The sequence below is a fragment of the Tepiditoga spiralis genome (genome assembly GCF_014701195.1).
Lineage (GTDB): Bacteria > Thermotogota > Thermotogae > Petrotogales > Petrotogaceae > Tepiditoga > Tepiditoga spiralis.
In genome coordinates this window covers 1,259,899-1,490,584 of record NZ_AP018712.1, presented here as the reverse complement: position 1 = coordinate 1,490,584, position 230,686 = coordinate 1,259,899, and the positions used below count along the sequence as shown (strand labels likewise).

Annotated in this window: 188 protein-coding genes, 2 tRNA genes, 3 rRNA genes, 4 pseudogenes and 2 riboswitches (2 of these 199 running past the window's edge); of the genes and pseudogenes, 93 read left to right on the top strand and 104 right to left on the bottom strand. The window is 26.1% G+C overall.

Features of this window, described 5'->3' with window-relative positions; all coding sequences use genetic code 11:
- On the top strand, positions 1–1,003 hold the 3' portion of the coding sequence (locus tag IGS63_RS06895; protein ID WP_190613612.1) for a metallophosphoesterase family protein. The gene continues 2 nt to the left of window position 1, outside the view; only the last 1,003 of its 1,005 coding nucleotides appear in the window; only part of the start codon is in view: it crosses the left edge, with 1 base visible at position 1; the stop codon is at positions 1,001–1,003.
- A gap of 122 nt (positions 1,004–1,125) precedes the next feature.
- Here the strand turns inward: IGS63_RS06895 and rrf are convergent.
- The 4 genes from rrf to IGS63_RS06875 form a co-directional block, all read right to left on the bottom strand.
- A 5S ribosomal RNA gene (gene rrf / locus IGS63_RS06890) occupies positions 1,126–1,240 on the bottom strand.
- Between the two features lie 30 nt (positions 1,241–1,270).
- A 23S ribosomal RNA gene (locus IGS63_RS06885) occupies positions 1,271–4,188 on the bottom strand.
- 46 nt (positions 4,189–4,234) lie between these two features.
- Positions 4,235–4,310, bottom strand: a tRNA-Ala gene (locus IGS63_RS06880).
- 47 nt (positions 4,311–4,357) lie between these two features.
- Positions 4,358–5,883: ribosomal RNA gene (locus tag IGS63_RS06875) — 16S ribosomal RNA — on the bottom strand.
- Together the 16S, 23S and 5S rRNA genes with 1 tRNA gene alongside form the textbook arrangement of a ribosomal RNA operon.
- A 374-nt stretch (positions 5,884–6,257) precedes the next feature.
- On the opposite strand from IGS63_RS06875, the gene IGS63_RS06870 reads away from it, so the two are divergent.
- Positions 6,258–6,746: a hypothetical protein gene (locus tag IGS63_RS06870; RefSeq protein ID WP_190613611.1), complete on the top strand. Its 489-nt coding sequence runs from the start codon at positions 6,258–6,260 to the stop codon at positions 6,744–6,746.
- On the top strand, positions 6,743–7,267 hold the full coding sequence (locus IGS63_RS06865) for a hypothetical protein (protein ID WP_190613610.1): 525 nt from the start codon (positions 6,743–6,745) through the stop codon (positions 7,265–7,267). Before IGS63_RS06870 ends, IGS63_RS06865 begins: the two co-directional genes overlap by 4 nt.
- Positions 7,268–7,280: 13 nt before the next feature.
- Here the strand turns inward: IGS63_RS06865 and IGS63_RS06860 are convergent, their stop codons facing one another.
- The 11 genes from IGS63_RS06860 to IGS63_RS11690 form a co-directional block, all read right to left on the bottom strand.
- On the bottom strand, positions 7,281–9,449 hold the full coding sequence (locus IGS63_RS06860; protein ID WP_190613608.1) for a TIM-barrel domain-containing protein: 2,169 nt from the start codon (positions 9,447–9,449) through the stop codon (positions 7,281–7,283).
- 81 nt (positions 9,450–9,530) lie between these two features.
- Positions 9,531–10,328, bottom strand: coding sequence for a hypothetical protein (locus tag IGS63_RS06855; RefSeq protein ID WP_190613606.1), 798 nt, complete (start codon positions 10,326–10,328; stop codon positions 9,531–9,533).
- A 119-nt stretch (positions 10,329–10,447) separates the two neighbouring features.
- Positions 10,448–11,881, bottom strand: a complete 1,434-nt coding sequence (gene gatB, locus IGS63_RS06850) for an Asp-tRNA(Asn)/Glu-tRNA(Gln) amidotransferase subunit GatB (RefSeq protein WP_190613604.1) — start codon at positions 11,879–11,881, stop codon at positions 10,448–10,450.
- Positions 11,881–13,209 (bottom strand): Asp-tRNA(Asn)/Glu-tRNA(Gln) amidotransferase subunit GatA, encoded by a 1,329-nt coding sequence (gatA, locus tag IGS63_RS06845; protein WP_190613602.1) that lies wholly within the window; start codon positions 13,207–13,209, stop codon positions 11,881–11,883. Before gatA ends, gatB begins: the two co-directional genes overlap by 1 nt.
- A 1-nt stretch (position 13,210) precedes the next feature.
- Complete coding sequence (gene hslO / locus IGS63_RS06840; protein WP_190613601.1) at positions 13,211–14,077, bottom strand: Hsp33 family molecular chaperone HslO; 867 nt, start codon at positions 14,075–14,077, stop codon at positions 13,211–13,213.
- A gap of 2 nt (positions 14,078–14,079) precedes the next feature.
- Positions 14,080–15,576 carry an HD domain-containing protein gene (locus IGS63_RS06835; RefSeq protein WP_190613599.1) on the bottom strand — a complete coding sequence of 499 codons (1,497 nt, stop codon included), beginning with the start codon at positions 15,574–15,576 and terminating at the stop codon, positions 14,080–14,082.
- Positions 15,577–15,594: 18 nt separating this feature from the next.
- Complete coding sequence (locus IGS63_RS06830; RefSeq protein WP_232521159.1) at positions 15,595–16,275, bottom strand: rhomboid family intramembrane serine protease; 681 nt, start codon at positions 16,273–16,275, stop codon at positions 15,595–15,597.
- Positions 16,276–16,279: 4 nt separating this feature from the next.
- Positions 16,280–17,215 carry an ROK family protein gene (locus IGS63_RS06825; RefSeq protein ID WP_190613597.1) on the bottom strand — a complete coding sequence of 312 codons (936 nt, stop codon included), beginning with the start codon at positions 17,213–17,215 and terminating at the stop codon, positions 16,280–16,282.
- 88 nt (positions 17,216–17,303) lie between these two features.
- Positions 17,304–18,305 carry a DUF3369 domain-containing protein gene (locus tag IGS63_RS06820; RefSeq protein WP_190613596.1) on the bottom strand — a complete coding sequence of 334 codons (1,002 nt, stop codon included), beginning with the start codon at positions 18,303–18,305 and terminating at the stop codon, positions 17,304–17,306.
- 11 nt (positions 18,306–18,316) lie between these two features.
- A complete protein-coding gene (locus tag IGS63_RS06815; protein ID WP_190613594.1) occupies positions 18,317–19,843 on the bottom strand; it encodes an HD domain-containing phosphohydrolase in 1,527 nt (508 codons plus the stop codon).
- Positions 19,836–21,143, bottom strand: coding sequence for a sensor histidine kinase (locus tag IGS63_RS11690; RefSeq protein ID WP_198423029.1), 1,308 nt, complete (start codon positions 21,141–21,143; stop codon positions 19,836–19,838). Before IGS63_RS11690 ends, IGS63_RS06815 begins: the two co-directional genes overlap by 8 nt.
- Positions 21,144–21,255: 112 nt before the next feature.
- Here IGS63_RS11690 and ispD point away from each other — a divergent pair, with 112 nt between their 5' ends.
- From ispD to IGS63_RS06790, 4 genes are all read left to right on the top strand, one after another.
- Positions 21,256–21,933, top strand: coding sequence for a 2-C-methyl-D-erythritol 4-phosphate cytidylyltransferase (ispD, locus tag IGS63_RS06805; RefSeq protein ID WP_190613593.1), 678 nt, complete (start codon positions 21,256–21,258; stop codon positions 21,931–21,933).
- Positions 21,934–22,073: 140 nt separating this feature from the next.
- Positions 22,074–24,443, top strand: a complete 2,370-nt coding sequence (locus IGS63_RS06800) for a Lon protease family protein (RefSeq protein WP_190613591.1) — start codon at positions 22,074–22,076, stop codon at positions 24,441–24,443.
- Positions 24,444–24,930: 487 nt separating this feature from the next.
- Entirely contained in the window at positions 24,931–25,770 is an 840-nt protein-coding gene (locus IGS63_RS06795; protein WP_190613589.1) for a hypothetical protein, read from the top strand.
- Positions 25,767–26,729: a hypothetical protein gene (locus tag IGS63_RS06790; protein WP_190613587.1), complete on the top strand. Its 963-nt coding sequence runs from the start codon at positions 25,767–25,769 to the stop codon at positions 26,727–26,729. Before IGS63_RS06795 ends, IGS63_RS06790 begins: the two co-directional genes overlap by 4 nt.
- 161 nt (positions 26,730–26,890) lie before the next feature.
- Here the strand turns inward: IGS63_RS06790 and IGS63_RS06785 are convergent, their stop codons facing one another.
- From IGS63_RS06785 to IGS63_RS06745, 9 genes are all read right to left on the bottom strand, one after another.
- A complete protein-coding gene (locus tag IGS63_RS06785; protein WP_190613585.1) occupies positions 26,891–28,600 on the bottom strand; it encodes an AAA family ATPase in 1,710 nt (569 codons plus the stop codon).
- A gap of 93 nt (positions 28,601–28,693) precedes the next feature.
- On the bottom strand, positions 28,694–29,602 hold the full coding sequence (locus IGS63_RS06780; RefSeq protein ID WP_190613583.1) for a radical SAM protein: 909 nt from the start codon (positions 29,600–29,602) through the stop codon (positions 28,694–28,696).
- Between the two features lie 45 nt (positions 29,603–29,647).
- Positions 29,648–30,994: an FAD-dependent oxidoreductase gene (locus tag IGS63_RS06775; protein ID WP_190613581.1), complete on the bottom strand. Its 1,347-nt coding sequence runs from the start codon at positions 30,992–30,994 to the stop codon at positions 29,648–29,650.
- A 135-nt stretch (positions 30,995–31,129) separates the two neighbouring features.
- Positions 31,130–31,387 carry a DUF362 domain-containing protein gene (locus IGS63_RS06770; RefSeq protein WP_190613579.1) on the bottom strand — a complete coding sequence of 86 codons (258 nt, stop codon included), beginning with the start codon at positions 31,385–31,387 and terminating at the stop codon, positions 31,130–31,132.
- On the bottom strand, positions 31,387–31,704 hold the full coding sequence (locus IGS63_RS06765) for a NifB/NifX family molybdenum-iron cluster-binding protein (protein WP_190613577.1): 318 nt from the start codon (positions 31,702–31,704) through the stop codon (positions 31,387–31,389). Before IGS63_RS06765 ends, IGS63_RS06770 begins: the two co-directional genes overlap by 1 nt.
- A 5-nt stretch (positions 31,705–31,709) precedes the next feature.
- Positions 31,710–32,051: a NifB/NifX family molybdenum-iron cluster-binding protein gene (locus IGS63_RS06760; protein WP_190613575.1), complete on the bottom strand. Its 342-nt coding sequence runs from the start codon at positions 32,049–32,051 to the stop codon at positions 31,710–31,712.
- Positions 32,052–32,062: 11 nt separating this feature from the next.
- Positions 32,063–32,929, bottom strand: a complete 867-nt coding sequence (locus IGS63_RS06755; protein ID WP_232521157.1) for an ATP-binding protein — start codon at positions 32,927–32,929, stop codon at positions 32,063–32,065.
- On the bottom strand, positions 32,926–33,765 hold the full coding sequence (locus tag IGS63_RS06750) for an ATP-binding protein (protein ID WP_190613574.1): 840 nt from the start codon (positions 33,763–33,765) through the stop codon (positions 32,926–32,928). Before IGS63_RS06750 ends, IGS63_RS06755 begins: the two co-directional genes overlap by 4 nt.
- Before the next feature lie 34 nt (positions 33,766–33,799).
- Positions 33,800–34,087 (bottom strand): DUF5320 family protein, encoded by a 288-nt coding sequence (locus IGS63_RS06745; protein ID WP_190613572.1) that lies wholly within the window; start codon positions 34,085–34,087, stop codon positions 33,800–33,802.
- 216 nt (positions 34,088–34,303) lie between these two features.
- On the opposite strand from IGS63_RS06745, the gene IGS63_RS06740 reads away from it, so the two are divergent.
- Positions 34,304–34,669, top strand: a complete 366-nt coding sequence (locus IGS63_RS06740) for a NifB/NifX family molybdenum-iron cluster-binding protein (protein ID WP_190613570.1) — start codon at positions 34,304–34,306, stop codon at positions 34,667–34,669.
- Between the two features lie 27 nt (positions 34,670–34,696).
- Here IGS63_RS06740 and IGS63_RS06735 read toward each other — a convergent pair whose 3' ends face one another.
- Positions 34,697–36,352, bottom strand: a complete 1,656-nt coding sequence (locus IGS63_RS06735; RefSeq protein ID WP_190613569.1) for an LVIVD repeat-containing protein — start codon at positions 36,350–36,352, stop codon at positions 34,697–34,699.
- Between the two features lie 88 nt (positions 36,353–36,440).
- Positions 36,441–37,193, bottom strand: a complete 753-nt coding sequence (locus IGS63_RS06730; RefSeq protein WP_190613567.1) for a transposase — start codon at positions 37,191–37,193, stop codon at positions 36,441–36,443.
- Between the two features lie 174 nt (positions 37,194–37,367).
- Here IGS63_RS06730 and IGS63_RS06725 point away from each other — a divergent pair, with 174 nt between their 5' ends.
- The 8 genes from IGS63_RS06725 (at position 37,368) to IGS63_RS06690 (ending at position 50,030) form a co-directional block, all read left to right on the top strand.
- Positions 37,368–40,079, top strand: coding sequence for an efflux RND transporter permease subunit (locus tag IGS63_RS06725; protein ID WP_190613564.1), 2,712 nt, complete (start codon positions 37,368–37,370; stop codon positions 40,077–40,079).
- A 12-nt stretch (positions 40,080–40,091) separates the two neighbouring features.
- A complete protein-coding gene (locus IGS63_RS06720) occupies positions 40,092–40,853 on the top strand; it encodes an outer membrane lipoprotein-sorting protein (RefSeq protein WP_190613563.1) in 762 nt (253 codons plus the stop codon).
- 13 nt (positions 40,854–40,866) lie between these two features.
- Positions 40,867–42,477, top strand: coding sequence for a hypothetical protein (locus tag IGS63_RS06715; protein WP_190613561.1), 1,611 nt, complete (start codon positions 40,867–40,869; stop codon positions 42,475–42,477).
- Between the two features lie 270 nt (positions 42,478–42,747).
- Positions 42,748–44,283, top strand: a complete 1,536-nt coding sequence (locus IGS63_RS06710) for an ATP-binding protein (protein WP_190613558.1) — start codon at positions 42,748–42,750, stop codon at positions 44,281–44,283.
- Positions 44,284–44,860: 577 nt separating this feature from the next.
- A complete protein-coding gene (locus IGS63_RS06705; protein ID WP_190613556.1) occupies positions 44,861–45,145 on the top strand; it encodes a PqqD family peptide modification chaperone in 285 nt (94 codons plus the stop codon).
- Positions 45,145–46,185, top strand: coding sequence for a radical SAM/SPASM domain-containing protein (locus IGS63_RS06700; RefSeq protein WP_190613555.1), 1,041 nt, complete (start codon positions 45,145–45,147; stop codon positions 46,183–46,185). Before IGS63_RS06705 ends, IGS63_RS06700 begins: the two co-directional genes overlap by 1 nt.
- 289 nt (positions 46,186–46,474) lie before the next feature.
- Positions 46,475–48,253, top strand: a complete 1,779-nt coding sequence (locus tag IGS63_RS06695) for an ABC transporter ATP-binding protein (RefSeq protein WP_190613553.1) — start codon at positions 46,475–46,477, stop codon at positions 48,251–48,253.
- Positions 48,222–50,030, top strand: coding sequence for an ABC transporter ATP-binding protein (locus IGS63_RS06690; RefSeq protein WP_190613551.1), 1,809 nt, complete (start codon positions 48,222–48,224; stop codon positions 50,028–50,030). Before IGS63_RS06695 ends, IGS63_RS06690 begins: the two co-directional genes overlap by 32 nt.
- 206 nt (positions 50,031–50,236) lie before the next feature.
- On the opposite strand, the gene IGS63_RS06685 is transcribed toward IGS63_RS06690, so the two are convergent.
- Complete coding sequence (locus IGS63_RS06685) at positions 50,237–50,710, bottom strand: YkvA family protein (protein ID WP_190613548.1); 474 nt, start codon at positions 50,708–50,710, stop codon at positions 50,237–50,239.
- Between the two features lie 167 nt (positions 50,711–50,877).
- On the opposite strand from IGS63_RS06685, the gene mnmG reads away from it, so the two are divergent.
- Positions 50,878–52,734 carry a tRNA uridine-5-carboxymethylaminomethyl(34) synthesis enzyme MnmG gene (gene mnmG, locus IGS63_RS06680; RefSeq protein ID WP_190613546.1) on the top strand — a complete coding sequence of 619 codons (1,857 nt, stop codon included), beginning with the start codon at positions 50,878–50,880 and terminating at the stop codon, positions 52,732–52,734.
- A gap of 21 nt (positions 52,735–52,755) precedes the next feature.
- Here mnmG and IGS63_RS06675 read toward each other — a convergent pair whose 3' ends face one another.
- The 4 genes from IGS63_RS06675 to rbr form a co-directional block, all read right to left on the bottom strand.
- The gene (locus tag IGS63_RS06675) at positions 52,756–53,880 is read right to left on the bottom strand and encodes a hypothetical protein (RefSeq protein WP_190613544.1); all 1,125 of its coding nucleotides are present in this window, start codon (positions 53,878–53,880) and stop codon (positions 52,756–52,758) included.
- A gap of 81 nt (positions 53,881–53,961) precedes the next feature.
- A complete protein-coding gene (locus IGS63_RS06670) occupies positions 53,962–54,750 on the bottom strand; it encodes a hypothetical protein (protein WP_190613542.1) in 789 nt (262 codons plus the stop codon).
- A 139-nt stretch (positions 54,751–54,889) separates the two neighbouring features.
- On the bottom strand, positions 54,890–56,716 hold the full coding sequence (gene dnaK, locus IGS63_RS06665) for a molecular chaperone DnaK (protein WP_190613540.1): 1,827 nt from the start codon (positions 56,714–56,716) through the stop codon (positions 54,890–54,892).
- 319 nt (positions 56,717–57,035) lie between these two features.
- A complete protein-coding gene (gene rbr, locus IGS63_RS06660) occupies positions 57,036–57,611 on the bottom strand; it encodes a rubrerythrin (protein ID WP_190613539.1) in 576 nt (191 codons plus the stop codon).
- Between the two features lie 176 nt (positions 57,612–57,787).
- Here rbr and nadX point away from each other — a divergent pair, with 176 nt between their 5' ends.
- From nadX to IGS63_RS06620, 8 genes are all read left to right on the top strand, one after another.
- Complete coding sequence (gene nadX, locus IGS63_RS06655) at positions 57,788–58,546, top strand: aspartate dehydrogenase (RefSeq protein WP_190613537.1); 759 nt, start codon at positions 57,788–57,790, stop codon at positions 58,544–58,546.
- 1 nt (position 58,547) lies between these two features.
- Positions 58,548–59,468: a quinolinate synthase NadA gene (gene nadA / locus IGS63_RS06650; RefSeq protein WP_198423028.1), complete on the top strand. Its 921-nt coding sequence runs from the start codon at positions 58,548–58,550 to the stop codon at positions 59,466–59,468.
- Between the two features lie 5 nt (positions 59,469–59,473).
- On the top strand, positions 59,474–60,316 hold the full coding sequence (gene nadC / locus IGS63_RS06645) for a carboxylating nicotinate-nucleotide diphosphorylase (protein ID WP_190613536.1): 843 nt from the start codon (positions 59,474–59,476) through the stop codon (positions 60,314–60,316).
- 275 nt (positions 60,317–60,591) lie between these two features.
- Positions 60,592–61,698 (top strand): ABC transporter substrate-binding protein, encoded by a 1,107-nt coding sequence (locus tag IGS63_RS06640; RefSeq protein ID WP_190613534.1) that lies wholly within the window; start codon positions 60,592–60,594, stop codon positions 61,696–61,698.
- A 48-nt stretch (positions 61,699–61,746) separates the two neighbouring features.
- A complete protein-coding gene (locus IGS63_RS06635; protein WP_190613532.1) occupies positions 61,747–62,655 on the top strand; it encodes a branched-chain amino acid ABC transporter permease in 909 nt (302 codons plus the stop codon).
- Between the two features lie 5 nt (positions 62,656–62,660).
- Positions 62,661–63,752 (top strand): branched-chain amino acid ABC transporter permease, encoded by a 1,092-nt coding sequence (locus tag IGS63_RS06630; RefSeq protein WP_190613530.1) that lies wholly within the window; start codon positions 62,661–62,663, stop codon positions 63,750–63,752.
- A complete protein-coding gene (locus tag IGS63_RS06625) occupies positions 63,752–64,633 on the top strand; it encodes an ABC transporter ATP-binding protein (protein ID WP_190613528.1) in 882 nt (293 codons plus the stop codon). Before IGS63_RS06630 ends, IGS63_RS06625 begins: the two co-directional genes overlap by 1 nt.
- A complete protein-coding gene (locus IGS63_RS06620) occupies positions 64,630–65,352 on the top strand; it encodes an ABC transporter ATP-binding protein (RefSeq protein ID WP_190613526.1) in 723 nt (240 codons plus the stop codon). Before IGS63_RS06625 ends, IGS63_RS06620 begins: the two co-directional genes overlap by 4 nt.
- Before the next feature lie 64 nt (positions 65,353–65,416).
- Here IGS63_RS06620 and IGS63_RS06615 read toward each other — a convergent pair whose 3' ends face one another.
- A complete protein-coding gene (locus IGS63_RS06615; RefSeq protein WP_190613524.1) occupies positions 65,417–66,484 on the bottom strand; it encodes an MFS transporter in 1,068 nt (355 codons plus the stop codon).
- Between the two features lie 424 nt (positions 66,485–66,908).
- Between IGS63_RS06615 and IGS63_RS06610 the strand changes: the two genes are divergently transcribed.
- Positions 66,909–67,721 (top strand): hypothetical protein, encoded by an 813-nt coding sequence (locus tag IGS63_RS06610; RefSeq protein ID WP_198423027.1) that lies wholly within the window; start codon positions 66,909–66,911, stop codon positions 67,719–67,721.
- 53 nt (positions 67,722–67,774) lie between these two features.
- On the opposite strand, the gene IGS63_RS06605 is transcribed toward IGS63_RS06610, so the two are convergent.
- Genes IGS63_RS06605 through IGS63_RS06590 form a run of 4 tightly spaced genes read right to left on the bottom strand, consistent with a single transcriptional unit; the run spans position 67,775 to position 71,451 of the window.
- Positions 67,775–68,779, bottom strand: coding sequence for a M42 family metallopeptidase (locus IGS63_RS06605; protein WP_190613523.1), 1,005 nt, complete (start codon positions 68,777–68,779; stop codon positions 67,775–67,777).
- Complete coding sequence (locus IGS63_RS06600) at positions 68,776–69,807, bottom strand: M42 family metallopeptidase (RefSeq protein WP_190613521.1); 1,032 nt, start codon at positions 69,805–69,807, stop codon at positions 68,776–68,778. The genes IGS63_RS06605 and IGS63_RS06600 overlap by 4 nt, the downstream gene beginning before the upstream one ends.
- Positions 69,804–70,826: a M28 family peptidase gene (locus IGS63_RS06595; RefSeq protein ID WP_190613519.1), complete on the bottom strand. Its 1,023-nt coding sequence runs from the start codon at positions 70,824–70,826 to the stop codon at positions 69,804–69,806. The genes IGS63_RS06600 and IGS63_RS06595 overlap by 4 nt, the downstream gene beginning before the upstream one ends.
- 16 nt (positions 70,827–70,842) lie before the next feature.
- Positions 70,843–71,451: a septum site-determining protein MinC gene (locus IGS63_RS06590; protein WP_190613518.1), complete on the bottom strand. Its 609-nt coding sequence runs from the start codon at positions 71,449–71,451 to the stop codon at positions 70,843–70,845.
- 205 nt (positions 71,452–71,656) lie between these two features.
- Between IGS63_RS06590 and IGS63_RS06585 the strand changes: the two genes are divergently transcribed.
- The 8 genes from IGS63_RS06585 (at position 71,657) to IGS63_RS06550 (ending at position 79,904) form a co-directional block, all read left to right on the top strand.
- Complete coding sequence (locus IGS63_RS06585) at positions 71,657–73,336, top strand: acyl-CoA mutase large subunit family protein (protein WP_190613515.1); 1,680 nt, start codon at positions 71,657–71,659, stop codon at positions 73,334–73,336.
- 13 nt (positions 73,337–73,349) lie between these two features.
- Positions 73,350–73,745: a cobalamin B12-binding domain-containing protein gene (locus IGS63_RS06580; RefSeq protein ID WP_190613513.1), complete on the top strand. Its 396-nt coding sequence runs from the start codon at positions 73,350–73,352 to the stop codon at positions 73,743–73,745.
- Complete coding sequence (gene meaB, locus IGS63_RS06575; RefSeq protein WP_190613512.1) at positions 73,729–74,661, top strand: methylmalonyl Co-A mutase-associated GTPase MeaB; 933 nt, start codon at positions 73,729–73,731, stop codon at positions 74,659–74,661. Before IGS63_RS06580 ends, meaB begins: the two co-directional genes overlap by 17 nt.
- On the top strand, positions 74,651–75,052 hold the full coding sequence (gene mce, locus IGS63_RS06570; protein ID WP_190613510.1) for a methylmalonyl-CoA epimerase: 402 nt from the start codon (positions 74,651–74,653) through the stop codon (positions 75,050–75,052). Before meaB ends, mce begins: the two co-directional genes overlap by 11 nt.
- 12 nt (positions 75,053–75,064) lie before the next feature.
- Positions 75,065–76,621, top strand: a complete 1,557-nt coding sequence (locus IGS63_RS06565) for an acyl-CoA carboxylase subunit beta (protein WP_190613508.1) — start codon at positions 75,065–75,067, stop codon at positions 76,619–76,621.
- A 14-nt stretch (positions 76,622–76,635) separates the two neighbouring features.
- Positions 76,636–76,983 (top strand): OadG family protein, encoded by a 348-nt coding sequence (locus IGS63_RS06560; RefSeq protein ID WP_190613506.1) that lies wholly within the window; start codon positions 76,636–76,638, stop codon positions 76,981–76,983.
- A gap of 18 nt (positions 76,984–77,001) precedes the next feature.
- Positions 77,002–77,406: a biotin/lipoyl-containing protein gene (locus IGS63_RS06555; protein ID WP_190613504.1), complete on the top strand. Its 405-nt coding sequence runs from the start codon at positions 77,002–77,004 to the stop codon at positions 77,404–77,406.
- A 713-nt stretch (positions 77,407–78,119) separates the two neighbouring features.
- Entirely contained in the window at positions 78,120–79,904 is a 1,785-nt protein-coding gene (locus IGS63_RS06550; RefSeq protein WP_232521155.1) for an AAA family ATPase, read from the top strand.
- Positions 79,905–79,957: 53 nt separating this feature from the next.
- Here the strand turns inward: IGS63_RS06550 and IGS63_RS06545 are convergent, their stop codons facing one another.
- Genes IGS63_RS06545 through IGS63_RS06530 form a run of 4 tightly spaced genes read right to left on the bottom strand, consistent with a single transcriptional unit; the run spans position 79,958 to position 83,334 of the window.
- On the bottom strand, positions 79,958–80,446 hold the full coding sequence (locus tag IGS63_RS06545; RefSeq protein ID WP_190613501.1) for a peptidylprolyl isomerase: 489 nt from the start codon (positions 80,444–80,446) through the stop codon (positions 79,958–79,960).
- A gap of 12 nt (positions 80,447–80,458) precedes the next feature.
- Positions 80,459–81,763, bottom strand: coding sequence for a hypothetical protein (locus IGS63_RS06540; protein ID WP_190613499.1), 1,305 nt, complete (start codon positions 81,761–81,763; stop codon positions 80,459–80,461).
- Complete coding sequence (locus IGS63_RS06535; RefSeq protein WP_190613497.1) at positions 81,763–82,272, bottom strand: hypothetical protein; 510 nt, start codon at positions 82,270–82,272, stop codon at positions 81,763–81,765. Before IGS63_RS06535 ends, IGS63_RS06540 begins: the two co-directional genes overlap by 1 nt.
- Before the next feature lie 27 nt (positions 82,273–82,299).
- Positions 82,300–83,334 (bottom strand): potassium channel family protein, encoded by a 1,035-nt coding sequence (locus IGS63_RS06530; protein WP_190613495.1) that lies wholly within the window; start codon positions 83,332–83,334, stop codon positions 82,300–82,302.
- 170 nt (positions 83,335–83,504) lie between these two features.
- Between IGS63_RS06530 and rpsF the strand changes: the two genes are divergently transcribed.
- The 3 genes from rpsF to rpsR are packed head-to-tail and all read left to right on the top strand — an operon-like array spanning position 83,505 to position 84,611.
- Complete coding sequence (gene rpsF / locus IGS63_RS06525) at positions 83,505–83,885, top strand: 30S ribosomal protein S6 (protein ID WP_190613493.1); 381 nt, start codon at positions 83,505–83,507, stop codon at positions 83,883–83,885.
- A 6-nt stretch (positions 83,886–83,891) separates the two neighbouring features.
- Positions 83,892–84,362: a single-stranded DNA-binding protein gene (locus IGS63_RS06520; protein WP_190613492.1), complete on the top strand. Its 471-nt coding sequence runs from the start codon at positions 83,892–83,894 to the stop codon at positions 84,360–84,362.
- Positions 84,363–84,380: 18 nt separating this feature from the next.
- Entirely contained in the window at positions 84,381–84,611 is a 231-nt protein-coding gene (gene rpsR / locus IGS63_RS06515) for a 30S ribosomal protein S18 (protein ID WP_190613490.1), read from the top strand.
- Between the two features lie 30 nt (positions 84,612–84,641).
- On the opposite strand, the gene cobO is transcribed toward rpsR, so the two are convergent.
- Entirely contained in the window at positions 84,642–85,151 is a 510-nt protein-coding gene (gene cobO, locus IGS63_RS06510; RefSeq protein ID WP_190613488.1) for a cob(I)yrinic acid a,c-diamide adenosyltransferase, read from the bottom strand.
- Between the two features lie 10 nt (positions 85,152–85,161).
- Positions 85,162–85,968 carry a carbon-nitrogen hydrolase family protein gene (locus IGS63_RS06505; protein WP_190613486.1) on the bottom strand — a complete coding sequence of 269 codons (807 nt, stop codon included), beginning with the start codon at positions 85,966–85,968 and terminating at the stop codon, positions 85,162–85,164.
- A gap of 687 nt (positions 85,969–86,655) precedes the next feature.
- On the opposite strand from IGS63_RS06505, the gene IGS63_RS06500 reads away from it, so the two are divergent.
- The 3 genes from IGS63_RS06500 to IGS63_RS06490 all read left to right on the top strand — a co-directional run bounded on the left by IGS63_RS06500 (position 86,656) and on the right by IGS63_RS06490 (position 89,051).
- Complete coding sequence (locus IGS63_RS06500) at positions 86,656–87,366, top strand: hypothetical protein (protein ID WP_190613484.1); 711 nt, start codon at positions 86,656–86,658, stop codon at positions 87,364–87,366.
- A 330-nt stretch (positions 87,367–87,696) separates the two neighbouring features.
- On the top strand, positions 87,697–88,407 hold the full coding sequence (locus IGS63_RS06495; RefSeq protein WP_190613482.1) for a CPBP family intramembrane glutamic endopeptidase: 711 nt from the start codon (positions 87,697–87,699) through the stop codon (positions 88,405–88,407).
- Positions 88,404–89,051, top strand: coding sequence for a CPBP family intramembrane glutamic endopeptidase (locus IGS63_RS06490; protein ID WP_190613481.1), 648 nt, complete (start codon positions 88,404–88,406; stop codon positions 89,049–89,051). The genes IGS63_RS06495 and IGS63_RS06490 overlap by 4 nt, the downstream gene beginning before the upstream one ends.
- Before the next feature lie 78 nt (positions 89,052–89,129).
- Here IGS63_RS06490 and IGS63_RS06485 read toward each other — a convergent pair whose 3' ends face one another.
- The 7 genes from IGS63_RS06485 to IGS63_RS06455 all read right to left on the bottom strand — a co-directional run bounded on the left by IGS63_RS06485 (position 89,130) and on the right by IGS63_RS06455 (position 104,645).
- Complete coding sequence (locus IGS63_RS06485) at positions 89,130–90,614, bottom strand: carboxypeptidase M32 (RefSeq protein ID WP_198423026.1); 1,485 nt, start codon at positions 90,612–90,614, stop codon at positions 89,130–89,132.
- 56 nt (positions 90,615–90,670) lie between these two features.
- Positions 90,671–93,160 carry an adenosylcobalamin-dependent ribonucleoside-diphosphate reductase gene (locus tag IGS63_RS06480; protein WP_190613479.1) on the bottom strand — a complete coding sequence of 830 codons (2,490 nt, stop codon included), beginning with the start codon at positions 93,158–93,160 and terminating at the stop codon, positions 90,671–90,673.
- 265 nt (positions 93,161–93,425) lie between these two features.
- Positions 93,426–101,762: a carboxypeptidase regulatory-like domain-containing protein gene (locus IGS63_RS06475; protein WP_190613477.1), complete on the bottom strand. Its 8,337-nt coding sequence runs from the start codon at positions 101,760–101,762 to the stop codon at positions 93,426–93,428.
- A gap of 19 nt (positions 101,763–101,781) precedes the next feature.
- A complete protein-coding gene (locus tag IGS63_RS06470) occupies positions 101,782–102,573 on the bottom strand; it encodes a DUF5683 domain-containing protein (RefSeq protein ID WP_190613475.1) in 792 nt (263 codons plus the stop codon).
- A gap of 224 nt (positions 102,574–102,797) precedes the next feature.
- Complete coding sequence (locus IGS63_RS06465; RefSeq protein WP_190613474.1) at positions 102,798–103,475, bottom strand: permease; 678 nt, start codon at positions 103,473–103,475, stop codon at positions 102,798–102,800.
- Positions 103,472–103,948: a permease gene (locus IGS63_RS06460; protein ID WP_190613472.1), complete on the bottom strand. Its 477-nt coding sequence runs from the start codon at positions 103,946–103,948 to the stop codon at positions 103,472–103,474. Before IGS63_RS06460 ends, IGS63_RS06465 begins: the two co-directional genes overlap by 4 nt.
- A 67-nt stretch (positions 103,949–104,015) precedes the next feature.
- Complete coding sequence (locus IGS63_RS06455) at positions 104,016–104,645, bottom strand: Crp/Fnr family transcriptional regulator (RefSeq protein WP_190613470.1); 630 nt, start codon at positions 104,643–104,645, stop codon at positions 104,016–104,018.
- 155 nt (positions 104,646–104,800) lie between these two features.
- Here IGS63_RS06455 and ruvC point away from each other — a divergent pair, with 155 nt between their 5' ends.
- From ruvC to IGS63_RS06435, 4 genes are read left to right on the top strand one after another with little or no spacing between them, the layout of a single operon-like run.
- A complete protein-coding gene (ruvC, locus tag IGS63_RS06450; protein WP_190613468.1) occupies positions 104,801–105,277 on the top strand; it encodes a crossover junction endodeoxyribonuclease RuvC in 477 nt (158 codons plus the stop codon).
- Entirely contained in the window at positions 105,277–109,479 is a 4,203-nt protein-coding gene (locus IGS63_RS06445; protein WP_190613467.1) for a PolC-type DNA polymerase III, read from the top strand. The genes ruvC and IGS63_RS06445 overlap by 1 nt, the downstream gene beginning before the upstream one ends.
- Position 109,480: 1 nt before the next feature.
- On the top strand, positions 109,481–110,530 hold the full coding sequence (locus IGS63_RS06440; RefSeq protein WP_190613465.1) for a hypothetical protein: 1,050 nt from the start codon (positions 109,481–109,483) through the stop codon (positions 110,528–110,530).
- Between the two features lie 9 nt (positions 110,531–110,539).
- Positions 110,540–111,427 carry a DMT family transporter gene (locus IGS63_RS06435; RefSeq protein ID WP_190613463.1) on the top strand — a complete coding sequence of 296 codons (888 nt, stop codon included), beginning with the start codon at positions 110,540–110,542 and terminating at the stop codon, positions 111,425–111,427.
- Between the two features lie 64 nt (positions 111,428–111,491).
- Here the strand turns inward: IGS63_RS06435 and IGS63_RS06430 are convergent, their stop codons facing one another.
- From IGS63_RS06430 to IGS63_RS06385, 10 genes are all read right to left on the bottom strand, one after another.
- Entirely contained in the window at positions 111,492–113,024 is a 1,533-nt protein-coding gene (locus IGS63_RS06430; RefSeq protein ID WP_190613461.1) for an AAA-like domain-containing protein, read from the bottom strand.
- A 149-nt stretch (positions 113,025–113,173) separates the two neighbouring features.
- Positions 113,174–115,243 (bottom strand): elongation factor G, encoded by a 2,070-nt coding sequence (locus IGS63_RS06425; protein WP_190613459.1) that lies wholly within the window; start codon positions 115,241–115,243, stop codon positions 113,174–113,176.
- 21 nt (positions 115,244–115,264) lie between these two features.
- On the bottom strand, positions 115,265–116,932 hold the full coding sequence (locus IGS63_RS06420) for a phosphodiester glycosidase family protein (RefSeq protein WP_190613458.1): 1,668 nt from the start codon (positions 116,930–116,932) through the stop codon (positions 115,265–115,267).
- A 15-nt stretch (positions 116,933–116,947) separates the two neighbouring features.
- A complete protein-coding gene (locus tag IGS63_RS06415; RefSeq protein WP_190613456.1) occupies positions 116,948–118,258 on the bottom strand; it encodes a thymidine phosphorylase in 1,311 nt (436 codons plus the stop codon).
- 28 nt (positions 118,259–118,286) lie between these two features.
- A complete protein-coding gene (locus tag IGS63_RS06410) occupies positions 118,287–119,573 on the bottom strand; it encodes a sensor histidine kinase (protein WP_190613454.1) in 1,287 nt (428 codons plus the stop codon).
- 50 nt (positions 119,574–119,623) lie between these two features.
- On the bottom strand, positions 119,624–120,352 hold the full coding sequence (locus IGS63_RS06405) for a response regulator transcription factor (protein ID WP_190613453.1): 729 nt from the start codon (positions 120,350–120,352) through the stop codon (positions 119,624–119,626).
- 23 nt (positions 120,353–120,375) lie between these two features.
- Positions 120,376–120,810 carry a thioesterase family protein gene (locus IGS63_RS06400; protein ID WP_190613450.1) on the bottom strand — a complete coding sequence of 145 codons (435 nt, stop codon included), beginning with the start codon at positions 120,808–120,810 and terminating at the stop codon, positions 120,376–120,378.
- A 15-nt stretch (positions 120,811–120,825) separates the two neighbouring features.
- Positions 120,826–122,790 carry an ATP-dependent zinc metalloprotease FtsH gene (gene ftsH, locus IGS63_RS06395; protein WP_190613449.1) on the bottom strand — a complete coding sequence of 655 codons (1,965 nt, stop codon included), beginning with the start codon at positions 122,788–122,790 and terminating at the stop codon, positions 120,826–120,828.
- A 3-nt stretch (positions 122,791–122,793) separates the two neighbouring features.
- Positions 122,794–123,744 (bottom strand): tRNA lysidine(34) synthetase TilS, encoded by a 951-nt coding sequence (tilS, locus tag IGS63_RS06390; protein WP_232521153.1) that lies wholly within the window; start codon positions 123,742–123,744, stop codon positions 122,794–122,796.
- A 51-nt stretch (positions 123,745–123,795) separates the two neighbouring features.
- A tRNA-Thr gene (locus tag IGS63_RS06385) sits at positions 123,796–123,870 on the bottom strand.
- A gap of 123 nt (positions 123,871–123,993) precedes the next feature.
- Here IGS63_RS06385 and IGS63_RS06380 point away from each other — a divergent pair.
- The 15 genes from IGS63_RS06380 to IGS63_RS06310 all read left to right on the top strand — a co-directional run bounded on the left by IGS63_RS06380 (position 123,994) and on the right by IGS63_RS06310 (position 142,288).
- Positions 123,994–124,911, top strand: coding sequence for an HD-GYP domain-containing protein (locus tag IGS63_RS06380; protein ID WP_190613447.1), 918 nt, complete (start codon positions 123,994–123,996; stop codon positions 124,909–124,911).
- Positions 124,912–125,001: 90 nt separating this feature from the next.
- A complete protein-coding gene (asnS, locus tag IGS63_RS06375) occupies positions 125,002–126,303 on the top strand; it encodes an asparagine--tRNA ligase (protein WP_190613445.1) in 1,302 nt (433 codons plus the stop codon).
- A 14-nt stretch (positions 126,304–126,317) separates the two neighbouring features.
- Positions 126,318–127,373 (top strand): Holliday junction branch migration DNA helicase RuvB, encoded by a 1,056-nt coding sequence (gene ruvB, locus IGS63_RS06370; protein ID WP_190613444.1) that lies wholly within the window; start codon positions 126,318–126,320, stop codon positions 127,371–127,373.
- Complete coding sequence (locus IGS63_RS06365) at positions 127,345–128,040, top strand: YggS family pyridoxal phosphate-dependent enzyme (protein WP_190613442.1); 696 nt, start codon at positions 127,345–127,347, stop codon at positions 128,038–128,040. The genes ruvB and IGS63_RS06365 overlap by 29 nt, the downstream gene beginning before the upstream one ends.
- A gap of 2 nt (positions 128,041–128,042) precedes the next feature.
- Entirely contained in the window at positions 128,043–128,339 is a 297-nt protein-coding gene (locus IGS63_RS06360) for a YggT family protein (protein ID WP_190613441.1), read from the top strand.
- 4 nt (positions 128,340–128,343) lie between these two features.
- Positions 128,344–129,168, top strand: coding sequence for an NAD(+)/NADH kinase (locus IGS63_RS06355; protein ID WP_190613439.1), 825 nt, complete (start codon positions 128,344–128,346; stop codon positions 129,166–129,168).
- Between the two features lies 1 nt (position 129,169).
- The gene (locus IGS63_RS06350; protein WP_190613438.1) at positions 129,170–129,910 is read left to right on the top strand and encodes a phosphate signaling complex PhoU family protein; all 741 of its coding nucleotides are present in this window, start codon (positions 129,170–129,172) and stop codon (positions 129,908–129,910) included.
- Entirely contained in the window at positions 129,907–133,392 is a 3,486-nt protein-coding gene (locus tag IGS63_RS06345) for a YjgP/YjgQ family permease (protein ID WP_190613436.1), read from the top strand. The genes IGS63_RS06350 and IGS63_RS06345 overlap by 4 nt, the downstream gene beginning before the upstream one ends.
- Before the next feature lie 11 nt (positions 133,393–133,403).
- Complete coding sequence (locus IGS63_RS06340) at positions 133,404–134,054, top strand: uracil-DNA glycosylase (protein ID WP_232521149.1); 651 nt, start codon at positions 133,404–133,406, stop codon at positions 134,052–134,054.
- Positions 134,055–137,585: a chromosome segregation protein SMC gene (smc, locus tag IGS63_RS06335; RefSeq protein ID WP_190613432.1), complete on the top strand. Its 3,531-nt coding sequence runs from the start codon at positions 134,055–134,057 to the stop codon at positions 137,583–137,585.
- Positions 137,582–138,868 carry a nicotinate phosphoribosyltransferase gene (locus IGS63_RS06330; RefSeq protein ID WP_190613431.1) on the top strand — a complete coding sequence of 429 codons (1,287 nt, stop codon included), beginning with the start codon at positions 137,582–137,584 and terminating at the stop codon, positions 138,866–138,868. Before smc ends, IGS63_RS06330 begins: the two co-directional genes overlap by 4 nt.
- A gap of 19 nt (positions 138,869–138,887) precedes the next feature.
- Positions 138,888–139,637 (top strand): diguanylate cyclase domain-containing protein, encoded by a 750-nt coding sequence (locus IGS63_RS06325; RefSeq protein WP_190613429.1) that lies wholly within the window; start codon positions 138,888–138,890, stop codon positions 139,635–139,637.
- A gap of 13 nt (positions 139,638–139,650) precedes the next feature.
- Positions 139,651–140,265 (top strand): hypothetical protein, encoded by a 615-nt coding sequence (locus IGS63_RS06320; protein ID WP_190613427.1) that lies wholly within the window; start codon positions 139,651–139,653, stop codon positions 140,263–140,265.
- The gene (locus IGS63_RS06315) at positions 140,262–141,191 is read left to right on the top strand and encodes an enolase C-terminal domain-like protein (RefSeq protein ID WP_190613426.1); all 930 of its coding nucleotides are present in this window, start codon (positions 140,262–140,264) and stop codon (positions 141,189–141,191) included. Before IGS63_RS06320 ends, IGS63_RS06315 begins: the two co-directional genes overlap by 4 nt.
- A gap of 17 nt (positions 141,192–141,208) precedes the next feature.
- Positions 141,209–142,288 carry an alanyl-tRNA editing protein gene (locus tag IGS63_RS06310; protein ID WP_190613425.1) on the top strand — a complete coding sequence of 360 codons (1,080 nt, stop codon included), beginning with the start codon at positions 141,209–141,211 and terminating at the stop codon, positions 142,286–142,288.
- 11 nt (positions 142,289–142,299) lie between these two features.
- Here the strand turns inward: IGS63_RS06310 and IGS63_RS06305 are convergent, their stop codons facing one another.
- The 13 genes from IGS63_RS06305 to IGS63_RS11730 all read right to left on the bottom strand — a co-directional run bounded on the left by IGS63_RS06305 (position 142,300) and on the right by IGS63_RS11730 (position 154,026).
- Complete coding sequence (locus IGS63_RS06305) at positions 142,300–142,704, bottom strand: hypothetical protein (RefSeq protein ID WP_190613424.1); 405 nt, start codon at positions 142,702–142,704, stop codon at positions 142,300–142,302.
- A gap of 110 nt (positions 142,705–142,814) precedes the next feature.
- Positions 142,815–144,020, bottom strand: a complete 1,206-nt coding sequence (locus IGS63_RS06300; protein ID WP_190613423.1) for an ammonium transporter — start codon at positions 144,018–144,020, stop codon at positions 142,815–142,817.
- A 183-nt stretch (positions 144,021–144,203) separates the two neighbouring features.
- Entirely contained in the window at positions 144,204–144,782 is a 579-nt protein-coding gene (gene rdgB, locus IGS63_RS06295; RefSeq protein ID WP_190613422.1) for an RdgB/HAM1 family non-canonical purine NTP pyrophosphatase, read from the bottom strand.
- Positions 144,779–145,411, bottom strand: a complete 633-nt coding sequence (gene rpe, locus IGS63_RS06290) for a ribulose-phosphate 3-epimerase (protein WP_190613421.1) — start codon at positions 145,409–145,411, stop codon at positions 144,779–144,781. The genes rdgB and rpe overlap by 4 nt, the downstream gene beginning before the upstream one ends.
- Positions 145,405–146,307 (bottom strand): ribosome small subunit-dependent GTPase A, encoded by a 903-nt coding sequence (gene rsgA, locus IGS63_RS06285; RefSeq protein ID WP_190613420.1) that lies wholly within the window; start codon positions 146,305–146,307, stop codon positions 145,405–145,407. The genes rpe and rsgA overlap by 7 nt, the downstream gene beginning before the upstream one ends.
- A complete protein-coding gene (locus IGS63_RS06280) occupies positions 146,304–146,807 on the bottom strand; it encodes a PASTA domain-containing protein (protein ID WP_190613419.1) in 504 nt (167 codons plus the stop codon). Before IGS63_RS06280 ends, rsgA begins: the two co-directional genes overlap by 4 nt.
- Positions 146,808–146,819: 12 nt before the next feature.
- Positions 146,820–147,851: a dual-specificity RNA methyltransferase RlmN gene (gene rlmN / locus IGS63_RS06275; protein ID WP_190613417.1), complete on the bottom strand. Its 1,032-nt coding sequence runs from the start codon at positions 147,849–147,851 to the stop codon at positions 146,820–146,822.
- An 18-nt stretch (positions 147,852–147,869) separates the two neighbouring features.
- Positions 147,870–149,141 (bottom strand): transcription antitermination factor NusB, encoded by a 1,272-nt coding sequence (locus IGS63_RS06270; protein ID WP_190613415.1) that lies wholly within the window; start codon positions 149,139–149,141, stop codon positions 147,870–147,872.
- A 1-nt stretch (position 149,142) separates the two neighbouring features.
- Complete coding sequence (locus IGS63_RS06265) at positions 149,143–149,817, bottom strand: zinc metallopeptidase (protein ID WP_190613413.1); 675 nt, start codon at positions 149,815–149,817, stop codon at positions 149,143–149,145.
- A 14-nt stretch (positions 149,818–149,831) separates the two neighbouring features.
- Positions 149,832–151,013 (bottom strand): class I SAM-dependent rRNA methyltransferase, encoded by a 1,182-nt coding sequence (locus IGS63_RS06260; RefSeq protein ID WP_190613412.1) that lies wholly within the window; start codon positions 151,011–151,013, stop codon positions 149,832–149,834.
- Positions 151,010–152,104, bottom strand: a complete 1,095-nt coding sequence (locus IGS63_RS06255) for an iron-containing alcohol dehydrogenase family protein (RefSeq protein WP_190613410.1) — start codon at positions 152,102–152,104, stop codon at positions 151,010–151,012. The genes IGS63_RS06260 and IGS63_RS06255 overlap by 4 nt, the downstream gene beginning before the upstream one ends.
- Positions 152,105–152,713: 609 nt before the next feature.
- Positions 152,714–153,175: a ferritin gene (locus IGS63_RS06250; protein ID WP_269777955.1), complete on the bottom strand. Its 462-nt coding sequence runs from the start codon at positions 153,173–153,175 to the stop codon at positions 152,714–152,716.
- A 371-nt stretch (positions 153,176–153,546) separates the two neighbouring features.
- Entirely contained in the window at positions 153,547–154,026 is a 480-nt protein-coding gene (locus IGS63_RS11730; RefSeq protein ID WP_232521147.1) for an alpha/beta hydrolase, read from the bottom strand.
- An 830-nt stretch (positions 154,027–154,856) separates the two neighbouring features.
- Between IGS63_RS11730 and IGS63_RS06240 the strand changes: the two genes are divergently transcribed.
- The 3 genes from IGS63_RS06240 (at position 154,857) to IGS63_RS06230 (ending at position 155,915) form a co-directional block, all read left to right on the top strand.
- Positions 154,857–155,063, top strand: a complete 207-nt coding sequence (locus IGS63_RS06240; protein WP_190613407.1) for a hypothetical protein — start codon at positions 154,857–154,859, stop codon at positions 155,061–155,063.
- Positions 155,064–155,126: 63 nt separating this feature from the next.
- On the top strand, positions 155,127–155,321 hold the full coding sequence (locus IGS63_RS06235; protein ID WP_190613405.1) for a hypothetical protein: 195 nt from the start codon (positions 155,127–155,129) through the stop codon (positions 155,319–155,321).
- Between the two features lie 102 nt (positions 155,322–155,423).
- Positions 155,424–155,915: a hypothetical protein gene (locus tag IGS63_RS06230; RefSeq protein WP_190613403.1), complete on the top strand. Its 492-nt coding sequence runs from the start codon at positions 155,424–155,426 to the stop codon at positions 155,913–155,915.
- Positions 155,916–156,002: 87 nt separating this feature from the next.
- Here the strand turns inward: IGS63_RS06230 and IGS63_RS11845 are convergent, their stop codons facing one another.
- Positions 156,003–156,134: an ATP-binding protein gene (locus IGS63_RS11845; RefSeq protein WP_190616123.1), complete on the bottom strand. Its 132-nt coding sequence runs from the start codon at positions 156,132–156,134 to the stop codon at positions 156,003–156,005.
- An 819-nt stretch (positions 156,135–156,953) separates the two neighbouring features.
- Between IGS63_RS11845 and IGS63_RS06220 the strand changes: the two are divergent.
- Positions 156,954–157,169: pseudogene (locus tag IGS63_RS06220) on the top strand (ATP-binding protein); the annotation flags it as partial.
- Between the two features lie 67 nt (positions 157,170–157,236).
- Here IGS63_RS06220 and IGS63_RS06215 read toward each other — a convergent pair.
- From IGS63_RS06215 to IGS63_RS06205, 3 genes and pseudogenes are all read right to left on the bottom strand, one after another.
- A pseudogene (locus IGS63_RS06215) lies at positions 157,237–157,452 on the bottom strand (IS256 family transposase); the annotation flags it as partial.
- A gap of 221 nt (positions 157,453–157,673) precedes the next feature.
- Positions 157,674–159,206, bottom strand: coding sequence for an ATP-binding protein (locus IGS63_RS06210; RefSeq protein WP_190613400.1), 1,533 nt, complete (start codon positions 159,204–159,206; stop codon positions 157,674–157,676).
- A 103-nt stretch (positions 159,207–159,309) separates the two neighbouring features.
- Complete coding sequence (locus IGS63_RS06205; protein WP_190613399.1) at positions 159,310–160,551, bottom strand: competence/damage-inducible protein A; 1,242 nt, start codon at positions 160,549–160,551, stop codon at positions 159,310–159,312.
- 251 nt (positions 160,552–160,802) lie between these two features.
- On the opposite strand from IGS63_RS06205, the gene IGS63_RS06200 reads away from it, so the two are divergent.
- Positions 160,803–161,564, top strand: coding sequence for a substrate-binding periplasmic protein (locus IGS63_RS06200; RefSeq protein WP_190613397.1), 762 nt, complete (start codon positions 160,803–160,805; stop codon positions 161,562–161,564).
- Positions 161,565–161,651: 87 nt separating this feature from the next.
- Here the strand turns inward: IGS63_RS06200 and IGS63_RS06195 are convergent, their stop codons facing one another.
- The 6 genes from IGS63_RS06195 to trpS all read right to left on the bottom strand — a co-directional run bounded on the left by IGS63_RS06195 (position 161,652) and on the right by trpS (position 167,295).
- Positions 161,652–162,956 (bottom strand): NCS2 family permease, encoded by a 1,305-nt coding sequence (locus IGS63_RS06195; protein WP_190613395.1) that lies wholly within the window; start codon positions 162,954–162,956, stop codon positions 161,652–161,654.
- A gap of 82 nt (positions 162,957–163,038) precedes the next feature.
- A riboswitch (purine riboswitch) is annotated at positions 163,039–163,140 on the bottom strand.
- Positions 163,141–163,225: 85 nt separating this feature from the next.
- Positions 163,226–164,299, bottom strand: coding sequence for a glucose-1-phosphate thymidylyltransferase (locus IGS63_RS06190; protein WP_190613393.1), 1,074 nt, complete (start codon positions 164,297–164,299; stop codon positions 163,226–163,228).
- Positions 164,300–164,451: 152 nt separating this feature from the next.
- Positions 164,452–165,186, bottom strand: a complete 735-nt coding sequence (locus tag IGS63_RS06185; protein WP_190613392.1) for a pseudouridine synthase — start codon at positions 165,184–165,186, stop codon at positions 164,452–164,454.
- Positions 165,116–165,664 (bottom strand): SMC-Scp complex subunit ScpB, encoded by a 549-nt coding sequence (locus IGS63_RS06180; protein ID WP_190613391.1) that lies wholly within the window; start codon positions 165,662–165,664, stop codon positions 165,116–165,118. The genes IGS63_RS06185 and IGS63_RS06180 overlap by 71 nt, the downstream gene beginning before the upstream one ends.
- Complete coding sequence (locus IGS63_RS06175) at positions 165,645–166,316, bottom strand: segregation/condensation protein A (protein WP_190613389.1); 672 nt, start codon at positions 166,314–166,316, stop codon at positions 165,645–165,647. The genes IGS63_RS06180 and IGS63_RS06175 overlap by 20 nt, the downstream gene beginning before the upstream one ends.
- A 1-nt stretch (position 166,317) precedes the next feature.
- Positions 166,318–167,295, bottom strand: a complete 978-nt coding sequence (gene trpS, locus IGS63_RS06170; RefSeq protein ID WP_190613387.1) for a tryptophan--tRNA ligase — start codon at positions 167,293–167,295, stop codon at positions 166,318–166,320.
- A 97-nt stretch (positions 167,296–167,392) separates the two neighbouring features.
- Here trpS and IGS63_RS06165 point away from each other — a divergent pair, with 97 nt between their 5' ends.
- Both IGS63_RS06165 and IGS63_RS06160 read left to right on the top strand, forming a co-directional pair.
- Positions 167,393–167,989 carry a DUF4897 domain-containing protein gene (locus IGS63_RS06165; protein ID WP_190613385.1) on the top strand — a complete coding sequence of 199 codons (597 nt, stop codon included), beginning with the start codon at positions 167,393–167,395 and terminating at the stop codon, positions 167,987–167,989.
- Positions 167,990–167,998: 9 nt separating this feature from the next.
- Entirely contained in the window at positions 167,999–168,607 is a 609-nt protein-coding gene (locus IGS63_RS06160; protein WP_190613384.1) for a DUF6115 domain-containing protein, read from the top strand.
- A gap of 31 nt (positions 168,608–168,638) precedes the next feature.
- Here IGS63_RS06160 and IGS63_RS06155 read toward each other — a convergent pair whose 3' ends face one another.
- Genes IGS63_RS06155 through IGS63_RS06145 form a run of 3 tightly spaced genes read right to left on the bottom strand, consistent with a single transcriptional unit; the run spans position 168,639 to position 171,431 of the window.
- A complete protein-coding gene (locus IGS63_RS06155) occupies positions 168,639–169,406 on the bottom strand; it encodes an ABC transporter ATP-binding protein (protein WP_190613382.1) in 768 nt (255 codons plus the stop codon).
- Positions 169,399–170,385 (bottom strand): FecCD family ABC transporter permease, encoded by a 987-nt coding sequence (locus tag IGS63_RS06150; protein ID WP_232521145.1) that lies wholly within the window; start codon positions 170,383–170,385, stop codon positions 169,399–169,401. The genes IGS63_RS06155 and IGS63_RS06150 overlap by 8 nt, the downstream gene beginning before the upstream one ends.
- A gap of 20 nt (positions 170,386–170,405) precedes the next feature.
- Positions 170,406–171,431, bottom strand: coding sequence for an ABC transporter substrate-binding protein (locus IGS63_RS06145; protein WP_232521144.1), 1,026 nt, complete (start codon positions 171,429–171,431; stop codon positions 170,406–170,408).
- Positions 171,432–171,509: 78 nt separating this feature from the next.
- Positions 171,510–171,580: riboswitch (adenosylcobalamin-variant (AdoCbl-variant) riboswitch) on the bottom strand.
- 155 nt (positions 171,581–171,735) lie between these two features.
- Between IGS63_RS06145 and abc-f the strand changes: the two genes are divergently transcribed.
- The 3 genes from abc-f (at position 171,736) to IGS63_RS06130 (ending at position 175,867) form a co-directional block, all read left to right on the top strand.
- A complete protein-coding gene (gene abc-f / locus IGS63_RS06140; protein ID WP_190613380.1) occupies positions 171,736–173,526 on the top strand; it encodes a ribosomal protection-like ABC-F family protein in 1,791 nt (596 codons plus the stop codon).
- Entirely contained in the window at positions 173,523–175,490 is a 1,968-nt protein-coding gene (locus IGS63_RS06135) for a glycoside hydrolase family 13 protein (RefSeq protein WP_190613379.1), read from the top strand. Before abc-f ends, IGS63_RS06135 begins: the two co-directional genes overlap by 4 nt.
- A 77-nt stretch (positions 175,491–175,567) precedes the next feature.
- On the top strand, positions 175,568–175,867 hold the full coding sequence (locus IGS63_RS06130) for an STAS domain-containing protein (RefSeq protein ID WP_190613377.1): 300 nt from the start codon (positions 175,568–175,570) through the stop codon (positions 175,865–175,867).
- A gap of 22 nt (positions 175,868–175,889) precedes the next feature.
- Here the strand turns inward: IGS63_RS06130 and IGS63_RS06125 are convergent, their stop codons facing one another.
- Positions 175,890–176,825 carry a PD-(D/E)XK nuclease family protein gene (locus IGS63_RS06125; RefSeq protein ID WP_190613375.1) on the bottom strand — a complete coding sequence of 312 codons (936 nt, stop codon included), beginning with the start codon at positions 176,823–176,825 and terminating at the stop codon, positions 175,890–175,892.
- 88 nt (positions 176,826–176,913) lie between these two features.
- Between IGS63_RS06125 and IGS63_RS06120 the strand changes: the two genes are divergently transcribed.
- Positions 176,914–178,260 (top strand): MATE family efflux transporter, encoded by a 1,347-nt coding sequence (locus tag IGS63_RS06120; RefSeq protein WP_232521143.1) that lies wholly within the window; start codon positions 176,914–176,916, stop codon positions 178,258–178,260.
- Here IGS63_RS06120 and IGS63_RS06115 read toward each other — a convergent pair.
- On the bottom strand, positions 178,257–178,565 hold the full coding sequence (locus tag IGS63_RS06115; RefSeq protein WP_198423024.1) for a late competence development ComFB family protein: 309 nt from the start codon (positions 178,563–178,565) through the stop codon (positions 178,257–178,259). The genes IGS63_RS06120 and IGS63_RS06115 overlap by 4 nt on opposite strands.
- 57 nt (positions 178,566–178,622) lie before the next feature.
- On the bottom strand, positions 178,623–179,147 hold the full coding sequence (locus IGS63_RS06110) for a phosphatase PAP2 family protein (protein WP_190613374.1): 525 nt from the start codon (positions 179,145–179,147) through the stop codon (positions 178,623–178,625).
- A gap of 115 nt (positions 179,148–179,262) precedes the next feature.
- On the opposite strand from IGS63_RS06110, the gene IGS63_RS06105 reads away from it, so the two are divergent.
- Positions 179,263–180,012, top strand: coding sequence for an undecaprenyl-diphosphate phosphatase (locus tag IGS63_RS06105; RefSeq protein WP_190613372.1), 750 nt, complete (start codon positions 179,263–179,265; stop codon positions 180,010–180,012).
- A gap of 21 nt (positions 180,013–180,033) precedes the next feature.
- Positions 180,034–180,807, top strand: coding sequence for a DUF368 domain-containing protein (locus tag IGS63_RS06100; RefSeq protein ID WP_198423023.1), 774 nt, complete (start codon positions 180,034–180,036; stop codon positions 180,805–180,807).
- A gap of 128 nt (positions 180,808–180,935) precedes the next feature.
- Here IGS63_RS06100 and IGS63_RS06095 read toward each other — a convergent pair whose 3' ends face one another.
- The 3 genes from IGS63_RS06095 to IGS63_RS06085 form a co-directional block, all read right to left on the bottom strand.
- On the bottom strand, positions 180,936–182,303 hold the full coding sequence (locus IGS63_RS06095) for an ATP-binding protein (protein ID WP_190613370.1): 1,368 nt from the start codon (positions 182,301–182,303) through the stop codon (positions 180,936–180,938).
- A 205-nt stretch (positions 182,304–182,508) separates the two neighbouring features.
- Positions 182,509–183,750, bottom strand: a complete 1,242-nt coding sequence (lysA, locus tag IGS63_RS06090; protein WP_190613368.1) for a diaminopimelate decarboxylase — start codon at positions 183,748–183,750, stop codon at positions 182,509–182,511.
- Positions 183,737–184,366 (bottom strand): histidine phosphatase family protein, encoded by a 630-nt coding sequence (locus IGS63_RS06085; protein ID WP_190613366.1) that lies wholly within the window; start codon positions 184,364–184,366, stop codon positions 183,737–183,739. Before IGS63_RS06085 ends, lysA begins: the two co-directional genes overlap by 14 nt.
- A 43-nt stretch (positions 184,367–184,409) precedes the next feature.
- On the opposite strand from IGS63_RS06085, the gene IGS63_RS06080 reads away from it, so the two are divergent.
- Positions 184,410–184,811 (top strand): hypothetical protein, encoded by a 402-nt coding sequence (locus IGS63_RS06080; RefSeq protein WP_190613364.1) that lies wholly within the window; start codon positions 184,410–184,412, stop codon positions 184,809–184,811.
- Here the strand turns inward: IGS63_RS06080 and IGS63_RS06075 are convergent.
- The gene (locus tag IGS63_RS06075) at positions 184,808–186,157 is read right to left on the bottom strand and encodes a sensor domain-containing diguanylate cyclase (protein ID WP_190613363.1); all 1,350 of its coding nucleotides are present in this window, start codon (positions 186,155–186,157) and stop codon (positions 184,808–184,810) included. The genes IGS63_RS06080 and IGS63_RS06075 overlap by 4 nt on opposite strands.
- Positions 186,158–186,343: 186 nt before the next feature.
- Here IGS63_RS06075 and IGS63_RS06070 point away from each other — a divergent pair, with 186 nt between their 5' ends.
- Positions 186,344–188,179 (top strand): diguanylate cyclase, encoded by a 1,836-nt coding sequence (locus tag IGS63_RS06070; RefSeq protein WP_190613361.1) that lies wholly within the window; start codon positions 186,344–186,346, stop codon positions 188,177–188,179.
- 115 nt (positions 188,180–188,294) lie between these two features.
- Here the strand turns inward: IGS63_RS06070 and IGS63_RS06065 are convergent, their stop codons facing one another.
- The 5 genes from IGS63_RS06065 to IGS63_RS06045 are packed head-to-tail and all read right to left on the bottom strand — an operon-like array spanning position 188,295 to position 193,496.
- Positions 188,295–189,983 (bottom strand): ABC transporter ATP-binding protein, encoded by a 1,689-nt coding sequence (locus IGS63_RS06065; RefSeq protein WP_190613359.1) that lies wholly within the window; start codon positions 189,981–189,983, stop codon positions 188,295–188,297.
- Positions 189,976–191,685 carry an ABC transporter ATP-binding protein gene (locus tag IGS63_RS06060; protein WP_190613357.1) on the bottom strand — a complete coding sequence of 570 codons (1,710 nt, stop codon included), beginning with the start codon at positions 191,683–191,685 and terminating at the stop codon, positions 189,976–189,978. The genes IGS63_RS06065 and IGS63_RS06060 overlap by 8 nt, the downstream gene beginning before the upstream one ends.
- Positions 191,686–191,718: 33 nt before the next feature.
- Complete coding sequence (locus IGS63_RS06055) at positions 191,719–192,147, bottom strand: hypothetical protein (protein WP_190613355.1); 429 nt, start codon at positions 192,145–192,147, stop codon at positions 191,719–191,721.
- A 27-nt stretch (positions 192,148–192,174) separates the two neighbouring features.
- On the bottom strand, positions 192,175–192,798 hold the full coding sequence (locus IGS63_RS06050; RefSeq protein WP_190613354.1) for a CPBP family intramembrane glutamic endopeptidase: 624 nt from the start codon (positions 192,796–192,798) through the stop codon (positions 192,175–192,177).
- A complete protein-coding gene (locus IGS63_RS06045; RefSeq protein ID WP_190613352.1) occupies positions 192,798–193,496 on the bottom strand; it encodes an ABC transporter permease subunit in 699 nt (232 codons plus the stop codon). Before IGS63_RS06045 ends, IGS63_RS06050 begins: the two co-directional genes overlap by 1 nt.
- Before the next feature lie 135 nt (positions 193,497–193,631).
- Here IGS63_RS06045 and IGS63_RS06040 point away from each other — a divergent pair.
- Both IGS63_RS06040 and IGS63_RS06035 read left to right on the top strand, forming a co-directional pair.
- Positions 193,632–194,741, top strand: a pseudogene (locus IGS63_RS06040) (IS256 family transposase); the annotation flags it as partial.
- An 83-nt stretch (positions 194,742–194,824) separates the two neighbouring features.
- A pseudogene (locus IGS63_RS06035) lies at positions 194,825–196,040 on the top strand (IS256 family transposase).
- An 877-nt stretch (positions 196,041–196,917) separates the two neighbouring features.
- On the opposite strand, the gene IGS63_RS06030 reads toward IGS63_RS06035, so the two are convergent.
- Positions 196,918–198,135 carry an IS256 family transposase gene (locus IGS63_RS06030; protein ID WP_190613348.1) on the bottom strand — a complete coding sequence of 406 codons (1,218 nt, stop codon included), beginning with the start codon at positions 198,133–198,135 and terminating at the stop codon, positions 196,918–196,920.
- Between the two features lie 447 nt (positions 198,136–198,582).
- The gene (locus IGS63_RS06025) at positions 198,583–200,127 is read right to left on the bottom strand and encodes an ATP-binding protein (protein WP_190613346.1); all 1,545 of its coding nucleotides are present in this window, start codon (positions 200,125–200,127) and stop codon (positions 198,583–198,585) included.
- Positions 200,128–200,612: 485 nt separating this feature from the next.
- Between IGS63_RS06025 and IGS63_RS06020 the strand changes: the two genes are divergently transcribed.
- The 4 genes from IGS63_RS06020 to IGS63_RS06010 are packed head-to-tail and all read left to right on the top strand — an operon-like array spanning position 200,613 to position 207,411.
- Positions 200,613–202,403 carry a GmrSD restriction endonuclease domain-containing protein gene (locus IGS63_RS06020; protein WP_190613344.1) on the top strand — a complete coding sequence of 597 codons (1,791 nt, stop codon included), beginning with the start codon at positions 200,613–200,615 and terminating at the stop codon, positions 202,401–202,403.
- A gap of 37 nt (positions 202,404–202,440) precedes the next feature.
- Positions 202,441–202,920 (top strand): hypothetical protein, encoded by a 480-nt coding sequence (locus tag IGS63_RS11685; protein ID WP_198423022.1) that lies wholly within the window; start codon positions 202,441–202,443, stop codon positions 202,918–202,920.
- 47 nt (positions 202,921–202,967) lie between these two features.
- Positions 202,968–204,521 carry a site-specific DNA-methyltransferase gene (locus IGS63_RS06015; protein WP_198423021.1) on the top strand — a complete coding sequence of 518 codons (1,554 nt, stop codon included), beginning with the start codon at positions 202,968–202,970 and terminating at the stop codon, positions 204,519–204,521.
- Between the two features lies 1 nt (position 204,522).
- Positions 204,523–207,411: a type III restriction-modification system endonuclease gene (locus tag IGS63_RS06010; RefSeq protein WP_190613342.1), complete on the top strand. Its 2,889-nt coding sequence runs from the start codon at positions 204,523–204,525 to the stop codon at positions 207,409–207,411.
- 414 nt (positions 207,412–207,825) lie between these two features.
- On the opposite strand, the gene IGS63_RS06005 is transcribed toward IGS63_RS06010, so the two are convergent.
- Both IGS63_RS06005 and IGS63_RS06000 read right to left on the bottom strand, forming a co-directional pair.
- Complete coding sequence (locus IGS63_RS06005; RefSeq protein ID WP_190613340.1) at positions 207,826–209,136, bottom strand: TldD/PmbA family protein; 1,311 nt, start codon at positions 209,134–209,136, stop codon at positions 207,826–207,828.
- Positions 209,133–210,521 carry a TldD/PmbA family protein gene (locus tag IGS63_RS06000; RefSeq protein WP_190613339.1) on the bottom strand — a complete coding sequence of 463 codons (1,389 nt, stop codon included), beginning with the start codon at positions 210,519–210,521 and terminating at the stop codon, positions 209,133–209,135. Before IGS63_RS06000 ends, IGS63_RS06005 begins: the two co-directional genes overlap by 4 nt.
- A gap of 171 nt (positions 210,522–210,692) precedes the next feature.
- On the opposite strand from IGS63_RS06000, the gene IGS63_RS05995 reads away from it, so the two are divergent.
- From IGS63_RS05995 to IGS63_RS05940, 12 genes are read left to right on the top strand one after another with little or no spacing between them, the layout of a single operon-like run.
- Positions 210,693–211,091, top strand: coding sequence for a hypothetical protein (locus IGS63_RS05995; protein WP_190613337.1), 399 nt, complete (start codon positions 210,693–210,695; stop codon positions 211,089–211,091).
- Complete coding sequence (gene alr, locus IGS63_RS05990) at positions 211,081–212,202, top strand: alanine racemase (RefSeq protein WP_190613335.1); 1,122 nt, start codon at positions 211,081–211,083, stop codon at positions 212,200–212,202. Before IGS63_RS05995 ends, alr begins: the two co-directional genes overlap by 11 nt.
- Positions 212,195–213,229, top strand: coding sequence for a 3'-5' exoribonuclease YhaM family protein (locus IGS63_RS05985; protein ID WP_232521142.1), 1,035 nt, complete (start codon positions 212,195–212,197; stop codon positions 213,227–213,229). Before alr ends, IGS63_RS05985 begins: the two co-directional genes overlap by 8 nt.
- A gap of 1 nt (position 213,230) precedes the next feature.
- Positions 213,231–215,477 carry a type I DNA topoisomerase gene (gene topA / locus IGS63_RS05980; RefSeq protein WP_190613334.1) on the top strand — a complete coding sequence of 749 codons (2,247 nt, stop codon included), beginning with the start codon at positions 213,231–213,233 and terminating at the stop codon, positions 215,475–215,477.
- Entirely contained in the window at positions 215,474–216,358 is an 885-nt protein-coding gene (locus IGS63_RS05975; protein ID WP_190613332.1) for a D-alanine--D-alanine ligase family protein, read from the top strand. Before topA ends, IGS63_RS05975 begins: the two co-directional genes overlap by 4 nt.
- A gap of 1 nt (position 216,359) precedes the next feature.
- Entirely contained in the window at positions 216,360–216,890 is a 531-nt protein-coding gene (hslV, locus tag IGS63_RS05970) for an ATP-dependent protease subunit HslV (protein ID WP_190613330.1), read from the top strand.
- Entirely contained in the window at positions 216,890–217,486 is a 597-nt protein-coding gene (locus IGS63_RS05965; RefSeq protein ID WP_190613329.1) for an NUDIX domain-containing protein, read from the top strand. The genes hslV and IGS63_RS05965 overlap by 1 nt, the downstream gene beginning before the upstream one ends.
- Complete coding sequence (gene ispE, locus IGS63_RS05960) at positions 217,486–218,250, top strand: 4-(cytidine 5'-diphospho)-2-C-methyl-D-erythritol kinase (RefSeq protein WP_190613327.1); 765 nt, start codon at positions 217,486–217,488, stop codon at positions 218,248–218,250. The genes IGS63_RS05965 and ispE overlap by 1 nt, the downstream gene beginning before the upstream one ends.
- Positions 218,251–218,255: 5 nt before the next feature.
- The gene (locus IGS63_RS05955) at positions 218,256–218,951 is read left to right on the top strand and encodes an SRPBCC domain-containing protein (RefSeq protein ID WP_198423020.1); all 696 of its coding nucleotides are present in this window, start codon (positions 218,256–218,258) and stop codon (positions 218,949–218,951) included.
- A gap of 30 nt (positions 218,952–218,981) precedes the next feature.
- A complete protein-coding gene (locus tag IGS63_RS05950; protein WP_190613326.1) occupies positions 218,982–222,401 on the top strand; it encodes a DEAD/DEAH box helicase in 3,420 nt (1,139 codons plus the stop codon).
- Positions 222,402–222,417: 16 nt separating this feature from the next.
- Positions 222,418–222,912 (top strand): YbaK/EbsC family protein, encoded by a 495-nt coding sequence (locus tag IGS63_RS05945; RefSeq protein ID WP_190613324.1) that lies wholly within the window; start codon positions 222,418–222,420, stop codon positions 222,910–222,912.
- Positions 222,913–222,944: 32 nt separating this feature from the next.
- Positions 222,945–225,035, top strand: coding sequence for a hypothetical protein (locus IGS63_RS05940; protein ID WP_190613322.1), 2,091 nt, complete (start codon positions 222,945–222,947; stop codon positions 225,033–225,035).
- A 64-nt stretch (positions 225,036–225,099) separates the two neighbouring features.
- Here the strand turns inward: IGS63_RS05940 and glgP are convergent, their stop codons facing one another.
- Positions 225,100–227,664 carry an alpha-glucan family phosphorylase gene (gene glgP / locus IGS63_RS05935; RefSeq protein WP_190613321.1) on the bottom strand — a complete coding sequence of 855 codons (2,565 nt, stop codon included), beginning with the start codon at positions 227,662–227,664 and terminating at the stop codon, positions 225,100–225,102.
- Between the two features lie 402 nt (positions 227,665–228,066).
- Between glgP and IGS63_RS05930 the strand changes: the two genes are divergently transcribed.
- Positions 228,067–228,969 carry a 3-hydroxyacyl-CoA dehydrogenase gene (locus IGS63_RS05930; RefSeq protein WP_190613319.1) on the top strand — a complete coding sequence of 301 codons (903 nt, stop codon included), beginning with the start codon at positions 228,067–228,069 and terminating at the stop codon, positions 228,967–228,969.
- A gap of 25 nt (positions 228,970–228,994) precedes the next feature.
- Here IGS63_RS05930 and trpA read toward each other — a convergent pair whose 3' ends face one another.
- Both trpA and trpB read right to left on the bottom strand, forming a co-directional pair.
- Entirely contained in the window at positions 228,995–229,747 is a 753-nt protein-coding gene (gene trpA, locus IGS63_RS05925; protein WP_190613318.1) for a tryptophan synthase subunit alpha, read from the bottom strand.
- Positions 229,740–230,686, bottom strand: partial view of a tryptophan synthase subunit beta gene (gene trpB / locus IGS63_RS05920; RefSeq protein WP_190613316.1) — the 3' portion only. 277 nt of this gene lie beyond the right edge of the window; 947 of the gene's 1,224 nt are visible here — the last part of the coding sequence; its start codon lies off the right edge, out of view; its stop codon occupies positions 229,740–229,742. Before trpB ends, trpA begins: the two co-directional genes overlap by 8 nt.

Sequence of the window (230,686 nt, the reverse complement as noted above, 5' to 3'; positions counted from 1 at the left end):
GAAAAAATTTACTGAAAAATTATTAATAATTTTTGTATTAATAATCTCATTAGTTTCATTAATTAAAATTATATATCCATTTATAAATGATCAAGATGAAAATATAATTTATAACAGTGTACAAAAAATAAACAATTCGACAACAACAGATGATTTTTCTTTTGTTGTTATGGGAGACAATAAAAATTCAATCTCTACATTCAGTAAAATAATAAAAGATGTAAATAATGATGATTCAATAAAATTTATAATAAATACGGGAGATATGGTTTTTGATGGAAATCCAATAAAATATAGTTTTTTTATAAAACAAATAAAAACTTTAAACAAACCTTTTTTACCAGTATGTGGAAATCATGATGTAGCCGATGGTGGTACTGATAAATATAACATGTTGTTTGGACCATTATATTATTCATTTAATACAAAAAATTCATATTTTATTGTTTTAAATAATTCAAATGAAGAAAATATTGATTTGTGGCAAATGAAGTGGTTAATAAAAAAATTAAATGAATCAAAAAAATTTGATCATACTTTTATATTTATGCACGTACCAATATTTGATCCAAGAGTAAAAATGGAAAACCAACCTGGTCATTCAATGAAAAATCTAAACAATGCAAAAAAATTAATGAGTATATTAAAATCATATAAAATAGATAAAATATTTTTTGGACATATTCATGGATATTATAAAGGTAATTTTGAAGGAATACCTTATATAGTTACAGGTGGTGGTGGTGCAGAACTTGTTGGCAGTAACAAAAATCATGATTTTTACCATTATATAAAGGTTACAGTAAAAAACAATGATGTAACTTATGATGTACACAAATTAAATTCACCTGATTTTAATTTTATAGATAGAGTTGGTGCATTTTTATGGTTATATCTTTATGCATTTATAGCAATAAACTATTGGGCAATAATTTTTGCACTTTCAACACTTTTGATTTTAATAATATATTTGAAAAATATTAAGTCAAAAAATAATAAATAATATACAAAACTTTATAAAATAGAAGCGGCTTAGCCGCTTCTTTATTTTTTGTTAAATATATAATAATTTCTTTTTTTAAAAAAGAAAAGAGTCAACCGAAAAGGTTGACTCAAAGAAAAGTGGCGGGACAAAAACCTACTCTTGCACACACGAAGTGTACTACCATCGGCAGATAAAGGCTTAACGGCCAGGTTCGGAATGGATCTGGGTGGTTCCCCTTACCTTATCCTCGTCCCAAATTATTCACTCACTAGTGCATAAGAAAGTTTGTCCAAAGCCTCGGGTTATTAGTACCACTCGACTCAATACATCACTGCACTTACATCTGTGGCCTATCTATGTTCTAGTCTCGAACTACCCTTACCTCATAAATGAGCGGGAAGCCTTATCTTGGAGCCCGTTTCCCGCTTAGATGCTTTCAGCGGTTATCGGTCATGTACTTAGCTACTCAGCTCCTGCCATTTGCCTGACAGCTGATTCACCAGCGGTACACTCACTCCGGTCCTCTCGTACTAAGAGCAACCCTCCTCAAGCTTCCTACGCCCGCAGCAGATAGGGACCGAACTGTCTTACGACGTTCTGAACCCAGCTCACGTACCGCTTTAATGGGCGAACAGCCCAACCCTTGGGACCGACTTCAGCCCCAGGATGCGATGAGCCGACATCGAGGTGCCAAACAACGCCGTCGATATGAACTCTCGAGCGTCATTAGCCTGTTATCCCCAGGGTAACTTTTATCCGTTGATCGACCGCGCTTCCACTCGCCTCGGCCGGGTCACTAGGACCATGTTTCCATTCTGCTCGACCTGTCAGTCTCGCAGTCAAGCCGGCTTTTGCCCTTGCACTCACCGGTGGATTTCCAACCCACCTGAGCCGACCTTCGTACGCCTCCGTTACTCTTTAGGAGGCAACCGCCCCAGTCAAACTGCCCACCTAACGCTGTCCGGCTCATGCTCTTCACATTCCACCGTTAGTAAATCATTATAATGAGGGTGGTATCCCAACGTCGGCTCTAGAAAACCTTGCGATCTCCCTTCTTCGCCTCCCACCTATCCTGTACACATTATAACCATTTACAACGTCAGGCTACAGTAAAACTCCATGGGGTCTTTCCGTCTAACTGCGGGTTGTGGGCATCTTCACCCACTCTGTAATTTCGCCGGATCCTCTGTTGAGACAGCTCCCAGATCGTTACGCCATTCATGCAGGTCGGAACTTACCCGACAAGGAATTTCGCTACCTTAGGACCGTTATAGTTACGGCCGCCGTTTACCGGGGCTTCGTTTCGTAGCTCTCACCACTCCACTTAACCTTCCGGCACTGGGCAGGCGTCAGTCCATATACTTCCACTTTTTGTGTTCGCATAGACCTGTGTTTTTGGTAAACAGTCGCCTGGGACTTTCCACTTCGACTCTCAATCGCATTTTGCAACACCATCAAGAGCACCCCTTCTCCCGAAGTTACGGGGCTATTTTGCCTAGTTCCTTAACAGAGGTTATTCCGCTCCCCTTAGTTTTCTCAACCCGTCTACCTGTGTCGGTTTACGGAACGGTCAGTATTTCTCTCAAGCGATATACGAGGCTTTTCTTGGCAGTGTGACTCCTCCCCGTTAGACTTACGTCCTTCCCTTCACAGCTTTTCCTCCACAAGCGGTTTTCCCTACTCGTTTCTTCGGCTTTACTGCTTAGAAGACCTTGCAACTTGGTCTCGGCGATTCACCTCCTGCGTCCCCCCTTATATCTCGTTCATACTGGTACAGGACTCTTTACCTGTTTCCCATCGATTACCCCTTTCGGGTTCACCTTAGGCTCCGACTTACCCTGGGTGGACGACCCTTCCCCAGGTACCCTTAGACTTTCGGGGTGAATGATTCTCACATTCATTTCGCTACTCATGCCCGCATCCGCTCTTGTGTCTCGTCCAGCAAACCTTCCAGTTTACCTTCTCCCTACTACACAATGCTCTCCTACCAATTGGATTACTCCAATTCCGCAGCTTCGGTGTATGGCTTTAGCTCCGTTACATTTTCGGCGCATTGTTCTTCAACCAGTGAGCTGTTACGCACTCTTTAAAGGGTGGCTGCTTCTAAGCCAACCTCCTGGCTGTCTTCAGAACTTCACTACCTTTCACACTTAGCCATTTCTTCGGAACCTTAGCTGGCGGTCTGGGCTGTTTCCCTTTCGACCACGGAGCTTATCCCCCGTAGTCTGTCTCCCGACTATTCAGTATTGGTATTCGGAGTTTGACTGATTTCTGAGGTCGCCCCCATACGTCAATCAGTGCTCTACCCCCAATACTTTCTTTGTCGAGGCCGTGCCTACACACGTTTCGGAGAGAACCAGCTATCACCCAGTTCGATTAGCTTTTCACTGCTATCCACATGTCATCCGAAGATTTTTCACTACCTACCGGTTCGGTCCTCCACTTAGTTTTACCTAACTTTCAACCTGCACATGGATAGATCACTGGGCTTCGGGTCTATCGCATTTGACTTTCGCTCTTTTAAAACTCGGTTTCCCTTCGGCTTCGTCTCTTTCGACTTAACCTCGCCATATACGATAACTCGCGGGCACATTAATCAAAAGGCACACGGTCACTTCCGCTCCCGTTTCCTGTAGGCATACAGTTTCAGGTTCTCTTTCACTCCCCTCACGGGGTCCTTTTCACCTTTCCCTCACGGTACTATTCGCTATCGGTCGACCAGGAGTATTTAGCCTTGGAGAGTGGTCTCCCCTGATTCACGCAGGATTCCTCGTGTCCCACGCTACTTGGGATCAGCTTCGATTAGTTTACGAGTTTTCGTCTACAGGACTTTCACCTTCTTTGGTTTATCTTCCCATATACTTCGACTTCCTCTTTACCTATTCCCTCTATTTACAGTTCGAGTTAAGCTGTCCCTCTACCCCAAATTGACAACGGCTGTACCCTTTTACATCAATTTGGTTTGGGCTCTTCCCTTTTCGCTCGCCACTACTCAGGGAATCTCTTTGATTTCTTTTCCTCCAGCTACTATGATGTTTCACTTCGCTGGGTTCGCCTCCCTTTCGGGCTCTTCCGGGTTTCCCCATTCGGATATCTACGGTTCTTCGATTGCTTGCTTCTCCCCGTAGCTTTTCGCAGCTTGCCACGTCCTTCTTCGCCTCTGGTCGCCTAGGCATCCCCTGTATGCCCTTTTTACTTTGGACTTTCTTTCTTATGCACTTGTCAATGAACTTTTCTGAATGATTTCTTTGGTGGAGTGAAGGGGGCTCGAACCCCTGGCCTTCTGCTTGCAAAGCAGATGCTCTCCCAACTGAGCTACCACCCCGTTCTTTTGCTCACTCAATAATGGATAGAGGTAGTTGTTCTCCTTAGAAAGGAGGTGATCCAGGCGCACCTTCCGGTACACCTACCTTGTTACGACTTCGCCCCCCTCACTAGCTCCACCCTCGATGCATCCGTTCCTTGCGGTTACAGCATCCATCTTCGGGCGTTTCCAACTCGGGTGGCGTGACGGGCGGTGTGTACAAGACCCGAGAACGTATTCACCGCAGTTTGGCTGACCTGCGATTACTAGCGATTCCGGTTTCATGCAGGCGGGTTTCAGCCTGCAATCCGAATTGAGGTACAGTTTGTGAGATTTGCTCCACTTCTCAGCTTCGCTTCCCTCTGTCCGTACCATTGTAGCACGTGTGTCGCCCAGAACATAAGGGGCACGCTTACCTGACGTCATCCCCTCCTTCCTCCGTCTCGTCGACGGCTGTCCCATTAGAGTAGCCCATCTTCACATGCTGGCAACTAATGGCAGGGGTTGCGCTCGTTGCGGGACTTAACCCAACACCTCACGGCACGAGCTGACGACGGCCGTGCACCACCTGTGTGAGACTCCTTTCTTGCGAAAGTTAGTAGTATCTCTACTACCTTATCTCCATGTCAATTCCTGGTAAGGTTCTTCGGTTAGCTTCGAATTAAACCACATGCTCCACCGCTTGTGCGGGTCCCCGTCAATTCCTTTGAGTTTCATCCTTGCGGACGTACTCCCCAGGCGGTTCACTTATCGCGTTTGCTTCAGCACGGAACTTTGACATCCCACACCTAGTGAACATCGTTTACGGCTAGGACTACCCGGGTATCTAATCCGGTTCGCTCCCCTAGCTTTCGAACCTCAGCGTCAGGATTACTCCAGAAAACCGACTTCTCCACTGGCCTTCTTACCAATATCTACGGATTTCACCCCTACTCTGGTAATTCCGTCTTCCTCTAGTATCCTCAAGTTATACAGTTTCAAGCGCTGTTCCACCGTTGAGCAGTGACATTTCACACCTGACTTACATAACCGCCTACGTTCCCTTTACGCCCAGTGATTCCGGGCAACGCTCGCCCCCTACGTCTTACCGCGGCTGCTGGCACGTAGTTAGCCGGGGCTTTTCTTTACATACCTTCCTTGTACTGTCCCCAGTACTTTATATTCTGTAAATTCAGAAGTTTACATCCCGAAGGACTTCTTCCTTCACGCGGCATCGCTGGATCAGACTTCCGTCCATTGTCCAAAATTCCCCACTGCTGCCTCCCGTAGGAGTAGGGTCCGTCTCTCAGTTCCCTTGTGGCCGTTCGTGCTCTCACACCGGCTACCCGTCGTCGGCTTGGTGATCTTTTACTTCACCAACTACCTGATGGGACGCAGGCTCGTCCTTTGGCGCTTCTCTTCCTTTCCTCTCTCGAGCTTATCCGGTTTTACCTACAGTTTCCCATAGCTATCCCAGTCCAAAGGGTTGATTCCTACGCGTTACTCACCCGTTCGCCACTAATACTCTCCACCGAAGTGGATTTCTTCGTTCGACTTGCATGTGTTAGGCGTGCCGCCAGCGTTCACCCTGAGCCAGGATCAAACCCTCCATTCGAATGGTTTGATTCTCACTCTAGTTTTTTCTTACTAGCGTCTTTTCTTTCGAAAAGTTTTATTTACTACCTCTATCCATTTTTCAATGAGCTTGTTTCTCCTTCGCTTGCTTTTCCCTCAGCGACTTAATCATTCTATCACTTTCTCTTCTTTTTGTCAATTACATTTCTTTTAACCTTTTTTCAACGTCGTGTTAATCCATTATTTTTCTATTTATTTATTCGCTTTATATCCTTTTTTTCTTTGTTTTTTTTTAATTATTGTATATAATATAAATAAATTCATATCTATAAAAACTTATTTTAAATTATTATATATATAATTTTATGATATAATATGTTATAGTATTTTAAATTTTTTATAAGGAGGATTTTTATGCAAAATTTTGTTATTGGATTAATATTTTTTGCCTTAGTTTTAATTCTGTACCTTATTTTTTTTAAAAAAGATCCTATAAAAATTAAAAAAGCTGCAAAAAAAGGATCTAAAAATTTAATTCAAAATTCTATTCGTATCTTTTCAGTTTTTTTAATTTTGGGAATTTTACAAAGTTTTCTTTCTAAAGAATCTGTTGGAAATTTTCTACTTAATTTTTCTAACATAAAGGGAATTTTTTCTGGTATAATAACTGGTGCACTTATGATGGGTCCACCCGCTACTGGTTATCCAATTGGACAGTACTTATTAGAAAATAATGCTACAATTTCTTTAGTTTCAGCATTTTTATTATCTTGGGTAATGCTTGGAATAATTTCTTTATCTTTAGAATTTAAGTATTTAGGTAAAAAATTTACTCTTTTAAGAAATTTTTTTGCTTTGATTGCAATATTTTTCATTGCTCTTGTAATGGAGGGATTACTATGAAAGAAAATTCAAATAAATCTAATAATATAATAAAAAATTTTTTTATAGAATTTATAATTTTAATTATTGCAATTATTTTAATGATACTAAATCCAAATAAGGCTTTATCTGGAATAATGTATGCATTAAAAATGTTTTTCACTCTTTTTCCAATAATAATTTCTGTTGCTTTTCTTACAGGATTTATTTCTGAAATAATTCCTAAAAAAACTATTGCCAAAATAATTGGAAAAGAAAGTGGTATAAAAGGTAAATCTTTAGGCGCATTTTTTGGAATGTTTATGGTAGGTCCAACTTATGCTTTTTATCCATTTTTTAAAGAATTAATTGATAAAGGAGCTAGTGTTGGAGTTATAGCAACAACTATTGGATCTTGGGCTATAAAAATTCAATGGCTACCTTTTGCTTTAGGTATTTTAGGAGCTAAATTTGTTTTATTATTAAATTTTTTTATCTTAATTTATTCTTTTATAATTGGATTTATAATGGATTTTTTCTTTAACTTAAAAAAACACAGATAAATATCTGTGTTTTTTATATCTCCATTTTTTTAGTAAAAACATTTCCAATCTTATCGTATATTTCAAAGTTTAATTCTTTTATTTTTAACTTATAATCTTCACTTTCATCTTTCTCAATTACTATTTTATACTCAGTATTATCTTTTGCTATTTCAATTTTTAATTTTGCATAATCTCCATCTTTATAATTATATGTTTCACCATCATCTTCATAATATGTATATTCTGATTTTTCGGTAACAAAAGCTATTACATTTAATTTTTCAATTTCTTTTTCTCCAATATAATTTTGTGGTTTGGTTAAAACAATAATCGAATTTTCTTTTATAAATAAAGGTATTTCAAAAAGATCTGCTTTTACATAGTAATCACCAGGATTATAAACTTTTAACTTTCTTTCATTATATTTTGAAGCATTCCAAAAGAGCCATTTGTTTTCAGGTAAATGTACATATCTTCCAGTAGCATTTTGAGTAATGATTGGAGCAATCATTAAAGATTCTCCATACATATATTGATCTTCTATTTCTTTTATTCTTTCTTCTTCATACTTTAAAAACATCGGAGAAATAAAAGGTTTTAATTTTTCTATTGACATCATATATTCAGAATATGAATATGGAATAAAAGCATATCTCAATTCAATTATATCTTTCATAATATTTCTAGCTTTCTCACTAAATTCCCATGGTTCTTGATGTCTTGTTCCAAAAGCAGAATGATTTCTAAAAAGTGGTGTAAAAGCTCCCAATTGCATCCATCTTATAACCAAATCTTCTGAAGTGTTTCCACCAAAACCACCTATATCTGCACCTGTATAAAAAAAGCCGGTAATGTTTAAATTCAACATCATTCTAATATGATATAGCATATGTTCCCACCAAGACATGTTATCTCCCATCCAAATTGCAGAAAATCTTTGCTGACCTGAATAACTACTTCTTGATAGTAAAAAATATCTTTTATTATTATCTAATCTTTTTAATCCTTCGGCAGTTGCTCTTGCCATATTAAATCCATACAAATTATGAACTTCATCATGAAGAATATTTTCACCATCAACATTATGATAAAAACTCTTATAATCTTTTATATTATTTGGCATATTTACAAATGAATCTTTTGCTTTGAATACATCTATTCCCAAATTATCATTATTTTTTACATTTTTAACAACTTCAAATGCTTCTTTTAATCTTTCTGGTGTATAAAAAATAGCAGGTTCATTCATATCATTCCAATATGCTCTTATTCCCATATCATTAAAATTTTTATATAAATCTCCCCACCATTTTCTAACCTTTTCATTTAAAAAATCTGGAAAATGAGTAAGTCCTGGCCAAACAGCTGCAGTAAAATCATTTCCTTTTTCATCTTTACAAAAATAATTGTTTTTTATTCCTTCTTCATAAACTTCATAATTTTTTTCTATTTTAACTCCAGGATCAATTATTGGAACTAATTTAAAACCTTCATTTTTCATTTCATTCACAAATTTTTCAAAATTTGTGAATTTTTCTTTGTCTATTGTAAAGATTTTATAATCTTTCATATAGTCTATATCCATGTATATTGCATCACATGGAATTTTATATTCTCTAAATTTTTTTGCAATTTCTTTTATAGATTTTTTATCAGGATAACTCCATCTACTTTGTTGATATCCAAATGCCCATTTTGGTAAACTCATAGGACTTCCCGTTAACTTTAAATATTCTTTTATAATTTCATCTTTTTTGCCTTCAAAAATATAAATATCAAAGTTATTTTTTAATTTTATTTCTAAAGTATCATACTTTTCAAATCCTATATCAAATTCTATTTTCCCAGGAAAATCTATAAAAAAACCAAAAGTTTCTACTCCATCTACTATTAAAAAAGGATGATTTCCATACAAATTCTCTAAATCTGGTGTATGAATTGGAACATCATTTGAATAAGTTTTATACTTTTTTCCTCTTTTATTTAATCCTCCCATCATTTCACCAAGACCATAAATTTTATCTTTATTATTCATTTTATAAGTTAATTTTATGGTATCGTTTTCATTTTTAACTTCAAAAAAAGGCATATTTTTTTTTATCTTTTTTAAATTTAAGTAATTATTTATTACAGCATTAGTATTAAATGGATTCCCAAAAGAAAATTTATTTGTGATTTTTGTAATTTTATAACTTGTCATTTTTTCCTCCCTTTATTTAAAAAATTTTTTAATAATTATATTTTACCATAAAAATAAAGTATTTTGCATTTGCAAAATACTTTATTTAAATATCATTACTAATGCTGTTATTCCAACTAATGCTGTTATTCCTAATACGGCTACTGTTCTTTTAGTTAATTCCTTTTCTTTTTCTAATTCTATTTCTTGCCTTTTTAAATTATAGCTATAATAATCATTTTTAAATTTTTTAAATGGATATATTTTAAAAGATATATTGTAGTTGCTAAATTCGTTAATATAAAAATCATACTTTGCAGCTCCAGAAATAGTTAATTGATTAAAATCTAAAGAAATTCCAAAGTTTATTTCTTTTTTTAAATTAAATGGTAAATCTGTTTTTTCTTTTAAATTTATATTAGATTGACCAACCATTAATTCTAAAAATCCTATTTTTAAAGATGTACCTAAGTTTAATGTTTGTATTTGTTGTTCATAATAATTTCCTTGAAATAATAATTTAAGTTTCATATTTCTGTATAAATCTATATTATAACTACTTCCAAAACCATAAAAATACTTCCAATCTTTAAATAAAAAATTCATATAAAAATTATAATTTTTAAAACCTATATATTCCAAATTTAAAGTTTGCGTTCCAGAGTATCTAGAAAAAATACCCATTATTAACCCATTATTTCCTAAGTTTACTCCATAACCATAATTAAAGTTTTCTATATTTAAATTTTTATCTAAACTAATATTTCCAACCAAAGTTATAGCTTCTAATGGCTGTTCAAATAACATTTCACCTTTTGCATATTCTTCAGCTGTTAAAAAATTACTGAAAGATAAAACATTTAAAATTACAATTATAAGTATCACAATATTTTTTTTCATTCCAACACCTCCTGAGTTTTTTCATTATGATTATAAAACTTTTTTATAAAAAATAATTTTTTTCTGATAAAATGTTTCTTTTTATTGATAAAAAAAACAAGTTCCGGAATTTCCGGAACTTATTGTTTATCTAAAAGTTCTTTTACTATATTATTTAATTTTGCAGGATTTGCCTTTCCTTTAGTTTGTTTCATTACTTGGCCAACAAAAAATCCAGCTATATTTGTTTTACCACTTTTATATTTTTCTACATTTTTAGGATTTTCACTTATCAATTTTTCCACAAGATCATAAAGCATTGAATCATCATCAATTTGTTCTAATCCTTTTTCTTTTACTATTTCTGATGGCATCTTTCCCGTATCATACATTTCAGGAAAAATTTCTTTTGCAATTTTTGTAGATATTTTCCCTGATTCTATTAATGTTTTTAATTCAAGATAATGATCTGGTTTTAATTTTAAATTAAATATATTATCATTTTTTTCTTTCATAATTCTTAAAACTTCTGTCATTATCCAATTTGATACGAATTTTCCATCTTTTACTTTTCTTGCACATTCTTCATAATAATTCGAAAGTTCTTTATTTGAAGATAATAATTCTGCATCATACTCCGGTATTTTATATTCTTTTACAAATCTTTTTGATTTTTCATCTGGAAGCTCTGGTAGTGTTTTTTTTACATTTTCTATAAACTCTTTAGTTATTATTAAAGGTGGTAAATCTGCTTCTGGAAAATATCTATAATCTGCTTCTCCTTCTTTTTTTCTCATTGAAAAAGTAGCATTTTTTACTGAATCCCATCTTCTTGTTTCTTGAATAATTTCATTTCCATTTTTCATTTCTTCAGTAATTCTTTCAATTTCATATTTAATTGCTTTCTCCACAAATTTAAAAGAATTTATATTTTTAACTTCTACTTTATTACTCCATTCACCTGTTTCAAGATTTTTTACTGAAACATTTGCATCACATCTCAATGCCCCTTTTTCCATATCTCCTGTTGATATTTCAGCATATCTTAAAATATCTCTTAATTTTTCCATAAAGGCTCTTGCCTGTTCTGCTGATTCTATATCTGGTTCTGTAACTATTTCTATTAAAGGAACACCTGCTCTATTATAATCTATCAAACTTTCTTTAGAAGAATGGATTTCTTCTCCCAAATGTACCATCTTTCCTGTATCTTCTTCCATATGAATTCTATTTATTCTTACATCTTTTCCCATAACATTTAATTTTCCATTTGTAATTATTGGTTTAAAGTATTGAGTTATTTGATAACCTTTTGTTAAATCAGGATAAAAATAATTTTTTCTATCAAATTTTGAATATAAATTAATTTCTCCATTTATTGCAAGTCCTGCTCTAACAGCAAGTTCAATTGCTTTTTCATTTAATACTGGTAACGCTCCAGGGTGTCCTGTACATACTGGACATATATTTTTATTTGGTTCAGTTTCAAAATGATCAGCGCTACAACTACAAAACGCTTTTGTTTTTGTCATTAATTGCGCATGAATTTCAAGGCCTATTACTGGTTTAAACATTAATGAACACCTACCTTTTTTTCAAATGCATCTGCAACTGCAAGCATTTCTTCATCCTTTAATCGTTTTCCAATAAATTGTATTCCAATCTTATTAAACGGAACACTTATTGCTGGTAATCCTACTAAGTTTGCTGGTATTGTAAAAATATCCATTAAATAATATTCTAATGGAGTTAACTCTTCTCCAATTTTTGGCGGAAGTGTTGGAGAGGTTGGAGTAAGTATTAAATCATAATTTTCTAATACATTATTTATTTTATCTGACATTAATTTTCTAACTTTAGATGCCTTCGAAAAATATGCATCATAATATGCTGAAGAAAGTGTATATGTTCCCATTAATATTCTTCTTTTTACTTCTATTCCAAAACCTTCATCTCTTGTTTTATTGTAAAGATCAGATAAACCTTTTTCATTTTTTCTCAATCCATATCTAACTCCATCAAATCTTGATAAATTTGAAGAAGCTTCTGATGGAGCTATTATATAATAAATACTAACTGCATATTTTAATTCTGGAATATCTATTTCTTCTACTATTGCTCCATTTTCTTTTAAAAGATTTACTGCATTTTCAAACTCTTCAAGAATTTTTTTATCTACTCCTTCTGAATAGATAATTTTTGGTACTGCAATTTTTTTACCTTTAATATCTTCACCAAAAAAAGAAGTTAAGTTTGTACTATGTTCAACTGTTGTTGAATCTTTTTCATCTTTTCCTTTCATTATTTCAACAACAGTTGCAGCATCTTCTACTGTTGTTGAAAGAACACCAATTTGATCCAATGAAGATCCAAAAGCTACAACACCATATCTTGAAATCATTCCATATGATGGCTTATATCCAACAATTTCACAAAAAGATGCTGGTTGTCTAACAGATCCCCCTGTATCAGTACCTATAGCAAATGGAGCCATTCCAGCTGCAACTGCTGCTGCTGATCCTCCTGAACTTCCTCCTGGAATTTTTTCTGTATCAAGTGGATTTTTTACTGGACCATATGCTGAGTTTTCGTTTGAACTTCCCATTGCAAATTCATCCATATTTGTTTTTCCTATAACAGAAAATCCAGCATCAAGTAATTTTTTCATAGCAGTTGCTGTATAAACGCTATTATAATTTTTTAATATTTTAGATCCACAAGTTAACTTTGTTCCTTCAATTTGTATATTATCTTTTACTAAAAATGGAATTCCATAATACTTTCCATCTTTGTTTCCAGTAACTTTTTCTATTCTTAAAACTGCATTTAATTCTTTGTTTTTTTCTTCTATTTTTCCAACATACTCTTGAATAGTATTTTTCCCTATTAAACTTTTTAACATTTTATCCCTCCAATTTTTCCGAGATTATTTTTTGAATTTCTTCCTTATTAAAGATATATCTTTTTGAACACCAATTACAAGTAACCTCTGCTTGTCCTTTTTCTTTTAATTCTTCTAATTCTTCTACATTCAAATGTAATAAAGCTTTAGAAGTTATTTCTTTATTACATGAACATTCAAATTTTGATTCATATACATTTAAATAATCTTTTTCACCAAAAGCATCTAATAAATACTCTAATTTATTATTTTCAGCTATATAAGTTGAAATTGATGGTAAAGATAAGAAAATATTTTCTATTTTTTTAATTTTTTCTTCTTCTAATGTTTGATCAAGTATTTGTAACATAAAACCACCCGCTGACTTTATTCCATCTTTATCCGTTAAAACTCCCAAAGATACTGCAGATGGAACTTGTTCTGAATGATTTAAATACATTGCTATATCTTCGGCAATTTCACCACTTATAATTTCAATATTTGAAGTTACTGGTTCACGTAACCTTAAATCTCTAGTTACATATAACATTCCTTTACCTATAGCTTTTGCTACATCAAATTTTCCTTTTTCATTAATAAAAGTATTTAAATGTTTATTATCAATATAAGCTCTTACCTTAAAATCAGAACCAGATTCAGCCGCAACACTTCCTGCTGGCCCATCACCATTAAAAACAACTGTTACTTTTTCATTTTCACTCATATAACTTCCTAAAAGTAATGAAGCAGTTGCTACTCTTCCTAAAACCACAGAGGATAATGGTGAAAGATCATGAATTTTTTGTAGATATTTAACAATATCTGTTGTATCAAGTGCAACTAATCTAACTCTTCCATTGTAAACCGAAGTTTGATATACTTTTCCCATATTTACCACCTTGTTGTTGTTTTAGTATTAGAAAATTGAGGTACTATATTGTATTTTTTTAATAACTCTCTTTTATCTTCTTTTATATATATTCTTACTATTTGTATTAAATTACTTTCAAGAAGTTTTAATGCTGGATATCTTTCATAAACTTCATCAAATCCAAGTATATCTCCATTTGTATCTTTAATAAATACATCACTTGCTAAAAATTCACTTGGATGTACTACTGAAAGTTTATAAGGTGTATCTATTTTAAACAAATAATCAAAATTATTTAAAATATATGTAATTTCTTCTTTGTCTTCTTTTTTTATATCTTCTTTCATTTTATTTTGTAAATTCTCTTTTATTTTATTTAAAATATTTTGAGCTACAGAAACGCTCACAACCGAAGGATCAACACCTGTCATTGAGAATGGAATTTCTACAATAATCTTCCATAAATCTCTCTTTTTTAATCTATTGATAAGATTGTGTGCATTTGCAATTTTTTCACTATTTTCAACCCATTCTGGAGATACTGGTAAAGACATCAAATTTTCTCCATACAATATATCATAAATTAATTCTATTTCATTAATTATTTTTTCATCTGTAAGCGTAATAAAAGTATCTAAATTTTCCACTCTTTCTTTTAAATGTAATATATCATAAGCATATTTTAATATTTCTTGAAGCATTTGATCTGCTGCTCTTGAAGTTTTATGAAAATAAACATTTTTATACATCATAAATCTTGCAAATAATGAAGAATATATATCATCTATTACCTTTATTGAATAACATATTTTTCCATCTTCAAAAATTTCTGTGTTTCTTATTAATCTATCTACTGCACCCGTTCCAAAATGTCTTGTTCCCGCATAATAAGAATCTCTCAAAACAAAATCAAGTCTATCAGCACCTAAAGGTCCTTGAACTATATTAAAATCTATACTTCCTGTGTATTCTCCTTCATATACTTCAAGTACCATGTTTATTAATTGTTCAATAGATTCTTTAAGATTTTCTTCATTAACTTCTTTGTTTATAGTTAAAGCTAAATCTTTAAAGAAATCATTTTTTGTTCTTGGATCATTTAAATTTTTATACTCTTCTATTATTTCTTCAATTAATTTTGTTTTTAATATCTTTTCTCTATATTCGTCATGACCATCTTTATAACCCATTTTTTTATAAACTGCATCATCAAATTGATGTGAGTATGGGCCATGACCTATATCATGAAGTAATCCTGCCAATCTTAGAATTCTAAATTTTGAATGATTTTCTGGATATATATGTTGAGAATATACTCCAGATAAATGCATAACTCCCAAAGAATGCGAAAATCTCGTATGAGTAGCACTTGGATAAACATACTCTGCACCAGCAAGCTGACTCAAATACCTTAATCTTTGCATTGCTTGAGTATCAGATATCACAATTTCTAAAGGATATAAAAATATTTCTGATTGTATCGGATCACGAGAAACCTTATAATAAAGTTTTTCCATAAATATCTTCTCCTTTTCTTATATTAACATAATTATGGTAAAAAATATCAAGAGAGAATATGCAGCCACTATTAATCCCAAAGCAGCATAATATGCATATTTCCATATTTTTATCGAAGTTTTTGTAAAAGTAACAGGAGTAAGCCAACCAAATGTAAATCCTGCAGCAAGACCTCCTATATGCGCTAAATTATTTATACTTGATACTGTAAAACCTAAAAAAATATTTATTATAATTATTGGTAAAAGAGCTGTACCTACCATTGGTTTTAACATTCTTGGAGTATCATGTCTAAATCCAGAACCAAAAAGCAGTCCAATTAAACCAAAAATCGCACCAGAAGCTCCAACTGATACAGCATTAGGCATCATTAATTGTGTCAATAAATTTCCCATAACACCTGATAAAATATATACTGCAAAATATTTATGTTTTCCATAAACACTTTCAACTATATTACCAAAATAAAAAAGAGCATACATATTAAAAAATATATGTAATAATCCACCATGAACAAACATTGAAGTTATTGTTCTAAACCATTGGCCATTACTAACTAATGGCCCATACTGTGCACCAAATAATAGTAAAGCTCTACTACTTGTTCCCCATAATGCACTAAATCCTCCAAAAATAATCATCAATATAAAAACTACTATATTCATTGTTATCATATAATTTGTAAGTGTTTTTTTCAACTTATTATTCCTCCATTCCATATATTGCACAAGAAGCTGCTCCTAATATTCCTGCATCTTCAACTAAATTAGAAAGTTCTATTTTATATGTATTTTTAAAACTTTTCATAACATACATATCAGTTTTTTCAATAATTGGATTTAATAATTCATTACCAGCTTTACTCATACCTCCACCTAATATTATTTTTTCAGGATTAAAAATATGTATATATCCAGAAATAGCTTTTGCAATTAAGTCTGTTATTTTCTCCACAACATATTTTGAAATAAAGTCTCCATTTTTTGCTTCTTCAAAAACGTGTTTTGATTCTATTTCGTTTATATCTTTTACTCTATTTAGTAAAGAAGAATTATTATGTTTAAGTACAAGTTCTTTTGCCATTCTTGCAACTGATTTAGCAGAAGCATATGATTCTAAACATCCTCTATTTCCACAACCACACATTGGCCCATCAGATGAAACTATTATATGACCAAGCTCTGCTCCTATACCATCCTTTCCAAATAACATTTTTTTATTAATTACAACACCACTTCCAACACCTGTTCCAAAAGTTAAACAAATAAAATCATTACACCCTTTTGCATTTCCATAATACCATTCCCCTAAAGTAAATGCATTAGCATCATTTTCAATAAAAACTTTTTTACCAGTTAATTCATATACTTTTTTACCCAGTTCAAAATCATGCCACTGTGGAAAATTTGGTGAATATCTTACAATTCCATTTTTTCTGTCTATTGAACCCGGAGAACCTATACCTATTGCTTCTACTTTTTCACCCAACATTTTTATAGTTTTAACTATATTTTCAACTATTTTTTCTGATCCTTTTTCAACTTCCGTTGAAGTACTTACTTTCTTTAATATTCCACTTTCATTAACAAGTCCCGCCTTTATTTCTGTACCTCCTAAGTCTATTCCTGCAATTCTCATTATAAAAAACACCTCCAAAAACTATATAAACATATATTCATAATCCTATTATACCTTAAATTTATCATATTTAAAAGTAAAAAGAGCTTTATAAGCTCTTTTTTATATTTTTTTCTATATATTCATTTAATTTATTTATTTTTTCTTTTTGTTCTTTAATAATTTTTTGATTATAATAAATATTGTCATATCCAACTGCAACGCTTCTAGAAAATATTTCTATTGCCTTTTTATCTAATTCAGAAAATTCTGATTCACTATTTAAATAAACTAAATTAATTTTACCCGTTTCTGTTTTAAAATATCCAATATATTCGTTATCATAAAAATAACTTTTATTATTTTTTAATGCCATTTTTATTTTTTCTTTTACTTCATCTTCTAATTTTTTAATTTCTAACACATTATTTTTTTCATATTCTCCACTACAAGCCAAAATTTCATAATTATCTTCATTGTTTTCAAAAACCATACCAGACGTATTTATTATAATACCTTTATTTATTTCTAAAAGATATGATAATTCTTTTAAAAGTTCTGATGCAAAATTTTTTATTGATTTTGATTCAAAAAGTCTAATTGAAGCTTCTATAACTCCACATAAAGCTTTTTTACTATTTTCTATTATTTCAAGTTCTTTATAAGCTCTTAATGCAGCTATTATAGTAGTATACATTTTTTGAACAGTTAACTCTGTTTTTGTTTTATAATCATTTATATCATACTTTGAAACAACCATTTTTTCTGGTGCTTGACCTGGTTGTCCAGTTCTTAAAATAATTCTTACTTTTTTATTTTTTAAATTTTCTCTAATTTGTTTTACTACTTTTAATCCTGTATCTTCTTCTTCCATAATAACATCAAGAAGAACAAGGGCTATATCTTCATTATTATTTAAAATATCTAAAGTTTCTTTTCCACTATAAGCACTAAAACATTGTATTTTTTTATTTTCAAAAATGATATCATTAACCACTAATTTAGTCATTGCATGAATTGAGTGATCATCATCTGCTATTAAAATTTTCCATGGTTTTTCTTCAAGTTTTGGAAAATCATCTTCATCAGAAAAAATTAAATTATCATTCATTTAACCCCCCCTTAGTCTTTAAAACTCCCCTTTATTTTTAATATTTTATCAAAATTATTAAAAAATATTTCAACTAACTTAGGATCAAAATTTTTCCCACTTCCATCTCTTATTATTTTTTTTGCTGTTTCTAAATCCATTGCCTTTCTATACACTCTATCTGAAATCAAAGCATCAAAAACATCTACTATTGAAACAATTCTTCCATATATACTAATCTCTTCTCCTTTTAAACCTAAAGGATAACCACTTCCATCCCACCTTTCATGATGTTCATGTGCTATTGTTGCTGAAATTTGCAAAATATTCCTTTTACTTTTTTTCAATAATTCATAACCAAGTTGAGCATGTGTTTTCATAATTTTAAACTCTTCTTCATTTAATTTCCCCGGTTTTAAAAGGATTTTATCTGGAATCGCAACCTTTCCTACATCATGCATAGGTGCTGCCATTTTTATTTTATTTGCCTCTTCTTCACTTAATCCACACCCTAAAGCTAAAATTTTTGAATATTCTGCAACTCTTCTAACGTGATACCCCGTTTCATTTGATCTTCCTTCAACAACTTCACCCAGAGTATATATTATTTCTTTTTGTGTTTCTTCAATTTCAAGAACAAGATTTAAATTATTAAATAAAGCTACTACTTCAGAATAATACATTTCAATAAATTTTTTATCAATTTCTTTAAGTGGAAAACAATATTCTATATAAAAAACAAAACTATCTCTATATTCATAGTTTAATTTAAAAAATATTTTATTTTCATAAATATATAAATTCTTTTTCATATTTTCAAAAACTTCTATAACTTTTTTATCTTCAATAAAAGTATATGGTTTCCCTAAATAACTTTTAAATTCTCCTATAACTTCAATTAATATATAATTATTGTCTAATCTTATTGCTGAAAAACCATTATTATCTTTAAAACAATTTTTATCTTTTATACAAAGTATTTTATTCATTTCTTTAAAAACAACTTTTATAAAATCATTTATTTTATTCTCTTCAAATATTAATTTTGTAGAATTTATAATATTTTCAAATCCTATTTTATTATAATTTATATCCATAATATCTTTATAAGCTCTTATAGAAGCAATCATAGTAGTATATAGTTTTTTTGAAGTTAATTCTGTTTTTTCTTTATAATCATTTATATCATATTCTTGTATAATACGTTCTTCAGGAGCTTCACCAGGTTGCCCCGTTCTAATTAATAATCTAATATATTTATTTTTCAAAGTTTCTCTAATAAACTTTATTAATTCTAATCCTGAATTTTCTTTTTCCATAACAACATCTATTAATGCTACAGCTATATCATCATTATCTAAAAGAATTTTTCTTGCTTCTGCATTAGAGTAAGCATCTAAAAATTTTAGTTTCTTGTTTTCAAATTTCAAATCTTTTAAAACCATTTTAGTTATAGTATGTACATCTTCATCATCATCTATTATTAAAACTTTCCAATACTTATTTGTATTTACAACCTCGTTTTTTATATCATCTTCAATTTTTAAAAAATCAGTCATTTTTTTCAGCTCCCAACGGTATAAAAATTATAAACTTTGTTCCATTATTACTTTCACAAGTAATATTACCATTAAATTTTTGAGTAACAATATTATAGACAATATTCAAACCTAATCCACTTCCACCTTTTCCTCTTTTAGTAGTATAAAATGGTTCAAATATTTTCTTCATATTCTCTTTTTTTATTCCAATTCCATTATCTTCATAAATAAGCTTTAATTTATTGCCTTTTCTTTCCGCAAAGATATTAATAACTCCACTATTTCTTTTTTCAAATCCATGTAATATTGAATTAATAACAAAATTAGTTATAATTTGAGAAAACAATCCTGGATAACTATTAATAAAAATTTTATCATCAATATCAATATTAATTTTTATATTTTTATGTTTATACTTTGTATGTAAACTTAAAAGAACATCTTCAATATAAGATTTTAAATTGAATCTTCTCTTTTCTTCACTCATCCTATCAACGGCAACATTTTTAAAACTTTTTACTAATTTAGCTGCCTTATTTAAATTAGATTCTGCTATTAAAGAAGATTCTGCTATTATGTTCAAAAATTCTTCAAACTCAGATTTTTTTATTTTATTACTAGCATATTCACTTTTTATTTCTTTACTCTTTTCTTTTATTAAACTAACTGCAGTAAGTGAAATTCCAACTGGTGTATTTATTTCATGGGCTACTCCAGCAACAAGATTACCTAAAGCTGCCATTTTTTCAGTTTCAATTAATTGTGACTGGGCTACTTTTAAATTATTATAAGCTATATTTAAATCTTTATATGTTTTTTGAAGTTCATTTTCAATTTTTATTCTTTTTTTTATTTCAAATTTAAGTTTCAAGTTATTTTGGAAAAATTTAAAGTTTAAGTGTATAATAAAATAAAACAATAACAATAATAAAAAAACATATAAATAAATTAAATTATTTGTATTAATGTAGGTTACTTCTATTTTTCCTAAAAAAACATCATTGTGGTTTATTGAGGTTATAAAATTTTTTTCTCTTGTTATAAATGGAATTTTATTTACTTTTTTTTGTTTTTTATAAATTATATTAGTTGATTCATCATATATTTTAATGTAAGAAACTTTTTTTGAACTTATTATTGTATCAACTATTTTTTTTATGCTTTCATCATCAATAGCCCATAATGAAAGTTCTAAAGTATTTGCATATTGTTTTACCATTTTATTATTTTCATCTATTGAATTTTTTTCATATAAATAAACAAATAAAACATAAAAAAAAATCATAAAAATTAAAACGAATATAATCCATTTTTTCATAAAAAATCGCCTCTAATTTTTTTATTTATTATATTAAAATATATATTTAAATTATAACATTCATTAATTTAATTGTCAATTTAATTCAACTATTATTAAGGAGCGTGCCATAATGATAAGTACTATTATTGTAGCTGCAGGATCTGGTTCAAGAATGAATAAAAGTATACCTAAACAATTTTTAAAAATTAAAAACAAAAGTATTTTAGAAATAACAACAAGTATATTTGAAAATTCAGAATTAATAGACAACATAATAATAGTAGCCAATAAAAAATTTTTTAAAAAAACTGAATTAGAAGTTATTAAATTTAAAAAAGTATTTAAAATCATTCCTGGAGGAAAAACACGTCAAGAAAGTGTTTTTAAAGGCCTAAAAATTTTAAAACAATTAAATCCTTCAATTGTTTTAATTCACGATGTTGCAAGACCATTTATTTCAAATATATTAATCAAAAAATTAATAACAAAAGCCAAAGAAAAAAATAGTGCTATTCCTATTCTAAAAGAAAATTCAACTATTTCTCTTAGTACTAAAAATAAAATAGAAAAGTTTTTGGATAGGAATCAAGTATATCAACATCAAACACCTCAAGCTTTTGACTTCAAAAAACTTTTTGAAGCTTATACAAAATTTGAAAAAAATTTAAGTGATTTTACAGATGATGCTTCCATTTTTTTTGCAAATAAAAATGAGGTATACACTATTGAAGGAGAAAAAAATAATATAAAAATAACAACTAATGAAGATCTTTTATTTGCTAAGTTTTTATATGATTTAAAAAAATAACTTACTTTAAGTAAAAAATATACTCATTTAAACTATTTTCTTTATATATTTTGAAATATATTAATTTATAAAATAAAACATTTTATGTTATAATTAAATTAAGAATATTTTACAAATAAAAACTAAAAGGAGGTGTTTTTATGAGATTAAGTATTGAAGATATAGAAATAAAAATTCCAGATGTTTCTTTTGATAACACATCAGAAATAGACATAAATTCATATGAAGATTGTGTTATACAAGAAAACGCTTATGATATTGTGAATATGGCACTTAAAATCAAAGAAAAAAATAGTAATATATTTGTTGTTGGACCAGTTGGAACAGGAAGACGTGATATGATAAAAAATCTTTTAACTAAAATATCTTTAAAAGAAAAAATCCCTCCAGATATTGCTTATTCCTATAACTTTGAAAACCCCAAAAAGCCTAAAATGCTAAAATTTCCTCATGGAAAAGCAAAAGAATTTAAAAAAAAGTTAGAATTTTTAGTAGAATCTTCTTTTCAAGCTTTAAAAAATGGTATGCAAAGCAATGAATATCTTGAAAAAATGACAGAATTAGAAAAAGAATATATGGATAAAAGAAAACAATTATGGACAGAATTAAAAGAAAAAGCAAAAGAATTAAATTATGTTATTGAATTTACAAATGGTGGAATAGTATCCCTTCCAATTATTGATGGGAAAAAAATAAGTTCAGAAGAATATGAAAAACTTTCCAAAGAAAAGCAAAAAGAGTTTGAAGAAAATTCACCCAAATTAAGAATATTAATAGAAAATGTAATGAACAAAATTGCAACTTTAGATAAAAAATACAGAGAACAATTAAAAAATATGCAAAAATATTGGGCTTCATTTAGTATAAATAAAATTTTTGAAAATATAGAAAAAGAATATGAAAAATATTCAGATATAATAGATTATTTAAAATCTTTAAAAAATGATATATCTATAAATTTTGTAGAAATAACTTCAGATAATGATGATGTAATCAAATACTTCAAAAAAAAATATAGTATAAATATAGTTATTGATAACTATTATCTTCAAGGTTCTCCTGTTGTAGAAGAACTTAGTCCTACATACTCAAGCTTAATTGGAAGAGTTGAATATTATTCAAATATGGGAGCACTTCAAACTGATTTTAGTATGATTAAATCCGGAAGTTTTTACAAAGCAAATGGTGGTTATTTAATTCTAGATGCAGAAAAAGTTTTAAGAAAGCCATTTGTATGGGATGCAATAAAAAGAACTCTTTTACTCGAACAAATAAAAATTGAAAATGTTGAAAGTGCCGAAGGTTATTCTAATATTCAAACACTTGAACCAGAACCACTTTCATTTAATTCTAAAATAATATTAATTGGTGAAGAATGGATATATGATATGTTGAGTGTATATGATAATGATTTTAAAAAATTTTTTACAATAAAAGCTCAATTTGAATATGAAAATAAAATTGATGAATTTTCAATAAATAAATTTTCAACTTTTGTTGCAAAAGTTGTAAAAGAAAAAAACATACAACATTTGACAAAAAAAGCTGTAATAGAACTATTAAAATATTCATGTAGAATAAATTCTAATAATAAAAAGTTTTCATTAAAATATGGAGATATTAAAAATTTAATAATAGAAGCAACTTACTTTGCAGAAAAATATGATCATAGACCTTATACTAATTCAGAAGATATAAAAGAAGCTATAAAGCATCGAGAAAAAATGTTTTCATTTCATAAAAAACATTTTTTTGAAATGATAAAAGATAATATATACAAACTCGATGTTCAAGGAGAAAAAATAGGACAATTAAATGGATTAACTGTAATCCAAACGGTAGATTATACCTTTGGTCATCCAGTAAAAATAACTGCAAAATTTTATAAATCTGATGGTGAAAGAATAATTGATATCCATAGAGCAACTGAAATGAGTGGAAAAATTCATAAAAAATCAACATTCATTTTTGAAAACTTTTTTAAATCAAAATTTAGCAACTTCTTAGAAAATGGATTTACAGCATCATTAAATTTTGAACAAGTATATTCCATGATAGATGGAGATAGTGCTACGCTTGCTGAAACAATAGCTTTAATGTCTGCAATTGGTAATATTCCAATAAAACAAAATATCGCAATAACTGGATCTATGAATCAAAATGGTGAAGTCCAACCAGTTGGAGGATTAATTCAAAAAATAGAAGGATTTTATGATATTTGTAAAATATTAGGTTTTAATGGAAACCAAGGAGTAATTATTCCTTATCAAAACATAAATGATTTAGTATTGAAAGAAGAACTTATGAAAGACTTAGAAGATGAAAAATTTAAAATTTGGACAATAAAACATATTGATGAAGCAGTTGAAATTCTTTCAGGACTTAAACCTGGAAAAGAAACTAAAACCAAAAAATTTACTAAAAATTCTTTTTATTATAATGTAACTGAAGGACTTAAACAACTTTCCTCCAAATCAACAAATAAAAACAAATCTCAAAAAAAGAAATAAAGTATCATTATTACTTTTTTATATATAATAATTAAAAAAACTCAGCTATGCTGAGTTTTTTTATGCGTATATATAATTAAAATGAAATTTATCTAAATTTTTTAATATTTTATCAATAATAAAAAATTAAATCATAATATTTATAAAAAATAAATATTTAATAGAATTTCACAAACTCTTATAATGAAAATGATTAATAATAACATTATAAAAAATATAAAATTTAAATTCACAAATATTATTAGTTAATATGAAATTAATAACATAAAAAAACAAAATAAACGATATAAATTAATCAAAAAAACATTATATTTAGGTAAAAATATTAATTAGTACACTAAAAATAGTTGATTTTCTTTTTTTTTTTGCTATAATATTTATGTAATTAAAGAGAATTGATTAATTAATTTATATAATTAAAATAAAAATTATAATATTAAAATGTTTGTGTGCACAAATATAAATATAAATTAGAGGAGAAATAAAAGTGAAAAAGAGTTTTATAGTACTTATGTTAATTTTAATTATTTTTTTAATTAGTTCATGTACTAAAAGTAATATAAAAAAAGAGATTAAAGAATCTAACATTAAAGAAAAATATTTTACCGAAGAAATTTTTTATACTTTAAATTTCAAACCAATAAAAAGCGATATTTATGATGAAACAGGTAAAATTATTAAAATTAAATATTTTGACAATAATTTTAAATTGATGAATTATAATAAAGTTGGAATTCTTTTATTTTTTTCAAAGAGTAATGAGGCAAAAGGTTATATATCAATAACTATTAAACGAAAGTATGGCGGAAAAATTTCTGACAAACATAAAACAGGAAAATTTAAATTTTTTAATGCTATTTTAGAAAATGCTAAAAATGCCGCCGCTCTTTCTTTGAAAAATAATTTATTAAGTTATGGAATAAGTTTAACAATAGATGAAATATTGAATAGTTTGCATATAAAAAATTTAGGAAAATCTTGGGCTGATAATTATATTATAAGAAAAAAAGATATCGCTGTTTTTTACGCAAAAATAATATGGGCAAATAATTATGGAATCATAAAAACAAGTAATCCTTATACTGATACAATTGAAACAAGATACTGGAAAGAAATATTTAAAACAAATTATAGAGAGTACACTTTTTCTATAAATAAAAATAATATAGAATATGATACAGAAAAAACTGGAAAGTATTCAGAACCAGTAAAGGAAATTGAAGAAAACTCAGGGATTTTTTGGGATTCAACAAAACTTAGAGAAAAAGCTGAATTAAATTATAAAATATATTTAGCAAAAATAGGTTTTATAGGTGAATTACAATGAAAAAATATTTACTTATAATGCTTTTATTTATATCCATAAATAGTTTATCAAATGAAGTATTAAAACCAGAAATTATTTATAATTCAGAAGTTATAACAGAAATTGTATCAATTAATAATAATAAATGTCTATTATCAACGCCAAATGGTTTAAAGATATTTGATTTAAAAACAAAAAAAATATCTGATTTTTTAAAAAATTTAAAGTCTAATATAGCCTTTAATTATTTATCTAATATAAGTTTTGATGGTAAATATTATTATATTAGAGAATATAGTAGTAAAAATTTAACAAGAATATATTTATATTCAATAGATAAAAAGTTATTAAAAACTTTTGAATATAAAACTGGAAATTATTTAATAATGTCTAAAACTGGAAAATATTTATTAAAAAGAGAATTAAATAATTATTCAATAATAAATACTTTGACACAAAAAAAAGTACAAACATTTAAAAATTTAAATATAATACCAAGATTTATAGTTTCTCCAGATAAAAATTTTATAATTTTTTCCGATTATTCATCGAATCCATCAAAAACCTTTTTGTATATATACAACTTAAAAAATGGAAATTTTATAAAGAAAATAACTATAAATGATTTTGTATATTCATTAAATATATTTCCTTACATAAATTTTTATAAAGATGAATTTTATATTTTAGCTAAAGATAATTTATATATATTTAATTTAAAAACATACACCTTAAAAACAAAACTTTTAAAATCAAAAAATAATTTTTGTGCATCTTACTTTGTAAGTAATAATAACATTTATATTCAAAATAATTATGATATTTTAGTTTTTGATAAAAAAAATAAAAAATTAATTAAAAAGTTACGAATAAATAATTATGAAAGTTTATATGATCAAATAATTATTTCTAAAGATGAAAATTATTTAATTGGGATAAAATTCCAAGAAAGTAGAGTTAAATTATATAAATTAAAGTGAATAATAAAAAAATTATCTACTGTATTAAAATATGCTTTAAAAGTAAATTTTGGAAATTTTTATTATACTTTCTATATACATCTCTCTAATTAATCCAATAACAATAAAAAATGGTGATTTAAAATCACCATTTTTATTGTTATAGTTTTAAATTTTATATTTTAATCAACTTCATCAAGATACTTTAACTCTCTGCCAACAAAAACCATCACTACTTTTTTTAATGGTCCATTGAACTCTTTGTTTATAGTTTTTTCATATCTTTTTATTTGATTTACTGCTTCTTTTATCTTTTCTTGATATACTTTTTCTGTATAGTCTTTCTTTTTTATGTATTTTAATTCTATTATTGCATTGTAGGGTACTTCTTCATATCTTTTAAACATTGCTAAGTCTATGTATCCTCCTTCTACTGGATACTCACTTTTAACGTATGCCCAGGGGGTTAAGATTAAATAACTAAACAGTAGCATCTTTATGTGCTTTTCACTAAAGCTTTGAAAGTCTCTGTCTGATAGTTTTTTTAATACATTTTCTATTTCACTTGCCAACGAATTTATATTTCCATCTACTAACAACTTTCTTATTGCTATCTTTATCTTTCCTGTATCTATATAGTTTTTTGCTCTTGTTTCTATCATTTCTAAGAAGTATTCTGAGTATATCTTTTTTATTGAATAGTTTGGTATTTTTAAGTTCATTACAAATCCTTTTGATTCTATTGTTAAAAAGCCTAAATAAAAGAGTAAGGTTTTAACATCGTCTACTTTCATTTTTCTTTCAAGGTTAAAGGCTCTTGTCAACTCTTCTATTTCTGTTTTATCTGTCATCAATATTTCATTTAAAAGGTTTCCTATTGCTTCTTTTTCATTGTCTATATTATTTATTCCAACGATTTCACCAAGTTTAAATAAATTTTGAATCTTTTTATAATCACTTGCTATGTTCATATCTATTACATCTTTTGGTTTTCTCTTCTCTCTGTTGTATTCAGAAATGAAGTATAAGACCATATCGCTGTTGTAAACCTTTTCACTTGCACGTTCATTGAACATGTATCCATTGTAGCTAAACTTCATATCTTGTAAAATATCATCATTTATTTGATACTCTTTGAGAATATCTTTGACTTCACTTTCAGTGAATCCCATCATTTCATTTAATTCTAAGGTTGTTGACATATTTTTTGAGATGTTGAATCCACTAGTTAAACTATCTAAGGTTATTGGTGCTACTCCCGTTATGAATAGTTTATCTATTACGCTTTCTGTTCCTTCTTTTATTACTTCATAAAATTTTCTAACAAAACCTGTTTTACTGACGATATTTTTGAATTCATCGAGTTTAAAACTCAAAAGTTCATTTGCAAAGTGATCGTATTCGTCTATTAATAAGTAGATTTTTGTTTTTAAATTTAGTTCTTTGTATTGATTTATAAAATTATTCAATAAATCAGCAGGTTCTTTTAAATCTATATTTAATTTTATTTTTAAATTATAATGTTTAATAAAAAAATTCAAACTATTAAAAATCTTATTTTTAAATCCATATTTCAACTCTTCTTTACTATCTGTATTCAATCCAGAAAAATTAAATTTTAAAATATGATAACTACTCTTTTTAGGTGTTGGATGTTTTTGTATGTACATGTTTTTAAAGATAGTATCAAACTTGTCTGAATACTTAACATCATAGTATTTACTCATAGTGTCAAGCCACAAACTCTTACCAAACTTTCTTGGTCTTAAAAATGATATATATTTTTCCGGCATATTTTCAAGTACTTCTATATACTTAGTTTTATCTACATAATAATAATTTTCTAATATTAAATCTTCAAAATTTTGAAGTCCATATGGTACTTTCTTCATTTAAATCACCTCTATAAATTATACCTTAAGAAAAAAATATTTCAAAATTTATTTAATTTAAAAATGTATATATACAGTAAAAAACAAATTGATTTATTTTATTCTAAAAGTTGTATACCCTTTATAAAATATTGATTCTATTTTTTCATCATTAAATAATTTTGATAATATTTCATCAATTTTTTTACAGTTTCTTGTTTTTAAGAAAGTAAGAATTTCATGTTGATTCATAGGGTGTCTTTTAATTATACTCAGTATGGCCTCATAATCATCTTTTATCTCACTAAAAAAATTATTTGAAATTAATTGATCTATAGAAATTCCATTTAAAAGTTCAACAGCCATCTTTATATTTTTTTCATCTGGAATTTTAACCCATTCTTCTGCAGGTGGCCTAACTGGTACATTTATATATAATTTATCATATTTAATATCTTTTAATAATTCTTTCATTTTTAATAACTGTTCTTTTGAATCATTTAAACCTTTTACAAGCATTAATTCTATCCATAATTCACCAGTATAATTTTTTGAAAAATTTTTTAAAGTTTCATACATTTCATTGAATTTGATTTTTTGAAAAGGTCTATTTATTTTTTTAAAGCTTTCTTCATCAAAAGCATCAAAAGAAGGTAAAATAATATCAGCATTTTTCATATAATCTGAAAGTAAAGACCCATTTGTAATTAACGCCACAGGTTTTTTAGTAAGTTGTTTTATACTATTTATTAGTTCTCCTAATTTTGAATATAGTGTAGGTTCTCCTTCACCAACTATTGTTATAACATCAAAACTTATATCTTCTTTTAAGTAATTTTTTAATTCATTTACTATATCATTTACTTTGAAAAATTCTTGTTTTTCAATAGTCATATGTTTTGTTCTTCCAAGTTGGCAATAAATACAAGAATAACTACAATATCCTTTAGGAATTGGACTAATTCCTAAAGAAATGCCCATTCTTCTTGAAGGTACAGGGCCATATACATATTTATATATCATAGGAAATTCCTCCAAAAAAATCCCCTTCTATGGAAGGGGATTAATTTATTTTTTCATTTTAATTAAAGCTAATTCTGCAGCAGCAGGTATCGGATAAGTTGTTGGAGCAGCTGTTAATAATGGATGAGTTCCTATTTGCATATTGAATAAATCATTTACAGTTGCATTCATTTGAATTGCAAGACTGATAACGTTGATCATTTCACCAACACCTTTACCACCAGCCATTTGAGCACCAAGTACAATTCCACTATCTTTACTAAAGATTAATTTTACCTTTGTTTTAGTAGCATCTGCAAATTTACCAGGATGTCTATCAAAAGTTTCAACAGTAACTGAATCAACAACAAATCCTTCTTGATTAGCTATTTTTTCATTTACTCCAGCAGCACCAAAAGCAATGCTGCCTATTAAAGTTGAATAAACGCTTAATGATCCTTTATTTCTTCTAATAGCTCTTAAACAGCAAAGATTTGAAGCTGCAATTCTTGCATCATAAACAGCAGCTGAAGCAAGCATTAATTTACTTGATTTTCCTGTAAACATATCTGTATGCTGTGCACAATCTCCAACAGCAAAAATATCAGGTTCTGTTGTTCTCATATAAGCATCTGTTTTTATAAATCCATATTTTGTTAATTGAAGATTGAATTTTTCTGCAAGAGATACATTTGGTCTATATCCTGTTGAAAATACGACAGCATCTGCTTTTATTTCTTCTCCATTTTCAAGAATTACTTTTTCTACTTTTCCGTTTCCTACAATTTCTTTTGCTTTCATTGAGGTTAAAACTTTAATACCATCTTTTTTAAGTTCTTCTTTTGCTATTGTTCCAAATTCTGTATCAAAAGATAAGTATAATAAATCAGGTAAAGCTTCAATTAAGGTAACATTTTTTCCAGATTTTTTGATTTCATCAGCTACTTCAACACCAATGAATCCACCACCAAGGATAACAACATCTTTTAATCCTTCTAATTTCTTTTTCATTTCTTTTAAGTATTCAGCATTTTTAGGTACATTGAATGTGTTTTCTAAATCATGTCCTGGAATAGGCGGAACAAATGGTGTAGAACCTGTTGCTATTATTAATTTATCATATTCAAATTCTTTTCCACCTTTTGTTATAACTTTTTTTACTTTTGAATCTCCATCTATTACTTCATCGATTAATAGATCAACATTTTGTGCTTTAAACTTTGCTTCTATTCCCATTGCATCATTCTCAACAGTTCCAAGTGTACTAAATGTATAAGGAATTCCACAAGGTACTAATTCCATTTCAGTTTTTTTAATTACTAAGATCTTTTTATCTTTGTATAATTTTCTTGAAGACATAGCTGCTATTAATCCTGCGGCACTTCCACCAATCACTACTATATCGTACTTCATAAAAACACCTCCAAATGTGAAATTAATAACTTTATTGTTTACAACCCACCATATAGATTATACCATACATATGGCAGGTTTAGTTTCAATATCTTTCATTATATTTTATTTTTTTATTTCTTTTTTATGTATTTTTTAAAAATTATTTTTTCCAAAACCTTTTGCATTACGACCCATTCCTCTACCTCTTCCAGATCCAGATCTTAAAGATGGATTTTCAGAGTTTGGTCTTATAACTTCTTTAGGACATGCATCAAAACATTTTCCACATTTTATACAGATATTTTGATCAATATAAGGGAATCCATTGTCTTTTATTTTTATAGCATTTTCAGGACAACTTTTAACACAAGCTAAACATTTTGAACATTCTATTTCATTTATCCAAGGCATTATAACATCTCCTTAATTTTATTTAAGGCTTTTTCTATGATATCGGTATCAACAAGTATAGGTTTGTAGTTTTTTTCTTTTAATTTTAACATAGACATCTTTCCCATATTTTTAGCAACCCACACTTCACAATCACCAACTATTTCTAATATTTCTTCAACTTTTGCATGTTTGTGTTCTTTTACTAAAGGATTTATTCTTCTTTCTATTTCAGTAAAATTTCCATTTTCATATTCAAAAATTATATATTCATTTGAATGACCAAAATGACCTTTATTTATAAATCCATTTTCATTTAATCCAATTACAATTTTCAATCTTATCATCCTTTTGGTGTAGTTATCTTTTCTAAAGTTCCATTAAGATAAGCATTTATATTTTCTTCAACTGTTCCATTTTTTTGTGTATAAGTTTCAATTTGTGCAACTTGAGCTGCACCATAAGCATTTTGACCAAGTGCAGGAGCTACAATAACCTTTACTCCTTTTTCTGCAAATAATTGAATAGCTTTTGGACCAGCACCATGAGCTCCAAGTTCTTCTGGAGTTATAAATTCATATTGTTTTGTTTCAGTATCATAGATTACATAAACTGCACCTCTTGCAAATCTATCGTCAACCATAGCATTTGCAGAAGATGATTTTGCTGAAAGTCCTATTTTCATAGTTATCACTCCTATACTTTTAAAATTTTTTTATATATTTCTTTTATTGCATCTGTTGCAGGACAATCATATTTTACAACTGGTTCTCCATTTACAACAGCATTTACAACAGTTTTATCAAAAGGTATCTTCCCAAATATTTCTATATTTTCACTTTTTGAAAATTTTTCGATTTCATTACTTATTTTATTGTTTATATCATATTTATTTATTACTATTGAAAAATTTCTTTTGAAATGTTTTACCGTATCTACAATCCTTTTTAAATCGTGTACACCAGATTGTGTTGGTTCAGTTACTATTATTACATAATTTACTCCAGCAATAGAAGATGTTGCTGGGCATCCTATACCTGGTGCACCATCTATTAAAATATAATTATTATCTTCTTTTTCTGCTATTTCAATTGCTTTTTTTCTAACTTCTGCAACGAGTCCACCTGAGGTTTCTTCACCCGGTTCTAAGTTTGCATGTATAACTGCTATATCTGAATGTGAAACATAATATTCTCCACTTCTATTATCTAATAGTTCTATTGCATTTTCAGGACAGTTTATAACACATCTATTACACCCTTCACAAGCAAAAGGATCTACGGAGTATAAATTTTTATCTTTTTCTTTATATATAGCTTCAAATCTACAAACATTTTTACATATTCCACAACCAGAACACTTTTCATGATTGATAAAAGCTTTTTTTCCACCATAATAATCATAAACTTTTTCTGTTTTTGGATTTAATATTAACGATAAATTTGAAGCATCAACATCACAATCAGCAGCAACATGATTTTTAAATAGAACACTTAATGAACCAGTAAGTGTTGTTTTACCAGTTCCACCTTTTCCACTTACAACAGCTATTTGTTTAATCATTTTGCCACCTTCTTTACTATATCTTCAAATAAACTATGATACTTTGGAAACTTATCAGTTATTAAAGTTCCATTTGAATATTCAACAGCTATTTGCCTATCAAAAGGAATTTTAGCAAGTATATCTATATTATTTTTTAAAGCAAATTCTTCTATATCTTTAAATTTTTCATCATATCTATTTATAACTATTCCACATTTAATTTTCATTTCATTTACAACTTCATGGGCTATTTTTAAGTCATGCAATCCAAATGGTGTAGATTCAGTAACTAAGATAGCATAATCCATATCTCTTAATGTTTCTACAACTGGGCAAGAAGCGCCAGGCGGAGAATCTAAAATTATAAAATCACTTTTTTCAAAGTTTAACTTTAGCTCTCTTATAACTCTTACACCAGACGGTTCCCCTATATTTAAAATTCCTTCACCAAAAGAAATATCTTTATTTTTATCTTTTCCAAATCTTATTATTCCCATGCTCTTTTCTTTTTCTGTTATAGCATTTACCGGACAAACATCTTTACAAGTACCACAGCCATGACAAAGTGATTCAAAAACAACAGTTCCTGTTGGGAATGCAGAAATCGCGCCAAATTGGCAGCTTTGAGCACACTTTCCACAATGAATACAAACATCATTGTTTACAACTGGTATTAAAGTTTTTACTTCTCTCTCTTTGGTATAATTTATATCAAAAAATATATGAGAATTTGGTTCTTCAACATCACAATCAAAAAGTTGTACAGTATTACTTTTGGAAATAACGTTAGAAAAATTTGTGGAAACTAATGTTTTTCCAGTTCCACCTTTTCCACTTAATACAGCAATTTTCATTTTTTCCTCCTAAAAAAGGCGTTCTAAGAACGCCTTATTTTTCTAATCTTTCATTGATTCTTTTTAATTCTTCTTCAAGATATTTTTTTTCTTCTTCAAGATATTCTTTTTCTGTTTCAAATCTATATCCAAAACCTCTTCCATATCCAGATGCATTGTTATAATTTCTAAAACCTCTTCCAAAACCTCTGCCTCTACCATATCCAGTTCCAGCATTTCTACCAAAACCTCTACCGTATCCAGAACCAAAACCTCTCCTTTCAAATCTTGTACTACAGTTTACTCCTGTTCCATTTGGTCCAGTTCCATCTCTAAATGGCATAACATTTCACCTCCCATAAAATTTTAGTCTACACTTAAATTATATATAAAAAAAATATATATGTCAATTTTTAAAAAATAAAGATAATGCTAAATTTATTATTTTAATCAAATATAATTACTTATAATTATATTTATATAAAGTTTTTTGCTATATAAAAAAAATATATAGTTATGGTATAATAAGGTATAAATTCTTTTAGTGAGGTGAAATATTGTGAAAAAATTAGGAATACCTTTAATAACTAACGAAGGTGAAAACTCAGTAATAAGTGAACATTTTGGACATGCTCCATACTTTGGATTTGTGAAAATTGATGGTTCTAATTATGAAGTTGAAGTTATTAAAAATCCAATGGAAGAACATGGACCTGGAGATATACCAAATTATATGAAAGAAAACGATGTAAATGTTATGATTGTAAGAGGAATTGGTGGAAGAGCAATAGACTTCTTTAATAGTTTAGGTATTGAAGTTTATAGAGGTGCTGCTGGAACTATAAAAGATTTAGTAAATGCTTATTTAAAAGATGAAATTGAAGATAAAGAATATGAAGTAAAAGAAAAACATCATCATCATTAAAAAAAACGACGCTAAGCGTCGTTTTTTTTAATCTACTTTTGAAATTATTAATTTTATGGATTTTATACCTTCACTTGAATCAAGTTTAAACATTTCATTTAAAGCATTCATCAATCTATTTTTTATAAGAGGAATTTTTTCTTTGTTTGTAAAATCATTTGTCTTATACATTGAAAAAATAAATCTTAAATTTTCAAAAACTTCTGTATAATTATTATTTATAATTGATTTAGCTTTCTCACTTCCAACAACTAGTGTATAATTTTTTACATAAACTTTATTTTTTAAACCTATTCTTATAGGATATTCAGAAGAAATTATTGGAACATTTATATTCATGTCTCTTTTTATATAAGTTATTTTTGGATTTAATGTTCCATAATACTTTTCTTCGGTAAAACCTAAAAATTCTGGTTTATAAGGATTTTTTAATGAGTAAACTGATATCCTACCATCTTTAAACTTTGTAAATAAAAACTTTGTATTTACTTTTAATGATTCTATATCCATTAATTCTAAGTTCTTTTTTAGAGTAGCATTAATAGGTGAATGAAAATCAATTATTGATATTCCAGATTTTTCCCTCAATATATAAAGATAATTATTATTTTCAGATATTGTTCTAACTTTTCCAGATAAATTTATAGTTTTTATTAATTTTGGATTTTTAGTATCCAAAACAGAATATATTAATAATTTATTATCTTTTGACATATAAGTATATTTTTTTTGAGATAAAAGAGTTCTAAAATTTATTGATGAAAAATTAGTTAAATTACCATCACTGGCAATTATTTTTAATGTATAATCAGTTCCAGGCTTTAAATTACTATATTGAAAGTTTATACTTGAAATATCTTTTGCAATTTGTATTTCTTTTCCATTAGTAGTTAAAAATAAATCATATTTTAATTTATCTCCATTTGGATCTTTGCAACTCCATACAAAGAAAAAATTTGATGAAGCTTTTATGGCTTCTCCATTTTCAGGAGATAAAATAATTGGTTTATTTGGTTTTGTATTTACATTAACTTTTAACTCATCAGAGTATTTATATAAATAATTATTTTTTATTACAGAAAATTTTAAAGAAGTATTTTTATCCAAATTTCTAAACCAAACAACGTTTTTTGTACTTTCGTTTATTTTTTTATAAATTCCATTTTTCAATTCATAAACTAAATATTTATCAAAATTTTCAGGTAAAGTTATTTTTAAATCTTTATTCAACCATTCTTCTTTTATATCATATTTTATAGTACTTTTAATAGGGTTTAATTCAATTGATTTATTTTCATTTAAATTTACTTCTTTTTCCGTATAATAATACTTTATATTATTATCATCTGTAATAAAAAATTTTACTTTATATGTACCTTCAGGTATATTTAATAATTTAATATCTTCATTCAATTTAAATTCTGTAGATATTTTATTTTTTCCTTCAAGATTTATAAAAACTCTATTAAAACTTTCTTCTACATTTATTTTCGAAAGGTTGTACTTTACTGTAAGTGTATACTTTTTAACACTAAATATATTAATTAAGATTAATATTAGAGTTATTCCTATTAAAATTCCAGCTGCAGAAAAAATCAATATTTTTTTATTCTTTTGAGCTGTTTCTTCGTTTAGTGTTTTATTATTTTCTAATAACTCATTAAATTCGTTTTTTTCTTCCATAGGGCACACCTCCACATTTTAAAAATCCCATATCATTATACCATATATTTATAGAATATAGAGGTTAATTATTTAAATATAATTTAATTTACTTTTTTATATTTTGAAAAGCACTAAATATTATTTCATGCAAAGTATTTTTGTCATTTATATATAAGGATAAAAAAATAGAGTACAATATAGTTTTGTTATTTACAAGTTTTCTACTGGAAATTTTATTGGTAAAATCATCAACAAATACTCTCAATTCTTTTTTTAACTTTGATAATATTAATTCACGAGATTTTTCATCTAATTCTGGTATAGTATTTTCTGATATTACTATTAAAAGTTCATAATTTTTATAATCATGAATAAAATAAATTCTTCCTAATTTTCCAACTTTATTATCTTTAATTAAAGAGAAATCTATTGTTTTTAAGTAGTCTAATTTTATTTTATGATTTACATGATTTACTCCAATAAAAATATTTTCTTCAAGTTCATCTACATTTAGTATATTTTTTAGCACATGTTCTCGTATTAAATTTCTTACCTTTAAGACTGTATTATATGAAACATTTAAATCCTTAGATATTTTTTTTAATACAGTCCCTTCTGATAATGCCTCTAAAATTTTTAAAAATTTTAGAGGTTTTATTCTAAAATTTTCAAATATACTCCCTTTATATTTACTCCATTCTCTTCTACAACTTTTGCACTTATAGTGATTTCTTCTAATTACATAATATTCAGTACTTCCACAATAAGGACATTTTTCTTTTGTTTTTAATAAACCTACATTTTTTAAAAACAATTCAGCATCTTCATCATTTTTTAAATGTTTTATTAATAATCCCATAACTCTCACCTCAATTATATTGTATCATATTAATTATGTATTAAAAAACTGCCACTAAAAATTATTTTTTTTGAAACACAAATGAAAAAATAAAGGTTTATATTATATATGAAATAAAAAAGTATTTATCATTTGCCACCAACGAATGATAAAAAGTTTAAGGAGGTAGTTGAGTTGAGATTAAACAAAAAAACATCTTATTTAATCATTACTCTTTTTGCAGTTTTAACAGTTTTTTTTGGATATCAAGCTTCTAAAATAGAAGTTTCAGATGACATAAAAACTTATGTTCCTAAAAATGATCCCGAGAAGTTAATTTATGATGATGTTTCAGAAAAATTTGGTTTGAATACGTTGATACTTGCTGGAGTTAGTTTTGATGATGTATCAAAACATATGAATTTGATTGATAAAGTAACTGAAGAATTAAAAAATACAGAAGGTGTAGATAATGTTATTTCTGTTGTAAATGCGCCAAGAATAAATGCAACGGACGATGGAGATATTTCTGTAGGTAATTTAAAATCTTCTTTTAACTTTTCAAATTATGATGTAAAAAAGATGAAAGAAATACTTTTAAATGACAGCATGTTAAAAGGAAAATTTGTTTCGAGTGATGGAAAAGCATCTTTGATTATAATTGGTTTAAAAAACAATGCAGATACAAGACTCGCAGCTAAAAATATAAGAAAGATTTTTGATAATAATAAATTAAATTATCATCTTTTAGGAACACCAACTGCTGATATTGAAATTGAAAACTTAGTAAAGAAAAATATTGAAAAATTAGTTCCAATAGTTACTTTACTTGTTGCATTTGTTTTATTCTTAAGTTTTAGAACTTTAACAGGAGTTATACTTCCAATAATGTCTGTTTTACTTGCTGATATTTGGACAGTTGGAGTTATGGTTTTATTTAATGTTATGTTTAATACAACAACTGCAGCTGTACCAATTGCAATTGTTGGAATAGGAACAGCTTATGCAATACACGTAATAAACAAATATTATGAAGAAGCGCAAAAAGGAATTTCAAAGGCTGATGCTGTAAATGAAACTTTAAAACACGTTGGTGGTGCTGTTGTTTTAAGTGCATTGACAACAATTGCTGGGTTCTTATCCCTCTTAACTGCAGATTTAAGACCTGTTTGGCAATTAGGAATATTTACATCAACAGGTATAGCAATATCTTTATTAAGTGCAACACTTTTAGTTCCTGCAATTTTAATGATTATACAGCCTTCTCCTAAAAACAATTCGAATGAAGAAGGAGAAAGCAAATGGCTTAGAAAAACAACTGAATTTTTAGTACACAATAGAGTATTATCATTTTCAATAGTTGGAGTAATAATTTTTATTATGATTTTATTTATTCCAAATATTAAAACAGATGTACAAATGGAAAATTATTTGAATCCAAATACTGAGTTCGTTCAAAGTTCAAACTTTTTAAGAGATAACTTTGGTGGAAATGATTATTTATTTTTAGACTTTAAAGCAAAAGGCAAAAATACATTTAGAGATTTTTATTTTAATAGATCAATAAGAGATTTTGAAAACTATGCAAAAACCTTTGATATTGCTACACAATCTACAAGCGTTGGAGACGTTGTGGCAAAATTAACCGAAGGATTTACTGGAGTTGAATATATACCAGGTTCTAATGATGCTTTGGAACAAAATTATATGTTAATTGAAGGAAGTGAAGGAATAGATAAAGTTTTAAAAGCTGATGAAAATGAATCTATTTCTCAAATAATGGTTAATACAAAGAGTTTTAGTAAAGTAAAAGAATCCGAATTGAAGATTAAAGATTTCATAAACTCTCAAATAATAAAAAGTTATAAAATAGAAGATTTTGATACAAACAATGATGAACATTTAAAAGCTTATAATCATGAAATAAGACAATTTATAGAATCAAGAAGAGGAACTTATAATGAAAAAGTATTAAATGATTTTGTAAATATAAAAAATATGAGTGATGAAGAACTACTAAAAAGTACAGACAATAAAACTTTATTCAATATGTTCAATACTTATTTGAAAATCAATGAATTAGATGAAATTGATTATCAAACCTTTGAAAATGTTTATAATAAAAAAAGTTCTAATGAAGATTTAAATGAATACTTTGAATATTTTGTTATGGATAATGTTGATCAAATGAGAGCAAAACTTGCTATAAAAAAATTAGAAAAAGATAATTTAAAATTGAATTCAAAATATTTAATTGAATTAGCACAATATGTGAATGATACACAAGTACCAGTAATTGGCGGAGATAGAAAAATAGTATTCAACATTACAGGTATACCTGTAATAGCAAATAAAGTAAATGATATGATCTTTGACAATCAAATGAAAAGTATGATTCTTGCTTATATCTTAGTATTTGTATTATTTATTTTACAGATGAAGTCTGTTACTCTTGGATTATTCTCATTGATTCCTATTACTTTAACAATAATTGCAAACTTTGGATTTATGGGAATAACAGGAATTGCATTGAATGCAGCAACGGTAACAATAGCTTCTATTACAATAGGTGCTGGTATAGATTATACAATTCATTACATAACAAGATTTAAAAAAGAATATAAATTGAGTAGTAATAAGTTTGAATCTGCAGTAAAAACATCAGCAACAGCTGGTAGAGCAATAATAATAAATTCATTGGCAGTAGTTTTAGGATTTATGGCATTTGGTTTTTCTAGTATAGGAATTTTAAAAGATTTTGGAATACTAACAGCAGTAGCAATGATAATAGCACCAATTTTAACCTTAACAATATTCCCAATGGCTATGACAATGCTTAGCGACAAGGTTTTAGGAAAATTAACAAAAAAGAGTATTTTAAACAAAAAAGCAAAAGAAAACGCATAAGGAGGAATTTAAATGAAAAAAGTAGTTTTAACTCTATCATTATTATTAGTTTTGGCAGTATCTATGTTTTCAATTACAGGAAAAGAAGTATTAGACAAGGTAAAAGATGTACACGATAACTTTAAAAATGAAAAATCATTAGTTTCAATGAACTTAGTTGATGCAAATGGAAACTCAAGAGAAAGAATTTTTGATATGTACTTAATGAAAAAAGGTGAAGATACATTAGCAATGGTAAGATTTAATAAACCATCAGAAGTTAAAAGAATAACTCTTTTAACTTTATCAGATGATGAAATTTATCTTTATATGCCAGCATACAGAAAAACAAAAAGAATATCTGGTGGAGCAAAAAATGGTAATTTCGTTGGTTCTGATTTGAAGTTCAGTGATATATCTCTTCTTTATAATGAACAATCTGGATCTTATAAAGCAAATTTGTTAGAAGAAAAAGATAAAATGTATAAAGTTGAAATACTTCCTGAAGATAAAGATTCTGATTATGGAAGAATAGTTGCAGAAATTCAAAAAGAAAATATGTTAATAACGAAAGTAGAATTTTATAATTTAAAAAACGAACATATAAAAACAATGGTATTTTCAAATATAAAAAACTTTGATGGACATGTACTTGCAACTCATATAGAATTAAAAGATTTAAAAGCAAAACATTCAACAATACTCGATATAAAAACAGTAGATTTTGATCTACCATTTACAGCAAAATTCTTTAACAAAATGAGTATTTCAAAACCAGTATTAAAATATAGATGAGGAGGAAAAGAATATGAAAAAAATAGTATCTTTAATATTAGTATTGACTTCAGTTCTTGTTATGTTTGGTTTTAATGGTGACTTAGAATATCTTTATGGCTATGATATTTCAAAAGATGCTTCAACATCATTTCAAGGAATTAAATCTAATATAGTATTAGAAAATGATACAGGAAACATTTATTATAAACTTTCAATGGATTTCTTTTCATTGAATGCAGGTAAAATTCCATCGGATTTAAATGTAACTTCAAATATTCCAGAAGAATTAAAACCATTTGCATCTTTAACTAACTATGGTGTTCCAGCAGTACCATACTTTTTATACAATATAAATGAAGCATTTGCAGATATATATACAGATAATTTTACAATAAGAGCAGGAAGATTCGTACCTCAAAGTGGAAGTTCAACTTTTTATAGTCCATCTGTATTGATTGCTGAAAAAGATATGATAAATCCATTTGAAACAATGAAAACTATGGCAATAGATGGTGCTATGATCAGTGGAGATATTGGAGATATAAATGCAAACTTAATTATTGCCCCAAAAACATACGATGATATTCCATCATTATACTATCCAGTAATTACAGAAAAAACAGTAACAGAATTCAATACAACTGTTTCTGAAGAATTTTCAAAAGAAATAGCAAGTACAGTGAAAGAAAGTATTTTATATACATTAAATGCAAATAATGCAACAAAACCATTAGCTTCATTACCAATAAACGTAAATATAGATGCAAAATATAATATGAACAATGAAGAATATTCAAATGAAGATGTAGATAAACTTGCTTTTGAAAATATGAATGCAGGTTCTGTTCTATCAACAAACATAATGGGATTCGATGTAAGAGCAGGTTTTGTTCATGATCATTATCATTTCATAGTTCCTGAAACTGTTAACTTTGGAAAAATTTATTTTGATTCAAATGCATTGAATACAACTGTTGGAGCAACAGTAAATTATCAAGCTGGTTTAATAAGTCAAGGAAAAGCAAATTCATTCAATATAAATGAAGATGTATCATTAATAAATGCCGATTCTGCAACAGTAACAAATTATAGACCATATAGAAACTCATTTACATTTGATTTACAAGGTGTTTCAAACTTTATAGATTCTATAAGTTATCATGCAGAAGGTGCCGTTGTAGTACCAGAAAAAACAACAATAAAATTAAATTATGAAACACCAGATAAAGATGGAAAATTTGTAAAAAATACAGCTGACGCTACTATTTTCAATGATGTTTATGTAAAAACAGTAGCAGGATTAGAATATACACAAGGAGAAGACTTAACAATTGGAGCAGAATTTTTCAATGGCCTTCCAAATGAAGAATTTAAAGATAAATTATCAATTGGTGGAGATATGTATATAAAAGCAAAAATATCAAACATTTCATTTGAAGGTTTAGGTTTAGTTGCATTTTCAAAAATAAATGATAAGTATGAACCAGGTTATAATGGAATTGCAAAAATTTCTTATAAAGGAATAGATAACTTTGAACCAACACTTTCAATAAACTATGCATATGCAGAAAATTCAGATCACACATTAAAAGCTATGGAAAAATTAAATAATGTAGGCTTTATGTTAAAAGTTTTCTTTTAAACTCTAACCCAATCCTCACTTTATATAAAGTGAGGATTTTTTTGTTTTTTTAAACCAGAAATCATTGGTGAATATAAATGCAAATAAAATTTTAAACTTATAAAAAAGATGAAAAAATTGGTATAGTATATGCACTTTTTTAAGTTCATTTGATAAAATTTCATAAAATAACAATAAGTATTATTGTCTTTGTTTTGAATATTCTATTCAAAAATAAAAAATGAATTTAATAAAAAGCATATGGTATAATAAAAGTTAGAGGTGATAAAAATGAAAAAACTACCAATAGGAATACAAGACTATAAAAAAATAAAAGAAGGTAATTATACATATATAGATAAAACAAAGTATATATTAGATTTAATAAGTTCAGAAGCGCCAATCTTTTTATCCAGGCCGAGAAGATTTGGAAAGAGTTTAACGATATCAACACTGTACTATCTATTTAAAGGAGAAAAAGACTTATTTAAAGGAACATACATATACGACAAATGGGAGTTCAAAGAGTATCCAGTAATAAGGATAAGTTTATTGGATACAACAAATGATACAGAAGAAGAATTAAAAGATGGATTATTGAGAATAATAAAAAGAGAAGCAAGAAAGTATGGAATAAAAATAGAAAGTGACCATTATAAATATGCTTTTGATGAATTAATATTTGAACTATCAAGAAAAGAAAGAGTAGTAATATTAGTAGATGAATATGAAAAACCAATATTAGACAATATAAACAATAAAGAAAAAGCAGAAAAGTATAGAGAAATATTGAGAAATTTTTATGTTAGTATAAAATCAAATGATGAATACATAAAGTTTGTATTCATGACAGGAATAACAAAGTTCACAAAAACAGGAGTATTTTCTGCATTGAACAACTTAAATGATATATCATTGAATAAAAAATACGCGCAGATATTGGGATACACACAAGAAGAGTTAGAAAGAAACTTTAAAGAACACATAAAAGAAACAGCACTTGAAATGAATATGAAAGAAAAAGAGTTATTAAAAAACTTAAAGATGTACTACAATGGATTTTCATTTGATGGAGAAAGTAGTGTATACAATCCATTTTCAATATTAAGATTTTTTAATGAAAGAAAGTTTCAAAACTATTGGTTTGAAAGTGGATCGCCATCATTTTTATATGAATACATAAAAGGGAAGAAGATAAGATATGAAGACTTAGTGAAGTATCCAGTGAGCGAACTCGATTTTTCAACACGAGAAATAGAAGAAGCAAATGCAAGTATATTCTTTACACAATCAGGATACTTAACCTTTAAAGGGAAAGAACAATATGGAATGGAATATGAATATTTATTAGATTATCCAAATATAGAAGTAAAGAATAGCTTTTCAAAGATAATATTAGAAGCGAACTATGAACTTGAAAGAGGAAAAATAAAAGAAATAAATAAAACGATATGGAAAGCAATAAGAGAAAAAGACATGGAAGGAATAATAAAAGAAATAAAAAGAATAATAAGTGCAATCCCATACAACTTGCATAAAAAAGAAGAAAGTTACTATCATTCATTGATATACACAATACTAGCATCAGCAGGACTGAACGTAACAGCAGAAGAGTTAACGAACTTAGGAAGAAGCGATATAGTAATAGAGGAAGACGTCATATACATAATGGAAATAAAGATAGACAAGAGTGCAGAAAAAGCCTTAAATCAAATAAAAGAAATGAAGTACTATGAAAAATACAAAGGAAAAGAAATTTATATAATAGGAATAAACATAAACTCAGAAAAAAGAAACATAGACGAATACAAAATAGAAAAAATATAATCCCAGCGGGTGCTGGGATTATATTTTTATAAAAACTCATAAAAAGCGTGAAAATAATGATGGGAAATAGTGAAAAAATAAAACACCGAAATTTTTGATATTAATATTTCATCAATAATAAAAAATTAAATCAGAATATTTATAAAAAATAAATATTTAACAGAATTTCACAAACTTTTATAATAAAAATGATTAATAATAACATTATAAAAAATATAAAATTCAAATTCACAAATACTAATAGTTAATATAAAATTAATAACACAAAAAAATAAAATAAACGATATAAATTAATCAAAAAAACATTATATTTAGGTAAAAATATTAATTAGTACACTAAAAATAGTTGATTTTTTTGATATAATGTTTATGTAAGCAAAGGAAAAACGATTAATTAATTTATCGAATTAAAATAAAAATTATAATATTAAAATATTTGTGTGCACAAATAAAAATACAAATTAGAGTGAGAAACAGAATCACTATAGTTTAATAATAACTCAAAGTTAGAATGTTTTTTTAAACTTTCATCAATTTTATTAACTATATGAAAACATTATACACGAGGAGGAAATATATGGATAAGGATTTATTAAAAAAAGAAATAAAAATTTCTAAATGGATTTCATGGCAAAATTATGATGATTTTGTTTATATAATTGACGAAAGGACAAAATTTAATATTTTATTAGAAGGCGTTGCGGTTTATTTTTGGAAATATTTAGTAATTTTAAAAAGCGTTCCTAAATTATTAGAAACATTAAAAAATAAATTTTATTCTACTTCATCTGATACTATTAGCAAAGATTTAAAAAAATTTATTAATGATCTTGTTATTCAAGAAGTTATTGAGGTAATATGATGATAATTGATAATACTTTTTCTTTTCAGACGATTGTAAAAAACGCTTATAAAAGGAGAATTCCATTAATTGCAACTATTGAACTTTTGACATTGTGTAATTTAAAATGTTTACATTGTTATATTCCAAAACATGATAATAAAGGTCTAGAATATTCATTTATTCTTGATTTATTTGAAGAATTAAAAAAATTAGGTACATTAGAAACAATATTAACAGGTGGAGAAATCTTTTTACATCCTGATATTATGGAAATTATAAAAAAAGCGAGAGAAATGGGTTTTCGTGTAACATTATTAAGTAATGCAACACTTATTAATGATTCTCAAATTGAACAGCTTTCAAAATTATATATTACTGAATTTTCCACAACAATATTTTCATTAAATGAAGAAATTAATGACAAAATTACAGGAGTAAAAGGATCATTAAAAAAAATATTATCAAATATTATGAAAATGAAAAATAAAGGAATAAGTTTAGAAATAAAAACTCCTATAATGCAACAAAATAAATATTCATATAAATATTTACAAGAATTTTGTAATATAAATGATTTTTTATATTCCCCAAATCCAACAATAATGTCAAAAATAAATGGAGATTCTTCTCCTAAAGATAATTCTTTAGATTTTAATGATTTAATAGAATTTAATAAAAATTTTAACTTGAATATAAATGTTAACAGAAAAAACTTAAAAGATAAAAAAAATTTAGATGATGTTTGTCCAAATACAAGATATAGCTTATATATAGATTCAAATAAAAATGTTTATCCTTGTAATTCATTTTTATATAAAGTTGGTGATTTGAAAAAGCAATCTTTAAAGGATATTTGGTATAATTCTTCAGATCTTAAATTTATATATAATTTAACAAATAAAGAATTAGAAGAATGTAAGAATTGTGATCTTGAAAATATTTGTAATAGATGTCCTGGTTTGGCTTATTCAGAAGATAATGATTTATTTGGTTGTTCATCAATAAATAAACAAAATGCTAAAGCATTAAAATATATTATTGATTCTGAAAGGAGATAGAAAAATGGATTATAAAGAACCTATTGTAAAAGTATCAAAAGTAGTTATAGAAATTGATGGCTGTGGAAAAGGAACATGTAACGGAAAGAGTCGTAGTGTTTTTTGTAATTAGTACATTATAACCTACAGGTGTTACCTGTAGGTTACAGTAATTTAATGAAATTAATTCCTAAGCATAGAAATAAAAAAGTCTATTTATCAGATTCTTAATGAATATTATATAAAAATTTTTTTATTTCTATGTATTTTTAAGTATTCATTTAGCATATTTTTAGAAGGAGAAAAAATAATGAATAAAATAAAATTAATTATAAAATATATATTGTATTCTTTAAAAAATGCGCCTCTGATATTTAGTGTATATAGTATTATTGAAGTAATTAATTATATGACGCCAGCCATAAAAATACTTGTGGTAGCTTATTTTATTGATGCTGCACAAGTTATTATAAAAACTAAAACTATAAACTCTAACTTTATTTATATTTCAATATTATTTTTTGTGTTATTTTTTATAAATTATTTAATAAATTTAATATCAAAAGAACTTTATGTAAGATTGTCTAAAAGGGTAGATTTTAAATTTGAAGGAGACATTATAAAAAAAAGTTCAAAATTAAAGTATGAAGTTCTTGAAAATCATGAAAATTATGAATTAATTGAAAGAATTTATGAAAATTCTGAAAATGCTATAACTTCTGCTTTAGAAGAAATAAGTTCTTTTTTTAAAATAATAGTTGAAATATTTTCTATATCAATAATAATATTAGAGAGTAGTATATTAATTAGTTCAATAGTGTTTATATTGCTAATATTTATGGCAGTAGTAGCATATTATAGTGGAGAAAAAGAATATGATTCATACACAAAATCAATGAAGTTTTTTAGAAGAGCAAAAGTATATGATACAATGTTGAATTCCGAAGAAATGGTTGATGAAAGAGTATTATTTAATTATGGAAATGAAATAGCAAATGAATTTGAAAATTTATATGAAAAAGGAAGAAAAATTGATATAAAAATTACTTTAAAAAATATTGCAAAAATAAAAGGGTTAAGTTTTTTAATGTCATTGTTAGCATTTGGTATCTCAGCAAGTTTACTTTATATTCTAACTTTTGGAAAAATAACTTCAGGTATGTTTATAAGTATTACTGGTGCAGTATTTAATTTAATTCATCCAATGTCATGGACATTTTCTAATATAGTAAAAGATATAATAAAAAGAATAAATTATATGAAAGATTTTGAGAATTTTATGAAATTTCCTGAAGTGAGAAGAAAAAATAGTATCAAAAAAATAAACAAAAAAGATGTAGAAAAAATAGAGTTTAAAAATGTATCTTTTAAGTATCCAAATTCAAATAAATGGATTTTAAAAAATTTAAATTTTGTATTAGAAAAAGGAAAAACATATGCTTTTGTCGGAGAAAATGGAGCAGGAAAAACAACAATTATAAAGTTAATGCTTGGATTGTATGAAGATTATGAAGGTGAGATACTAATAAATGGAAAAAATCAAAAAAATCTATCATTAGAAGAATGGTATGAATATTTTTCTGTTGTTTATCAGGATTATGTAAGGTATTCCATTTCATTTGAAGAAAATATAAAAATGAAAGATATAAAAAAATGTGATGATAAATTGTTTGACGAAGTAATAAAAATAAGTGAAGTTAAAGAAGTTATAGAAAAATTACCTGAAAAAGAAAAAACAGTATTAGGTTATATAGAAAGTAAAGGGAACAATCTTTCAGAAGGACAATGGCAAAAAGTTGCTATAGCAAGGGCTTTGTATAGAAACGCTCCAATACAAATATTTGATGAACCAACAGCAGCACTTGATCCTATTTCTGAAAGAAGTATATTTGAAAAATTTTTTTCAGTACCTTTTAAATCAATGAAAATTTTAATTACACACAGATTGGGAGGAGTAAAATATACAGATATAGTGCTTGTTTTTTCAAATGGTGAAGTTATTGAAAGAGGAACTCATAATGAACTATTAGATAAAAGAGGAGTTTATTATAAAATGTATGAAAAACAAAGAAGATGGTATGGTGAATAAAAAAAAAATAAATATCTTTCATGTTTTTGTAGATATTATTAAAATATCACCAATAAAATTTTTTTCACAGTATTTTTTTTCAGTATTAGATGCAATATTCTTAGGGCTTACAACATATCAGATGCAAAAAGTTTTTGATAGTGTTATTGGAATAAACAATAAAAATTTGAAAAATATTATCGTAGAACTCATATATTTAACGGTTTTTATTATTATATCAGAAGTATCAAGTGGAATATCTGAATACTTTGGGGAATATTATCACGATATGACCTTAAAAACACTTTTAAAAAATTTAAACTTAAAAATTGCAAAAATATCACCAAATTTTTTTAACAACTCTGAAAATAGAGATTTTGTAAATTCTGCCATTGTAGGAGCAAAATCTGTACGTAGGGTTTTAAATGTAATTATGGATTTGTTGTTTTTATACTTACCATACTATTTATTTATAGAAATTTATTTGGTTTCTTTAAATCCTATTTTAGGAATAAGTATGTTGTTTATATTTTTTCCAGTATTATTTTCACAAATAATAAAAAAAAGTTATTATGAAAAACTTGAAGAAAATCATGCTCCATTAAGAAGGAAAAAAAATATATATTCTTCATACATAAAAAATAAAAATTACTTAAAAGAAACAAGAACACTAAATGCAATTAATTATATATTCAAACTTTTTAATAAAACATCCAATGAGTACCATAATTTGAGATTAATTTATCAAAAAAAAGTAAATAAAATAGATTCAATATCAAAATTAATGACTATTATTGGTTATATTGGAGTTCTTGGATTAACTATATATTTAATTATGAAAAATGAAATTACAATAGGTACTTTTGCAGCAGTATATATCTCTCTTTCAAATCTTTTTGGACTAATGGAAGAAATATTTGAATATAGATTGGGAGATAGTATTGCAGTATATGGAAAAGTAAAAAAATATATAAATTTTTTAAATTTAATTGAGAATTCTAAAAAAAATAAAAGATTAAAAAATATTGTTGAAGAAATAAAAAGTATTGAATTAAAGAATGTATCTTTTACATATCCAACGGGAAAAGAAGCAATTAAAAATATTAATTTAAAAATAAAAAAAGGAGATAGAATAGCAGTTATTGGAAAAAATGGGGCAGGAAAAACAACTCTTTCAAAATTAATATTAGGATTGTACAAACCAACAAGTGGTGAAATATGTTATAATGAAGTTCCTTCATCATTGTTATCATTAAAATCAATAAGGAATAAAGGAACTGCTGTATTTCAAAAATTTAATAGATATAAAATAACTTTAAAAGAAAATATTGCTATTAGTAATATTAAAAATAAAAATGAAGAAGATAAAATAGAAGATATTTTGAATTCTGTTGGTATAAATTCTTTAGATAAAAAGTTTATTAAAGGATTAAATACAGTATTATCAAAGGAATTTGAAGGTACAGAACTTTCTGGAGGGCAGTGGCAAAAAGTTGCTATAGCAAGAGGAATCTTTAAAAATTATGATATCATAGTTCTTGATGAACCAACAGCAGCACTTGATCCCATTTCTGAAAATGAATTATATGAAAAATTTGAAGAAATAAGCAAAAATAAAATAGCGATAATAATAACACATAGATTAGCTTCTATAAAGTATTGTAATAAAATAATAATTATGGATAATAAAAAAATAGTTGATGTGGGAGAGCACAGTGAATTATTAAAAAATTCGGTATATTACAAAAAATTATGGTATTCACAATCAGAGTTATATGAAAAATGTGATAGAATATAATACTTTATGTAAAAACTCTTCTTTAAATGGTTAAAAAATAAAAAAGACATAGTCCCAGTAATACTGGGATTTTTTTTATAAAAAATAATTATAATAATTTTAATTTTAGAAATAAAATTCAATATTTATTTGAAATAAATTTAAATAACAATACTAAGCCAAAAAAAACAATTAAAAAAATAAATATATTCATAAAATACCTCCCACTATTTAAATATTTTTTTTAATAAATCAAAAATTCCTGAACCTATTAACTCATTGGCAGACTTTAAAATTTTTTGAATTGTTGGGAGAATTTTTTCTTCGCCAAGCCAATATTTTTCAATTAATTCTTGAGGAACATCATTTAATAAGCTATTTAAAATTAAAACGGTAGCAACAATATCATCTAAATATCCAATAGGACCAAGTAAACTTTCTGGCATAAAGTCTACTGGAAGTATAAAATAGGTTAAACCTAAAATTGCTTTAGCTTTTTGTTTTATTGGAACATTATTGTCTAAAGATAGCTTCCAAAGCACATAAAACAAATCTGGCGCTAACATAATTGTATTTAATAATTTATTTTTTTTACCATCCCTTTTAGCCCATTTAAAAATTTGCTCTCTTATTTTTTCATAAAAATCTTTTTTTGAAACATGTTCATATTTTTTTATTTCTTTATCAAAATCAAATTTCATAAAATTTCCCCTTCTTCAAAAAATTTTATTCATATTAAAATTATACTATAATAAAATAAATAATTTTCATGATATCAATTAATTTCACTGATAATTAATTGTAATATCAATGAATTTTTTTAATTATATAATATAGGGAATAAAAAAAGTATAGTTGGGAGGAAAAAATGAACTTTAATGAAATTTATGACATTATAGTGGTAGGAGCAGGTCATGCTGGTATAGAAGCAGGTCATGCTGCTGCAAAACTTGGAATGAAAACACTTCTTTTAAATATAAATTTAGATACAGTTGGATGGGCACCTTGTAATCCAGCAATAGGAGGGCCAGCTAAAGGTGTTGTTACAAGAGAAATTGATGTACTTGGAGGAGTTCAAGCAAAGGTTACAGATAAAGCAGCAATAAATATAAGAATGCTAAATACAAGTAAGGGAATTGCGGTTAGAGCTTTAAGGGCACAAATTGATAAATACAAATATTCAAGAGAAATGAAAAAAATACTTGAAAACACGAAAAATCTTACGCTTAGATATGGAATTGCATCTAAAGTAATAGTTGATAAAAATAAAGTAATTGGTATTGAAACTGAATTAGGAATAAAATATGGAGCAAAAGCAGTTATATTAACAACTGGAACTTATTTAAAAGGTAAAATTTTTGTTGGTAGAAATACATTTGAAGCAGGAAGAATGGGTGATTTACCAAGTAATTCTTTAAGTAATTCTTTAAGAGAATTAGGACTTGAAATTGGAAGATTTAAAACGGGAACTCCTGCACGAGTTAGAAAAAATAGTATAGATTTTTCAAAATTTGAAATTCAAAATACATCAACTGATCCCATGGCTTTTTCCTATTTTACAGAACCAAAGATATTGAGTAATGATTATCCTTGTTACTTATCAAGAACAAATTTAAATACACATGATACTATAAGAAATTATATAGAATTTTCACCACTTTATGGAGATGTAAAATTAATTGAGAGTAAGGGTCCAAGATATTGCCCATCAATTGAGGATAAGGTTATGAAGTTTGGAAAAAACTCTCATCAAATATTTATTGAACCAGAGTCAAAAGATTCAGATGAATATTATATAAATGGTTTAAGTACAAGTTTACCCTATGAAGCACAAATAAAAATGATAAGAAGTATTCCTGGATTAGAAAATGCCGTAATAGAAAGACCCGCATATGCAGTTGAATATGATTATGTAAATCCTTTAGAATTAAAAGCAACTCTTGAAACAAGAAAAATAGAAGGATTATATCTTGCTGGACAAATAAATGGAACAAGTGGTTATGAAGAAGCAGCTGGGCAAGGATTGATTGCTGGTATTAATTCAGTATTAAAATTAAAAAATAAAGATCCATTTATTTTGAGTAGAAATGAATCATATATAGGAATTTTAATAGATGATTTAATTACTAAAGGAGTAGATGAACCTTATAGACTATTAACTTCAAGAGCAGAATATAGATTATTATTAAGACATGATAACGCACATTTAAGACTTGCAAAATATGGATATAAACTTGGATTAATCTCAGAAGAATTTTATAATAAAGTATTGAACTTAGAAAATAAAATAAAATACAATGTTGATAGATTAAAAAAATTAAATTTAAAAGAAGAAGAAATAAATCCAATATTAAAACAAAAAAATTCTTCTTTAATAAAAGCAACTACAAAATTTGGAGATATTTTAAAAAGACCAGAAATAAGGTATGAAGATTTAAAAGAATTGGATAATGAAGTAATTGAGGATAAAGAATTGGTAGAACAAGTTGAAATAGAGTTAAAGTATGAAGGATATTTTAAAAAAATGATCGATGAAATAAACAAGATTAAAAAATTAGAAAATGAAAAAATTCCAGAAAATATAAATTATGATGAAATAAATAATTTAGCATTTGAAGCAAGAGAAAAATTAAAAAAGGTAAGACCAATATCTTTAGGTCAAGCAAGTAGAATACCTGGTATAAATCCATCTGATATAATAAATTTATCTGTATATATAAAATAAAAATGCGGTATAACCGCATTTTTATTTTATTTCATATTTTAAAATTAATATATCTCTATCTTTTTTATCAGAAGTAGTATAACCAGAAATATACAAGAAATTATCTTTTATATCCATTGAATAAGCAACATCATTATTTTTTCCACCAAATAAATAATGATTTAATTCATTTCCATCGGAATCATATTCTAGTAATAATACATCTTTATTTTTTATTGTTTTTGATTCATAACCAACAACATATATATTTCCATTTTTAGCAATTTTTACAGAATAAGCATGTGTTGAAAGTCCATTTCCAAAATTCTTTTCCCATATTATTTGTCCATCTTTTGATAATTTTACAAGATATGTATCTGACCAACCCTTATCCCATGATCCATTATAACCAACTGCAATATATCCATCATTTGTTTCCTTAACTTCAAAACCTCTTGCATAATCTTTACCTGTAAATATTTTATTCCAAATTACTTCGCCATTCATATTAACCTTAGCTAAATAGAACTTTGTTCTTCCTTCAAAAAAGTCAACAACAACTCCTGATATTATAAAGTTATTATCTGATGTTTTTTCAATACTTAAAGGTTTTACATCTGCTCCATTTTTATAAAATGGAAGCCATTTTTTCCAAATAACTTTATTAGTTAATTTATCTATTTTTACTAAATTACCTTTCATATTCAAAGTTTTAGGTTCTTGTGAATATCCTAATATGTATATTGCATCTTTAGTATCAATTCCTGCAGTTGCTTTGTCATTTCCCATACTTTTTATAGATAATTCTGAACCATTTAAATTTTTTAAATAATAGTCATAATCATTACCAAATGATTTTGAAGATCCAACAACGTATATATTTTTTTCTAAGCTTTCAAATCCCCACAATGACCAATCAGAAAATGAACCACCTAAAGTGTTTTTTGTAATGTTATCATTTGAATCTAATTTTAAAACTACGATATTTTCATCATAACCTGTTTCATCAGAAGATCCAAATAAATAAACTCCGGAATCAGTAGATTTTACATAATAAATTTGTTGATTTCCTGCTTCGTTTAAAACTTTTTCCCAAACTAAATTAGCATTTGAAAAAGAAAAAGTAGCAAGTATTAGACTCAAAATTATTAAAACCTTTACTTTCATATAGATTTCCCCTCCTTATATTTTTCATTTAAATTATATCACATTTTTTTCTTACTGCAAACTTCTATATTAATAAAATTTTTATTTAATTTTTTTTATATAAAACATAATTATAAAAATAATTAGTAGTAATCCCAAAAAAATAATACTTAATGTATTATCAGATTTTATATATTCAATTAAATAAAAATCTTTATTTTCTTTTTTTAAATTTTTTATGAAAAAAATCAAATTATCTTTTTTATAAATTTTATTACTTAAATCATTTATGTTTAAAAGAGAATAAACTTCATTTATATTATCAAAAAATTTTATATTGGGTTTTAATTTATATGAACTTTTTAAAATAATATATCCTTTGCATTTTTCATGGTTGATTAATTTTTTTCCAACATAAAAAAATAAAGTATCATTATAAATTTTTTCAGAAATATAAGTATCATAATTATTTTTTGTAAGTTCTAATAATGTTTTTGTCAATGTAGTATCTTTTTCTATTGTATCATCAAAAAATGGATATATTAAATTTTTATTTGAACTAAATGCGTATAATAATTCAGTTTTTTTTAAATAAAATTTTGACTTTACATTTTCATCATATATGTTATAAGTTTTAATAAACTTATTTACATTTTCTGAATTAGAATCTAAATGTGATTTTAAAGCTATTAATTCAGTTTTAGATAATTTGTTCAAATAAAAATCCAACGTAGTTATTGCTGAAAAATTATACAATGAACTAGATAAAACATTAGAAATTCTTATCTCTGAATCTAAATAACTTTCAAAATTTTTAAAATCATTTTGAACTACTTCACTTTTAAAAGAACTCAATTTTTCATTATTAAAAACTAATAAAAAAAGAAACAAAAAAGACGTTAAACTAATAATTAAAGTTAGGATACATAGTTTTTTAATGGTAATTCCCTCCAATCAAAATATAATATATAAATATTATAACAAAAAAGACGTGAAAAATCACGTCTTTTATTGTTAATAAGTTTATTTTTTATTCAGCGTCTTCAACTTTTATGTCTTGACTTGGTTCTTGATCATTATTAGATGTATTTTCAGAATCATTATTTCCTTGACCTTGATACATTTGTTGACCTATTTTCATTGATTCTTGTTTTAATTCTTCCATTAAAATCTTTATTTTACCAATATTATCTTCTGAAATTGCTTGTCTTAGATCTTTTACTTTATCTTCTAAAGATGATTTTGTATCAGCTGGAACTTTATCTCCATTTTCATTTAATAACTTCTCTATTTGATAGCAAAGATCGTCAGCTTGGTTTTTAATTTCTATTTCTTCTCTCTTTCTCTTATCTTGTTCTTCAAATTGTTGAGCATCTTTTACCATTCTATCAATATCATCTTTTCCAAGTTTATGTCTACCTGTTACAACAGTTGATTGTTGTTTTCCAGTACCTAAGTCTTTTGCAGATACATTAACAATACCATTAGAGTCTATATCAAATGTAACTTCAATTTGAGGAACTCCTCTTGGTGCAGGTGGTAAACCAGTTAATTTAAAGCTACCAAGGAAGAAATTGTCTTTAGCAATTGATCTTTCACCTTGGAAAACTCCTATTTCAACTTCTGGTTGAAAATCAACAGCTGTAGTAAATGTTTTTGATTTTTTAATAGGTATCTTACTATTTCTTGGAATTATTGGTTCCATTAATCCACCTTTAACTTCAATACCAAGAGAAAGTGGAGTAACATCAACAAGAACTATGTCTTTATCAGTTTTTCCTGTCATTATAGCCCCTTGAACAGCTGCACCAACTGAAACTGCTTCATCTGGGTTAACTCCTTTGTTTGGTTCTTTTCCAAAATATCCTGTAACTAATTTTTGAACAGCAGGAACTCTTGTTGAACCACCAACGAATAAAATTTCATCTATATCGTTTGGAGTCAATCCTGCATCTTTCATAGCATTTTCAATAGGTCCTCTCGTTGATTCAATTAAGTCTCTAACTAATTCTTCAAATTTTGCTCTTGTTAATTTCTTTTCAATATGTACAGGGTTTCCATTTACGATTGTTATAAAAGGAAGATTTATTTCTGCTTCCATTTTAGAAGAAAGTTCTATTTTTGCAGTTTCTGCTGCTTCTTTTAATCTTTGAAGTGCTTGTTTATCATTCTTTAAGTCAACACCATTTTCTTTTTTAAATTCGTCCATTAACCAATCCATAATTCTCTTATCAAAATCATCTCCACCAAGATGATTATTACCATTTGTAGAAATAACTTCGATTATATCATCACCTATTTCAAGTATTGAAACATCAAAAGTACCTCCACCAAGATCGTAAACAACTATTTTTTGATCTCCTGCTTTTTTATCCATTCCAAAAGCTATAGAAGCTGCTGTTGGTTCATTTATAATTCTTAAAACTTCAAGGCCAGCAATTTCTCCTGCTTCTTTTGTTGCTTGCCTTTGAGCATCGTTAAAGTATGCAGGACATGTAATTACAGCCTTTTTTATTTTACCGTCTAAATAAGCTTCAGCATCTCTAACTAATTTTTTTAAGATAAATGCACTTATTTGTTGTGGTGTATAGTCTTTCCCATCAATAGTTACTTTATGATCTGACCCCATATATCTTTTAATAGATCTTATAGTTTTTTCAGAGTTTAAAACAGCTTGTCTTTTTGCTGGTTCTCCTACTATTATATCTCCTTCTTTTGAAAAAGCTACTATTGAAGGTGTTGTTCTTTTACCTTCTGCATTTGGTATAACTTCAACATTTCCATCAGGTTTCATCCAAGATATTGCTGAATAAGTTGTTCCTAAATCGATACCAACTACGTATTCTTTATTTCCCATATCGAAAACCTCCTTGTATTAAATTTATTTTTGATTTCACTAATATTATACTTTATTTTTTTTAGAAATTCAAGCCTAAAATTTATTTTAAGAAAATAAATAAAAACATTTATATAAAACAATTTTAAATATACATAATTTTTTATTAAATAAAAGTTATATCACTTGTAATAAGTGAGTGAAAACAAAAATTAATTTAAATATCTTTTTTAATAATATCTGTTAATTTATATAAAAACTTAAAACCATGGTATTTACTAATAAAAAAATAATAAAAGCTATGAAAAATTTCATAGCTTTTATTATTTTTTTAAACACTTTAATAATTATATTCTTTTAATTCAAAATATCCTTGAGGATGTCCACAAGCAGGGCAAACTACAGGAGCTGAAGTACCTTCATGTATATATCCACATTTTCTACATTTCCATATACAAACAGCATCTTTTTCAAAAACTTTATTTTCTTCTATATTCTTTAATAATTTTAAATATCTTTTTTCATGAGCTTCTTCAACTTTAGCAATTGCTCTATATTTAGAAGCAATTTCTTTAAATCCTTCTTTTTCTGCAATTTCTGCAAACATTGGATAAAGTTCTGTAAATTCTTCATGTTCTCCAGCAGCAGCAGCTTTTAAATTTTCAACTGTCGTTCCAATTTTTCCAGCAGGATAAGTCGCTGTAATTTCTACATCTCCTCCTTCTAAAAATTTAAAAAAGGTTTTTGCATGCTGTTCTTCATTCAATGCAGTTTCTTGAAAGATTGCTGATATTTGTTCATACCCTTCTTTTTTTGCAGTTTTCGCAAAAAAAGTATACCTATTTTTAGCTTGAGATTCACCAGCAAAAGATTTTAATAAATTTTTTTCAGTTTCTGTGCCTTTTAAACCTTTCATTAAATCACCTCCTTGTTAAATTATAACATATTATTATTCAAAAATTAACCATAAGCATTTGTTATATATTTTTTACATTCAATGATTATATTAGAAATATAAAAAAGAGTATAATGTTCCTGTATATACTGTATATACAGAATTTATTTAATTCAATAATATAGGAGGAACAAAAAATGAAGTTATTTTTTATTGGTGGAGGAAATTCCACAGAAATAATTTTAGAAAAACTTGGATCTTTAGTTTCAAAAGCTTATATTTTTGATACAAATAATGAAAGAATGTTAGAACTTTCAAATAAATTTAACAACATAGAATCATCTGATATAAATAAATTGAAAAATTTGGATGTTAATTATGTTGTTGAATGTGCTTCTGTTGAAGCTGTAAAAAGCTATGCTTTTGATGTTTTGAATTTAAAAAAAGATTTTATTATATTGAGTACAGGCGCATTTGCCGATGATGAATTTAGAAACAAAATAATGGAAAAATTAGAAAATTCAGAAAATAATATTTATATTCCTTCAGGAGCAGTCGGAGCAGTAGATATAATAAACGCAACAGGAGAAATGATCAACAAAATAACCTTAACAACAAGAAAACCTCCAAAAAGCTTAGGAGTTGAAACAGATACCGAGCAAATTATATTTGAAGGAACATCAAAAGAAGCAATAAAAAAATTTCCTAAAAATATAAATGTTGCAGTTACATTATCCGTTGCAAGTGGTGATTTTGATAAAGTTTTTGTTAGAATAATTGCAGATCCTAAAGTAAATAGAAATATACACACTGTTGAAATTGATTCTGAAGCAGGAAATTATAAATTGATACTCGAAAATTATCCATCTAAAAATCCAAAAACAAGTTATCTTGCACCATTATCAGTAGCAGGACTTTTAAAAAAATTAACTAAAAAATTAAAGGTTGGTGTTTAAAATGACAAATGAAGAATTGATGAATGAAATTATAAAATTAAAAGAAGAAAAAGGATATAAAATTTTAGGTCATAATTATTTAATAGGAGATATATTAGATATTTCTGATGAAACAGGCGATTCTTTAGCACTTGCAAGAAAAGCTATGGAAATGGATGCGGATAAGATAATGTTTATTGGTGTTGATTTTATGGCTGAAACATTAAAAATTTTAAATCCAGAAAAAAGAATCTTTGTTCCAACAAGAGCTTCAGAATGTACAATGGCTAATTCTTTAGATAGAGAAACATTAATAAAATTTAAAGAAAAATATCCAAATGCTTCAGTAGTACTTTATGTAAATAGTACAGCAGAATGTAAAATGGAAGCAGACTGTGTTTGCACATCAGCAAATGCAATAGAAATAGTGAATAACATAGACAACGATACGATATTATTTGGACCTGATAAGAACTTAGCATCTTATGTAGCTGAAAAAACTGGAAAAACTATAATACCAGTTCCAGGAGATGATGGTTTTTGTTATGTTCATGATGAATTTAAAAAAGAAGAAGTTTTAGTGGCAAAAGAAAAATATCCAAATGCAAAATTAATAACACATCCAGAATCACCAAAAGAAGTTAGAGATCTTTCGGAATACATAGGTGGAACTGGTAAAATGATTAAAATTCCATTGACTGATGATACAAAAGATTACATAATAGGAACTGAAGCTGGAATGATCCATCAATTGAAGAAAAATCATCCAGATAGAAATTTTTATCCATTAAAAAACAGTGCAATCTGTATAGGAATGAAGAAAAACACATTAAAAAACTTATACGAAGCATTAAAAGAAGATAAGCATGAAATAATTTTATCTGATGAAATTATGGAAAAAGCAGTATATTCAATCGAAAACATGTTTAAAGTTATGGGGTGAGCTTCGTGTATTTTAAAGAAGTTGAACTTTTAATAAATTGGATAAAAAGAGATGCAGAATACATCGATTTAGCTTCATATGGATTAAAAAATCAAAAAGCAAGCTTTGAAATATTGTTTAAATCAAAAAACACAATAATTTCTGGTATAAAATTAATAAAAGAAGTTTTAAAAGAATTTGATATTAAGAGTGAATTTTATTTTAAAGATGGACAAGAAATAAATACAGATAAAAATATAAGAATTGCAACTTTAACAGGTGATGCTTATAATTTATTGATATGTGAAAGAACTGTTTTAAATACATTTTCTATAATGAGCGGAATTGCAACTAAAACTTATGAATTTTCAAAAAAGTTAAAAGAAACAGGATACAATACAAAAATAGCTGCTACACGTAAAACAATACCAGGAATTGGATTTTTACAAAAAATAGCTGTTTTAGATGGCGGCGGAGATACACATAGATGGAGTTTATCTGAAAGCATAATGCTTAAAGATAATCATTTAAATCTTTATGGCGGAATAGAAAGCGCTATAAATGAAGTTAAAAAATATAAATCCTTTACAAAAAAAATAGAAGTTGAAGTAGAAACTCAAGAACAAGCAATGAAGGCTATTGAATTTGATGCAGATATAATAATGCTTGATAACTTTTCTTCAGAAGAAGCAAAAAAAGTTGCAAAAAAGATAAAAGATAAAAATAATAAAATAATTGTAGAAGTATCAGGTGGAATAAGAAAAAATACTTTTTTAAAGTATGCTGATAACAATATCGACATAATATCTACAGGAATATTAACAACTGAAATAGAATATAAAGATTTTTCTATGGAAGTCATAAAATAAACAAATTAAATTTAAATAACCTAATAAAATAAAAAAAGATGAATTTTTATTCATCTTTTTTTATTTTTATTGAAAAAAATTTCATCAAAAATGAAAAAAATAAGTTAATAAATTTACGCTTATGTAAATTTTTATTACAATTTACATAAAGGAATATTTTTATGATATAATAACTTTAAGTTAATATATTAATAACATACGTACATATAAACGAAGTAATTATTTCACAATTCAAAAATATTTTAAATGAAATAACTTTATTGGGAGGTGAGGGAATGAAAAAGTTTTTAGTTATTAGTTTTGTAATACTTATGTTTGTTGTAGCTTTTACAGAAGATGTTATTAAAATTGGTGCTTATTTTCCGATGACTGGTGGAATAGCTGCTTTTGGTCAAATGACCTGGCAAGGTATTCAATTAGCTAATGAAGAGAGACCTACTGTTTTAGGTAAAAAGATACAATTAATATTAGTAGATAATAAAGGTGATAAAGTTGAATCTGCAAATGCTGTTTCAAGATTAATTGATCAAGAACATGTAGTTGCTATACTTGGAGCAGTTGCAAGCTCAGATTCTTTAGCTGGTGGAGCAGTTGCTGAAGCTAAAAGAATCCCTATGGTTACTAGTTCTTCTACAAATCCTTTAGTTACAATGAATAAAGATTGGATTTTTAGATCTTGTTTTATAGATCCATTTCAAGGTTTAGTTGGTGCAAAATTTGCATTTAATGATTTAAAAGCTAAAAAAGTTGTTATATTCATGGATATAGCTCAAGATTACTGTGTTGGACTTGCTAATTACTTTGAAAAAACATTTAAAGGATATAAAGGAACTTCAGTTGTTAGAGAATATTACAATACAGGAGATCAAGACTTTTCAGCACAAATAATAAATGCAATGGATCAAAATCCTGATTTAATATATATACCAGGTTACTATTCAGAGATCGCTATAATTGCAAGACAACTTCAAGATATGGGATATACAGGAAAAATTCTTGCTGGTGATGGAGCAGAAGCACCTGAATTAATTAAAATAGGAGGAGATGCAGTTGAAGGATTATATTTTACAACTCATTATAATGCAGAAGGTCCAGCAACACCAAAAGCAAGAGAATATGTAAAAGCTTATAAAACAAAATATAATAAAATTCCAGATTCTTTAGGAGCTTTAGGATACGATGCATACAATATGGTTATCGATGCAATAGAAAAAGCTGGTTCAGCAACACCAAGAAATATAAGAAATGCACTTGCAACTTTAAAATCATTTGAGGGAGTTACAGGTTATATAACTATAAAAGATGGTAATGCTATAAAATCAGCTGTTATAGACCAAGTAAAAGATGGAGACTTTAAATTCATTAAAATAATAAATCCATAAATAAAAGGTCCCCAAGGGGACTTTTTATTTTAAAAAGGGAGGCTAAAGATGAGTATTCAAAACTTTCTACAATACTTAATGAATGGAGTATCTTTAGGTAGTCTTTATGCTCTAATTGCTATTGGATATACTCTTGTTTATGGAATATTAAGACTTATAAATTTTGCACATGGCGATATATTTATGCTGGGAACATATACAGCATTTTATATGATAACATTATTATCTATACCTTGGTGGATATCATTTCCACTCGCAATAATAGTAACTGCTTTAATAGGTTTTTCAGTAGATAAAATAGCTTATAAACCTTTAAGAAATGCTCCAAGAGTTTCTGCTCTTATTACAGCAATTGGTGTCTCAATATTTTTAGAAAGTTTGGGAGTCGTTGTTTTTGGTGGAAGACCTAAAGCATTTTCTTTTAGAGCATTACATTATCCAAAAGAATTATATAAAATGGTTGTAATTGGTGGTATAAGAATTCAAATGCTAACATTTGTAATAATAATAGTAACTGCTTTACTTTTATTATTCCTTGTTTGGCTCATTTATAGAACAAAAGTAGGTATGGCTATGAGAGCTTTATCTAAAGATATTCCCACTACTAAATTAATGGGAATAAATGCAGATAAAATAATTGGATTGACATTTGCATTAGGATCAGCATTAGCTGCTGCTGCTGGAATAATGTGGGCAATGAAATACCCTCAAATATTTCCATATATGGGAATAATTCCTGGGCTAAAAGCATTTATTGCAGCTGTTTTTGGTGGGATTGGAAATGTTAAAGGAGCTATGATAGGTGGATTTTTATTAGGAATGATGGAAATATTAATAGTTGGATTTTTTCCACAACTTGCAGGTTTAAGAGATGCTTTTGCATTTATACTTTTAATAGTAGTTTTATTAGTTAAACCTACAGGTATAATGGGTGAAAAAATCCAAGTAAAGGTGTGATTGATATGAATACATATAAATTAGAGAAAAAAACTAAAGTAATATTAAATTCAACTGCTATATTTATTGCAATTATTCTTATGATGTGGGCACAAAATAGTATGAGTAGTTATGGATTGAGAATATTAAATTTGATAGCTATAAATGCAATACTTGCAGTTAGTTTAAATTTAATCAATGGTATAACTGGAATATTTTCATTGGGTCATATAGGTTTTATGGCAGTTGGTGCTTATACTGCATCTTTATTAACATTATCGGTTCAACAAAAACAACAAGTTTTTTTCTTAGAACCCTTAATTTGGCCATTTAATTCTATTCAATTAGACTTTTTTTCAGCTACAATAATTGGAGGATTGGTTGCAGCTTTTTTTGGATTATTAATAGCAGTTCCGGCTTTAAGATTAAGAGATGATTATTTGGCAATAGCCACACTTGGATTTAGTGAAATAATAAGAATATTTGCTAATTATTCCGTATCTCTTACAAATGGAGCATTAGGATTAAAAGGTTTGCCAAATTATACAAACATTTGGTGGAGTTTTAGTTTTTTAGCTTTAACAACATGGTTTATAGTAAAACTTACAAATAGTACATACGGAAAACAATTAAAAGCCATAAGAGATGATGAGATAGCAGCAAGAGCAATGGGAATAAATGTAAAAAAACTTAGAGTTATTGCCTTTGTTGTTGGATCATTTTTTGCAGGTATAGCAGGTTCATTAATGGCTCATTTACTCACTACAATAGATCCAAAGATGTTTATGTTTGTACAACCAACATCAGTAAATATTTTAGTTATGATAGTTTTAGGTGGTCTTGGAAGTACATCTGGAGCTATAATAGGAGCTATAATAATAACATTTTTATCTGAATGGCTTCGTTTTATTGAAGGAGATATGAATATTTTTGGTCATGTTTTCCATGGAATACCTGGAATGAGAATGTTGATATTTTCAGCATTGATGGTTATTCTCATGATATTCTATAGAAAAGGAATAATGGGAGAAAAAGAAATTACATGGGATTATTTATACAACTTAATTATGAAATTTAAGAAAAAAGCACCAGTAGAAGCAAAGGTAGGTGAAGAATAATGGCAGCAATACTACCTTTTATAAGTTCTGGACAAGAATCAGTAATAAATATAAATCATATAACAATGAAATTTGGAGGACTTACAGCTGTAGATAACTTTTATTTAGATATTAAAAAAGGTGAATTAGTTGGATTAATAGGACCTAATGGTGCAGGTAAGACAACTATATTCAATATGATTACTGGAGTTTATACTCCAACTATTGGTGAAATATACTTTGAAGATGTTAATATAACTGGATTACCAGCAAATACAATAACAAAACTTGGTATAGCAAGAACATTTCAAAATATAAGATTATTCCATTCTATGACTGTTTTTGAAAATGTTCTTATTGCAGAAACAACTAAATTTTTAGATTATAAAACAAAAACATTGATGGCAACAACAAATTCTTTAAAAGGGAAAGATTTATTTGTTAAAATTCAAAGACAAAATTGGTTTTGGCCAGCAGTTTTGGGAACATCAAAATATAAAAAAGAATTAAAAAAGATGAAAGAAGATACAATGCTTCTTTTAGAAAGAGTTGGATTAGCAGAATATGCAAATTATCCTGCAACATCTTTACCCTATGGAAAACAAAGAAAGTTGGAAATTGCAAGAGCATTGGCAACCGCTCCAAAACTACTACTCTTAGATGAACCAGCAGCCGGTATGAATCCACAAGAAAGTATAGAACTTATGGACTTCATAAATCAAATACTTAATGATTTTGATTTGAGTATTTTATTAATAGAACATGATATGAAAGTCGTTATGGGAGTTTGTCAAAGATTAACTGTTTTAGACTATGGAAAGATAATAGCACAAGGATTACCAGACGAAATAAAGCACAACCCTGAGGTTATAAAAGCTTATCTTGGAGATGATGCCGTATGAAGACTAAAAATAAAATATTAGAAATAAAAGATTTATATGTAAATTATGGTGCAATAAAAGCAATAAAAGGAATAGACATAAATGTTAATAAGGGAGAAATTGTTACACTAATAGGAGCCAATGGAGCAGGTAAAACAACAACATTAGATACAATAGTTAGTTTAGTAAAAGCAAAATCAGGAGTAATAAAATTAGGAGAAGAAGAGATCACAAATGTACCTTCAGATAAAATTATTCAAAAAGGAATAGCACTTTCACCAGAAGGAAGAAGAATTTTTTCAAACTTAACTGTTTATGAAAATCTTTTAATGGGAGCATATACAAGAACAGATCAAGAAGAAATAAAAAAAGATTTTGAATGGGTATATTCTCTATTTCCAAGATTAAAAGAAAGAAGGAAACAAAAAGGAGGAACCTTATCTGGTGGAGAACAACAAATGCTTGCTATAGCAAGAGCCTTAATGAGTAGACCAAAAATACTAATGCTCGATGAACCATCACTTGGGCTTGCTCCATTACTCGTAAAAGAAGTTTTTGAAATAATAAAAAAGATAAATAGTGAAGGAACAACAGTTTTATTAGTAGAACAAAATGCAAAAGCAGCGCTCGATGTTGCTGATTATGCTTATGTTCTTGAAACAGGGATAATAACAATGGAAGGACCCGCAAATGAAATTGCAAACAATCCAGATGTTCGTGCAGCATATCTTGGAGGATAAAAAATTAATATTTAAAAACTTTAAAACAAACAGGATAGTTAAACTATCCTGTTTGTTTTTTAAATTACATTTTTTTATAGTGAAACAAAGTTACATTTAAAATTATTACTAAAAATATTAATACTGTAGTATAAATAAAATAGAAATTTAATGAAAATTTTTCTAAAATTATTCCAGAAATTATTTGTGATGTTGGAACAACGATGACATAAATAGTTGATCTAACCGCATATATTGAGGATAATTCTTCTTTTTTTGCTGAACTTTGTAGATATGTACCTGTTGAATTCATTATAAACATTACAAAGATACTATTTGAAAATATTAATAAAATTGTATAATAATAATTTTGATAAAGTACTAAAAAAATATTTATTATAAGCAGTACATAAAATGAAAAACTTATATATTTTTTATAATATTTTTTTACATCGAGTTTGTATACTAAAAAAATTCCTACAAATGACCCAAAAGATAAGATAGTTCTAAATAATGATTGCCCAAAAACTTCATTGCTGTTTAATTCTCCTATTTTTAATAATACAGTGCTTGGTATTGGTGCAAAAATTAAATTTATAATAACCCCTATAAATATACACATAAAAATTTCTTTTTCTTTATATATGTATTTAAAAGTGTTATACCATTCTTTTATAATTTTTTCTTTTTTTAATTCAGGTTTCTTATGTACATATTTAACTCTTTTTAAATTAAGTGATGCAAACAAATTAATTAAACCATAAGCTAATATCATATATTTTAAATTAAGAATATTGTATACTACAAAACTTAAAAGTGGAGATACTATACCATTTATGTTTGAGAACATAGCACTTAAACTATTTGCTTTATATAAATAATTTTTTTCCACTAAATCTGGTATCAAACTATACTGAAATGTATTGTCCAAGCTCTCTAATATTGAAATTAAAATAGCTAAAATGAAATAATAATAAATATAAGTTGAAAAATAGTTATATACAAAAAAACCTATTATACCAACAACAAACAAAAGGAAGTTTGTATATATTGAAATAAAAAGAGGATTGCTTCTTTTTAATAAAGGTACAAAATAAAATATTGTTATCCTAGAAAAAATTATTTTTAAAGCTGTTAAAATCGATGAATACACTAATGAATCTGTTATTTGATAAAAAATCAAAAAAAATCAAAAATTGTATATACTGGTAATAAAAGTTTGAATCTGTGTAGTTATTAAAAATATTAAAAAATTTTTATTCATTCTTCACCTATTTTTTTATGAATTTTATAATTATTTTAAAGTTAAAACATATTAAATTTCATTAGATTATATCATATATTTTATGGTATAATTTGATAAAAGAAAATTAAATTCATAAATATTTGAATGAAAATATAATAGAGTATTCAGAAATAAAAGATATTTTAGAGAGTATAAATAAAAAAGATTAGATAAATTACTAAAAAATTAATTTAATAAAAAAGTGAAATAAAATACAAATTTTATTAATATAGGAAAATAATGTAATAAATTTAATCATAAATAGGGAGGGATTAATATACAAAGTAAAGGAGTGCAACAACCAGAAAATAAAATTATTTTATATTTCACAATTCCAATAACTATTTTGATATTAATTGTTAGTTCAATTGGAATATGGCATCAAAATTTATATTTTCGAGAAACAGCTGATTGGATAGCTCAATGTATTGGGCAGGATATAGCTAATGTTTTTTTTATGATTCCAATTTTATTGTTTTCATCTATATTCATTTTTAAAGGAAATAATTTATCTAAAATTATATGGTTGGGAGCAATGCTTACAAATATTTATGCTTTTTTTATTTATTGTTTTGGTTTACATTTTAATTATCTCTTTCTTTTTTATTGTGCAATATTAGGTCTTTCTATTTATTCTGTAATTTATTTTGTAAAAATTCATCTTCAAGAAAATTTTAAAAAATGGTATATTGAAAAAGTTCCTGAAAAAAGCGTAGGAATATTTCTTGTCATTATTGCCAGTATGTTTTTTTTACTTTGGTTTTCTTCTGATCTTCCAGATTCTATAAATAATACACCTTCAATTGAACTTCAAAAACTTGGACTATTAGTAAATGTTGTTCATGTTTTAGATTATACTTTTTATCTTCCTTTGATATTTATCTCTGGTATATTAATTTTTAGAAAGAAAAATCTTGGGTATCTTCTTGCTCCAACTATGCTTGTTTTTGCTATTCTTACAAACATAAATATAATATCTTTAACTCTTGTTGGGTATTATAGGAATATAGTACAAGATTTAAGTTTATTGTTTATAATTTCTTTTATTACTATGATTTGCCTTGTTTTTTTTATTTTAATGTCAAAAAAACTAAAATCTATTTAAAAATTAATAAAGACCAATCAAATGATTGGTCTTTTGTGTTATAAGAAATTTTATTATATTTTTGTATTTGCCATTGCTATTAAGAGTTTTACAGAATTTTCAACGTCCTTTTTTGATACTAATTCATTTGGTGAGTGAATATATCTTGTTGCTATTGATAGTGTTGATGATGGTATTCCTGATTTTGTTTTTTGATATGACGCTGCATTTGTTCCACCAAATATTAACACTTCAAACTGATATGGAATCTTGTTGTTTTCTGCTGCTTTTTTCATAAAATCAACAACGTTTATATCACTTATTGATGCTGCATCTTTTATTTTTATACAAGGGCCTGCACCAAGTTTCATTTCCATTCTTTTAAATGCTTTTGGTGTATCGAGAGCTAATGTTACGTCTACTGCTATTGCCATATCAACATCATATTCATATGCTGCTACTGATGATCCAACTAAACCTACTTCTTCTTGTACTGTAAATGCAAAGATTACTGTATTTTTATTTTCTTTCATTTCTTTTGCCGATTGTATTAATGCTGCACAAGCAATTCTATCATCCATTGCTTTTGACAACCATTTATCACCAATTTCTTCAAAATGAGCTATGTAGGTTCCAAAGGTTCCTATTGGTGCTAATTTTTCTGCTTCTTCTCTTTTGTTTACTCCCATATCTACATATAAATTATCAAGGGATAAACTTTTAGAGTTTTCCATTCTCTCTTTTGCTGTTTCTCCTTCAAGTCCTATTATTCCTGTGTTTCCATTGAATTGTACTCTTGCCCCTATTAGTGTTGCAGGGTTCACTCCTCCAACTGCATCTACTTTTAAAAATCCAGTATCTGTTATGTGAGTTACTACGAGTCCTATTTCATCCATGTGAGCATCAAATAATAATGTTTTTCCTGATGTTCCTTTTTTTATTGCTATCAAGTTTCCGAGTTTATCAGTTTTTATTTCATCTACATAGTCTTTTATTTCGTTTATTATAAATTCTCTTACAGCATGTTCTCTTCCACTTGGAGAATAAATTTCAGTTATTTTTTTTACGAGTTCTTTCATAATTCAGCAATCCTCCCATTCATTATTAGTTTATTGCTTAATTTGTATACTCTTTCATAATCTTTTAAGTTAATAATTGAATTTGCAGAGTGTATGTATCTGCATGGTACAGAGATGACTCCAGAAGGTATTCCATACATTGTTCTTGCAAATCTTGCTGCATCTGTTCCTCCTGCTGTTCTCATTTTATATTGATATTTTATGTTTAAGTCTTTTGCTGTTTTTATAATTTCTTCATAAACTTCTTTTTTTAAGACAACACCACTGTGCATAAAGGTTATTACTGGACCATCATTTAAATGTGTTGCCCACTTTTCTGGTTCAAGTTCGGGGTTATCTCCTGCTGTTGTACCTTCTAATACTAATGCAACATCTGGTTTTACGTATTCTGCAGCTACTCCACTTCCTCTTAATCCTGCTTCTTCTTGAGTTACAAAGCAAAAATAAGTATCATATTGTGGGTTTTCATTTGTTTCTTTTATATTGTCAATTATATCCATCATTATTGAACATCCAACTCTATCATCAAAAGCTTTACATAATGCAAAATCTTCATTTTCATAGTATTTAACATCAAATGTTACCATATCGCCTAATTTAACTTTATTCTTAGCTTCTTCTTTTTTTGTAAATCCTGCAAATACTTTTATTGAATCGTATCCTTGTACTTTTTGTATATCATGGTCTAAATGTATTGGTGTTTGATTTACTATTGCAGGTAGTTCTCCATTTATTAAGAGTCTTTGAGCTCTTACTACTCTTGGATCAACTCCACCTGATGGAGATATATTGAATGTTCCATCTTCATTTATTTTTGTAATTAAAAATCCAACTTCATCCATATGTGCTGAAATCATCAATTTTTTTTCTGAGCTTTTTCCTTTTATTTTTGTAATTAAGTTTCCCATAACATCTTCATATATTTCATCAACTTTATCTTTTATTTCATTTTTTATAAATTCTCTAACTTTTTCTTCATTTCCAGGTGCTCCATGTAATTCAGTTAAGTTTTTTAAATATTTTTTCATTTGCATCTACCTTCCTTTGCTGCAAATATTGCCATTAATTTTGCTGTTGCTTCTATATCATTTATAGAAACAACCTCAACAGGTGAGTGCATATTCAATATTGGTACAGATAATAATGCTGTTGCTACTCCACCATTAGTTATTTGTACTATGTCTGTTTCTGTGCCGCTTCTTGATGGTGCTACTTCTATTTGATATTTTATATTATTTTCATCTGCTATATCTACTAATTTTTGATATGTTTTTTTATGAACTGCAGCACCTATTAATATTGCTGGTCCTTCATTTATTTTCATCGTTTCATATCCTGGAATAGTATCATTACCAAAGGTTACATCTACTATTATTGCAACATCTGGTTTTATATAATGAGCAGCTCCCTTTGCTCCTACTAATCCTACTTCTTCTCCTTTATTGAATGATAGGTATAGCTCACCATCGAAGTTATAGTACTGTAGATATTCTAATGCTTTTATTATGGTTGTAACTCCAGCTCTATTATCTATTGCTTTTCCAGTTATATATTTTTCGTTTAATTCCATTGCTTCAACTTCTATTGAACCAACATCACCAACTGATATATTTTTTGTTCCACCTGATATAGAAAAATCTATAAATAATTCATCAAATGATGGAGATATTTTTTTTGTTTTAGCATTTTGTAAGTGTGGAGCCAACATTCCAACTACGCCTATTGTTTCTTTCCCATTTTTAAAAAAAGTTATTCTTTTTGCAACAAGAGTTCTTGGATCAACTCCACCTATTGAAGATATTCTTGCAAAATGTTCATTTTCTATTTTTGAAATAACTACTCCTATTTCATCGGTGTGAGCAAAAAAAGCTATCTTTTTTTTGCCTGTTCCAAATTTTACTAATAAATTATCAGTTCCAACAGTTTCAAATTTAATTTTTTCAAATTCTTTTGATAAAATATCTTTTATTACTTTAAAAGTATTTTTTTCATAAGACGAAACACCAAAAGAATTAGAAAGAGTTTTCAACACTTCCTTAGTTTCCATGAGTGTACCTCCTTAATTATAATTCAAGTGGTTCTACTAATGCTTTTTCTTTTTCTATTCTAATAGAAACAGGTGTGGCTGGCCATGTATAATTATAAAAAGGTATACCAGCTATTTCTAATAATGGAGAAGCCATTTCTGATGCAATTACAAATGAATTTTTCTTATTGGTTATTCCAGCTTTTACAATCCCTTCTACTTTACCAAAAACAATTACGCTTCCTCCAGCATTTACTTCTGAACCAGGTTTAACATTTCCAAATATTATGATATCACCGGGGTTATCTATTGTTTGCCCAGATCTTAAATGTTTCCTATAAATTTTAGTGTTTGATAAATTAAATTCTTTTTCACTTTTATTTTTTTTAGATTCTGGAAGTTCTCCAAAAAAAGACCCAGCTAATCTTAAGCCTTTTGAAATTGCAAGTTTAGCAATTTTTGGTATTAAATTATACTGTTCTTCATTTTCAAGGTATATGAAAAAACTATCTCCTAAACTAAATATACTTCTCATCATATCTATTTTTTTCTCAAAAAATTCTAAAGAATCTTTTTGTGTATGTCCCTTTTCAAAGAAAAAAACTATATCTCCATCTATAATCTTTGCCGATATAAAATCTTCCATAAACTTTCCCCCCAGATTTTTTTGAATCATTAATATAATACCACAAATTTTATTTTAAAAACACTTGATTAATTTGAATTAACATGGAATTACACTGAAATTTTTTTCATTATTTGTATAAAACTTATTGAATCAAGGTTGTAATATTCATTATTATATTGTAAAATATAAGGGTAAACACACAACCCATTCCGGAGGTGCACTGATGTTTAGAGATGAAGAGTTAAAAAAAATTAAAGACGAAAGAGAGTTATGGCATGAAAAAGTTGTAAAAAAAGCCATAGAAAGATTTCCAGAAAGGAAGGAATTTAAAACTACTTATGGAGATGAAATAAAAAGAGTTTATACTCCAGAAGATATAGAGGATTTAAATTATTCTGAAGATTTGGGTTTCCCAGGTCAATATCCATTTACTCGTGGCGTTCAGCCAACTATGTATAGAGGAAGATTTTGGACAATGAGACAATATGCTGGTTTTGCATCAGCAGAAGAGTCAAACGAAAGGTATAAATATTTATTGAGTCAAGGCACAATGGGACTTTCTGTTGCTTTTGATTTGCCTACTCAAATAGGTTATGATTCTGATGATGAAATGTCAGAAGGAGAAGTAGGTAAGGTTGGGGTTGCTATTGATTCACTTGCAGATATGGAGATATTATTTAATGAGATTCCATTAGATAAAGTTAGTGTTTCAATGACAATAAATTCAACTGCTTCTGTTCTTCTTTCAATGTTGATAGCTGTTGCAGAAAAACAAGGAGTTTCACCTGATAAAATAAGAGGTACTATACAAAATGATATTTTAAAAGAATATATTGCAAGAGGAACTTATGTTTTTCCACCAAAACCTTCTATGAAAATAATTGATGATATTTTTGAATATGGATCTAAAAATTTGCCTAAGTTCAACCTTATTAGTATAAGTGGATATCATATAAGAGAAGCAGGTGCAAATGCCGTTCAAGAAGTAGCCTTTACTTTGGCTGATGGAATTGCTTATGTTGAATCTGCTATTAAAGCTGGGCTTGATCCAAATGTTTTTGGTAAAAATTTATCATTCTTTTTCAATGCACACAATAACTTTATAGAAGAAATTGCAAAGTTTAGAGCTGCAAGAAAGTTGTGGGCAAAGATAATGAAAGAAAGATTTGGAGTTACAGATAAAAAGGCTATGGCTTTAAAATTCCATACGCAAACAGCAGGATCAACATTAACAGCTCAACAACCACAAAATAATATTGTTAGAGTTGCTTTACAAGCTTTATCAGCTGTTATGGGTGGAACTCAATCGTTGCATACAAATTCTTTTGATGAAGCATTAGGATTACCTACACAAAAATCTGCTACAATTGCTTTAAAAACACAACAAATAATAGCTTATGAATCTGGAGTTACAGAAACAATAGATCCATTTGCTGGATCTTATGTTGTTGAAAGATTAACTAAAGATATAGAGAAAAAAGCTATGGAATATATAAATAAAATAGATGAAATGGGCGGTATGGTTAAAGCTATTGAAGAAGGATACGTTCAAAAAGAAATTTTAAACTCTGCATACGATGCTCAATTAAAGATTGAAAAGAATGAAAGTATAATAGTTGGAGTTAATAAATTTCAATTAGAAGGAGAAGAAGAACCATCAGAAGTTTTAAAAATAAAGAAAGAAGTTGAAGAAAGACAAGTTGCTAAACTTAAAAAATTAAGAGAAACAAGAGATAATGAAGCTGTTAATAAAGCACTTGAAGAATTGAAAAAAGCAGCTTTAAATAATGAAAATGTTATGCCTTATATTTTAAATGCTGTAAAAGTGTATGCAACACTTGGAGAAATAACTAATTTATTAAGAGACATTTATGGTGAATATAACGAATCGGTATTGATATAACCGGAGGTGTGTAATGAGTAGAAGAATAAGAGTTGTTATAGGAAAACCAGGATTAGATGGTCATGATAGAGGAGCAAAAGTAGTTTCAAGAGCACTCAGAGATGCTGGAATGGAAGTTATTTATACAGGAATAAGACAAACTCCATCTGAAATAGTTAATACAGCAATACAAGAAGATGCTGATATTATAGGGCTTTCAATTTTATCTGGTGCTCACATGAAGTTATGTGAAAAATTATTAAAATTATTAAAAGAAAAAGATATAAATATACCTGTATTTTTAGGAGGAATAATTCCTGAAGATGATATACCAGTTTTGAAAGAAATTGGAATAAAGGAAGTATTTACTCCTGGAACATCACTTGAATTAATAAACAATAAGGTGAAAGAAATTGTCTTGGGAGAATAAGTTTAATAGTATTATAGAAAAATTTAAAAGTGGAGAAATTTATGCTCTTGCAAAGATGGTATCACTTGTTGAGGATAATCCTGATTATGCTTGGGAAATAATTTCAAAACTTCCCAAAAAAGAACACAAACAAATAATAGGAATTACAGGAAGTCCAGGTGCTGGAAAAAGCACCTTGACTTCTAAGCTTGTTGAAAAACTTGCAAAAAAAGGTGAAAAAATAGGTGTTATTGCTGTTGATCCAAGCAGTTCATTTTCTGGCGGAGCATTTTTGGGCGATAGAATTAGAATGAGAAATATAACTAAGTCTCAAAATGTATACATAAGAAGTGTTGCATCTCGTGGAAGTGTTGGAGGACTTTGTGATTCTATTTTTGATATAGTCGATGTTATGGAAAGTTTTGGTTTTGATAAAATAATTATTGAAACAGTTGGTGCAGGACAAACGGAAATAGAAATAGTTTTTGTTGCAGATACTATTTTACTGGTAATGTCTCCAGATTCAGGCGATGAAATACAAATGTTTAAAGCAGGAATAATGGAAATAGCTGATGGATATGTTGTTAATAAAACAGATTTACCAGAAGCAAATGGTTTTATGACACAATTAAAAAACACTTTAATGCTTGAAGTAGAATCAAAGTCAACGAGAAGAGTTTTTGGAACGAGTTCAGTTTTGAATATGGGCATAGAAGATATAGTTTCTTGGTTTGATGAGCACTATAATTCACTAATAAATACTGGAGAACTAAATGATCGTCAAATAAGAAGAAATAAAAGAAGAATAAGAAGTAATTTATTAAGAATTTTAGATAAAGTTGTATACAATTATGATGGGAAAATTGAAGATCTTGAATTTGCAAAAGAAAAAATTTTAAGAGAACTTTGCAAGGAGGAAAACAATTATGAAAAATAAGATAGACCATATTGGAATTGTGGTAAAATCAATTGATGATGCACTAAAGTTTTATAATGGCTTATTGGGTATAACTCCTGCTGGAGAAGAAATTCTTGAAGACAGGGGCTTGAGAGTTTGTTTTATAGAAATCGGAGATACAAGAATAGAACTTTTACAACCAACAAGAGAAGATTCGGAAGTTTCAAAATTTCTTGAAAAAAAAGGTGAAGGACTTCACCATGTTGCTTATGAAGTTGAAAATGTAAAAGAAGCAATTGAAAAAGCAAAAGAAATAGGATTAAAACCTCTTTCTGATGAACCAAAACCAGGTGCACATAATACATCTGTTGTGTTTATGCATCCTAAAACAACTAATGGAGTTTTAACAGAACTCCTTCAACATAATTAAGGAGGATTCGTAATGGCCGATGAAAAGTTTGTTGAGTTACTCGAAAACTTTAGAGAAAAAAAGTCAAAATTAGAACTTGGTGGTGGGCAAGCAAGAATAGACAAACAACACTCTCAAGGAAAATTAACTGCAAGAGAAAGAATAGAACTTCTCGTTGATGAAGGATCATTTGAAGAAATCGACAAATTTGTAAAACACAGAAGTACATACTTGGGATTAGATAAAAAAACTTTTCCATACGATGGTGTAGTTACTGGTTTTGGAACTATAAAAGGAAAAAAAGTAGCAGTTTTTTCTCAAGACTTCACAGTTCAAGGTGGATCGTTAGGAGAAATGCATGCTAAAAAAATAATAAAACTTCAAGATTTAGCAATGAAATTTGGAGTTCCTGTTATAGGAATAAATGACTCTGCTGGTGCAAGAATTCAAGAAGCAGTTGATTCTTTGTACGGATATGGAGGAATTTTCTATAGAAACACATTAGCTTCTGGGGTAATACCTCAAATAACTGTTATTGCTGGTCCATGTGCTGGTGGTGCGGTTTATTCTCCTGCAATTACAGACTTTATTATAATGGTTGAAAAAACATCTCAAATGTTCATAACAGGTCCAAATGTTATAAAAGCAGTTACAGGAGAAGATGTTAGTAAAGAAGGTCTTGGTGGAGCAATGGTTCACAATTCTAAAAGTGGTGTTGCTCATTTAATTGCAAAGAGTGATGAAGAAGCTATGGAAATGACAAAAAAATTAATGTCATACATACCTTCAAATAACTTAGATCCAGTAGAAATTACAGAATTTGATGAAAATTATAATTTGAATGAAAAAATATATGATATAGTTTCTCCAAATCCAAAAAAGGCATACGATGTAAGAGATATTATAAATATGACTTTTGATCCAGAAACATTTTTTGAAATTCAACCACACTTTGCAAAAAATATGATTACAGGATTTGCAAGAATGGGTGGAAAATCAGTTGGCATTATAGCAAATCAACCAAAAATAATGGCTGGAGCACTTGATATTGATGCCTCTGATAAAGCTTCAAGATTTATCAGATTTTGTGATGCATTTAATATTCCTATTGTTACTTTTGTTGATACACCAGGATTTTTACCAGGTGTTTCTCAAGAACATGGTGGAATAATAAGACATGGTGCCAAGTTATTATACGCTTACTCTGAAGCTACTGTTCCTATGATAACAATAATATTAAGAAAATCATATGGTGGAGCATACATAGCAATGGCTTCACAACATTTAGGAGCTGATTTTGTTTTTGCTTGGCCTATATCAGAAATAGCAGTTATGGGAGCTGAAGGTGCAGCAAATGTAATTTTTGCTAAAGAAATTAAAAATTCAGAAAACCCAGAACAAACAAGAAAACAAAGAATTGAAGAATATAAAGAACAGTTTAATAATCCATATGAAGTAGCTGGAAGAGGATATATTGAGGATGTTATAGATCCAATAGATACAAGAAATGTAATAATGAATTCATTATTTATTGCTGAATCAAAAGCAGAAGCAAGACCGGCAAAAAAACACGGAAACATTCCACTTTAATGAGGTGATTATTTATGGATAAAGTATGGTTTATTACCATAGCCGGTATTTTAACGGTTTTTATAATATTAGTAATTTTAATGCTCGTAGTATCATTATTGAGACATTTTTCTAAAACAGAAAAAAAAGGAGCTAAAAAAGAAATCAATTTACCTTCATCAGCTCCATCAAAGGTTGTAAACAAAGTAGAAATAAATAGCAATGATGAAAACGAAGAAATTGCAGCAATTATGGGAGCAATTTCGGCATTTATGGGCAATAAAAATTATGTTGTAAAAAGTATAAAACCTGCTAAAAAGTCAGTTTTTTCGAACTCAAGGTGGGGAACAGTAAATCCTACAGTTACGTGGAGAACACGTTAAAAAAACAGGAGGAAAAAAATGATAAAAAAGTTTAATGTAAAAGTTAATGGAAAATCATATGAAGTTGAAGTTGAAGAAGTTTCAAGTCAAGGAACAGTACCTGTTCAATCAGTACCAGTGGCAGCTCCAGTACAAAAACCAGCAGCAACTCCAGCATCTGCTCCAACACCAAAACCAGCAGCAACTCCAGCATCTGCTCCAACCGCAGGTGGACATGAAGTTATTTCACCACTTCCTGGCGCTGTTGTAGATATTTTAGTTTCAGTAGGTCAATCTGTTAGTGAAGGAGACAAATTAATAATAATAGAAGCAATGAAGATGGAAAATGAAATACCAGCACCAGTATCTGGAGTAATAGATAAAATATTAGTTAAAAAAGGTGATACAGTAGAAGGAGAACAACTTTTAATAACAATAAAATAATAAAAAGAAAAAAATGCTTGATTTAATCAAGCATTTTTTTATTAATTTTCATGAATCTGTTTAATAGTAAGCGGTATTTTTTATGATTACAATAAAATGCAGGGTTTACACTTAAAAAGACCATCCCTTTTTAAGAGGAGAGAGGAAAGGAAGGAAACCTGCGCATTAGAAATATCATAGCAGTGTGTAAATACCAGAAAAAGTGCCCCTTAGAAGGGGCGAGACCAGAGGACGGAGGGATGTGGTTTTGTTAGTTTTATATTAGTTATTTAATGAAAAAAAGAGAAAAAGGAATATTTCACCGAAAAAGCCTCGTCCCTGAAAGGGGTAATAACGTGCCCTTCGACAAGCTCAGGGAACGTTTGTTTTTTTTTTAATACTTCTACTTTTCTTACGGTCATTGAGCTTGTCGAAATGTGGTCATTGAGCTTGTCGAAATGTGGTCATTGAGCTTGTCGAAATGTGGTCATTGAGCTTGTCGAAATGTGGTCATTGAGCTTGTCGAAATGTGGTCATTGAGCTTGTCGAAATGTGGTCATTGAGCTTGTCGAAATGTGGTCATTGAGCTTGTCGAAATGTGGTCATTGAGCTTGTCGAAATGTGGTCATTGAGCTTGTCGAAATGTGGTCATTGAGCTTGTCGAAATAACATTTTTTTATTTTAAAGAAGATTTGATATAATAACATGTAAGGATATAAAACGAGGTGATGAAAATGAAAAAAAGGCTTCCAATAGGAAGAAGTGACTTTAAATCATTAATAGATGACAATATGTATTTTGTAGATAAAAGTATGTTAATCAAAGAAGTTATTGAAAGTGGAGACGTTCTATTAATAACAAGACCAAGAAGGTTTGGGAAAACTCTCAGTCAATCCATGATGAAGTACTTTTTTGATATTACTCAAAACAACGAATACCTCTTTAAAGATTTAAAGATATACAAAGAAAAAAATATAATAGAAAAACATTTAAATAAACATCCTGTTATATACATCACCTTTAAAGATTTAAAGTCTAATAACTTAAAAAAGATGCATGCTTTATTAACCATGGAGCTTTCAAGGTTGTATTTAAAGCATAAGTATGTTTTAGAAGTTTTAGATAATGAAGAAAAAATTATATATGATAAAATAATGGGTAGAGAAGCTTTAGATGCTGATTATGAAAATTCTATAAGAAGTTTATCTGAATATATGGAAAGATACTATGGTAAAAAGGTAATAATATTAATAGATGAATACGATACTCCCATTCAACAAGCTTACTTACACGGATACTATGATGAAATAATATCTTTAATTGGTAACTTATTTGGAATGGCATTAAAAGATAATGTATACCTTGAAAAAGCAGTTCTTACTGGTATAACAAGAGTTTCTAAAGAAAGTATCTTTACTGGTGTGAATAACTTAGAAGTTTCTACTGTATTGAATGAACTATTCAATGATAAGTATGGTTTAACTAAAGAAGAAGTTGAAGAAACACTTAAGTATTATGAACTTGAATATGAAGAAAATGAAGTTATAGATTGGTACAATGGTTATAACTTTGGCGGTGTTGAAATTTACAATCCTTTTTCTATAGTAACTCTTGCAAAGAATAAAGGGAAAATAGGTCCATACTGGATGAATACTAGTGGGAATTATTTAATAAGAAAGCTAATAAAAGAAGGAACTGTTAATATAAAAGATAGTATAGAAAAACTTTTGAATGGAGAAAATATTGAAAGTAAAATAAATGAAACTATGGTATACGGTGATTTATACTTAAATTCAAATGAATCAATATGGACATTATTTTTATTTAGTGGTTACTTAAAATGGATTAAAGAAACAAAAGAAGGTTATAGAAGATACACACTTGCTATTCCAAATAAAGAAGTAAGAATGTTTTATGAAGATACAGTATTATTAATGCTTGAAGAAGGAAATATACAATTAGATAACATACTAATAAACTTAATAAATGGACATATAGAAGAATTTAAAGAAGACTTTCAAAAAATGACTATGAATACATTGAGTTATTTTGACGTTAGCGGAGAAGAACCAGAAAGATTTTATCATGGACTGATACTTGGAATGAGTGTTGGTTTAAAAGAAAAGTACATAATAAAGAGTAATAGAGAAACAGGACTTGGAAGAGCAGATGTTATTTTAATACCAAAAGATAAAACAGATAAAGGAATAATTATTGAGTTTAAAAAGTTTTATAAAAATGAAAAAATACTATTAAACAGTGCACAAAATGGACTAAAACAAATAAATGAAAAGAAGTATGAAGAAGAGATAAAAAGTTATGGAATAAATGATATAATAAAAATTTCAATAGCTTTTGATAAAAAAGAGGTTGAAATTGTTAGTAATTTAGATAAAGAGGTTGAATTAACAGAGATAGAAAAAGTAGCAAAGAACATGCTTAAAAAAGGATTAGATAAAAATATGATATCCGAACTTACAGGTCTATCTATAACAGAAATAGTGAATTTATATAAATGAAAAAACCTCTGTAAAAACACTGATAGTGTAATTTACAGAGGTTTTTATGTTTATTATTCTTTTTCTATTGTGATATTTTTAATCCTTACAGGTTCTAAAGGCATATCTGCATAATTTGTTTTTACAGAAGCTATATAATCTACAACATCCATTCCTTCTATTACTTTACCAAAAGCAGCATAACTTCCATCTAAATGTGGATGAGAATCAAGCATTATAAAAAATTGAGAACCAGCAGAGTTTGGATCTTGAGCTCTTGCCATAGATAAAATACCTTTTTCATGTTTTAAGTCGTTTTTAACACCATTTGATTCAAATTCGCCTTTTATAGAGTATCCGGGTCCTCCTGTTCCATCACCATTTGGACATCCACCTTGAATTACAAAGCCTTTTATTATTCTATGAAAGGTTAAACCATCATAAAAACCTTCTTTTATTAATTTTAAAAAATTTTCAACAGTAATTGGAGCAATTTCTGGATAAAGTTCTGCTTTTATTTTAGAACCATCTTCCATTTCTATAACAATAATTGGGTTATCCATTTTGTTCCCTCCTTAAAATTGTAGTTTTATATAAGATGATATTTCAAATTTTGTATTATCATTTCCTTTTATTGATTCAAAGATTTTTTTTGTAGAATCGTATTTTAATTCATTCATAGTGTTTATATATTTAAAGGATAAAAATAAGTTAGTGTTAAATACTTTTTTTGAAATTGTTGAAGTGTATGTAAATGTTTTTTCTAAAGTGGAATCGTCTAAAAAATGAGTTCCTGTTGGTACTGTATTGTCTGATATAATTCCCCAAGGATTATTTGGTGATTTACTTCCAGAAACAACAAATTCTAATGAAGTAGATAATTCATAATCATTTAAATTTCCTTTATAACCAAATAAAAATGATAAAGAATTTTCACCATAATAATAGCCTATATAATTATCTTTGTAATCTATTATATGATTATCATTGTATATATCTGATGGATACAATGTATAGCCTGAATGTGATGAATAAGGATTAAATGTATATTTTGTAGCTCCAGCATTATAAAAATAAAAATTTCCATAATCATTGCTAAATACACTTCCAAAAGACCATGCAATTTTATCTGGATTTTGTTTTCCATTTGGATTAAAAAATCTATTCATATTAAAATCATCTACAAGAATTTGTAGGTATGAATATAAACATTTGTTATTATAACTTCCAAAAAAACCCATTATAGAGTTATCATTTAAATTTTCAGTCCAAGGCATAGAATTTCCAGAACTTCTTATTTCTTGTGTAAAGTATGCAGGTAATGGATTAAACAGATAAAAATAATCAAAATCTCTATTATCATAAAGCACTATATTTTGAAATCCAACTTTAAAATCATTTAACTTTATTCCATAAACTTTGTAGTCTAATCCTCTATCTTTATATCCTTGACTGGAATTTTTATTCAATTGAATCCATCTTGACTTAAAGAAAAAAAGTTCATCATTGTAATCTAATTCAAAAATTGGTTTTGAAATATTTTTAGATGAAAAAAATAATGAATACGGAGAGTCTACTTCATCTTCTAAATCTTTAATTCCTGCTGTTATTTTTATATTGTTATTTTTATAAGCAATGTAATCATTATTATTTAAAAAATAATGTCCAAAATAAAAATTTTTTTCATGAAAAATATATTTATTATCATTTAAAAATGAAATATCTATAACAAAATCAAATTTTTTTGTTTTATGATATAAATTAAACTCTATATCATCAGTTATAGTAGAATTATAAGTTAATCCTATGTTAAAATTTAAATTCAATGAAAAACTATACAAACTTAAAGATAATACAAATAAAAATAAAAGTTTTTTCATTAAACGGGTTCACCACTTTTTTTACTTTTAGTATTAGCAAAAAATCCTAATATTAAGCCTAAAACAAAACTCCATACTGCAGCTAATGTTACTTGCCATGTATGCGGAAGCATGAATGTGACTGTGTGTGCAGGAAGCCAAAACCATAATAAAGTTAGCATAGCTCCTTTTAAACCATTTGAAGGTATTTTAAATTTTGGCAAGTTATCTAAGAATCTATGAGAAATTATTATCCATGGACCAAACAAAGCATTTGTAAAGAATGATTTAAAAAATGCTGAAAAAAACTTACCTGAAGGTAAGTAATGATGTTGTGTTAATGTATCAACAAAACCATTAAAACCAGCAAACATAAATTTAATTATTACACCTAAGATTGCCCAAGTAACAGCAGAGTGAATTACTTTTACTACGTTTAATTTTTCCTTTTTTAAAAGTGTTCCTGCTATTTCACCAGCTGTACCAAGAATGGCAAATTCTACCATGGCTAAAACAAAAGGGTTTTCCATAAAAATTTCCTCCTTAAATATAGTTTTTTATATGTAGTTTTCTTCCTTAATTATTTTTTTTAAATCAGATATTTTATGTTCTTTTCCTAAAACAACTACGGTGTCTCCATTTTCAATTTTGTGATTAGCATTTGGATTAAATATATATTTATTATCTTTTTTATTAATTGCAATTATTATTAGATCTACTAATTTTGGAAGTGCAATTTCTCGTAATGTTTTATTGAGCATCCATGAAGTTTCTGGTACTTTTATTTCTTCTAAAATATATTCAACTTCACCAGCTCTTGTTACTTTATCTAAAAATGTAACTACATTTGGTTTAGTTGCTAAGTATGCAAGTCTATTTCCTGCTATTTCTGAAGTTAAAACTATTTTATCAATTCCAGCATATATTAATTTTTTTACATTTTGAGGTTCATTTACCTTTGAAACTATACTTACATTAGGATTTAATGTTTTTATAGTCAATGCTGCATATAAATTATCAACATCAGATGGAAGTGTTAATATAACATTTTTTGCATGCATGATACCAGCATATAAAAGAGTATTTTCTTCTTTTACATCACCAATTATATAAGGAACTTCATAAGCTGACATTTCTTCAATTAATTTTTTTATATTCTCTTCTTTTATATCAATAATTACGAAATCTGTATTTGTTTTTAAAAGATTTAACATAACAAAATTAGCAGTTTTTCCAGCTCCTATTAAAATTGTATGTTCTTTCATTCTATTTATTGTTTTCATCATTTTTCTCCTTCCCATTAAATTAAAAATTTCTCCTTCTATTATAAACGATGTTAAAGAAGAAAACGCATATAAAACAACTGTTAATCCAGAAAAAATTAATCCAACAGTAAAAAACTTTGTTATAGTCGATATATTTTCTGGCATTGAGTATCCAACTGTACTCATTGTTATTACTGTAAAAAATAGTGAATCAATAAAAGACCATCCTTCTAATAATTGATATCCAAATGTTCCAATTAAAAATATTAATAAAATTACAGAAATTGATATAGTTAATTTTTTTATTTGTTTTTTTTCATCAAACATAAAATTCACCTCAAAGCAATTATAATATTTTTTGTAGAATAAGTAAAGGGCATAAGTAAACTAGTGTAATTTTTTTGTTAAAAGTTGTATAAGAGCATTTATTATCTGTTATAATAGTTAAGGAAATTCCCGCTCCATATGGGGCCAAAACCAAGGGAGGAGGTAAGAATATGGCAAAAGCAAGATATTATGAAACTATGATCATTGTAAGACCTGATCTTGCAGAAGAAGCAAGAAATGAAGTTGTTGACAAGGTTAAAGGTTGGATCGAAGAAAAAGTTGGTGGAACAATAGAAACAGCTGAAAGATGGGGTATGAGAAAATTAGCTTACAGAACACAAAAAACAAACTTTACAGAAGGTGACTATGCATACTTTATTTATAAAGGTGAACCTGAAAAAGTTAATGTTCTTGATGATTTATTCCACATAACAGCTGAAGTTTTCAGACATCAAACTTTTAGAAGAGAAGACTTAGAAAAAAAAGCTAAGAAAAAAGAAAGCAACATAACAGTTGAAGCACCTGTAACATCTGAAGAAAGTGCAGAGTGATTATAAATGGCTATTGCATACAATAAAGTGGTTCTTGTTGGACGTTTAACAAGAGATCCTGAAATACGTTCAACTGTAAATGGATCAACTGTTGCAAACTTCAGTCTAGCCGTTAATAGACAAGGAAAAAATGATAATACTGATTTTATAAGAATTGTAGCTTTTGGTAAACAAGCTGAATTTGCTTCAAATTACCTTTCTAAAGGTCAATTAATACTTGTTGAAGGTTCATTGCATATAAATAAATGGACTGATAAAAATGATATAAGAAGAGAAACAGCTGAAGTTTGGGTATCACAAATGACTTTCATGGAGAGTAAAAAAGCTCATCAAGAAAATAATATGGATATTCAGGTAGAAGATAGTTATAAAAAATCAAATGTTAAAAGTATAGACGATTCGAATGATTTACCTGATTTTGATGATCCATTTAGCGATCTTGAGGGTGATTTATCATCTGATGAAAATCCTTTTTAAATTTGGAGGTGAAATAAAATGGCTTTTGTAAGAAGAAGAAGAAGAGTAAGAAAATGTAAAATGTGCTCAATGAAAATTGATTATATTGATTATAAAGATACAAACTTTTTAAGTGACTTTGTTAATGAAAGAGGAAAAATTGTTCCAAAAAGAATAAATGGAAACTGTGCAAAACATCAAAGAATGGTTAGACAAGCTATTCAGAGAGCAAGACATATGGCTCTTATTCCATTTACAAGAGATGTATAATTAATACAAAGAAGGCGAAAGCCTTCTTTTTTATTTTTCTATGCCAGCTCTTGCTTGAACACCTGTTTTATAATAATGTTTAACTTCTTTTATTTCACTTACTAAGTCAGCGTATTCAATTATTTCATTTTTTGCATATCTTCCAGTTAAAACAACTTCAGTATTTTTAGCTCTATTATTTAAAACATTTATAACTTCTTCAACATTTAAAAGATTATAATGAATTGCAACATTTACTTCATCCATAATTACTATATCATAATTTCCAGAAGTTATCTTTTTTTCTAATTCTCTTAAACCATTTTTTGCAGCTTCTATATCTTCTTGAGTTGGTTTTCCAAAGATAAAACTTGATTTACCAAATCTTTTTATTTCAAAGTTTGGTAAAAAATCCATAGCTTTTAATTCAGAATAATCTACTGTTTTTATAAATTGACCCATAAATACTTTTTTACCAGCACAAACAGCTCTCAATGATAAACCAAGTGAAGCAGTTGTTTTTCCTTTTCCATTTCCAGTATAAACTTGAACATAACTCATGTTATTCCTCCTAAAAATATTTTTTATAAATCAATACCTTTTTATCCTTTAAAAATTTATCTTTTTTATTTTTTGTCTTATCTATATTTAATTCAAAGTTTAATATGTAATCTTTAGGTAAATTATAAGAATTTAATAAATTGCCTTCGTTATCCCAACCACATATTCCACCACCTTTATGATGATTATCAAAAAGATTATTACAAGCTAAAATAAAAACTCTATTATCATAAGCTCTTGTACTTAAATATTTATTCCATATTTCAATTCTTCTTTTTGCATTAAAAAAACTTGCATGTGGAGAAAAAATTAAATCAGCACCATTTTTCGCATAAATATAAGTATGTTCTGGAAAATGCATATCATAACAAATTCCTATTCCAAATTTTATTATTTCATTATTTGAAGTTTTATACTCAAAAACCTTTAAAGTATCTCCAGAAGTATAATATTTTTTTTCATTTTCACCAAGTTGTATTTTTCTGTAATAAAAATCATTTTGTCGTTTATCAATAAAAACATGTGTAATATAGTAAAATTTTTTTTCTTTTTCTATAAAACCAAATAATAAATTCATAGAATATTTTTTAGAAAGATTTTTCATTTTTTTTATGATATTACCTTTAATTGTTTGAGCTAAATTTAAATCATGATTAGAATTATATCCAGTTAAAGAAAGTTCAGGAAAGCATATTATATCACTATTGTTTAATTGTGCTTTTTTTATAAAATATTCGTGTTTTTTTATATTTTTATCAATATTTCCATAAATAGATTCCATTTGAACCATTGAAACTATAGTTTTTATTTTTTTCACTCCTTTTAATAAGTCTAATATATTTTATCATATAAAAGTTTTATAAAAAAACTTTATTTATCATTAAAGATTAGATACAATAAATTAAAAAATAACTCATTTTTAAAAGTTACTATTACATTAATAATAAAATATTAAATTAAAACATTTATAAAAAATTAATATTTAATAAAGTTTCACAAACTTTTGTTATGAAAATGATTAATAATAACATTAGAAAAAATATAAAATTTAAATTCACAAATATTATTAATTAATATAAAATTAATAACATAAAAAAATAAAAGAAACGATATAAATTAATCAAAATTATATTATATTTAAGTAAAGATATTAATTAGTATAACTAAAATAGTTGATTCTTTTTTTTTTTTTGATATAATGTTCATGTAAGAAAAAGGAAATGATTATTGAATTGTTTGAATTAAAATAAAAAAATATAAACTCATGTGGAATTAACACATATTTTAATGTAATGAACAAACTAAAAATTTTTAAAGATTATTCTTTTGATCAAATCATGAACTATTCGCATGCAAGATTTTCATTAATTAATTGGGAAATGAGTGCAAAATTATCCTAACCTTTAGCATCTTTAGTATATTAATTAATTAATTAATAAACAATCAGCAAAAGTTTTCATAAATATTTTAAATTGGTAAAAATAATTTGAGGAAGGTGAAAAAATTGAAGAGTAAGATAGTATTTATTTTAACTTCACTTTTTGTATTTGTTATAATTTTAATTTTAATAGGGTTTCAATGTAAAAATTATATTTATACTCATTATGTATTTGATTTAAAAGGAAGTTTAAAAAATATTATAGAAAATAAAAAAATGGATATAGATTTGGAAAATTTTAATGATAAAAAAATTGTAGTAATAACAGAAAAGAGTTGCAAAACAAGAGAAAAAATTAAAAATTATCCAGAAAAAATTATTACAAAAACAAAGTTTGAAAATAATTTATTAAATTATGCTTTAGAAAAATTTATTAAAAATGGAATCTCTGAAAATATTATTGATAAAAATATAAAAAAAGAAGAAATTCAAATAATTAATAAAGAAGATATACATTTATTAAAAAGTCAAGCTTCTTTTGAAATTAGATATATAATTTTTGGAAGAGTGATGAAAAAGGAAAAAAATAAGTATGTTGAAGCTTATAGAACTAAATTGGGAACATATACACTTAAAAATATTGATACAATAAATAGATACACCAGATTTTTTTATTTAAAATATCCTAAATTTGTTAATGAATTGATTAACCCTAAAACTAAGGTTTTTTCAATTTATACAGATACAATTCATGATTTAAAAGGTAATACAAATAAAACACATTTGGATGATTTACAATATAATTTTGAAACACTATTAAAAATAGTTCGCTTTTAAAAATAGGTAGTTGCTATTTGGGATAAAACAACACCAGAAAAACTTTACAAAACATATACTTATGATATAGCCGTAGGTAATCCTGGACCATATATTTCAATTTCAGTTATTACTCATTACAGAAGAAATATTTATGAATGGTATGTAATAACTTATAGAAAGATAGTAGAAACAGTAGATTCTCAAAACTTAGGTGAAACAGTTGGTTATAGAATAGAAGAATTATATAGAAGAAGACATACAAGAGTAGAAGATATACAAATTTAATACTTAATAACTTATGCATTTGCATAAGTTCTTGTTTATTAACATTAGAAAGGAGAAAATATTTTGAATATTAAAGCTTTTTTTAAAAAAGATTATTCTTTATTTTTGATAACACTCTTATATCTTGTAATTATGGGATTAAGTAGAAATTTAGAAATTATTTTTATTAATAATTATGTTTTTTATTTTTTTTACTATATGTTTTTTGTTTGTATATACTTGTTTAGAAAAAATATAAAAGAAAAAAATATATTTTTAAAACCAAAACTAAATAAAAAATATAGAATATTAACATATGTATTTGGGGCTTTTATTGGATTTTTTATATTAAAGTTAAATAATTATTTACAATGTACCTTTTTACAAAACTCATTTTTCTTTGAACAAAATGAGTTAATGAAACATTTTAGCAACTTTGGATTGACTTTTGTACACATTCAAGTAAAGTCTAATGTTTTTTCAGAAACTACATTACAAAGAGTACTTTTTTTAGTTATAATAGCACCAATTTATGAGGAATTAATATATAGAGGAATTATATTTGGATTCTTAAAGAAAAAAAATATATTTTTAGCTTTTATTTTATCTACGTTATTATTTGTTTCATGGCATAATTTTGATACAATTGCAGTTTTTTTTAACTTGTTTTTAGCAGGTTTTATTTATAGTCTTGCTTATTATTTTAGTGGCGACTTGATTTTATCTATGGTTTTTCATGCTTCATATAATTTATTTTGTTTATTACCATCTATAATGGAGAATATAATAAAATGAAGAAGTTTTTAATAATATTACCTATATTATATATTTTAATAATAAAACTCTTATATTCTTTTAATATAAATTCTATATTAACCTATTTTATAAAAATCTTTACGTTCATTTTTATTGTATATATAGTAAAAAAAGCTAATCTATTTAAAACTATTGAATTAAATAAAAAACTTAAAATAAAAAAAATATATTTTTATTTAATAGCACCTGTTTTAGGATATGGCTTTTATTTGTTTTGGAAATATTTTCAAGAAATAATAGTTATTAAAAATTTTTATACAAAAAATGAACTTCTATTAAGAGTATCATCATTATTTTTAGTTTTAAAAAAAGCACCTTATATTGGAACAACTACATTTATTATGATAATATCTTTGATAATCTTTGCAACAATTGAAGAAATATTAATGAGAAAGATGGTGTATGGAAGTTTAAGAAAAAAATCAATTGTATTTGCAATGATTTTATCTTCTTTAATTTTTACATTTGCACATACAATAGATAGTTATGGACAATTAACAAACATTTTTCTTTTTGGAATTTTTTTATCTTTTTTTTATGAAATATCTGGTGATATCATTGTTTCTATTTTAATACATTTCACTTACAATTTTTCAGTACTTTATCCAACTATTTTTAAATAATTTGAATAAATATCTTTATACTAACATTTATAAATTAAAACAAGAGGCATCTTATTAAGATGCCTTTTGTTAATTTCTTTAAATATTATATATTTTAGAATATTTTTCTTTTAAATACTTCATAAAATATTGTGGATTTAATCTTTCACCAGTTATTTTTTCTATTAAGTCTTGTGGTTCATACTTACTACCATATTGATGAACATTTGTTCTTAACCAATTTAAAACCTCTTTAAAATCTCCTGTTTCAAGTTTTTCTTCAAAGTTTATTTCTTCTTTTAACTTGTAATAAAGCTGAGCAGAATATAAGTTACCAAGCATATAAGATGGGAAGTATCCAAAACTTCCATGAGACCAATGAACATCTTGAAGAACTCCTTCAACATCATCTTTAGGTTCTATACCAAAATATTCCTTTGTTTTTTGATTCCAAATTTTTGGTAAATCTTCAACTTTGATTCTATCATTTATCAAAGCTTCTTCTATTTCATAACGAAGCATAACATGAAGATTGTATGTTACTTCATCTGCATCTACTCTTATTAATGATTTTTCAACTACATTAACAGCTTTATAAAAATCTTCTACGCTAACATCTTTAAATTGTTCAAATTCTTTTTGAACTTCTGGATAAAAATTTTTCCAAAAACCTAAACTTCTTCCAACAATATTTTCCCAAAATCTTGATTGTGATTCATGTATTGCCATTGAAGCTGCTTCACCTATTGGTAAATCAGAGTATTTTTCTGATATGCCTTGTTCATAAAGTGCATGACCTCCTTCATGAACAGTTGAATAAAATGAATCTCTAAAATCATCTTCTCTGTATCTTGTAGTTATTCTAACATCATTAGGACCTATTGTTGTTGTAAAAGGATGAACCGCAACATCCATTCTTCCTGATTCTAAATCATATCCCATTTTATCTAATACAACATATGATAAATTTTCTTGTTTTTTATTATCAAAATGACCTTTCATAAAAGAATCATTAGGCTTTTTACCTTCATTTAAGAGTTTAGATACAAATGGAACTAATTCATCTTTTAAAGTTTTTATAATTTCATTTAAATCCTTTACTGTGAGCCCTGGTTCATACATATCTAAGAGTGCATCGTATCTATTTTCTTTGTATCCAATTATATCTGCCATCTTTTTAGTTAATTCTACTACCTTTTCAAGATGTGGTTTGAATACATTAAAATCTTTCTCCTTTCTTGCTTTTTCCCATGCAGCTTGTGCATTTGAAGTTACTATTGAAAACTCTCTCATTAGTTCTGGTGGAATTTTTTTTGATTTTTCATATTCTTTCTTCACTATTCTAATTAATGCTTTATCATCTTCATTTAATTCTTCTTTTTCAGATTCTTCAATTAATTTTCCAATTTTTTCTGATATAGATAATTCAAAAGCATAAGATGAAAGTTCTCCTAAAACTTCTGCTCTTTTTTCTACTGCTTTTTTAGGAGCTCCAGTTTCAAGATCCCATCCTATTAAAGCTATTGCATGACCATACCGAGAAATCTTTCTAAATTCATTTTTTAGTTCTTCTATCTTTTTCACAATAAAACCTCCCTATACTTTTATTCATTTAATGTTATCAAAAATAGTTCGGAATGTCAACTACATTTACTCCATCCACACTTTTTACAACTTGTACAACCTTCTACCATTATTAAAGAGTTCTTTGTTAAACAAGATGGACAATAAGTATTTCCATCATTGTCTACATAAAGACCTTTTTCATACTTTAAATCATTTGCATGAACAAACTTTTCAACATCATCTTTTGACATTGGCACACCTGTCTTTAAAACCTTATAGTCAACATCTTCTTTTTCCCAAAGATTCTCAAAATCGTCTATTGCTTTTTTTATTTCACTTGAAAGATTAACACAATACTCCCCTTTTACCTTTGTCAACTGTTGCATTATTTCATCTGAAGAAACACCAGCTCTTAATGCTATTGATGACAATCTTCCAATAACTTCTGCAGTTTCAGTTCCATCAGATAAAAATATTTCAATAGCTTCTCCAGTATCATCAAAAGCTAAGGTTATATAAACTGTATTTCCATCTGCTTTAAATTTTCTTGTAACACTTCTTAAAGTATCTTTTCTTGGCCTTGCTCTCAATTTATGTTTTTCATCTATAACAAAAAATGACACTTTTTCTTTCTTTTCATTTGAGGTTAAAACTTGCGTTTGTAAACTTCCATCTCTGTATATAGTAATTCCTTTTAAGTTTAATGAAAGTGCCTTTTTGTATATATCATAAACATCATCAACACTAACATCATTTGGCATATTTATTGTTTTTGAACAAGAAGCATCTAAGTAACTCTGTATTGCATTTTGAGCTAAAACATGATCCAGTGGTGAAATATCCATTGAAGTTATAAATATTCTTTTTAGTTCTTCACTTATTCCATTTATATTTTTTAAACTTCCTTTTTCAATTATTTCTGCTTCAAGATCATCTGTCATATGAGAATTTAATTTATTTAAAAGTACTTTGTTAATATATGGAAGAGGAACTTTATTTCCTTCTTTATCCGTCATATATCTTATATAAGCAAGCATAAAGTTAGGTTCTATTCCACTTGATGTATCTGCAAGATTTGATATTGATCCCGTTGGAGCTATTGTATTTGTTTGCACGTTTCTTTTATACTTTATAGCTTCACTATTAAAATGCTCTATTATCTTTTCATTCCACTGTTTCATATAATCTTCTTTTAACATTGGAAATGGAATAAAAGCTTTTGGATACTTTGAATTTTCAAACTCTGGAAAGTTTCCTCTTTCTTTTGCAAGATCACTTGAAGATACGTGAGAATAATATGCAAGAGCTGCTGTTACCTTTGCCATAAATTCTCTACCTTCATTTGAATCATAAGGTAATTCTTTATAATATAAGGCATCTGCAAGTCCCATTATTCCAAGCCCTATAAATCTTTGTGCTCTTGACATCTCTTCTATTTCTTTTAATGGATAAACATTTATATCTATAACATCATCTAAAAATCTTGTACACCAATAAACAATTTCTTTAAAAACTTCATTTTCTCTTGTTATATCAAAATCATTTATGAGTTTTGCTATATCAATTGATCCAAGATTACAACTTCCATATGGTGGAAGAGGTTCTTCTCCACAAGGATTAGTTGCTCTTACTGGTGTTTTTTCACTCATTGCATAATATTTATTATGTCTACCTAAAAATAATAAACCTGGATCTCCTGATTTCCAAGCATTTTCAGATATCGTTTTCAACATTTCTTTTGCCTTTATTTTATCAAATTCTTTTCCACCATGAATTAATGAAAGCTCTCCATCTTCATTTACTAACTCTAAAAACTCTTCAGGGTTATCTATATTAACTGATATATTAAAATAATTTAAAACACTTTTACCATCATTATTCTTTTTTGCATGAATAAAATTTAAAACATTTGGATGATCATATCTCATAACAGCCATTTGAGCAGCTCTTCTTGCTCCACCTTGTTCAATTGTAGAAGCAGAAACATTAAATACATTCATAAAACTTATAGGTCCAGAAGATTTCCCACCCGTTCCTGCAATAGAACTACCTTGAGGTCTTAAAACAGAAAAATCATAACCAACTCCGCCACCATACTTCATAATCATAGCAGAGTTTTTAACAGCATTAAATATACCCTCCATTGAATCTTCCATTGGTATAACAAAACAAGCAGAAAGCATATTGTGCTTACCTTTATTATCATAAATATACTTATAGTCTTCATAAATCATATCTTTTACTTCTTTTGTAAAAATTTTTCTACTCATTGTTTTACCTGAATTAAATAAAGTTGGTGAATTTGGTAAAAATACTCTTGATAAAACTAATCTATAGTATATATTCTCTATTTCTCTTATTTTTTCAACATCATCAGTATAAAGAACTTCAGCTGAAGCAACGTGTCTTGCTACACGTTTTGCAATGTCATCCCAATCATTTTCAAGATATTCTCTATTTTCATCCTTTAAAAAATACCTATCCTTTAAAATGGTATAAGCATTTTGTGATGGCTTTACATTTTCTAACCTGATTAAAAGGTCATTCAATTCTTTTGAAACCATACTTTCCCTCCCATATGTTGTATTATCGAAAACAAATATATCAATATATTGCTATACAATAATAACAAAAATAATCCAATGTATCAAACTTGATATAGTCTGATTACATCGGATTATTTGAAATTCAATATTTTTTATTAAACTCTTATCTTTTATTTTTGCAGTTTTTCTATTATTATATTTTTTTACATTTTAAATAATCTTAGTTTTTTAAAGTTTTGTTTAATTATAAAAGTGTTACATTTTTTATATAACATAATTTAAATTAGTTAATTGGTGATTCTGAAAGCCATTTAGAAACAACAACATTATAAATTTTATTTTTTATAGTTGTTTCATCTAAAGTGTTCCAATAATTATCATCAGCTATAACTTTATTTTTTGTTTCATTATAAATGTTATAATGAGTATTATTAAATTCATTATTTGTTATTTGCAACTCCACATCTTCTGATGGAAACTCCTTAATATAAATTCCATAACTATTATTTATAATTTTATTTTTATCAAAATATAATAATGCTCCTTTTTCTATATTTATTGCTTTACTACAATTTTCAAATATTGAGTTTTTAAATCCAATCATAGCATCATTAGAAATAAAAATACCATCAGTATTTTTATTGTTTCCATTTAAATGAATATTATTAAAAATTATAGGATAATTAGAATTAATTTCTATTAAATTATTATAGTTTTCATCAATTTTTTCAAATAAAATATTATTAAAGTTTATATTTCCTTTTATTGTTCCAGAAATTCTCAAATGGCCAATCTTCCCATTATTTACATTTAAAATTCCACTAAAATTATCTAGTTGTAAATTCGACACTTTACAATTTTCAATAGAAATTTTATTATTATATTCTCTATAAAAATTAATATTTGTAAACGTGGAATTTTCTGCATTTATTATAATATTATTAGAATAAGAAGTATTTAAAGTATTTAAATAGCTATTTTTAATAACAACACTTGTATCACTTCCTACATATACGTTCATACTCATATTATCTATATAAGTTATTGTTGAAAAATCACTTTCAAAGTTTGAACTGTTCAAATTAAAATTTGATGTTTTAATCAATGTGTTTTGTACTTTACAATTTAATCTATTAATTTCAAAAGAGTTTGATGAAATTTTTGAGTTTGATATATTTAGATAACTTTTTGCTTTATCAGAATAACCCTCATTATCAATATCAATAAAACTTGAGTTTGAATAAAAGTTACAATTATCAATATTAAATTCAAATTCTTCACTATTATTACTAAATTTTATAACTGAATCATTTGAAGAAATTTTTGAATTTAAAATACTACTACTTGAATTTTCATATTGATTAAATGCAATTGTATTTAATTTAATTTTTGAATTTTCAACATTTACAGTTCCAAAATTATTTATTAATGTACTTGCATAACCTGTAACTGCATACTTTAAAGTCAAAGTTCCACCAGCTTTTATATCAAAGCCACTCCATTTATCTTTAATTAAAATAGAAGTATCTGGTTTGATAAAAACATTGTCTTCTTTTGTACCTTCAACTATTAAACTACCTCTAACTTCTATTTTTTTACCTTCTTTTATCTTTATATTCACTCCTGGTTCAACTCTCAATCTTCCTATTATTATTAAATTATCTGTTACTTTATAGTCTTTATCAGAAGCTTTTAAAACAGAGTTGAGTATGATCTTTCCACTTATTTCATGATTTAATGCTACTTCTTCATCATTAGGCGTTTCTGATAATGAATTTGATACATCTATATTTCCTGATATATTTGGCGTTCCAGATACAAAGTAATTATATTGTGCATTTATTTTATTCGATACATTTGATTTTATATCTTCGGTATTATTATCAAATACATTTTTCATTATATATACACTATCTTCATCATTTGCTTCTTTTATTGTAAGTCCAATATTTGCATTTTTAATTGTATTATTAAATAGCTTTGTATTACTCAATAATACTGGAGAATTATCAAATGTTGACTTAAAAACATTTGCATTGAATAAGTTTATACTTTCAATATCTTTAAAATTAGATTCTTCTATTTTAGAGTTACTCTCCAAATACTTAGCATTTGAAATTTTTGCTTTATTTAATTCAACGTTATTTAAATATAAGTTATCAACTGTAGTAGTAACAATATTTTCAATACTCTCTGAATTTAATTTTAGTGTTTTTACATTTTCTGTATTTAACTTTAATATTTTACCTAAATTAAATTCAGCATTATTCACATTTTTTAAATTTACTGTATCAAAGTTAGAGTTATTTGAAATAAAGTTTGTACTTATATCTGCATTCATTACTTTATATACATCAACAGTATTTAAAGTTCCTGATGTATTTAATTGCTCAATAATACCTTTTCCATTAACAAATCCATTGTTTAATAATAAAGTTCCTATATCATTATTGTTTTCTAAACTTATTCCATTAATTTGAAAATCATTTAACTTTGAATTATTAATTACTTTTGTTATATTACTTGCTTCATTTCTTTCATAAACAGAAGAAAAAGTTAAAGTTCCTGATTTTTGTTTAGACTTATTTATTATTACTTTTCTTCCATCACTTATTTTTATTTCAATATTTCCTTCAAAAATCATATTATTTAAATCTATATCAGAAGTTACTAAGTATGGTGAATCCTCTTCTTTTAATGTATCATTATTTAAAATATAATCCTTTAAGTTTGTATAACTCAAAAGTTCTCCTATATCTGGTTTTTCACTTGAACCTGCTTCTTCTATCAACTTCGTTTTAAAACTTTCCATTTCATAACTTCCCATAATAGTTTCTTTTATTGATTCTTCTGTATAAAGTCCCCAAAAGTTATCAGATAAATTGATTTTATAATTTGAGTTATTTTCTAAGTTCAAATATCTATTCATCATAATTATATTTTCAGATAAGTTTATATTATTACTCATGTTTTCTATTTTTACACCACCAAAGTTTAATGCAATATAATTATTTTTAAATCCTGCAATTAACCCTTTTCTTACAACAACAGCATAATTATTGTTTCCATAAAAGGTATTATTATATATTTCAGGCATAGAAAGCTCTCCATCAACAATTAACGTATCATAATTATTATCTTTGAAAGTATTATCATATATTTTTGTTGTTTTATCATTAGTTATTTTCAATTCAACACCGTTTTTAAAAATATTATCATGTATAGAAACGTACTTCAAACGATTTATAATTACATTACCTTCACCATTTTGATATTGAGAATTTGTATAATCAAAAGTATTGTTAAAAATATCAACATCATAACCGTCTTGATTTTTTGAATCTGTTGTATTCATACCAATAAAAAAATTATTTTTAAATTTATTTTTTTGTATTATTATTTTTCCTTCAAAATTATTATTCATATCACAAAGGGCATCAAAAAAATTTATTTCATTATTTTTTATTATCAACTTTGAATTATACCACATATGATTACTTGAAAAACTATTTATCTTTGAATTTTCTACATACAAAACTCCATTACTAATTGACTCATTATATAAACGGCCAATAATAGAATTTTCTATTTTTATATTTGAATAAATATAGTTCATATTTAAACTTTGTGTATTTATATTTTTAAAATAAACATTTTTATAAATACTATTCATAAAAACAATAGAAGTAAACTTTGAATCTTCTATTTGATAACTTCCATTATTATTACCACCATTAAGATTTAATTTGTTAACTTTAGAATCATTAATTTTTAAAGTATTACCCAAAAATTCAATGTCATTAGAAGTTGAATTTTGAACATTTGAATTTATAAGAGTTAAATTAGAGTTTCCAGATGTTTGTATTCCAGTTGTTGTTTGTTTTATCGTTAACTTATTTAATTTAACAGATGCATTTTGTAATGTAATACCAGTTATAGTATTATCTATTATCACATTTTCAAACTTTATAGATTTTTCATTTGTGTTATAAAAAGTTATTCCATACCACATATCCTTTGCCATAACTCCTGTATTGGTATAAAAATTTATTGATTCTTTATCAACATCTCCTGCTTCTATAGATCCATAAATATCTATTTTTTTATCTTTATTTACCTTTATTTCAACACCTGGCTCAATTATTAATTTTCCAAATATAGATAAGTTATCTGTAACAACATATGGACTATTGTTTTTTGTTAATTTATAGTTTAAATATAGATTTCCACTTAACTCTTTTGACGTTATTTCTTGAATTTCAGATATTGAATTTATTTCTTTTGTTTCATATGGTTCAAAGTTTACTCTTGATAATGAAAAGTTTGGATCATCATCGTAATCGTATATTTTATTTTTTATTTGCTCAATATTATCAGTTCCAAAATAATTATTTTTAGATTCAATATTTCCATTTTTAGCTGAATCCATGAGTTTTATTGCAAAATCTATTTGACCTATAAAGTTATTGTAAGCTAATAAAACTTTATTTGTCCCAATTTCAATTCCTGTATGTTCATTAAAAATGTTATTGTAAATAATATAGGAAAAATAGGAAAAATTATTTTCATTATTCATCATAGAAGTACCTGTTATTTTAATAGTTATATCTTTGATTGTATTAGAAATTAAAATAGATGATGCTATATTCATTCTGATATTTTCATTCATTCCATCTGATAATTTAGATATCTTTGAATTACTTATTTTAGAATTTTGTATATATGTATTATCATAATCATTTTTACTAAATTCTATACTTGAATCTTCTACAATGGAATTATTAATTCTAAAATTTCCAGTTAAACTACTATTTTTAACATATGAATTTGTTAAAGCATAATTATGATTATTAGAATTAACTAAATTACTATCAGTTATATAACCAGAAAGATTAAAACTACTTAAAATATTAGAGTTTATGAGTTTTACCATTCCTGTTTCACAATCAAGAATTTTTAAATTTGAATTATAAATTTCTACATAATTTAAAATTTTTAAAGAATTTCCAGTTAAATTTTTTATAACTCCATTTTCAATTTCAAGATTTCCTTTTTCCATATCAATATTTTCTAATATGTTCGAAGTATTTGTTTGTTCTTCAGAATATTCCTTATTTATTTTATTATATAAATTTTTAGATTTTAAATTATTTGATATTTCAATAGTTTTATTATCTACAACTGTTTTAAACTGTTTATCTTTTAAGTATTTTATAGTTCTTTTCATTTCTGAATTTATCATATCTTTTAATGATGATGTAAATATATTTTTTGATTTTAAAAAGTTTCTTTTATTCATTGTTTTATTTTGTATATCTTTTGAAGAACTATTTACCTTTAGGTTGAATACATCATCTATATTTTCTGGCTTAAAAACTATTTTCTCATCATTTGTTCCCCTTGCTTCTATAAAACCATTTATTATTATGTTAGTGTTATTTTTAAAAATCAAAACAACTCCTGCTTCTATAGTTAATTTAACATTTTCATTTACTAAAATACTATCACTAACATAATAAGGAGATTGAGCTTTTGTAATAACTGTATCTTTTGTAACTATCTTTCCATGTAAATAATCTGTTAAATTAGTTGCATTTGGTAAATGAATTAGTGATGTTGAAGCTGTTTTCATTTCACTTATATTTTCTGAATTATCTTTTACTTTTACATATATTGTTTTTTCTCCTTCAGTTGAATCTAAATCATATATTTTTTGATACTCATACTTCATCCAATTTTCTTGATTTTTATCATTTGAAATTGAAATTTGATATAATCCAGAACCTACATCTTTTGCAAATGTAGTAATTATAACTTTTGTATTGTCTGTTGTGCTTGAACCACCATTTATTAAAACTTTATTTATTATTGGTGGTATTGTATCACTAAGTTCTAATGTTGGTACTGTTGTTGTTTTAAATGATTTCACTTCTAATGAATCTATTTTATTTTCATTCCATCCATCTTTTTTTGCTATTAATTTATATTTCCCATGTAAGATACTACCAAAAGTATAGTTCCCATTTTCATTTGTTATTGTATTATAAGACATTTTTTCAACATTAGTATCAAAAGGAATTAAAGTTATAGAAACCTTCGAATTATCTGTAACATTTTTTAAATTCACTTTTCCTGTAACTTCTCCTGCATTTGGAAATAATGTTACATCATTTGTTTGTACTAAATTCCCTGGTATAACATCAACAGGTGAAAGAACATAACCACACTGTGGGAAACTTGATTTTTGTATATAAGTTCCAAGTGGTATATGTTGAAATTCAAAAATTCCCTCTTTATTTGTATAGGTTAAATATGTTGCATCACTCGTTTTGGATTTCAATTCTACTTCTATATTTAAATTATTAGTAAAATTTGCTATCGTTACCTTACCTTTAACTGTATTTTTTATTGCCTTTAAAATCAAAGGAGTATCTGATGTTTTTTCAAATATTGGTTTATATGGAGTTGTTTCTGTTGTTTGAAAATTATCACTATATGTGTAGTCTTCAAAATCTTCATTTTTATAAACTCTTAATCCAGTATAATTTTGTGATACTGGTGCCTCTAATTCAAAATTTCCATTTTCATCTGTATAAGTATACAATCTATAACCTAATTTTTTTTCATAATCTCCCAATAATTCTATTTTTATATCTTTAGAATTATTCCATCCTTCCAATTTTACTGTTCCAATTATTTTTCCGCTTGCTTTTTCAAGAATTGGAGAATCTTTTATATTTATTTTATCTCCAATATTTACTTTCACATCTTTTATTACATATGTTTTATATGAAAACTTAGAAAATTCAAGATCGTATATTCCAGAACTTATTTTTGGAAAAACATAAGTTCCATTTATATCTGTTACTGTTATATATCCTGGTCCATTATGTTTTTTTGCAAGAACATTAATACCACTCATATCTTTAGAATTTTTTAAATAAGCTTTTCCATATACACTTCCTGTTGTTGGAATTTCTTCCAAAAAAATTATTTTTTCTATTGTTTTCTTTTGATTTGGATATATTTCTAAATTATTTAAAACTACTGTAGAAAATCCTTGAGCTGAGTATGAAATTTTATACTTACCAAATGGTACATTTATTATTTTATAATATCCATTTTTATCTGTTTTTGTCGTAAAAAAAACATTTATTTCTTTATTATTTAAGTCTAAAGAAGTTCCTTCTATTGTTACAGTAATTCCCTCTTGATTATTTATACTTTCAATATTATATTTTGCAAAACCTTCAATTGAACTTTTTAAAGGTTCCAAAATCAAATCAAATTTATTTTTATCTAAATCCAATACATTTAATTTATCAGAATAAGCTATATAATTTTCTTTTGTTACTTTTATATCTTGAACTCCTGTTTTTGAAATTATTTTATAATATCCATCTTTATTTGTTGTTTCTGAAAAATCACCAATTTGAACTATTGCTCCAGAATTATCCAAACTTCCTGGTAATTTAACATAACCTTCTACTAAAGTACTTTTTCTTTTCAATTCAACACTTTGAAGAGAACTTATTTTATATTCTTCAACATTTACTTGAGTTGATACAGAAGTATAATTTTCTTTTGATATTTCAACTTCATATTTTCCAACATCCAATAAGGAATTATAATTTCCATCTTTATCTGTAATAGTTGTTTGAACTATATTTTCAGAATTTAAAGGTTTAAAAATTATTCCAATTCCACTATTTTCATTATTTTTTCTATCTTCTAAATATACTTTTCCTTTTATCCAGCCTTTGTTTTCACCACCAACAAACATCTTAATATTACTTAAAGAATTTGTTTTGTTTTTATAAATATTAACTTCAATTGTTTGCGTAATATAATTTTTCTTTACTATTTTTATAGTATAAGTTCCTTCATGGTAATTCAAATGGAAATATCCATTTTTATCCGTTACAGTTTCTACTTTTAAAGTATCTTTATTATATAATTTTATACTAAAATTAGATTTTTCAGAGTTTAAATCATCTTCACCATTTACATTTTGAGGAATTATTTTACCTTCTATTATTCCCATAATAGATTGTAAAATTATTGGTGCCAATTCTATTTTTTTATCCTTTACTACTGTAATTTCTTTTTCATAACTACTATATTTATTTGAATTAATTACAAGGTTATATTTACCTGGCATTAAATTATATTCAAATGTATTTGATCCTTTTAATATTTTATTTTTAAGATCTTTAGCTTTTTTATCTAAATTAATAAAATTTAAATTTATTTCATCTTCATCATTTAATACAGAAACACTTCCCAAAACTTTTCCAAATTTAAAAGAAAGTGATGTATTTACACTAACAATATTACCCGTATAAACATTTACTTTTATTTCTTTTTCTTCATAATCTTGTCTCGAAATTTGTAAAGTATAATCTTTTGGTTCTAAGTTTTTTATCATAAAATTTCCGTCTTTATCTGTCTTAACAGTTGTATTTAATCCTTTTATTTTTATCAATGTTCCATCTAATTGATCTGAAAATTTTAAATTTATATGTCCTTGTATTGTACCAGGCGTTGGTTTTAGTATACAACTTGTTAATGTCAATACAATAATTAAAAATAAAATTGTTAATTCAATATATTTCTTCACAATTCTCATCCTCACTTTCTCACTTTGCATTAATATAAGCATCTGCCATATTTATTATCCAAATAGCTATTGTTGTTCCAAAACTAATTAAAAAGTATTTATTGTAATCATTTGCCTTTTTTAAATCTTTATCATACATTTCTTCATTTGTAGAATTCAAATATTTTTGATACTCATTAAAAAAATATAAATCCAATGATATCGATCCAATCATACTTATTCCAAATATACCTCCTTTTATTGGTTGATCATTATACATTTGCCCCCATCCAGGTATCAATGCTGACCTAAACAATGCTGTTGATGGATATTTTCTTTCAGCAAAATACTCTTCTACTTTTTTTATAGTAATAAATTCTTTATCTTCAAAATTTATACTATCTGTATAAATACTTTCTCCAGTAGAAACTTTTATTACTTTTATATTTATATAATATATATCTCCCAATTTTTTAATATTTCCTGTTAATAAATAATCTGCACTTATCAAATTCCCCAATTTATTTGAATTTTTTATATCTGTTATTCCAAGCATTGATAATTTTATTTCTTTTATTACTTTTTCCAATTCTTTTCTGTCTACTATTTTTATATTGTTTTCCATCAAATAATATGAATATATATCGGAAACAAGCGTAGACTTTTCTTTATCATTACCCTCAAAAGGAAGAATTCCAACAACACTATCTCCTATTTTAGATGCAAGATAAAAACCAAGTTTTGTTCCAGATTTTTGAAAAATATTTCTAAAATCTTCGCCTAAAAAAATCACACTCACTAATAAAACCATAATAAAAAAATACTTTTTCAAATAAATCCCTCCATTCCATATTATTTTTCATAAATTATTCTTTTTAACAAAATTAATTAATCATTTGAATTATTTATAAAAATTTAATTATATATATGATTAAATCGAAATATTTTCTAAAACAAAATAATTGTATCATTTTTTAATTTTTAAGTCAATTTATATATAAAAAAAGAGCATTAATTATATAAATTAAAGCTCTTTTTTTTATATTTATATTTATATTAATTTTTAGATTTTAAAAACACACATTTATTTATATTGGTTTCTTTTTTACTCAAAGCAATTGCAAAATTTTCACAGTTTCCATATCCACATGCTCCACAGTTTTTTTGAGGTAATTTTTGTAAATAATATTCTTTTGAACCTTCTATAATTTTTTTAATTTCTTCTTTTTCTTCAATCATATCTTCTTTATGAACAAGTTTTTCCATTATATATCCCATAATTAAAATCATGGGTATTGTTAAAGCATATCTCGTTAATGCAAATTTTAATCCTAAAAAGCTGGACTCTACCATAAACATAACCCATTTTGTAACTGCCCAAGAACTTATTATTATTACTACATTTGCTATACTTGCACCTTTAAAGTACAACGATTGTGCAACAGGAAAAGCTGCATAAATTGGTCCTGCTGAAAATGAACCTATCAACATTGAAAATAATTTTCCTTTTAATCCAGAACTCTTTCCAAAATTTTTTATGATTACTTCTTGTGGAACCCAAATATTTATTAGTCCTGATATAATCATAATAGCTGGCATTATTTCTAACATTTCAACTAAAAAATTTTTTGTCATTATTAAAGAATTATTGAATATACCTCTATTATAAAAAAATGTTATTACATAAAGTACTATTGCCACTACAAGTATTTTATTCTTTTTTATAAAATTCATAATATCACCGCCATTCCAAGAGCAACTACAAGTGCAAATACAAAACTCAAAAAGTTTCTATAAAAAGTAAATTTTTTACCAAAGTGTTCTATTTCTATTGGCATAGTTGCAAATCCAACCATGGTTAATGTTGTTATAAATGCAGCAATTGCAACTAAATTAGCCCCTGATTCATACAAAGATTTTGATAAAGGAAATGCTATGAAAGCTGGAATAATTGTTATAGTTCCAATTACTGCTCCATAAATAGAACTTAAAAACAAATTAGAATTACCCAATAATTTTTTTATTAAATCTGGTGGTAAATAAGATAAAACTAATGCAACTATTGCCATAATCCCTATTAATTCTGAAACCATTCCCAAAAACATTCCTTTTGCAATTTTTAAACTCGCTTTTGTTTTCTTTTTACTTTTTATAATAGACCAAATAAATAATATTACAGCTAATGAAATTAATATTATTGTATTCATAATTCACTCTCCTTTTGTGCTGTATGTACATTTATTATACACAATAAAAAAACAAAAAACCGTGATTTCAATCACGGTTTTTTGTTTCATAAATTATATTTTCTATTTCTTTAATATTTAAAATTTTTATAAAGTTTTTTTCTATATACACTATTTTTTCTTTTATAAAGTTTGAAAGTATCCTTGAAACAGTTTCTCGGGTAAGCCCTAACTCTTTTGCTATATTAACCTTAGATACTTTCATAGTTATAGTATTTCCGTTTTTTTCATAAAGATCTAATAAATATTTTGCAACTCTTTGTTTTGCGTCTTTCATTGAAAAAATTTCAAGTTTTTGTGTCATATTTAAAATCTTTTTTGAAATATTTTTTAAGTATTCTACTAAAAACTCTTCATTTTTCATTAAAACTAAAAGTTCATTTTTATTAATTTCAATTACAATGGAATTTTCTTCTGCTATTATATAAGCTGGATACTTTTCATTTATAAACAACAATGTTTCACCAAAAATTTGTCCACTTTTTATATTATTTATCAAAACTTCTTTTCCTGTAGTTAAATACTTTACAACCTTTAAACTACCTTCTTTTAAAATAGATAAGTTTTCTATTAGTTCATTTTGATTATGCAGAATTTCTCCTTTTTTTAAAGTTATTTCTTTTTTATTTAGTTCTTTTATAAATTCAAGATTTTTCATCATGTCTCCTTTATTATTTTTTCATATTTTTTATTTGATTAATTTTTTCTCTTCAATTATATCATTATCTTTTACTAAATAATCTTAAAAATCTTTTTGATTTCATTAAATTGAAAAAATAATAATGTATAATATTCGGAGTGAGAGGTGAAAAAATGAGAATACTCGGTATAGATCCCGGATATGGAAGAATAGGATATGGTATTTTGGATAAAGTGGGAAATAAATTCAAAATGATTAAGTATGGAGTTATCTATACTGATAAAGATCTTCCATTAACAAAAAGATTAAATCAAATTTATGATAAAATAATTGAATTAATTGAAGAATTCAACCCCGATGAATCATCTGTTGAAGAATTATTTTTCTTTAGAAATGTTACTACTGCCATTCAAGTTGGAGAAGCACGTGGAGTAATTTTACTTGCTTTAGAAAAAAGTAAAGTCCCAATTTTCGAATATACTCCTTATCAAATTAAACAAGCTGTAACTGGTTATGGTAGAGCAGAAAAAGGTCAAATTCAAAGAACATTAAAGATTTTTTTGAATTTAGAAAAAACTCCAACTCCAGACGATGCAGCTGATGCTTTAGCCGCTGCTTTTTGCCATGGAAATTATGGAGGTAGATATTAATGGAATTAAAAGAGTTTTTTTTAGAATATTTGGGGTTCATTCCATTAAAAATAAATGGAAATATAGATATAAATAAAAAAGAATGTATAGTAGAACTTCACGAGAGTAAAAATTCTTCATTTGAAAATTATTTAAAAAAACTTTTAATGAGAATAACTAAAAAAAATGTTAGTATAAAACAATTGGGAAATAATTCCTTACAATTTTTCGTGAATAATTGGAATAATCTAATAACAGGAAATCAATTAGAAAGATTTTTAAGATTAATATTACCTGAGATAGAAAACGAAGACACTTTAATCTTAAAAACTCATTCATTATTAATAAAATCAAAGATAAATATGAATAAATCTATTTTCGAAGATTTCATTTTAAAGTATACAGGAAAAAAATTAAATTATAAAATTGTTATCGACGAAAAATTAAATCCAGAAACAGAAACATATTCTCAAAATTATTATGACAATCAAATGGAATATATTGAACAACAAAATTATGAAACTCCTTTAAAACAAACAAATACAAAATTAAATAATGGTAATGTAATAATCGGAAAAAACTTTAAAAAAATTCCTATTCCATTAAAAAATATCCCACTTTCAGAAAACACCATAATTGTTGTAAAAGGTACTGTTTTTCATAAAGAATACAATGATAAGAATAAAATAGTTTCTATATTTATAACAGATAAAACCGATTCTATTATAATAAAAGCTTTTAAAGAAAAAGCAGAAAAAATCTTCAACTCAATTAGTGAAGGAGATTCAATAAAGGTTGAAGGAAGTATTTTTTATGATACTTATATAAATGACTTTGCTATAATGCCATTTAATTTAATAAAAGAAAAAAGCAATGATGAAAGAATGGATACTTATGAAGAAAAAAGAGTAGAACTTCATATGCATTCAAGATTGAGTACAATGGATGGAATTTTACCAATAAAAGATATAGTAAATCAAGCAGCAAAATGGGGACACAAAGCAGTTGCTATAACCGATCACGGTATTGTTCAAAGTATACCTGTTTTTTATGATACAGCTAAAAAAGCTAATATAAAACCAATTTTTGGTACAGAAGCTTATGTTGTTGATGAATCTGTAAATATTATAACTTTAAATTCAGAAGACAAATTATTAGACGAAACCGATTATGTTGTTTTTGATTTTGAAACAACTGGACTTCAACCAGCAGTCAATGAAATAATTGAAATAGGTGCTGTAAAAATAAAAAATGGTGAAGTATCTGAAACTTATCATGAACTAATTAAACCAACTGTAAAATTACCTGAAATTATAACAAAAATAACAAATATAACAGATGAAATGCTTGAAGATAAAAAAGGCATTGAAGAAGTATTACCTTCTTTTTTAGAATTTATAGAAGGAACTGTATTGGTTGCACACAACGCTGACTTTGATTATAGATTCCTAAGAGAATGGGTAAATAAACTTTATAATAAAAAGTTTAAAATGACTTACATAGATACTCTTTCTATGTCAAAATCCCTTTTAAATCTTTCTGGATATGCTTTAAATAGAGTTGTTAAAGCTTTAAAATTAGATAATTTCAATCATCATAGAGCTGATGAAGATGCAAGAATAACGGCTTTGGTATTTTTAGAATTGTTAAAAAAAGCTAAAAATAGAGGTTTAGAAAAATTATCTGAATTAGATAATTTAAAAAAATTAATAGATTATAAGAGTTTGAGACCAGTACATATGACTATCTTAGTTAAAAATAAAATTGGTTTAAAAAATCTTTATAAATTAATTTCAAATGCACATTTAAAGTATTTTTATAGAGTTCCAAGAATTTTAAAAAGCGAATTGAACAATCTAAGAGAAGGTTTATTAATAGGAAGCGGATGTCAAGATGGTGAATTATCAGAAGCATTTTTAAGAAGTGCTACCAAAGATGAACTTGTAGAAATTGCAAAATTTTATGACTTTATAGAAATAATGCCAATAGATACTGTAGAAACAAAAGATCCATTAACTGATGATTTAAAAAAAGATATGTATAGAACATTTTATAATATATCAAAAGAATTAAACCTTCCATCAGTAATGACTGGAAATGTTCATTATATGGAATCAAAAGATGTTAAATTCAGATATGCTTTAAAAGTTGCAGATAAAAAAAGACCTATGATATCAAATAGATATTTTAGAACAACAAATGAAATGATAGATGAAGCAATTAAAATATTTGAAGATAAAACTATTGCCGAAGAAATAGTAATAAAAAATACAAACAAAATTGCTAATTTAATTGAAGAAATTCAACCATTGAAAAAAGTATTAACCCCTCCAAAAATTGATGGAGCCGAAGATATGGTTAGAAATCTTTCAATGGATACAGCACACAAAATTTATGGTGAGCCTTTACCACAAATAATAGTAGATAGACTTAACTTTGAATTAGATGCAATAATAAATAATGGTTATTCAGTTTTATACTTAATGGCTCAAAAAATAGTTAAAAAATCCAATGATGATGGTTATCTTGTTGGATCAAGAGGTTCTGTTGGGTCATCATTAGTTGCAACAATGATGGGAATAACTGAAGTAAATCCCCTTGCACCTCATTATATCTGTCCAGAATGTAAATATTCAGAGTTTATTACAGATGGCTCTTATAGTTCAGGATATGATTTACCAGACAAAAAATGCCCTAAATGTGGTTCGAAATTAAAGAAAAACGGTCAATCGATTCCTTTTGCTACCTTTATGGGATTTGAAGGAGATAAAGTACCTGATATAGATTTAAACTTCTCTGGAGAATATCAAACAACAGCTCATAAATATGTTGAAGAAATGTTTGGTGTTGGTCATGTTTTTAAAGCTGGAACTATTTCCACCGTTGCAGAAAGAACTGCGTATGGTTATGCTAAAGCTTTTAAAGAAGATATGGATAAATATAATTTAGATAAATTTTATGGAGATGTAAGAAGTGCTGAACTTCAAAGAATTGCATCTCACATAACCGGTGTAAAAAGAACAACAGGTCAGCATCCTGGTGGACTCATGATTGTTCCAAAAGAATATGAAGTTTATGATTTCACACCAATACAAAGACCAGCCAATGATCAAAAATCAACAGTTACAACAACTCATTTTGATTATCATGTAATACATGATGATTTAATAAAATTAGATGCACTTGGACACGACGACCCTACATTTATAAGAATGCTTCAAGATCTTACAGGGATAGATCCATTAGATGTTCCTTTAGATGATAAAGAAACAATAAGTTTGTTTTCAGGTTATAGTGCATTAAAAGCTGATCTAAAAAAAGAACTAGATTCAAATGTTGGTTCATTCGGAATCCCAGAATTTGGAACTCCATTTGTTAGAAGAATGTTGGAAGATACTATGCCAAAAACATTTGCAGAACTTGTTAGAATTTCAGGTTTATCTCACGGAACTGATGTTTGGCTTGGTAACGCTCAAACTCTTATAAAAGAAGGAAAAGCAACCCTAAAAGATGTTATTTCTTGTAGAGATGATATTATGAATTACTTAATTCAAAAAGGAAATGATCCAAAAAAATCTTTTTTTATAATGGAAAAAGTAAGAAAAGGAAAAGGTTTAACTCCAGAAGAAGAAAAACAAATGAGAGATGTTAAAGTGCCAGAATGGTTTATAAATTCCTGTAAAAAAATAAAATACCTTTTTCCAAAAGCTCATGCTACAGCTTATGTTTCTATGGCTGTTAGAATTGCTTGGTTTAAAGTACATGAACCACTTGCATTTTATGCAACTTATTTTTCAGTAAAAGGCGATGAATTTAATTTAGCCGTTATAATAAAAGGTAAAAATGCAATAAAAAAAAGATTGATGGAGTTAAAAACTATGGATCTTGATGTTAAAAAGAAAAGTGAAAAAACAGTTCTTGAAATTGCACTCGAAATGCTTTTAAGAGGTTTTGAATTTAAAAATGTTGATTTAAATAATTCCGATTCAAAAAAATTTTTAATTGTTGATAATGGATTATTAATCCCATTTTTAAAAATACCTCAACTTGGTGAAAAAGCTGCAGAAAGCATTATAGTAGAAAGACAAAAAAAACCTTTTAACTCAATACAAAACTTATTATCTCGAACCGGTTTAAATAAAACCAATATAGAAACTCTAAAAGAGCTTGGAATATTAAAGGGACTTCCTGAAACTAATCAAATGTCTCTTTTTGGAGGATAATATGGAAGGTTGGATTACATTATCAAGATTAAAAAAAATGACTAAATTTTTAGATTATTTTTGTGGCAATATTGAGCCAATGCATAGAAATATTTACTTTTTTTATGAAAATGGTCTTAAAATATATGCAACAGATGGATGTGCTAAAGTAATGATAAACTTTTCAAGAGAATTTTTACCATTTTCTGGTACAGCTATTGTTCCCATACGTTATTTAAAAGGATTATTACGTGGAACACCCAAACAAAGTGATGATATTATAAAAATAATAATAAATAAAGAAAAAATGGAATTCGAATTAGAAAATATGACAATGAATATAGATATAAATAGAAAAGAACAAAATATTGAATTAAATAAAAAATTTAAAGTTTTATCAGAAGGACCTTTAAAAGAATTTATAAAAGCACTTGATTTTGTATCCATTTCTGCAAATGAAGGAGATAATATATCCATTTTTTCGAGAAACAATAAACTATACTTTTCTTATTCTTGTAATTATTATCAACTAATAAGCAGTTCTTTTAAAACTAAAAGTGATTTTTCATTTCAAATTCCATATACAACATCAAGACATTTAGTAAAGGCATTATCAAACTTTAAAGATGTTAACATGAATCTTGGTATAAAAAATAATAATTTAATATTTTATATACCAGGAATATTTTTAAATATATGTTATCAAAGTATAGAAAAACCATACAACGGTTTAATTAAAGAACACTATATTGAAAAAATAATTATAGAAACAGATGAAATAAAAAAAGCCTTAAATAAATTATATGTAGCATTCTCTAACAATATAGCATTTTTAATATTAAACCCTCAAACAAGTTTTATTTATAAAGATGAAAATAATTCAAGAATTTCATGGAAATTACCAATTTCAACTAAAAATCAATACCTTGTGAGCATTCACATAAAAAAAATGCGAAGTATTTTAACAAGAATGAATAAAAAAATAACCTTATATTTAGGAAAAAATGAAATAGTTTTTGTAAATAAAAACTTTAAATCTCGCTTCAAAGTTCTTGAATTTAAAAAATTATAGAGGTGAAATATGGATTCTAAAAAAAAGGGAATAATTTTTATGTGGATTGCAGTTATACTTTGGGGTATTTCTTTTGTAGGAACAAAAATAGTGGTTGAATATATACCACCTCTAACAGCTGGTTTTTTTAGATTTTTACTTGCAGCAATTGCTTTAATGTTATTTTTTAGAAAGGATATAAAATATACAAAAAAAGAGTTTTTTATTTTATCTTTAACAGCTTTTTTTGGTATAACAGCTTATTTTTTATTTGAAAATTCAGCACTTCAATATACAACGGCAACAAACAGTTCTTTAATAATTTCTACAACACCAATGATTTATTTAATAATAAACGATATAATAAAAAAAAGTTTTTCACATAAAATTAGATATTTAGGAACTTTTATTGCACTAATAGGTGTTTCAATCTTAGTGTTAAATGGAAAATTTATATTAAAACTAAATCCTCTTGGAGATACTTTAATGATAGGTGCAGTTGCTTCGTGGGTTTTATATACCTTATTTTTAGAAAAACTCGAACACTTAAATAGTAATATTGTAACAAGAGATATAAATATTTTAGGATCTATATTTTTCATTCCACTTGTTTTTTTAGAGTTGAAAACATCAAATACATGTCCAATATTTTCATTATGGCTACAACCTAAAATAATAATTGCTTTAATTTATCTTGGTGTTCTTAGTTCTGCACTTGCTTATATCTTATGGAATCAAGCAATAAGACTTTCTGGTTCTCGAACAGTTACTAATGGTATATATTTTATTCCAGTAGTTACTGTAATTGCAGATTCAATAATATTAAAAAATTATCCAAATATATATGCAATAATTGGAATTATATTAGTTCTTGGTGGAACAGTCATCGCAGAACTAAAACAAAAGGCATCTTATTAAGATGCCTTTTGTTTTAGTTACTTATATTAAGTATTATTTCTTTCCCTCAATAAAAATGATTGACTTACACATTACTTTTTATAGAAGGACTTTCAAAGTTTGTTTTAATTAGCCATATGTGTAATTTTTTATCTTCATGTTCTTCTATTATATATTCAAAATCATCTATTTCACTGCTGTATACTATTAACCATCCTTCTTTTAATTCTTTTCTTTTTATGTATTCTATCAATTGTTTTTTTGCTTTTTCATATTCATTTCCTGTTATATTTGCTTTTACTTCTATTAAATATTCTTTATTATTAAAATTTATTAATAAGTCTATTCTTCCTCCACCAACTTGTGTTTCTGGATATACTTTTCCATTTGCTGCTTCTACATATAAACTTAGAAATTGATCTAAATTATATTGATATACTCCTTCATAATAATTTCTTCCTTTGAACATTATTGCTCCTCTTGTTTTTATGTATTTTGTATATCTTTTTATTAATTTATTTAAATCTAATGTACCTTCTTCTTTTATATATTCATTTGTTGTATCTTTAAATGTTGCCATATATTTCTTTTCACCATTTATTTGAGGCTTGAAATATCCATATAATTTTTTATAATACAAAGGTACTTTTACACAACATTTACCGTTATATTCATCTATTACTCCATTTAAGTATAGATATTTTATTCTTTCATCACTTATATCAAAGTCCATTGTTTCTGGATCAAATAATATTTTTATTATTAAGTCTCTTTCTTTTTTTGCTTTTGATATTACATTTTCTATATTTTTTTGTATATATTTTTTTGTAAAATCAAAGTATGTTTTTTCAAAATGTTCTTTTGTTATTATTTTTTTGTTTTTTGCTTTTTCTTCCACCAAATCATTTGCTAATGCATTTGTTAATCCAGGTTGTCCTGCTGCATTTTCCCATATTAATCTCTTTACTTCTTCTTCAAAGTTTTGCTTTGTTTCGCTTTCATGTTGATTTAACAAGTTATATACCTGTTCTTTAGTAAAATATGGTACTTCTATATGTTCTGCTATATTGAATGGACTTGCACTATCTTCCAACACGCCGCTTAAATATCCTACACTTATTAATATTAAACTTCTTAGTTTATGTAATTGTTTTTTATGATATATACTTCTTATTACATGTAAAAAATCATTTATTAGTTCTTCATTTTTAAATCTTTCAAACTCATCTATCATTAATATTACTTCTTTTCCTGTTTTTTCATATATTTCCATTATTATATCTCTTATTTCATCTATTTCTTTTGGCGTTTCTATTTCTAATTTTATATTATGTCTATACTCAATGTCTTCAATTATATCCTTTGTAAGGGTTTTTAAAAATTGTTCTATATTTTTATTTCCATAACTTTCAAAAGATATAAATATAGGTAAGTATTTGTCTTTTGTTTTTTCAACTATGTCATTTAAAAATGTTGTTTTTCCTGTTTGTCTTGGAGCAGATACCGTAAAGTATCTCCAACTTTCTATATATATTAATGCTTTTTCCATTATCTTTGGTCTTTCTGCATAATAGCAGGTTTCTCTATCTACGGGTCCTGATGTACAAAATCTTCTCATTTTTTCGCCTCCCTAAGAATTATAACATATTCTTAGAAAAGATCTTATATTTTTTCCCTATTTTCCATCGTTACTTTCACACTTTTTATGAAATTCATTAGACTTTTAAAAGATATACAATAAAAGAAGGTGGCTTTAGCCACCTTCTTTTATGCGTTTACTTCACTTTCGTTTTCTTCAATTATCTTTTTTTGTATATCATTTGGTACTTCCATATAATGTGAAAATTTCATTATAAAGTATCCTCTTCCTGAAGTTATTGAGCTTAGCTTAGGAGAAAAATCAAGCATTTCAGCCAATGGTATTTCTGCATTTATTTTATCCACACCTTTACTTATTGTTTCCATTCCCATTGGTCTTCCCCTTTTTGAACTTATTTCTCCCATTACTCCTCCAGTATATTCATTTGGTACTATTATTTCAACGTGCATTATTGGTTCTAATAGTGTTGGTTTTGCATCTTTCATTCCATTTTTAAATGCAGTTCTTGCTGCTATTTGGAATGCTATGTCTGATGAATCAACATCATGTGTTGAACCATCATAAAGTGTTACTTTAACATCTACTACAGGATACCCTGCAACAATTCCCTTTTTTAGTGCTTCTCGAATTCCTTTGTCAACTGATGGTATGAAGTTTTTAGGAATTACTCCACCAACAATTTTATCTTCAAATACGTATCCACTTCCTCTTTCAAGTGGAATCATTTCTATTCTAACATGTCCATATTGACCGTGTCCACCTGTTTGTTTTTTATGTTTAAATTCTGATTTTGTTGATTTTTTTATTGTTTCTCTGTATGCTATCTTTGGTTTTCCTATTTCAAAATCAATACCAAAGTTTTTCTTTAATTTTTCCATCATAACTTCAAGATGAATTGTTCCTATTCCATTTACAACTGTTTCACCAGTTTCAGAATCATATTCCCATGCAAAAGTTGGATCTGATTCTTGTAATTTAGAAAGTGCATTGGTTATTTTATCTATATCTTTTTTTGAATTAGGTATTATTGATTTTGATATCATTGGTTCTGGATATTCTGGTGTTTTTATTTTTCCACTAAATTCAGCTGATCCTATTGTTTCTCCTATTTTTGAACTTTTTAATTTTGGTATAACAACTATATCTCCTGCTTTTGCTTCATTTATCTCTTCATCTTTATCAAATCTTGGTAAATAAATATGAGAAACTCTTTCTGTTGCTTCTTCATCAACTATATTAAATGAATCTCCTGTTTTTAAAACTCCAGAAGTTATTCTTATATAAGTTAATTTTCCAACAAATGGATCAACGTCATTTTTTACAATTAATCCAGAAAGTGGAGCTTCAAAATCAGCTTCTATTTTTTTACCTTCAATTGTTTCATAGAACTTTTCAGATGTCAATTTTCCAAAGTTTTTAACAGCAAATAAAATTCTATCCATTCCTATATTTTTTTCAGCAGATCCAACTAAAACTGGTACTATTTGATCGTGTCCATAAGCTTCATGCAAATCTTTTATTAATGTTTGCATATTTAATTCTTCTTCTCCTGATTCAAAATACTTTTCAAGAGCTTCTTCATCATTTTCAACTATATCTTCTATCAATTCTGGATGATATTTTTCAAAGTATTCTTTTGCTTCTTCTGGAATATCATCTTGTTCTTCACTTTTTCCAAGTTTATCATCTTTATATATATAAGATTTTTTATTTAAAAGATTTACTATTCCTCTAAAGTTATCTTCTTTTCCAATTGGTACTTGAAATGGTACAACTTTTACTCCATCTTCAAATATTTCTTTTAATTCGGAAGCAACTCTTTCAAAATCTGCTCCTTCTTTATCTAATTGATTTATAAAAAACATTATAGGTTTATGCATGCGTCTTGCAACTTTCCATACTCTTTCTGTTGTTACTTCTACACCAGAAACACCGTTTATAACTATTAAAACATTATCAACTGAATGCAGAGCTGTTTCTATATCTCCTAAAAACTCTGCAGAACCTGGTGTATCAAAAAAAGTAACTCTAAGATCATCATAATCAACTGAAACTATATGATTTGAAAATGTTGCTCCTTTTTCTTTTTCTACTTCATCTTTGTCTAAGTATCTTTGTCCAATTCTGTCTGCTTTTGAATAATCTTTTAAAACAGCATCCATCATAGTGGTTTTACCACAACCATGATGTCCAAATAGTCCTACAATTCTTTTTTTTGATGGTACAAGCTTCCCCATGTTATCCCACCTCCGATTTTTTCACTCAGACTTTTTATAAGAACTAATAAAAACAGGTATGTACTTTCTCCAATTTTCATTTCTTTTGTTTTTTATAATACCATTATAATAAAATATAGTTGAACTTCCCCCATCTAAAAGTACAGCTTTTTTAAAATTTCCAATTTTTTCCAATAAGGCTTTACAATCATCATAATTTAAACCTAAAGTTTCAGAATTATTTCCTTCCGCTACTATAAATGTTACCACATTGTTATTGTCAATTGCAAGTATTGTTCTTGAACGTTTCCCATAAATAATATCATTATCCCATGCTCTTTTCTCTTCAATCATTTTTTCTTGAGAAAATTCATTGTTTATTAAAAATGGTCCTGTACCTGCTAATTCTTTTATTTCAACATCTAAACTATTTTTTATACTTTCTTCTATACTATCTCCAACTTTTATATCTTTAAAATATTTTTCATATTTTTTATTAATAACTATTAATTTTTGATTATCTATTGGTTTAATTGGTTCTGTAGATATTATCTTTTTATCTTGTACTAAATAAAATAAATAATCATTTTGTGTTTCTGATATATTTCCAAAGTATTCACTGGTATATACTTTTACTTCTGATTTCCAATTTGTATTTATTGCTTTTATCCACAAAGGTATATTGTTTATATATATTTGATACTCTAATTTTAAATAATTAATATTTGGAGATCCGTCTTTTGTTATATAAAAATTAGGTCTGTAAGATTGTGCACTTAAATATATTAATTTATTATCTTTTATCAGATTAGCTACTGGTTCCATATTTTTAGGATTAAAAAATGAAGCATTTATAGAAAAGTATGGCTTTTTTTCTTCAAAAAATGTGTTTATATCAGAGTATGTTCCTAATCTATTTGTATCTATTTTTAAATCAAATTTATTAAAATCTATTTTTGCGCTGTATACTTTATATTCTGAATCTTTTATTTTATATACTTTTTCTTCATAGTTAGTATTAGCTTTTATAGTATTCAAAGAATTTTTTGATTGATTTGTATTTTTCATTGTCAATAAAATTTTATTTTTATTTATTTCAAGATCATAATCAAATGAACTTTTAAATTTTATATATGCTTTTTCAGAATCATATGAATAGTCAATTCCTGAAGGTATAATCTTTAAATTCTGTACTGGAGATACTGTTAATATTACTATATCATCAACTTTAGAATATTTTATTGATTCTCTTGAAATAAATTTATCTAACAACAAACTAATCTTTTCTGATGAAAAGTTAAATTCTTTTATTTTTGGTGTACTATCATATAAAAATATAATATCTTTTTCTTTATGTATTGACAAATTAAAAAAATCTTTTATAACATCTTCTTTTACAAATATTTTTTTGTTATAAACAATAACACTATTTTTATATTTATTTATAAAATCTATTTTTGAATAATTTTCTTCAGATACTACTTCGAGTATCTTATCTTTATAACTTAAAATAATAACATTTCTTACTTTATTTTCAAATATTTTAATATCAAAGCCTTTTATAATATCATTTATATTCAAATAAAAGTTTCCCAAATTTTTTATACTTTCAATATACAAGGGCGGTTTTGCCTCTTGAAGAAAAACCGCCTTTTCAGAAAATATTATAATATTCAATATTAAAGTTAATATGACCAGAAATTTTTTCAAATCATGATCCTCCCACTATTTTACAATACTATAAATTAACTTAGAGTTGTATGAATCTGGTTTTTCATTTTTTATTTCATAAGCTTCTTTTAAAAGAGATAAAGAACTTTCTACATTACTAATCTTAGAAACATAAAGTTTTGCAATTATATCTCCTTTTGAAACTTTAGCTCCTAATTTTTTTAGAATTTTTATTCCAACAGAATTGTCTATTTCATCTTCTTTTTTAGCTCTTCCTGCTCCCAATACCATTGAAGCTATACCAACTTTTTCAGTATCTATTGTATAAATATAACCATCTTTTTTTGCTTTAAAATCAACAATATCTTTTGAAATAGTTAATACTTCTTCTGGATTATCCACAACATTTGAATCTCCACCTTGTGCTTTTATCCATTTTTTCATTAAATTTGCAACTGTTCCATCTTTTATATTTTCTTCTAATTTTTTCTTTGCTTCATCATAAGTCATTATTCCTGAAACTTCTAACATATTACCTGCAAGTTCATAACATAATTCAGTAAAATCTTTAGGTCCATTTCCTTTAACTGTTTCAATAGCTTCAAGTACTTCTAAAGCATTTCCCACATTATCACCAAGTGGCTGATTCATATTTGTAACCATTGCAACTGCATTTCTATTATTTAATTTAGCAATTTCAACCATTGCTTTTGCTAATTTTTCTGAATCTTCTACTGTTTTCATAAAAGCTCCAGATCCGGTTTTTACATCTAATACTATTCCATCAGACATTACAGCTAATTTTTTACTCATAATACTAGCAGAAATTAAAGAAACTTCATCTACAGTTGCAGTAGCATCTCTTAATGCATATAATTTTTTATCTGCTGGAGCTATATTTGCAGTTTGACCAGCAACAACAACTCCTATTTCATTTGCATTTTTTACAAACTCTTCAGGAGATATAGAGGTTTTAAATCCTGGTATTGATTCTAATTTATCAATAGTTCCTCCAGTATGTCCAAGTCCTCTTCCTGAAAGTTTAGAAACTTTTAAACCTAAAGATGCAACCATTGGAGCTAAAGCCATTGTTGTTTTATCTCCAACTCCACCAGTAGAATGCTTATCAATTTTTTTACCTTTAATAGATGAAAGATCTACTGTATCTCCACTTTTTAACATATTCATTGTAAGCTCATATCTTTCTTCAGCTGTCATATGATTATAAAATATTGCCATTAACCATGCTGATACTTGATAATCTGGTATTTCGCCTTTAACATATCCTTCAACCATAAATTTTATTTCTTCTTTTGTATTTTCTTGTCCATCTCTTTTTTTCATAATAATATCATAAGCTCTCATGTAATACTACCTCCTTATAAGTTAAAGTTCAACCTTTATTTTCATTTGATAAACTCTTAAAATTAATTCTAAATAATGTTCCATTATTTTCTTCACTTTCCAAAAAAACTCTTGCTTTATGCATTTCTAGTATATTTTTTACTATATAAAGTCCTAATCCAAATCCAGTAATTTGTCTTGTTCTTGATTTGTCTACTCTATAAAACATATCAAATATTTTTTGTATGTCTTTTGGTGGAATTCCTATTCCTGTATCTTCAACCTCAAAAACAACTTCTTCTGAAGTATCTTTATCCTTATATAATCTAATCCAAATTGTGTTATCTTCTTTTTTATTTAAAGCAGTGAATTTTAAAGAATTATCTAAAATGTTATATATGACCTGTAAAATTCTATCTTCTTCTCCATATATATATACATCTTCTTCAATTTCAAGAACTATTTTTATATTTAATTCTTCAGATAACATTCTAAAAAATCTATATGTCTTTTTAATTAAATCACTTAAATTTATTTTATTAAATTTAGAAGAACTTATATTATTCTTTTCTATCTTTCCTAAATCTATAAGATCATTAACAAGTCTCGTAAGTCTCGCACTTTCATCTTCTATTATTTTTAACATTTTTTCTATATCTTTTTCAAAAGTAGAATTCATTAAAATAGTTTCAAGGTATCCATTCATTACGGCGAGAGGTGTCCTAAGCTCATGAGACATTGTTGTTAAAAATTCTCTTCTTAAGTTTTCAATTTCTTTTTCTTTTGTTATATCATTTAAAATTATTATTCTATATTTATCATCAATATTAGTTAATTTTACCTTGCAATCATAGTATTTTTTTTCTGGAGAGTAAAAGAGTAATTCATCTTTTATGTCTTTGTTTTTTTTAAAACTTTTCAAAACCATATCTATTAAATAATGATTATCCACTATTTCTGCTAAAGATCTTCCAACATAATCATCAACTGTAAAAATTTTTTTTGATATTTCGTTTGCAAAATCAACTTTAACAACATCTCCAGAATGTAATGACAATAAAACAACCCCTTCTGATAAAGAGTTCAGTATAGAATAACTATTTCTTCTTCTATATTTTTCTGTGTTAAATCTTTCTTTTAAATTTTTTATATTTGTAGAGAGTTGATGGAGTAGGAAATCATCTGAAGGATTTTTTATACTTATATCAAACATTTTTGATATTTCATTTTTTATTTTAGTATATTTATTTTTAGTTATATAAAAATGTTTATATAGAAATATAAATGACATAAACAATATTAAAAAAATAGTAATAAGTACAGTATTTAAAATCATTAAAATCCCACCTCATATTCAAAAAACGACAGAGGGTATCCTCTGTCGTATTAGTTATTTTTTTCTTTTCCGGGATCTCTAAATTTATACCCTTTTCCTCTTACTGTTATTATATATTTTGGATTTGATGGATCTTCTTCTATTTTTGTTCTCAATCTTCTGATATGAACATCAACTGTTCTTGTGTCTCCATAGTAGTCATATCCCCAAAGTTTATCAAGAAGAACGTCTCTGTTAAATACTTTTCCTTCGTTCTTTGCTAAGAAAACAAGAAGATCAAATTCAAGAGGTGTTAAACTAACAAGTTCATTTCTCACCCATACTTCAAGTCTTTCAGTATCAATAACTAAGTCTTTTGCAGAAATCTTTTTTGGTCCTTCTTCTTTCATTAAAGAAGCTGTTGTTTGTCTTCTAAAAATACTCTTTATTCTTGCAAGAAGTTCTCTTACATTGAATGGTTTAGTTACATAATCATCACTACCAAGTTCAAGACCAGCAACTTTATCAGCTGCATCATCTTTAGCACTGAGGATTAAAACTGGTGTAGCTCTATGTGCTTCACTACTCTTAACAATTCTAATAAAATCAAAACCGTCCATAGAACCAGGTAACATAATATCAACAATAAAAAAATCTACATCTTTTTCTTCAATTGTTTTAAGAGCATCATCGGCAGAACCAGCAGTTAAAACATCATAACCTTCTTTTGAAAGATTAATAGAGAGCATTTCTGATATTGCCGGGTCGTCTTCAACAATCATAATAATTTTTTTTGCCATATTTATTTCCTCCCTTCTGGGTATTATTGGTATCCGTTTATTTTAGAAGCTTTTTCATGAATTTTTCTTTTAAGATAATTAGCTGAAATAATTATTCTTGAAAATTTAAATTCTGCAATTTTTTCATTTTCATCAAAAGCTTCTCCTTCAAAAATAACTTCGTTTTTCTTTATATTTACTATTTTTAATTTAATAAAAACATTAAAAGAATATGGTGTTGGTTTTAAATGTTTTAAACTCGTTGAAAAAACAACTGAAGTAAATCCATCCGAAAGTTCTTCTTTTAAAGTTAAGTACCCACTTCTATGTACTTCTTCTAAAAGAGCTGATGTACTCAATGCATGGTATTCTAATAATTTTGTATCTTCAGACCACAAAAAACTATCATCATTAACTTTAAAACTAAAGGTGATTTCTTTTCCTATTTTCCTTTTTAAACTGTTTAAAATCTCCTCCATATTTATTCACCTCTTTTAAGAGTTTTCAACATCTTTTTCCAAACTTACTTTTTCTTCTAAAGTTTCGTTATTTTTTATTTCTTTATCACTTTTTTCTAATTCTACTTTGTCTTTAGAATCATTTAATTCTTTTTCTACAAATTCTTCTAATTCTGAAATTTCTTTCTTTAATAAATTTCCTAATTCTTCACCTGATAATGTTTCAACTTCAAGAAGATATTTTGCAATTAAATCTAATTTTTCTCTATTTTTTATTAATATATTCTTTGCTTTTTCATAACTTTCAATGATTATTCTTTTTATTTCTGCATCAATTTGACTTGCGGTTTCTTCAGAATAATTCTTCATTTTTGTTAATTCTCTTCCAAGGAAAACTTCGCCTTCCTCTTCTCCCCAAGCAATTGGTCCTATTTTAGTACTCATTCCAAGTTTACACACCATAGTTTTTGCATATTCAGTAGCTTTTTTTAAATCATTACCAGCACCAGAAGTTATTTCATCAAAAACAATTTCTTCTGAAGCTCTTCCACCAAGTACAGTAACTATTTTATCCATTATTTCAGTTTTACTCATTAAGTATTTATCTTCCATAGGTAATTGTAATGTATAACCTAAAGCTTGATGGCCCCTTGGTACTATAGTTACCTTGTGAACAGGATCAGAGTTTGGTAACAAATGACCTATTATTGCATGTCCTAATTCATGATAGGCTATTATTTCTTTTTCTTTAGCTGAAACTAATCTGGATTTTCTTGCTGGACCTGCTATAACTCTTTCAATTGCTTCTTCACAGTCTTCCATATTAATATTTGGTCTCTTGTTTCTTGCTGCAAGAAGAGCTGCTTCATTTATTAGGTTTTCTAAATCAGCACCAACAAATCCTGGTGTACTTCTTGCTAACACTTCAGCATTTACGTCTTTACCAATTTTTTTGCCTCTCATGTGGATTTTCAATATTTCTTCTCTTCCTTTTAAGTCAGGGCTATCTATTATTACTTTTTTATCAAATCTTCCTGGTCTTAAAAGAGCTTTATCTAGTATATCTGGTCTATTTGTAGCTGCCATTATTATTACTCCAGTTGAAGTATCAAATCCATCCATTTCAACTAAAAGTTGATTTAATGTTTGTTCTCTTTCATCGTGACCTCCACCAAGTCCTGCGCCTCTTTGCCTACCAACAGCGTCAATTTCATCTATAAAAATTATTGATGGAGAATTTTCTTTTGCTTTGTTGAATAAATCTCTAACTCTTGCTGCACCAACACCTACAAATAGTTCAACAAAATCAGAACCACTTATAAAATGAAAAGGTACATTTGCTTCTCCAGCAACTGCACGAGCAATTAAAGTCTTACCTGTACCTGGAGGTCCTACTAATAAAACACCTTTTGGCATTCTGGCTCCTAGATCATTAAATCCTTTTGGATCTTTTAAAAAGTTAACAACATCAATTAATTCTTCTTTTGCTTCTTCAACACCAGCAACATCATCAAATGTAATTTTATCTTTTACTGGATCATATTTTCTTGATGGACTTTTAGTAAAATTCATTCCTTGTGGTCCATTTCCTCTCATTGGTTTTAACATCATATACCATATGAAAACAAAAAATAAAATTGGTATTATATATCCTACTAAATTTAACCACCAACTTGAAGATAATCCTTTTGTGTAATTCACCATTATTCCATCATTTGCAAGTGCTAAAACATATTGTTGATCCATTAATAATGATGGAGCATAAACATGATATTTTAATCCATCTTTTGTCTTTGCTGTAACATTACCTGTGTCTTCTATGTCTAATTTCATAATCTGTTTTTCGTTTATCATACTAACAAGTTGTGAATAACTTACCTCTTTTACATCTTGGGTATGAACCATATTGTTTACAGCAACATATATTAAAATTGCAAGAACAATATAAACAAAAAATATACCTAATCTTTTTTGATTACTATTCTTATTTTTTTCTGCCAAAGCTTATTCCTCCTTTTTTTCTACTCTAACAAATAGTTCATCCTTTTTTTTGACTATTTTTAAAGGGGTAATGAAACGTTCTCCACTTGATTTCATTCTTAATATTTTTTTAGTTTCTTCCATATTTGGCGGATACGTTCCATTAATTAAAAATATTTTTCTTAAAACTTCTGCATCAAATATATCTTCGTAAAGTTTAAAAATATATGTATTTTCTTTGAATTTAACTCTTTTTTTAAATTCAATATCTACGGTGTTTCTATATTCCCAAACTGTTTCAACTAATCTTAACACATTTTCTTCAACATTAGAATTTATTTTATAAAGTTCTGAAATAACATTATGCCTTATTCTATTTCTTGCGTATTCAACAGATAAATTTGAAGGATCATTTACATACTTAACATTATTTATTGTAACATATTTTAGTACATCTTTCAACGTTACAATTAACATAGGTCTTGTTAATTTTTCGTTAACTGGAGTCAAACCTCCAATTCCATAGATTCCAGAGCCTCTTGTTATTCTGTATATAACTGTTTCTAAAAGATCTCCTCCTTGATGAGCAGTTGCAATTTTATTATATGAAATATCATTTAAAGTGTTAAATAAAAAATCATATCTTAATTTTCTTGCTGCTTCTTCTATACCAATTTTATTTTTATTAGAGTAACCTATAACATCTCCAGAGTTACTGTAAAATTTTATTCCTAATATTTCACACTCTTTTTTTACAAATTCTTCTTCATAGTCCGATTCTCTTCTTATTTTATGATTAAAATGAGCAACACTAAGAGTTAACTCCATAAGTGGAGCTATTTTATTTAAAAGATGTAACAGCATCATGGAATCTTTACCTCCCGATACTGCTATTAATATTTTATCATATTTTTTAAAGATTTTATACGTTTTTATAAAATTAAAAACTTTTTTTTCAATTTTATTAAGTTTCACATTTCAAACCTCACAAAAACAATGCGCCCAGAGGGCGCATATTGAATATTTTGGAGCCGATGAAGGGAATCGAACCCCCAACCTAATCATTACGAATGACTCGCTCTACCATTGAGCCACATCGGCACTCTCAAGATATTATACTACATTTTTTACTATTGTCAAGCAATTTTAATAATAAAAATTTCTATTTTTTTTATTTTTATAGTATAATTATATAAACAAAATTAAAAGTTAGGAGGAGAAAAAATGTATAACTTTCCTAAAATTTTTATCTTTAAAGATACAATACAAATAAATTTATTAAAACATATTGAAAACATTTCAGTAAAAACAGCAATAAATATAACTGAGAATAAAGAAGATGCCGATGTTTTTTTAGGGAAAAAACCAGAAATTAAAAATTCAGTATATATGTTAATAAATGATAATAGTGTTTCTTTATTTATTGAAGATAATGAAATTCAAATATTCAATTCAAAAAACATGTATGAAAACATTGATTTAGCTTTAATAAAAGGTATATCTATATCAAAAAATAAAAATCCGTTAGACTTATTTGATTTGAAGTTAAAGCATAAGTATAAAATTTCAAAATTTTTGCAAGGTTTAGTTGTTACAATGGAAGTTGAAGATACAAAAACAAATATGAGCCATTCTCAAAGGGTTGCTTATTACTGCGAAAAATTTGCTCAGTTTTTAAATAAAACATCAGAAGAAATAGAAAATATTAAAGAATTAGCAATGCTACATGATATAGGAAGAATTGGTATAGAACAATTAATGCTATTTACCCCAACAAGAATTAATCAATTTGAAACATGGGAATTAGAACACACAATAACTGGCTCAATTTTTTTAAGTTCTTTAGATGAACTTTGGTTTGCTGTTCCCGTAGTTAGAGGTCACCATGAAAATTGGGATGGAAGTGGTTACCCTGATGGATTAAAGGGTGAAGAAATTCCTTATTATGCAAGGTTTATTGGGATAGTAGATTGGTTTGATATTGCTACTCATACTGCAACATCAGAGTATGAAGGGATCTTAACTCCTGAAGAAGCCATAGAATACATAGAAGAAAAATCAGGAGAGATATTTGACCCAGAATTGTCAAAAAGTTTTTTAAAGTTTATTAAAGATTATTTATCAAAAAATGTATTCATATAAGTAAAAAATAATTTGAGTTAATAAAGCTCATATGTTATAATACTATAAATCTAAATAAATTTAAACAAATAGTTATGGAGGTGCTGAACGATGACGCCATGGATATCAATAAAAGATTTAAAAGCACATATAGGAGAGAGAGTAGAAATAAGAGGCTGGTTAAGAAATAAAAGAACTGGTGGAAAAATTTCATTTTTACAATTAAGAGATGGCACTGGATTTGTGCAAGGTGTATTAGAAAAAAGCACTATTGATGAAGAATTATATTCTAAAGTAAAAAAATTAAAAATAGAATCAAGCCTTATTATAAGAGGAACCGTTAAAGAAGATACAAGATCGACAATTGGTGTAGAAATATCTATTGATGAAGTTGAAATTATTCATGCAAATGAAACAGATTATCCAATTTCAAATAAAGAACATGGAATTGATTTTTTAATGGAACATAGACATCTTTGGCTAAGATCTCAAAGACAATTTCATATTCTTAAAGTTAGAAATGAAATAATAAAAGCTATGAGAGAATTTTATTTAAATAGAGATTTTAAATTAATAGATACACCTATTTTTACTGGATCTATTGGAGAATCTGCAGGAAATACATTTTCAATGGAATATTTTGATTATGGTGATGTTTATCTTGCGCAAACTGGTCAATTATATTTAGAAGCTGCTTGTATGGCTCAAGGAAAAGTTTTTAATTTAGGTCCAACTTTTAGAGCTGAAAAATCCAAGACAAGAAGACATTTAATTGAGTTTTGGATGAATGAAGCAGAAGTTGCTTATTATACACATGAAGATAATATGAAATTACAAGAAGATTTAGTCGAATATATTGTTCAAAAAGTTATTGAAAGGGCTGAAGAAAATTTAATAGCACTTGGAAGAGATATAGATAAATTAAAGAATGTAAAAGCTCCATTTCCAAGAATAACTTACACAGATGCTATAAAACTTTTACAAGAAAAAGGATACGATATAAAATGGGGAGATGATTTAGGCGCTGAACATGAAACTGTTTTATCTTCTCAACAAGATAAACCATTAATAGTTGAAAAATATCCTAAAGATATCAAAGCCTTTTATATGCAACCAGATCCAGAAAATCCAGATGTTGTTCTTTGTGATGATATGCTTGCTCCTGAAGGTTATGGTGAAATAGTAGGTGCATCTGAAAGAATTTGGGAAAAAGATGTTTTAATTGAAAGATTAAAAGAAAAAGATTTGCCTATCGAAGATTATCAATGGTATATAGACTTGAGAGAATTCGGTTCAGTACCTCACAGTGGTTTTGGAATTGGAGTTGAAAGAACTGTAGCTTGGATATGTGGATTAAATCATATAAGAGAAGCAATTCCTTTTGCAAGAACACTTTATAGAGTTTACCCTTAATCGGAGGAATTTTAATGAATGAAGAAAGAATTTTAAATCCCGAAGAATTAAAGGACGAAGCAAGTATAATTAGCCTTCGTCCTAAGTTTTTAAATGAATATATAGGTCAAGAAAAAATAAAGAAAAGATTATCTGTATTCATTGACGCTGCAAAAATGAGAAAAGAACATTTAGATCATATTATTCTTGCGGGACCACCTGGACTTGGAAAAACAACAATGGCAAATGTTATTGCAAATGAAATGGGAGCCAATATACAAATAACTAGTGGACCGGTTCTTGAAAGAGCCGGTGATCTTGCTGCTATTTTAACAAATCTAAATCCAGGTGATATACTTTTTATAGATGAAATCCATAGATTAAATAGATCTATTGAAGAAATATTATATTCTGCTATGGAAGATTATCAATTAGATATAATGATAGGAAAAGGTCCTTCTGCCCGTTCAATAAGAGTTGACTTAAATCCTTTTACTTTAATTGGTGCAACAACAAGACTTGGTTTGTTAGCTTCTCCACTTAGAAGTAGATTTGGAATAATACTTGAAATGAATTTTTATCCTCCTGAAGAATTAAAAACAATTATAGAAAGAAATTCTGAACTGTTAAATATGAAAATAAGTTCTGATGCTGCTATGATAATGGGAAAATGTTCTAGAGGAACACCAAGAATAGCTAATAGATTGTTAAAAAGAGTAAGAGATTTCACACAAGTACAAAAAAAAGATTTGATAGAAGTTGAAAATGTTTTAGAAACTATGAAAATTTTAGAAATAGATACTCAAGGATTAGATGAAATAGATAGAAGAATTTTAAAAACAATTATAGAAAATTATAAAGGTGGTCCAGTTGGGATTAATGCTCTTGCTTCTTCGTTAGGATTAGAATCAGATTCAATAAGTGAAGTTTATGAGCCTTATCTACTACAAAATGGTTTTTTAATTAGAACCCATAGGGGAAGAATGGTAACTAATAAAGCCTATGAACTATTAAATTATGAAAAAAATAACTCTAATTTAAAGTTATGGGAGATGGATAAAAATGAAAAAAATAATTCAAAAAAATTATAAAGCTGTACTTGATGAAATTAATGAAACTATCTACAAATACAATAGAAAAAATGTAAAATTAATAGCTGTCTCAAAAACATTTCCAAAAGAATTCATAGAGTATTGTTATGAATCTGGTCAAAAATTATTTGGGGAAAATAAAGCTCAAGAATTAAAAAATAAAAGTGAATTTTTTTCAAATCATAAAGATATTGAATGGCATTTTATAGGACAATTACAAACAAACAAAATAAAGTATATAGTTCCTATTTGTGAATATATACATTCAGTTTATAGAGAAAAAGAATTAATAGAAATTGATAAAAAAGCAAAAAAATTTAATAAAAAACAAAAAATATTAATTGAAATTAATTCTGGAGAAGATTCAAAATCTGGAATAGCCATTGAACAATTTGATTATTTTTATGAACTTTCAAAAAAATATGAAAATATTATCGTATCTGGTTTAATGACTGTACCTCCATATACTCAAGATAAAGAAAAATTAAAAGAAATATTTAATTCTTTAAAAAATATAAGAGATAAAATATATATAAAAGATACCAATTTTAAAGAATTGTCATTTGGCATGTCTAATGATTTTAAAATTGCTATTGAATGTGGTGCAACATTTTTAAGAATTGGCAGTAAAATTTTTGGAAATAGAAATTATGGAAGTGGGGTGTAAGAATGTTTGTTATAGCAAATTTAATTCAAGCAATTGCTGTTATATTGAGAATTGTAATATATACATTTGAATTTTCAATAATAATATCTTCTATATTGAGTTTTTTAATGCCTTATCCAAACAAATATAAATATGCATTAGATTCAATATCAAATATAATATTATATCCAATAAGAAAGTACATACCTGTTGTGTTTGCTGGACTTGATTTTTCTCCTATGATAGGATTAATTGTTCTTGTATTTTTTGATAATTTTTTAGTAAATTCATTACTTGAACTTGCATACAGATTGAGGTGATAATGTGAAAGTGCTCTTTTTTTATAATCCAAATAAAGTTTCACTTGAGCACATTAAAGAACACGTAATTCCTTTATTTAAAAAGTATAAAATAGAAATTTTAAACATATTTACTGCTGGAACAGAAGTTACTGAAAAAGTAGCTCTAATGGCAGATTATTATGTTGTCTTTGGTGGAGATGGAACAGTTTTAAGAGTTTCAGAACTTTCAGCTGATTATTCAAAACCAATTATTGGAATTAATATGGGAAACCTTGGATTTTTAACAGCTTATTCTGAAACTGAAATAGAATTAGCTGCAAAAGAAATATCAAAAGAATCAATAACTTTTTCTGAAAGAATGATGTTAGAATGCATAATAGCAAATAAAAAATTTTTAGCATTAAATGATATTGTAATTCAAAAAAGTCAACCATTGCGAACTATTAACTTAGATGTTTTATCTTCAAATAATATTTTATATTCTTTTAAAGGCGATGGAATAATAGTTTCAACACCAACTGGGTCAACAGCATATGGCTTATCTGCTGGTGGAGCTATAATAGATCCAAATTTAAATGCAATAGAGATAATTCCTTTATCTCCTCATGCATTAAATATACGACCATTTATTTTGTCTCCAGAAAAAAAAATAGTAATAAAAATAAAATCAGATGAAATGGAACTTGCGTATGTAACAGCAGATGGAGATATTATTCATAGATTAGAATTAAATACTTCTTTAACAATAACAAGTAGCAAAAAAAAGGTAAAACTTGCTCAAAAATTAGGAGATAATTTTTGTAATGTGTTAAATTACAAACTTGCCTTTGGCAGGAGGTTTGAATAAAGTGAAATCTATAGTTTCTGAATACAGTCATAAAAAATTAATAATTTATCTAAACAATGTTTTAAAAATGGGAAGACTAACTCAAGGAATGTTTTTTAAGCTTAAAGATTCTTATTTTGAAAAAGATAAAAATTTAAGTGAAGAAGTTATAGCTCAAGATGACAGATTAGATTTTTTAGAATCCAAATTAGAAGCTGATGGTATGGCTCTAATAGGAGCTTCAAACTTCACTGGTAAATTTTTAAAAGCTAATCTTGTCGGATTAAAATTAATTTATGTTTTTGAAATAATGGGTGATTTATGTGAAGAAGCTGCAAAATTAAATGTTGAACTTTTAAAAATGCCTCAAAGGATTAATTTAAATAATTTTGAAGATATATTTATGCAAACTCAAGAAATGTTATCTACTTCTTTAAGAATGTTTTCTGATTTTATAAATCTTGAAATAAAAGAATTAACTGTAAGTGAAGTTTCAGAACATTTTTTTGAACCTGCAAAAAATATTTGTATTTTAAAACAGGAAGTATCTAGTTTATTAAAAGCTTATAAACGTTCTCTTTATCGCTCAAAAGACTCTATAAAATCTGTAAATTTACATTTAATTATTTTAACAAATATAGAAACTTTTTCAGATTTTGCAACAAATATTTCTGAAAATGTAATTTGGGCAATAAAAGGATCTCGATATAAGTGTAGAAATAATAAGCTTGAATACTTTTTTTCTTTAGAGGATGAAATATGATAAAACTTTTTAAATATTTATCAAAAGAAATGATAGGACCGTTTTTAATGGGTCTTTTTGGATTTATAATTTTTGCAAGTGTTCAACTTTTATACCAGCTTTCTGAACAAATTGTTAGCAATAGAGTTTCTTTTTCAAAATTATTGTTATTATTAGCTTATAATTTGCCTTATTTTATATCTTTAGGCATTCCAGTTGGTGTTTTGTTCTCAATATTTTGGTTAATTTCAAGATTATCAAATGATAATGAAATCATTGCATTACAAACTTTAGGAATTCCTTTAAAAAAAATAGTAATTCCATTTATAATAAATTCTTTGATTTTATGTATTGTAACCTTTATGCTTTTAAATTCTATAGTTCCTATTTCTAATTTCAAAGCAAAACAAGCTATTGCAAAGTATATTTATAAAAGAGCAGAAGCACTTATCGAAGAAAATCAATTTGTTGATGTAGGTGATGGTCGCTATTTATTTGTAAAACAAGTTGATAAAGAACATGGATATCTTTACGATCTTTTATTATATGAAGTAAAATATGATAGTGTATCTGTATATCATGCAAAAAAAGCAAAAAAAGAAAAAGATGGATGGTATATGGAAAATGGTAGATTATTTAAAACTGATGATGAAGGATATTTAAAATTAGATATTTCTTTTAAAAAATTAAAACTTGACATTAAACAAGATGTTGATCAATTTTTAAGGTTTGCTAAATCTCCTAATGATATGACAACTAAAGAAATAAAAACAAAAATAGATACTTTCTCAAAACTTGGTGTAGATGTAGCAAGTTTAAATGTTGCTTATCAACAAAAATTTGCTGATTCTTTTTCACCATTTGTAATTGCACTTTTAGGTGTTTCTTTATCTTTATTTTTAAATTTAAAGAGTAAATCTTGGAGTGTTATTTCTACTTTTATTTTAGTAGTTTTATATCAGGGTTCTGGAGCTTGGATTTCAGCTCTTGGAAAAGAAAAAATATTAAATCCAATTTTAGCTCCTTGGATACCTAATATAATTTTTATTGTTTCTGGTATATCATTATTTTTTCTATTAGATACTAAATTATCTTACAAACTAATAGAACCCATTAAGAAATTTTTTATTTTAATAGTATTTTTTCTATTTTTAACAAACACAGGATTTTCTGAAAATGTTTATATTGATTGTAATAATATAAATATAAAAGATAATAATATAACCTTCGAAAGTTCCATAACAATAAAATATAAAAATTCTATAGTTAAAGCTGATTATGGTAATGCTCTTCTTGATAAAAAAAATAAAATAATAAATGCCACTTTAAAAGGTAATATTACTTATAAGCATGAAAAGACTACTGTTGAATCATCTGAATTAACTTTAAACTTTGAAAAAGATGATACTTTATTTTTAAATTCTTATACAGTACAAAAATATAAAACAAAGGAAAAGAAAGAAATAGATGTTAGAATATGGTCAGATAAACTTGAAAAACCAACAAAAAAAGATTTTATGATTGCACATGGAACAAAACTTACAACATGTAAGGCTTGTCAAGCAACAACTTATTATTTTTATGCAAGAAAAATATCTATATATCCAGAAAAATTTCTTGTAGCAAGAGATGTTATTGTTGATTTATTTGGTGTTCCTGTATTTTATTTCCCTTTTTATTTTCAAAATTTATCAGATGAAAAAGATTCTCCCTTTAAATTATCTCTTAACTATGGAGAAGATAAATTAAGCATAGATATTTCTATAAATTATAAGTTTAAAAATAATACTTTTATAAAATATAAACAATCGATTTTAAATGATACTAAAAAAAATACTTTTGATCAAACATCTACATTCAACTATGGATTTAATATAAATGATTATAATTTTTATCTTTTTTCAGAAATAAAAAATTATAATCCAGGTAATTTTGGTTTTAGAATAGATTTTCTTAATGATAAAATTTTTGGAAAATATTCTTATTTAAACTATCTTTATTCTCCTTCATCAAATGAAAATTCTGTAAATTTAAATGTTCCAACATTACTAACACAACTTGGAGAATTGAATAATATAAAATCAAAATTTTTATGGAAAAATAACAAATTATATTATATAAATTTTTTAACAGTTTCTTCTTCAAAAGGACTACAAAAAAAGTATAAACGTTCAAATTTTGGTATAAACAAACTTAATTTAAATATAGAAACAAAAACAAATTTAGACTCTGACATTATAGAAGCTTGGAATAATAAAAAAATTGATACTTATGCTAATGCAAATTATAATTTTTTTTCACACAATACAAAACTATCTGGAACTTTATTATATAATACTTCAGTTGTTGCTACAGAAACTGTAAAAAATGGTTTAGAATCAAAAAATTCATTAAAAAATTCAAATATTTTATTTAAAACTAATTCTAAATTTTTTTCATCTAATTTAAAACTAGATAATGAAATAAATTTTGATTATTCAAAAGATTTTTTTGAAAGTGGACCATATTTTTATGGAAAACATGTATTTAATTTTAGTACATCACCAAATTTTAACTATTCTTTTTCAATTTTTAAAGCTCAAAATTCATTAAAGTATACTAAGGGATTTACTCCTGAAGCAACAAATAATTTATATTACATTGATTATTATCAATACAAGTTGCCAATATTAAAAATATTTGAAAGTTACGCAAAAATAAGTAGAAAATATCTTGCAAATGATTTCTCAAATATACATTTAAAAGAACTTTCTTTTAAAACATCAAATTCAATTGATTTATTTGATTTAAAATTTTCAGCTTTAACAGATACTTCTTATGATACAACTAATGAATTTCATTTAGAACCAAACACAACAAAAGTAATTCTTAGAATAAACAACCCAAATTCATCAAAAAGATTAATAAATCATGAAACAAAATTCACTTATAATCATAAAGAAGAAAATCCAATTGATTATACTGAAAATATAGAAAAATTATCTTTTTCAAGAAATAATTTTATAAAGTCATCTTATAAATACTATTTTAATAAAAAAAGTTTTGAAGAAAGTTTGCCTGAAATTGAAAATTCATATAAATTTTCATATAAGAATTATATAGCTTTAGGAGATTTTAATTTAAAAGATAAATATAATGAATATTACTTTAGATTAAAACTTTTAGAAAATAAAACACCCTTTAATCTTGAAAGTATTTTTGATTATAAAGTTGATACTAACTTTTTAACTTCTACACTTACTTATGAAAAAAAAGAACACAATTCGATTATAGAATCTATCTCTACAAATTTTGATTATGATATTAATAATAATTTGTTTGATTTTACAAAGTTTAAAATTGAAAAAAGAATAATATGTTGGACAATGTTATTTGAAGCAGAATTATCTTTACTTCCAGAATTTAATTTAAAAAAATTTACTTTAAAATTTTATATAAATGATATACCAGAAAAAAATGTTTATTATGAAAATACAGGAAGTTGGGGAATTAATTTAATGTAATGGAGGATCTTATGTTTGATAAAAATTTTGAAATTGAATACATAAATAAAAAAATTAGTAAATGCGAAAAATGTTCATTACATCTAAGTAGAAATACAACTGTTCCTGGAGAAGGAAATATAAACTCTCCAATAGTTTTTGTAGGAGAAGGTCCTGGAGCCGATGAAGATGCTACTGGTCATCCATTTGTTGGGAAAGCTGGTCAGTTTCTTGAAAAAATGTTAGTTAATTGGTCTAAATTAAAAAAAAGTGATGTGTATATAACCAATATCGTAAAATGTAGACCTCCTAAAAATAGAGTTCCAACAACAGAAGAAATTAAATTATGCACTCCCTTTTTAGAATCTCAATTAATTATATTAAAACCTAAAATAATTGTTGCACTTGGTTCAACATCTCTAAAATATTTTGGTATAAATAAAAAAATAACTGCAGCAAGGGGTCATTTTTTTGACTGGAAAGGCAACATAAAAATTTTTGCAACATTTCATCCAAGTTATTTAATAAGAAATCAATCAATGGAAAAAAATTCTCCTACATGGTATGCTTCTTTTGATATGAAGGCAATAGGTTGGATGTATAAAGCTTTTAATTCTGGAAAAACTGCTGATGAAATAGTAAAAGTAATAAATGAAAGGATGAAAGCTTCAGGAGGAGTCTAAATGGAACTATTAAATTTAACAATAGATGGTTTTAAAAGCTTTGCAAAACCAACTAGTTTTGAATTAAATAAAAAAATAATAGCAATTGTTGGACCTAATGGTTCTGGGAAATCTAATATAGTTGATGCAATTCGATGGCTATTAGGAGAACAATCATCAAAACAAATGAGAATAGATGATAGAACTGATGTAATATTTTCTGGTACTGAAAAATTAAAACCTGCAAAAATTGCAAAAGTTTTTTTAACCTTAAAAAATGAAAAAAATGAAATTTTTGAAATTGGAAAAATTTTAGATAAAAATTCTGGAAAATACTTATTAAATAATAAAACTTCTACTTTAAAAGAATTACACTCTATTTTTTCAAACGGAGGTGTAGGTAAGCAATTTTATTCTATAATAAGTCAAGGTCAAGTTAGTGATATAGTAAAATCTTCTCCAGAAGATTTAAGAGATTTAGTACTTGGAATAATAGATATTGGAAAATATTTGAAAGAAAAAGAAACATCACTTAAATTACTTGAAAAAACATCTGAAAATTTAGAAAGATTAAAAGATGTTTTATTTGAAACTGAAAAAAGGTTAAAAAATCTTTCTAATAGAGCTTCCAGAGCTAAAAAACATTTATCATATACAAATGAATTAAAAAACATTGGAAAAAAATTTTATGGTGCAAAAAAAATATCTATTAAATTAAAAATAGATTCATTAAAATATTTAAATGAAGAACTCTCTAAAGAAATGAAAGAGTTGCTTTCAAAATCTTTTGATGCCGAAAGAGCTTACATGTCTTTAAAACAAGAAATAGAAAATGTTGATAAATCATTATCTCAAAATGGTGAAATAATAGAAAATTATAGAAATAGAATTTCTTTACTTGAAAAAGAAAAAAATAGAATTTCAGAACTATTAAATAACACAAATAGTAAAATTGTTGAACATGATTGGAAAATAAAAACATATACAGAAAATTTAAAAAAATTAGAATTACGTTATACAGAAATAAAAGACTTATCAGAAAAATATTATAATGATATGATTAAAGTAAAAAATAAGCTTGAAATTATTACTTCTGAAAAAAATGAATTAGACGAAAAAGTTTCAGAACAAAATAAAAAAATTTCAGAATTTAAAGCAAAACTATCTCAAGAAAAAAATTTATTTACTGAAACTAACAAAAAATTATCTACTTCTAACAAAGAAATAACAGGAAAACAAGAAAGAATTTCATATTTAAATGAAGAATTCAAAAAATTAGAAAAAGATATTAAAAACTTATCTAAAGAAATACAAAAAATAGAAGATAAATTAAAAATAAGTACCGATGAAGAAAAAACATTAAAAGAAATAATTATAAAAGAAAAAAATAAACAAAGTATAGAGTTTCAAGAATTAGAGAAAATAAAAAATGAACTTAACTATTTTTTTAAAGAAAAACAAGAAAGCGAATACAAACTTGAAATTATTAAAAATCAAGTAAATTCTTATGATGGATATTCTAAGTCCATAAAAGAATTCTTTAAAAGATTCAAAGATGAAAAAAATGTAATAGATGTAGTTGCAAATCTAATAGAAGTTGAAGAACAATTTGAAGAGGCTATTTCGGCAGCAGCTGGTGCAAAGCTTCAAAATATAGTAATTAACAGTTCTTCAGAAGCAGACAAGTATATTAATTATATGAAAAGAGTTGGAGGAAGAATCACTTTTTTACCTCTTGATTTAATGAAAGGTACGTATGCACTAAATAAAAATATTTTAAAAGAAGCTGGTGTAATTGATTATTTAATTAATATAGTAGAATTTGATAAAAAATATATAAAAGTAATGCAATATACTTTTTCTAATATCTTGCTTGTAGATGAATTAAAAACCGCAATAACAATATCTAAAAATGGTTTCAAATCAACAATTGTTACTTTAAAAGGTGAAGTCGTTTATGGCTCAGGAGCTATAAGTGGTGGAAAAACAAGATATGATTCATCTATTATATTAAAAAGAAAAAGAGAAATAGAAGAATTAAAGTTAAAAATTGAAGAAAGTATTGAAAATATTAATTATTATAAAGATTTAGAAGAACAAAAATCTCAAAAAATAAAAAAATTAAAATTACATTTAAACTCTTTAGAAGAAGAATTAAAAGAGTTAATATTAAAAAGAAATATTGAAAGTTCTAATTATAAACAATTAAACAATGATTTAAAAAATAAAAAAAGTTCTTATGATTCTATTTTAAATAGAATTGAAACCTATAAAAATGAATTAAATGAACTAAATAAAGAAATAAACTCTTTAAAAGTTATTCAAAAAGAACAAGAAAAAAATATAAAATACTATACTGAAGAACTTTCTATTTTTTCAGAAAATTCCACACAGTATACAGAAAAAATGAATAAAATAAACTTTGAAATTTTAGAAAAAAACTCTCAATTAAAAAATACTGAAGAAAAATATTATATGTATTTAAATGAAAAAAAATCTATAAATCATGAGATAAATAATTTAAAAAATAATATTATAAATAATGAAACTGAATTTAAAAATCTCAAATCTTTATTAGAAACATACAAAAAAGATTTTGAAAAAGTTCAAAATTCTCATAAAACATTGAGTGAAGAAATATCTAAAATTTTTGACATTATGAAAAATAACAGAAAAGGAAAAGTAGAAAAAATTGACAAACTTGAAGAATTAGATAAAAATAGAACTAACATAAAAAACAAAATTCAAGAAATAAAAGATAAAAAAAATAAAAATGATTTTGATATAAAAACACTTGAACAAAATATAAAATTTATAGTTGAAAAAGCTAAAAATATTGATCTAAATGAAGAGGAATTTGAGAAAGAACAATTAGAAGAATTTGAAATAAAAGCTTTAGAAAATAGAATTAAAGACATTGAAAAAGCTTTAAAAAATATTGGTTCTGTCGATTTAACTGTTTTAAAAGAATATAAAGAAGTAAGAAATGATTTTGAACAAAAAAATATTGAAAAAAAAGATATTTTAGATTCTATAAAAAAAATAAAAGATTCCATCGATTTACTTGATGAAACAGCCGAAAAAGAATTTTTTAATTTTTTTAATCTTTTAAATGAAGAATTTAAAAAATTAGTTAGTAAATTATTTGTCAATGGATATGGAGAATTAAATCTAATTGGAGAAGGAAAAGATTTTGAAAAAGGTATACAAATTTCCGTAAAAAAAGCTGGAAGAAGATTTCAAAAACTTTCTTTATTTTCTGGTGGTGAAAAAGCATTAATAGCTATTGCTTTTTTATTTGCTATGATGAATTTAAACCCAAGTCCATTCTATATACTCGATGAAATAGATGCACCTCTTGATGATATAAATGCTGGAAAGATTGCTTCTTTAATACATGAAAACTCTAATAAATCTCAGTTTTTAGTAATAACTCATAATAAATTAATGATGGAAATTGCAGAAGTTTTTTATGGAATTACAATGAAACAAGGTATTACTAAAGTTGTTCCAGTAAATTTCAAACTATTAGAAAAAGGAGTGAACTCATGAAAAGATTAAATCCAAATGTTTTTAAAGTACCAATAGATAAAATAAGAAATGGTTATTATACTGACAAATATTTTACAAGATATGTTGAAGTTCTAAAAAAAGATAAAATAAATAAAAAAGTTTTATATCAATTTTTTCCTCGTGAAGATGCCACAATAGTTGGAATTGATGAAGCACTAGCTATATTAAGATATGGAACAGGATACTATTCTGATGAAGAAAAAGCACTTGAATTATTTTCAAAAATAATGCATCTTGAAAGAGAAATACAAGATGCTGCAAGTAAAATGAACAAAGAAGAATTATTGAAAAAAACAGCAGAAAAATGGGATTATAGAATGCTTTTAGATGATATGTGGGTAGATAAATGGGATGAAATAAATGTAAAAGCATTAAATGATGGTGATGAAGCAAAAAACATGGAACCAATAATGACAATAGAAGGGAACCCAGCCTTTTTTGGACATTTAGAAACTGTTTTATTGGGTGTTTTATCTAGAGCATCAAGTACAGCAACCTCTGTAAAAAAAGTAGTTAAAACTTCTGGAGGTAAACCTATTTTATTTTTTAGTGCAAGATTTGATCATTTCTGGACACAAGCAACTGATGGATACGCAGCCTTAAAAGCTGGAGCTTTTGGTGTATCCACTGATGCTAATGCTGATTATTGGGGAATAGAGTCTGCTGGCACCATTCCACATGCATTGATTGCTGTATACGATGGAAAAACTGAAGATGCTGCAATTGCTTTTGATAAGCACATTGATCCTCATGTAAATAGAATGGTTTTGGTTGATTGGGATAATGATGTTATAGGAACAACATTTAAAGTTGTTAAAAAATTCTATAAATATATAACTGGAAAAGATTTTATACTTGGTAAAACAGATCCAAAAGAAATAATTGGAGAAGGAAAAAATAAAATATGGGCAGTAAGATTTGATACTTCAGGTTCTTTAAGAGACAAATCTGTTATTCCAAGAAATGAATCATCTTTAGGCGTTAATCCTGAATTAGTATGGAAAGCTCGTCAAGAATTTGATAAAAATGGATTAAATGATCTAAAAATTGTTGTTTCTGGCGGATTTGATGCAAATAAAATATCTTTATTTGAAAAATTGAATGTTCCTGTAGATGTATACGGTGTTGGATCAAAATTGTTAAAACATAAAATAGACTTTACTGCAGATATAGTAGAAGTAGATGGAAAACCTTGTGCTAAAATAGGTAGACGAAAATCTGATCATTCAAGATTAAATATTATTAATAAAATTTATTGGTAAAAACAAAAAGGGGGTACTTATGAATTCTATATATTCTGTATATTTAAATACAAAAAATTTAATTTTAAAAGAAAAAATTGAATTACTTTTAAGAAGTAATAACATTGATGTGGAGTTTGAAGATATATTTAATTCTGATTTTGCTATTGTTGATAATGTTTTAAGATATGCTTTTCCACATATTGCTATTATTGATAATGTAAAATCTTTAGAAAATTTACCTATTTTAAAAAATGAAACAATAGATTTTATATTAGAAGATTATTCAGAAAAAATTTTAAAATTAAAACTTCAAAATGCAATTTATTTTGTTTTGGCACGTGGAAGTAGAGGAGCATTTAAACAAAGAGTTTTAAAAGAATTAGATAAAATAAAAAGAAGTGGCGGTTCTTTTTCTCTTGCCGTAATATCTATACTAGACTTCAACGAACGGGAAAAACAAATTTCACAATTTTCATTAGATGAAGTTTCAAAAGAAATTTTAAAATTAATAAAATTATCTATGCGTAAATCTGATGATGTATTAAAGATTTCAAGAAAAGAGTTTGGAGTAGTATTACCTTTTACAGAACTCAGAAATACAGAAACAGCCTGTGAAAGAATAAAAAGGAGAATCAAAAAATTAGAAAAAAATTTAAGAGGAATAAAACTAGCATTTGGAATTACAGAAGTTGTTAATCCAAATGAAAGTATAGAAACAATAATGGAAAGATTAAAAAAAGCACTTTACATATCTGAAGGAAATAGAGGAGAAATATCATTTTTATAATGGGAGGCACAATATGTTTCAAATAAATTTATTTTTAAGTCATTTAATTAGTGATTTTGCTTTTTCTGATGTTTACTCAAAAGATTTTTTAGACAAAAAAAATTATTATAAACACATGATTTGGGCTGCAGTAGTGTTTTTTATTTTCAATTTTGATACAAATAATTTAGGAAAATTATTTGCAGTTTTAGCCTTTTTAATTCATGTTGCTTTAGATTTTTTCAGAATAAAAAAAGGAAGCACTTTACTTTTTGAAACAATTAGTTCATTATCATTTTTAATACTTTCAATACCTATGAATAATTATTATTTAGATTCTTATATATCAAATCCATTTCAAATATATATTCTTGGATTATTAATAACAACTAGTATAGGAAGTTATATTTTTAGAACTTTTAATATACTTCCAAAAGGGAAAAAAGATACTACTGGTACATCAGAAAGACTTGCAGTTTTTATATTTATAATGGCACATCAATATATTTTAGCATTAATTGCAATAATTGCTGGAATAATATATAAAATGCTATTTGAAAAAAGAAAAGATAAAGAAATTATTTACTCAATTATCTATGGTACAGCACTTTCATTTATTTGGATGTTAATAATGGGAGGGTTAAAATGAAACGTGAAAGAGATGTTTATTATTGGCAAGAGCGTAGCATTTTAAAAAATTTAAATTCAGAATGGAAAGAACATATTGTTTTTAAAATAATAGATAAAGATGGATATGAAGGTATTGGAGCAGCCACTCCAGAATCTTTGTATGGTGAAACATTTAAAACAACAATGGCAGTAATTGAATTACTTAGAAGATTAACAGAAAATTTTAAAGATCTTGGTAATTTATATGACTTTGAAGAACAAATGAATAACTTAGTAAAAAAAGATATGGCATCTAAAACAGCAGTTTCTCTTTCAATATGTGATTATATAAATAATAAAAAAAGTTTAGATATTTCTAAAATGTTTTTTAAAAAACAAAAAGCTGAAAATACTACTCTTCAAAAAATTTTTTGGAAAAAAGATTTAAATATATTAAATATTATAAACAAAAAAAATATAAAAATTGAATTTTTAGAAAAACCATCTTATAAAGATGTATTAGAAACATTAAAACTTTGTGGTAATAAAAATTTATGGTTAGATTTTAGAGGAAAATATAATCATTATGAACTAAGAAAGTTATTAAAAGAAATATATACTTATAACATAATAGCTATTGAACAACCTGTTCCTCCAGGAAGAGAATATCATGTTTCTGACTTTGCTCTGGATTATGCCATATTTTGGGATGAATCTATTGAAAAAATGGAAGATATTTTAAGAATAAATAATATTGGAACAGGTTTTGTATTAGATATAACAAAATTTGGAGGAATATTAAATATAAAAAAAGCACTTGAACTTTCAAATTTAATTGGAGCTGAAACTATGCTTTCAACAAGAATAGAACATCCACAAAACTTAAAATGGTCTAAAAAAATTGAAAATTCATTTGATTTTATTGATATTGATATAAATCATTATATAGAAAAAACTTCAAAATAAGTGAGGAAGTGATAATTTTGACTATAAATATATTAGAAACTATAAAATATAATGATATTTATAAAATCAAAGTTGAGAATTTTCCATTTTATCCAGATGGAAAAGGCGGACAACTTGGAGATAGAGGAACTATAAAAGATGCAAATATAATAGAGGTATTAAAGGATTATATATTAATTGACAAAGAGTTAAAACCAGGATCATATGAATATAATATTGACTTAAAAAACAGAATAGATATTGCACAACAACACACTGCACAACATATTATATCTGCTTCTTTTGAACAAAAATACAACTATGAAACTAAAGGATTTCACATGAGTAAAAACTATACAACCGTAGATATTGATTGTTCAAATCTTAGTGATGAAAAAATTAAAAATATAGAAGATCTTTCTAATAATATTATTCAAAAACATATAGAAGTTGAAAAAATATTAATTGAAAAATCTGAAATAGAAAAATATAAATTGAGAAAACCTTTAAGTAGTAAAGTAACAGGAAAAGTAAGATTAATAAAAATTGGTGATTTTGATATTAATCCTTGTGGTGGTTTTCATGTCAATAATACTGCAGAAATAGGACTAATCAAAATAATAAATAAAGAAAAAATAAAAGGTAATTTAACAAGAATTTATTATGTAGCTGGGAAAAGAGCCTTAAATGATTATAATTATAAAAACACTCTATTAAAATCATTATCTATAAACTTAACAACTTCTATTGAATCCTTAAATGAAAGAATCAAAAGTTTATTAGAAGAAAAAAAGGAATTAAAAAAAGATTTAAAAAAACTCAGTGAAGAACATGCCAAATTATTATCTGAATTTTTAATAAAAAATTCTAAAGACAATATTATTGTATATGAAGAAAATAATGATGTTGCTAAAAATTTAATAAAATACTTCAAAGACTTCACTTATATCTTTGGTAAAGATGGAGAGTATACTATTACTTCAAATACTATTGACTGTAAAGAACTATCAAAAAATATTATTCAAAAATATGATGTAAAAGGTGGAGGAAATAAAGTTAGAGCTAATTTAAAAGGTAATATAATTATTGAGAACATACTTAATATATTAAAAAAATAGAGCTTAAAGCTCTATTTTTTTAATATGAAAACAACTTTTTCAGATTCTATTTCTTCAATGAAGTTTATATGATTTTGTTTTAAAAATCTCTTATATTGATTTATCATTTCGTGCATTACCGAATTATAAAACCAATGTTTTTCATCATCTTTTTTATTAATTAAAACTAAAACTTTTTCAGAAAATTCTTCCATAATTTTTAAAACATGTTCTTTGTCAGGGTTATAAGAAATATAAACATCAAAATCATCTTTTACATCAACTACTTTTAATAACTGTATTCTATACTCCTTAGTAACATTAAAATCAATGTACTCTATTCCATCATAAGGTAGAGTTTGATAAATTTTATACTTTGTTTCATCCGAAACTTCAAAAATATCAAAAGGTTCTCCTTCTTTTTTCGCAAAAATCATAAGTATCCCTCCTTTTTTTAAACACACCCTCACACTATAATTATAACACATTTTTAACCTAATAATAAAACGCCCACAAATCTTGTGAGCGTTTTATTGTTTTTATTAATTTATATATAAGCATCTTCTCCATGTAAGCTTTCATCAAGATGTTCTTGTTCTTGTTTCTTTACTGTTACTGGAGTAAATTTATTGATTATTATAAGCATTATATATGTAAATACAAATGCATAAACAGCTGCAAATACTGCTGCAATTATTTCTTTCATAAAAAATCCTGCTCCCCCATAAAAGAGTCCATTAGCTCCATTAGGATTTACGCTTTTGGTTGCAAAGAGTCCCAAGAAAATAACACCCATGAAACCTCCCATTCCATGAACTCCCCAAACATCCAAGGCATCATCCCAATCTCTTTTTACTTTAACTTCAACAGCAAGATAGCAAACTATTCCAGCTAATATACCTATTAAAGCAGCAACAGGTAAGGTTACAAAACCTGCAGCTGGTGTTATTGTTGCAAGTCCTGCAACTGCACCAGTTAAGAATCCAAGGAATTTTGGTTTTCTTGCTCTTTTCCAGTCAATTATTAACCATGTTATTGAAGCAAAAGATGCTGCAATATCTGTATTTAAAAATGCAATTGAAGTTATTTCATCAACCTTTAATTCACTACCTGCATTAAATCCATACCATCCAAACCATAATAAAGCAGTTCCAAGTGCAACAAGTGGTATACTGTGTGGTTCCATTTTTCTATTTTTCCTTTTACCAACATAAAGTACAGAAGCCAATGCTGCAAATCCAGCGGTTGTATGAACAACAATTCCACCAGCAAAATCAAGAACTCCCCAATTTTGAAGGAATCCTCCGCCCCATACCATATGTGTAAATGGGTAATAAACTAATAATTGCCAAAATACTAAAAATACTAAATAAGCCTTGAATTTAACCCTATCAGCGAATGCTCCTGTAATCAAAGCTGGTGTAATTATAGCAAACATCATTTGATATGCTATAAATACTATAATTGGAATATTATCATTTACAGAAAAAACATCTGTTACTTTTATTCCGTGTAAAAAAGCATGATTTAAATTACCTATAATTCCCCAAACGTCTCCACTAAAGCTCAAAGAATATCCAACAGCAAACCACATAATTGTAGTTACACCAAGCGAAACAAAGCTTTGCATCATAATACTTAATGTATTTTTTCTTCCAACAAGTCCACCATAAAAAAAGGCAAGACCAGGAGTCATTAACATGACAAGACTTGTTGCAAGAAGCATAAATGCAGTGTTCCCAGTATTAAACATAATTCATTCCTCCCTCTATAATTTTTAAAAACACAAGATTGATAATAACATATTACATATCTTTTGTCAAACCCAAATATATACATTTAAATCAAAATAATTAAAAAAATCATAAATTTAAAAACTGTATATACATAAACACACATAATTAAAAAGTAGTATTAACTATAGTTAATACTACTTTCATATAATTTTATTCAATATATTAAATAAACCATTAAATGCACGAGCTCTATGACTTATTTCTTTTTTTACATTATTCCCAAGAATTCCAAATGTTTCACTATATCCATCTGGTATAAAAAATGGATCGTATCCAAATCCTTCATGACCCCGTATTACTTCAGAGATCTTTCCATATACTCTTCCTTCATATGAAATCAATTGATTAGTCATTGGATTATAATAAGTCGCTGCACACGCAAAATAAGCCTTTCTATCTTTTCCTTCTAACATTTTAAAAATTGCTTTCATTTTTTCTTCATATGTACGTCCTTCCATAAACCTTGAAGATTTTATTCCAGGAAATCCATCTAATGATTCTATACAAAGTCCCGAATCATCTGCTAAAACTATTTTTTTTATTTTATTTCCACCAGTAACTGCTTTTATTACTGAATTTTCAATAAAAGTGCTACCAGTTTCTTCTGGATTAAATTCGTTAAACAAATCAGATATTGGAGATACTTCTATCCAATTTGGAGAAATATAATTTAATTCTTCAACTTTATGTTTATTTGAAGTAGCTAAAAAAGCTTTCATAATATATCCCTCATTTCTTTTATTGCTTTATTTGGATCAGAAGTTTTAAAAACAGCAGATCCAACAACAAAGGACGATGCTCCTGCTTTTACTAATTTATCTATATTATTTGGATTAACTCCACCATCAATCATTATTTCTACATTTGAATTCATATCTTTTAATTTTCTTATTTTATTATAAGTTGTTTCTATAAATTTTTGGCCACCAAATCCAGGATTAACACTCATTATAAGCACCTTATCTAAATATGGTAAAATTTCTTCTAAAAGTGATACTGGTGTATGAGGATTTAAAGAAACTCCAGCTTCACAATCAAACTTTTTTATTTGAGAAATAGTTCTATGAAGATGTGTTGTTGCTTCATAATGAACTGTTATAGAATCAGAAACTTTTGAAAATCTTTCTATATAATTGTCTGGTTCTACTATCATTAAATGTGTATCAAAATATTTATTTGTTATTTTCCTCAATGACTCTAAAACAGGAAAACCAAAAGATATGTTTGGAACAAATCTACCATCCATTATATCCATGTGAAATCCATCTACATTATTTTCAACATTTTTTAAATCTTTTTCAAGATTAGCAAAGTTTGCAGCGAGTATTGACGGAAATATTTTTACCATCTTTTATCACCTCTTTTTTTTAATTCTTCATAAATAAATACATAATCTTCATATCGACTCGAAGCAATTTCTCCCATTTCATATTTTTCTTTTATCATACAGTATGGTTCTACCGTATGAGAACAATCTGAAAAACCACAATAAGGAGAAAATTCTAAAAATTCTATAAAATAATCTCTTATTTCATCTTTATTAAAACCTCTTAACTCTAAATTTGAAAAACCTGGTGTATCTGCTATAAATCCACCAAAATCAAAGTGAAGAAGTTCTGTATAAGTTGTTGTATGTTTCCCTCTTTTTAATTTATCTGATATTTCTCCAACTCTTAATTTTAAACCAGTATTTATACTATTTAACAAACTTGATTTTCCAACACCAGACATACCAGCCATAGTACTTATCTTATCTTTAAAAATTATCTTTAATTTATCTATATTTTCTCCTGTAACTGAAGAAACAGGAAGAGTTGTATATAATGGCGAATAGGTGTCAAGAAATAATTGTAATAATTCTTTTTCTTCAGAAGTCTGTAGTAAATCAACTTTATTTACTACAATAGCACAGTCTATACCCATTTTTTCAACTTGAATTAAAAATTTATCTACAATTAAAGCATCTACAAATGGATTTTTTAATGTAGTAACTAAAATTGCTTGATCAACATTAGCAATTTTAGGTCTATATAAGTTATTTTTTCTTGGAAGAATATTTTCTATTTTCCCATATTCTTCTTGTTCATTTAAAGTATATTCTACATAATCTCCAACTATGGGTCTTATTTTTTGTTTTTTAAATTTACCTCTAAGAACACATTCTTCTCTTTTCTTTGTTTTTGTATTCATAATTGAAACAGTATTAGAATGAAATCTCATAACAATTCCTTTTTCCCAATTCATTCATTCACACCCTCATAAATACCTATATTTATTTTAACTTTATTTTCACCATAAGTTTTTCCAGGTTCTGGTTCTGTTGAAATAACAATTCCATTATTTCTTTTTTGATATGTTTTTATCTTTTGTATTATATATGGTATCTTATATTCAATTAAAAACTGCTCTGCAACTTCACCTGGTATTCCAATTAAATCTGGTACTTTTTGTTTTTCAATATTTCTAAGCTGTACTATAATATGATGCCCTTCTTTTACTTTAGATCCAGGTCCTGGTTCAGTATATAAAACCTTATTACCTGTACCTTCTATATTTGGTTGAAGGTGTTTTTCTTTTAATGCTTTAATGGCTATATCCTCTGATTCTCCTATTATATAAGGAACTTCTACAACTTTAGCAGAGTTTACCCATACAGTCATAAACAGAAAAGCAGCTACTGCTGCTACAAAACAACCAGATAAGAAAAAAAATATTGATTTAATAATTTTCAAAAATAAGTTCATTTAAAAAACACCTCATTTTTTTTCATTTCGTCTTCTAAGCTGTCCACAAGCTGCATCTATATCAGTACCTTTTTCTGCTCTTATTGTAACATCAATACCATTTTCAATTAAAATTTTAGCAAATTGATCTATAAATTTTTTTGATGGTCTTTCATATCCTGCTGGATTAGGATTAACTGGTATTAAATTAACCATCACTTTTAAATCTTGTATTAATTTTGCAAGTTCTCTTGCATTTTCTTCTGAATCATTCAATCCTCTTATCATTATATATTCCATAGTAACTCTTTTATTTGTTTTTTCTTGATAATCTTTACATCCTTGAATTACTTGTTCAATTGGATATTTATTGTTTATAGGCATAATTTTATCTCTTATTTCATTGTTTGGTGCATGTAATGAAACAGAAAGCCTTACTTCTATTGGTAAATCACCTAATTCTTCTATTTTTTCTACTATACCAGAAGTTGAAACAGTTATGTGTCTTCCACCAAGACATTTCATTTTTTTATCATTTAAAATTTTTATACTTTTAATTACATTATCATAATTTAAAAATGGTTCACCCATTCCCATATAAACTATATTATTTATGTTTATATTTTTTACTTCTTCCATTGCAAGTATTTGAGAAACTATTTCTCCTGCTGTCATATCTCTTACAAATCCAGAAGCTCCTGTTGAACAAAATTTACATTTTAATGCACAACCAACTTGTGTAGAAATACATGCAGAAACTCTATTAGGATAAAATAAAATTACTGATTCAACAGTACTCCCATCTTCAAGTTCAAATAAAAATTTTGTAGTTCCATCAATTTTAGATTCTTGTACTGCCTTTATTTCTGGTATTCCTATATACAAATTCTCATTTAATAAATATCTATCATCTTTTGAAATATTCTTCATATTATCAAATTCATAAATATGTTTTTTATAAATCCAATCAGCTATTTGAGTAGCTCTAAATTTTTTCATTTCCAACTTTTGAGTTATATAACCTTCTAATTCTTCAAAAGTAAAATCCAATACATTTTTTTTCATTTTTTCCTCCTAATTTTTCTATCTAACCTTATATTTACAAATATAAAAAGGTATTAAAGTATCATCTGGAATTATATAATATCCGTATCCATCATAGTAATATTTTACATTCATATTTTTTAACTCTTTTGAAAAATCAATAAATTCAACATTATAATTTTTTGATATCCATTTCATATTATCAGTATTTTCTTCTTTAAAAATTGTACACGTTGAATAAATAACTTTTCCATCTTTTTTTATCAAATTAAAAGAGTTTTTTATTATTTCTCTTTGTATCTTCTGATAATTTAAAGTATCTTTTTTATTTGTTCTTAAAATAACTTCTGGATGTATTGATGAAGTTCCTATTGAAGAACATGGAACATCCATTAATATTTTATCAAACTTTATACTTGATTTATATTCTGAAGCAGAAATTAATTCTGTACTTGTATTAAGAATACCAAGTCTTTTTATATTTTCTGAAACCATTGAAATTCTATCAAAATCATTATCTAAAGCTATTATTTTACCTTTATTATTCATCAATTGAGAAATAAAGGTTGTTTTTCCTCCTGGTGCTGAACACATATCTAAAATCATATCATTTTCATTTGGATTCATAATTATTGGAACGAGTTGAGAAGATTCATTTTGAATATAAAAATATCCATTTTTATATTCATTAGAATATTCTGGCACTTCATTTAAATTTAAAACTTCTATTGCATAAGAACTATGAATAGTTTCAGCCACATCCCATTTTTTATCTTGCAATAGTTTACTTAACTCTTTTCTATTTGTTTTTAATGTATTAACTCTTAAAACAAGATTTGAAGGATAAATATGTTTTTCTAATATTTCTTTATAAAAAGAATAATTCTTTTTTATATAATCGTAAATCCACTTTGGATACGAATACTTTATGTTTTCTGGAAATTCCATACTTTCAATTTCTCTAATGCACTTTCTTAAAACTGCATTTATAAATCCTTTTAATTTTTTATTTTTTGCAAGTTCAACCGTTTCATAAACAACTGCATGTTCATCATATCCAGCTAATAATTGATAAACACCCAGCCTTAAAATTGTTTTTGAGGCTGGTGTGTTTTTATTAAAGTTTTTTACAAATTTTGAAAGGATATAATCTATTTTAGTTAAATTTCTTATAGTTCCCCAAACCATTCCTTTTAATTCTCTTATTTGTAAGTCATTTAAAATATCTTTCGCAATATTTATATCTTCAATAGAAACTTTATATCTTTTATCAAACTTTTTTAAAATTTTAAAAGCTATACTTCTTACCATACTAATCTCTTCTCGATAAAAGTATCATTCTAATTAATTGTAATATTGCAACTGCTGCTGCTGCAACATATGTCATAGCTGCAGAAGTTAAAACACTTTTTACCATTGAAACTTCACTATTTGGCATTCCTAACATTGGTAGTTGCTTTAAAGCTCTTCTACTTGCATCAAATTCTACTGGTAAAGTTATTAATGTAAAAGCAACAACAAAAGAAAACAATATTATTCCTATATTCAATAATAACGGAGCATTAAATATGAAACCTCCAAAAAATATTAACCACGATAAGTTAGAACCAAAGTTTGCCATAGGTACAACTGCACTTCTTAAAGCAAGCGGTTTATATCCTTTTGAATGTTGAATTGCATGTCCAACTTCATGAGCTGCAACACCTATTGCAGCAACTGATTTATTGTTGTATGTTGCATTTGATAATCTCAAAATTTTTGATGTTGGATCATAATGATCGCTCAAATATCCATTAACATTTTCTATTTTTACATCAAAAAGTCCCATAGAATCTAACATTCTTCTTGCAAAAGATGCGCCACTTTCACCCATTGTAGACATTTTTCTTGAATATTTATTAAAAGTACTCTTTACTTTCATTTGAGCTATTACAGAAAAAATAAATGCTGGTATTAATAATATAAGTGTTGAATCATAAAAAAACATCTTTTAAACACCTCCTAAAAATTATCGATATTTTCTACTTTTATTAGCATGTGTTTTAAATATTCTGTTTCTAAAATATTTAAATTTATTGGATGATCAGGAGATTGATAACCTCTAAAAATAACTTTTAAAATTTTTTTTGTATCTTCACCTGCTGAATAAATTATTTTTTTAAACTCTTCATCATAAATTATTTGAGTACACGAAGAAGTAGATAAAAAACCTCCACTTTTTGTTATCTTCATAGCTCTTAAATTTAATTCTTTATAACCTCTTATTGCACCATTTTTTACTTTTCTTGATTTAGCCATTGATGGTGGATCTATTATTGTAACATCATATAGTTTACCAATTGAATCTAATGTTCTTAAATAATCAAAAGTATTAGCATTTATTATTTCATATCTTGAACTATCAAAATTATTTATCTTCAAAGTTTGTTCAAGAACATATAATGATCTCTCTGAATAATCAACAAAAGTTACATGTTTAGCTCCAGCATTTAAACAATGAACACCAAAGTTTCCAGTATAGGTAAAAGCATCAAGAACAGTTTTATCCTTTGAATATTTTGCCGTTTCAAGAGCATTATTTCTTTGATCAAGGAAAAATCCAGTTTTTTGTCCTAAAGTGTCTGCAAAAAAAGTTATGCCATTTAAAGTAAAAGGAATTAATTCCGGACCACTTTTATATATCCATTTATTAGTCATTTCAAACTTTTCAATTTTAGAACTTCTCTCATCATCTTTTTCATAAATTCCTTTTGGATTTAATAATTCTATTAATGATTCAACTATATAATTTTTTCTTAAAAATATTCCCAAAGTATTAATTTGCATTGATATATAATCATCAAACTTATCTATTATTAAACCTGGGAGTCCATCGCTTTCTCCAAATATTAAGCGATAAGTATTACTGTTTGGATATATTAAATTTCTATAATTTAAAGCTTTTTCTATTTTATCTTTGAAAAACTCTTTATCTATTTCTACATTTTTCCTTGTTAAGATCCTAACTCTTATTAAAGAATTTTGATTGTAATAACCTTTCCCTAAAAAATTACTTCCTCTAAAAACAGAAACAATATCTCCTGGATTTGGATTACCTTCAACACTTTCTATTTCATTTTCATATATCCAAGGGTGACCATTAGCTACACGAGATTTAATATTTTTCTTTAATTTTACTATCATTCAAAAACCTCCAAATATAACTTTTTAATATCTTCTACTGTAAATGTAGCTGGTGTAACCTTTACATGAGAAGATTTAATAACTGTATTAGAAAAACTAATAATATCTTCTTCTTTTAATTTTGGTAAGTTATTAAAAATACCAACTTCATTTAAAAAGTTTTCAAAGTTTTCTAAACTTTCAAATACATTTTTTAATACATTTAATTTTTTTGGATTTTCTTTTTCTATTTTCTTTAAAACATTTGGTAAAAATATAGCTGTAGCAATACCATGTCTAACGCCATACTTAACAGTAACAGAATATCCAAGTGAGTGTGGTAAAGTTGTTCCTGTTTGAGCTATTACCATACCAGCAAGCATAGAAGCCTTTGATAAATTTTCTCTATATTTAATATTATCTAAATTATCCAAACTATTCATTAAATTCTCTTTTATTAATTTAATTGATTCTTTTGCCATTAAATCAGATATATCAGTTGCTTTTGTTGAAATACTACCTTCAACAGCATGGGATAAAGCATCTATTGCTGTAGTTAAAGTTAATGCTTTTGAAAGTTTCAACGTATATTTTGGATCAATAAAACAAACATCTGGAAAATTAACTTCGCTACTAAAACCAGCTTTTTTACCTTCCATAGAAGTTAAAACGGAATATTGAGTAACCTCACTTCCTGTTCCAGAAGTAGTTGGAACTTCAACAATTGGTAAAGCAACATCATAATCTCCATTGTATAATTCTTCTACAGATAAAAAATCATTTGCTATTAATATAGATATTGCTTTAGATGCATCCATTGGACTTCCACCGCCAATTCCTATTACAAAATCAACATTTTCATTTAATCCCACTTTTTTACCTTTTTCAATTAAATCATAAGTCGGATTTTCTTTAATTTCGTCAAAAATAACCCATTCTTTATTTAATTTTTTTAAAGCACTTAAAATATCTTCAAGAGCTCCACTAACTTTTGCAGAATTTTTACCAGTTACAATTAAAGCTTTATTACCAAGTTCATCAATATAATTAAAATTATCTTTTATTACATCATTACCAAAAAATATTCTTGTTGGATTAAAAAATGAAAACATTCTTTCTCCCCCTTTTTAAATATACCTTTCTATCGTACATTTTAACATATGTATGTTTAAAATATCTTACATTATTAAAAAAAAATAAACGCATATAAGTTAAAAAGAAATTTTTTATATCAGAATTAATTTTATACTTTGTTATTTCTTTTTAATTTTTTTATTTTAAAAAAAATTAATAAAATATAAAAAATTACTCAACTAAAGTTCTATTTAATATTATAATTTTAATGTAATAACTCATAAAATGCGTGAATGTAACGATGGAAAATAGCGAAAAAATAAAACATTCGCCGTTCAAATTTTCTAAAAAACGTATTTCGTTCTTTGTAATATTCACACATTTTGTAAGTTAATAATAAATTATAAAACAAAATCAAAAATTAGTGGAGGAATCATCGATAGAAAATAGAATACCTTTGTTAGGATAACGATTTTCTGAATCAAAAAAATAAAAAAAATTAAGATGCATGGCTCCTTTAGAATTTCAAAACCATACATCTATTCTTTATAATTAAAATCATAGTATGAATTCTCCCACAGCTAAAGCAATGGAGCTTCCTAATTCAACGACCATTGCATTAATAAAATGGGCTAAAGCCCATTTTATTATACTAGTGGTGTAAATACTCTTTTTGCAAGTTCTGAATCAAGCATAAAAAGAGGTTGAATATTGTCTTTAATCATAGATAGTCTATCCAATATTTCTTTAGCATTCTTTTCTTCTTCAACTTGTTCCATTATGAACCAATGAATAAAAGTTTCTGTTGGATAATCATTTTCTTCTCTTGCAACTTTAAAAATTTCATTTATTGATTTAGATATAAATTGTTCATGAGCATAAACATCATTAAAAGCATCAATAGGATTTTCCCAAGTTGTTTTTGGCTTTTCAATTTTTTCTAACTCTACATGTCCACCTCTTTCAACCAAATAATCAAAAAATTTAAATGCGTGTGCTTCTTCTTGAAACTGTATTCTCATCCAATTTGCAAAACCTGGTAAGTTTTGTTCTTCAAAGTAAGATGCCATAGCTAAGTACAAATAAGCTGAATAAAATTCTTTATTTATTTATTTGTTCGTTGAACATCTTCTCTATCTTTTCTGATAATGCCATAAAGTTCACCTCCGCAATATTTATGATTAATATAATTAACTTTTAAACCATTTTATTATTTCTTGAGCAACATACTCTCTTTTTATATCATTTACAAGAACATGATGGCTTTTTTCCAAAATTATTTTCTTTTTATTTTTAGAATTTATATTATTTTCTATAATATCTCCAACAACAAGTGGTACAGAACCATCTGTTTTAGATAAGATAGTTAATGTATCTGCTTCAACTTCAGATAAACATTTTAATGAAATTTTTTGGAGTTTTCTTAAATCAGCAGCTTTATTTATCCAATTATGATGCCAATATTCCTTTGCTAATTTATTTAAATTTTCATCTTCATGAACTTCTTTATATTTTCTATCAATTTTTTTATAAAATATTTTAAAAAAGGAGTTATTTTTATTTTTTTATTTTTTGCTTCAATGGCTGGTGCAGCCAATGCTATTTTTTTAGGTTTAAATTTTGAAGCTAATATCAAAGTTAAAACTCCACCCATAGATAGTCCAGAAATATAAACTTCTTTATATTTATACTTCAAATCTATATATTCATCTGTTACCTTTCTTAACCAGTCTTTCCAATTTGAATTTTGAAAATCAATAGAATTAGTTCCATGACCAGGTAGACGTGGTATTGAAACTGTAAAACCAGCTTTGTGTAACATATGACCTAAATATCTCATATCATGTGGAGTTCCCGTATATCCATGTATTAAAAGAACTGCTTCTTCACCACCTTCAAAAAAAGATGGTTGTGAAATTTTATTTATGGAAGTTTCTTTTGGGATGTTATCAAAAAACATTTTTTCCTCCAATCAAAATAAATATTAAAAATTTCGTATTCTACTATTAATTATATCATTTTTTTGGGGTCAGATCACATAATTTAAATTTTCTTCAAATATAAGAGCATTTATTAAAATAATAAAAAAATAAGAAAGGAAAGGAGCAAAATATGAACCTACGAAAAATATCATTTATATTCTGGTGGAGGAAAAGCACAAAATTTAATTAATAGACCTATAGACAATTTTCCAAATGATTTTGGAAATGATGCAGGAACCATTTTTTGTTCAGCTGGATTTAGATTAGAAGAATTAAAACTTTCTGAGGGTTAATTCCCATTTTAAGTATTTTAGATTCAAAGAAAGCAAAAATTATTTTAATTGATTTAGAAAAAAACAAATTTGAACTTTCTAAAATAAATATAATAAAGGTACCTTTTAGAATATTAATTAATGGTGTGGATTATTTTTTTCCACATCATTTTGTTGATTTTAAAATCATAAATAATAAAATTTGGTGTTATAATTATAATAAAATATAATAACAAAAAGTACCTACATCAACTCTGAACTCATTTCATTAAATTTTTATCAAAAAAATAATATAATTTTTAATTATTCAAATAAAAATATAGGTATGTTGAAGCTAAAATTTAATATAATTAAAGTTCCAATTTCTATAATGGTAATATTAGAATATGATTGTAAAAAATATAAAAAACTTTATATATAAAATTTATATAAATGGATTTTTATTAGAAAGAAAAGAATATAGTATAATTTTTGCAATATATTCAAAAAACAAAATAGATCACAGTAACATAAACTTTTATTTTTAGGAGGGAAAGATGAAGAGAATATTCATGTTTATTTTATTGATTTTTGCTATTTCAATAACTTTTTCAAGCAAATTTTTTAATGGAATGATGTTAAAAGAAGATTTGAATTTTTTATTTGATAAAATTAAAAGTACTTATCCAAATCCATTTTTAAATACCTCTGTTGAAAAAATTTATGAAATGAAGCAAGATTTAATTGAAGATTTTGTTGAATGAAATAATAATAATTTTTTATAAAGAGCTTCAAGAATTTATTTCAGTAAATAAAAAACGTTCTATGTGTTAAAATTAATATATTTACCAACAATGTATTTGATTTTGTTATTAGAAGATAGACCTAAAAATTTTTCAATGTTTTTTATGTTTATTTTATTGATAATTAAGAAATTTGAGGTGAGTAAAATAGATACAATATTGGCAATTTTTTATAAGGATTTAAAGTATTTAAAGTATCAAAAAAGAGAAATTTATTGATCTATAGCAATTATTTTCATTTTTCCAGCACTTTTATTTATGCCTAAAACTCCTTTTTCCCCTTTTTCTTATAGGGATATTATAATTTTATTTTCAGGACTAATGCCTTTGGGTGTAACGGGTAATTTTTCTGACAACTCCATAAGATTTGAAAGAATGGATGAAACGTTAGAGTTTTTATTATCTTCTGGAATAAAACCATTGAATTTTTATATAGTAAAAATAATTTTACCACTTTTATTGGGGATAATATATTCAATTATTTCTACAATTGAAATGAGCACATTATTAAAGTATGTTTTTGTCGATATAAGTATTCCATTAGAAACGTTAATAATAATACCATTATGTTCAGCAATTATAGCATCAAATGGAGGTATTATTTCACGCTTACTTTTTAAATCAGACGTTAAAGCTGTAAATATAGAAACGATATTTACACTAATAATATTAATTTTACCTTATATAATAGTGAGACCAGATTTGGGAGGCGTCAATGCTATTAGTTACATGATTATAATACTATTTGTGTTTTTTTCTTTGATTGTATTGGGGATTCATCAGATAAAAAATAAAAAAGTATTAGATTTTTAATGCTAAGAAGGTGAGTGTAATTAAAAATATTTTTTCAAGAGTACATTAGTTGGTTGGTTGGTTGGTTAGGTGGTTGGTTAGATAGCTTTAAATGCTTTCATACCAAGTCATATTGCTTATATGAGTTTTCCCTGTTCCAGGATTACCAGATAATATTACATTCTGATTTGTTTGTATAAATTCTAATGTAGATAATACTTTTAATTTTTTATGGTAAATATTCTATTTCTAAATCTTCTATATACTTTTTTTGTGAGAAATTTGCTGTTCTTATCTTACTTTTTAATCTTGAATCTAATAATCTTTCATATTCTTTTTTTTATGTCTCATACAAAAATAATTCATAACTTATTTCTGTATTATTTGCATCTTTTATATATTCTTTAAAATGTATTTTTAATGAAGAGTTTATCATATTTTCCCTTCCTGATCCTTTTTTCTTTTTTATTCCTGACTTTCTTTTTTTATACTTTAAACACTTTCATTTGTGGAAGCGTATATTATGTCATAATATTTAAGGTTTATAATTCTCCCCTTGAGCATATCAAAGTCATTATAAAAGTCATCTTCTATCACGTCTTAATATTTTCGCTTTATAATTGTCCCCTTGAGGGGACGTGGGTTTTTCGGAGGGGTGTTTCTCTTCCTGTTTTTCTATTTACTATTAAACATCGAATATACCAACAACCAACATCCCTCCGTCCTCTGGACTCGCCACTTCTAAGGGGCATTTTTCCTTCATGATCCTTTTTTCTTTTTTTCCCTGGCTTTCTTTTTTTATACTTTAAACACTTTCATTTGTGGAAGCGTATATTATGTCATAATATTTTCGCTTTATAATTGTCCCCTTGAGGGGACGAGTGGTTATCGGAGGGGTGTTTCTCTTCCTGTTTTTCTATTTACTATTAAACATCGAATATACCAACAACCAACATCCCTCCGTCCTCTGGATCGCCACTTCTAAGGGGCATTTTTCCTTCATGGCCCATTTTTCAATTGTATTCCTGGCTTACTTTTATTATACATTAAACATTTAGCGCTAATTTGTTTTTTCAACTTATTAATAAACGCTATGAGAAGAAGTCTACTATTATTACTACTAACCAACCTTTTAGTAAATGGGCTAATGTTTTTAGTGATCCTACTTTGGCTAACGCTATTTTAGATAGACTTATTCATCATTCTCATATCGTTTCTATTAAAGGTCCTTCTTACAGGCTTAAAGACAAACTTATTTTCAATTCTAAAAAATAATTATTTTTTTATTCATTTTTATTTTGCCTTTTTCTTACATTTTCTACTTGACTTTTACACAAGGACTAGAATCATCTGTTTTCTTGTTTTCTTTATCATATTTCCCATAACCTAATTCATCTTCTAATTCTGCTTCTAACATCCCTTGTATTAACGGTCCCACTAATTCTTTTATCTTTTCATATACATCTTTTATTGTGTTTACCTCTGGATCCCTTGCTATTAATCTTGCTAATTTTTCAATGTTGCTTTCTTCTTTTTCTTCTTTTTTCCTTCTTTCCATTTTAAAAACCTCCTTCCTGGTTTTATTTTACCATCCCAAGAAGAAGGTTTTATTTTTTTATTTACACAAAATTTTTTATGGTCTCGTCTACTCTTCTTGGGTAAGACCATTTTTTTACTTTGATTTTTCACTATTTTTCATCGTTACTTTCACGCTTTTTATGGATAATATTTTTAAAAGTTATGAGTTTTTATAAAAAAATATCCCAGCACCCGCTGGGATTATATCTTTTCTATTTTGTATTCGTCTATGTTCCTTTTTTCTGAGTTTATGTTTATTCCTATTATATAAATTTCTTTCCCTTTGTATTTTTCATAGTACTTCATTTCTTTTATTTGATTCAAAGCTTTTTCTGCACTCTTGTCTATCTTTATTTCCATTATGTATATGACGTCTTCCTCTATTACTATATCGCTTCTTCCTAAGTTCGTTAATTCTTCTGCTGTTACGTTCAGTCCTGCTGATGCTAATATTGTATATATCAATGAATGATAGTAACTTTCTTCTTTTTTATGCAAGTTGTATGGTATTGCACTTATTATTCTTTTTATTTCTTTTATTATTCCTTCTATGTCTTTTTCATATATTCTTTCATATATTGTGGTTTCTATTTGTTCTGTTTCTCTTATTCCATAGTTTGCTTCTAATATTATCTTTGAAAAGCTGTTTTTTACTTCTATATTTGGATAGTCTAATATGTACTTTTTTCTCAATCCTAATCTTTTTATTCCTTTAAAGGTCAAGTATCCTGCTTGGGTAAAGAATATACTTGCATTTGCTTCTTCTATTTCTCGGGTTGAAAAATCGAGTTCGCTCACCGGATACTTCACTAAGTCTTCGTATCTTATCTTCTTCCCTTTTATGTATTCATATAAAAATGATGGTGATCCACTTTCAAACCAATAGTTTTCAAATTCTCTTTTTTTAAAAAATTTTAATATTGAAAATGGATTGTATACAGAACTTTCTCCATCAAATGAAAATCCATTGTAGTACATTTTTAAGTTTTTTAATAACTCTTTTTCTTCCATCTTCATCTCAACTGCTGTTTCTTTTATGTGCTCTTTAAAGTTACTTTCCAACTCTTCTTGTGTGTATCCCAACATCTGTGCGTATGTTTTATCTAATGATATATCATTTAAGTTGTTCAATGCTGAAAATACTCCTGTTTTTGTGAACTTTGTTATTCCTGTCATGAATACAAACTTTATGTATTCGTCTTTTGATTTTATTTTTTTATAGAACTCTCTTAAAAATCTTCTTATTTTTTCTGCTTCTTCTTTATTGTTTAGATGTTCTAATATTGGTGATTCATATTCATCTATTAGTATTACTGTTCTTTCTTTATTTTTTTTATTTAAATCTTCTATTATATTTCCAAACATCGTTGGTAAATCTTTTGTTGTTGGTGTTATTCCTTCTTCTTTATATATTTTATTTATTTTATCTTTTAATGATTCTATAAATTCTTCATATGTGGTTAATGTATTATCTGACATATCTATTTTTATCACTGGATATTCTTTGAACTCCCATTTGTCGTATATGTATGTACCCTTAAATAATTCTTTTTCTCCTTTAAATAGATAGTACAGTGTTGATACCGTTAAACTCTTTCCAAATCTTCTTGGGCGTGATAAAAAATAAAATTTTCCACTTGTTATTAATTCATATAAATATTTTGTTTTATCTATGTATATATAATTTGTTATTAACTCTTTAAAGTCTTGTACTCCTATTGGCAACTTCTTCACTTTTATCACCTCTAATTTCATTATATCATAGGCTTTTTATTAAATTCATTTTTAAATATAAAATTAAAAAAAATAATAATGTTTGTTGTTATTTCATATAATTTTATGAATGAACTTTAGTTTTTATTAATTCTCTTCTTAGTTGATCTAAAATTATTTTAGTCGTCCTACTTCTAATTTTTTCTCTATTTCCATGTAAATTTAATTTTTTAATTATTGTTTTTCCATTAATATAGATTCCTATGTATACTAATCCAACTGGTTTTTCTTTTGTTCCTCCACTAGGGCCTGCAATTCCTGTAGTTGATAATCCAATATTGCTATTTGAATTTTTTACAATTCCTTCTACCATTTCTTTTGCTACCTGTTTACTAATTGCACCATATGTTTCTAATGTTTTTTTAGAAACATTCAATCTATTTATTTTTGATTCATTACTATAAGTTACTATTCCTTCCAAAAAAACAGAAGATATTCCTGGATAGTTTATTAATTTAGAACTCACCATACCACCAGTACAAGATTCTGCAACTGATATCTTTAAATTTTTTTCTATCAATAATTTTGCAACTACTTCTTCAATAGGAGTATTCCCTTCTGCATAAACATTATTTTTTAAAATATCCTTAATTTTTTTTGATATTGGATTTATTAATTCTAATGCTTCCATTTTATTTTTTGCTTTTGCTGTTATTCTAAAAAACATTTCTCCATCTTTAGCATAAGGAGCTATTGTTGGATTGTTTTGATTTTCTATTAATGATTTTATTAATGTTTCAGCTTCACTTTCTCCAACTCCAATGACTCTAAGTATCTTTGAAAATAAAATTTCATTTGTTTGTTTTTTTAAATATGGAAATACAGTATTTAAAAACATTGGTTTCATTTCTTTTGGTGGCCCTGGTAAAAGAATAGCAATTTTATCGTTTTTTTCAATAATACATCCTGGAGCAGTTCCATTTTTATTTTGAATTATTGTAGCACCTTCTGGAAAATAGCATTGTTTTTTATTATTTTCAGTCATTTTTTTATCTTTAAAAAAGAATTTTAATTTATCAAAAGATTCATTGTGTAAAATTAATTTTTTATTAAAATATTTTGCAATTGTTTCTTTGGTTAAATCATCCTTTGTTGGTCCAAGACCTCCCGTTGTAATAATTAAATCAGCTCTTTCAAAAGCATTTTTAATAGCTTTCTTCAATCTTTCTTCATTATCTCCAACTGTTGTTTGATAGTATACATCAAACCCCAATTCTGAGAGTTTTTGAGATATAAATTGTGCATTTGTATTTACTATGTCACCTAGTAATAATTCTGTTCCAACACTTATTATTTCTGCCTTCATATTAATCTCCTTTTTAATATTTATATTTTTACATAAATTCAGTACAATCATCATGAAAAAATATAATTATTCATACTAATTGAATTGTACCATAAAATGTGACCTCATTAAAAAATAGTTCAAGTAAAATGAAAATAAATAAAACAATAGTTAATTATCTTTTGTTTTTTTATTTCAATAACAAAAAAACATTAATAAAAAATTAATTTAAATTTAATTTATGATATAATAAGTATAGGAGGTGATTTTTTATGAAAAAAATTTTTTTGGGATTTTTGTTGTGTTCTTTAATTTTGTTTAATGGTATGATATTTTCTGTAACCGCAAGCAATTTAAAAATAATGACAGAAAATTTTGCTCCATTAAACTATGAAAAAGATGGGAAATTACAAGGTATAGCAGTTGATTTAATTGGATTGATGTTAAAAGAAATGAACTCAAAATTAACCGTTAAAGATATACAAGTACTTCCATGGGCAAGAGGTTATAAAATTGCTTTAAATGAAAAAAATACCTGTTTATTCTCAACAACAAGAACAAAAGCAAGAGAAAATTTATTTAAATGGGTTGGCCCTATTTATCAAATAAAAGAAGGTATACTTGCAAAAAAAGAAAGAAATATTAAAATAAAAGAACTCAAAGATATATTAAAATATAAAACTGGTACAATTATAGAAGATGTTGGAGAACAATTACTTACAGAAAATGGAATTCCTCTCAAGAGCTTAGAACGTGTTGGTGGAACAGGAGCAGTTGATAATTCTTTAAAAAAATTAGCTGCTGGAAGAATTGATTTATTTACGTATGATGAACTTGGTTCTAAATGGGAAATGAAAATATTGAATATAAAACCTAATGATTATGAAATGGTTTATATTTTATCCACTGCAGATTTATACTATGCATTCAATAAAAATACACCTGACTCTATTATAAAAGAGTTTCAAAATGCTTTAGATAAGTTGAAAAAAGATGGTAGTTATCAAAAAATAGTAGATAAATATTTAAAATAAAATTTATTTATATTTCTTTAAAAAAAGGGGACTACACCAAATATGGTGTAGCCTAATGTATAAAGGTTGGTAGTATTATATTATTTATTATCTTAGATATATCAAGTAAAGAATGAATAAGAATCCAAGTACCCATGTTAGCCAATGAACATCTTTTGCTTTACCGCTAAATAATTTTACTATTGGATATACAATCATTCCAAGAGTAATACCAGTAGCAATAGAATAAGTCAAAGGCATCATTACTAATGTTATAAAAGCAGGTAATCCTTCTGTCGTATCATCCCAATCTATTATTTTTAAATTTTTTATCATTAATGACCCTACAAATATTAATGCAGGAGCAGTTGCAGCCGCTGGAATAGATGATGCAAGAGGTGACATAAAAAGCATTAATAACATTAATCCAGCTGTTACTACAGATGCAAGACCAGTTCTTGCTCCTTGTGCAATACCTGCACCACTTTCTATATAAGTCGTAACTGTTGACGTACCAAATAAAGCTCCTATTGAAGTACCAGTTGCATCAGCCATATAAGCTTTGGTTGCACGAGGTAAATTTCCTTCTTTATCTGTCATTCCTGCTGAATTAGCAAGCCCCATAAGAGTTCCTGTTGTATCAAAAAAATCAACAAAGAAAAAAGTCAATACTATTACCCAAAAACTTGGATCTATAAGAGATGCTCCTGTTAATTTTAATTTAAAAAATGTAGGTGCAATATTTGGAATTGGTCCAAAAACACCATTAAATTTTGTAATTCCAACAAAAGCTCCAAAAATTGTAGCCAATAGAATACCTATTAATATTGAACCAGGTACTCTCAATGCATACAATGCTGCTATTATTAAAAGACCTATAATTGTAGTCAATGCTTCTGGTGTCGTTATTTTTCCAAGTGCTAAATATGTTGCTGGATCAGAAACAACTATTCCAGCATTTTTCAAACCAATAAAAGTTATAAATAATCCTATCCCAGCACTTGTTGCAATTTTTATTGAATGAGGAATTGCATTAGCTATATATGTTCTTACTCCAACTAAGGTTATTAAAATAAAAATTAATCCTTCTATAAAAACAGCTCCTAAAGCAACTCTCCAATCTACTCCCATTTTCATAACTACAGTATATGTAAAATAAGCATTTAATCCCATTCCTGGTGCTAATGCAAATGGATAATTAGCCAATAACCCCATTGTTAATGTTGCAACAGCTCCACCCAATATAGTTGCAACCATTAATGCTCCATATGCTCCATCAACTTTTATAGCACTTGATAATATTGATGGATTTACAAAAATAATATAAGCCATTGTTAAAAATGTTGCTATACCACCAAATATTTCATTTTTAACTGTACTTCCGGATTCAGAGATCTTAAAAAATTTATCCACCGTTCTTCCTCCTATAAAAAAAATTCCCTCTTCCACTAGGAAGAGGGATTGTTATTTTTTAAATATTTGTTGGTAAATACATAAAAACAATCTCTTTTCCTGTAGTCGGATAATTTACGGTTATCCGGTAGAAACTTCCGAACCATATCTTCGGTATTATACAGGTTTTTCTTACAAAGAAATAATAACAAAAAAAAAACTTTTTTTCATTAAGAAAAAATTAATTTTTTCTTACACAATTGTTTGTTCGTTAATATTTTTTTAATAATTTATCTAGGTATTTCTATTTTTCCAAAATCTCCTATAACTAATTTTATTGTTTTTGGATTTTTTTCTATAGATACAATTTCTGCATTTGAACCTATTATAGAAGAATCTAATCTTGATTTAAATGAAGAAATAGTCGCATTATCTAAAATTATTGAATTTTCTATTTCTGAATCTTCAACAGTAACTCCATTCCCTATTGAAGTATATGGTCCTACATAAGCATTGCTTAATGTTACGTTTTCACCAATTATTACTGGTCCTCTTACTATTGAATCTATTATCTTTGATCCTTTCCCTATCTTTACATTTCCTTGAACAACTGAATTTTCATAAATATTTCCTTGAATATCTTTAGATTTCATTTTTTCAAGAATTGATCTATTTGCTTCTATTAAATCCTCTGGTTTTCCAGTATCTTTCCACCATCCATATATTACTTGAGCTCCAGTATTTCCTTTATTCTTTATTAACCAAGCTATAGCATCAGTTATTTCCAATTCATTTCTCCATGATGGTTTTATATTTTTTATTGCTTCAAAAACAATAGGTTTGAACACATATACTCCAACTATAGCCAAGTTTGATGGTGGATTTTGAGGTTTTTCAACAACATCAATTACATTATTCCCCTCCATTATTGCTATTCCAAATCTTGATGGATCTTCCACTGGAGTTAAAAGTATAAAAGAGTCAAAATTACCTTCTTTAAATTCTGTTGTAAATTTTGCTAAATCTGTATTTATAAGATTATCTCCTAAATACATTAAAAAATCATCACCATCTATAAATTCTTCGCTTATTGCGACAGCATGAGCTAATCCCTTTGCTTCTTCTTGAATTATGTACTTTATATCTAATCCATAATCTTTTCCATCACCTAAAACTTTTACAAAATCTTTTTTATTATCCGGATTTACAATTATTCCTATTTCAGTTATTCCAGCTTCTCTAATTTTTTCTAAACTATACATAATGGTAGGCTTATTTGCAATAGGAATAAGTGGTTTTGCATTTGTAAAGGTTAATGGTCTCAATCTTGTACCTTTACCAGCACATAAAACTATAGCTTTCATTTGTATCACTCCTTAATTAAGTATTATTAAAATTTATGAATATCTTTTCCTTTTCTTAAATTAAGCATCTTGATATTTAATAAACATGAGTTATAATGTATTAACCATCCCCCCGAAAATTTAATTATTTTCGGCCTTTTAGGTAGTGACTTTTAGTCACTACCTTTTATTTTATTTATTTCACTTTCATTTAATTTTAATATATTACCTGGATACGGAACCAAAGAAACACTCCATGGACCAAATTTTGTTCTTTTAAGTTTTATAACTTTATGACCTAATGCTTCAAACATTCTTCTAATTTGTCTCTTCTTTCCTTCACTTATTGTTAAAGTTATTTCATGATTAGAACCTTTTCTTATTACCTTTTCAATCTTTGCAGGTCTTGTTTTATAATCATCAATTATAATACCACTTTCTAATTGTTTTATTTCTTCTCTTGTTATATTTCCTTTTATCAATGCTTTATATGTTTTAGTTATTTCATGGCTTGGATGCATTAATTTATTTGCAAGTTCTCCATCATTAGTTAGCATTATTATACCAGATGTATTCAAATCAAGCCTTCCAACATGAAATAAGGTTTCTGTAATATTATTTTCATCTAAAATATCTCTAATTGTTTTTCTTCCATAAGAATCCTTCATTGTTGTTAATACTCCAACGGGTTTATGAAATAAATAATAACTTTTTTTAGAAGATTTTTTTATAATATCAGATACTAAATTTTTTTTATTTAAATATTCAATTTCATCAGAATCTTCAACATTAAACCAAGGTTCTTTTATAACTTCACCATTTACTTTTACTAATTCATCAAAGGTTATCTGTGCTGCTTTTCTCCGAGGAATCCCCATCATTTGTAAAATTTTTTGTAATTTGTACATTTTTTAATTCCTCCAATTTTTTTAAAGTATCTTCTGGTATCCAATTATAAAATTTTTCTGTTAATGTATAATAATATATCTTTCTTTCATCTTTTCTTATTCTCTTTATTAACCCATAATCCATTAAACGATTTAATTGAAAATAGCTATTTTTACCTCTCGATCTTTCTATTTCACCACTTCTTGAAGGACCATTTAAATACAAAATTGCAAGTATTTCAAATTGAGATCCTGTTAAATCAATCCTTTTAGGTTTTGGTGTTATTAAAGCTTTTATTTCTGATTTTATTTCAAATCTATATTTATTATTATTTCTTATTAATTCAACTCCATGTTCTGTTTTTGTATAATGATATTGTATTTCATGAATTAAATCTATTACTTCAGTTTCATTTAAAGAAAGAATTTTCATAATTTCTTCTATAGAAATACCATTTTGTCTTGAATAAATTAAAGCTTCAATCATTTGTTGTTTCAATTTTCTCACCAGCTTTTATAAATGTATCAGACTCAAATTTATATATATTATTCCTAACTAAAGTTAATGCTCCAAGAAAATAAACTATAAATTTTAATTTATTATATTCTGATATTTCATATAAATTATAAATAGAAATTTTATCAAAAGTTGATAGTTTTTCCATAGCTTTTTCAACTGTATAAACTTCTCTTATTATTTCTAATTTTTCTTGTATAGAAATATACTCTGAAAAAAACAACTCTAATTGTTTAGAAAAATTTTCTTTATTTGGAGTATTTATATTTTTTATTTTTATATATTTGGTTCTTGGTGTTCCAAAATCATTTTTTATTATATTTGAAGTTTTTTTCAAAAGTTCATAATCTTCTATAACATTATATAAAAAATCTTTATGTTTTCTCAATTCGTTATCTTTTGAAGAACGCGGTAATAATTCTTTAGACTTTAAAAATGTCAGATAAGAAGCGAGTCGCATAAACTCGCCTACATTTTTTAAGTTTTTTTTATTTTTCTGAATATATTCATTAAATAAATCAGCAATTTTTGAAACAGGTATATTTCTTACTGATATTTTTTTTTCTTTTATTAATTCAACTAATTTTTGAAATGAACCAGAATAAATATCAATATTAATATCTAATTCTAACACTTTACCACCTTAATTTCATTGCATTTCTAACCCTTTTTAAAGTTTGTTCTGCAACCGATCTTGCCTTTTCATTTCCATCAAGAATAATTTTTTTAGCATCATCATTAGAAATATTTTTTAAATTATTCCAAACAGGTTCTAATTGTTCTTTCATATTTTTAAACAATACCTTTTTACACTGTATACAACCTATCTCTGCTGTTTTACATCCATTTATTACCCAATTTTTTTCTTCTTCAGAATTAGTAAATGCTTTATGAAAATCCCATACAGGACATTTTTCAGGATCACCCGGATCAGTTCTTCTCATTCTTGCAGGATCTGTCTTCATTTGCATTATTTGTTTTGACATATCTTTTTCTTCTGTTTCAATTATAATAGAATTTCCATAACTCTTTGACATCTTTCTTCCATCAGTTCCAGGTAGTTTTGGAACTGATGCAACATAAGCTTCTGGTTCTGGAAATATTTCTTCATATAAATTATTGAATTTTCTGGCTATTTCTCTTGTAAACTCAACATGATAAATTTGATCTTCTCCAACAGGTACAGTATCTCCCATATAAGTTAAAATATCTGCTGCTTGAAGAACAGGATATCCTAAAAATCCCAATGTTGATAAATCTTTGTCTTTTATATTTTCTTTCATATCTTTAAATGTTGGCATTCTTTCTAATCTTGTTGTGGATACAAGCATACTAAATAAAAGATAAAGTTCAGCATGTTCTTTTATTGCAGATTGAACAAAAATAGTTGATTTTTTAGGATCAACGCCCATTGCCAAATAATGTCTAACTAAATCTAATGTTGAACTTTCAATAGTATTTACATCATCTCTATGTGAAGTCAATGCATGCCAATCAGCTACAAAAAAATAAGATTTATCTGCTTTATTTTGAAATTCAAGCCATTTCCCTATTGTCATAAAATGTCCAAGATGTAATTTTCCAGTTGGTCTACTTCCACTAACTACTATCATAAAAAGCACCTCCGATAAACTTAATTCATTATATTCTATCACATATCTTTCAATATGGTATAATAGTTAATAAGAATATATTTTTAGGAGGCGTATTATGCAAAAAAATTTGAAAAATAAAGGTATAAACTTTACTATAATGACTATTTTATTCATTGCAGCTATACTAATATTGAATCTTTCTATTTTTAAATCTGGATCATATAAATATGATATCCTATCAAAAAATATTATTTTCAACATAAATGAAAATGGAATTACATCTTTAAAATTAACAACAACAATAAAAGCGCAAGATAAAAAGAGTTTTAATTATTTATTGAATGGATATAAACGTTCTGACATAGAAAAATCTAAAGGTTATGAAAAAATTTTTAATGAAAAAAACAATAAAAATATTTATTGCAAAGTATTAAATTATAAATCTATAATTAATACTTCAGAACTCAATATATTTGTTGAAGAAACAATGGATTTATCTGGAATAATAAATAAAAATAATAACGAATTAATTTTTAATTTTCCCATTAAGCGATTAAACATCGATGCAAATTCTAATTTATACGTATATCTTCCAGAAAATTGGACCTTAAAAGAATCTATTCCAACTCCTTCAAAAAACTTAGGAACATACTTATTGTGGAATAATGTTGGAACTATTGATTTTTCAAAAATTGTTTTAAATAAAAAATAGGAGGAAAAAATGACAGTATTTACTTTTTTTATTTCATTATTAGCAATGATCGTATCTATATTTAATATTATTTTGATGATACAAATATTAAAAAAAACAGATAAAAACAACGAATTAACTTCTATTAGCTTTGATGAGGAATCAAATAAACTTTTAGCAAGATTCCAAAAAATAACTACAACTAAATTAAGAGCTTTAGATAATAAAATTGAAATAGTTGATCAGTTATTAAAAGATGTTAATGAATCTTATAGTCGTTTAGCTTCAATATTATCTGAAGTAGAAAAAATAAATGATGAACATTTTAAAAATAAAATTATGAATAATAAAATTATAGATAGTATAAAAGCTAGCGATGAAAAACCCTTAGAATCTCAAAAAATAAATGAAATACTTGAAAAAAATGATGAAATAATTAAAAGTGAAAATGAAGAAAAAATTATCAATAAAGAAAATAATGAAACTACAAAAAATAAATATAAAGAAGAAATAATATTAGATAAAAAAAGTATGGTTTTAGAATATTATCATCAAGGATTAACCCCTCAAGAAATAGGAAAAAAATTAAATATAGGAATAGGTGAAGTAATGTTATTTATAAACCTCTACAATAAATGATAATTGAATTTTTCAATTATCATTTATTGTTTTAATTAAATACTATCTGTGGAACATTATATTTAGGATGCTTTATTATACTTCCATCGAGATTATAAATATCTTTAATATTTTCTTGGGTTATTACATCTATTGGTGAACCATCACACACAACATTACCTTTTAGCATTATAATTAATCTTTTTGAATAAATACTCGCAAGATTTATATCATGAAAAACCGCTACAACTGTATGTCCATTTTGAGTATTTTCTTTTACTATATTCATTAATGATTGTGCATGACCAGGATCTAAATGAGAAGTAAACTCATCTAAAAATAAAATTTTAGTTTTTTGAGCTAAAGCTCTTGCAATCATTACCCTTTGTTTTTCTCCACCTGATAAATTTGAAAAAAATTTATTTTTATATTTAATTGTATCTGTTTTTTTCATAGCTTCTTCAATTATTTTTTTATCTTCCATTGTTTCAAAAAAAGAAAACGTTTTAGAATAAGGAACCCTCGACGTTGAAATTATACTCTCAACATCATATTTAAAAATAGTATTAAACTCTTGTGGAACAATAGATATTGTTTTAGCTAACTCTTTATAATTAAAATTTTTAATATTTTTATTTTTTATTAAAATTTCTCCATTAAAATTTTTTAAAATACCTGATAATATCTTCAATAGTGTGCTTTTACCAGAACCATTAGGACCTATTATTGACACAAATTCTCCAGCTTTTATATTTAATTTTTCTATATTTAAATTAAATCCATTACCATAAGAAAAGTTTAAATTATTTATTTTAATCATTTTTTCTCTCCCTCTTTAGTATGTAAATAAATACTGGAGCACCAATTATTGAAGTTACAACCCCTATTGGTAATTCTGTTGGTGCAAATATAGTTCTTGAAACAAAATCACTTGCTGCAAGAAATGATCCACCAACAAACAATGAATAAAAAGTTGATACTGATGAATAAGGTCCTGTAACTTTTCTTACAATATGAGGAATAACTAATCCAACAAAACCTATTATACCAGTTTTAGAAACGGCAATTGAAACTGCTAAAACATTTATTCCTATTAAAATTATTTTTATTTTCTCTGGATTTATTCCAGAATAAACAGCCATATGTTCTCCCATTGAGAGAACATTTAACTGTTTTGAAAATAATAAAGAAGTTATTATTTGTAAAAATAAAACAAATAATAATATATAGCAATCTTTCCAAGTTAAAGATGCTGTACTCCCCATTAACCATATGTTTACATGAATTAAGTTTTTCCAATACATAACAGTAAATAAGGTTGTTATTGAGTTAAATAAAAAACTTACAATAACACCACTTAAAATCAAAGACAATATTGGTATTTTTTTCCCTTCTTTTGCAATTAAAAATACTAATATAGTTGAAAAAACACCAAAAAAGAAGGCTGTACTTTCCATTCCAAAAGGTAATTTTATTGCATATATCATTGTTAGAGCTGAATAAATAACCGCTCCAAAACTTGCACCAGAAGATATACCCAAAATATACGGATCTGCAAGTGGATTTTGAATTATTAATTGCAGTATATTTCCTGAAATTGCAAGTATTGCACCGGTAATAAAGCTTCCTAAAACTCTTGGAAGTCTTATATTTAATATTATATTAGTATATATTTTGTTTGGATTTTTATTAAAAAAAATTAAAAGAATATCTTTGAAACTCAATTTAACAGTTCCAAATGAATTAAAAAATATTATTAAAATAAAACTACTTATCATTAAAAATAGAAAAAGGGGCAAAGCCCCTTTTAAATTTTTTTTCAATTTAATTCACCAATTTTTTTATTTAAATCTTCAAGTACATTTATAAGCGATGGTGAGGCTTGAGAAGCTTTATTTCCATCTATCAATATTATTTTTCCATTTTTTATTGCATTAACATCTTTAAATTGTTCTGCTGACATTAACTTATCTTTAGATGATGTATCTCCTGGATAATAAGAAGGAACTATTATTGCATCTGGATTTTCATTAACAACAAATTCTGGTCCAACAGATAACCATCCATTGTTTCCAGTGTAAGGAGCTACTAGGTTTAATCCACCTGCATAGGCTATCATTTCATTTGTAAAAGAACCTGTTCCTGCTGTCCAAATTGTAGAAACATTGTTTGAAACCATTGCATACATTACTCTTGGTTTATTCTTTTTATTTGAATTACTCTTAGCAATTGAAATTACCTTTGCTCTTAAAGAAGAAGATAGTTTTTCCGCTTCTTTAGATTTTCCTAATATTGTACCAATAACAGATACATCTCTAAGTATTTCATTAAATGATGTTGGATTTATAACAAATGCTTTTATACCATATTTTTCAAGTTTTTTAACTTCTGGTTCTTGAAATCCTCCAGTTAAAAAAACAACATCTGGATTCAATGAAACTATTTTTTCAATGTTAAGAGGAACCATATTTCCTATTTTTTCTGCAAGAGGCAATTTTAATTTCATACCTATTTTTAAAGAGTTATTCTTTAAATTATTAGCTTTTTTTATTTCATTTAATCTTGCATCAGAATATCCAAATTTTTGCATTATACTGTATAATGTATCACCTTTTTTTACTGTATAAGATATTTCATTTCCAATTGAAGTATCCCAATCAGTAACTCCTACTACTTTACCTTTTAAGTTCAAATTAGAAATAAAATCAGATATTGATGGAGCTGCACATATAACTCTATTTACTGATGTTTCAAATGTAACCACTCTTCCTATATCATCTATTACAGTGAGAGAAAATGATACTAATGCAACAACTACAAATAAAATCGTTAAAAGTTTTTTCACCTTATACTCCTCCTATTTATTTATTACGCCAAAAAAATAAGCCCCCCCTTCTGGCGCGGAAGGTTGGTTTTTGTTTCAAATTTATTAAGTATCCCGGCTTTACGGTGGCGCGACCGCAACAGAATTTCACTGTTTTCCCTTAATAAATTCATGCAAATTATACCACTTTAAATTAAAAAAAACAAGTCTAATAATACTTATTTTTTATCATTTTTTATTTTTAAACTTAAATATACTCAATACTCTTTGATATTTTAACTTTATGTTGTATAATATCTTGAGAAAATAGTAAGAGGTGAATTTTATGCTAATAAGACTAGAAGATATTGCACATAACTTTGGAACACAAGAATTATTTTTTGATGTTAATTTAACTGTATATGAACAAGATAGAATAGCTTTAATCGGTCAAAATGGAAGTGGTAAAACCACTCTTTTAAATATACTTTCCGGTGAAATAGAACCTACTGAAGGAAAAATAATAAGAAGTAACTCTTTAAAAGAAAGCTTTTTAAAACAATTTAGAATAACAAATCCAGAATTAACTTTATTTGATTTTGTAAAAGAAGCTGTAACGGATGTTGAAGAAGTAATGATAGATAAAACAGTTAGAAGCATAGTCGTTGGTCTTGGATTCGATGAATCTCAATGGACAAGAAAAATTTCTACACTCAGTGGTGGAGAATTAACACGTCTTTCTCTTGGAAAAGCTTTAGCTGGAAACCATAATCTTTTGTTGCTTGATGAACCTACTAATCATTTAGACCTGTACTCTATAAAATGGTTACAAAAATACTTAAAAAACTATAAAGGAGCAATAATTTTAATATCTCATGATAGAGATTTTTTAAATGGAATTTGTAATAAATATGTAGAAATAAATAATTATAAACTATGGCAATTTAATGGAACTTATGACAAATATATTGACCAAAGAGAAAAAGTAATAATTTCTACAGAAGCACGAAAGAAAAATCTTTTAAAAGAAATTAAAAGAGTAGAAAACATGATAGCTATGTATAGAAAATTTGGAACAGAAAAAATGGTTAGACAAGCAATTATAAGAGAAAGGACATTAAAAAAATTAAAAGAAGAATATTCTGAAATAGAACAACTAACTCAAGACAGAGGAATAAAAATAAAAATTCCAGAACCAACTAGAACTGGACACGTTGTTTTAAAAGTTGAAAATCTAAACTTTTCTTATGAAGATAAACCTCTTTTAAACAAAATATCCTTTGATGTTATGGAAGGAGAAAAGGTTTCTATAATAGGAAAAAATGGATCTGGTAAAAGTACCTTAATAAAAATACTATCAAATAAACTCAAACCACTATCAGGAATGTATGAATGGGGATACAACATAAAAGTTGGTTATTTAGATCAGGTTATTTCTTCATTTGACAAAAGTATAGATATGCTTTCTGAAACTTGGAAATTTGTTCCAGATTGGCCTGATTATGAAGTTAGAAAGTATCTTGGGAGATTTGGTTTTTATGGTGATAATGTATTTAAAAAAATAGAAGATTTATCTGGTGGGGAATTAACAAGATTAGCTCTTGCAAAAATAATTTTAACAAAACCAAATGTATTAGTACTCGATGAACCTACTAATCACTTAGACATAATAACTGTAGGAGTTCTTGAAGAAACTTTAAAAGAATTTAAAGGTGCAATTATATTAATATCACATGATGAAAGACTGATAAAAAATATCAGCAATAAATTTGTTTTTATAAAAGATGGGAAATCAAAAGTTTCTAAAGAATTAAATGATTTTCTTGAAGATATAAAAAATGATTCTTTTAAAATTGAAAAAAGAAAAAAAGACACTTCAAATTATGCAGAAATAAAAAAATTAAAAAACAGAAAAAAAACATTAGAAAGAAGAAAGCTTCAAATTCAAAATGAAGCTAATAACACTTTCGAACGATTAGATGATCTAGAAAAATTAATGATAACTCATGGAAATAATTATTCAAAAGTTATGGAATTAATGGAAGAAAAGGAACAGCTTGAAAAGAATTTAGAAAAAATAGAATTAGAAGAAGTAGAAATTAATGAAGAATTAAATCAAATGGAGGATTTAATATGAATGGAATTTACTCAGACCAAACCAAACTTTACTTGACTCCAGAAGAACCTATTGTAGGTGAAAAAGTAAAAATAAGAGTTAGAGTTCCAAAATATCTCGGCAAAGTATTGGGAAGCGTTTATGTAACACCTGAAAAAAATATAAAAAAATACAGAAATATAAAAATGAAGCTCATAAAAGAAACAGAACTTTTTGTTTATTTTGAAAGATCTTTTATAATGCCAGATAGAAATATTCATTATCATTTTGAAATAGAACTTTTAGATAAAAATCAAAAAATAAAATATGATGCAATGGGATTAGTAAACAAACGTTCTATACATAATTTTGTTTTAATCCCAAATTTTAAAACTCCAGAATGGTCTCATGGATCTATTTATTATCAAATATTTGTTGACAGATTTAATAATGGAGATAAAACTAATGATCCTGTTAATGATGAATATATATACGATGGTAAAAAAATAATAAAAAAAGAATGGAATGAACTACCAAGTCAAGAAAATGGACATAGAGAATTTTATGGTGGAGATTTAAAAGGAATAATGGATAAAATAGATTATTTAAAAGATCTTGGAGTGGAAACGATTTACCTCAATCCCATCTTTGTTTCTCCAAGCCCTCATAAATACGACACACAAGACTACGAAAATATAGATCCTCATTTTGGAAAAATAGTAGAAGATACAGAAGATATTAAAGAAAAATATAAAGTTAGAACAACCTTTAAAAGTAATCTTAAAGCAAGTAACTCTTTATTTTTAGACTTTGTTAACACATTACATAAAAACAATATAAAAATAATTCTTGATGGTGTTTTTAATCACTGCGGATCGTATCATAAATGGGTTGATGAACTTAACATATATGATGATGGCGTAAAAAACAATAAAAATTCAAAGTATAAAGAAAATTTTTATTGGAATGGTGAAAATTATGAAGGATGGTGGGGATATAGTACTTTACCAAAACTAAATTATAGTAATATAAAACTAAGAGAATATATAGCAAATATAGGTATTAAATGGGTTGATAATTACAAAATTGATGGTTGGAGATTAGATGTTGCAGATGATCTTGGAAAAAGCAAAGAAGAAAATATTGAATTTTGGAAATTTTTTAATAAAAAAATAAAGTCTAAAAATAAAGATACAATAATATTTGCAGAAGTATATAAATCTCCATTAGAATGGATAGAAAAAAAATCATGGGATTCAATTATGAACTATATTACTTGTATGGATCCTGTTAGTTATTTTCTAACTGGTATTGAAAAACATAATGATTCAATTAATGAATCATTGTTCATGAATTCAAATGAGTTTATAAAAAGTGTAACTCATGCATTATCTCAACTACCTATGAATAGTAAATTTATAGCACTAAATCAACTTAGTAATCATGACCATTCAAGATGGATGACAAGAACAACCAGAAAAATAGGAAGGATTAATACAATAGGTCATGAAGAAGCAGCTAAAGATATTGATTTAGACGTTTTTAAAATTGGAATAATGATGATGTTTACATTGCCAGGTTCACCAGGTTTATACTATGGAGATGAAATTGGATTAGCTGGTTGGACAGATCCAGACAACAGAAGACCATTTCCTTGGAATGAAGTCGAAAACAATAAAATACTAAACTTCATAAAAAAAATAATAAGTATTTATAAAAAAAACAATGCATTAAGAAAAGGTAGTTTCGAATTTTTAAATAATGATGGTGGCTATTTATCTTATGGATTATGGAACGATGAAAAGAAATACATTGTTATAATAAATAGAGAAGAAATTGAAAAAAATGTAAATATTCCTGTCTGGTTATTAGAAATAAATCAAGGAAAAGCAAATCTACTTATTTCAAATCAAGAAACAAATCAAGAAGAATTAAACTTTAACAATGGAAATTTAAACTTTATTGCTCCAAAAAAATCTGCATTTATTTTTGAATTAAAATATTAAAAAAAAGAAAAACTTTGTTTACTTTTCTAATTATATATGTTATAATTTAATAGTAAATGAAAAATGGAGGTGACTCAATGAGAAAAGAAATTAGAGGAAATACAGCAAGAGTTTATCTTGATGGAAGAGTTGATATAACAAATTCTTCTGATTTAAAAAAACTTTTATATGAACTAAAAGATAACGGTATAAGAAAAATAGTAATTGACATGGAAGAATTAGAATACATCGATAGTAGTGGACTTGGTAGAATTTTTTATTTTTTTGCTGATTATAAGAGAGATGGTGGATTAATGGAAATTCACAATATAGTAAATGAAAATGTTAAAAAAGTAGTTGAAATAGTAAAATTAGATAAAATAATAAAAATAAAATAATAAAGGAGTTAAAACTCCTTTATTATTTTATTTTTAAGAATTTTTTACCTTCATCACATATCTCAATAAAATTACACATCTTACACGAATAACCAGGATTAGCCTTAAATGATTCCATTGATTTTGGCTTATTAATTTCCGAATCTTCAAGATACTCTTCTATTTTTTCAATACTATTATCTATATATTTCTGAACATTTTTTATTTCATCATAAGTAAATGTTCTAACATAACTCTCTCCTGTAAGTAAATACTCATTAACACACTCTATTTTTTCTATATTAATATCCTTATACTCTGAAAGAACATACATCACATAAATTATCATCTGTATATCATGTTTTGCAGTATCTTTTTTTCCAGTTTTCCAATCAGCTATTACAATTTTATCATCTATCTTATATAAAGCATCTAAAATTGCATATAACTTCGTATTTTTATATTTAAAAAAATTAAAAGACTCTTCATCAAGTTCAAAAATCTTACTCTTAGTATCTTTTAACTCATTATAAGTCTTTGAGTTAAATATATTTTCAGAACAAACCTTTACTCTCTGAGCTATTTTTTTACCCAAAGATTTATCTAAACCGTTTCCATAATAATATTCATGAAGCATATTTATGCTTTTTGGAGATTTAAGCCATTCTTCTTTTTTATAAAAAGAATTTTTACAATCTTCTTTTATACTACCTAATATATTTAAGTAAATAGTATTACTATCCATATTCATTCCAAGAATATTATTTTTTATCATTGTGTGTAAATAAGTTCCTAATGCAGAATATACATTTCCCAATTTATTTAATGTATAGGCTTTTTTAGATAAGGTAGATGCATCATTTTCCCATCCATTCCATTGAGCATATGTACTATAATAATATTTTCTTTTACAACTTTCAAATATATCCATTTTAGAAACAGACCAAGATTTTTCTGGATATTCTCTTTTTTCAAACAAAATAACACCTCCATGAATTTATTATACCATTTTTAAAAAAAATGTGTTATAATTAGTTAGGAAAGCTAATTAATGAGGAGGTATTCTTTTGAAAACAAAAATAGATATTTTTAAAGTGAGTATATGGGAAAGTTTATTAAAGTTATCATGGCCAATAATTTTAGCAAATATTTTTCAAGCTGTATATAATATAACCGATACATATTTTTTAGGTAAATTAGGAAGTATTGAAATAGCAGCGCCTACAATATCATGGCCACTAATTTTTATATTTATTTCAATATCTGGCGGTTTTAGTATGGCAGGTTCTTCAATGGTAGCTCAATATACAGGAATGAAAAGAAAAGAACTCGCTGAAAAATCTGCTGCTCAAACAATTTTAACAGTTACTTTAATTTCCATTATTACTATGCTCTTTGGTTTGTTTTTTTCAAAAAGTATGCTTTATTACATAGGCGCAAGAGATTTAACCTTAGAATATTCATTAAAATACTTCAATATAATATTAATATCCACGCCTTTTTTATTCTTTTTTGAAGTAAACACAGCTATTCTTAGAGGATGGGGAAATACCTTTACTCCGCTCATTTTAAGATTTTTTTCTATAACTTTAAATATAATATTAGACCCAATTTTTATTTTTGTTTTTAAAATGGGAGTTGAAGGCGCTGCCATAGCAACTTTAATATCAAAAATTATTTTTTCTTTATACTTAATGTATGAAATGTTTACAGGAAAATATGGTTTTAAAATTCATCTTAAAGATTTGAAGTTTGATTTAAGATATATAAAAAAAATACTATTAATTGGACTTCCAACTTCATTTGGTCAATCAGTAACAGCCATGGGATTTGCAATAATAATGAAGGTTGTGTCAAAATTTGGTACAAACGTCGTAACTGCTTATGGTATTGGTAATAGAGTTACTAATTTAATTGTTATGGTTTCGATGGGAATTTCGGGAGCAACCTCTATAATGATAGGTCAGTTTATAGGATCTAACAATAAAAATAAAGCAATAGAAACCTTAAAAAAAGCATCAATATTAACCTTTTTTAGTGTTTTTATATTAAGTTTTTTCTTATTTTTATATGGAAAAAACGTAACAAGCTTCTTTATAAATGAAATCGAAGTAATAAATACTGGTAAAATTTATTTTTCTATGGTCTCATTATCATTACCATTTTTTGCAACAATGTCAATTTTTTTAGCTGCAATGAACGGAACAGGACACACAGTACAAACAACCATAATAAACTTAACAAGATTATGGATCATAAGAATACCTTTAATAAAACTTATGGCTGACTATTATGGTTTTATAGGAATATTTTATGCAATGATAATAAGTAATATTCTTGCCATGTTATTAGCCTATGGATTTTTAAAAACTGATAAATGGAAAATTAGATTAGTAAAAGAATATGAAAATTAAATTAATCCAACATCATTTTGATTATGATGAGGATTTTTACTAACAATTTCAACAGCCTTTAAAAGCTGCTCTAGAACATCAACTCTAATTTGATCTCGAAGTTCATTTGTTCTTTCAATAGCTTCTCCTTTTTCCGTGACAACATACTTTGGTTTAATATTATTTAAAACAATTGCCAAAACATCAGCATGACATTTTGGACAGTTACAAATTTTAATCAAATTTGTTTTTAGTAAATCATTATAAACATCTTCAACTATATCTTCCATTATATTTTTTAATTGAATGTCTTTTATAGTAATCACCCCCAATCAATTATATCATAAATAAAAGAAACAACTTTTGAACAAAAGTTGTTTCTTTTATTTGTTTTTCATAATTTTTTCGTATATTTTTATAGATAAATATCCGCAAAAAATACCAATTCCAACTCCAGAAATAACATCAATAAAGTAATGAACACTCAAATATATCCTTGAAAATGCAATTAAAGAAGCTAAAGTTATAACAACCCATTTTAATGATTTTTTATTTGAACTCAAAAAAATACCAAAAGCTGAAGCAAAAGAAGCTGAAGCATGACCAGAAGGAAATGAAAAATCTTTTGGCAAAGGTATGAGTATTTTTAAATCATAAGTTGTAAATGGTCTTGGCCTTGCAATGAGATGTTTTAAAAATAAATTTGAAATTATAAAAGAAAAAAATAAACTGAGTAATGATACTATACCAATCTTTCTTGTACTTTTAAATATTAAAAACAATAATGAAATTAAAATCCAAATCATTCCTAAATTTCCAATTTTTGTAAAAAATATAAAAATGTTATTTAAAATAAAATGATTTGAAGTAGTAAAATTTTGAAAAAAATCAATAATAGCTTTATCCATAAAAAAAGTACCCTCCTTATTTAAGATAAAAATATTATACCATAAAAGAATTTAAGTCTATTTTAATAAAAAAATGATATAATGCATTGGATTTTATTTAATAGGGAGGTTCAAAATGCAAGATTTTATTTTGGGATTAGTTCAAGGATTAACAGAATTTTTACCAGTATCGAGTTCAGGTCACTTAACTATTTTTTCAAAGTTTATGGAAATAAACACAAATTTACCTTATTTTGCGGTTCTTCACCTTGCAACATTCTTTGCGGTATTGTTTTTTGTTTTTAAAGAAGTTTGGTTAATTTTAAAAGGAATTTTTACTTTAAACAAAGACTATTTAAATCTTGCTGGAAAACTAATAGTTTCTACAATACCAGCTGTCTTTTTTGGGCTCATGTTTAATTCTAAAATAGAAGAAGCTTTTTCTTCTATAAAACTCGTAGGAATATTTTTAGCAATAACGGCATTGATGATGCTATTTTCAGATAGATTAAATAAAAATCAAAAAACTATGAATACAATAACCTGGATGGATGCTCTTTTAATAGGGTTAATACAAGCATTTGCTATTTTTCCTGGAGTATCAAGAAGTGGTTCTACTTTATTTGCTGCATTACTTCTTGGAATGAAAAAAGAAGAAGCTGTTAAATATTCATTCTTAATGAGTTTACCAGTTACCTTTGGTGCAGGTATATTAGAAATGCAAAAAATAACCTTGAACACAAGTCAATACTTTGGGGTTATAGCAGCATTTTTAAGTGGTCTATTAGGATTATACTTAGTTAAAAAGATTGTAATTAATGGAAAACTAAAATACTTTGCTTACTATTGTTTTACAATGGCAGCAATTGCAATAATATTTATGTAAAAATCATATAGGAGGCACATTATGTTTCAAGATTTTTTTCTTGGCTTTTTAATAGGTCTTGCAAATTTAGTTCCTGGAATAAGTGGTGGAACAATAGCCGTTATTTCAGGAAAGTACGAACAACTTTTAACTTCTGTTTCTGATTTTATTTCATTTAAGTTTAATAAAAAAATGCTTATGTTTTTATTAATGCTATTTTTAGGGGCAGGAGTTTCTGTAATTGGTTTTTCAAAAGTAATAACATATCTCTTTTCAAACTTTGAAATTTATCTTGTTGGGACATTTGTTGGATTAATCTTTGGAGGAATTGTATATTTATTTAAAAAAATAAATTTAAAATCAAAAACAAATCTTTTAACTATAATTAGTTCAATAATAATATTCTTAATAATATTTTTTATGTTACCTTCAACTAAAGCTAATGGGAATTTAAACTTTTTTTATTTAATATTTGCAGGAATTATAGGTGCAGCAACAATGGTACTCCCTGGAATAAGTGGATCATCTATGCTTTTGATTATGGGAGTATATGAACCATTTATTAAAGCAATTTCAGAATTTGATATGACAATAATTTTACCTGTTGGAATTGGTGTAATAATAGGTTTAATTTTTATTGTAAAACTTTTAGACTTTTTACTTAAAAAGAATGAACAAGTAGTTATGTCTTTTTTAATAGGTTTAACAATCGCAGGAACAGTAAAGATATTCCCACATTTAAACTTTTTAGTAATTGTATTTATTTTTGTGGGATTTTATCTTGGATATATAATGGAAAAAATATTTCAAAAATAAAGAAAATAGATTGATATAATACCTCCAGAGTAGCCAGTGTAAATAATTAAAAATTTGCATTGAACTACACGGAGGTATTTTTATTATGTTAAGAAAAAAGAAAAAATATATATTCATAAGCTAATGCATTATATATTATAGATTTTTTTTATATCTTTAGGAGTAAATAAAAGTAATGACTCATCTTTTAAATTGAGAATTTCATCTAAAAAACCATTTTTTGAAAAAATTATATATTTTTTATTTTTGTTACCACAATTAATAAATGTACTTCGTAATTTTAATTTATCATATACTTTTAATCCTACTTTTTTATTTGTCCATTTACATTCTCCAAATACAATATTAGTTTCATTATATACTATTATATCAATATCATAAGACTCATTTTTTTTATACGGAACCTTTCCCCAACATTTCCCAATTTTTTCTGGTATAAAACCAAGTATATTTGGATTTTCAATTATAAATTTTTTGCAAATTTTTTCAAATTGAAATCCAACATAATTATTGAAATTCAAATAAATCTTTTCAAGTGCTTTTTCAGGAACAAATTCAATCAATGAAAAGTTTTTATATATATTTTGAAAATAAAAATTGTAAAAATTATCATTTATCATATATTTTATGTCTTTACTTTTTTTACTAAATAAAGATTTTTCTTTTGAAATGATTTCATATATGCTATTTAATTCATTTAAATATTTTGGCAAATTAGTTTGAGGTATCTTAGAAATATCTGATATTTCAGAACTGCTCTTCATTCCACCAGATAGAGATTCTAAAATTGAAAAGTAAGATTTATGTTCTGATCCAAACTCTGTTATTAAAATATTTTTTGCTTCTTCTTTTAAAGGTGAGAATTCATCAATAAATAAATTATTAATTAAAGTTTTTAATGAGTTTTTCTCTTTAAAAAGCCATAAATATTTAGGAATTCCACCAGTTATACTATATATTTCTAATGATTCATTTATACTATAACCAAAATCTTTTAGCATTAAAAGTGTATCTTTTAAAGAAAATTCTTTTATCTTTAAAAGATAGTCATTTCTACCAAATAAAGGCATTTTTTCATCAGTAAATATTTTTTTTATCATTCCCACATATGAACCTAAGATTATTAATTTAGTTTTATCTTTGTTTTCATCCCATGCATGTTGAAAGGCATACAATATTTCTTTATTTATTTTAAAAAAGTTTTGAAATTCATCAAAAATAACGTATTCATATTTTTTAAATAAATCTAAAAAAAGGTCATACCAATTCATATATAAACCTTTTGAAAAACTTAAGCTCAATTCTTTTAATAACGTTTCTTCTTTTTTTACTTCAACAAAATAATAAAAAGTATTTATTTCATTTTCAAAAACTTTTTTTATTAAAGTTGTTTTTCCAATTCTACGTCTTCCATACAATACAATAAAAACTTTTTTATTTGTTTTTTTTATTTTATTGAAAAAATCAATTTCTTTTTTTCTATTATAAAATTTCAATTTTTTTCACCTCTAATTTATACTAACCAGTATTATACTGAATAGTATAATACTGGTTAGTATAATTATAACTCTTTTAATACTATCTTGTCAATCTATTTGATTATGTTTTAAAGTTAATTAATATAAATTCTATTTTTATTTTAGTGTAAGTATTTTAATAGAATTGCTAAAAATAAAACGGACAAAAATTTTTGTCCGTTTTTTAAAGCTCATCTTCTATCATTTTTTCATAAGATTGTCTTTTTATTATTAATTTATCTTCACTTCCATTTATCATCACAACTGCAGGTTTTGGAAGTTTATTATAATTACTTGACATTGAATAACAATAAGCACCTGTACTTAAAACGCCAATAATATCATTTGTCTTTAATTTTGGAAGTTCAATATCTTTTATTAAAATATCTCCAGATTCGCAACACTTTCCAGCTAAAGTTATTTTTTCAATTTCATTTTTATCTAAGTCATTAAAAACCACTGCATCATAATTTGATCCATAGAGAGCTGGTCTTATGTTATCTGTCATTCCACCATCTACACTCACATACTTTCTTACATCTGGAATTTCTTTTATTGTTCCAATTTTATACAAAGTCATACCAGCTTTTCCTATTAACCATCTTCCTGGTTCAATTAAAATTTTTGGAATTATTAATTCTTTTGACTTAAATTCATTTTGTACAGTTTCCATAATTTTATCTGTAAAAAAATTTATCTTAGGCTCTGTTTCATCTGTATATTTTATACCAAATCCACCACCAACATCTAAAATTTTTATATCATAATTAAGTTCTTTTTTTATTCTTTTCGCATATTCAGTTATTTTTTTTATTGCTTCTATGTATGGAGATACATCAAATAGTTGAGAACCTATATGAAAATGAAAACCCATAAAGTTTAAAGTATTTGAATTTATAGCTTTTTTTAATACCTTTAATAAATAATCATTTAATTGAAATCCAAACTTTGAGTCTACATTTCCAGTAATTATATACTTATGAGTATGTGCTTCAACACCTGGTGAAACTCTAAAAAGAATATTTATTTTTTTATTTAAATTATCTGTAATTTGAATTAAATTATTCAACTCATTTTCATTATCTACAATAAAATTAACTCCATATTCTACTCCCGTTTTTATCTCTTCAATTGTTTTATTATTTCCATGAAAGTATATTTTATTTTCAGGGAACTCTACACTCATAGCTGTATATAATTCCCCACCAGAGACAACATCTAAACTCATATTTTCTCTTTTTAAAATTCTACACATTTCTTTGCAAAGAAATGCTTTACCTGCATAAACAGCTTCTGTGTTATCGTGTTTTTCTAAAAAGTTTTCTCTTAATTCATTAATCTTATCCAAAATAATATCTTTTGAATATACAAACAGTGGAGTCCCATACTTATTGACAAGTTCTTTAGCCCTTTTATTTGATAGCATACTCTTCTCCTTTCAAATGTGATTTATCTCCTGTCATTAATATATTAAACTTATTATCATTAACTTCTACAATAGTCAATGAAGTATTTTCACAATAAGTTTTTTTCCACAAATCTTTGAGCTCAATATTTTCATAAATAGACATTATTATTTTTAATATAATTCCATGAGTTACAATTAAAACATTTCCTTCATTATGATTTTTTATTATTTTATTTAAAACTTCTTTTACTCTTTTTTTTACTTCGTAAAAATTTTCGCCTGTTTCATTTTTATAAAGATGTGGTTTATTCCAAAATAAATAAAGCTCATTGGAATAAATCCCATTAAAACTTTCATAATTAACTCCTTGCCATTTTCCAAGGTTTATTTCTTTAAGATCTTCCATTTGCTTTATTTCAATTTTTCTATCTCTTTTTAAAATTTCAGCTGTTTTATAAGCTCTTTTGAGTGAACTTGAATAAATAGCATTAAATTTAATATTTTTTAATCTTTCGGATAATAATTTAGCTTGATTTATTCCTTTTTTGGTTAACGGTGAATCTCCCCAACCTTGGAATTTTTTTTCAATATTCCATTCTGTTTCTCCATGCCGAGTTATATATAATCTAATCAATTTAAACCTCCAATTTATGCTATAATTTAAAAGGGGTGATAAAATGATAAAAAAAATTTCAGAAATACCAGAAAAATATATAATGTTTGGAATTGATATTAATGGAAAAGAAGATAAAGTAATAAAAATTTTAAAGAAAAATTCTAATTGGAAATTATTGGAAAACAAAAAAGATCTTGACCACGGTGATGTTCTTTTAAATAGATATGAAAATAAAATTTTAATTGGAATAGCTCTTTACAATACTACTATTCAAAATGAAGAAATAATAATAAAAACCTTATTAAATATTTTAAATACCTTAACACCAACTCTTGAAAGCAAAGAAATAGCAGCTATAAAAACTAAAAAACTCTTTAATGATAATATTTTTGGAATAAAATTTGAAAAAATATACGAATTATTTAAAAATCATAAATTGAGATTTAAACTCTATGAACTTTAATAAAATTCATAGAGTTTCTTTGACTTTTTAGCTTTATACATAGCTTTATCAGCTTTCATCAATAAAGTATTAAAATTTTTTCCATCTTTTGGAAAGATTGAAACTCCACAGCTTATTGAAATTTTAAATTCATCTCCATCAATGTTTATTCTTTCATTTTCTTTATTCAACAAACGACTTAATGTTTGTTCAATAAACTCTTTTCTTACATCATTTAAAACTATTAAAAATTCATCTCCACCAAGTCTGGCAGTAAAATCACTCTTTCTTAAAGATTCTTTTAAAATTTTACCAAATTTTTTCAAAACATAATCTCCAATATCATGTCCATATTTGTCATTAATACATTTAAATTTGTTTAAATCAATGTACACGAAAGCTATTTCAAACTTATTTCTTTCAGCAAGACTGAATATATTGCCCAAGTTTTGATCTAAATATCTTCTATTAGGTAAATCTGTTAAAAAATCATACATAGATAATTTATTTAATTTTTCTTCAACCTTCATTCTTTTTAAAAATATACTGAGCTGATTTGAAACTATTTTAGATAAACTAAGGCTTAGATCTGATAATGCATTTTTACCTTTAAAAGAATCAAGAAATAAATGAGCTACATGCTCATTGTCTACAAAAACCGGAACAGAAATAGAAGATTTTATTCCATAATTTTTAATTTTATCTTTAACTTTTGTATAGTAATTTTTATAATCATTGAATATAAAAAATTTTTTGTATCTTTCAAAATATTTTTCATTAAAAGAAAGTGTTTTAATATCTTTAAAATCATAATTATATATTGCAACACACTTAAAATTTTTATTATTATCTTTAAGAAAAATGCTACCAGCATTAATACCATCAATCATTGAAATTGCCTCTTTTAAAAAATATTTAAAAACTTCTGAATAATTTTTTTTATTTAAAGATATTTCATACAAATCTAAAAGGGCTTTATAAATCTTCCTCATAGATTCTTTTAACTTTTTTGTTTTGATTTCTTCTGTTATGTCAATTCCTATACTAATAACTTCTATAATTTCATTTTTTTTATTTTTTACTACATCATTAAAAAATTTAACATATATTTTTTCATTTTCCGAATTTAAAATTTCATTTACATGTGTTTTTGTCATTTCATTAACACCAGAAATTATTGTTTTAAAGTATTCAAAAGTTTCCTTTTTTACTTCATTAGGTAAGAAGTTATTAAACCAATTTTTATTTAATAAATCTTCTTCTGTAGTTTTCAATAAATAAGTAGCAAAATCATTTGCATATATAATTTCTCCATTTTTATTTAATTTTATAACAAATAAATCAAAATTATTAAAATCTATATTCATTTTATCCCTCTCCTTAAACGTTTATACTTAATTATATCATAATCAACTATAAAAATATTTTTGTATTTTTTGTATTTTTTTATATTTAAATTTAAACATAATCGTTTTTATTCTGTTACATTTTTTGCTTTTTTTTAATATAAACAATTATATAATATATTATATAAGTATTTATTTGGAGGAAATATGAAAAAAATATTATTATTAATTCTTTTGTTTCAAATTTCATTCATATACTCTCAATCCATAAAAATAGGTTATTATAATGATTATCCACTTTGTTTTAAAAAAAATAAAACTGAAAGTGGTTTTTTTGTTGATATACTAAACTATATTTCAAAAGACACTTGGAATATTAACTGGATCTATGGTAATTTGAATAACTTATTAGAAGAACTAAAAGATGGAAAAATAGACATTTTAATTAATATAAAAGATATAAAGGAAAGAGAAAAAAATTATATTTTTTTTAAAGAAAGTTTTTTTTATAATTATGGAGAACTTGCAACCTCAAAAAATATAAACTTATCTTCAATAAAACTACTAGAAAATAAAAAAATAGGAGTTATGAAAAATGATATACATTACATTGGAGAAAAAGGATTTAAAAACCTTTTAAGAGATTTTAATATAAATAGTGAGTTCATAGAGTTTAATAATTATGATGAAATTGTCAAAGCATTAAAAAAACATATAATTTTTGCTGGAGTTTTTTCTAATTCGTTTCTTACTTCTAATAACACATTAAAAAAAACTGGTATTGTATTCTCTCCTGCAGATTTAACTATAGCCACTTCTAAAAAATCTAAAACAGGAATTTTGTTTTTAAATGATATTAAAAATAAATTTAAGCTTTTAAAAGATAATAAAAATTCTTATTATTATACTATTTTTTCAAAATATTTTCCAAAAAAAGGAAATATATATAATCTATCTCAAACTTTAAAACAGATACTCTTTGGAATATTTTTAATAATAGTCTTTACTTTTATATTTTTATTATTAAAATATAAAAATAAAAAAAAGATAATAAAAATTTTAAATAATATAGACTTTTTAGAAAAATCATTTGATTTAATAACTTCTGAAAAAATAGATTCTTTTGATTTTTTTACTTATATTTATTTAGAATTAAAAAAACTAAATTTAATAGATTTCTTAGGTTTAGGTTTTTTAGATAATAACAATTTAAATTTTAAATTAGGGTTAAGTAAAAACAAAATAATTGATTATACGCTTAAAAAAAGTGCAAAAACAAAAAATATATCTTGGTATTCAATTGATACTAATAAATCTTTATACATACCCAATATTTTAAAGTGGAAAGATCCGGATTATACTCCACGTGTACAAGATAAAAATTTTTTGAATAAAAGTTTGACTATTTTATCGATACCAATAAAAACAAAACATAATAAAGGGGTAATTTTATTTGAAAAAACTGGAGAAAACTCTTATAAAAAAGTAGATAAAAGTATTTTAAATACAATTGCTAAAGAAATAGAATTATCATTTAAATACAAAGAAATATTAAATCAATTACATTTAGAAAAAGAAAAATATAAAAATATTGCTTTAAAAGACTCTTTAACTGGACTATATACAAAATACTTTTTTTATGAATGGCATTATAAAAAACGAGAAAAACTAAAAAGAACAAGTGAAGAATCAATTCTTGTAGTTATAGATGTTGATAAATTCAAACAAATAAATGATAATTATGGTCATCTTACTGGCGATAAAGTTTTAAAATCTATTTCAAAAATAATATTAAATAACATTAGAAAAATGGACTTTGCCACCAGATTTGGGGGAGATGAATTTTTAATTGTATTTGAAAATACAAACTTAAATTTTATCGAAGAACGAATGCAAAAAATAAAAAACGAAGTTAAGCATTTAAACTTTAACTTTAAAATCGATATTTCATATGGTATTGAAAAAATAACTTCAAAAGAATCTATTGAAAAATCTATAAAAAAAGCAGATGAAAAAATGTATAAAATGAAACAAAGCCGTTAAATGGATTTGTTTCATTTTATATTTCTTGAAATATTTATTTATAATGAATTTACTATATTTTGTACCATTTAATTAAGCTTATAAGCATTATTAAAAATAAATTTATTCTATATTATTAGATCTTTACTTTATTAAAATCAAGAGTTATAACTTCATCATAATCTTCAGAGTTAAATTCATGTGAAATCAAAAAAAATGTTTTATTTTGCATAGTATTTTTTATTACTGAATTGATTTTGTCTTTTAGTTTTTCATTTAAAGATGATGTTGGTTCATCAAAAATAAAAATTGGTGCATCTTTTAAAAGTGCTCTTGCTATTGCTAATCTTTGTTTTTGTCCCCCTGATAAAGTATTCCCGTTGTTAGTTAAAGTTGTTTCATATTTATTTGGAAGTTTTTCTATAAATTCATGAGATCTTACCTTTTTTGATACTTTAATAATTTCATCACTACTTTTATTTATATTTCCATAATGAATATTTTCAAAAATTGAATCATTGAAAAGAAAAGAATTTTGTGGAACATATGAAAAAAGTTTTCTAAGTTCATGTACATCATAATCTTTTAAAGACTTTCCAAACACAAAAATATTCCCACTGTAATTAGTATGATATTTAAGTAATATCTTTAATATTGTACTTTTTCCTATTCCACTATTACCAACGAGTAGTGTTTTTGATCCACTTTTAACTTTAAAAGATAAATCTTTAAAAATATACTTATCTTTATTGTATGAAAAACTAACATTATCAAATTCTATGGCATAAGGTGTTTCTTGAAAATTTTTTGTATTATTTTCAAAAAATTCTTTTTCATTTATTTCCTCATCATTTAAATTTAAAATATTTGAAATTCTTTCTGTTGATGCAAGAATACTTTGAATATTTGAAAAATATGAGCTCAAAGCTTTAAATAAATCTATAATTGGTCTTCCAAGTTGAACACACAATAAAACACTCCCTATTGAGATTGCACCTTTTAAACTAAAAAAACCAGATATTATTAAAAGACCAGCAAATTCAAAATATTCTGAAGCATTATTTACAAAAGAAATTCCTGCATCATATTTTGCTCTTTTTTTTGAAAAATCAAAATATTTTTTTGTTGTGTTTTTAAAAATTTTAATAAAAAAATTTTCATTATTAAAAGCTTTTATTATATAACTTCCACTCAAAAAATTTGAAATATGTTCTGTTTGTTTAGATATTGTATTTTGTATATTCCGAGAATTAACCTTCATCTTTTTTATAAAAATATAATTTAATATGAGATTAAAAATACCAATAGTTATTATATAAATAAATATGTATTTATTTAATTTAAATATTATAACAGCACCACCAAGTGCTCCCACAATAGCCATTAATAAATTCAATATTTGATTTGAATAAATACTTTCAACTTTTTCTATATCACTATTATAAAGTGTCATAATTTTTCCTGAAGTATACTTTTCATCAAAAAAAGGTTTTAATCTTAAAACTTTTTTAAAAAAATATTCTTTTATTATACTTGTAATTTTTTTTACTACATAATCATTTATATATGAAAATATCCCCATTACAATAATCAAAATACCAAAAGATCTTAAAACAAGAATAAAACCACCTAAAAATGACGAAAAGTCTTTTTGCATCATACCGTCTACAGAAGTTTGTAACCCTTTAGCAACATAATAATTAAAAAAGAAGTTTTGTGATGCAACAAAAAATACAGATATCCAATAAGCTAAAAATATAAATGTATTACCACCATTTTTTCTCATGAATGAAAGTATAAATTTAACAGAAGAATTTTTACTCATTTAGATCCCTTCCATTTTCTATAATAATTTTTTTATCAAACCATTTTAAAATAGATTTTCTATGGGTAATAAATATTATAGTTTTATCTTTTAATTCCGAAAAAATATTTTCAAGTAATTTATTTTCAGTTTCAAGGTCAAGCGCAGAAGTAGATTCATCAAATATAAATATTTCCGCACTTTTCGATAAACCACGAGCAATCGATAATCTTTGTTTTTCGCCACCAGATAAACTATTTCCAAACTCACTTATTTTTGTATCTAATGTTCGAGTTTTTTGATTGATTAAAGAAATAATTTGAGATTTTTTCATTGATTGAATAATTTCTTCATCAGTAACATTATCAAAATCAGAAAATTTTACATTCCAACGTATAGATTCATTAAAAAGAAAAATATCTTGAGGAACTATGGACACATATTTTCTTAATTCATGTATATCATAATTATTAATATCTTCACCAAAAATTTTTATTTTTCCTTTATTTACTTTATAAAAACCCATTAACAATTTCAAAATTGTTGATTTTCCAGAACCACTTGAGCCTAAAATAACAACTTTTTCTCCTCTATTTATTGTAAAACTCAAATCATTGAATATAAACTCATCTGTATATTTAAAAGATACATTATCAAATTCAATAGTAGGGTTATAGTTTATATTTATATTTGTTTTTTTACCAGTTTGTTCCTCTTTCAAATCTAATATTTTTTTAATTCTTTTAATTGAAACAACTGCTTTATTTCTTGAAGAAATATAGTGAGTAGAAAAACTAAGTGGAGTAATGAATAAAATTATAAATTGCATAAAGGCTATTAATTCTCCAAGGGTTAGTCTATTATTTATAATCTCAAATCCTCCATATGCAAATAGTATTAAAATAGGTAAAAACATAATTATGATATTCATTTGAAATAATAAAGAATCAAAGAAAGATATTTTTTTATAATTTTTTAAAAAAAAGCTAATTTGTTTTTTGAATTTTGATAGAAATATACTTTCAAGTTGAAATGCTTTTAAGACATCTATGCCAGAAATCGCATCACTAAATATTGTATTTGATTTATCTATTATATTTTGTTGTTTAAAAGTATAAGATTTTATTGGTAATGCAACAATAAGTGATATTATTAAACTTATGGGTATTATAAGAAATGAAACAACGGTTAATTTCCAATTTATGAATAAAGCAAATGAAATAGAAATAATAAAAATGATTGGTTGATAAAGTAAGTCATTAAACACCTTTGAAATATAATCTTTTATTAAATCAATATCATTCAAAAACAATGTCATTATTTCTCCAGTTTGTTGCTTTTCAAGATCTGTATATTTAGAAGTTAAAAGCTTTTCAGAAAATTTATTTCTAAGCTTTACAATTATTTTTTCAGTTGATACATTATTTACAAATGTTTTGATGAAAACAAGAATTGATACACCTATACTTAAAAAGAATAACTTATAACCAATATTAAAAAACATATCATAGTTTTTGTTTGTGAGGAAATTTATTAAATCTTTTTCTAATAATACAATGCTTATAATCCCAAAAGCAGTAAAAAAAGAAATTATAAAAGATAAAATATAATTTTTAAAGTAAGGTTTAATAACCATTGAACTAAGGAGTTTCTTTTCATTTTTATTTATTTTATTATTTTTATCATCATTATCTTTATTTTGAACTGTTATAGATATTCCCATCTTTTCCACTCCTACTAAAATAAACTTTTTAATTTATTTCTTGTTTTTTAAATTAATAATAAACTTACCTAAGAAGTATTGTATTATCATTATGATTAATACAAATATCAATAAATTTATAATTGGAAACTTATCTTGTGATATTGTCATTGTACTAGATTCTAAAAATTTACTGTTATTAAAAATAATTTCTTTTAAATTATTACTTTTAATCAAAAATAAAATCAACCCTAAAAAAATGCTATAAATTATTCCATTAAATATAGTTAATTGATTATTTGTTTTTAAATCCAATGAATTAAAAAAATAGTACAAAGAATACATTATTAAAGAAATTATTGATGGGATTAAACAAATTAATATTAAAGATAGAACATTAATATCCTTCATATAAAAAATAAAAACAAATGTAAATATTATATACATTATTCCTATAGAAATCATAAAAAATTTTTTTCTCATAAAATCCCTCCCTTTTAATTTTTTTACTTAAATATACAAAGATATCATATTATTACATAAATGTAGACCAATAGGAATCCATAATTTTCCACTTTTCATATACAAATATCCTAATAAAAATCCCATAGGGAATCTCCAAATTAAATTATCTACAATAGGATTATTGATGTGTGTTATAAAAGCAAATATAAAACTAGAAATACTAAGAATCATAAATTTCGAATTTATGATTTTATTCAAATAGTTAATTAATATTCCTCTTGCCCAAAATTCTTCTGAAATAGCTACTACTATAGTTTGAAACAGTATTGTTTTAAAAAAATCTATGGAATGATAAAATATTTGAAAACTCATAATGATAAAAAAAATAAGTATTAGAAAAACAATATCAAAAAATTCAATAGTTATGCTTAATCCAAATTTTTTTAAAGAATTTTTAAATCTTTTTTTAACCAGTAATGAGGGTAATAAAATCATTGATATTCCCATAGAAAATAAAACAGACAAAATACTTTTAACTGATAAATTTAAGTTGTTTAATAACGTAAGAGATAATATACTCAAAAATAGTGCACTAAAAACTGGTAAAAAACTAAGTAATATAAAAAATAACCACTTATCTTTTTTATTATATTCATTATTATAATTCATTATATTACATCCAATTTTTTGAATTTTTTAATTCCAAGTAAATTAAAAATTATTCCATAAATTAAGATTAACAAAAAGTAAAGAAATATATCATTATATTGTATTTTAATACTATTCATAATTTTTTCAAGATAATAAGTTAGAACTAAAGTTTGTATATAAGAAATTACTTTTAAATAAAAAGTTAAAATAGTTGTAATTAAAGCTAATATTGAGCTCATCAAAGGATTGAAAAAAGAACTCAAAAAAAATGCAAATTGAATGAGGAACAAATAATAAAATAGCATTGATATTATAAAAAATATTATTGACTCTGTATCTTGACTTTTCCAAAAAACGTTTAAAGCTATATCAGTTCTATGAATTAAAAATAAATAATCTAAAATAATAGTTATAATATAAAAAATTATAGTTATAATAATAAACATCAAAGATAAACTAATATTTTTAGCAATATAGATTTTTGATCTACTTTGACATCTTGGAATATAGAGTTTGATACTTTTATTTTCAACTTCTCCTCGTAGAGATTGAATGCTAGAAAACATTATAAAAAAAGTAAATATTGAAACATAATATACAAACATATACATACCATTGACAAAATCCATACAATACATCTTTGTTTCTCTTGTGTATTGTATAAAAGAAGCATTTAAATACATACCAACAGTATAAAATATTGGTATTAATATCATAGTTAAAAGTATCCATATATCTTTTCTTTTTAATAATTTATAAAATTCTATTTAAAGAGAGTGTAAAATATTAAGTGTATAAGGAAAAAAAGATACAGATCTGGTGGTAAAATAAAACCAGAGGAGGTACGAAAAATGGGAAATGTACTACAGGAAATAATAAAGGAAATGGTAAGAAAAGGAGAAATCCGAACAATAAAGGATATAAAGGAGTTAACAAAATCACTGACAGGAAATCTGATCCAGGAAGTACTGGAAGCGGAACTCGAAGACGAGCTGGGCTATGGAAAGTATGACAGAGAAAAGAAAAATACAGAAAATTCAAGAAATGGCTACAGGAAGAAGAATTTAAAGAGTAGTAGCGGTATGATAGAATTAATGGTACCTCGAGACAGAAAGGGAGAATATGAACCCAAAATAGTTCCAAAGTATTCGAATGATATTTCAGAGATAGAGGAAAAAATAATAAGTTTGTACGCAAGAGGAATGACCACCAGGGATATATCTGATCAGATAATGGATTTGTACGGATTTGAAGTATCAGCTGAACTGGTGAGCAAGATAACAAATAAGCTTATGCCAGTAATAAAAGACTGGCAGGAAAGGCCATTACACGAAATATACACCTTCGTTTTCTTGGATGCAATATACTTCAACGTTAGAGAAGACGGAAGGATAGTAAAAAAGGCTGCTTATGTAATAATAGGTGTTGACATAGACGGAATTAAAGATGTGCTAGGGATATATGTTGGTGAAGTAGAAAGTGCCAAGTTTTGGATGGGAGTACTTAACAACCTCAAAAACAGAGGAGTTAAGGACATACTTGTAGCTTCAATAGATGGTCTTTCTGGATTCGAGCAGGCTATAAATGCAACCTTCCCGCAAACTATGATACAAAGGTGCATAATCCACCAGATTAGAAACACTCTAAAATATGTTCCTCACAAGGATAGGAAAGAGTTCGCAAAGGATTTAAAGACAATCTATACAGCACTGGATGAAAAGACAGGCTATGATAATCTAACCAATGTAATAAACAAATGGGGAGACAAGTATTACGCTTCATTGAGGAGCTGGGAGAAAAATTGGCACCTATTATCCACCTTCTTTCAGTTCTCAGACGGGGTAAGGAAGATTATGTACACCACGAACATCATAGAGTCACTTAACAGGCAATTCAGGAAGGCTACCAAGACCAAATCAATATTCCCTAATGACGATGCTGTCCTTAAAAGTTTATACCTTACTAGAAAGTGTAAAATATTAAGTGTATAAGGAAAAAAAGATACAGATCTGGTGGTAAAATAAAACCAGAGGAGGTACGAAAAATGGGAAATGTACTACAGGAAATAATAAAGGAAATGGTAAGAAAAGGAGAAATCCGAACAATAAAGGATATAAAGGAATTAACAAAATCACTGACAGGAAATCTGATCCAGGAAGTACTGGAAGCGGAACTCGAAGACGAGCTGGGCTATGGAAAGTATGACAGAGAAAAGAAAAATACAGAAAATTCAAGAAATGGCTACAGGAAGAAGAATTTAAAGAGTAGTAGCGGTATGATAGAGTTAAAGGTACCTCGAGACAGGAAGGGAGAATATGAACCCAAAATAGTTCCAAAGTATTAGAATGATATTTCAAGATAGAGGAAAAAATAATAAGTTTGTACGCAAGAGGAATGACCACCAGGGATATATCTGATCAGATAATGGATTTGTACGGATTTGAAGTATCAGCTGAACTGGTGAGCAAGATAACAAATAAGCTTATGCCAGTAATAAAAGACTGGCAGGAAAGGCCATTACACGAAATATACACCTTCGTTTTCTTGGATGCAATATACTTCAACGTTAGAGAGGACGGAAGGATAGTAAAAAAGGCTGCTTATGTAATAATAGGTGTTGACATAGACGGAATTAAAGATGTGCTCGGGATATATGTTGGTGAAGTAGAAAGTGCCAAGTTTTGGATGGGAGTACTTAACAACCTCAAAAACAGAGGAGTTAAGGACATACTTGTAGCTTCAATAGATGGTCTTTCTGGATTCGAGCAGGCTATAAATGCAACCTTCCCGCAAACTATGATACAAAGGTGCATAATCCACCAGATTAGAAACACCCTGAAATATGTTCCTCACAAGGATAGGAAAGAGTTCGCAAAGGATTTAAAGACAATCTATACAGCACTGGATGAAAAGACAGGCTATGATAATCTAACCAATGTAATAAACAAATGGGGAGACAAGTATTACGCTTCATTGAGGAGCTGGGAGAAAAATTGGCACCTATTATCCACCTTCTTTCAGTTCTCAGACGGGGTAAGGAAGATTATGTACACCACAACATCATAGAGTTACTTAACAGGCAATTCAGGAAGGCTACCAAGACCAAATCAATATTCCCTAATGACGATGCTGTCCTTAAAAGTTTATACCTTACTACCAAAAACGTGACAAAAAAATGGACAGCACGGTTTCACAACTGGAACGCTGTTATTTCCGAACTGGCCATCCTTTTCGAGGATCGTCTTAAAGACTACCTCTGAAAGTAGCTTGTAATCCTTAAAAAATCTATACTTTGTACCGCGCAGATGGGTTGTCGCCCTTTCAGTCATTGCAGTTTTTTACTGTAAAAGGTTGGTTTTACCAATTTTGCCTTATTTAATTCATACTATTCAGGAACATTTTTTTCATTTTCAAATAACTACATTTTTTTAAGATTTTTGTCGTTGTTTTCCAATATTTATATGCTACCAGATATATCTAATACACACTAATCTTTACAGACTCATTTTTCCTTCCTGGCCCATTTTTCAATTGTATTTCTGGCTTACTTTTATTATACATTAAACATTGAAGGAAGCAGACGCCTTTAATTACCATGTTTTCTATTGTTGAATAGAACTTGTTAAGTCCCCCTATATATTTGCCGTACTTCTTAATTACCGTTTCGTCCAGTATTAAATATACAGGCTTTAAATAATGCGAGCTAAGGAATTTCTCGATCATTCTTATCCTTGAACTCACGAGGTCCCTGTATAAAACGCTTGTAGAATTCAATAGCCTTGAATAACACGATTCATTCATTTTACTGAGTTTTTCAAGTGCAAGCATTGAAAAGTTTTTTATCGTGAGAAGACCAAAGACATAGTTTATAAGCTTATCCTTTGTATCGTAGAGTCTGTAAAGATTAGTGTGTATTAGATATATCTGGTAGCATATAAATATTGGAAAACAACGACAAAAATCTTAAAAAAATGTAGTTATTAGAAAATGAAAAAAATGTTCCTGAATAGTATGAATTAAATAAGGCAAAATTGGTAAAACCAACCTTTTACAGTAAAAAACTGCAATGACTGAAAGGGCGACAACCCATCTCCCGAGAGTGTAAAATATTAAGTTTTTTAGGATTACAAGCTACTTTCAGAGGTAGTCTTTAAGACGTTCCTCGAAAAGGATGGCCAGTTCGGAAATAACAGCGTTCCAGTTGTGAAACCGTGCTGTCCATTTTTTTGTCACGTTTTTGGTAGTAAGGTATAAACTTTTAAGGACAGCATCGTCATTAGGGAATATTGATTTGGTCTTGGTAGCCTTCCTGAATTGCCTGTTAAGTGACTCTATGATGTTCGTGGTGTACATAATCTTCCTTACCCCGTCTGAGAACTGAAAGAAGGTGGATAATAGGTGCCAATTTTTCTCCCAGCTCCTCAATGAAGCGTAATACTTGTCTCCCCATTTGTTTATTACATTGGTTAGATTATCATAGCCTGTCTTTTCATCCAGTGCTGTATAGATTGTCTTTAAGTCCTTTGCGAACTCTTTCCTGTCCTTGTGAGGAACATATTTCAGGGTGTTTCTAATCTGGTGGATTATGCACCTTTGTATCATAGTTTGCGGGAAGGTTGCATTTATAGCCTGCTCGAATCCAGAAAGACCATCTATTGAAGCTACAAGTATGTCCTTAACTCCTCTGTTTTTGAGGTTGTTAAGTACTCCCATCCAAAACTTGGCACTTTCTACTTCACCAACATATATCCCGAGCACATCTTTAATTCCATCTATGTCAACACCTATTATTACATAAGCAGCCTTCTTTACTATCCTTCCGTCCTCTCTAACGTTGAAGTATATTGCATCCAAGAAAACGAAGGTGTATATTTCGTGTAATGGCCTTTCTTGCCAGTCTTTTATTAATGGCATAAGCTTATTTGTTATTTTGCTCACCAGTTCAGCTGATACTTCAAATCCGTACAAATCCATTATCTGATCAGATATATCCCTGGTGGTCATTCCTCTTGCGTACAAACTTATTATTTTTTCCTCTATCTCTGAAATATCATTCGAATACTTTGGAACTATTTTGGGTTCATATTCTCCCTTTCTGTCTCGAGGTACCATTAATTCTATCATACCGCTACTACTCTTTAAATTCTTCTTCCTGTAGCCATTTCTTGAATTTTCTGTATTTTTCTTTTCTCTGTCATACTTTCCATAGCCCAGCTCGTCTTCGAGTTCCGCTTCCAGTACTTCCTGGATCAGATTTCCTGTCAGTGATTTTGTTAATTCCTTTATATCCTTTATTGTTCGGATTTCTCCTTTTCTTACCATTTCCTTTATTATTTCCTGTAGTACATTTCCCATTTTTCGTACCTCCTCTGGTTTTATTTTACCACCAGATCTGTATCTTTTTTTCCTTATACACTTAATATTTTACACTCTCGTATCGTACCTTTTGAACCTTACAAATTTAAACAGACAGTTGACTATGGCTAATAAAAGTGGTACCATTTTATTGGACATGGTCATTACCTCCTTAATATAGAAGTTGTTATGCTTCCTATATTAAGTTAATCGGCCATGTCCTCTTTATTTATTAATTTTTTTCTCGTTTTGTTTCATTTCTATTTACTCAAACTGTATAATCTGAGTATAAATATTTTGGTTTAACATTTCATTATTAACACAATATCAACTTCAAAAATTTGAGTGTTTTTTTACTTTGATTTTATCTTTAATCTATTGTGTTTTGTTTTAATTTTTAATTTTATATATTCTTTTTATAAAAAAATATCCCAGCACCCGCTGGGATTATATCTTTTCTATTTTGTATTCGTCTATGTTCCTTTTTTCTGAGTTTATGTTTATTCCTATTATATAAACTTCTTTTCCTTTGTACTTTTCATAGTACTTCATTTCTTTTATTTGATTCAAGGCTTTTTCTGCACTCTTGTCTATCTTTATTTCCATTATATATATGATGTCTTCAAATTCTATTACTATATCACTTCTTCCCAAGTTCGTTAACTCTTCTGCTGTTACGTTCAGTCCTGCTGATGCGAGTATTGTGTATATCAATGAATGATAGTAGCTTTCTTCTTTTTTATGCAAGTTGTATGGGATTGCACTTATTATTCTTTTTATTTCTTTTATTATTCCTTCTATGTCTTTTTCTTTTATTGCTTTCCACACTGTTTTGTTTATTTCTTTTATTTTTCCTCTTTCAAGCTCATAGTTTGCTTCTAATATCATCTTTGAAAAGCTGTTCTTTACTTCTATATTTGGATAGTCTAATAGGTATTCATATTCCATTCCATACTGTTCTTTTCCTTTAAAGGTTAAGTACCCTGATTGTGTAAAAAATATACTTGCATTTGCTTCTTCTATTTCTCGAGTTGAAAAGTCGAGTTCACTCACTGGATACTTCACTAAGTCTTCATATCTTATCTTCTTTCCTTTTATGTATTCATACAAAAATGATGGTGATCCACTTTCAAACCAATAGTTTTGAAACTTCCTTTTTTTGAAAAATTGTAGTATTGAAAATGGATTGTATACACTATCTTCTCCATCAAATGAAAATCCATTGTAGTACATCTTTAAGTTTTTTAATAACTCTTTTTCTTCCATCTTCATCTCAATTGCTGTTTCTTTTATGTGTTCTTTAAAGTTTTCTTCTAATTCTTCTTGTGTGTATCCCAACATTTGCGAGTATGTTTTATCTAATGATATATCGTTCAAGTTATTTAATGCTGAAAATACTCCTGTTTTTGTAAACTTTGTTATTCCTGTCATGAATACAAACTTTATGTATTCGTCTTTTGATTTTATTTTCTTATAGAACTCTCTTAAAAATCTTCTTACTTTTTCTGCTTCTTCTTTGTTGTTTAGATGTTCTAATATTGGCGATTCATATTCATCTATTAGTATAGTCACTCTTTCTTCATGCTTTTTGCTTAATTTCATTATTAAGTTTCCAAACATTGTCGGCAAATCATCTGTTGTTGGTGTCAGTTCTTCTTCTTTATATAATTCATTTATTTTATCATATAATGATTTTATAAATTCTTCATATGTTGTTAATGTATTATCTGACATATCTATTTTTATTACTGGATATTCTTTGAACTCCCATTTATCGTATATATACGTTCCTTTAAATAAGTCTTTTTCTCCTTTAAATAGATAGTAAAGTGTTGATATTGTTAAACTCTTTCCAAATCTTCTTGGGCGTGATAAAAAAATAGGTGCTTCTGAACTTATTAATTCTAATATATACTTTGTTTTATCTATATATGTATAATTTCCTTCTTTTATTTTTTTATAGTCTTGTACTCCTATTGGTAGTTTTTTCATTTTTATCACCTCTAATTTCATTATACCATATGTTCTCATCACTTTTTAAATCGTATTTACATTTTTTTATACGGCTAATTGAAAATATTAATTAAAAAAATTTGATATAACATAATAGAAATTATATACGAAAAAACTTGACACTATCAAAAAAAAATTATACTATAATATAGAGAAAAGATTTTCATTATATTCTATAATCAAAGAATATTTTTATGATAAATACCTAATAAAAAGAGTGAAGAAAAATCCAAATATAAAATGAAATCCTAAAAATAGATATTTAGTTGTTATATATTTAGATAATTACAAAAAACACAATTAGATATATGGTATTGAGTGAATAATAGTTAATTTGAAAAATCATGAATATAAATAAACTGTACATTGAGTTAAAAAGTTAGTGCAATAAAACAACAAATACTAAAATATATTTACCATTAATAATCATCAAAAATAAAAAATATAAAGGAGATTAAAATAATATGAATTCACAAAAATATGCGGTAAATCAACCATTAATTGAAACGTTAATTAATTGGGTAAAATCTGGTGAAATAGCAATTCCAGAAATTCAAAGACCTTTTGTATGGAGTTCAAAAAAAGTTAGAGATTTAATGGATAGCTTATATCAAGGCTATCCTATAGGGTATATAATCGCTTGGAAAAACCCTAATGTCAAATTAAAAGATGGTAGTTTATCAGAAGGCAAAAAAATATTAATTGACGGGCAACAGAGAGTTACATCTTTAACTGCTGCAATTATTGGGCAAAAAGTTGTAAACAAAGATTATAAAAAAATTAAGATTCAAATTGCCTTCAATCCACTTGAAGAAAAGTTTGAGACTTTAACACCAGCTATAGCAAAAGATAAAAAATGGATAGATGATGTTTCAACTGTTTTTAATGGTAATTTATTTGATATAGTAGGGGATTATTTAGAAAATAATCCTGATGCTGACAAATTAAAAATTCAAACAGTTTTTCAAGATTTGATAAATATACCTAAAAAGCAGATTGGACTTATAGAATTAAGTGGGGATTTAGACATAGAAAAAGTAACAGAAATTTTTATCCGAATAAACAGTCAAGGAGTTGAATTAAGTCAAGCAGATTTTGTTATGTCTAAAATTTCATCAAATGAAACTTATGGGGGAAATTTATTAAGAAAAGCAATTGATTATTTTAGCCACTTATCAAAAGCTCCAGAATATTATTCTCATATTGCTGAAAATGATACTGAATTTTCAAAAACTGACTATTTTCAGAAAATTAGTTGGTTAAAAAATGAAAATGGAGATTTATACAATCCAACTTATAAAGATATTTTGCGTGTTGCATTTACTTTTAAATTTAACAGAGGGAAACTAAGTGATTTAGTAAGTTTATTATCAGGTAGAAATTTTGAAACAAGGGAATTTGAAGAAGAAATTACTAAACAATCATACGATTCTTTAATTTCAGGAGTAAAGGAATTTATTAATGAAACAAACTTTAAAAGATTCCTAATGATTATAAAGTCTGCAGGATTTGTTGATAATCGTTTGATTAGGTCTGTAAATGCATTAAATTTTGCCTATATACTTTACTTAAAACTAAAAGAACAAAAATATAATTCTGCTTTAATTGAAAAATATGTAAAAAAATGGTTTGTTCTTACTATATTAACAAGACGATATTCTGGTTCGCCAGAAAGTGAATTTGATTTTGATATAAAAAATATCTCTCAAAAAGATTTTGGTGAATATCTAAAAGAAATTGAAGATGCTCAATTATCAGATGCCTTTTGGAATGCAGAATTAATTCAAAGATTAAACACTTCAATTTCTACAAGCCCTGTATTTAATGTTTTCCTAGCTTCTCAATGTTATTTTAATGACAAAGGGTTTTTATCAAAAGATATTACCGTTAAAAACTTAATTGAACAGAGAGGGGATGTTCACCATATTTTCCCAAGAGATTTATTAAAAAAGAAAGATCTAACAAGAGGGCAATATAATCAAATTGCTAATTATGTTTATACTCAAAGTGAAATAAATATTAAAATAGGAAATAAACCAATTGAAAAATATTTACAAGAGGTTAAAGAACAATGCAATGGAGGAGAATTAAAATATGGTGGAATAACAGAATTTTCCTTACTTGAAGACAATTTTAAACAAAATGCAGTTCCAATTAGTATTTTTGAAATAACAATGGATGATTATCAAGAATTTCTAATAGAACGAAGGAAATTAATGGCTGAAAAAATGAGAAAATATTATGAAAAGATATAAATAATGATAAACTTTTAAATATAATATGGAGGTAATTATGTATAAACAACAAATAACTAACAATATTAAGGTTCCTAACCAAAATGTAGAAAAACTAAAAAAAGATTTTCCACAATGTTTTGATAAAAATGGAAATTTTGATTTTGAAAAGTTTAAAAAAGAATTATCAAAAAGTGAAATAAATTTTTCAAAAGAATCTTATGGTATGGATTGGCTCGGAAAATCGTATGCAAAGCTTTTAGCAAGTGATGAAGCAACTACTCTTTTGAAAGAAGATGAAGAGTGGAATAAAAAGCAAGAAAATAAAAATTCAGAGAATTTACTCATAAAAGGTGATAATTTAGAAGTTTTAAAACATCTATCAAACGCCTATTATGAAAAAATAAAAATGATATACATTGACCCTCCTTACAATACTGGAAGTGATGGATTTGTATATCAAGATGATAGAAAATTTACTGTAGAAGAATTATCAAAACTTGCAGGAATTAATGAAAAAAAGCAAAAAGAATTTTAGAATTTACTCAAAGTAAAAGCAATTCTCATTCTGCATGGCTTACTTTTATGTATCCAAGACTTTATATTGCAAAACAACTTCTTAAAGATGATGGAGTTATTTTTGTTTCTATTGACGATAATGAAGTGGCACAATTAAGAATTTTAATGGATGAGATTTTTGGGGAGGAGAATTTTATTGCATTAGCTCCAAGAAAAACAGGAGCAGGTTCAGCCGCAACAAGGTCAAAATCAGAATTAAGAAAATTAAATGATTATGTATTTATCTATAAAAAAAGTGAATTTACCTTTAAGCCAAAATTAATTGGTGTAAAGAAATTCCCATTGAAAGATTCTTTTGGAAAATATTTATTAGCTCAATTTCAAGCATCTGGTTCAGATGCTACAAGGTCTGCACGACCGAATATGTTTTATCCTATTTATGAATTAGAAGACGGAACATTAACTACAATTAAAAAGGGCAAAATAAAAAAAATAATACTTCCAAATAAAGTCAATGGAGAAGATGGAAGATGGTTGTGGAATGCTGATAAATTTGAAAAAGATAACAAACGTTTTATTCATTATGATAATGGTAAAATTCAAAGAAAAATATATTTTGATTCTTCAAAAGACAACAACATATATCAGGTAGAAAAAGCTTGGTTTGAACAATATAGAAATGCAGATGGTACAAAAAGGTTTAATTATCTTTTTAAACCATTTAAAGCTTTGTTTAGCAATCCGAAACCAATAGAATTAATTATACACTTAATAAATTTAATCAACGATAATAATGAAAAGAATATGTATATTCTTGACTTCTTCGCAGGCTCTGGAACAACAGGCGATGCCGTAATGCAACTTAACGCAGAAGACAATGGAAATAGAAAATATATTTTGGTTCAACTTCCAGAAGAAATTGATAAAAAGAAAAATAAAACTGCTTATGATTTTGTGAAAAATGAATTAAAAATAGAAAATCCTACAATTTTTGATATCACCAAAGAAAGACTCATAAGAGCAGGAGAGAAAATACAAGAAGAAAACAAAGACAGACCTGCAAGTTCTAAAAAAGTTAAGTGCGAAGGTTATAACGGAAATGGGGAGCATTGTCCTGCTTGTAAAGGTAAATATACTATAAAAATTGAAGCAACTAAAAAGAAAGATTTATCAAATGTTGATTTTGGATTTAAAATTTTTGAAACTATTCCAAATTACGAAGGAGTTTGGGAAAATTATCTTTTTAAAGCAGAAGAATTTGACCCACAACTAAAACTTTTTGATGAAACAGAATTATCTGATGAAGATTTAAAAACTCTTTTAATTACTTGGAAAACTTATGATGGTATTCCTCTTACTAAAAACTTAAAAGAAATAGATTTAGATGGATACACTGGATATTATTTTGATACAAAACTCTATTTAGTAAATAAAGGATTTACTACAAAAAGTCTAAAAAGATTACTTGAAGAAATTGATAAAAAGAAAGATTTTAATCCAGCAAGTATTATTGCTTTTGGATATAATTTTGAAAGTAAATCTTTAAGAGAAATTGCAGATAATGTAAAATCTTATGCAAATAAAAAACAAATAGATATTGATTTTATAGCGAGGTATTAATATGGCAGGATTTAATTTTGAAAAAAATTTAGAACATCAATCTCAGGCAGTTAAATCAACTGTTGGTGTTTTTAATAATGTGGAAATAGTAAAGCCACAAGGAATAAATAAAGAGTTTGTAAATCCAGTTTTTGATACGAATACAAATTTTCAATATATTCATAATATTGGAGATTTACAAGAACAAAATAGTATAGAAAGAAAAGGAAAAGGAAAAAGCAACATCATTGATATAATGATGGAAACAGGAACAGGAAAAACTTATACATATACTAAAACTATTTTTGAATTGAATAAGTTGTATGGAATTTTTAAATTTATAATTGTTGTTCCAACACTTCCAATTAAGGCAGGAACGATTGATTTTTTAAATTCCGATAGTGCAAGAGAGCATTTTAAAGAGCAATATGGAAAAACTTTGAAACTTCATATTGTAGAGAGTAAAAAAAGTAAAAAACCATCTATGCCATCAGCAGTGACAAGTTTCGTAAATGCAAGAAGTGTTGAAAAAAATAAAATTCAAGTCTTGATTATCAATGCAGGAATGATAAATGCGAGTAGTAAGGATAAAAAAACAGGCAAACAGGTATTAACACTGGGTAAATCATATGATAAGAGTTTATTAGATAAATATTCAGTTCCTTTTGAAGCAATATCATCAGTAAAACCTTTTATGATAATTGATGAACCACATAAATTTGATCAAAATAATAAGACTTGGCAAAATATTCAAAAAATGAACCCACAATTTATCATAAGATATGGTGCTACATTTAAAGAAAACGAAAATTTAATTTATATACTTACAGCAGTTGATTCCTTTAATAGAAATTTAGTAAAAGGTGTTATTGGACACATCACAGAATTTGAAATGGGTAAAAATGTAATAGTCAAATTTGTAAACTCTGATGGAAAAGAAGCAAGTTTTAAAAAAAATAATATCAAAAAACATTTTAAAATTACTAAAAATGAAAGTTTAGAAAAAGTTCATAATGCAATGACAGACTTATTTATAGAAAAATTAAATAAAAGCACAGTTGTTTTATCAAATGGGTTAGAATTAAAAAAAGGAGATAAAATTAATCCTTACTCTTATGCTGAAACATTGCAAGAAACAATGATTCAAAAAGCTATAAAATATCATTTTGAAAAGGAAAAAGAATATCTAACAAGAGAGGTAAAAATAAAACCTCTAACTCTGTTCTTTATTGATAATATTGAAGAATATAGAAACAAAGACGGTTATATTAGAAAAGCTGTTGAAAAATACATAAAAGCAGAAGTTGAAAAATTATTAAAAACTGAAACAAATGAAGAGTATAAAGCCTATTTAAAAAAAACTTTAAAGGATATATCAAAAACTCATGGTGGTTATTTTTCTAAAGATAATAGTGAAAACGATGAATTAATAGAAAAAGAAGTGAATGAAATTTTACACGATAAACAAGCAATCTTAGATTTAGAAAATCCAAGAAGATTTATTTTTTCTAAATGGACTTTGAGAGAAGGGTGGGATAATCCAAACATTTTCCAAATTTGTAAATTGAGAAGTAGTGGAAGTGAAATATCAAAATTGCAAGAAGTGGGTAGAGGACTTCGTTTACCAATTAATCAATATGGAAATCGTGTAAAAGATGAACAATTTTATTTAAACTATTTTGTAGATTTTACAGAAAATGATTTTGTAGAAAAGCTAGTAAATGAAATCAATGAAAAATCGGGAGCTATTTCAAGAGAAGATATACCTAAAAAACTAACTGATAAAATTATCAAACAAATAGTTGAAAAATATAAAATAGATGAAGATGATTTATTAGAAAAGCTAGATAATGAAAATGTTATAAAAAGAAATAATGACTTTAAGAAAAATGGTTTTGAGTATATAAAAGCAAACTATCCTTTGATTTTTGAAGGGGTTGATTCAAATAAAGTAAGAAAATCAACAGATAAAAAGAAAAAAATAAAAGTAAGAGTAGAAAAGTATGCAGAATTAAAAGAATTATGGGAAAAACTTAATGAAAAAGTAGTTTTAGAATATAAAATTGAAAATGAGAATGAGTTTCAAAAGCTTTTTGTAGATTTTTTACAAAATTATACACCTTTTGAAGTTGAAGGAGTGAAAGAAAGGACTGAAAAAATAGATATTGAAAATGATCAAGTAATATTAAAAGAAGAAGTTGCTATTTATGGAAATGATATTACACCAATTTCTACAATTCAGTATAGTGAATTTTTAAAACTGTTGTCTGATAGCTTGAATATAAATTTGAAAACATTGCATAAAAGTTTTTTAGAAACTAAAACAGATATAAATAAATATTTGAATCAAACAACACTTAGATTATTTAAACAAAAATTTAATGATTATTTAATGTATAAGGCTTTAAGTAAATTTCAAATTGGATATCAAAAAGTTGCGAGTTCTATCCATCCAACTAAATTTACAAATAAAGATGGAAAGATAAAAACCGAGGTTAATGCCTCTGATATTGGTGTATTTCACTCTGATGAAAAAGTAGCAGATAATTATTTTTTTGATGAAATTTTTTTTGATTCAGAATTAGAAGAAGAAAATATAAAAGAAAATATAAAAGAAGTCATTGTATTTACTAAAATACCTAAAAACTCAATTAAAATACCAGTTGCAGGAGGGAAAAGTTATTCACCTGATTTTGCATATGTTTTAAATTTTAAAAATGGGAAGAAAAAGCTTTATTTTATTGTAGAAACAAAAAATACCAATGAAGAAAGTTTGAGGAATGAAGAAATACAAAAAATTAAGCATGCAGAAAAATTTTTTGGAGATATGGTACAAATAAAATTTAAAACACAATTTAGTAATAAAAAAATGGCAAATTTAATACAAGAAACATTTGATAAAAATTTTTAAAAATAAAAATCTTTTTACTCCTAATTTTATTAGAGTTAATATCAAATAAAAGAAAGAAAGAATCAAATAAAAAAATGATATAAAAGTAGTAGGAAATTCCATAAAATATAGCTATAGTAATGTATTAGTAGAAGAAAAAATAAATAAAATTAATAAAAAGAATGATGTATGGAAGATATAAATTTGAAACGCTAAAAAAACAAAGAATTTTATCATTAATTAATAAGTTTCAAATATAAAAAATGGACACTCCAAGAATCTATAAAAGGAGTGTCCTATTCAATATAAATATATGAATCAAAATATTTCAAGATTTTTCTTGTAAAAAGAAAAACTTTTTTAATAAATTAAATCTTTTGCTCTATCTATAGATATAAATGATATAGATAAAAATTATCTTACTTTTTTGACGTTCTAAATATTTCCTGCAATGTCCATTTGTTTTATTATAACAGATGGATTTACTATATTTTGACCTATTTTCATATCATTTCCTATTTCTGATACTTTAGAGAGCATATCTAAAAAATTACCTGATATAGTTATCTGTTCTACACCACGAATTATCTTTCCATTTTCTATTAGCAAGCCTTGAGCTCCCAATGAAAAGTCACCTGATATAGGATTTGCTCCAGAGTGCATACCTTCTACTTCAGTAATAACAATTCCATTATTTACTTTTTTTAATAATTCTTCGTATGAATTTATCCCAGGTTCTACAAATAAATTCATATAAGTTATTCTTCCGGAAATTGAATTTCCAGTTGGTTCTACTTTATCTTTTTTTGCTGTTTTTAAGTCATAAAGATATGTTTTTAAAATCCCATCTTCAAGTATTACTTTATCTTTTGTTGGAACTCCTTCTGAATCAAATGGTGTATTTGATATACTTCCATCATAATAAGCTAAATCTTTTATATTTAACTTATTACTTCCTATTTTGCTATTTAATTTTCCTTTTAATGGTGATAGTCCTTTTTGTATATTTTCTGCTGATAACATATGATTAAACATGCCAAGAACATCTGAAAAAGCTGAATTTAAAAATACTACATCATACTTTCCACTTTTTACTGATTTAGATCCTATCTTTTCTATTGCAAATTTTTTTACATTTTTTGCAAAGTCTAAAGTTAATTTAGAAGGATCTGAAGCCACAATATAGTCTACACCAGATCTTGGTGATGTATCCTTGGCAACAGCCATAGCATAAGAAAATGCTCCATCCATTTTATTTTCTAAATCTAATCCATATGTATTGGAAAGTTTGTTTTCTATTCCTATTTCTTGATAAACGACCATAGGAACCATTGCTATCTTTTCATCATTTGAAATTTCTTTATGAATGTTATTTACAAATTCTAATTTTTTATTAACTTCCATTTCTTCAAACTTTCCAGAATAAGTATTCATTTCAAGATACTTTCCTTTTCCATCATAAAAATAATTTATTTCTTCTGAGTCTATTAATTTCAAATTTTCATATGCTTCATCAACTATTTTTTCAGCATCTTCTAAACTTTCACTGAATGCCGATCCTATTTTTCCATCTTTTAAAACTTTTAATGTTATTTTATAACTCGATGCATCTTGATATTTTTCAAGTTCTCCATTTCCTAATGAAAGAGAAAAATTTTTATTATTTTGATAATTTATTTGACAAGCTTCAATACCTATTTTTTTTGAATAAGCAAATGCTTTTTCTTTAAATTCTTTGTATGTCATTTATTTCTCCCTCCTACAACTATTTCACTAACTCTTATAGTAGGTTGTCCAACATCTGCTGGTATACTTCCAGAAGCAGCTCCACACATACCTTGTCCTCTTGCAACGTCATTGCCAACCATATCAATCTTTTTTATTACTTCATACCCTTTACCTATTAAGGTTGCTCCTCTAACAGGTTTAGTTATTTTTCCATTTTCAACAAGATATCCTTCATTAACTGCAAAGTTAAATTCACCAGTTGATGGATTAACTGATCCTCCACCCAATGATTTAGCATATAATCCATTATTTGTATTAGATATTATTTCTTCTGGATAGTAATCGCCAGCTAAAATAAATGTATTACTCATTCTTGATGTAGGTGCAAACTTATAGTTCATTCTTCTTGAACTTCCCGTTGATTCCATATTCATTCTTCTTCCACCAAGTTTATCTATCATATAACTTTTTAAAATACCTTTTTCAATTAATAAATTTCTCTTTGTTTCTGTTCCTTCATCATCTATGTTTGCTGAACCCCATGCATTTGGTATTGTAGGATCATCAACAGCAGAAACACATTCAGAAGCCACTTTTTCACCAAGTTTTCCAGAAAAAACAGATGCTCCTTTAGCAACTGAAGATGCTTCAAGCGCATGTCCAACTGCTTCATGAAATATAACTCCACCAAATTCATTTGAAATTATTACAGGCATTTTACCAGCTTCAATATAATCAGCTTTTACCATTCTGCTTGCTATTCTTGAAGCCCTTTCACCAGCTTCTCTTGGATTTAAAATATTAAAAAATTCAAATCCCATTCCTGCACCTGGTCCATAAAATCCACTTTCACGTGCACCATTAAATTCTGCAATAGAGTTTATCATGAGTCTATTTCTTATTCTTCTATCTTGTTTAAAAACGCCCTCTGAATTTGCTACTAAAATCTTTTGATCGTAATCCCAAAAATTAACAACTACTTGTTTTATCAAATCAGAATAATTTTTTGCCGATTCAGAAGCTATTTTCATTATATTTACTTTTTCATTCTTTTTTATATCTTGAGGATAAAAATGAATTGGATGTATATTTTGAACTTCGGTTTTATCAAAGTTCAAAACAATATTATTCATTGTAACTTCACCAAGAACTTGACCAACTCTTTTTGCTACCTTTAAAAGATTATCTTCAGTAAAATCATTAGTATAAGCATAAACTGATTTAGTTCCAAGAAATCCTCTTATACCTATTCCTTTTTCTATTCCTGAATTGATCTTTTGTATTTTGTTATCCTTCATTTCAATACGATTATCATACTTATCTTCCACAAAGACTTCTGCAAAATCCCCACCATGTTTTAAAAGTGTGGAAAGGATTTTCTCCACTGTTTCTTTAGAAAGCATATAGTCACCTCCAAAATTATAATATCATTATATATAATATCACAAACATTATTAGTTAGCAAACATAACTATTAGTAATTTTTTATCATAAACGCCATAATTTATAAAAATCTTTATTTGATTTCTTAATTCTTTGATGTATAATATATTTAAAAGAACTGGAGGAAAAATATGATTAAACATTTTAGATACTCAAAACTTTCTTATTTGAAAGTTATATTTATAACTATTATTTTGTATGTATGTGGTAGTATACTTTATAATTTTTTTCCAAATGTTATAATAGCTATACTTTCTTTAATAATAACTTTTCTTTACTTTGGTATAATGATTAGAAAGTATAGAAAAAGTCCAATAATTATAGATACAAAAAATAAAAAAATTTTTATAAATACAAAAGCCTATAATGAAGAGTATAATGAATATTCAATAAAAGAAATTGAAAGTTTTTCCTTTAAAAAAAAGAAATTTAAAATTGTAGTAAAAAGTAATATTTATGAGTTTCACACTAAAATAGAAAATATAGAAGAATTATTAAATTTAATTCAGGGGGATGAAAATGAAGGATAGAGAAACTTTTGTTTTAATAAACATCGATAATTACATCAATAACTTAAAGTACATAGAAAAAATTACAAATTCTAAAGTAATACCTGTATTAAAAGCAAATGCTTATGGGCATGGAAAAGAAATCTTGGCAAAAGAATTAAAAAAAGAAGGATATGACTTAATTGCAGTCGCTTATTTAAGTGAAGCACTCGAAATATTAAAAGAAACAAAAATTCAAACATTAATATTTAACTACTTTAATCCACAAGATCTTAAAGAATTAATTGAATTTTCTGATTATATACTACCAACAATAACTTCTGTTGATTTCTTAAAGGAAGCTGTTGAAATTTTAAAAGAAGATATAACAAAGTTTAAATTTCATATAAATTATAACACTGGTATGTTTAGAGTTGGATTGAGTAAAAATGAATTAAAAGAATTAATAACTATAATAAAAGAAAATAATATACAAATAGATGGTTTTTATTCTCATTATGCTACTGCAGATGATATGGATGAATTTGTACACTTTCAACACAAAAAATACTTAGAAGTATTAGATATTTTAAAAGAAGAAAATATAAGTATAAGATTAAAGCACATGTCTAATAGTGCTGCTTCTTTATTATTTCCTGAATATTCATTGGATGCTGTTAGACCTGGAATAGCTTCTTATGGAATGCAACCTTCTAATAAAAAAATTATAAAAGAATTAAAACCTGTTTTATCATTTAAAAGTGTTATAGCAAAGTTAAATGAGTTAAATATTGGAGATACAGTTGGCTATGGAAGAACCTTTAAAGCAGATAAAAAAATGATTGCTGGAATAGTACCTGTTGGTTATGCTGATGGTTACTTTAGAAATCTTTCAAACAAGGCAGAAATGCTTGTAAATGGAATTCGGTGTAAAATTATAGGAAGAGTTTCCATGGATCAAATAATAATAGATGTAACTAATGCAAAGGCTAAAATTGGAGATGAAGTTGTTTTAATAGGAAAACAAAAAAATGAAGAAATAACTTCTGAAGAATTAGCTAACTTATCCAATACAATAAATTATGAAATAACTTCAAAAATAACAAATAGAGTAAAACGTGTGTATTTTAGAGGAGGAAAATATTTTGAGTGATGGTGTTAATCTTGGAGATTTATTTGAAAGAAATAATTTAATTAACGAAACATTGTATGTAAAAGATTTAAAACCCAATGAAAATATAACAATAGAAGTAAAATTGATAAGTAAAAGATTACAAGAAGCAAGAGATGGAAAAAAATTTTTATTAATGACACTTGGAGATAAAACTGGAGTTGTTAGAGCAGTAGATAGATTTCATGCTGAAGAATTTGACAGTACAATAAAAATTGGATCTATAATAAATGTAACGGGAAAGGTTGTTATGTTTGATAATAGACTTCAATTAAATGTATCAAGAAATGAAGATTCAGTGATTTTGATCAAAGAAGAAGATATAAACTCTGAAAAGTTTTTAAACTCAAATAAAAATAATATAAATGAATTACAAAAAAAACTTTTATCATTTATAAATTCCATAAATGATAAAAAAATAAAAAAACTTTTAGAAGATATTTTTATAAATGACGAAAAAATAAAAAAAGATTTTTTCAATTCTCCTGCTGCCATGACTGTTCACCATGCTTATAAAGGTGGATTAATTGCACATACCCTAAAGGTTACTGAATTAGCTTTAAAAATTTCTGAAACTTATAAGAATGTAAATAAAGATGTACTAATTGCTGGAGCATTATTGCATGATATAGGAAAAATATATGAATATGAAGTAAAGCCTTATGGTATTGAAAAAACATCTGAAGGGGAGCTTTTTGGTCACATAAACATTGGATCTAACTTAGTAATGAACAAGAGCAAAAAGATAGCTGGATTAAAAAAAGAATATCTTGATGAAATAATACATATAATCTTATCTCATCACGGTGAAATAGAGTATGGAAGTCCAATTCTTCCAAAAACTATTGAAAGCTTAATAGTTCATTTTGCTGATAATATAGACTCAAAGATACAACAATCAATTGAGAGTATGAATAATACTTTGATGATTGATAACGATGCAAGTTGGACAGATTTTAATAAAAGAATGGGAAGAAAATTTAAAATAAACAAACAGGAGGAACTTTAAAATGCCTTCAAAAAATTCAAAATACGTAGTAATAGTTGAATCTCCTGCAAAAGCTAAAACTATTGAAAGATATCTTGGAAAAGACTATGAAGTAATAGCTTCTAAAGGACATGTTAGAGATTTACCACCAAAAAAATTTGGAATAGATTTAAAAAACAACTTTGAACCAGAATTTGAAATAATGAGCGGAAAAGATAAGGTAATTTCTTCAATTAAAAAAACTGTAAAAGGGAAAAAAGTGTTTCTTGCAGCTGATATGGATAGAGAAGGAGAAGCAATTGCTTGGCACCTTTCTGAAATATTAAAATTGAAGAAAAATGAAGAAAATAGAATAATATTTACTGAAATAACAAAAAACGCTATAAACAAAGCTATAAAAGAACCATTAAAAATTGATTTAAAAAAAGTAGATGCACAACTTGCAAGAAGAATGTTGGATAGAATAGTTGGATATAAAATAAGTCCTTTATTGTGGAAGATATTTAAAAGCGGTAACACAAGTGCTGGTAGAGTACAATCTGCAACCTTAAAAATTTTAATAGACAAAGAAAGAAAAATATTTAAATTCAAGCCAAAAACATACTTTAAAATTTCTATACAACATAATGAATTAAAAATTCCACTTGTAAAAGAAAACGGAAAAAAATTAAATGCTGAAAAAATTGATTTAGAAAAGAAAAATGAAATCTTAGAATATCTAAAAGACAAAGAATACTTTGTTAAGAGTGTAAAAAACAGAGAAGCAAAAAGAAACCCTCCTATGCCTTTTATAACAAGTACACTACAACAGTCTGCAATAAATATGCTTGGATGGTCTTCAAAAAAGACTATGAAAGTAGCTCAAGGTTTGTATGAAGGTATAGAAACAAAAGAAGGACATATAGCTTTTATAACTTATATGAGAACTGATTCAACAAGAATATCAGATGTTGCAATGAAAGCGGCAAATGAACATATAACAAAAAATTATGGCAAAGAATTTTCTGGTACATACAAATCTAAAAAATCTAAATCAAAGGTTCAAGATGCTCATGAGGCTATAAGACCAACAAATATAGAAATGACCCCTCAAACAGCAAAATCTTATTTGAGTGGAGATAATTTAAGACTTTATACATTAATTTGGAATAGATTTATGGCATCTCAATCTACAGCTTCAAAGTATGATGAAACAACATACAATATCTTTGATAATGGTGAAAGATTTGAATTTCAAGTTTCTGCAAAAAAAAGAAAGTTTAAAGGATTTGAAATCTTTTGGAAAAGCTCAGAAACTGAAAAAAAGATAAACTTAAATAAAAGTGGTAAGGTTGAACCTGCAAAATTAAATGCTGAAGAAGCTCAAACAAAACCACCAGCAAGGTTCAGTGAAGCTTCACTTGTTAAGGAATTAGAAAGTAACGGTATTGGAAGGCCTTCAACTTATGCCACTATAATTTCAACCTTAATAACAAGAAATTATATAAAAAGACTTGAAAAAAATATTTTAATACCAACATTGACTGGTTTTGTTGTAAATGACTTTTTAGAAAAAACTTTTCCAGACATAATAGATTCAAAGTTTACAGCATCTATGGAAAATGAACTTGATATGGTAGAACATGGAGAAGAAACGAGTAAACAATTGCTTGGAGAATTCTATAAAGACTTTGGACCAACATTGAAAGAAATAAGCAAAAAAATAAAAAATGCTGAGTTAAATCTAAATTATAAGAGCACCATAAAATGCGAAGAATGTAATGAAGAAATGAACCTAATGTTTGGAAGATATGGAATGTACTTAAAATGTGAAAAATGTGAAAAAACAAAAAAACTTCCACCATACATATTAGGGGTTACAATAAAAGATAAAGTTTATATAACTGAAGAAATACCAACATTAGCTTCTCCTGAAGCTCAAAAAACAGGCGAAAAATGTCCAAAATGTGGTGCAGATTTAGTTTTAAAATCAGGAAGATTTGGACAGTTTATTGCATGTAGTAATTATCCAGAATGTAAATTTACAAAAAGTGTACCTGCAAGAGGAAAATGTCCTGAATGTGGTGGAGAGGTTGCAAAGCTAAAAAGTAAAAAAGGTAAACTATACTATAAATGTACAGAATGTGGAGCAATGTTTTGGAACGAACCTTCTAATTTCAAATGTAAAAGTTGCGGAAAACCACTTTTTTATGTTTATAAAAATAAAAAAGAAATGTTGTTCTGCCCTGAAGAAAAACAATACTTTGATATTGAGGAGTATAAAGAATGAAAATTGCCGTTTTAGCTGGTGGAACTTCTAATGAAAAAGAAATTTCATTATTGAGTGCTAAAAATGTTTTAGAAACATTAAAAGAATTAAATTATGAATCAGAACTCATTGATCCAACAGATAAGGATTTTAATAAAAAAATTAAAGAATTCGATTTAATTTTCAATGTACTTCATGGAGAAACTGGTGAAGATGGGAAAATACAAGGATACTTTGAATTAAACAAAGTACCATATACATGTTCAGAACAAAAAACATGTGTTGTATGTTTTGATAAATTTTTATTTTATGAACTTTTCAAAAATAAATTTAAAATGCCAAAAACAATACTCACTAAAAATTATATTGATCCTCCTTTTAAATTTCCAATTTTTATAAAACCAAACACCGGTGGATCGAGTAAGGGCGTTTATATAGTTCACAATGAAGTTGAATACAAAGAAAAATTAGAAAAAAATATAAAAATTTATACCGAAGTATTGATTCAAGAAGCTATAAAAGGAACTGAAATTTCAATATCTTTCTTAGAAAAAGATAATGAATTTGTAGTCTTACCAATACTTGAAATACTTCCTAAAAATGAATTTTATGATTATGAAGCAAAGTATAAAGATGGAATGACTAATTTTAGTATATATGAATCAAATAAAGAAATAAATAAAAAAATAAATAATATAAAAGAAGAAATTTTTAAAATATTAAAATTAAAAGATATATTTAGAATAGACGCAATTATATTAAATGATGAAGTGTACGTATTAGAATTAAATACAGTACCAGGATTGACTAAAATTAGTGATTTACCTCAATCAGCCAAAGCAAATAATATAGAGTTTAATGAATTGATAAAGATAATTATTGAAAATCATAGGAGGGATTAATATGGAATTACGTGGAACGACTATTATTGGTGTTAAACGAAATGGAAAAACTGTAATAGCTGGCGATGGACAAGTAACACTTGGAAACACTGTTTTCAAAGGAACTGCAAGAAAGGTTAGAAGACTTGGCAACAATAAAGTAGTTGCTGGTTTTGCTGGTTCTGTTGCAGATGCACTCTCTTTATTTGAAAGATTTGAAATAAAATACAGAGCAGCTAATGGAAACTTATTAAAAGCTGCTGTAGAATTAACGAAAGATTGGAGAATGGATAAAGCTTTAAGAAAGTTAGAAGCCATGCTCATAGTTGCAGATAATGAACATTTATTAATAATTTCTGGAACAGGAGAAGTTATTGAACCAGAAGAAAATATTCTTGCAATAGGATCTGGTGGCCCTTATGCAATGGCTGCAGCAAAAGCGTTGATGAGAAATACAGAACTCGATGCTGAAGAAATAGCAAAACGTTCAATTTCCATTGCTGGAGAAATTTGTATTTATACAAATCAAAATATTACTGTGGAGGTTGTTTAATGGAAGAAATGGTTTGGGCAGTTTCTGCAGAATTACTGAATAAAACAGTTCCTAATTTGCAAGGGTTTAGAAAAATGTTGTTCAAAGCTCTAGAACCATTGTTTAATAATGCTAAATTCTTTAAAAGAAGTGAAGCTGAATATAATGAAGACTTTAAACAAATAATTCCTTATGTGGTATTCACAAAAGAAGATAAAATTTTAGTTGTAAAAAGAACAAAAAAACAAACTGAAAAAAGATTGCATGAAAAACTCTCAATAGGTATTGGTGGACATATAAATCCAATTGATGACGCTAATCATGGTGAGATGACTTTATTAAATGGTTTAAATAGAGAAATAAATGAAGAACTTGAAATAAATGATTTAAAAAAATTAGAGTATCAAGGATTGCTTTATAATGATTCAAATGAAGTTTCAAGAGTTCATCTTGGTGTTGTTTTTAAAGCTACTGTTAAGGATGCTAAAATAAAAGAAAAAGAAAACTTTGAACTATCTTGGATGACAGTTAAAGAACTTGAAACACACAAAGAAAAATTAGAAGAATGGTCTATTATAACCTTTGACGCTTTAAAAAAATATGGAGAACTAAAATAATGATTTTACATGCTCATTCAAAAGTAAACTTATACTTGGATGTTACAAAAAAAAGAGACGATGGATTTCATGATATACTGACTTTATTTCAAACAACACCATATTATGATGAAATTGATATAGAATTTAACGAATACGAAATCTTTTCTTGCAATAAAAAATTAAACTTTTCTTGGAAACAAAATTTAATAAAAAAGAGTATTGATTTGTTTAAAAATGAAACTGGATACAAATTTAATTTAAAAATAAAATTAAATAAAAGTTTGCCTATGGGCGGTGGAATAGGTGGAGGTAGTTCCGATTCTGCCGCTATTTTAAAATTCCTTGGAAATGAATTTAATGTATCATTAAATGATTTATTCATAATTGGTGAAAAAATTGGTAGTGATGTTCCCTTTTTAATAAAAGGTGGAACAGCTATTGCAGAAGGAAAAGGTGAAAAACTAACTTTTTTAGATGAACTTAATTTAAAAATAAAAATATATCCACAAAATGTATCTATTAGCACTCCAGAAATGTATAAAGAAATTGATAAAAGTTGGAATACGTTGAATAGATGTGGAAATCCTTATAAATTGTATGAAGCTTTAAAACAAAATAACTATTATGAAATAAAAAATAATATGTTCAATATCTTTGAACAAGTAGTGTTTAAAAAGTATGCTAAAATAAAAGAAAAAAAATCAGAATTAATAGAAAGAAATAAAAATGAACTAATAATGATGAGTGGAAGCGGAAGCACTATCTTTGAAATCGTGAGGTGAAAACTATGGACTTTTCTCACATAACAATTAAAGTAAACGATCTTTCAAAATCAATAGAATTTTACTCAAAGTTTGGTTTTAATGTTTTATTTAAAATGGACGATCAAGCTTTAATTCAAAATGAAAATGTGAATATACTGTTGAGAATGTTTGGGGAAAATGAAATATCTTTTTATGATGAAAATTATGTTGAAAAAGAAGTCTATAACGATCCATCAGGAACTAAAATAGAATTTTCTAATAAAAGAATTCAAAAATATAATTATCCACCAACAATTGCTGCCAAATTAATAAAAGCAGATTTAAAAAAAGTATGGGATACTTTTGTAAATCCAAATGGATGGGATGAATGGTTTACTAATGGCATGACAATGGTCTTAAAAGAAGAAGGAAAAATGAAAATTAGATGGTTTGATCAAACTTATGGAGAAGAAGTATTAGATGAAGGAATAATTCATACATTGATTGAACATAATAAAATAGTTTTTAGCTGGAACAAGTATGGTGATATATACAAATCAATGGTGACTATGAGATTTTTTGAAGCTCAAATTGGTGGAACATGGATTTATGTTGAAGATGAAAACTTAGTTACCAATGAAGAAGAGTTTAAAATAAAATTAGACTGTGCTGTTGGTTGGGGTGAGATGTTGACTCTTGCAAAGTTTTGGATTGAAAAAGGCATAAGTATCTTTAAATAACATAATAAAAAAATAAAATGAGGGATTTTTATGGGAAAAAGAATTATTTTTGGTAAAACATGGTGGGGGAAAAAATGGGTTGAAGCAATAAAAAAAATTGATATGAATACAAATAGACTTCCACGTGGAAAAACTTATGCTAATAAAAAACTTGTTTTAGAAATAAAAATAAATAAAGAATTTGATATCATCGCTAAGGTTCAAGGAACAAGACCAAAACCTTACAATGAAAAAATATCTTTAAAAAATTTTTTAACTAAAGAAAAAAATAAAATAAAAGAGCTTTTAAATAGTAGACCTGACTTATCTTCTCAATTAATAATTGGTGTTATGCCAGAAGAACTGCTTTCTATTTTAGAAAATGAACATATATACTTATTTCCAAAATCTTGGAAAGAAATTGATTCTCATTGTTCGTGTCCAGATTGGGCAAATCCTTGTAAACATCTCGCTGCTGTATACTATATTATTGCAAATGAAATAGATAAAGATCCATTTTTAATTTTTGAAATGCATGGTTTAAAAAAAGATGAATTAATATCATTTGCAAAAACAAACTCAAATATTCAAGATAAAATCTTCATTCCAATAAACACTAATGAAAAAATTAAAGAATTTAAAGAACCAATTGTTGATTTTTCTTCTCAAATAGATAATATAATAAAAATGCTTCCAAATGAAACCTTATTCTTTAATGGAAACTTTAATGAACTTTTATTTAATACTGTATATGAAACAACAATAAACTATATAAAAAATTTAAAAATTAAAGAAAATAAAAGTACTTACTTTAAAGATACTTCTTTTAAAGTAATATACTCAGAACTGAATCCAATAATTAAAATAAAAAATAATCCATTTAATAAAAAAAGCAAATTATCCTTTCAAGATTTGTACAACAACTTTGAAAGTATTCCTTTGACTATAAATAATTTTGATAATGAGTATTCTGTTTTTTTCAAAAAAATATTAAGTTTTACATATAATCTTGTTTTAAATAAATTGTTTATTCCAAAACCTGTTTCCATAAGCAATAATGAATTTTATATAAAATATAATCCTTTAACATATGGATTAAAAGAGTATATTAAATACTTAATTAGTATACTTCCAAATAATTTTATAGTAACTGAAAATGAAAGTTTAACTATGAAAAAAGATAGTTCTATTGAATACATAATTTCTTTAATATTAAAAGAAATTATAAAAAAAGCTTGTAAAGACTTGACATTTGATAAGCTATTGAATACTTTTATAACTGATGATATATATAATGCCGAAAAGTTTGAAGAAAAACAAACCTTTAATGCTCTTAAAAATTATTTTGAACCTTTTTATTTGAAGAATATAAGATACTCTTTACTTATAAAGATATATCCTTTTATAAAAGATCATTATGTAATGGAATTATACGTTCAAGACAAAAAAGATCCTTTAAAAGAAGGAATTCCATTAAACAAATTTTTATCTTTAAAAAAATATGAAAAATTTAAGATTGATATAGTAAAACAAATTGGATTTATTTCTTCAAAGTCATACGATGGAGCAAAAATATTAAAAAATGAATCCGTACAAATAACTCCCAAAGAATTGAGTGATTTTTTCACAAACACACTGCCAGTATTAGAATTATTCAACGTAGATATTATATTACCAAAAGAAATGAAAAAAATCTTAACTCCATCAGCTATTTTACAAGTAAAAACAGATAAAAATATAAAAAGCTATATAAACTTAAATGAATTAATTAAGTTTGAATGGAAAATAGCACTTGGAGATACAACTATAAGTTATGATGAATTCCTTAAATTAACTAAAAAATCAAAAGGTATTATTAAGTTCAAAGATATGTATATAAAAATTGAACCTGAAAAACTTTTAAAGATTTTAAAAAAAATAGATGAAGATATTAATATAAATTCACAGTATGAATTAATGAGTGCATTATTGACGGAAGAACTAAATGGGATAAAATTGTTCTTTGATGATGAAGTTAAAAAGATTTTAGAAAACTTAAAAAAACCAAAAAATATACGACAACCATCATCATTAAATGCTACTTTGAGAACTTATCAAAAAAAAGGCTATAGATGGTTATATACAAATAGTGAAAATGGATTTGGATGTTGTTTAGCAGATGATATGGGGCTTGGAAAGACAATACAAACTATTTCTTTATTATTAAAACAAAAAGAGTTAAAAAAATTAAAGTCTCCTGCTTTGATTATTTGCCCTACTTCTTTAATAGGAAATTGGGAAAATGAATTAACAAAGTTTGCACCGCTATTAAAGTATCATATTTATTATGGAGGTGCACGTGAGCTAAAAGAAAATGTAGATGTTTTAATAACCTCTTATGGATTAATAAGAAGAGATGTTGAAAACTTTAAAAAAATAAATTGGTCTTATATAGTAATAGATGAAGCTCAAAATATTAAAAATCCAAATACAAAACAAACAAAATCAGTTAAAAGTTTAAATGGAAATAAAAAAATTGCTTTAACTGGAACTCCAATAGAAAATAAATTATTAGAACTTTGGAGCATCTTTGATTTTTTAATGCCTGGTTATCTTGGAAAAAATGAAACTTTTAAAAACAATGTAGCAAAGCCAATAGAAAAGTTTAATGACATATCAAAAATGGAAAACTTAAAAAAAATAATAACTCCTTTTATCTTAAGACGCTTAAAAACAGATAAAAGTATAATAAAAGATTTACCAGAAAAAATAATTTTTGATCAATATGTTTATTTAAAACCACAACAAATAGCTTTATACAAAGAAACATTAAACTTAGTTGATGAAATTTTAAAAAGTAGTGGTATAGAAAAAAAAGGAATGATATTAAAATTAATAACCTCATTAAAGCAAATCTGTAATCATCCTTCACAGTATTTAAAATCCAGTGAAGCTGAATCAAACGATTCAGGAAAAACAGAAAAATTAATATCTATTTTAAATAATATTTTAGAATCAAATGAAAAAGTTTTAATCTTTACTCAATATAAAGAAATGGGCATTATATTGGAAAAGTTAATAAAAAAAGAATTGAAAACAAATTCATTGTTTTTTTATGGATCTTTATCAAGAAAACAAAGAGACCAAATGGTAGAAGACTTTCAAACTAAACATCAATTTCCAATAATGATAATATCCTTAAAAGCTGGAGGAACTGGATTAAATTTAACTAACGCATCACATGTAATTCACTATGATCTTTGGTGGAATCCAGCTGTAGAAAATCAAGCAACAGATAGAGCCTATAGAATTGGTCAAAAGAAAAATGTTATAGTACACAGAATGATTACTAAAAATACCTTTGAAGAAAAAATAAATGAAATTTTAAAAAGTAAAAATGAACTAAGTAAAAACATATTGAATTTTAGTGAAAAATGGATTACAGAATTTTCAGATAAAGAATTAAAAGAAATATTCAAACTAAAACTATAAAGCGAGGTATACTTTTATGGATATTTATGAAATATTAAAAGAGTTAAATATTAATTATAAAAAATATGATTATGATAAAAATGCTAAAACTTGTGAAGAAATAACTAATTTATTACCCAAAGATATGCCTGGAGTTAGAACTAAAAATTTACTTTTGAAAATAAAGAAAAAAGATGAATATATTATGGTCATGGTCGATGAAAATAAAAAAGTTGATCTAAAAAAATTATCAAAAAAACTTCAAGTTAAAAATTTGAGCTTTGCTTCAGAAGCACAGTTAAAAGAGTTGTTTGATATAGAGTTAGGTTCTTTATCTTATATAGCATTTTTAAACTATAAAAAAGATAATTTTAAAGTAATTATAGATAAAGAAATGTGGGAAAGCAATGAAGAATTTGATAGTCATCCAAATAAACTTGGAACAGTTTTACTATTAAAAAAAGAAGACATAATTAAAATTTTTAAACACGCCAAAGTATTTCCAGAATATATGGAATTTGAAGGAAAGTAATTTAAAAGCCGATAATATCTTGAGGTGATTTTATGAATGAAATTAATTCGCAAGTTAAAATAAATATACCAATAAAAAAAAATTCTAATAATGTATATTCTAAAAAGCTTCAAGGAAAGGTAGTTTATTCTGATAATAAATTAAATATAGTAAATGCTGGGGGTAAACTTTATATATTAGATAGCAATGGAAAAAAGCTTCCAGAAGGAAGTATTGTAAATTTACTTTTCAATACTTCAAATGATTTAAAAGAATTAAAAAATGCTATTTTTACAAAAGCGCTTGGTAACTTAACTAATAATACACTCCATATAGAAATTTTTAAAAATCTTTCATTCAATATAGATATTTCAAATATTCCAAACATTCAAAAGAGTAAATTATTAATGTGGATCTCAGAATTTTCTGAATCACTAAAAGAAAATTTTTCTAAAAACAACTTAGAAAATACTAATATAGAAAAACTTTTAGAAAATATAACCCCTGAAAAGCAAAAACAAGTTAAAGGATTTATTCGTTCTATAATAGATGAATTTTCAAAAAGCTTTTTAAAATCAAAATTAGTTCATCCATCACCAAATTTTATTGCAAAAAAAGTTGAACAAATAATAAAAAATTTTATTTCACCTAAAAAAGAAATTAATAAAAACTCATTAAATAATAATTCATTAAATACAGAATTATTAAAAAAAGATACTTCAAAAGAAAACAATAATACTTCATTAAATAAAAAAAATATATTAGAAAATGACAATAATGAAGGTATAATAAAAAATAAAAAATTAAATAAAAATCTTGAAAAAAATATTCTTAAAAATGATGATAACTCAAAGCAACAAATAAATAAAAAAAATACATTTGAATTTACTGAATCTAAAAAACAAAAAATTGAAACTTTTAATGAAGGAAAAAAGATATTAAAAGAAGAAATTAATAAAACTGGGAAAAATATTTTTAAAAACAATAATATTATAAGTAATAAAGATACAAAAGAAACAAAAACTAATGAGTATCAAAAACAAAATAATATAGTATTAGAAAAAAACAAAAACAATCAAAATATTTTTAAAAAAAATATTCAACAAATTAATAATCAAAATACTAATAATCAAAGTATTAAAACTGTTAATAAATCAATAATTAATGAAAAAAATATTTTAAAAAATAAAAACCAACTAAATGAAAAAATACAAGACAATAAATTTTTGAATATTAACAAAAAAAGTAATGAAGAAATAAGTAAAATATCAATAAAAGAAAATAACATAAAAAAATTAAAAAGACTTATACGATTACCTTCTTTTAAAAAATACAAAAGTATTATTAATAAAAAAAATATCAACTTAAAAAAAATAATTCCACACAAAAATACTACATTAGTAAAAAATTCTAAAAAATATATAATTCAAAAAAATGTTAAATTCAAAAAAATTATAAATAAACAAAGTTCTAAAAATCAATCTTCTAAAAAAAAGTATATAAAACAAAAACTCATTCAAAAAAATAAAATTAAAATTAAAAATCAAAAAATAACTACTTTAAAAGATAAAAACTTCAAATTAAATCTTGAACAACATTTAAAAAAACAAAATATTGTAAAAACAAATACTTTGAAACAAAAAATTTTTAAAAATGACTCTATAAATGAAAGATTAAATTTCGAGCAAGTTAAGAAAAAAGACGAAGAACAAGTACAAACATTATTTAAAAAAAATATACTCACATTAAACAAAACTATGGAAAAAGCAGTTTCAGCCTACAAAACTATGGAAAATTCTAAAAATATAAATGATACTTCATATATGATGTTTAATATGCTTGGAGTACCTGTATTTATGAGTTTTAAAAAAGGTAATGAAATACACAATAACAAAGAAAATTCTTCAAACTATGGAAAATTAAGATTAGTTCTTCCAACCGAAACTTTTGGAATAACAGATATAAACATGTATATTTCTGAAAAAGATGTAATATTAAAAATTGGACTTGATAAAAATGAAGAAATTTTTAAATCAGATTTAGATAAATTATCAACCAACATTGAAAAACTTGGTTACAAACTAAACTCATTAAATATTTATAAAAATGAAAAAGATATAACAGTAAAAGAAAATATTTTTTAGAATATTTTTATTTAGAATATTTTTAAAAAAAGTGATTCCATTCGGAATCACTTTTTTATATTTATTACATAGGATACTTTACTAAGTTCATTAAATAATTTCTATGTGGCATATAAGGATGACTTGCAGAAACTCTAACATTGTATCCATATTGGCCTCTATCTTCTATTTCAAAACTACCTCTATATAAATAAGTATCTTGTTGAATTTCTTTTATCATCTTTAAATCATATGTTTTTAAACTTATTACTTTATCATCTTCGAGTTTAGCTACAACTATTTCTGGTTCTATTGAATCTGGTCCTATTCCTGGTAAATATATTTCTGACTCTATTTCTATTATTTTTCCAACTTCAAGTGTTTCTGAAAAATCTTGATTAGAAGTTACTTTTATTTTTATTGAATTCCAATTTCTTTCTAATATGTCTCTCCAATTTGCAAAATCTTTTGCTACTTCAAAATTATCTTTTACGAACTTATTGTTTTGAACTTGTGCTGGCATATATAATTTTTGTGTATATTCTTTAACCATTCTTGAAGTATTAAAAAAAGATGCAACTGATCTTATTGATTCTTTCATAACTTTAATCCAATTTACTGGAATATCTTCTTTTCTATTATCATAATACATTGGTACTATCTCTTTTTCTAATGTATTATACATTGAAACACTATCAATATTATCTTGTAATTCTAAATCTGTATAATCTCTATTATCGCCTATTGCCCATCCGTTTTTCTTATTATATCCTTCAACCCACCAGCCATCAAGAACTGAAAAATTCATTGCACCATTCATTCCTGCTTTTTCTCCTGATGTTCCTGATGCTTCATGAGGTCTTCTTGGATTGTTAAGCCAAATATCAACACCTGAAACAAGATGTCTTGCAAGATTCATATCATAATTTTCTACTATAACTATTCTATTTTTAAACTGCTCCATTCTTGAAATTTCATATATTCTTTTTATAAACTCTTGTCCAGGCTTATCAGCTGGATGTGCTTTACCAGCAAAAATTATTTGAACTGGTCTTTCTGGATTATTTAGTATTTTTTCAAGTCTTTGTAAATCTCTAAATATTAATATTGCTCTTTTATAAGTTGCAAATCTTCTTGCAAAACCTATAGTTAATGCTTTTGGATCTAAAATATCTTCTATACTTTCTAATTCTTCAACAGTTTCACCATGTCTTGATCTTTGTGTTTTTAATCTTTCGTGTAAATGATTAATAAGTTTTAATTTTAGTTTTTGATGCTTTTCCCATAATTCTTTATCTGATATTTTTTCAATTTTAGCCCACATATCTGGATCGTCTATTTCATTATTCCAGTTTTCACCAAACTCTTCTTTAAACAGTTTTTGTAAGTCATCTGCTATCCAAGTTTCACTATGAACTCCATTAGTTACATGAGTTATAGGTACTTCAACTGCTTCTATACCATTCCATACATGTTTCCATAAGTTTCTTGATACTTCACCGTGGAGTTTTGAAACACCATTTGCTCTTCCCGCAAGAGAAAGTGCCAATATTGTCATTGAAAACATTTCAGATCCATCTGGTCTAGCTTCTAATCCTAATTGCATAAACTCTGGTCTTGTTGCTTTTAATGTTGGCCAATAATTACCAAAATATTTATCCATTAAATACAAAGGAAATGCATCGTTTCCAGCAGGAACCGGTGTATGTGTTGTAAAGATTGATCCAGCTCTAACAACTTCTATTGCTTCTTTAAAAGTTAAATTATTACTTTGTATTAATTCTCTCATTCTTTCAAGATTTAAAAATGCAGCATGACCTTCATTCATATGCCAAACAGAAGGATTTATATCTAATTTTCTTAATGCTCTAACTCCTGCAATACCAAGAAGCATTTCTTGTCTTATTCTCATTTCTTGGTCGCCACCATACAATCTTGAAGTTAACCATCTTTCATCTGGATCATTTTGAGGTATATCTGTATCTAATAAATATACCTTTACTCTTCCAACCTTTAATTCCCAAACTTTCACGAATACTTTTTTACCTGCTATATCTATATCAACATAAACTTCTTCTCCATTTTTATCTTTTGCAGGATCAACAGCAAGATCTGCAAAATCATAACTTTCATATATGCTTTCTTGCCAACCTTCATTATTTATTTTTTGTTGAAAATAACCTTGTCTATATAAAAATCCAACACCAATATATGGTATTCCTATATCACTTGCAGATTTAACATGATCTCCAGCTAATATTCCTAAACCTCCTGAATAAATAGGTAAAGATTCATGTATTCCATATTCAGCACAAAAATAAGCAATTTCTCCACCTTTATAATTTTTGTGTGTTTTATTAAACCATGTATCATCCGTGTTCATATAATTTTCAAATGTTTTCATCACATAATCATATAAATTCAAAAACTCTTCATCATTCAAAACAGAATCTAATTTTTTTTGGCTAACATTCTTTAAAAAAACTACTGGATTTCTATTTGTTGAAATCCATAAATCTAAATCAATTATTTCAAATAACTTCTGTGAATCATAGTTCCATGTCCACCACATATTTTTTGAAAGAACTTTTAATCCTTTTATTCTTTCAGGAAGCTTTGGAATTGCTGTAACTTTACTTAAAAAATTCATTATTCTTCCTCCCTCCGGATAATTTATGAAATTGTTTTCATAGTAATTATACCAAAAACTTATTACTAAAATCAAGGTATTTTAAAGATTTTTTATTTTTTTTACTTATATTTGTGTTCTTTTACAAATAATCACTCATAATCACTACATCATACTAAAATATAGGCTTTTTTAATTCTTAATTTTTTCATAAAAAAACGTTCATATATTAAAATTATACCAGAAAAAATTATTTTTTATCTTGTTTTAATATTTTATTTTTTTATTATACATACTTTATTTTTTAAATTGTCCATTGAATTGGTGGTAAATTATGATGACATTTTTGTGAAAAAGTGATATAATATAAATTGAGCATTTGTGAAATTTGCTCAAAATTATCTATAGTAAGGGGGAAAAATCATGGAAATAAACAATGTAATGGTAGCTGGTGCTGGTGTGTTGGGGGCACAAATAGCTTGGCAAGTAGCATTTAATGGTTTTAATGTAGTTGTTTATGATGCCTTTGAAAAAGGACTTGAAGGCGGAAAAGAATTTCATAAAAAATTTGCTAAATTATTTGAAGAAAAAAAAGGAGCAACTAAAGAGCAAATTGACTCAACTCTTTCTCGTTTGTCTTACACAACAAATTTAGAAGAAGCCGTTAAAAATGCTGATTTAGTAAGTGAATCTATTCCAGAAGTATCTGAAATAAAAAAAACATTTTATTCTAATTTATCTAAAGTTGCTCCAGAAAAAACCATTTTCACAACAAATTCTTCAACAATGTTGCCCAGTATGTTTGCTAATGAAACAAAAAGACCAGAAAAATTTTTAGCTCTACACTTTGCAAATCCGGTTTGGGATGCAAACATTGGAGAAGTAATGATGCATGATAAAACAGATAAAAAATATTTTGACATAGTTTTAAATTTTGCTAAAGATATTGGTATGATTCCTATACCAATTTATAAAGAACAACCTGGTTATGTTTTAAATTCCCTTTTAGTTCCATTATTAAAAGCTGCAAGAACTCTTATTTTCAAAGGTATTTCTGATCCTCAAAGTGTTGATAAAACATGGATGATTAGTACAGGAGCAAAAATAGGTCCTTTTGGTATAATTGATATGGTTGGTATGGATACAGTTTACAATATTGCTTTAAGAAATGGTACCATTGGTAATGATACTGAATCATTAAAAATGGCTGAATATTGTAAGAAAAATTATATAGATAAAGGGAAAAAAGGTATTAAAACTGGTGAAGGATTTTATAAGTATCCAAATCCAGCTTATCAAGATCCTAATTTCTTAATAAATAACTAAAAACTCCAGTTTAACTGGAGTTTTATTATAAAAAATTCACTAATTTTTCTGTTTCTTTTCTTATTACTTCATATATTTTTTTGCAGTTTTTATTTTCATTAATTATTTTTATAAAGTGACTTCCAACAACTACTATGTCTGTAAATTCTTTTATTTTTAATATTTGATCTTTTGAATTTATTCCAAATCCCAATGCAATTGGCTTAATTATAATGTCTTTAATTTTTTTTAACCAATTTAATGTTTCTAAATTAAATATTGTCTTTTCTCCAGTTATTCCATTTCTTGCTGTAACATAAAAAAAACCATTTCCTTTTTTATTTAAATACTTTATTCTATTCAAGTTTGTATTTTTAGATATTATTAATATATTATGTATTTTATATTTATTACAAAAATTTGATAAACCCTCATCATATTCAGGTAATAAGTCTGGAATTAATATTCCATAAAGTTTTAACTTGGAAAGTTTAGATACAAAATTTTCAATTCCATATTTAAAAATAATATTAGCATAAGTTACTATTATTATTTTTTTTCTTAATTTTTCATCTAAACTACTTATAAAATCTAAACACTTTTTTACTGTAATTTGATTATTTATTGCATCTTTAGAAGCATCTTCTATTAAAGGACCATCAGCTATTGGATCAGAAAATGGAATTTGAACTTCTATATACTTTGCTCCACCATCATTCATTGCTTCTATAATGTCTTTTGTCTTTTTTAAATTTGGATATCCACATACAAGATGTGTCATCAAAAATTTTTTATCCATTTTCTTCAACCTCTCTTTTTAAAAAGTTAATCCAATTTGTTTTATCTAAAAGTTTAGCAGTTATAAAAATATCTTTATTTCCAATTCCTGAAATATTTACTATTATATTTTTGTTTTTATTTAAATTTGAAGCTAATTTTAATGCATAAGATATTGCATGAGTTGACTCTAAAGCTGGTACTATTCCTTCATTTTTTGTTACAAAATTAAAAGTTTTTATAACTTCATCATCTTTTTCGTTTACAAAGTTTATTCTTTTTATTTCATTTAAATATACTAATTCAGGACCTATGCCCGCATAATCCAATCCAGCACTTATCGAATGTGTTGATAAGATCTGACCATCATTATTTTGCAAAAATTTTGATTTATATCCTTGTACTATACCAACTGTTCCATTACCAGAAATTTTAGATGCATGTTCATTACTTTCAATTCCTTTTCCACCTGCTTCAACACCTATTAATTTAACACTTTCATCATTTATATACTCTGAAAAAAAACCTATAGCATTTGAACCTCCTCCAACACAAGCAATCATATAATCTGGTTTATTTATATTTTCACTTCTTAATTGTTCTTTTACTTCTTTACCAATAATTGATTGAAAAAATTTAACCATTTGAGGATAAGGCGCAGGTCCTAATGCAGAACCTATTAAATAATGCGTATCAAAACTTCTTTTTGTCCAATATCTTAATGCTTCATTTACAGCGTCCTTTAAAGTTTTCGTACCATTAGTAACTGAATGAATCTTTGCTCCAAATTGTTCCATTATAAAAACATTTGGCCTTTGTCTTTTTATATCAACTTCACCCATGAATATTTCACATTCAAGATTTAACTTTGCACAAACTGCAGCAGTAGCAACTCCATGTTGTCCAGCTCCTGTTTCAGCTATTATTCTTTTTTTACCTATTTTTTTAGCAAGCAAGGCTT

What these genes read in the sequence shown, in the direction of transcription:
- IGS63_RS06870 (WP_190613611.1), top strand. Translation starts at nt 6,258, where the DNA reads ATGCAAAATTTTGTTATTGGATTAATATTTTTTGCCTTAGTTTTAATT.
- IGS63_RS06865 (WP_190613610.1), top strand. Translation starts at nt 6,743, where the DNA reads ATGAAAGAAAATTCAAATAAATCTAATAATATAATAAAAAATTTTTTT.
- IGS63_RS06860 (WP_190613608.1), bottom strand. Translation starts at nt 9,449, where the DNA reads ATGACAAGTTATAAAATTACAAAAATCACAAATAAATTTTCTTTTGGG.
- IGS63_RS06855 (WP_190613606.1), bottom strand. Translation starts at nt 10,328, where the DNA reads ATGAAAAAAAATATTGTGATACTTATAATTGTAATTTTAAATGTTTTA.
- gatB (WP_190613604.1), bottom strand. Translation starts at nt 11,881, where the DNA reads ATGTTTAAACCAGTAATAGGCCTTGAAATTCATGCGCAATTAATGACA.
- gatA (WP_190613602.1), bottom strand. Translation starts at nt 13,209, where the DNA reads ATGTTAAAAAGTTTAATAGGGAAAAATACTATTCAAGAGTATGTTGGA.
- hslO (WP_190613601.1), bottom strand. Translation starts at nt 14,077, where the DNA reads ATGGGAAAAGTATATCAAACTTCGGTTTACAATGGAAGAGTTAGATTA.
- IGS63_RS06835 (WP_190613599.1), bottom strand. Translation starts at nt 15,576, where the DNA reads ATGGAAAAACTTTATTATAAGGTTTCTCGTGATCCGATACAATCAGAA.
- IGS63_RS06825 (WP_190613597.1), bottom strand. Translation starts at nt 17,215, where the DNA reads ATGAGAATTGCAGGAATAGACTTAGGAGGTACAGAAATAAAGGCGGGA.
- IGS63_RS06820 (WP_190613596.1), bottom strand. Translation starts at nt 18,305, where the DNA reads ATGAATGATAATTTAATTTTTTCTGATGAAGATGATTTTCCAAAACTT.
- IGS63_RS06815 (WP_190613594.1), bottom strand. Translation starts at nt 19,843, where the DNA reads ATGACTGATTTTTTAAAAATTGAAGATGATATAAAAAACGAGGTTGTA.
- IGS63_RS11690 (WP_198423029.1), bottom strand. Translation starts at nt 21,143, where the DNA reads ATGAAAAAATGGATTATATTCGTTTTAATTTTTATGATTTTTTTTTAT.
- ispD (WP_190613593.1), top strand. Translation starts at nt 21,256, where the DNA reads ATGATAAGTACTATTATTGTAGCTGCAGGATCTGGTTCAAGAATGAAT.
- IGS63_RS06800 (WP_190613591.1), top strand. Translation starts at nt 22,074, where the DNA reads ATGAGATTAAGTATTGAAGATATAGAAATAAAAATTCCAGATGTTTCT.
- IGS63_RS06790 (WP_190613587.1), top strand. Translation starts at nt 25,767, where the DNA reads ATGAAAAAATATTTACTTATAATGCTTTTATTTATATCCATAAATAGT.
- IGS63_RS06785 (WP_190613585.1), bottom strand. Translation starts at nt 28,600, where the DNA reads ATGAAGAAAGTACCATATGGACTTCAAAATTTTGAAGATTTAATATTA.
- IGS63_RS06780 (WP_190613583.1), bottom strand. Translation starts at nt 29,602, where the DNA reads ATGATATATAAATATGTATATGGCCCTGTACCTTCAAGAAGAATGGGC.
- IGS63_RS06775 (WP_190613581.1), bottom strand. Translation starts at nt 30,994, where the DNA reads ATGAAGTACGATATAGTAGTGATTGGTGGAAGTGCCGCAGGATTAATA.
- IGS63_RS06770 (WP_190613579.1), bottom strand. Translation starts at nt 31,387, where the DNA reads ATGCCTTGGATAAATGAAATAGAATGTTCAAAATGTTTAGCTTGTGTT.
- IGS63_RS06760 (WP_190613575.1), bottom strand. Translation starts at nt 32,051, where the DNA reads ATGAAAATAGGACTTTCAGCAAAATCATCTTCTGCAAATGCTATGGTT.
- IGS63_RS06755 (WP_232521157.1), bottom strand. Translation starts at nt 32,929, where the DNA reads ATGATTAAACAAATAGCTGTTGTAAGTGGAAAAGGTGGAACTGGTAAA.
- IGS63_RS06750 (WP_190613574.1), bottom strand. Translation starts at nt 33,765, where the DNA reads ATGAAAATTGCTGTATTAAGTGGAAAAGGTGGAACTGGAAAAACATTA.
- IGS63_RS06745 (WP_190613572.1), bottom strand. Translation starts at nt 34,087, where the DNA reads ATGCCATTTAGAGATGGAACTGGACCAAATGGAACAGGAGTAAACTGT.
- IGS63_RS06735 (WP_190613569.1), bottom strand. Translation starts at nt 36,352, where the DNA reads ATGGAAGAAAAAAACGAATTTAATGAGTTATTAGAAAATAATAAAACA.
- IGS63_RS06730 (WP_190613567.1), bottom strand. Translation starts at nt 37,193, where the DNA reads ATGGGATTATTAATAAAACATTTAAAAAATGATGAAGATGCTGAATTG.
- IGS63_RS06720 (WP_190613563.1), top strand. Translation starts at nt 40,092, where the DNA reads ATGAAAAAAGTAGTTTTAACTCTATCATTATTATTAGTTTTGGCAGTA.
- IGS63_RS06715 (WP_190613561.1), top strand. Translation starts at nt 40,867, where the DNA reads ATGAAAAAAATAGTATCTTTAATATTAGTATTGACTTCAGTTCTTGTT.
- IGS63_RS06710 (WP_190613558.1), top strand. Translation starts at nt 42,748, where the DNA reads ATGAAAAAACTACCAATAGGAATACAAGACTATAAAAAAATAAAAGAA.
- IGS63_RS06705 (WP_190613556.1), top strand. Translation starts at nt 44,861, where the DNA reads ATGGATAAGGATTTATTAAAAAAAGAAATAAAAATTTCTAAATGGATT.
- IGS63_RS06700 (WP_190613555.1), top strand. Translation starts at nt 45,145, where the DNA reads ATGATAATTGATAATACTTTTTCTTTTCAGACGATTGTAAAAAACGCT.
- IGS63_RS06695 (WP_190613553.1), top strand. Translation starts at nt 46,475, where the DNA reads ATGAATAAAATAAAATTAATTATAAAATATATATTGTATTCTTTAAAA.
- IGS63_RS06690 (WP_190613551.1), top strand. Translation starts at nt 48,222, where the DNA reads ATGAAAAACAAAGAAGATGGTATGGTGAATAAAAAAAAAATAAATATC.
- IGS63_RS06685 (WP_190613548.1), bottom strand. Translation starts at nt 50,710, where the DNA reads ATGAAATTTGATTTTGATAAAGAAATAAAAAAATATGAACATGTTTCA.
- mnmG (WP_190613546.1), top strand. Translation starts at nt 50,878, where the DNA reads ATGAACTTTAATGAAATTTATGACATTATAGTGGTAGGAGCAGGTCAT.
- IGS63_RS06675 (WP_190613544.1), bottom strand. Translation starts at nt 53,880, where the DNA reads ATGAAAGTAAAGGTTTTAATAATTTTGAGTCTAATACTTGCTACTTTT.
- dnaK (WP_190613540.1), bottom strand. Translation starts at nt 56,716, where the DNA reads ATGGGAAATAAAGAATACGTAGTTGGTATCGATTTAGGAACAACTTAT.
- rbr (WP_190613539.1), bottom strand. Translation starts at nt 57,611, where the DNA reads ATGAAAGGTTTAAAAGGCACAGAAACTGAAAAAAATTTATTAAAATCT.
- nadX (WP_190613537.1), top strand. Translation starts at nt 57,788, where the DNA reads ATGAAGTTATTTTTTATTGGTGGAGGAAATTCCACAGAAATAATTTTA.
- nadA (WP_198423028.1), top strand. Translation starts at nt 58,548, where the DNA reads ATGACAAATGAAGAATTGATGAATGAAATTATAAAATTAAAAGAAGAA.
- IGS63_RS06640 (WP_190613534.1), top strand. Translation starts at nt 60,592, where the DNA reads ATGAAAAAGTTTTTAGTTATTAGTTTTGTAATACTTATGTTTGTTGTA.
- IGS63_RS06635 (WP_190613532.1), top strand. Translation starts at nt 61,747, where the DNA reads ATGAGTATTCAAAACTTTCTACAATACTTAATGAATGGAGTATCTTTA.
- IGS63_RS06630 (WP_190613530.1), top strand. Translation starts at nt 62,661, where the DNA reads ATGAATACATATAAATTAGAGAAAAAAACTAAAGTAATATTAAATTCA.
- IGS63_RS06625 (WP_190613528.1), top strand. Translation starts at nt 63,752, where the DNA reads ATGGCAGCAATACTACCTTTTATAAGTTCTGGACAAGAATCAGTAATA.
- IGS63_RS06620 (WP_190613526.1), top strand. Translation starts at nt 64,630, where the DNA reads ATGAAGACTAAAAATAAAATATTAGAAATAAAAGATTTATATGTAAAT.
- IGS63_RS06605 (WP_190613523.1), bottom strand. Translation starts at nt 68,779, where the DNA reads ATGAAAGAACTCGTAAAAAAAATAACTGAAATTTATTCTCCAAGTGGA.
- IGS63_RS06600 (WP_190613521.1), bottom strand. Translation starts at nt 69,807, where the DNA reads ATGAAAAAATATTTAAAAAACTTAACTGAATTACATGGAGCACCTGGA.
- IGS63_RS06595 (WP_190613519.1), bottom strand. Translation starts at nt 70,826, where the DNA reads ATGGAAACTAAGGAAGTGTTGAAAACTCTTTCTAATTCTTTTGGTGTT.
- IGS63_RS06590 (WP_190613518.1), bottom strand. Translation starts at nt 71,451, where the DNA reads ATGGAAGATTTTATATCGGCAAAGATTATAGATGGAGATATAGTTTTT.
- IGS63_RS06585 (WP_190613515.1), top strand. Translation starts at nt 71,657, where the DNA reads ATGTTTAGAGATGAAGAGTTAAAAAAAATTAAAGACGAAAGAGAGTTA.
- IGS63_RS06580 (WP_190613513.1), top strand. Translation starts at nt 73,350, where the DNA reads ATGAGTAGAAGAATAAGAGTTGTTATAGGAAAACCAGGATTAGATGGT.
- mce (WP_190613510.1), top strand. Translation starts at nt 74,651, where the DNA reads ATGAAAAATAAGATAGACCATATTGGAATTGTGGTAAAATCAATTGAT.
- IGS63_RS06565 (WP_190613508.1), top strand. Translation starts at nt 75,065, where the DNA reads ATGGCCGATGAAAAGTTTGTTGAGTTACTCGAAAACTTTAGAGAAAAA.
- IGS63_RS06560 (WP_190613506.1), top strand. Translation starts at nt 76,636, where the DNA reads ATGGATAAAGTATGGTTTATTACCATAGCCGGTATTTTAACGGTTTTT.
- IGS63_RS06555 (WP_190613504.1), top strand. Translation starts at nt 77,002, where the DNA reads ATGATAAAAAAGTTTAATGTAAAAGTTAATGGAAAATCATATGAAGTT.
- IGS63_RS06550 (WP_232521155.1), top strand. Translation starts at nt 78,120, where the DNA reads ATGAAAAAAAGGCTTCCAATAGGAAGAAGTGACTTTAAATCATTAATA.
- IGS63_RS06545 (WP_190613501.1), bottom strand. Translation starts at nt 80,446, where the DNA reads ATGGATAACCCAATTATTGTTATAGAAATGGAAGATGGTTCTAAAATA.
- IGS63_RS06540 (WP_190613499.1), bottom strand. Translation starts at nt 81,763, where the DNA reads ATGAAAAAACTTTTATTTTTATTTGTATTATCTTTAAGTTTGTATAGT.
- IGS63_RS06535 (WP_190613497.1), bottom strand. Translation starts at nt 82,272, where the DNA reads ATGGAAAACCCTTTTGTTTTAGCCATGGTAGAATTTGCCATTCTTGGT.
- IGS63_RS06530 (WP_190613495.1), bottom strand. Translation starts at nt 83,334, where the DNA reads ATGTTTGATGAAAAAAAACAAATAAAAAAATTAACTATATCAATTTCT.
- rpsF (WP_190613493.1), top strand. Translation starts at nt 83,505, where the DNA reads ATGGCAAAAGCAAGATATTATGAAACTATGATCATTGTAAGACCTGAT.
- IGS63_RS06520 (WP_190613492.1), top strand. Translation starts at nt 83,892, where the DNA reads ATGGCTATTGCATACAATAAAGTGGTTCTTGTTGGACGTTTAACAAGA.
- rpsR (WP_190613490.1), top strand. Translation starts at nt 84,381, where the DNA reads ATGGCTTTTGTAAGAAGAAGAAGAAGAGTAAGAAAATGTAAAATGTGC.
- cobO (WP_190613488.1), bottom strand. Translation starts at nt 85,151, where the DNA reads ATGAGTTATGTTCAAGTTTATACTGGAAATGGAAAAGGAAAAACAACT.
- IGS63_RS06490 (WP_190613481.1), top strand. Translation starts at nt 88,404, where the DNA reads ATGAAGAAGTTTTTAATAATATTACCTATATTATATATTTTAATAATA.
- IGS63_RS06480 (WP_190613479.1), bottom strand. Translation starts at nt 93,160, where the DNA reads ATGGTTTCAAAAGAATTGAATGACCTTTTAATCAGGTTAGAAAATGTA.
- IGS63_RS06465 (WP_190613474.1), bottom strand. Translation starts at nt 103,475, where the DNA reads ATGAATTTTATAAAAAAGAATAAAATACTTGTAGTGGCAATAGTACTT.
- IGS63_RS06460 (WP_190613472.1), bottom strand. Translation starts at nt 103,948, where the DNA reads ATGAATACAATAATATTAATTTCATTAGCTGTAATATTATTTATTTGG.
- IGS63_RS06455 (WP_190613470.1), bottom strand. Translation starts at nt 104,645, where the DNA reads ATGAAAAATCTTGAATTTATAAAAGAACTAAATAAAAAAGAAATAACT.
- ruvC (WP_190613468.1), top strand. Translation starts at nt 104,801, where the DNA reads ATGAGAATACTCGGTATAGATCCCGGATATGGAAGAATAGGATATGGT.
- IGS63_RS06445 (WP_190613467.1), top strand. Translation starts at nt 105,277, where the DNA reads ATGGAATTAAAAGAGTTTTTTTTAGAATATTTGGGGTTCATTCCATTA.
- IGS63_RS06440 (WP_190613465.1), top strand. Translation starts at nt 109,481, where the DNA reads ATGGAAGGTTGGATTACATTATCAAGATTAAAAAAAATGACTAAATTT.
- IGS63_RS06435 (WP_190613463.1), top strand. Translation starts at nt 110,540, where the DNA reads ATGGATTCTAAAAAAAAGGGAATAATTTTTATGTGGATTGCAGTTATA.
- IGS63_RS06430 (WP_190613461.1), bottom strand. Translation starts at nt 113,024, where the DNA reads ATGAGAAGATTTTGTACATCAGGACCCGTAGATAGAGAAACCTGCTAT.
- IGS63_RS06425 (WP_190613459.1), bottom strand. Translation starts at nt 115,243, where the DNA reads ATGGGGAAGCTTGTACCATCAAAAAAAAGAATTGTAGGACTATTTGGA.
- IGS63_RS06415 (WP_190613456.1), bottom strand. Translation starts at nt 118,258, where the DNA reads ATGAGAGCTTATGATATTATTATGAAAAAAAGAGATGGACAAGAAAAT.
- IGS63_RS06410 (WP_190613454.1), bottom strand. Translation starts at nt 119,573, where the DNA reads ATGATTTTAAATACTGTACTTATTACTATTTTTTTAATATTGTTTATG.
- IGS63_RS06405 (WP_190613453.1), bottom strand. Translation starts at nt 120,352, where the DNA reads ATGGCAAAAAAAATTATTATGATTGTTGAAGACGACCCGGCAATATCA.
- IGS63_RS06400 (WP_190613450.1), bottom strand. Translation starts at nt 120,810, where the DNA reads ATGGAGGAGATTTTAAACAGTTTAAAAAGGAAAATAGGAAAAGAAATC.
- IGS63_RS06380 (WP_190613447.1), top strand. Translation starts at nt 123,994, where the DNA reads ATGTATAACTTTCCTAAAATTTTTATCTTTAAAGATACAATACAAATA.
- asnS (WP_190613445.1), top strand. Translation starts at nt 125,002, where the DNA reads ATGACGCCATGGATATCAATAAAAGATTTAAAAGCACATATAGGAGAG.
- ruvB (WP_190613444.1), top strand. Translation starts at nt 126,318, where the DNA reads ATGAATGAAGAAAGAATTTTAAATCCCGAAGAATTAAAGGACGAAGCA.
- IGS63_RS06365 (WP_190613442.1), top strand. Translation starts at nt 127,345, where the DNA reads ATGAAAAAAATAATTCAAAAAAATTATAAAGCTGTACTTGATGAAATT.
- IGS63_RS06360 (WP_190613441.1), top strand. Translation starts at nt 128,043, where the DNA reads ATGTTTGTTATAGCAAATTTAATTCAAGCAATTGCTGTTATATTGAGA.
- IGS63_RS06345 (WP_190613436.1), top strand. Translation starts at nt 129,907, where the DNA reads ATGATAAAACTTTTTAAATATTTATCAAAAGAAATGATAGGACCGTTT.
- IGS63_RS06340 (WP_232521149.1), top strand. Translation starts at nt 133,404, where the DNA reads ATGTTTGATAAAAATTTTGAAATTGAATACATAAATAAAAAAATTAGT.
- smc (WP_190613432.1), top strand. Translation starts at nt 134,055, where the DNA reads ATGGAACTATTAAATTTAACAATAGATGGTTTTAAAAGCTTTGCAAAA.
- IGS63_RS06330 (WP_190613431.1), top strand. Translation starts at nt 137,582, where the DNA reads ATGAAAAGATTAAATCCAAATGTTTTTAAAGTACCAATAGATAAAATA.
- IGS63_RS06325 (WP_190613429.1), top strand. Translation starts at nt 138,888, where the DNA reads ATGAATTCTATATATTCTGTATATTTAAATACAAAAAATTTAATTTTA.
- IGS63_RS06320 (WP_190613427.1), top strand. Translation starts at nt 139,651, where the DNA reads ATGTTTCAAATAAATTTATTTTTAAGTCATTTAATTAGTGATTTTGCT.
- IGS63_RS06315 (WP_190613426.1), top strand. Translation starts at nt 140,262, where the DNA reads ATGAAACGTGAAAGAGATGTTTATTATTGGCAAGAGCGTAGCATTTTA.
- IGS63_RS06305 (WP_190613424.1), bottom strand. Translation starts at nt 142,704, where the DNA reads ATGATTTTTGCGAAAAAAGAAGGAGAACCTTTTGATATTTTTGAAGTT.
- IGS63_RS06300 (WP_190613423.1), bottom strand. Translation starts at nt 144,020, where the DNA reads ATGTTTAATACTGGGAACACTGCATTTATGCTTCTTGCAACAAGTCTT.
- rdgB (WP_190613422.1), bottom strand. Translation starts at nt 144,782, where the DNA reads ATGAAAGCTTTTTTAGCTACTTCAAATAAACATAAAGTTGAAGAATTA.
- rpe (WP_190613421.1), bottom strand. Translation starts at nt 145,411, where the DNA reads ATGGTAAAAATATTTCCGTCAATACTCGCTGCAAACTTTGCTAATCTT.
- rsgA (WP_190613420.1), bottom strand. Translation starts at nt 146,307, where the DNA reads ATGAATTGGGAAAAAGGAATTGTTATGAGATTTCATTCTAATACTGTT.
- IGS63_RS06280 (WP_190613419.1), bottom strand. Translation starts at nt 146,807, where the DNA reads ATGAACTTATTTTTGAAAATTATTAAATCAATATTTTTTTTCTTATCT.
- rlmN (WP_190613417.1), bottom strand. Translation starts at nt 147,851, where the DNA reads ATGAAAAAAAATGTATTGGATTTTACTTTTGAAGAATTAGAAGGTTAT.
- IGS63_RS06270 (WP_190613415.1), bottom strand. Translation starts at nt 149,141, where the DNA reads ATGGTAAGAAGTATAGCTTTTAAAATTTTAAAAAAGTTTGATAAAAGA.
- IGS63_RS06265 (WP_190613413.1), bottom strand. Translation starts at nt 149,817, where the DNA reads ATGTTTTTTTATGATTCAACACTTATATTATTAATACCAGCATTTATT.
- IGS63_RS06260 (WP_190613412.1), bottom strand. Translation starts at nt 151,013, where the DNA reads ATGATAGTAAAATTAAAGAAAAATATTAAATCTCGTGTAGCTAATGGT.
- IGS63_RS06255 (WP_190613410.1), bottom strand. Translation starts at nt 152,104, where the DNA reads ATGTTTTCATTTTTTAATCCAACAAGAATATTTTTTGGTAATGATGTA.
- IGS63_RS11730 (WP_232521147.1), bottom strand. Translation starts at nt 154,026, where the DNA reads ATGTTTTTTGATAACATCCCAAAAGAAACTTCCATAAATAAAATTTCA.
- IGS63_RS06240 (WP_190613407.1), top strand. Translation starts at nt 154,857, where the DNA reads ATGAAGAGAATATTCATGTTTATTTTATTGATTTTTGCTATTTCAATA.
- IGS63_RS06230 (WP_190613403.1), top strand. Translation starts at nt 155,424, where the DNA reads ATGCCTTTGGGTGTAACGGGTAATTTTTCTGACAACTCCATAAGATTT.
- IGS63_RS06205 (WP_190613399.1), bottom strand. Translation starts at nt 160,551, where the DNA reads ATGAAGGCAGAAATAATAAGTGTTGGAACAGAATTATTACTAGGTGAC.
- IGS63_RS06200 (WP_190613397.1), top strand. Translation starts at nt 160,803, where the DNA reads ATGAAAAAAATTTTTTTGGGATTTTTGTTGTGTTCTTTAATTTTGTTT.
- IGS63_RS06190 (WP_190613393.1), bottom strand. Translation starts at nt 164,299, where the DNA reads ATGAAAGCTATAGTTTTATGTGCTGGTAAAGGTACAAGATTGAGACCA.
- IGS63_RS06185 (WP_190613392.1), bottom strand. Translation starts at nt 165,186, where the DNA reads ATGTACAAATTACAAAAAATTTTACAAATGATGGGGATTCCTCGGAGA.
- trpS (WP_190613387.1), bottom strand. Translation starts at nt 167,295, where the DNA reads ATGATAGTAGTTAGTGGAAGTAGACCAACTGGAAAATTACATCTTGGA.
- IGS63_RS06165 (WP_190613385.1), top strand. Translation starts at nt 167,393, where the DNA reads ATGCAAAAAAATTTGAAAAATAAAGGTATAAACTTTACTATAATGACT.
- IGS63_RS06160 (WP_190613384.1), top strand. Translation starts at nt 167,999, where the DNA reads ATGACAGTATTTACTTTTTTTATTTCATTATTAGCAATGATCGTATCT.
- IGS63_RS06155 (WP_190613382.1), bottom strand. Translation starts at nt 169,406, where the DNA reads ATGATTAAAATAAATAATTTAAACTTTTCTTATGGTAATGGATTTAAT.
- abc-f (WP_190613380.1), top strand. Translation starts at nt 171,736, where the DNA reads ATGCTAATAAGACTAGAAGATATTGCACATAACTTTGGAACACAAGAA.
- IGS63_RS06135 (WP_190613379.1), top strand. Translation starts at nt 173,523, where the DNA reads ATGAATGGAATTTACTCAGACCAAACCAAACTTTACTTGACTCCAGAA.
- IGS63_RS06130 (WP_190613377.1), top strand. Translation starts at nt 175,568, where the DNA reads ATGAGAAAAGAAATTAGAGGAAATACAGCAAGAGTTTATCTTGATGGA.
- IGS63_RS06110 (WP_190613374.1), bottom strand. Translation starts at nt 179,147, where the DNA reads ATGGATAAAGCTATTATTGATTTTTTTCAAAATTTTACTACTTCAAAT.
- IGS63_RS06105 (WP_190613372.1), top strand. Translation starts at nt 179,263, where the DNA reads ATGCAAGATTTTATTTTGGGATTAGTTCAAGGATTAACAGAATTTTTA.
- IGS63_RS06100 (WP_198423023.1), top strand. Translation starts at nt 180,034, where the DNA reads ATGTTTCAAGATTTTTTTCTTGGCTTTTTAATAGGTCTTGCAAATTTA.
- lysA (WP_190613368.1), bottom strand. Translation starts at nt 183,750, where the DNA reads ATGCTATCAAATAAAAGGGCTAAAGAACTTGTCAATAAGTATGGGACT.
- IGS63_RS06080 (WP_190613364.1), top strand. Translation starts at nt 184,410, where the DNA reads ATGATAAAAAAAATTTCAGAAATACCAGAAAAATATATAATGTTTGGA.
- IGS63_RS06075 (WP_190613363.1), bottom strand. Translation starts at nt 186,157, where the DNA reads ATGAATATAGATTTTAATAATTTTGATTTATTTGTTATAAAATTAAAT.
- IGS63_RS06070 (WP_190613361.1), top strand. Translation starts at nt 186,344, where the DNA reads ATGAAAAAAATATTATTATTAATTCTTTTGTTTCAAATTTCATTCATA.
- IGS63_RS06065 (WP_190613359.1), bottom strand. Translation starts at nt 189,983, where the DNA reads ATGAGTAAAAATTCTTCTGTTAAATTTATACTTTCATTCATGAGAAAA.
- IGS63_RS06060 (WP_190613357.1), bottom strand. Translation starts at nt 191,685, where the DNA reads ATGGGAATATCTATAACAGTTCAAAATAAAGATAATGATGATAAAAAT.
- IGS63_RS06055 (WP_190613355.1), bottom strand. Translation starts at nt 192,147, where the DNA reads ATGAGAAAAAAATTTTTTATGATTTCTATAGGAATAATGTATATAATA.
- IGS63_RS06050 (WP_190613354.1), bottom strand. Translation starts at nt 192,798, where the DNA reads ATGAATTATAATAATGAATATAATAAAAAAGATAAGTGGTTATTTTTT.
- IGS63_RS06045 (WP_190613352.1), bottom strand. Translation starts at nt 193,496, where the DNA reads ATGATATTAATACCAATATTTTATACTGTTGGTATGTATTTAAATGCT.
- IGS63_RS06030 (WP_190613348.1), bottom strand. Translation starts at nt 198,135, where the DNA reads ATGGGAAATGTACTACAGGAAATAATAAAGGAAATGGTAAGAAAAGGA.
- IGS63_RS06025 (WP_190613346.1), bottom strand. Translation starts at nt 200,127, where the DNA reads ATGAAAAAACTACCAATAGGAGTACAAGACTATAAAAAAATAAAAGAA.
- IGS63_RS06020 (WP_190613344.1), top strand. Translation starts at nt 200,613, where the DNA reads ATGAATTCACAAAAATATGCGGTAAATCAACCATTAATTGAAACGTTA.
- IGS63_RS11685 (WP_198423022.1), top strand. Translation starts at nt 202,441, where the DNA reads ATGTATAAACAACAAATAACTAACAATATTAAGGTTCCTAACCAAAAT.
- IGS63_RS06015 (WP_198423021.1), top strand. Translation starts at nt 202,968, where the DNA reads ATGTATCCAAGACTTTATATTGCAAAACAACTTCTTAAAGATGATGGA.
- IGS63_RS06010 (WP_190613342.1), top strand. Translation starts at nt 204,523, where the DNA reads ATGGCAGGATTTAATTTTGAAAAAAATTTAGAACATCAATCTCAGGCA.
- IGS63_RS06005 (WP_190613340.1), bottom strand. Translation starts at nt 209,136, where the DNA reads ATGACATACAAAGAATTTAAAGAAAAAGCATTTGCTTATTCAAAAAAA.
- IGS63_RS06000 (WP_190613339.1), bottom strand. Translation starts at nt 210,521, where the DNA reads ATGCTTTCTAAAGAAACAGTGGAGAAAATCCTTTCCACACTTTTAAAA.
- IGS63_RS05995 (WP_190613337.1), top strand. Translation starts at nt 210,693, where the DNA reads ATGATTAAACATTTTAGATACTCAAAACTTTCTTATTTGAAAGTTATA.
- alr (WP_190613335.1), top strand. Translation starts at nt 211,081, where the DNA reads ATGAAGGATAGAGAAACTTTTGTTTTAATAAACATCGATAATTACATC.
- topA (WP_190613334.1), top strand. Translation starts at nt 213,231, where the DNA reads ATGCCTTCAAAAAATTCAAAATACGTAGTAATAGTTGAATCTCCTGCA.
- IGS63_RS05975 (WP_190613332.1), top strand. Translation starts at nt 215,474, where the DNA reads ATGAAAATTGCCGTTTTAGCTGGTGGAACTTCTAATGAAAAAGAAATT.
- hslV (WP_190613330.1), top strand. Translation starts at nt 216,360, where the DNA reads ATGGAATTACGTGGAACGACTATTATTGGTGTTAAACGAAATGGAAAA.
- IGS63_RS05965 (WP_190613329.1), top strand. Translation starts at nt 216,890, where the DNA reads ATGGAAGAAATGGTTTGGGCAGTTTCTGCAGAATTACTGAATAAAACA.
- ispE (WP_190613327.1), top strand. Translation starts at nt 217,486, where the DNA reads ATGATTTTACATGCTCATTCAAAAGTAAACTTATACTTGGATGTTACA.
- IGS63_RS05955 (WP_198423020.1), top strand. Translation starts at nt 218,256, where the DNA reads ATGGACTTTTCTCACATAACAATTAAAGTAAACGATCTTTCAAAATCA.
- IGS63_RS05950 (WP_190613326.1), top strand. Translation starts at nt 218,982, where the DNA reads ATGGGAAAAAGAATTATTTTTGGTAAAACATGGTGGGGGAAAAAATGG.
- IGS63_RS05945 (WP_190613324.1), top strand. Translation starts at nt 222,418, where the DNA reads ATGGATATTTATGAAATATTAAAAGAGTTAAATATTAATTATAAAAAA.
- IGS63_RS05940 (WP_190613322.1), top strand. Translation starts at nt 222,945, where the DNA reads ATGAATGAAATTAATTCGCAAGTTAAAATAAATATACCAATAAAAAAA.
- glgP (WP_190613321.1), bottom strand. Translation starts at nt 227,664, where the DNA reads ATGAATTTTTTAAGTAAAGTTACAGCAATTCCAAAGCTTCCTGAAAGA.
- IGS63_RS05930 (WP_190613319.1), top strand. Translation starts at nt 228,067, where the DNA reads ATGGAAATAAACAATGTAATGGTAGCTGGTGCTGGTGTGTTGGGGGCA.
- trpA (WP_190613318.1), bottom strand. Translation starts at nt 229,747, where the DNA reads ATGGATAAAAAATTTTTGATGACACATCTTGTATGTGGATATCCAAAT.